The sequence below is a fragment of the Arenibacter sp. F26102 genome, assembly GCF_023015865.1.
GTDB lineage: Bacteria > Bacteroidota > Bacteroidia > Flavobacteriales > Flavobacteriaceae > Arenibacter.
Map to the genome: position 1 here is coordinate 1 of NZ_JALKBC010000015.1, position 181871 is coordinate 181871.

Annotated in this window: 148 protein-coding genes and 1 pseudogene; 74 read left to right on the top strand and 75 right to left on the bottom strand. The window is 39.0% G+C overall.

The window, feature by feature from the left end; translation table 11 throughout:
- Positions 1 to 69: 69 nt before the first annotated feature.
- From MWU78_RS17815 to MWU78_RS17825, 3 genes are all read right to left on the bottom strand, one after another.
- On the bottom strand, positions 70 to 408 hold the full coding sequence (locus MWU78_RS17815; RefSeq protein WP_247000257.1) for a GIY-YIG nuclease family protein: 339 nt from the start codon (positions 406 to 408) through the stop codon (positions 70 to 72).
- 21 nt (positions 409 to 429) lie between these two features.
- On the bottom strand, positions 430 to 768 hold the full coding sequence (locus MWU78_RS17820; RefSeq protein ID WP_247000259.1) for a GIY-YIG nuclease family protein: 339 nt from the start codon (positions 766 to 768) through the stop codon (positions 430 to 432).
- 289 nt (positions 769 to 1057) lie between these two features.
- Positions 1058 to 9721 carry a T9SS type B sorting domain-containing protein gene (locus MWU78_RS17825; RefSeq protein ID WP_247000260.1) on the bottom strand — a complete coding sequence of 2888 codons (8664 nt, stop codon included), beginning with the start codon at positions 9719 to 9721 and terminating at the stop codon, positions 1058 to 1060.
- A gap of 135 nt (positions 9722 to 9856) precedes the next feature.
- Here MWU78_RS17825 and MWU78_RS17830 point away from each other — a divergent pair, with 135 nt between their 5' ends.
- Together MWU78_RS17830 and MWU78_RS17835 are read left to right on the top strand one after the other, a co-directional pair.
- Positions 9857 to 10978, top strand: coding sequence for a PQQ-dependent sugar dehydrogenase (locus tag MWU78_RS17830; RefSeq protein ID WP_247000262.1), 1122 nt, complete (start codon positions 9857 to 9859; stop codon positions 10976 to 10978).
- Positions 10979 to 11020: 42 nt separating this feature from the next.
- Positions 11021 to 11425, top strand: coding sequence for a cytochrome c (locus tag MWU78_RS17835; RefSeq protein ID WP_247000264.1), 405 nt, complete (start codon positions 11021 to 11023; stop codon positions 11423 to 11425).
- Between the two features lie 2 nt (positions 11426 to 11427).
- Here the strand turns inward: MWU78_RS17835 and MWU78_RS17840 are convergent, their stop codons facing one another.
- Both MWU78_RS17840 and MWU78_RS17845 read right to left on the bottom strand, forming a co-directional pair.
- Positions 11428 to 12243 (bottom strand): N-acetylmuramic acid 6-phosphate etherase, encoded by an 816-nt coding sequence (locus MWU78_RS17840; RefSeq protein WP_247000265.1) that lies wholly within the window; start codon positions 12241 to 12243, stop codon positions 11428 to 11430.
- 284 nt (positions 12244 to 12527) lie between these two features.
- Positions 12528 to 13277, bottom strand: coding sequence for a DeoR/GlpR family DNA-binding transcription regulator (locus MWU78_RS17845; RefSeq protein ID WP_247000267.1), 750 nt, complete (start codon positions 13275 to 13277; stop codon positions 12528 to 12530).
- Positions 13278 to 13466: 189 nt separating this feature from the next.
- On the opposite strand from MWU78_RS17845, the gene MWU78_RS17850 reads away from it, so the two are divergent.
- The 10 genes from MWU78_RS17850 (at position 13467) to acs (ending at position 28335) form a co-directional block, all read left to right on the top strand.
- Complete coding sequence (locus MWU78_RS17850; RefSeq protein WP_247000269.1) at positions 13467 to 16442, top strand: SusC/RagA family TonB-linked outer membrane protein; 2976 nt, start codon at positions 13467 to 13469, stop codon at positions 16440 to 16442.
- Between the two features lie 16 nt (positions 16443 to 16458).
- Entirely contained in the window at positions 16459 to 17802 is a 1344-nt protein-coding gene (locus MWU78_RS17855; protein ID WP_247000270.1) for a RagB/SusD family nutrient uptake outer membrane protein, read from the top strand.
- Positions 17803 to 17881: 79 nt separating this feature from the next.
- The gene (locus tag MWU78_RS17860) at positions 17882 to 19393 is read left to right on the top strand and encodes a family 10 glycosylhydrolase (RefSeq protein ID WP_247000271.1); all 1512 of its coding nucleotides are present in this window, start codon (positions 17882 to 17884) and stop codon (positions 19391 to 19393) included.
- A gap of 73 nt (positions 19394 to 19466) precedes the next feature.
- On the top strand, positions 19467 to 20741 hold the full coding sequence (locus MWU78_RS17865) for an MFS transporter (protein ID WP_247000272.1): 1275 nt from the start codon (positions 19467 to 19469) through the stop codon (positions 20739 to 20741).
- Complete coding sequence (locus MWU78_RS17870) at positions 20731 to 22296, top strand: glycoside hydrolase family 3 protein (protein ID WP_247000273.1); 1566 nt, start codon at positions 20731 to 20733, stop codon at positions 22294 to 22296. Before MWU78_RS17865 ends, MWU78_RS17870 begins: the two co-directional genes overlap by 11 nt.
- A 5-nt stretch (positions 22297 to 22301) precedes the next feature.
- Positions 22302 to 22964: a class I SAM-dependent methyltransferase gene (locus tag MWU78_RS17875; RefSeq protein WP_247000274.1), complete on the top strand. Its 663-nt coding sequence runs from the start codon at positions 22302 to 22304 to the stop codon at positions 22962 to 22964.
- Positions 22965 to 23006: 42 nt separating this feature from the next.
- Positions 23007 to 24083: an anhydro-N-acetylmuramic acid kinase gene (locus MWU78_RS17880; protein WP_247000275.1), complete on the top strand. Its 1077-nt coding sequence runs from the start codon at positions 23007 to 23009 to the stop codon at positions 24081 to 24083.
- Positions 24084 to 24164: 81 nt separating this feature from the next.
- Complete coding sequence (locus MWU78_RS17885) at positions 24165 to 24425, top strand: DUF4212 domain-containing protein (protein WP_187585355.1); 261 nt, start codon at positions 24165 to 24167, stop codon at positions 24423 to 24425.
- Between the two features lie 106 nt (positions 24426 to 24531).
- Positions 24532 to 26229 carry a sodium:solute symporter family protein gene (locus tag MWU78_RS17890; RefSeq protein WP_247000276.1) on the top strand — a complete coding sequence of 566 codons (1698 nt, stop codon included), beginning with the start codon at positions 24532 to 24534 and terminating at the stop codon, positions 26227 to 26229.
- A gap of 198 nt (positions 26230 to 26427) precedes the next feature.
- On the top strand, positions 26428 to 28335 hold the full coding sequence (gene acs, locus MWU78_RS17895; RefSeq protein WP_247000277.1) for an acetate--CoA ligase: 1908 nt from the start codon (positions 26428 to 26430) through the stop codon (positions 28333 to 28335).
- A 411-nt stretch (positions 28336 to 28746) separates the two neighbouring features.
- On the opposite strand, the gene MWU78_RS17900 is transcribed toward acs, so the two are convergent.
- Complete coding sequence (locus tag MWU78_RS17900) at positions 28747 to 29163, bottom strand: response regulator (protein WP_281503868.1); 417 nt, start codon at positions 29161 to 29163, stop codon at positions 28747 to 28749.
- A 7-nt stretch (positions 29164 to 29170) separates the two neighbouring features.
- Positions 29171 to 31813 carry a PAS domain S-box protein gene (locus MWU78_RS17905; protein ID WP_247000278.1) on the bottom strand — a complete coding sequence of 881 codons (2643 nt, stop codon included), beginning with the start codon at positions 31811 to 31813 and terminating at the stop codon, positions 29171 to 29173.
- Positions 31814 to 32292: 479 nt separating this feature from the next.
- On the opposite strand from MWU78_RS17905, the pseudogene MWU78_RS17910 reads away from it, so the two are divergent.
- Positions 32293 to 33594 (top strand): annotated as a pseudogene (locus MWU78_RS17910) (APC family permease).
- 58 nt (positions 33595 to 33652) lie between these two features.
- Here the strand turns inward: MWU78_RS17910 and MWU78_RS17915 are convergent.
- Positions 33653 to 33889: a hypothetical protein gene (locus tag MWU78_RS17915; protein WP_247000279.1), complete on the bottom strand. Its 237-nt coding sequence runs from the start codon at positions 33887 to 33889 to the stop codon at positions 33653 to 33655.
- A gap of 561 nt (positions 33890 to 34450) precedes the next feature.
- Positions 34451 to 34687 (bottom strand): hypothetical protein, encoded by a 237-nt coding sequence (locus MWU78_RS17920; RefSeq protein ID WP_247000280.1) that lies wholly within the window; start codon positions 34685 to 34687, stop codon positions 34451 to 34453.
- 724 nt (positions 34688 to 35411) lie between these two features.
- Here MWU78_RS17920 and msrA point away from each other — a divergent pair.
- From msrA to MWU78_RS17935, 3 genes are all read left to right on the top strand, one after another.
- Positions 35412 to 36077 (top strand): peptide-methionine (S)-S-oxide reductase MsrA, encoded by a 666-nt coding sequence (gene msrA / locus MWU78_RS17925; RefSeq protein ID WP_247000281.1) that lies wholly within the window; start codon positions 35412 to 35414, stop codon positions 36075 to 36077.
- Positions 36078 to 36317: 240 nt separating this feature from the next.
- The gene (locus MWU78_RS17930) at positions 36318 to 37709 is read left to right on the top strand and encodes a DUF1080 domain-containing protein (RefSeq protein ID WP_247000282.1); all 1392 of its coding nucleotides are present in this window, start codon (positions 36318 to 36320) and stop codon (positions 37707 to 37709) included.
- Positions 37710 to 39038: a Gfo/Idh/MocA family oxidoreductase gene (locus MWU78_RS17935; RefSeq protein WP_247000283.1), complete on the top strand. Its 1329-nt coding sequence runs from the start codon at positions 37710 to 37712 to the stop codon at positions 39036 to 39038. It begins immediately after the preceding gene.
- Positions 39039 to 39116: 78 nt separating this feature from the next.
- Here MWU78_RS17935 and MWU78_RS17940 read toward each other — a convergent pair whose 3' ends face one another.
- The 3 genes from MWU78_RS17940 to MWU78_RS17950 are packed head-to-tail and all read right to left on the bottom strand — an operon-like array spanning position 39117 to position 41796.
- A complete protein-coding gene (locus MWU78_RS17940; protein ID WP_247000285.1) occupies positions 39117 to 40631 on the bottom strand; it encodes a hypothetical protein in 1515 nt (504 codons plus the stop codon).
- A gap of 42 nt (positions 40632 to 40673) precedes the next feature.
- On the bottom strand, positions 40674 to 41270 hold the full coding sequence (locus tag MWU78_RS17945) for a hypothetical protein (protein ID WP_247000287.1): 597 nt from the start codon (positions 41268 to 41270) through the stop codon (positions 40674 to 40676).
- The gene (locus MWU78_RS17950; RefSeq protein ID WP_247000289.1) at positions 41254 to 41796 is read right to left on the bottom strand and encodes an RNA polymerase sigma factor; all 543 of its coding nucleotides are present in this window, start codon (positions 41794 to 41796) and stop codon (positions 41254 to 41256) included. The genes MWU78_RS17945 and MWU78_RS17950 overlap by 17 nt, the downstream gene beginning before the upstream one ends.
- 143 nt (positions 41797 to 41939) lie before the next feature.
- On the opposite strand from MWU78_RS17950, the gene MWU78_RS17955 reads away from it, so the two are divergent.
- From MWU78_RS17955 to MWU78_RS17985, 7 genes are all read left to right on the top strand, one after another.
- Positions 41940 to 42848, top strand: coding sequence for an aldose epimerase family protein (locus MWU78_RS17955; protein ID WP_247000292.1), 909 nt, complete (start codon positions 41940 to 41942; stop codon positions 42846 to 42848).
- Positions 42849 to 42877: 29 nt separating this feature from the next.
- Positions 42878 to 43438 carry a DUF2911 domain-containing protein gene (locus MWU78_RS17960; protein ID WP_247000293.1) on the top strand — a complete coding sequence of 187 codons (561 nt, stop codon included), beginning with the start codon at positions 42878 to 42880 and terminating at the stop codon, positions 43436 to 43438.
- A gap of 62 nt (positions 43439 to 43500) precedes the next feature.
- Positions 43501 to 44481, top strand: a complete 981-nt coding sequence (gene meaB / locus MWU78_RS17965; RefSeq protein WP_247000566.1) for a methylmalonyl Co-A mutase-associated GTPase MeaB — start codon at positions 43501 to 43503, stop codon at positions 44479 to 44481.
- Positions 44482 to 44676: 195 nt separating this feature from the next.
- Positions 44677 to 45390, top strand: coding sequence for a glycosyltransferase family 2 protein (locus MWU78_RS17970; protein ID WP_247000295.1), 714 nt, complete (start codon positions 44677 to 44679; stop codon positions 45388 to 45390).
- On the top strand, positions 45391 to 46029 hold the full coding sequence (locus MWU78_RS17975; protein ID WP_247000297.1) for a lipid-A-disaccharide synthase N-terminal domain-containing protein: 639 nt from the start codon (positions 45391 to 45393) through the stop codon (positions 46027 to 46029).
- Positions 46010 to 47653 carry a glycosyltransferase family 39 protein gene (locus tag MWU78_RS17980; RefSeq protein ID WP_247000307.1) on the top strand — a complete coding sequence of 548 codons (1644 nt, stop codon included), beginning with the start codon at positions 46010 to 46012 and terminating at the stop codon, positions 47651 to 47653. The genes MWU78_RS17975 and MWU78_RS17980 overlap by 20 nt, the downstream gene beginning before the upstream one ends.
- Positions 47650 to 48330: a hypothetical protein gene (locus MWU78_RS17985; RefSeq protein ID WP_247000309.1), complete on the top strand. Its 681-nt coding sequence runs from the start codon at positions 47650 to 47652 to the stop codon at positions 48328 to 48330. Before MWU78_RS17980 ends, MWU78_RS17985 begins: the two co-directional genes overlap by 4 nt.
- A gap of 62 nt (positions 48331 to 48392) precedes the next feature.
- On the opposite strand, the gene MWU78_RS17990 is transcribed toward MWU78_RS17985, so the two are convergent.
- The 3 genes from MWU78_RS17990 to MWU78_RS18000 all read right to left on the bottom strand — a co-directional run bounded on the left by MWU78_RS17990 (position 48393) and on the right by MWU78_RS18000 (position 50655).
- Positions 48393 to 48962: a phosphatase PAP2 family protein gene (locus MWU78_RS17990; protein ID WP_247000317.1), complete on the bottom strand. Its 570-nt coding sequence runs from the start codon at positions 48960 to 48962 to the stop codon at positions 48393 to 48395.
- A 3-nt stretch (positions 48963 to 48965) separates the two neighbouring features.
- On the bottom strand, positions 48966 to 49193 hold the full coding sequence (locus tag MWU78_RS17995) for a hypothetical protein (protein WP_247000319.1): 228 nt from the start codon (positions 49191 to 49193) through the stop codon (positions 48966 to 48968).
- Positions 49194 to 49290: 97 nt separating this feature from the next.
- On the bottom strand, positions 49291 to 50655 hold the full coding sequence (locus tag MWU78_RS18000) for an MATE family efflux transporter (RefSeq protein ID WP_247000321.1): 1365 nt from the start codon (positions 50653 to 50655) through the stop codon (positions 49291 to 49293).
- A 395-nt stretch (positions 50656 to 51050) separates the two neighbouring features.
- Here MWU78_RS18000 and MWU78_RS18005 point away from each other — a divergent pair, with 395 nt between their 5' ends.
- Entirely contained in the window at positions 51051 to 53657 is a 2607-nt protein-coding gene (locus MWU78_RS18005) for a PAS domain S-box protein (RefSeq protein WP_247000322.1), read from the top strand.
- A 91-nt stretch (positions 53658 to 53748) separates the two neighbouring features.
- Here MWU78_RS18005 and mazG read toward each other — a convergent pair whose 3' ends face one another.
- Entirely contained in the window at positions 53749 to 54522 is a 774-nt protein-coding gene (gene mazG, locus MWU78_RS18010) for a nucleoside triphosphate pyrophosphohydrolase (protein WP_247000325.1), read from the bottom strand.
- Between the two features lie 104 nt (positions 54523 to 54626).
- Here mazG and MWU78_RS18015 point away from each other — a divergent pair, with 104 nt between their 5' ends.
- The 6 genes from MWU78_RS18015 (at position 54627) to MWU78_RS18040 (ending at position 62366) form a co-directional block, all read left to right on the top strand.
- Positions 54627 to 56117: a hypothetical protein gene (locus tag MWU78_RS18015; protein ID WP_247000328.1), complete on the top strand. Its 1491-nt coding sequence runs from the start codon at positions 54627 to 54629 to the stop codon at positions 56115 to 56117.
- A gap of 42 nt (positions 56118 to 56159) precedes the next feature.
- A complete protein-coding gene (locus MWU78_RS18020) occupies positions 56160 to 57200 on the top strand; it encodes a DUF3500 domain-containing protein (RefSeq protein ID WP_247000330.1) in 1041 nt (346 codons plus the stop codon).
- A 45-nt stretch (positions 57201 to 57245) separates the two neighbouring features.
- Complete coding sequence (locus MWU78_RS18025) at positions 57246 to 58142, top strand: SMP-30/gluconolactonase/LRE family protein (protein ID WP_247000332.1); 897 nt, start codon at positions 57246 to 57248, stop codon at positions 58140 to 58142.
- A gap of 290 nt (positions 58143 to 58432) precedes the next feature.
- Positions 58433 to 59083, top strand: a complete 651-nt coding sequence (locus tag MWU78_RS18030; RefSeq protein ID WP_247000334.1) for a GDSL-type esterase/lipase family protein — start codon at positions 58433 to 58435, stop codon at positions 59081 to 59083.
- Between the two features lie 46 nt (positions 59084 to 59129).
- Positions 59130 to 60749, top strand: coding sequence for a family 20 glycosylhydrolase (locus MWU78_RS18035; protein ID WP_247000336.1), 1620 nt, complete (start codon positions 59130 to 59132; stop codon positions 60747 to 60749).
- A gap of 111 nt (positions 60750 to 60860) precedes the next feature.
- Positions 60861 to 62366: a carboxypeptidase gene (locus MWU78_RS18040; RefSeq protein ID WP_247000338.1), complete on the top strand. Its 1506-nt coding sequence runs from the start codon at positions 60861 to 60863 to the stop codon at positions 62364 to 62366.
- 119 nt (positions 62367 to 62485) lie between these two features.
- Here MWU78_RS18040 and MWU78_RS18045 read toward each other — a convergent pair whose 3' ends face one another.
- The 5 genes from MWU78_RS18045 to ruvX all read right to left on the bottom strand — a co-directional run bounded on the left by MWU78_RS18045 (position 62486) and on the right by ruvX (position 65106).
- Positions 62486 to 62734 (bottom strand): hypothetical protein, encoded by a 249-nt coding sequence (locus MWU78_RS18045; RefSeq protein ID WP_247000340.1) that lies wholly within the window; start codon positions 62732 to 62734, stop codon positions 62486 to 62488.
- 191 nt (positions 62735 to 62925) lie between these two features.
- Positions 62926 to 63354 (bottom strand): DUF5606 domain-containing protein, encoded by a 429-nt coding sequence (locus MWU78_RS18050; RefSeq protein ID WP_247000342.1) that lies wholly within the window; start codon positions 63352 to 63354, stop codon positions 62926 to 62928.
- A gap of 57 nt (positions 63355 to 63411) precedes the next feature.
- The gene (gene def, locus MWU78_RS18055) at positions 63412 to 64002 is read right to left on the bottom strand and encodes a peptide deformylase (protein WP_247000344.1); all 591 of its coding nucleotides are present in this window, start codon (positions 64000 to 64002) and stop codon (positions 63412 to 63414) included.
- 5 nt (positions 64003 to 64007) lie between these two features.
- Positions 64008 to 64634 carry a DUF1919 domain-containing protein gene (locus tag MWU78_RS18060; protein WP_247000568.1) on the bottom strand — a complete coding sequence of 209 codons (627 nt, stop codon included), beginning with the start codon at positions 64632 to 64634 and terminating at the stop codon, positions 64008 to 64010.
- A 55-nt stretch (positions 64635 to 64689) separates the two neighbouring features.
- Entirely contained in the window at positions 64690 to 65106 is a 417-nt protein-coding gene (gene ruvX, locus MWU78_RS18065; RefSeq protein ID WP_247000346.1) for a Holliday junction resolvase RuvX, read from the bottom strand.
- Between the two features lie 102 nt (positions 65107 to 65208).
- Here ruvX and MWU78_RS18070 point away from each other — a divergent pair, with 102 nt between their 5' ends.
- Genes MWU78_RS18070 through MWU78_RS18080 form a run of 3 tightly spaced genes read left to right on the top strand, consistent with a single transcriptional unit; the run spans position 65209 to position 67007 of the window.
- Positions 65209 to 66024: a 2,3,4,5-tetrahydropyridine-2,6-dicarboxylate N-succinyltransferase gene (locus MWU78_RS18070; protein ID WP_247000348.1), complete on the top strand. Its 816-nt coding sequence runs from the start codon at positions 65209 to 65211 to the stop codon at positions 66022 to 66024.
- Positions 66025 to 66034: 10 nt separating this feature from the next.
- Complete coding sequence (locus MWU78_RS18075; RefSeq protein ID WP_247000350.1) at positions 66035 to 66415, top strand: hypothetical protein; 381 nt, start codon at positions 66035 to 66037, stop codon at positions 66413 to 66415.
- Between the two features lie 7 nt (positions 66416 to 66422).
- Entirely contained in the window at positions 66423 to 67007 is a 585-nt protein-coding gene (locus MWU78_RS18080) for a LicD family protein (protein WP_247000352.1), read from the top strand.
- On the opposite strand, the gene MWU78_RS18085 is transcribed toward MWU78_RS18080, so the two are convergent.
- The gene (locus tag MWU78_RS18085; protein ID WP_247000354.1) at positions 67004 to 67642 is read right to left on the bottom strand and encodes an adenylyltransferase/cytidyltransferase family protein; all 639 of its coding nucleotides are present in this window, start codon (positions 67640 to 67642) and stop codon (positions 67004 to 67006) included. The genes MWU78_RS18080 and MWU78_RS18085 overlap by 4 nt on opposite strands.
- A gap of 393 nt (positions 67643 to 68035) precedes the next feature.
- Between MWU78_RS18085 and MWU78_RS18090 the strand changes: the two genes are divergently transcribed.
- From MWU78_RS18090 to MWU78_RS18130, 8 genes are all read left to right on the top strand, one after another.
- The gene (locus tag MWU78_RS18090) at positions 68036 to 68830 is read left to right on the top strand and encodes a glycosyltransferase family 2 protein (RefSeq protein WP_247000356.1); all 795 of its coding nucleotides are present in this window, start codon (positions 68036 to 68038) and stop codon (positions 68828 to 68830) included.
- A gap of 322 nt (positions 68831 to 69152) precedes the next feature.
- Entirely contained in the window at positions 69153 to 69839 is a 687-nt protein-coding gene (locus tag MWU78_RS18095; protein WP_247000365.1) for a phosphocholine cytidylyltransferase family protein, read from the top strand.
- Entirely contained in the window at positions 69836 to 71656 is a 1821-nt protein-coding gene (locus MWU78_RS22595) for a CDP-glycerol glycerophosphotransferase family protein (RefSeq protein ID WP_348647106.1), read from the top strand. The genes MWU78_RS18095 and MWU78_RS22595 overlap by 4 nt, the downstream gene beginning before the upstream one ends.
- A 9-nt stretch (positions 71657 to 71665) precedes the next feature.
- The gene (locus tag MWU78_RS18110) at positions 71666 to 72235 is read left to right on the top strand and encodes an L-threonylcarbamoyladenylate synthase (protein WP_247000368.1); all 570 of its coding nucleotides are present in this window, start codon (positions 71666 to 71668) and stop codon (positions 72233 to 72235) included.
- Positions 72236 to 72237: 2 nt separating this feature from the next.
- Positions 72238 to 73662: an HD domain-containing protein gene (locus tag MWU78_RS18115; RefSeq protein ID WP_247000370.1), complete on the top strand. Its 1425-nt coding sequence runs from the start codon at positions 72238 to 72240 to the stop codon at positions 73660 to 73662.
- Between the two features lie 120 nt (positions 73663 to 73782).
- A complete protein-coding gene (locus MWU78_RS18120) occupies positions 73783 to 74817 on the top strand; it encodes a COX15/CtaA family protein (protein ID WP_247000372.1) in 1035 nt (344 codons plus the stop codon).
- Between the two features lie 26 nt (positions 74818 to 74843).
- Entirely contained in the window at positions 74844 to 75341 is a 498-nt protein-coding gene (locus tag MWU78_RS18125; RefSeq protein WP_247000373.1) for a plasmid pRiA4b ORF-3 family protein, read from the top strand.
- Between the two features lie 139 nt (positions 75342 to 75480).
- Complete coding sequence (locus MWU78_RS18130) at positions 75481 to 76539, top strand: nucleoid-associated protein (RefSeq protein ID WP_247000375.1); 1059 nt, start codon at positions 75481 to 75483, stop codon at positions 76537 to 76539.
- Between the two features lie 195 nt (positions 76540 to 76734).
- On the opposite strand, the gene MWU78_RS18135 is transcribed toward MWU78_RS18130, so the two are convergent.
- The gene (locus MWU78_RS18135) at positions 76735 to 77814 is read right to left on the bottom strand and encodes a hypothetical protein (RefSeq protein WP_247000376.1); all 1080 of its coding nucleotides are present in this window, start codon (positions 77812 to 77814) and stop codon (positions 76735 to 76737) included.
- A 76-nt stretch (positions 77815 to 77890) separates the two neighbouring features.
- Between MWU78_RS18135 and MWU78_RS18140 the strand changes: the two genes are divergently transcribed.
- The 3 genes from MWU78_RS18140 (at position 77891) to uvrB (ending at position 81896) form a co-directional block, all read left to right on the top strand.
- On the top strand, positions 77891 to 78790 hold the full coding sequence (locus tag MWU78_RS18140; RefSeq protein ID WP_247000378.1) for an ABC transporter ATP-binding protein: 900 nt from the start codon (positions 77891 to 77893) through the stop codon (positions 78788 to 78790).
- A gap of 28 nt (positions 78791 to 78818) precedes the next feature.
- Positions 78819 to 79652, top strand: coding sequence for an ABC transporter permease subunit (locus tag MWU78_RS18145; protein WP_247000380.1), 834 nt, complete (start codon positions 78819 to 78821; stop codon positions 79650 to 79652).
- A gap of 255 nt (positions 79653 to 79907) precedes the next feature.
- Entirely contained in the window at positions 79908 to 81896 is a 1989-nt protein-coding gene (gene uvrB / locus MWU78_RS18150) for an excinuclease ABC subunit UvrB (RefSeq protein WP_247000382.1), read from the top strand.
- A gap of 132 nt (positions 81897 to 82028) precedes the next feature.
- Here the strand turns inward: uvrB and MWU78_RS18155 are convergent, their stop codons facing one another.
- Complete coding sequence (locus MWU78_RS18155) at positions 82029 to 82454, bottom strand: Hsp20/alpha crystallin family protein (protein WP_247000384.1); 426 nt, start codon at positions 82452 to 82454, stop codon at positions 82029 to 82031.
- Positions 82455 to 82581: 127 nt separating this feature from the next.
- Positions 82582 to 82983, bottom strand: coding sequence for a TerB family tellurite resistance protein (locus MWU78_RS18160; RefSeq protein WP_247000385.1), 402 nt, complete (start codon positions 82981 to 82983; stop codon positions 82582 to 82584).
- 124 nt (positions 82984 to 83107) lie between these two features.
- On the opposite strand from MWU78_RS18160, the gene MWU78_RS18165 reads away from it, so the two are divergent.
- Positions 83108 to 83476: a DUF1456 family protein gene (locus MWU78_RS18165; protein ID WP_247000387.1), complete on the top strand. Its 369-nt coding sequence runs from the start codon at positions 83108 to 83110 to the stop codon at positions 83474 to 83476.
- 207 nt (positions 83477 to 83683) lie between these two features.
- Here MWU78_RS18165 and sucC read toward each other — a convergent pair whose 3' ends face one another.
- Together sucC and MWU78_RS18175 are read right to left on the bottom strand one after the other, a co-directional pair.
- Positions 83684 to 84877, bottom strand: a complete 1194-nt coding sequence (gene sucC / locus MWU78_RS18170) for an ADP-forming succinate--CoA ligase subunit beta (protein ID WP_247000389.1) — start codon at positions 84875 to 84877, stop codon at positions 83684 to 83686.
- Between the two features lie 271 nt (positions 84878 to 85148).
- On the bottom strand, positions 85149 to 85787 hold the full coding sequence (locus tag MWU78_RS18175) for an LON peptidase substrate-binding domain-containing protein (RefSeq protein ID WP_247000391.1): 639 nt from the start codon (positions 85785 to 85787) through the stop codon (positions 85149 to 85151).
- A gap of 157 nt (positions 85788 to 85944) precedes the next feature.
- Between MWU78_RS18175 and lysA the strand changes: the two genes are divergently transcribed.
- Positions 85945 to 87186, top strand: a complete 1242-nt coding sequence (lysA, locus tag MWU78_RS18180; protein ID WP_247000400.1) for a diaminopimelate decarboxylase — start codon at positions 85945 to 85947, stop codon at positions 87184 to 87186.
- Between the two features lie 61 nt (positions 87187 to 87247).
- Positions 87248 to 87781, top strand: coding sequence for a DUF255 domain-containing protein (locus MWU78_RS18185; RefSeq protein ID WP_247000402.1), 534 nt, complete (start codon positions 87248 to 87250; stop codon positions 87779 to 87781).
- Positions 87782 to 87899: 118 nt separating this feature from the next.
- Here the strand turns inward: MWU78_RS18185 and guaB are convergent, their stop codons facing one another.
- The 7 genes from guaB to MWU78_RS18220 all read right to left on the bottom strand — a co-directional run bounded on the left by guaB (position 87900) and on the right by MWU78_RS18220 (position 93909).
- A complete protein-coding gene (gene guaB / locus MWU78_RS18190; protein WP_247000405.1) occupies positions 87900 to 89372 on the bottom strand; it encodes an IMP dehydrogenase in 1473 nt (490 codons plus the stop codon).
- Between the two features lie 65 nt (positions 89373 to 89437).
- Positions 89438 to 89938, bottom strand: a complete 501-nt coding sequence (locus MWU78_RS18195) for a hypothetical protein (RefSeq protein WP_247000407.1) — start codon at positions 89936 to 89938, stop codon at positions 89438 to 89440.
- Positions 89938 to 90474 carry an FMN-binding protein gene (locus tag MWU78_RS18200; protein WP_247000409.1) on the bottom strand — a complete coding sequence of 179 codons (537 nt, stop codon included), beginning with the start codon at positions 90472 to 90474 and terminating at the stop codon, positions 89938 to 89940. The genes MWU78_RS18195 and MWU78_RS18200 overlap by 1 nt, the downstream gene beginning before the upstream one ends.
- Positions 90475 to 90690: 216 nt before the next feature.
- A complete protein-coding gene (locus MWU78_RS18205; RefSeq protein WP_247000411.1) occupies positions 90691 to 91869 on the bottom strand; it encodes a hypothetical protein in 1179 nt (392 codons plus the stop codon).
- Positions 91870 to 92093: 224 nt separating this feature from the next.
- Positions 92094 to 92345: a hypothetical protein gene (locus MWU78_RS18210; protein WP_247000413.1), complete on the bottom strand. Its 252-nt coding sequence runs from the start codon at positions 92343 to 92345 to the stop codon at positions 92094 to 92096.
- Between the two features lie 43 nt (positions 92346 to 92388).
- Positions 92389 to 93252: a hydroxymethylglutaryl-CoA lyase gene (locus tag MWU78_RS18215; protein WP_247000416.1), complete on the bottom strand. Its 864-nt coding sequence runs from the start codon at positions 93250 to 93252 to the stop codon at positions 92389 to 92391.
- 30 nt (positions 93253 to 93282) lie between these two features.
- On the bottom strand, positions 93283 to 93909 hold the full coding sequence (locus MWU78_RS18220; protein ID WP_247000418.1) for a LysE family translocator: 627 nt from the start codon (positions 93907 to 93909) through the stop codon (positions 93283 to 93285).
- A 141-nt stretch (positions 93910 to 94050) separates the two neighbouring features.
- Between MWU78_RS18220 and MWU78_RS18225 the strand changes: the two genes are divergently transcribed.
- The gene (locus tag MWU78_RS18225) at positions 94051 to 94476 is read left to right on the top strand and encodes a Dabb family protein (protein WP_247000419.1); all 426 of its coding nucleotides are present in this window, start codon (positions 94051 to 94053) and stop codon (positions 94474 to 94476) included.
- 122 nt (positions 94477 to 94598) lie between these two features.
- On the opposite strand, the gene MWU78_RS18230 is transcribed toward MWU78_RS18225, so the two are convergent.
- Entirely contained in the window at positions 94599 to 95651 is a 1053-nt protein-coding gene (locus MWU78_RS18230) for a quinone-dependent dihydroorotate dehydrogenase (protein ID WP_247000421.1), read from the bottom strand.
- Positions 95652 to 95733: 82 nt separating this feature from the next.
- Positions 95734 to 96150, bottom strand: a complete 417-nt coding sequence (locus MWU78_RS18235; protein WP_247000423.1) for a hypothetical protein — start codon at positions 96148 to 96150, stop codon at positions 95734 to 95736.
- A gap of 211 nt (positions 96151 to 96361) precedes the next feature.
- On the opposite strand from MWU78_RS18235, the gene pepT reads away from it, so the two are divergent.
- Positions 96362 to 97585 (top strand): peptidase T, encoded by a 1224-nt coding sequence (gene pepT, locus MWU78_RS18240; RefSeq protein ID WP_247000425.1) that lies wholly within the window; start codon positions 96362 to 96364, stop codon positions 97583 to 97585.
- 58 nt (positions 97586 to 97643) lie between these two features.
- Entirely contained in the window at positions 97644 to 98240 is a 597-nt protein-coding gene (locus tag MWU78_RS18245; protein ID WP_247000428.1) for a DUF1801 domain-containing protein, read from the top strand.
- 110 nt (positions 98241 to 98350) lie between these two features.
- Here the strand turns inward: MWU78_RS18245 and MWU78_RS18250 are convergent, their stop codons facing one another.
- Both MWU78_RS18250 and MWU78_RS18255 read right to left on the bottom strand, forming a co-directional pair.
- Positions 98351 to 99928: a VCBS repeat-containing protein gene (locus MWU78_RS18250; protein ID WP_247000430.1), complete on the bottom strand. Its 1578-nt coding sequence runs from the start codon at positions 99926 to 99928 to the stop codon at positions 98351 to 98353.
- A 172-nt stretch (positions 99929 to 100100) separates the two neighbouring features.
- A complete protein-coding gene (locus MWU78_RS18255; protein ID WP_247000432.1) occupies positions 100101 to 101918 on the bottom strand; it encodes an SLC13 family permease in 1818 nt (605 codons plus the stop codon).
- Positions 101919 to 102846: 928 nt separating this feature from the next.
- Here MWU78_RS18255 and MWU78_RS18260 point away from each other — a divergent pair.
- Positions 102847 to 104769: a DUF294 nucleotidyltransferase-like domain-containing protein gene (locus tag MWU78_RS18260; RefSeq protein ID WP_247000434.1), complete on the top strand. Its 1923-nt coding sequence runs from the start codon at positions 102847 to 102849 to the stop codon at positions 104767 to 104769.
- Complete coding sequence (locus MWU78_RS18265) at positions 104766 to 105431, top strand: 3'-5' exonuclease (protein WP_247000436.1); 666 nt, start codon at positions 104766 to 104768, stop codon at positions 105429 to 105431. Before MWU78_RS18260 ends, MWU78_RS18265 begins: the two co-directional genes overlap by 4 nt.
- On the opposite strand, the gene MWU78_RS18270 is transcribed toward MWU78_RS18265, so the two are convergent.
- Positions 105432 to 106388, bottom strand: coding sequence for a phosphoribosylaminoimidazolesuccinocarboxamide synthase (locus tag MWU78_RS18270; RefSeq protein ID WP_247000438.1), 957 nt, complete (start codon positions 106386 to 106388; stop codon positions 105432 to 105434).
- Between the two features lie 10 nt (positions 106389 to 106398).
- Positions 106399 to 107352 (bottom strand): PhoH family protein, encoded by a 954-nt coding sequence (locus MWU78_RS18275; protein WP_247000440.1) that lies wholly within the window; start codon positions 107350 to 107352, stop codon positions 106399 to 106401.
- Between the two features lie 129 nt (positions 107353 to 107481).
- Here MWU78_RS18275 and MWU78_RS18280 point away from each other — a divergent pair, with 129 nt between their 5' ends.
- The 5 genes from MWU78_RS18280 (at position 107482) to dnaN (ending at position 112289) form a co-directional block, all read left to right on the top strand.
- Positions 107482 to 108312, top strand: coding sequence for an SAM-dependent chlorinase/fluorinase (locus MWU78_RS18280; RefSeq protein ID WP_247000441.1), 831 nt, complete (start codon positions 107482 to 107484; stop codon positions 108310 to 108312).
- 14 nt (positions 108313 to 108326) lie between these two features.
- Positions 108327 to 108623, top strand: a complete 297-nt coding sequence (locus tag MWU78_RS18285; RefSeq protein WP_247000443.1) for an antibiotic biosynthesis monooxygenase family protein — start codon at positions 108327 to 108329, stop codon at positions 108621 to 108623.
- 5 nt (positions 108624 to 108628) lie between these two features.
- Complete coding sequence (gene gldF / locus MWU78_RS18290) at positions 108629 to 109360, top strand: gliding motility-associated ABC transporter permease subunit GldF (protein WP_247000445.1); 732 nt, start codon at positions 108629 to 108631, stop codon at positions 109358 to 109360.
- The gene (gene gldG / locus MWU78_RS18295) at positions 109360 to 111024 is read left to right on the top strand and encodes a gliding motility-associated ABC transporter substrate-binding protein GldG (RefSeq protein WP_247000447.1); all 1665 of its coding nucleotides are present in this window, start codon (positions 109360 to 109362) and stop codon (positions 111022 to 111024) included. Before gldF ends, gldG begins: the two co-directional genes overlap by 1 nt.
- A 146-nt stretch (positions 111025 to 111170) precedes the next feature.
- Positions 111171 to 112289 (top strand): DNA polymerase III subunit beta, encoded by a 1119-nt coding sequence (gene dnaN / locus MWU78_RS18300; RefSeq protein ID WP_247000449.1) that lies wholly within the window; start codon positions 111171 to 111173, stop codon positions 112287 to 112289.
- A gap of 123 nt (positions 112290 to 112412) precedes the next feature.
- Here dnaN and MWU78_RS18305 read toward each other — a convergent pair whose 3' ends face one another.
- On the bottom strand, positions 112413 to 112751 hold the full coding sequence (locus tag MWU78_RS18305; protein WP_247000451.1) for a DUF4870 domain-containing protein: 339 nt from the start codon (positions 112749 to 112751) through the stop codon (positions 112413 to 112415).
- A 151-nt stretch (positions 112752 to 112902) separates the two neighbouring features.
- Positions 112903 to 113388, bottom strand: a complete 486-nt coding sequence (locus MWU78_RS18310; protein ID WP_247000453.1) for a hypothetical protein — start codon at positions 113386 to 113388, stop codon at positions 112903 to 112905.
- Between the two features lie 318 nt (positions 113389 to 113706).
- Between MWU78_RS18310 and mnmE the strand changes: the two genes are divergently transcribed.
- The 9 genes from mnmE to MWU78_RS18355 all read left to right on the top strand — a co-directional run bounded on the left by mnmE (position 113707) and on the right by MWU78_RS18355 (position 123825).
- Complete coding sequence (mnmE, locus tag MWU78_RS18315; protein ID WP_247000455.1) at positions 113707 to 115104, top strand: tRNA uridine-5-carboxymethylaminomethyl(34) synthesis GTPase MnmE; 1398 nt, start codon at positions 113707 to 113709, stop codon at positions 115102 to 115104.
- Between the two features lie 170 nt (positions 115105 to 115274).
- A complete protein-coding gene (locus MWU78_RS18320; RefSeq protein WP_247000457.1) occupies positions 115275 to 116429 on the top strand; it encodes a site-specific integrase in 1155 nt (384 codons plus the stop codon).
- Positions 116430 to 116695: 266 nt separating this feature from the next.
- Complete coding sequence (locus MWU78_RS18325; protein WP_247000459.1) at positions 116696 to 119218, top strand: TonB-dependent receptor plug domain-containing protein; 2523 nt, start codon at positions 116696 to 116698, stop codon at positions 119216 to 119218.
- Between the two features lie 580 nt (positions 119219 to 119798).
- Positions 119799 to 120083 (top strand): helix-turn-helix domain-containing protein, encoded by a 285-nt coding sequence (locus MWU78_RS18330; RefSeq protein ID WP_247000460.1) that lies wholly within the window; start codon positions 119799 to 119801, stop codon positions 120081 to 120083.
- On the top strand, positions 120080 to 121291 hold the full coding sequence (locus tag MWU78_RS18335; RefSeq protein WP_247000462.1) for a virulence-associated E family protein: 1212 nt from the start codon (positions 120080 to 120082) through the stop codon (positions 121289 to 121291). The genes MWU78_RS18330 and MWU78_RS18335 overlap by 4 nt, the downstream gene beginning before the upstream one ends.
- A 210-nt stretch (positions 121292 to 121501) precedes the next feature.
- Positions 121502 to 122365, top strand: a complete 864-nt coding sequence (locus MWU78_RS18340) for a toprim domain-containing protein (protein WP_247000464.1) — start codon at positions 121502 to 121504, stop codon at positions 122363 to 122365.
- A 245-nt stretch (positions 122366 to 122610) separates the two neighbouring features.
- Positions 122611 to 122946: a BfmA/BtgA family mobilization protein gene (locus tag MWU78_RS18345; RefSeq protein ID WP_247000466.1), complete on the top strand. Its 336-nt coding sequence runs from the start codon at positions 122611 to 122613 to the stop codon at positions 122944 to 122946.
- Positions 122947 to 123161: 215 nt separating this feature from the next.
- Positions 123162 to 123458, top strand: a complete 297-nt coding sequence (locus MWU78_RS18350; RefSeq protein ID WP_246901833.1) for a type II toxin-antitoxin system HigB family toxin — start codon at positions 123162 to 123164, stop codon at positions 123456 to 123458.
- A gap of 4 nt (positions 123459 to 123462) precedes the next feature.
- A complete protein-coding gene (locus MWU78_RS18355; RefSeq protein WP_246901834.1) occupies positions 123463 to 123825 on the top strand; it encodes a helix-turn-helix domain-containing protein in 363 nt (120 codons plus the stop codon).
- Positions 123826 to 124285: 460 nt separating this feature from the next.
- Here MWU78_RS18355 and MWU78_RS18360 read toward each other — a convergent pair whose 3' ends face one another.
- Complete coding sequence (locus MWU78_RS18360; RefSeq protein ID WP_247000468.1) at positions 124286 to 124867, bottom strand: tRNA-(ms[2]io[6]A)-hydroxylase; 582 nt, start codon at positions 124865 to 124867, stop codon at positions 124286 to 124288.
- A gap of 789 nt (positions 124868 to 125656) precedes the next feature.
- On the opposite strand from MWU78_RS18360, the gene MWU78_RS18365 reads away from it, so the two are divergent.
- From MWU78_RS18365 to MWU78_RS18375, 3 genes are all read left to right on the top strand, one after another.
- Positions 125657 to 126004 (top strand): hypothetical protein, encoded by a 348-nt coding sequence (locus tag MWU78_RS18365; RefSeq protein WP_247000470.1) that lies wholly within the window; start codon positions 125657 to 125659, stop codon positions 126002 to 126004.
- A 15-nt stretch (positions 126005 to 126019) separates the two neighbouring features.
- On the top strand, positions 126020 to 127033 hold the full coding sequence (locus MWU78_RS22600; RefSeq protein WP_247000472.1) for a vanadium-dependent haloperoxidase: 1014 nt from the start codon (positions 126020 to 126022) through the stop codon (positions 127031 to 127033).
- A 482-nt stretch (positions 127034 to 127515) separates the two neighbouring features.
- Entirely contained in the window at positions 127516 to 129972 is a 2457-nt protein-coding gene (locus MWU78_RS18375; protein ID WP_247000474.1) for a carboxypeptidase-like regulatory domain-containing protein, read from the top strand.
- A gap of 1 nt (position 129973) precedes the next feature.
- Here the strand turns inward: MWU78_RS18375 and MWU78_RS18380 are convergent, their stop codons facing one another.
- Positions 129974 to 130693, bottom strand: coding sequence for a LytTR family DNA-binding domain-containing protein (locus tag MWU78_RS18380; protein ID WP_247000476.1), 720 nt, complete (start codon positions 130691 to 130693; stop codon positions 129974 to 129976).
- Between the two features lie 118 nt (positions 130694 to 130811).
- Complete coding sequence (locus tag MWU78_RS18385) at positions 130812 to 131888, bottom strand: histidine kinase (protein WP_247000478.1); 1077 nt, start codon at positions 131886 to 131888, stop codon at positions 130812 to 130814.
- Between the two features lie 257 nt (positions 131889 to 132145).
- Between MWU78_RS18385 and MWU78_RS18390 the strand changes: the two genes are divergently transcribed.
- Positions 132146 to 133312, top strand: coding sequence for a hypothetical protein (locus MWU78_RS18390; protein ID WP_247000480.1), 1167 nt, complete (start codon positions 132146 to 132148; stop codon positions 133310 to 133312).
- Positions 133313 to 133514: 202 nt separating this feature from the next.
- Here the strand turns inward: MWU78_RS18390 and MWU78_RS18395 are convergent, their stop codons facing one another.
- The 8 genes from MWU78_RS18395 to MWU78_RS18430 form a co-directional block, all read right to left on the bottom strand.
- Complete coding sequence (locus tag MWU78_RS18395; RefSeq protein WP_247000481.1) at positions 133515 to 133868, bottom strand: hypothetical protein; 354 nt, start codon at positions 133866 to 133868, stop codon at positions 133515 to 133517.
- Positions 133869 to 133994: 126 nt separating this feature from the next.
- Complete coding sequence (locus tag MWU78_RS18400; RefSeq protein WP_247000483.1) at positions 133995 to 134705, bottom strand: hypothetical protein; 711 nt, start codon at positions 134703 to 134705, stop codon at positions 133995 to 133997.
- A gap of 117 nt (positions 134706 to 134822) precedes the next feature.
- A complete protein-coding gene (locus MWU78_RS18405; protein ID WP_247000485.1) occupies positions 134823 to 135833 on the bottom strand; it encodes a DUF4468 domain-containing protein in 1011 nt (336 codons plus the stop codon).
- 154 nt (positions 135834 to 135987) lie between these two features.
- The gene (locus tag MWU78_RS18410; RefSeq protein ID WP_247000487.1) at positions 135988 to 137139 is read right to left on the bottom strand and encodes a tetratricopeptide repeat protein; all 1152 of its coding nucleotides are present in this window, start codon (positions 137137 to 137139) and stop codon (positions 135988 to 135990) included.
- A gap of 4 nt (positions 137140 to 137143) precedes the next feature.
- The gene (locus MWU78_RS18415; RefSeq protein WP_247000489.1) at positions 137144 to 137560 is read right to left on the bottom strand and encodes a hypothetical protein; all 417 of its coding nucleotides are present in this window, start codon (positions 137558 to 137560) and stop codon (positions 137144 to 137146) included.
- 59 nt (positions 137561 to 137619) lie between these two features.
- Positions 137620 to 139140 carry a WG repeat-containing protein gene (locus MWU78_RS18420; RefSeq protein WP_247000499.1) on the bottom strand — a complete coding sequence of 507 codons (1521 nt, stop codon included), beginning with the start codon at positions 139138 to 139140 and terminating at the stop codon, positions 137620 to 137622.
- Positions 139141 to 139155: 15 nt separating this feature from the next.
- On the bottom strand, positions 139156 to 139449 hold the full coding sequence (locus tag MWU78_RS18425) for a hypothetical protein (RefSeq protein ID WP_247000501.1): 294 nt from the start codon (positions 139447 to 139449) through the stop codon (positions 139156 to 139158).
- 34 nt (positions 139450 to 139483) lie between these two features.
- Complete coding sequence (locus MWU78_RS18430; RefSeq protein WP_247000502.1) at positions 139484 to 139774, bottom strand: hypothetical protein; 291 nt, start codon at positions 139772 to 139774, stop codon at positions 139484 to 139486.
- Between the two features lie 179 nt (positions 139775 to 139953).
- Between MWU78_RS18430 and MWU78_RS18435 the strand changes: the two genes are divergently transcribed.
- Positions 139954 to 142050 (top strand): tetratricopeptide repeat protein, encoded by a 2097-nt coding sequence (locus MWU78_RS18435; RefSeq protein ID WP_247000512.1) that lies wholly within the window; start codon positions 139954 to 139956, stop codon positions 142048 to 142050.
- 2 nt (positions 142051 to 142052) lie between these two features.
- A complete protein-coding gene (locus tag MWU78_RS18440) occupies positions 142053 to 142793 on the top strand; it encodes a LytTR family DNA-binding domain-containing protein (protein WP_247000517.1) in 741 nt (246 codons plus the stop codon).
- A 191-nt stretch (positions 142794 to 142984) separates the two neighbouring features.
- Here MWU78_RS18440 and MWU78_RS18445 read toward each other — a convergent pair whose 3' ends face one another.
- The 21 genes from MWU78_RS18445 to MWU78_RS18545 form a co-directional block, all read right to left on the bottom strand.
- Positions 142985 to 144433, bottom strand: a complete 1449-nt coding sequence (locus MWU78_RS18445; RefSeq protein WP_247000519.1) for a carbon starvation CstA family protein — start codon at positions 144431 to 144433, stop codon at positions 142985 to 142987.
- A 199-nt stretch (positions 144434 to 144632) separates the two neighbouring features.
- On the bottom strand, positions 144633 to 146180 hold the full coding sequence (locus tag MWU78_RS18450) for an arylsulfatase (RefSeq protein ID WP_247000520.1): 1548 nt from the start codon (positions 146178 to 146180) through the stop codon (positions 144633 to 144635).
- 26 nt (positions 146181 to 146206) lie between these two features.
- Positions 146207 to 147892, bottom strand: a complete 1686-nt coding sequence (locus tag MWU78_RS18455; protein WP_247000523.1) for an FAD-dependent oxidoreductase — start codon at positions 147890 to 147892, stop codon at positions 146207 to 146209.
- A gap of 205 nt (positions 147893 to 148097) precedes the next feature.
- Positions 148098 to 149288: a FecR family protein gene (locus MWU78_RS18460; protein ID WP_247000524.1), complete on the bottom strand. Its 1191-nt coding sequence runs from the start codon at positions 149286 to 149288 to the stop codon at positions 148098 to 148100.
- A gap of 147 nt (positions 149289 to 149435) precedes the next feature.
- Positions 149436 to 150617, bottom strand: a complete 1182-nt coding sequence (locus tag MWU78_RS18465; RefSeq protein WP_247000526.1) for a glycoside hydrolase family 5 protein — start codon at positions 150615 to 150617, stop codon at positions 149436 to 149438.
- 151 nt (positions 150618 to 150768) lie between these two features.
- Positions 150769 to 152367, bottom strand: a complete 1599-nt coding sequence (locus MWU78_RS18470) for a carbohydrate binding domain-containing protein (protein ID WP_247000528.1) — start codon at positions 152365 to 152367, stop codon at positions 150769 to 150771.
- 3 nt (positions 152368 to 152370) lie between these two features.
- Entirely contained in the window at positions 152371 to 153399 is a 1029-nt protein-coding gene (locus MWU78_RS18475; RefSeq protein WP_247000530.1) for a DUF5627 domain-containing protein, read from the bottom strand.
- 96 nt (positions 153400 to 153495) lie between these two features.
- Positions 153496 to 155223, bottom strand: a complete 1728-nt coding sequence (locus MWU78_RS18480; RefSeq protein ID WP_247000532.1) for a RagB/SusD family nutrient uptake outer membrane protein — start codon at positions 155221 to 155223, stop codon at positions 153496 to 153498.
- A 20-nt stretch (positions 155224 to 155243) separates the two neighbouring features.
- Positions 155244 to 158090: a SusC/RagA family TonB-linked outer membrane protein gene (locus tag MWU78_RS18485; protein ID WP_247000534.1), complete on the bottom strand. Its 2847-nt coding sequence runs from the start codon at positions 158088 to 158090 to the stop codon at positions 155244 to 155246.
- A gap of 38 nt (positions 158091 to 158128) precedes the next feature.
- A complete protein-coding gene (locus tag MWU78_RS18490; RefSeq protein WP_247000536.1) occupies positions 158129 to 159931 on the bottom strand; it encodes a RagB/SusD family nutrient uptake outer membrane protein in 1803 nt (600 codons plus the stop codon).
- An 11-nt stretch (positions 159932 to 159942) separates the two neighbouring features.
- Entirely contained in the window at positions 159943 to 163317 is a 3375-nt protein-coding gene (locus MWU78_RS18495) for a TonB-dependent receptor (protein WP_247000538.1), read from the bottom strand.
- Between the two features lie 558 nt (positions 163318 to 163875).
- On the bottom strand, positions 163876 to 164469 hold the full coding sequence (locus tag MWU78_RS18500; RefSeq protein WP_247000540.1) for an RNA polymerase sigma-70 factor: 594 nt from the start codon (positions 164467 to 164469) through the stop codon (positions 163876 to 163878).
- Between the two features lie 130 nt (positions 164470 to 164599).
- Positions 164600 to 164767: a GatB/YqeY domain-containing protein gene (locus MWU78_RS18505; RefSeq protein ID WP_247000541.1), complete on the bottom strand. Its 168-nt coding sequence runs from the start codon at positions 164765 to 164767 to the stop codon at positions 164600 to 164602.
- Positions 164768 to 164888: 121 nt separating this feature from the next.
- The gene (locus MWU78_RS18510) at positions 164889 to 166019 is read right to left on the bottom strand and encodes a bile acid:sodium symporter family protein (RefSeq protein ID WP_247000543.1); all 1131 of its coding nucleotides are present in this window, start codon (positions 166017 to 166019) and stop codon (positions 164889 to 164891) included.
- Between the two features lie 27 nt (positions 166020 to 166046).
- Complete coding sequence (locus MWU78_RS18515) at positions 166047 to 166589, bottom strand: nuclear transport factor 2 family protein (RefSeq protein ID WP_247000545.1); 543 nt, start codon at positions 166587 to 166589, stop codon at positions 166047 to 166049.
- Positions 166589 to 167521 carry an RraA family protein gene (locus MWU78_RS18520; protein ID WP_247000548.1) on the bottom strand — a complete coding sequence of 311 codons (933 nt, stop codon included), beginning with the start codon at positions 167519 to 167521 and terminating at the stop codon, positions 166589 to 166591. The genes MWU78_RS18515 and MWU78_RS18520 overlap by 1 nt, the downstream gene beginning before the upstream one ends.
- A gap of 60 nt (positions 167522 to 167581) precedes the next feature.
- The gene (locus MWU78_RS18525; protein WP_247000550.1) at positions 167582 to 168517 is read right to left on the bottom strand and encodes an RraA family protein; all 936 of its coding nucleotides are present in this window, start codon (positions 168515 to 168517) and stop codon (positions 167582 to 167584) included.
- A gap of 274 nt (positions 168518 to 168791) precedes the next feature.
- Positions 168792 to 170291, bottom strand: a complete 1500-nt coding sequence (locus MWU78_RS18530; protein WP_247000551.1) for a mandelate racemase/muconate lactonizing enzyme family protein — start codon at positions 170289 to 170291, stop codon at positions 168792 to 168794.
- Positions 170292 to 170406: 115 nt separating this feature from the next.
- Positions 170407 to 171936: a SusD/RagB family nutrient-binding outer membrane lipoprotein gene (locus tag MWU78_RS18535; protein ID WP_247000553.1), complete on the bottom strand. Its 1530-nt coding sequence runs from the start codon at positions 171934 to 171936 to the stop codon at positions 170407 to 170409.
- A 12-nt stretch (positions 171937 to 171948) separates the two neighbouring features.
- Positions 171949 to 175461, bottom strand: a complete 3513-nt coding sequence (locus MWU78_RS18540) for a SusC/RagA family TonB-linked outer membrane protein (RefSeq protein WP_247000555.1) — start codon at positions 175459 to 175461, stop codon at positions 171949 to 171951.
- A 172-nt stretch (positions 175462 to 175633) separates the two neighbouring features.
- Positions 175634 to 176794 carry a FecR family protein gene (locus MWU78_RS18545; protein ID WP_247000557.1) on the bottom strand — a complete coding sequence of 387 codons (1161 nt, stop codon included), beginning with the start codon at positions 176792 to 176794 and terminating at the stop codon, positions 175634 to 175636.
- 118 nt (positions 176795 to 176912) lie between these two features.
- Between MWU78_RS18545 and MWU78_RS18550 the strand changes: the two genes are divergently transcribed.
- Both MWU78_RS18550 and MWU78_RS18555 read left to right on the top strand, forming a co-directional pair.
- Positions 176913 to 177503 carry an RNA polymerase sigma-70 factor gene (locus MWU78_RS18550; RefSeq protein WP_247000558.1) on the top strand — a complete coding sequence of 197 codons (591 nt, stop codon included), beginning with the start codon at positions 176913 to 176915 and terminating at the stop codon, positions 177501 to 177503.
- An 817-nt stretch (positions 177504 to 178320) separates the two neighbouring features.
- Entirely contained in the window at positions 178321 to 179121 is an 801-nt protein-coding gene (locus tag MWU78_RS18555) for a LuxR C-terminal-related transcriptional regulator (RefSeq protein ID WP_247000560.1), read from the top strand.
- 357 nt (positions 179122 to 179478) lie between these two features.
- Here MWU78_RS18555 and MWU78_RS18560 read toward each other — a convergent pair.
- On the bottom strand, positions 179479 to 181871 hold a 2393-nt coding region (locus tag MWU78_RS18560), incomplete at its 5' end, for an HYR domain-containing protein (protein WP_247000562.1).

A 181871-nucleotide genomic window follows, 5' to 3' on the forward strand; every position in this document is an offset into this window, starting at 1 on the left:
TACGTAATACCGTGAACGTTTCTCGCTATATAAAATATAAACGAACATATTCTATCTTTCTTGGGGTGGTCACGCCCAAAGCGTGACGACCTCCGCGTCCCAAACGCGGCGCGATAACAATACCATTGGCTTTGCAAGCCGGGCTAGACCTGCCACGCCGTCAGCGTGGTACACCCCGAAATGGTCATCTATAAAACGTTTTGCTCCTCTTTTCTTTATTCGCCGCTCCAAAATTAAGGCTTCCGAGCGGGACAATACTTCCAGTTGCAAAACTAATTTCCAAGGGGCTCCACTCTTGGTAGAAGGAACAATCCCGAGGTTATGTCTTTTCAATCTTTTTATTGTATCCGTAGTCTGACCTACGTAATACCGTGAACGTTTCTCGCTATATAAAATATAAACGAACATATTCTATCTTTCTTGGGGTGGTCACGCCCAAAACGTGACGACCTCCGCGTCCCAAACGCGGCGCGATAACAATACCATTGGCTTTGCAAGCCGGGCTAGACCTGCCACGCCGTCAGCGTGGTACACCCCGAAATGGTCATCTATAAAACGTTTCGCTCCCCTTTTCTTTATTCGCCGCTCCAAAATTAAGGCTTCCGAGCGGGACAATACTTCCAGTTGCAAAACTAATTTCCAAGGGGCTCCACTCTTGGTAGAAGGAACAATCCCGAGGTTATGTCTTTTCAATCTTTTTATTGTATCCGTAGTCTGACCTACGTAATACCGTGAACGTTTCTCGCTATATAAAATATAAACGAACATATTCTATCTTTCTTGGGGTGGTCACGCCCAAAGCGTGACGACCTCCGCGTCCCAAACGCGGCGCGATAACAATACCATTGGCTTTGCAAGCCAGGCTAGACCTGCCACGCCGTCAGCGTGGTACACCCCGAATTTTGATAGAACTGAATATTTTAATTGGAAAATTCAATCCTATTTTTTCGGACTGCAAATATAGCATAATCCTTCTAAATACAAAGTTATAAGGCATAAAAAAGGGCGCTAAAAATTTTAGTGCCCTTTTCATGGAAAAATACAGGTAATATCTGTTCTATCTATAGAGGGTAAAATGTCCGAAAAATTGCTGTTTATCTTCATCGTTCGCATTCACTTCATACCAATAGTCTCCAGAAGGCACTGCCTTGCCCTCATAATTACCATCCCATCCGGATACCTGGTTCAAAATGGCCACTACCCTTCCATAACGATCATATATCTTGACTTCAATATTTGGAAAATAATCCCTATTTCCTGGATACCATTCATCATTCATATTATCCCCGTTGGGTGTAAAGAAATTGGGAACCTCCAACATACCAGTGAACTTAAAGGGTATGGTTATGGTTGCCTCACACCCCATTAGATCTACCACTCTTACATTAACATTGGCATCTTGATTGGATAAAAACACATTTACTGCGCCATAGGAATCCCCTTGGAAAAAATACTCATAACCTCCATAGCCCCCTGTGGCCGTAGCCGTTACCTCATTAGGACCAGTTTTTATTGCCGTCAAGGTCAGGGGCTCATAGGCCTCCACACTAAAGTCAATAGATGTTGCACATCCATTTTCATGGTAGATATAAACAGTATGGTCACCTGCGCTCAAATCACCAAAAACTGTTTGTGTATTGGCCATGGTCATATCGTCAACATCCAATGAAAATAACAATCTTGGCATTAAACTAGCATCCGTCATACGAATGGTGACCGTACTATTGGGGAATATCCCTTCACAACCGTATTCCACAATCGGCTCAGAACTTAGGTCTACACCGATCATGATCGGAACCACTACGTTTGACTCACAACCCATGGCATCCTGAACAAACACCACATATGTTTCTCCTCCCATAAGGTTATCGAAAAACAAAGTATCGTTTCTAACAAAAACTTCATCCCCAACAGAGTTTGGACCAATCATCTTCGTCTCGTAATATTCTACCCCGCTCAAGGCATCCACAAAAGGCGTTCCTCCCACTATAGTCAGCTGTGCGGAACCGTCCGAAGCATTAATACAGGTTTCCGGTGTAGTTTCCACATTGGCCACTAACAATTCTTCCGGTTCCGTTAGGATCAACGTACTTTTCTCACTACAACCTTTTTCATCTTGAATTAATATTTCATAGGTCCCTGGAGCAAGGTCGGTAAACATAAATTCATTAGGGTTCAAGGGGTCGCTGAAAAATTCGTTAAAGTCTGGCGAAATAGCAAACTGAATCAACCCCTCCCCTCCTGATGTCACTTCTATACCAATGGAACCATCCATCAAACCATTGCAAGTAATCGGGTTGGACACTATGCTAAACTCAATTGGAGCTGGCCGGACAATTTCTAATGGACCTTTTATATCACCGCAAATTAGTCCACTTGTAACACCAATATAATAATCTGTTCCCTCAGGCAAGCCTTCAAAAGTACCATCATCCTGCGCAGGTCTAAAAATACTGGAAGATGCATTTGGAGAAAATGGATTTCCAGGATCTCCCAAGTATAGGGTATACTGATAGTTCCCTACACCACCGGCTGCGAACGATTCAATCCTACCATCCAATTCAGAGGCACAGGAAATGTCATCTGGTAAATTAGGAACTAACTCAACTTGTTCCGCATCTACAAGACTTATCCCTTGAGACCGAACATTATTACAAACATTAAGGCCCAAAATATCCTTCTTACGAATATCATATTGATAAAATCCAGGTCCAACATCAATCAATGCAAAACTACCGATCATGTCCATATATGGATCAGCGGGTGCCGAATCATAAGCCCTATATTCATATGCAAAACCCACTTCCGGGTTCTCCACACTAAGTCTTATTTGCCCATGTCCACCACAGCCTGGGGCCTGAACCTGTACTAATCTAGGTTGAATAGGTGGTGGCGGATTAACATAATATGGTTGCGTAATACCAATACAACCATAACTTGATGAAACTTCTATAGCATACCAGCCTGCACTTATAAATCCTCCAGTTGTACTTTCAAATGTTGGCGCATCTTGCAGTCCACTTCTGGACAACTCGTCAATTATATCGTTGCTGCCCAAATAGATCAACTGGTATTTATAGCCTGCTCCCAAAACACCGCCCGAAGCTCCTGCCGTTGCGGTTAAAGCGTCTCCCGTTGTGGGGTCAAATGCCTCCAGGACCGCGTTGTTACCTCCAGGACACACCAAGCTTTGCGGTTCCCTTATACCCGCAATGATGGGGTCAATAGAACTTAACAAAACATCAAAAGTAGCCTCGCACCCCTCTACATCCCTAATTGAAATCCTATAATTACCACTAGCAAGATTATCAAACTCATTGTTGGTGCCAAAAACAATAGTTTCAACAAAGTTATTGCTCCCCAATGGGGTTTCTATAGAAAGGGAATACTCATAGGGCACAATATCCCATCCTCCTAAACCTGTAGCCTCTATCTTGCCCGTATTGTCGTTACAACTAACGTTGCCTATTTCCAAAGCGCTTATGGTTAAAGGTCCGTTTGGCGTTCTTATGGTTGCAACATTGCTGATTCCAGAACACTTTGGATTTCCTTGCTCCTTAACAACTACTCTAAAACTACCTCCAGGAAGATCTGTTATTACTGCTGGGTTTCCTGAAACTGACATATCAATAATTCCATTCCCATTGGTAACCGGAGTGGATCCTGAAAAATCACCTCCATTGGTAAAGCCAATATCATTAGGACGATATATCCAATATTCATAAATCCCACTATACGGTTGTAATTCAATATTTAATGCGCCATCATCCGCTCCAAAACAACTAACAGGCTTGGCTTCGGCTATGGTTACAGTAGGTACAATGGGTGCATCAACAAAATGCGGTTCTATTGGGTAGTCACACCCTCCTGCATCAGAGATGAGTAGGCGATATTCCCCTGCCTGCATTGGAAGATCAAAAGTCACAGAAGACCCACTAGGTTGATTCACATCGGAAACAAAAACAATCGAAGATCCTTGATCTCTAATTGTGAAATTTAAAGTTCCAGTTACGGTTACTGTAATATTTTCAGGGTCTTCACAATTCATAGGCGTATTCCTAGTAATTACCGCAGTTACATTACTTGGTGGATCTAACACAATCGGAGCCGGAATCACAAATTCACAACCATTATTATCCACAGCATATACATCAAAGGTCTGTTGTGACCCTGTGTCTATAATTTCAAAATCAAATGTATTCCCTCCCGTCTGATAACTATCTGTCGCATTCAGCTTATATCCATAAGGTCCACCATTTCCGAAATCAGTTACAGTTGCTGTGATTGTAGTTGTACTAAAACGGTTTGCACCAGTTTCGCATAGGAACGGCGGTGCACTGGCAACTATAGCAAATATCGGAGGCTCTATAATTACAACCTGCTGCTGATCAATACAACCTCTATCAGTAACAACTTCAACTACATAGGTATTGGGCCCTAATCCGGAAAACGAACCGGATACATTGGTTGCAACAGGGGTAGCGGCCCCGGACAATGGCAAGCTGCCTACATACAAATTGAACTCTTGGATACCATCAGTATCCGTATTAGGTACCAATGAAACATTTATGCTACCATCACTTAGACCATTACAACTCACATTACTTTCTCCCGTGCTAAATATCGATGGTTGCACAGGAGCCAAACTAATAATGTCTTCTACCAGATAAGAACACGCTACAGCTGGAATACCTCCTGTTACCTCCCTATCAGTAACCAGAACCTCATATGTTCCTGGCAATAAATTACTAAATACACCATTATTGGTTTGAGTGTAGGAAACAGGATTTCCTAAATAATCTGTTCCCGTTAACAGATATTCAAAATCACCACTACCACCATCTGCCGTGACTGTTATCTCTCCATCATTATCCTCACAAGTAGGAGGTTGCGTAAATTCCCCAAAGGCTGATAGGACTTGGTATACCTCAGCAACGTCGTTTACAAAGCATCCATTTGCATCGATTATATGCACTGGAAAGCTTCCTATTCCAAACACTGTAAATGTAGCCTGTGTTGGAGATCCTGGAACATAAATTGGTGTTTGACTTACTCCATTTAAGGTAAACGTAGGTGTGTCGATATTACCAGGCATTTCAACTATTATGGTAAATCCACCTGCGGGTGTTGTAACGTCACACTGGTTATCTACCGTAATATCAGGTGCTGGCAATGGTGGATCCATTTGAATAACTGCCGCGGACGTGCGGTACTCACAATTACGCGAATCCCGCACCCATATATCATAATTTGTTCCTGGCGCCAATGAACCTGCCAATGCTACTGTAGAAATATTGCTAAAATCATCCGAAAGGTCCCCTGGAGTAAGTGTACCATCCCTGTCGACAGCTGCTCCGGAAGGAACAAAAGCATATTCATAGGGGCCACCAGCTCCTCCGCTACCTCTAACTGTAAGTTGCCCAAGCGCATTACAATTAGCATTTTGATTGCTAATCACGTCTACTCTAGGTGAATTGGTAAATATTGTAATGGTATCACCATCAGCGCATCCGTCGGTATCTACCACTACAATTCCGTAATTACCTGGCTCATATCCTATAAACGATCCTGTCGTAATAGCGGTTGTCCTTGTGTCCACTACCTCACCCGTATCTAAATTTGTCAGCTCAATTTCCAAGCTTCCTACCGCACCTGTAACTGTATAATCTAAATCATATTTTATTTGACCGGTCGGGTCACAAGCACCATCTACAGAAGTTAATGCCACCTCTAAAGATGAGGCTCTTTCAGGGGATTCTATAATTTGCTCATAGTAACACCCTGTTCCCTGATCGAACACTTCTACCGTAAAAGACTCACCTGCCTGTATATTTGGGAAACAATGATTTCGAACTATAGGAGCTCCCCCCAAAGGAATCCACGAATTGGCTGGTATTTCAACCCTACGAATATTAAAAGGCCCCGTACCGCCCGCAATGTCCACACAATGTGTAAAACCAGCTGCATTACAAGTGGTCGGGATAGTTGGATCCGGAATAATAATGACTTCGTTGGAGCCTATTGTTAAAGAATCTTCATCCACACATCCCCTAGAATCGATAGTAATTACACGATAATTACCTTGTACCAAAGCGGAATCTTCAATCGTTAAAGGAATATCTGCTGCAGTAATATTATGCTGAATATATAATTGATTCCCAAAAACATTTTCAACTATAATCGTAAAGTCTGGTACTCCATCCGCGATATTGTCAATTATCACCCCTCCTGACGCAATGGTTGTTGCTGAACATGTTGCATCAATAGGTGTGATGGATGTGTTTGGTGGATCAATTCCATCGTCTGCAATGGTGACCGAGGCAATTGTAGTAATACAGCTATTGGCATCCTTTACCAAATATTCATAAGTACCTGCAGATAAACTGGAATATACAGTTTGACTACTAAAATTATAAGTATTTGTAGGGTCGGGATTGTTAGGATCTTCCACCAAGACCCCCACCGGCGCCAAAACCACCTGAAAAGGTGGTAATCCGGAAGATACGGTTGGAATTACCTCTATAAAACCACTGTTCGGGTCTGAACAACTAGGTCCAACTGCGCGATGTGTAGCAGCTATTGGTGCAGGTTGTGCAAAAGTAATTGGACTAGAAATATTGGTACAACCGTTATTATCGGTTATCTCTACGGTATAATCACCACTACCAGCAAAAGGCACGGTATAATTGAACGGATTCGAAGGTATGGCACCGCCATCAACGGGATTACCATCCAATAAAATGATATAGGAAGTTGCACTTAAATCAGCGATATTCCCACCATTTACCCGAATTTCCAATTCGCCATTGCCACCACAAGGAATTTCGGTAGCTACATCTAAGTTTATTTGTACTTGAGGCGGAATTCGTACTGTAATGGCATCAGAACAATTATTACCATCCACTACTTCTATAGTGTAATTTCCCGGTACCAAATTATTAAAAGTAAAAGTACCAGCTGTTCCTGGAGTCTGTAATGCTCCGCCATTTATTCTATACTGGTGAGTTCCTAAACTAGCGGAACCGATTGCGGAAGTTACGGTTACCGAGGCCCCATTTATCGCGGAATAACAAAAATCGGTTACACCTTGGGAAATAGTAGGTGCCGAAACCGCTGTTAGGGAAAAAGTATCAGTCTCAATACATCCTTCAGAATCTATTACGGTCAACGTATAATTACCTTCCAAAACTAAATTCCCAAAAGTCCTATTAGTTCTCGGTCCCTGGGTTACAAAACCTGTAGGACCGTCTAACTGATACTTATATCCGCCAAAGCCATTACTTGCTACACCTTGAACCCTACCTACATTATTATTTTGACAGCTCATTGCAGTTACATTAGTTGAAACAGCAAGAGGCAGTGATGGTTCCTCAATAATAAGATCAGCTGTACTTGTACAATTGGTTGTGTTATCCGTAACACTAATAGTATACGTCCCTGCCCCAAGATTTGTTGCAGGCACTTCCAAATTGCTGGTACTTCCACTCAAACCTGTACCAGAAATTGTATAAGTATACCCTCCAACAGGATCAAAACCATCAACAAGAAATGCTCCATAACCATCTGTTTCAGTAGGACAAACTTTTCTGTCGCCACCAGATTTAACTCTGGCCCGTATTGTACTAACCCCTCCCGTTGTAAAACTAGCAGAATAAACACATCCATTATCATCTGTTATTTCAAATTGATAGGAAGTATCCAATATCAAGCTATTAAAAACATTACCCACTTGTGTCCGCGAAATAGGAGACACAATTTCATATTGAGAAATACCTACTCCACTTGTTACATTAACTGTAACACTACTAGTACTAGAAGCACAATTAATATTATCTTGATAAAAATCAATAGCCGAAGGTTGTTCAGCTTCATTTACAACAATGGGCGTTAAAGTTTGATAACAACCTGCATCATCCTTAATATATGGAATATAGGTACCAGGTGCTAAACCAATAAAACTAGTTCCTCCCTGAAAATTAACATTGTCCAAACTATATTCATAACCTGTTCCAGACCCCCCACTTGCAGGGCCAAAATCAATAATTCCACCTCCATTTGCGCAGGTATAATCTTGACTTAAGTTTGCTGAACTTGTTATACCACCAACACTGCTAACCGTAACGGGGGGCAATACCATTGTACAACTAAATCCACCTTGTTGATAACGCACTTCTATATTGTTATAAGTACCATCGGCAACAGGTAACTGTGGAGTTGTTACCCAAGGATCTGTACCTATACTGCGATAAGACAAATTATACCCCTTTGCATCTACTACATTAAAATTTAATTTGGCGCCCCCATTGGTACAGGTACCATCTATTCCACTAACGGTGATGTTAGGTGGAGTTAATTCCTCCACACTCGCAGATGCCGTAATGGTACATCCATTACTATCGGTAATTAAAAAGTCGTAGGAACCTGGACTTGTTACGGTATAGACCGTATTATCGGAATATGTACTACTGCTAGGTCCCGTACCGTTTACTATAAATGTATATGGCGCAGTTCCGCCCGAAGTTCTAACGGTTATGCCCACACTGGCAACACTACAACCAAAACTATTATTGACCTCGGTAGAGGCATCCAATGCTACAATCCCATCTCCTATAACTATAGGGTTTCCATTTACATCCAGATTTTGGGATGGAGGAGAAATCCCTAAGGAAGGGTCTCCTTTACATTGCTGTGTTTCTACCCTTACACTATAGGTGCCAAAACCCACTGCACTAAAAACATAATTGTCAGCGGCAATAAAAGAGGTAAATTCTTGGGGTGCACCAAATTCGTCCAATAGTGTATACTTATAGGGACCAGGGACATTATTGACTTCAACCGAGACGCTTCCGGTATCCCCGCTACACTGCGCATCCACAAATGTTAAATCAATTGCTATATCCCTTTGCTCAATGACAATAGGATCATACAGGTATTCACATGTATTCTGTGTATTTTGCAACCTTGCTTTAACCACATAGGTCCCGGGCGTCAAATTATCAAAAATAGCTCCTTGCCATGGCCCAAATCCACTCCCATTATCAATACTATACTCATAGGCACTGGAAAGATTGGTGATTTGAATTCTTCCCGGAGCACCACAAATAAAATTTCTTTTTACAAATGTTTGGGTTACGGTGCTTTTCTTAACATTAAAATAATAATACGAACCAGTGCCATTTACCCTAACCCTATAGCCTGCACCTGTTGAAGAATTGATGGCGCTCGCATCTATATTAAATGTATTACTAGGGCTTATAGTGGTCCAACAACTAAGGTTGGTATTGGCACATTTATCATCTACATTAAAAACACATCCACCAGTTGGAATAAATTGTTGCCATTCATAACTACTATAGACCCCCTGCAACACCACAAGCCTATCATCAAAGTCACCACAAAGGGAATAACTTGCCATAGAACTGCCGTCATTGCTACAATTTTCGTAAGCATCCGCATTGGTAATGATCGTTGGTAACATCATTGGACTCGAAATGGCATCATCTATAACCTCTTCTAAAATATTAGTGGGAGCGTTATACAGCAGGTTACTTTTTTGGAGCTGAAGATCAGGCAATTCGGTCGAATTTATATTTTCAACCGCAGAACTAACGTCAGCCATAAGCTCGTAAACTATAGAGTTTGCCTTCGATACACTAAACACAATGCTTAGGGCTATCAAAAGTAGGGCATAATATAAATGCCTTGTTTTTTTTGGGAGCATAGGTTAAGTAGGTTTTACAAAATATATTTGGACTTGGGGAAATCAAAGTATATTTTTAGTGTAATAGTTTAAACTTATATTTTATATTTATCTTTAACGTTCTTAGCTACATTATTAATTATTTAACGTTGAATTATGAAAAATAGTATCCCTATTATATTCGTCGCCTTATTGTCGCTAAATTTTTCCTGCGCACAACAAACTGAAAATGAGGTAAATACATCTGATAATCCACCTTTTACGGCTGAACTAATAATCGATGAACTGCAAATTCCATGGGGTTTTACCTTCCTTCCGGATGGCAGTATGCTCATCACCGAAAAGGCGGGCCAATTAATCCATTTCAAGGATGGTAAAAAAAATATGGTGAATAATGTCCCTGCAGTATACAATAGAGGTCAGGGTGGACTTCTGGATGTTGTTTTGCATCCGGATTACGCCAACAATGGATGGATCTATATATCCTTTGCTTCTGAGGATGGTGATGATAAGGGCGGTAATACAGCCATTATCAGAGCAAAACTAAACAACAACAGCCTTACAGATACCCAATTGCTATACAAAGCAACACCAAATACTACAAAAGGACAACACTTTGGATCTAGATTTGCATTTGATGATAGTGGTTATTTATTCTTTTCCATTGGAGATCGTGGAGACCGTGACGTTAATCCTCAGGATATTACCAGGGATGGTGGAAAAATATATCGTTTAAACGCGGATGGGAGTATCCCCTCAGACAATCCTTTTGTAAACACTGAAGGAGCAAAAACAGCTATATTCAGCTATGGCCATAGAAATCCCCAAGGCTTGGTAAAAAACCCTATGACTGGGGAAATCTGGGATAACGAACACGGTCCACAAGGTGGCGACGAAATCAATATTGTTGAAAAGGGCAAGAATTATGGATGGCCGGTAATAACCTATGGTATCAACTATAGCGGCACCCCCATTACGGACAAAACCGAAATGGAAGGCATGGAACAACCAATACACTACTGGGTACCATCCATTGCACCCAGTGGAATGGCTTTTGTAACTTCCGACAAATACCCGGATTGGAAAGGCAATTTATTGATCGGTTCTTTAAAATTTCAATATTTGGAGCGACTAGAGCTTAATGGCCACAAAGTTGTTTACAGGGAAAAACTCATGCCCGACATAGGGCGCGTTCGCGATGTGAGACAAGCACCGGACGGATTCATTTATGTGGCGGTTGAAGGTAAAGGAATATATAAATTGATACCTAAAAAATAATTATCCAGTTACCTTGCCCAACAATATCCAGAAAAGTAAATTATGAAGCTCCTACTATTAACTTATATTTCATCCATTCTCTTATTGTCTATTTTTCTATTCCAAGACAAGGAACTTGAAGAAAGTATAAATAGAGGTGAGGAAATTTATTCCGACTTCTGTATAAACTGTCATATGGCCAACGGGGAGGGAGTTGAAAAAACCTTCCCTCCTTTGGCTAAATCCGATTTTTTGCTCAACAAGAGAGAGGAAAGTATTAGGGGTGTAAAATATGGCCAACAGGGATATATATTGGTTAATGGCGTAGCTTATAACAATGTAATGCCTCCAATGGGATTGGAAGATGAGGAAATTGCAGATGTAATGAACTACATCCTCAATTCATGGGGCAATAAGAGCGACAATATGGTTACTACGGAAGAGGTTTCTATGAACGTCAATAAATAGATTTATCTCTTACTGGCGTCTATCGCATTTTTAACCGAACCGTATTTCTTCAATAATTTTTCTGCCTCGTCGTAATCAATTTTCAGTTCTTCTACCAAATATCGGGTTCCACGATCCACCAATTTTTCATTGGTAAGCTGCATGTTCACCATTTTATTGCCTTTTACCCTGCCAATCCTAATCATTAGGGCAGTGGATATCATATTAAGGACCAATTTTTGTGAAGTTCCGCTTTTCATCCTCGTGCTTCCCGTAAGAAATTCCGGGCCTACATTTACGGCAATAGGAATCTCCACTGCCTGCGTCAAGGGAGAACCAGGATTATTGGTAATACATGCTGTTAACAATCCATGTGCGGCAGCTTCCTTTACCCCCCCAATTACATAGGGCGTCGTCCCGGATGCAGCTATACCCACTACGGTATCGTTCTTTGTAATATCAAAAGCTTCCAGATCTTTCCATGCCTGTAACCCATCATCTTCTGCATTTTCAACGGCCTTTCTTATGGCGATATCCCCGCCAGCAATCAACCCAATAACCCTATCATGTGACAAGCCAAAGGTTGGTGGTATTTCTGAAGCATCCAATATACCCAATCGACCACTGGTTCCGGCACCAATATAAAACAACCTACCTCCTTTATCGAACCTTTCTTTTAATCCATCTACCAATTTGGTTACCTGCGGGATGACCAGAGCCACGGCATCGGCAACTAATTTATCCTCCTTATTCATATTAGTGAGGATGGTATTGGTATCCATCAATTCCAAGTCTGTATAATTTGATGGCAATTCGGTAATCTTTTTATAATCTTGCATATTTTATGGACGGTATTTGGTCTTTAAAAGGTTATTAACGGGCCTTAGATTAAAATTGGATTAGTCAATTCAGCGTATTCAGTTCTCAATTCCATTTCAGTTTTAATCTTCTGTAAATATTTTTTATATCTCACTAAATTCTGTTTCACAAAACAAAGAATACTTTTTAGAATAATGGCAAACTTAGGAAATTTTAATTTTTAACATTACTTCGGCCGTGGTAGTCCATTTAAGGAAAACGGACAATTTAATCATGGCTGCAGCCTTTTAATATAAAAGAGGGTTTAAAGCAATTTTAAATTGACTTCCCTAAAGGCCTTTAATTTATCATCCTCTGGTTCCAGTTCTGTTATTAAGACATCTATTTTGTCCAGGTCACATATTTTGAAGCGCTGCGTGGAATTTAACTTTTCAGAAATTGAAGGGGCTACTATTTTTTTGGAGGCATTAATCATTGCCTTTTTAATTTGTACAATATCCCAATCAAAGTCAGTTACACCATTTTTCACATCGATTGAGTTTATTCCTAAAAAACAGATATCAACCTTAATATCATTCAACATATTAATGGCGCAACCGCCAATAGCAATTTGTGAATCCTTGGACAATTTTCCCCCTACCAATATCACATCAACTTCTGATTTCGACATTAACTGAACTGCAACAGGCAAGCTGGGCGTAAAACAGGTGATTTTCAAATTGGGAGGAATCATCCTTGCAATTTCCATATTAGTGGTTCCTCCACTTATTAGTATAACCTGCCCACTCTTTATCAAAGTTATTGCCTTTCTGGCAATCCGTGACTTATTTTCGAGTGCATATATCTCTTGATTTTCAACTTGATAATTGTTAAACCCCAGTGAAATGGCACCTCCGTGCACCTTCTTTAATTTCTTGGCAACACTTAGCTCCGTAATATCCCGGCGTATGGTATCTACAGAAACACTTAAAAGATCGGCAATATCCGTAAACAAAACCCTGTTATGGATTCTTACCTCATTTAAGATTACCTGTTGTCTCTCGGCTTTCAACATAAAACTATCAATATAATAATTAAACACTATCAGCAAAATACTGCAAATACGCTGTATGCAGCTAATAATTATTTTTATTATCGCAATATATTGCAAAAAACAGCAACAATTGCAGTTTTTTGCATATTTTTGAAATTATCAATTATTCTATTTATAACTTAAATTACTAAAAATTAACTCCAAAAGTCGATGAAAAAATTTCAAACAATTAGGGGAAAATTACCAAGCCAATTATTTTTTTGGCTTTTGTTGGTAATGAGTACGACCGTATTTGGGCAGCAATCCCCAATTACAATTAGTGGAAACATTACAGAAACGGGATCTGGAATACCAATAGCTGGTGCTTCGGTATTTATTGAAAACACCTCATTCGGAGCGGTTTCAGATTTCGATGGCAATTACAGCTTTAAGGCGACTCTAGAAAACAAGGATTATGTTTTGATCGCCAGCTATCTTGGGTTTAGCACTCGAAAAACTACTATAAGCGGTTCAACTGGAGATATAAGGAAGGATATTCTTTTAGCGGAAGACCTTCTGAGCTTGGACGAAGTAGTAGTAACAGGTACAGGTTCCGGAGCGAATAAAAGGTCACTGGGAAATGCCATATCCTCTGTAAAATCGGAAGATTTGACAAATAACGGTGCTACGCAAGTGGACCAAGCCATTGCCGGTAAAGTTTCCGGTGCCTTGGTTCAACAGAATTCGGGGGATCCTGCAGGAGGTATCAGCATTAGACTTAGAGGGCCTAGTACCATTGCCGGTAGTTCTGACCCACTTTATATCGTGGACGGTATTATCATCAGCAACTCTAGTAATGAACTAATAGATTTAGGAGGAAATTCCCAGAATAGATTGGCCGATCTTAACCCTAATGATATTGAAAAAATAGAAATTATCAAGGGCGCAGCTGCAGCAGCAATATACGGGTCAAGAGCGAGTAACGGGGTCGTTCAAATTTTCACTAAAAAAGGAAAAAGCGGAGAACCCAAGTTTACTTTTATGACCAACATCAAGCTTAACGAACTTAGAAAAAAAATCGATTACAATACAGTTCCCTTAGCCTGGGAAGTTGCTACCGACAGAAACAATTTGGCTACGGTTGCCGTGGAGCGCTATGATTTACAAGATGTCATATTCGACTCCGGTTTTGGATTGGAGAATTACTTTTCTGTAAATGGAGGAACCGAAAAAACCTCATATTTTCTTTCGGCCTCACATTTGGACAATGAGGGAATTGTAAATAATACGGACTTTAAACGATACGGATTTAAAGCCAACATCACTCAAAAGGCATTTGATTGGTTGGATATCACTGGAGGATTCAACTATGTAAGAAGTATCAGCAACGATGTTCCCAATGGAGGAATCAATTCAGCTTATGGGGCAATTACAGGGTTTTTGTTCAGTGATAACTCTATAGACCCAACCCCTGATGCATCAGGAGTTTATCCTGTAACTTCGCCTTTGGTGGCTAGAACAAACCCGTTGGAAGCTGTAGACAGATTTGATTTTGGACAAAAGACAAATCGCTTCATCACTAGCATTGCCTTGGATGGTAAGTTTAACGAACACCTTTCCGCAAAATACACTTTAGGAATGGATTACTACAACCAATCTGCATTTGCATTTATCCCTATCAACAACACCTCAACGTTACCTGATGGATTTGCCAGAAGATCGGATTTAAACAGTTTTCAGTACAATAGCGACCTAAATGTAACTTACAGGACCGATATTTCGGAAAGCGTAAACTCCATTACAACTGCTGGTGGTTCGTGGCAATATGAAGAAAGGGACAGAGTTGGCATCAGCGCAACCGGACTTCCTCCCGTAGTACAGACTGCAACCGGAGGTAGTCTATTGGAACAAGGTGAATCAAGATCTCAAATTTCCTATTGGGGCGCCTTTCTTCAACAGTCTTTTTCCTTTATGGACAAAATTTATATAAACGGGGCTGTAAGAATGGACGGGGCATCAACCTTTGGTAAGGATGAACGCAATCAGCTTTATTTCAAGGCAAGTGCTTCCTACGTTTTGTCAGATGAGGAATTTTGGAAGGATACTTTTTCCGACTCCTTTAACTCCTTCAAGTTAAGGACCTCATGGGGACAGGCCGGAAACCTTACCGCATTGGGAGCATTTGATAGATTTTCGGTATACAACCCATCAGCTATAGGTGGCGCGGTAAGCCTTATACCTTCTACCGCTCAAGGAAACGAAAACTTGAAACCTGAAAGACAGGATGAAATTGAATTAGGTTTTGACGCCGGTTTTCTTAACAATAGATTGGGCTTGGAATTCTCCTATTACCATCAAAAAGTAACGGATCTTTTGCTGCCAAGGGTACTTGCACCATCAAGTGGATATAGCTCAAGATTTGAAAACGTTGGTAACCTTGAGAACAAAGGTGTTGAATTTCTACTAAGGGCCGCCCCAGTGAAAAACGAAAATTTTACATGGGACGTAACAGCTTCATTCTCTAAAAATAAAAATGAAGTTACCAATGTAGCCGGAGGTGGACGACTAACCCTAGATGGAAGTTTCTCGACCAATTATGTTATTGAAGGTGAGCCTTTAGGTGTTTTTTACAGACAATTTTATGCAAGAAACGAGGATGGCACTATTGCTTTGGATGCAGATGGATACCCGTTTAGAGGTACTACGGAAGATGGCGAATCTTCAAAAGTACTTGGAGACCCAAATCCAGATTGGTTTGGCTCCCTGATCAATGAAATCTCCTATAAGGATTTTTCTTTAAGAGTACAGTTTGATGCCGTACAAGGTTATGAAGTGTTCAACTGGAACCGTAGATTATTGGATAACGTATTATTTGGGGGTGGTTATAATGTAGGTCAAGAATTGTTGGGCAATCTCCCCAAAGGTTATGGTGGTGCACAAGCCAATATCTTTGAAGAATTTGTAGAAGACGGATCTTTCGTTAAGTTAAGGGAAGTAGGTCTTAGCTATAACCTGACCCCAAAATGGGATTTCATAGACAATATAGAATTGAGCTTGGTAGGTAGAAACCTAGCTTCATGGGACAATTACTCAGGATGGGATCCTGAAGTAAGTGCCGCCGGACAGAGCAACGGAGTTAGAGGATTTGATTTCGCCACAGTTCCTATCCCAAAAACTTATCAATTTGGAGTAAATGTTAGTTTCTAAACTTAAAAAAACAACGATGAAAAAATATATAAATTTTAAAATAAAGACTATTGCATTACTGATGACAGTGGTTGCAGTATCATCTTGCGAAACGGATTTTGATAACCCTAACGCCGCAACGGACGATCAGGTTTTTTCTTCTAGGGAAGGTATTCTGGCAGCTACCATAGGAATGCAACAATTGTATTCAACAACAGGTTTAAGGTGGATCGTGGAAACACCCGCGGTCACCACAAGGGAGGCAGGTATAACTACTACCTTTCAGAATATGATCGACCTTGAAGATGGTGGGGACATTCCAAATTCTACCTCCAATATAGTTGGGCTTTGGTCTACCATGCTTCGAGTTATGTCAATATCCGAAGATATCGCCAAAAACGCACCTAATTTGAATATAGACGAAGGCACCAAAAGTGGCTTGGTAGCTTACGCCAATTTGTTCAAGGCAATGGCGATAGGTAGCATGGCTCAAAATTACGAGCAAGCTATTGTTGACATTAGTCAAGATGGGAATGCATCATTCGTATCCAGGACAGAGGCCTTCAATACCGCAGTTACCCTAATCAATGAAGCTCAGAACTTAATTTCGTCCAACCCAATATCCGATGAGTTTAGTTCGGAGATATTGAGAGGAAATATAGATTTGGAAAATACCCTTCAAGCAATGTCTGCAAGGTATAATCTATTTGCAGGGAATTATGATGCCGCAATAACGGCTGCCACTTCAGTAGATCTATCTGCTACATCGGTCTTTACATATGATTCCCAAAATCTAAATCCAGTATGGAGCAGAGTTTTTCAAAACGGTGTTCCCAATTTTAAACCAAGGGATAATTTTGGACTGCCCAATTCCTTTACAATTGACCCTGCCGACGGGCGAGTAGATTTCTATTTGGTTCCCTTGGATGAACTGAACATAAATCAGTTGCCTATTGAAGACCTGGCTGGATTCTTTGACGAAGAAAGTGGTACAGAATCCATCCCAGTGTACCTTACAGACGAGATGAACCTGATTATTGCAGAGGCCAATCTTAGAAAAAATTCGGCTGATATTTCTGCAGCCGTAACAGCCATAAATAATGTTAGAACAGACAATGATGATGTCTTTGGCGTAAATGCCAATATTTCTGCGTATGCTGGTGATTTGTCTGTTGATGCCCTATTGGACGAGGTATACCTTAACCGCAGGTTAGAGTTGTTCTTAACTGGAACTAGCCTGGAGGACAGCAGAAGGTTTGGACGTCCCGAACCCAGCACAAGTGCCAAGGTCTTTACTGATGAAAGGAATAGGAACTTCTATCCTTACCCCAACACGGAAAGGGACAACAACAGCAATACCCCTGCCGACCCATCAATTTAGAGGAAATATTGTTATAGTTTACAAAAGGCCTACATTTATCATTAAATGCTAGGCCTTTTGTTTAAATACTCGATTGAATATGCTTAAAAGAATTGCCTTTTTACTCATTTTAACACTTACCTCATGTTCCGTGTTCAAATCGTCCACACCAACACCTAAACATGAATTTAGAGGGGTTTGGATAGCTACCGTGGTCAATATAGACTGGCCAAAAAATAGTCTTGACAGCATTGAAAAACAAAAACAGGACTATCTAAGAATTTTGGATTTTTACAGTAATTTAAATTTTAACGCTGTAATTGTTCAGATCAGAGCTGCAGGGGATGCCTTTTATCCTTCGCAATATGCGCCATGGTCGCGTTTCCTTACAGGCAACGAGGGTGTAGCCCCCAAACCTTATTACGACCCTTTACAATGGATGATAGAGCAAGCCCATTCCAGAGGAATGGAATTCCACGCATGGCTTAATCCCTACAGAGCCACTTTTGACCAAAATTTGGAAATTTTAAGTAAAGACCATGACTATAACTTACATCCCGACTGGATGTTGAAATACGGAAAAAAATATTACTACAACCCTGGCTTGCCAGAAGTGCAAAAGCATTTGACCAATATCATAGGGGAAGTCGTCGCCAACTACGATGTAGACGCCATTCATTTTGACGATTATTTTTACCCTTATAAGATTGCCAACGAAGTTTTTGAAGATTCCATCTCCTATGCTAAACATTCCCTACCTCAACAATCATTAGAGGACTGGCGCAGGAGCAATATAGACAGTCTCGTAAAGAATGTACATGAAACCATTAAAAGCAAAAAGGCTTGGGTACAACTAGGTATTAGTCCCTTTGGAGTGTGGAAAAACAGCTCAACGGACCCACGTGGATCGGACACCAAAGCGGGCCAGACTACTTATGAAGATCTATATGCCGACCCATTGTTATGGATGGAAAAAGGTTGGATCGATTATTTGGTTCCCCAAGTTTATTGGAGCATGGATCTGCCGGTGGCATCCCATCGGAAGATAGTGGACTGGTGGTCCAAAAATAGCGAGAATACCAACCTATATATTGGCAATGGACCGTACAAAATAAGAAATAATAGTGACAAAGCTTGGGACAATAAAAAGGAACTTCCAGAACAATTAAAATTCGCAAGGGAAGATAAAATTGTGATGGGCAATGTATTTTTTAGTGCCAAATCCCTGATGTCCGACAAGGAGGATGTATTAAAAATATTAAGAAAAAAATACTACCATAAATTGGCCCTACCCCCTATTTCGCCTCTCCATAAAAACACCTTTGGCAACCTAAAAATACCTACCCAGTTCGAAAAAAAAAATGGGACTATAAAATTTAAAATCATACTAGATCAAGAAATAAATTTAAGATACGCTTTGGTGTATGTTGCCAAAAAAGAATCCAAATTGAATCTGGATAACACCGATCAATTGGTGGCAAAAATACCACTAACTGACACGGAAAATTTTGATTTCAACACCTCGCTACTACAAGGAAAAAAACATATAGCTTTAACATTTATAAATAATTTTGGGCAGGAAAGTAAACCTGAAATTATCAGAATAAATTAGTGGATAAAGACATTTTTCTTTCTCCATTTTTAAGAAAACAACGATCAATATTTAAACAACAAAATTGAATAAAATGATTCAAAAAGATAAGGGGGCATGGGCATGGGTTCCTGTTTTATACTTTACACAAGGCATTCCTTACGTACTTGTAGTAACTGTTTCGGTGATAATGTATAAAAAACTGGGTATCAGTAATTCAGATATAGGTTTATACACAAGCTGGTTATACCTTCCATGGGTTCTAAAACCCTTATGGAGTCCGTTTGTGGATTTAAACGGCACCAAAAGAAATTGGTTTTTATACATGCAATTAATTATTTCGTTGGCCATTTTAGGTGTGGGTCTAACCTTGCCCACCACCGTTTTTTTCACAACAACTTTGGCGTGTTTTTGGATGGCGGCATTTGCTTCCGCAACCAACGATATTGCCTCTGACGGATATTATATGTTGGGACTTACCGAGAAAAAACAAGCCTTCTTCGTAGGTATGCGAAGTACCTTCTATCGCCTGGCCATGATCACAGGTCAGGGACTCATTGTTATCCTGGCCGGATTCTTGGAAAACTATTACGGGGACAACACCAAGGCTTGGTCCGTTACCATGATAGCCGCCGCAATTTTAATGTTGACATTGACCATATCGAACTTTTTTGTTACACCAAAATATGAAACTTCCGAAGCCATTGTTCAAGAAAAACCAGAGGGATTTTTGGAGGTCTTTATTTCATTTTTTAAGAAACCCAATATTGGAATCGCTCTGGCATTTATTTTGAGTTACCGCTTAGGAGAATCCCAGTTGGTGAAAATGGCAGCTCCCTTTTTGTTGGACAAAACCTCAGCCGGCGGATTGGAATATTCCACCGAGGCAGTTGGGACCATTTATGGAACGGTCGGAGTTATTATGTTGTCCTTGGGAGGTATCCTCGGAGGGATCTTGATTTCCAAAGATGGTCTAAAAAAATGGATGCTGCCCATGGTCCTTTCATTAAATGTGCCCAATGCCATGTACGCAATTCTTGCACTGACCAAAACTACAAGTATCGTAGCCGTGGTTGCGACAGTAGTACTGGAACAGTTTGGCTATGGCTTTGGATTTGCTGCCTTTTTAATCTTCCTTATCTATATTGCAGAGGGAATATCAAAAACCTCGCATTACGCTATTGCAACAGGTTTTATGGCCTTGGGTATGATGCTGCCCGGAATGATCAGTGGCTATATTCAGGAATGGCTTGGATATGGAGGTTTTTTTGTTTGGGTGGTTATCGCTGCCTTACCGGCCCTTTTCCTTTTAAGATTTATTAAATACCCAGCCGATTACGGCAAAAAAACGAATACCGATGTCATTTAATATAAATTCATACAACACGGCCACAAAAAATTTATCTCTCAAGGAAAAGCTTGGCCAATTATTTATGCCTGCTGCCTTCATCAATGATAGTGAAGAAGAGATACGGGAATTGGAAAACCTCATTGCCAAACAACATGTGGGCGGACTCTGTTTTTTTCATAGCAGAGCCAGTGCTGCCACCAATTTTGAGGGCAAAAAGCAAATTGTATATAACGAGCAAAGCCTTTCCACCCTCAAAACCCTTATACAACGCTATCAAAAGGCAGCAAAATATCCATTGCTAATCAGTATAGATGCCGAATGGGGCTTGGCCATGCGCATAGAAAATACACCCCAATATCCCTATGCTTTAACGCTAGGGGCCATTCAAGATAATGAGGACTTAATTTTTCAGGTGGGTCAACAAATTGCCCGTGACTGCAGGCAAGCCGGTATACATTGGAATTTGGCGCCCGTGGTAGACATCAACAACAATCCCAAAAATCCTGTAATTGGATACCGATCCTTTGGAGATGACAAATTAAACGTTACCAAAAAAGCAATTGCCTTTATCAAGGGTACGGAAAGTGAAGGAATTTTAAGTTGTATCAAGCATTTTCCAGGGCATGGGGATACCGCAACTGATTCCCACCTTGGCTTGCCGGTAATTGAAAAGTCCAAGGAGGTCCTAATGGAAAACGAACTATATACATTTAGAGAAATCATAAAACAAGGAGTGGACAGTATAATGGTAGGACATTTGTCTATTCCCGCTTTGGATAACGGAGAGGGCGTTCCAGCCACCATTTCCAAAAAGATAATTAAAGGACTACTGCGCCAGGAGCTAGATTTTAATGGTGTGGTTATCTCAGATGCTTTAAACATGCATAGCGTTAGTAAAATGTTTCCCACAAAAGGGGAACTCGAATGGCGGGCTTTTGATGCCGGCAACGATATACTTTGTTTTGCAGAACACACCGCAGAAGGCATAGAAGCAATCTTGAGCAATGCAGATCCTCTTGACATCGAAGAACGATTTAAACGGATATGGAAATTAAAGGAACAAGCCTTTGCCTACCTTTCCCTACCAAGCACAAACCATGAGAAAACCTCCATATTAAACAAACATTTGGCCAAGGAAAGCCTTACTTTATTTACGGGCAGCAGAAACATCATTAAAGAATTTAGGCAAGAGGGCTTCACTTGTATTTCACTAGGGGAGTCGCCCAATATAAACTTTATGACAGCCGCCTCAAAAATTGCAAATGAAAGAACGCAAAACAAGGATAATGTATTAATTGCGCTATATCCCCCAAAAGTAAAACCTCAAAATAATTTTGATCTAAAAATCGAGGAACTGGAACAGTTGGAAGCCTTACTAAATACCAAGAAGGTTATTCTATACGTTTTTGGAAATCCTTATGTGCTCAATCTCATAAATCACAAAGCAGCCAAAGCTGTAGTATTGGGATATCAAAATTTTTCGGAATTTCAGAATATTGCCTTTGCGCATTTCATGGGGAAGCAAAAAGCCAAGGGGTGCTTAGCTGTTTCCATCAACCTTAAGAAGAAGTAATGGATATGGAAAAAAACATAATCGATTCCTGGAATAAAAATGCCAATGAGTGGATAAGGGTAATTGACAATGCCGATATCGAGTCTAGAAAATTTACAGATAAGGCCATATTGAATGTTATAGGAAATTCTCCTGCAATCAAAATTTTGGATGTGGGCTGTGGTGAAGGTTGGCTCACTAGAAGCCTGATTGGGATGGGGAAATACGTAGTAGGATTGGATGCCATTCCCCAATTACTGGACAACGCAAAAAATAAGGGGGCCGGCACTTTTTATCAAATGTCTTACAAGGATATTGAATTAGGAAATCCCGTTCCGGATGCTCCTTATGATGCAGTTGTTTTTAACTTTTGCATATATCAAAGAGAAGGATTAAGCCAGCTGTTAAAGCAGATAAAAAATGTGCTCTCGGAAAATGGATATATCGCCATACAGACCCTTCATCCTTTTTTCTTGACCCAAAATAACTTGGATTACAAAAGCCAATGGATCAACGATTCCTGGAACGGACTTCCCGGCAATTTCACGGACGGCCATCCCTGGTACGCGCGTACCTTTGAATCATGGATGTCCGTATTTAAAAAAGCTGGACTTCAATTGCATCATTTCCAAGAAGTCACCAATGATTACAAAAAACCCGTTTCGGCAATTTTTATACTCTCGGAATAAAAATGCCACAGCCATGAACTGTAACAATATTATAAGAAAAAGATGAAAATATATAAAGTCATAGGATTAATGTCCGGAACCTCCTTGGACGGATTGGACCTGGCTTATTGCCATATATGGGAGACCTCCAAAGCTTGGGATTTTGAAATTAAACAGACACATAGTATTTCGTATGACCAGGAGATGCAAGAAAAGCTCAAAAAATCAATTTTCTTGCCTGCAGACGAACTATTACAATTCCATAATTCCTATGGCACTTGGCTGGGCACACAAACCAAAGATTTTATTAAAACCCACCACTTGGTAGTCGATTTTATTGCCAGCCATGGTCATACCACCCACCACCAGCCACAAAAAGGACTTACCTTTCAAATAGGTTCTGGTCAACACCTGGCAAACGAAAGTGCCACGAAGGTTATCTGCGACTTCCGTACCAACGATGTTGCCTTGGGAGGACAAGGAGCACCTTTGGTGCCCATTGGCGATCAACTCTTTTTTGGGCAGTACGACTTTTGTCTCAATCTTGGCGGAATAAGCAATATATCTTTTGAGAAAAATGGAAATAGACTAGCTTACGACATAGGACTGGCCAATATGATTCTCAACCATATCACTCAAAAGATAAAACTCAATTATGACAAGGGAGGTTCCCTGGCACGAACGGGAAAAATAAATCAATTAATGCTGGACCGACTAAACGACTTGGAATTCTATAAATTGCCATTTCCAAAATCTATAGGTTTTGAATGGTTTGTGGAGGAAGTTGCACCTATTGTTGAGACCACTTCAGATACTATTGAGAATTTACTACACACGGCCATTCATCATATTTGCGATCAGATAACCCTACAAGTAAAAACTCAGAAGAATAAAACAAATGGAAGCATATTTGTTACCGGCGGAGGTGCTTTAAACACTTTCCTTATGGACTGCCTGCAAGAAAAACTCGGTACGGAAACAAAAGTTGTCTCACCTTCCAAAACCTTGATCGAGTTTAAGGAAGCTCTCGTATTTGCCCTAATGGGCGTATTGCGGGAGGAACAAAAAAACAATTGCCTAAGTTCTGTAACTGGAGCAAAACGGGATTCTTATGGCGGCGTGGTTTATTTACCAAGTTAAAAACATATCGTTTGGTATATTAATTCAAATACTTATCTTGGTTGCCTAATCGATCTACCAACGCTAAACAAAAGGGTGAAAATGAGTGAAAAACAAAAAAAGGCCACTGCCTATTGGAAGGAAAATGTACGCTATTTATTTATTCTTTTATTCATTTGGTTTGCCGTTTCCTTTGGAGCTGGCATTCTCTTTAAAGACGCTTTGAATACCATTAAAATTGGTGGTTTCAAACTGGGATTTTGGTTTGCCCAACAAGGCTCCATATATGTTTTCGTAGTCTTAATTTTTGTTTACGTTCGTCTTATGAACAAGTTGGACAAAAAGTATGGTTACAACGAATAACTTCATTGATCGCTCCAAAACTTCTATTAAATACAGAAAGGAATTTGGGTCTACCACCAAATTACCTAATAATACAATCCGCAATATCAACCAAATACCTTAAAATATGAGTGTTCAAGTCTGGACGTACCTTCTTGTAGGAATTACCTTTACCCTTTATATCGGAATTGCAATCTGGTCCAGAGCCGGATCAACAAAAGAATTTTATGTTGCCGGCGGAGGCGTGTCGCCCTTGGCCAACGGAATGGCAACGGCAGCCGATTGGATGTCCGCTGCCAGCTTTATTTCCATGGCCGGGATTATTGCCTTTGCAGGTTATGACGGATCTGTTTATCTAATGGGCTGGACCGGAGGATACGTGCTGTTGGCATTGCTCCTTGCCCCCTATTTGCGAAAATTTGGTAAGTTTACCGTACCCGATTTTATTGGCGACCGCTATTATTCAAATACCGCTCGTATCGTGGCAGTTTTTTGTGCTTTAATCGTTTCTTTTACTTATGTCGCCGGACAAATGCGAGGTGTGGGGGTCGTCTTCTCCAGGTTTTTACAGGTTGATATCAACACCGGGGTAATCATAGGAATGGTCATAGTGCTTTTTTATGCCGTTTTAGGTGGTATGAAAGGAATTACCTATACCCAAGTAGCACAATACTGTGTACTTATATTTGCCTTTATGGTCCCGGCCATTTTTATATCCTTTCAAATGACAGGAAACCCCATACCCCAACTGGGAATGGGATCTACCCTAAACGATGGTTCCGGAACCTTTTTAATGGACCGATTGAACGGATTGTCCACTGAGTTGGGTTTTGCCGAATATACCGATGGCACTAAATCGGTCATCGATGTCTTCGCCATTACCTTGGCCCTAATGGTTGGAACAGCAGGATTGCCCCATGTTATTGTTCGGTTCTTTACCGTTAAAAGAGTTAAGGATGCTCGTAAATCTGCAGGACTGGCATTGTTGCTCATTGCAATCTTATACACTACCGCCCCTGCCGTTTCCGTTTTTGCCAAAATTAATTTAATAAATACGGTGAGCAATAAGGAATACAGCCTTATGCCCGTTTGGTTTAAAAACTGGGAGGAAACTGGTTTACTACAATTTGATGACAAAAACAATGATGGCATCATTCAATTTGTAGCCGATAAGGACAAAAACGAATTAATGGTTGATAACGATATTGTGGTCATAGCCAATCCAGAGATTGCCAACCTTCCGGCCTGGGTAATTGCCTTGGTCGCTGCAGGGGCCTTGGCCGCGGCATTGAGTACCGCTGCAGGACTATTATTGGTAATTTCCGCTTCAGTCTCCCATGATCTGATCAAGAAGGTGTTTAAACCCAGTATCTCGGAAAAAGGTGAGCTTTGGGCAGCAAGGGGCGCAGCCACTGTGGCTGTAGTTATTGCTGGATATTTTGGAATTCACCCCCCTGGATTTGTCGCTGCTGTAGTTGCCCTCGCTTTTGGACTTGCTGCAGCATCATTCTTCCCAGCAATTGTGCTTGGAATTTTTTACAAAAAAATGAACAAGGAAGGTGCCATCGGCGGTATGATAGTCGGAATTAGTCTAATGTTATTCTACATGGCCAAATTTAAATTGGGCTGGCTAGGAGAAATTCCCGACAAGTCCGAATGGTGGTTCGGAATATCACCCGAGGGCTTTGGGACCGTTGCCATGATTGTAAACTTTGCAGTTGCCCTGGTCATCAATAGATTTACACCTGAACCTCCTGAGGAAGTACAGGAAATAGTGGAGAACATAAGGATTCCCAGTGGTGCAGGAGAGGCTGTAGACCACTAATCCAATAGTTTATCCTTAAGGTTGGCGGTTTAAGAAAAGTGATTGGTCACTTAGTGCATGTAAAGGAACAAACCGCCTACCTTCTTGCTAAGGTTTTAACACATTCTCATAAAATTGGCATTTCGATATTAAATTCATATTAGGAAACCTTCCTTTTATGGATGATTTATATAAATTTATAGAAATTTTAAAAACACGATGAGCAATTATCACATTAAGCATTTAGAAGAGTACTATCAGGTTTATCGAAAATCTGTTCGCGAACCAGAAAATTTCTGGGGAGAAGTAGCTGAAGAACATTTTTTATGGAGAAAAAAATGGGACAACGTTCTAAGTTGGGATTTCGAAAAACCTGAAATAAAATGGTTCGAAGGGGCACAATTAAATATTACCGAAAACTGTATAGATAGGCACCTACTTGCCAGGGGAGAAAAAACGGCCATTATTTTTGAGCCCAATAATCCAGAGGAGGAAGCCCAGCATATTACGTATCGTCAGCTACACGAGCGAGTATGTCAACTAGCCAATGTTTTAAAGGATCAAGGTGTTAAAAAGGGGGATCGGGTTTGCATCTACCTTCCCATGATCCCGGAATTGTCCATTGCCCTCTTGGCCTGTGCCAGGATAGGGGCGATACATTCCGTGGTGTTCGCAGGATTTTCATCAACTGCCCTGGCTACCCGTATCAATGACAGTGATTGTAAATTGCTAATAACCTCCGATGGGTCCTATAGGGGTTCCAAATCCATTGACCTGAAAGGAATTGTAGACGAAAGTTTGGAAGATTGCCCAGGAGTTAAAACAGTGTTGGTCGTAAAACGTACCAACGCAAAAATAAATATGAAGGAAGGGCGTGACCAATGGCTACAGCCCTTACTGGAAAATGCCTATTTGGATTGTGTCCCGGAAATTATGAACGCGGAGGATCCTTTGTTCATTTTGTATACCTCCGGCTCTACTGGTAAGCCCAAGGGAATGGTACATACCACCGCCGGCTATTTGGTGTACACCGCCTATACCTTTAAAAATGTCTTTCAATATACAGAAAACGATGTCTATTGGTGTACCGCGGATATAGGCTGGGTAACCGGCCACAGTTATATTGTTTACGGGCCCTTGGCCAATGGCGCAACGACCCTAATGTTCGAAGGGGTACCCAGCTATCCTGATTTCGGAAGGTTTTGGGAAATCGTGGAAAAACACAAAGTAAATCAGTTTTATACCGCTCCTACCGCTATTCGTGCCCTTGCAAAGCAGAATATTGCATTTGCCGAAAACCACGACCTGTCCTCATTAAAAGTATTGGGCTCCGTAGGGGAACCTATTAACGAAGAGGCTTGGCATTGGTACAATGATGTTATTGGAAAAAAGAATAGTCCTATTGTGGATACGTGGTGGCAAACAGAAACAGGAGGCATTATGATAACGCCCATTCCTTATGTAACGCCCACCAAACCCACCTATGCCACCCTACCCTTTATAGGAGTACAACCGGCATTGATGGACGAACAGGGCAAGGAACTAAAGGGCAACCAAGTAGAAGGTAGACTATGTATTAAGTTCCCTTGGCCAGGAATGGCAAGGACCATTTGGGGCGATCATGCTAGGTATAAGGACACCTATTTCTCGGCCTTTCCCAACAAATACTTTTCCGGGGACGGTGCCCTAAGGGACGAAGTAGGTTACTATAGAATTACCGGTCGTGTAGATGACGTAATCATCGTGTCTGGCCACAACTTGGGTACGGCCCCAATAGAGGATGCCATAAACGAACACCCAGCAGTAGCGGAATCGGCCATTGTAGGCTTCCCACACGATATTAAGGGCAATGCACTTTACGGCTATGTAATACTCAAGGAGACCGGGGAATCGCGTAACCACGATAATTTAAGGAACGAAATTAACCAGATCATCACAGAGCACATTGGCCCAATAGCCAAACTGGATAAGATTCAGTTTACCTCTGGCCTTCCAAAGACACGTTCCGGCAAGATCATGAGGCGTATCCTGCGCAAAATTGCCAGCAGGGACATGAACAATTTAGGAGATACCAGTACACTACTAAACCCTGAGGTAGTAGAAGAAATTAAGGACAACGTACTTTAATTTATTTTGTGGGGCATTGCCACTTTATGGAAAAATATAAAGTGGCCGTGCTTTCCGCTATATCTTTTTTATGCCCAAAAATTTATAACTGTTTTTTAATACTTTCCCATCGGCCTAAAAAAGGATGCCGCTGCAATCACTAATGCGGGTTGTTCCAATAGACCCCTATCCCCTATTTAGATCGTCCTATTGTATATTCTTATTCGAAAATGGCTCTTCAAGAAAATGTAAAAAGTCCATGTGCTATTACCTAGTGGGAATAAAGTGCACCGATTAATAAATTCCATTAATATCGGAATCGGCAAGCGCTTAATTTCTAGGGATTAACAACCTTATAATTTCCAGAGGAAGATCAAATTACTTCCCTTAAAAATATTATGGGTACTCAAAAAACGAAATAGTTTAATCGTACTATAAACTGCCGTTACTGTCCAATTCCTGAATAATAGTCGTTAACTGATCGTGGGTAATTGGCTTCACAATATAATCGGTGATTTCGCTTATTTTCTTTGCCCTATCAATATCCACAGGGTCTACAGATGAGGAGACCATATATATCGTTATTTTCTTTCCCAGCTTTGGCTTTATCTTTACATATTCCTCCATAAATTGAAATCCGTCCATAATAGGCATATCTATGTCCAAAAAAATCACATCTGGAAGTTCCTTATCATTGTGTAGATTATCCAACATAAAATCCAATGCCTCTTCACCATCCGAAAAGACCATGATCTTATCGGTCAAATTAAGTAATTTCATGGTCTTGACCATTGTAAATTGATATATATCGTCATCATCAACAATACAAACATTTAAAGAACTTCGCATTTACTATCTAATTAAAATTAATATTAAATGTGGTGCCCACATTTACTTCACTTTCAGCCGAAATAGACCCGCCATACGCTTCTACTTGGGTTTTGGTCAGGAACAAACCTATTCCCCTGGCATCGGGATGCCTGTGAAAGACCTTGTTCAAACCAAATAATTTATGGCCATGCCTTTTTAAATTTATTCCCTGCCCATTATCAGTAACCTTCAAGAATTTTTTACCATTTTCAATTCCAGATGAAACATATATTTCAGGTACTCTATCCGCACTCCTGTATTTTAGGGCATTTCCAACCAAGTTAAGAAAAATACTTTCTAAATAAATTTTATTGTAATCAATATCCGGTAATTTTGAAAAATCGCTTTTAATTACGGCTCCAGTACTCATAATTTCACCAGAAAGTATTTCCTGTGTTTTAACCATCACCAAATTAAATTCAATTTTATCTAGATTATCCCCATTATTCTCTTTCCTTATGCTTAAAGCCTCTACCAAGGTACTTAGCGTTAACGTAAGATGATTGACAACTCTTTCCAATTTTTGGAACAGATCAGCGCGCTCCTCCTCACTTTGGGCAAGTTTATAAAACCCCAAAAGTGAATTCAGGTTGCTCACCGGAGCTCTTAAATTGTGCGAGGTTATCTGGGTAAAATCTGCCAGCTTGGTGTTCTGGGCCACTAATTTATTTGCAAAGACCTCTAACTCTTCCTTGGCCTTCAGTATTTTTCCCTCTGCTATTTTTTGGGAAGTAATATCCCTTATAGCCGCAGAGACCAATACACCTTCTTCAGTTTTAAGGGGACTTAGACTTATTTGTATAGGGATTAATTTACCTTTTTTATTAATGGCGAATAATTCTCTTCCCTCCCCCATATGCCGTGTTTTGGGGTTGGCAAAGAAACCTGACCTATGGCCGGGATGTTTGGCACTATAAGCTTCAGGAATAAGAATTTCTACGGATTTACCTTTCAGTTCCTTGGCACTGTATCCGAACAATTTTTCCGCCTGTTTGTTAATCATATTAATTTTTCCAGCTTCATTGACTATCACCATGGCATCTGGAGCCGATTCCAACAGTCCTCGAAATTTTATTTCCTCCAGCCGCTGTTCCGTTACATCCTGACATGTGCCCACCAACTCAATTACCTCTCCTGCGTCATTGGTCATAATTTCTGCCAATAGCTGAATATTCTTTACCGTTCCATCCCTTAACTTGATTCGATGCAATAAATCCGGGAATTTTTTTTCCTCCAAAGAAATTTGCACATGATTTGTCACCATTTCCTTGTCCTCCGGATGCACAAATGAAAAATAGGTATCATAAGTCAAACGAGTCTCTTCATCAACATTAAAAATCTTATATAAATTGGAAGACCATGTCACCTCATTCGTAATCGTATTCCATTGCCAGTTCCCGATCATGGACAGACGCTCGGCAAAATTAAGGACTTGATTTTTTCGCAATAGCTCGATCTCCGCATTTTTAATGGCAGTAATATCAGAGGCTACAGTTAAAGATCCGACTATCTCCCCTTCAGCATTTATAATGGCCGATATAGTAACCTGCACCGTGATTTTAGTACCATCTTTCTTTATATAGGTCCATTCCCTAACATCAAATTCGTTATTTTCCGCCAACCCCTTTAAGGGATCCTTTCCATATTTTTGGGACAAATCCCTCCTAAACCTTTCCACCCCCTCCATTGTCGCAAATACACTAGGTATTTGTGTACCAATAATTTCAGAAGCCGAATAACCCAATAAATACTCAGCTCCATGGTTGAAATGATTTATAATCCCTTTATCGTCCGTCGTGATTATGGCAACTGATTTGGAATTGAATATTGCCCTTAATTCGGCATTGGCCTTGTTGAGTGCCATTTCAGAACGTTTTCTCTCATTTATATCCTGAAATATACCATAAAGCCTAACGCATTTTCCGTCCTCAAATTCGCCATTGCCAACAGACCTCACCCAAATGGAGTTTCCTTTGGCGGTCACAAGTTCTACTTCTACATCGTAGGGATCTCCACACGAAATTACCTTTTCTACCGACTTCCGCATTAAATCCCGACTTTCGCCTTCCATATAAAAGTTTATGGCAGTGTCCAAACTTGGTTGAAAACTCTCCGCCACCTCATGTATTTCACATACCGCCGGACTCCAATAAATCCCATTTCTTTTCAAGTCTACCTCCCATATACCTAAACGCGCTACCTCGCTGGTTTTATCCAATATCTCCAACATTCGGTTCCTCTCCTTTTCCCTTTCCTTCTGAGGCGTTATATCTCCGGTATGCATTAGCAAACCTCCTATCTTTCCTTCCGAAACATACCAGGGACGAACATCCCAATAGATCCATTGTATTGTTCCATCTGCACGCTTAAATGGTGCCTCCTCACAAATATCAACGGCGCCGTTAAGACATTTTTGATGATTGGCTTTCCAATCTTCACCTATTTCAGGGAATAGATCATAATGCGACTCGCCAATTATTTCCTTGCCTTCCATTTTATAATCCGTAATCCAACGTTGGGATACTGCTATATATCGCATGTCCTTGTCCAACATTGCAATGGCAGTGGGTGCTTGCTCAATAAAGATTTTATTATACTGTTCACGTAGTTCAGAATCCTTTGTAGACATATTCAACTCCCTAAGATTTACGGAAAATTCCTAATATTAATATTTTATGGTCCTAGTATATAAACTTCACCGGTACCAACGATTACATTCCCTAACAATTAAAGGCCCAAATAGTGGTGTATGACCATAAATTTCACGCACTTGATTCAAAAATTCAGGTGCATGTGTTAAATTTAGTATATTTTTCCTACATAAGACCAAGACAGCCAACCTTAACCAGCATTACGATTTTTAGGAGATTATCTAAAAAGCGAAAGGATTCCTAAGTCCATTTCCGTAAATAGGATAAAATTAAAAGGTAATCACCAGCAAAAGGGAGCAATCAATCAATTCCATAATTGATGGTATACCAAGAATAAATCAATATTTTGGGACACTCAATTAACCCTAGAATTTATTAAAATCGAAATCATTATATTAGCTCTTCCCCCCTTATTTTTTAAAGCTTTAAACATACCTCCAATAAAACCGATCCACCAATGCAAGAAACCAATGAACATTTAAAAAGGGAGGTCGGTGTTTGGGGTTTAAGTGCCAACTTGGTCAATATTATGATCGGCGCCGGCATCTTTGCCTTACCTGCCATTGTTGCTGCCGGACTGGGTACATCCAGTATTTATGCCTATTTATTCTGTGGCCTGTTAATTACTTTGGTAATGCTCTGTTTTGCTGAAATAGGCAGTAAAGTAACTACTTCAGGTGGAGCCTACACCTATATTGAATCTTCTTTTGGACCCTATTTTGGTTTTCTTACGGTAATTCTTTTTGTTCTTTCTGCCTTATCTGCAGACGGGGCTGTTGCCAATGCATTGGTAGATGTATTGGGTTCTATTTTTCCTTTTTTTAAATCTGATTATGCTAGGACATCCGTTTTCGTTATCCTATTCGCCGGACTGGGATATATTAACGTTAGAGGAATTAAGGAGGGAATGGTTTTAGTAAAAACAATTACCCTCACCAAACTTATTCCCCTTCTATTGCTGGTGTTTTTTTCTTGGGGACATGTTTCATTTGACAACCTTATAATCAATTCTACCCCAACAATTTCAGAAGTTGGTGCTATTTCCCTTATTCTGTTTTTTGCATTTCAGGGTGCCTAGACCGGATTATCTATAAGTGGCGAGGTTAAAAGACCCAATAGAACAATTCCAAGAGCAATATTTATAAGTATCATTGGAGTTTTAATCCTTTATATTCTTATTCAAACAGTATCACAGGGTGTACTAGGGGCTTCCCTCTCCACCTATACTGAAAATCCCTTAAGCATGGTAGCCCAACAGGTCTTTGGCCCCATTGGTTTTACCATAATCACGATCGGTGCAGCCATTTCTATGCTAGGAAATTTAAGCAGCGAAATATTGAGTGTGCCACGTGTACTTTTTAGGGCCTCAAAAGACAATGTACTTCCCCTTAGACCACTCTCAAAAATCCATGATGCATTCTCCACTCCCTATATTGCTATAATTACATATGCCACAATAGGATTTTTATTGGCTACCCTAGGAGGATTTGAACAATTGGCCGTTATTTCAAGTGCTTCAATATTACTGGTCTACCTAGGGGTATCCCTATCGGTAATAAGTTCAAGAAGAAAATTGGGCAAAACTACCCAACACGAATTTAGGATACCTGGAGGTTACCTGGTGCCCATACTGTCCGTAATTATTATTGTTTGGCTACTATCCAACCTTGAACGCAAAGAGGTTATTGGATTTGGGGTTTATATTGCTATACTGACTTTGATATATTTCCTTAAGAACAAATTTTTAAAAAGAAAGTAGGGGTGTCTATATACCTAAAAGTTAATAATAGAAATTTTAAATTTAATGGCCGATGTGATTAAGCCAATTTAGCTTTGTTCAATTTAGTAGCGAAAGACAATTCTTTTTTAACCCTAGAATTTTTGAACATGTACAAACGAGCTACTTTGTTTTCGTTTTTTACAGAAACTTCATTTTGGGTAGAGGTAACAATACTCATGGTAACAGTTTCAACTTTTACTTCTTGCTCAACATTGTTGGCCTGTGCAGCTACTCCGATAAAAAGAACAAAAATTAAAGTTAAAAGCGTTTTCATGTTGCGTTGTTTTGTTATGTAAATTTAACGCCACATGCACCTTGGCATAGGTCACAAATCGTTTAAACCCCCTTATTTTTCGGTATCTGACAAATCTCTCGTTAAAGTGCAGAAAATGCTCGGTGAATGAAAAGTGGGTCATGAATCGCTAATCGATGATATCGGTATTTAATCGGTAATTCTTACAGGATTACAGGTCGAAAAACCAATAACCCATCAAATTTTGTAGTAAAAAACTTATCAATAGTAGTTGCTTTGAGGTATGTTCTTCCCTTATTCCACATACTCATCATTCCTAGGACTCCCCTCTTCAATATCCAATACAACTATTAGGTCTAAATGAGTTGCGGAATTAAATATCCCAACTACCAAAGTATTTGTAAATCCATAGCAGAATAGGAAGGAACCTCATTTGGCAAATGAAGCAATTCAAATCATACTAAGATTTCCATTCTGTGGACACGAAAGGTTTTCACCAAACTATGTACTTCCAAAATGTAAATACATATAACACCAGAACTAATTGAAGAAAAAATAGTTCCTAAAAAGAAAACGATTTAATTAAGCCAATTTAGCTTTGTTCAATTTAGTAGAGAAAGACAATTCTTTTTTAACCCTAGAATTTTTGAACATGTACAAACGAGCTACTTTGTTTTCGTTTTTTACAGAAACTTCATTTTGGGTAGAAGTAACAATACTCATGGTAACAGTTTCAACTTTTACTTCTTGCTCAACATTGTTTGCCTGTGCAGCTACTCCGATAAAAAGAACAAAAATTAAAGTTAAAAGCGTTTTCATGTTGTGTTGTTTTCTTATGTAAATTTAACGCCACATGCACCTTGGCATAGGTCACAAATCGTTTAAACCCCCTTATTTTTCGGTATCTGACAAATCTCTCGTTAAAGTGCAGAAAATGCTCGGTGAATGAAATGTGGGTCCTGAATCGCTAATCGATGATATAGGTATTTAATCGGTAATTCTTACAGGTTTACAGGTCTAAAAACCTTTAACCAATCAAACTTTGTAGTAAAAACCCTATAAATAATAATTGCTTAGAGATATGTTCCCCGTTAATTTACATGGTCATCCGTGCCAAGACTCCCCACTTTAATAAAAAAGGGAATTAATTATGCCCAATTCAATGGGTTAATGTCTTTCAAAACATAATAAATGTTGCTAAATCTCAGGGTAAGCCTAGACCCTTTAAGGTACATTCCAAGTGTAAGTGGCAAATAAACCTGAAACCCAGCCAAAAAGGAGTAGTTCGTTCAACTATCACATTTCAACGAGTCTGAGGCTTTTGAAATTTGTATCCCTTGAATAAAAATGATATTCTAAAACTTTTAAAGAAGAATTCCGTAAGTATTCTTGAATTACAAACACTAAAGGTTAAAACAAAGAGCAAATATTGGAAAGCCTCAAATTTAATTCACAAAAAAAGGCAAGATTTTTGCAGCTTTATATTAATTGAAGAGAGGAGCATTAAGAAAATAGAACATTATAACAATAAGCAATTAACACCATGAGACTATTACAGATCATACTAGTGGGGGTTTTAGGATTAACCACGATTAGTTGTCAATCCAAAACCAAATCCCAACAAAAGAATGAAATCATAGCCAAGCTAACACCGAGTGAACTTCAACAGTATGAAACCGCCTATTTTGCCAGTGGCTGTTTTTGGTGTGTGGAAGCTGTTTTCGAAAGTGTAAAGGGTGTAAAGGAAGTTGTCTCCGGATATTCGGGTGGCAAGGAAAAAAATCCCACCTATGAGCAGGTTGGTTATGGCCGTACCACCCATGCCGAAGCGGTAGAGGTCTATTACGATCCCAAAGTAATTTCTTTTGAAACCCTGGTGAAAGTATTTTTTGGATCCCATGACCCCACTACATTAAATAGGCAGGGACCTGACAAAGGTGCCCAATACAGATCCATCGCCTTCTATAAAAACGACTCCGAAAAGAAGATCATAAACGACTATATTTCCATATTGGAGAAAGAAAAGGTTTATTCGGATCCCATAACTACTGAAGTAAAACCCTTTACGATCTTTTATAAAGCGGAGGACTATCACCAAGATTATGAAAAAAACAATCCCAATAATTCCTATATCCGAAACGTATCGGTACCAAGATTAAAACGATTTCAGGCAAAATTCCCGGACTTATTAAAGGATAAGTCGCATTGATTTCGATCAAAAATTAATCCCTTGTGCACATTGAAAGATCTATTTTAATCAACATCCTGGGAGAATCCAAAATACCCCATTAAGAAAGTCCATCAATAAAATAGGCCGCCAGCTGCAAGTTTGGCGGTCTTTTTTTGTTGTTTTCAACTTAACATTAAATGTCTTTTTTGATGTTAAGGTCTATAATTAATCACTTTTTTATACCTTTCAAGCATACACACTAAAAATATTATATCAAAAATGAAATTAAGATCAAAAATCCAATCCATCTTATTCGTCTCCATACTATTGGCTTCCCTATTAATAGGTTGTGCAGAGACAGAAAAAGACAACACTCCATGGATAAATTTATTCGACGGTGAAACCTTGAACGGCTGGAATCAAAAAGGGGGAAATGCAAAATATAAAGTGGTGGATGGTACTATTGTAGGAACTACTGTACACAACACTCCCAATTCCTTTATGACCACCGACAAAATGTACGGGGATTTTATCCTGGAATTGGAATATAAGGTAGATCCCTCCATGAATTCCGGCATCCAGATTAGAAGCAATAGCCTTCCTTCCTATAGGGACGGTCGGGTCCATGGATATCAAATTGAAATAGATCCTTCTGAAAGAGCTTGGAGTGCCGGTATTTATGATGAGGCCCGAAGGGGGTGGTTAAATCCGTTGGGAGATAATCCGCAGGCACAAAAGGCTTTTAAACAAAATGAATGGAACCATTACAGAATTGAAGCTATAGGGGATACCATAAAGACGTGGATCAACGACGTACCTGCCTCCTATTTAATCGATGATAAAACAGCAAGTGGCTTTATTGCGCTTCAGGTACATGGTATTGGCAAAGACAAAACAGAAGGAACCGAAATTGTTTGGAAGAATGTTAAAATACTTACGGACAACTTGGAAACCTATTCCAGGAAATCGCCCTTGACCCCTATTACCACTAAGAACAAGCTTACAGTGGGTGAAGAAAAAGACAATTGGAAATTGTTATGGGACGGGGAAACTACCAATGGATGGAGAGGAGCCCGTTTGGACGGTTTTCCAGAATCGGGATGGGAAATAAGGGAAGGTCTGCTTACCGTATTGCCTTCTGGTGGTGAAGAAGCCGCAGCTGGAGGAGATATTGTAACCACGGAACTTTATGGTGATTTTGAACTAAAGGTCGATTTTAAGCTAACGGAAGGTGCCAACAGCGGTATAAAATATTATGTCAACACCGACCTTAACAAGGGACCTGGGTCTTCCATTGGTCTGGAATATCAAATTCTGGACGATGCCCGCCACCCAGATGCCAAGTTGGGTAGTCATGATGGTAGTAGAACAGTAGCCTCTCTTTACGACCTTATACAAGCAGACACAAACAAACCTATTAATCCTATTGGGGAATGGAATACGGCCCATATAATATCCATCAACAACCATGTTGAGCATTGGTTAAATGGAACCAAAGTTTTGGAATATGAAAGAAAAAGCGATGACTATCGTAAATTGGTATCCGAGAGTAAATACGTAAAATGGCCCAATTTTGGAGAAGGAGACGAAGGACACATCCTTCTTCAAGATCACGGAGATCTGGTATCGTTCAAAAACATCAAAATTAAAAGTATAAACAAAAGCGAATAAATGAAAACTAGAAGAGATTTTATTAAAAAAACGGCAGCGGGTAGTGCTGCCCTTAGCTTGGGAGGATTGGTAATGCCAAGTATGGGCTACAGTAATATTTTAGGAGCCAACGACAAAATTAATGTGGCGGTAATTGGGGTGAGAAGCAGGGCCAAGGCCCACTTCGTTGCCATTAATCAAGATCCCAATGCCAAAATACTTTATAGTTGCGATGTGGACGACAAAATTCTGGAGGAACACAATGTATGGTGCAAAAAGAATATTGGTTATATCCCAAAAGTAGAAAAAGACTTTAGGAAAGTTTTGGAGGATAAGAATGTGGATGCCGTTTTCATTGCTACACCAGAACATTGGCATGCCCCAATGGCCATCATGGCCTTACAAGCAGGGAAACATGTTTATGTGGAAAAACCATGTAGCCACAATCCGCACGAGAACGAGCTCTTGGTTGCGGCACAAAAGAAATATGGCAAAAAGGTGCAAATGGGAAACCAACAGCGTTCCGCTCAAAGTTCCGCATTGGCCGTTAAAGAAATACGTGAAGGAATTATTGGAGAAGTATATAAAGGCGAAGCCTATTATTCCAGCAATAGGGGTTCTATAGGAATAGGCAATAAAATTGAGGTTCCAAACACATTGGATTGGGATTTATGGCAAGGACCGGCTCCTAGGGAATCCTATAGGGACAATGTACATCCATACAACTGGCATTGGTTCCGTACTTGGGGTACAGGAGAAATTCACAACAATGGTACCCATGAAATTGATATTTGCCGTTGGGCCTTAGGTGTAGACCTTCCCACAAGTGTAACCTCTTTTGGTGGTAAGTACACCTTTAAGGATGATTGGGAGTTTGTGGACAACCAACAGGTAACTTACAAATACGATGGTGATAAATTTATTACCTGGACAGGTCATAGTAGAGGCTTGATCAAACCAGAGCAGCCGGGAAGGGGAGCAACCATTTACGGAAGCAAAGGTACAATTACACTGAGTAGAAATGAATACAACCTTTATAATCTGGATGGCAGTTTGATAAAGAAAGTTGAAGAAGGGGTTGAAAGTGCCACCACCAATACCATGGGAATGGGCGGACTGGATGTAAATCACGTTCATAATTTCTTCAGTGCCATTCGTAAGGACACCTCGCTGAATTCAGATATCAATGACGCCAGTATTTCCACTATGCTCTGTCATTTAGGGAATATTGCCCAAGATGTTGGAAGAACCATACATATCAACCCAACCACAGGTAGGGTTAAAAATGATGATGAGGCCATGTCCCATTGGAAAAGGGAATACCAAAATGGATGGGAACCCAAATTATAATATGTAGATTTCAACTATATAAAACGGGGGATTTTCAATAGAAAATCCCCCGTTTATTTTATATATTAATGCTTCATATCACTTCAAAACAACTTCCGTAAATTTGGAATTAATAATAATGGATTTACCACTACTCTTGTTTATATGATACCCCTTACTTAAGGTATTATAACCATTTTTTGTTTTAACCATCTGCAGTTCCTTAGGGTAAACCAATTCCGAATTGCTACCGTTTACTGCTATATTAAATGCACTCTTAGGCAATACACAGCGCAATTCTGCATTATGCAAATCGATATCCAAATCGGTAAAATCCTTGGAAATAGAATTAATGGACAAAGGCCCGAAATTATTTTTAATAAAGGCTTTATTCAATAGGTTATCAATATTTACATCCGAAAAAGTGGCGCTAAGGGTCAGGTTTTCAACTTCTTTAATATTTACTTTATCAGAATAATCGGCCTTAAGTTGACCATAGTTCCATTTTTGGACACTTACAGGTGAATAAGAAACATCTATATTGGTTTTATCGCCATCAATGGTTGACGCCAATAAGGTGGAATAGGATAAAATGGCACTTAGGTTCTTTGTGCTTTCGGCCAAAATAACTTCACCATGTCTTACGTTCATCTTTATTTTGGTAGATTTTGGCAATTTGATATTAATGGTTTTCTTGACCTTAAAATTTTTATCCCCACCCTTTTTTATTGAATAAAAAACATTGGGTGCCGTAGGATGACTTTCATCCAAAAAGATAAATTCTCTTTTCATCCCGTCTACCGTATCGATCTCTATAGTAATGGTCTTGTTATCATTTCCTGATTCCCGTGCGTGTTGTCTCAACTCCATGGCGTTCTCCCTATGTTCTAGATTTTTTTCCTGTATTTCCACTCTTTGTTTTTGCAGGTATTTCAATTTCTCCAATCGCTCTTGTTGGGCATGTTCCCTATTCTTCTCCATTTCACTTCTTCTTTTATCAATCTCCGCCCGCTTTAATTCCATACGCCTGCCCCATTCTTCCATTTTTTCCTGATAATCCTTATTAAAACCCTTATCGAATTCCTTTTTCCACTTTTTCAAATAAGCTTCCCCATCCTTTTTATAAGCTTCATAATCAAAAGGTTGCATATTCATTGGAGGAAGTGGTGGCATGTCCAGCATTTCCGGTAGTTCTGGTAATTCTACCAAAGGTGAAATAGTATGTGCCCCTCCTACCCCATTCAATTGATCAAGAAAATCGATATCAAAATCTTCCGTACTATAAGTGATAAATTCTTGGCGCCCCAATGCTGTACTGATACTTATACTCTTGCTATTTCCAATAATTTTAATGGGTTCATTTTTGAAGTATTTCTCGGCCTCTTCCTCTGATACATCTTCCAATTCCACTACTGCAACAACATCTACCTGATTCTTGTTCCAAGTCTCAAATTCTATATCCGCATAACTGGTGTTGATTTCCAAAACCACATCATTGTTCACATTAAAGTTCTCATGAAACGTTTTGGATTTTTTTTGTGCATAAACACCACTCGTGCCAGCCATTAAAACTATGGTAGCAACCATTCCTATTTTCTTGAATATATTTTTCATCTGTACTTTTTTATTATCCTTATTTTAATCTTTACCTTTTTTTTAAACACTGGTAATAAGGTCATTTTCACCTTCCTCTTTACTTATCTTTTTTAGTTCTTGCAACTTGTCCCTTAGTTTGTGCAGTAACTGTAATCTCAATTGTAAATTTTTGATCAAAGCAGTTATTGTTTGGTCATTGGGACCAATTTCATTTAATTCGTTATTCAACTTTTTATACTCAACATTTAGTTCCTCCAACCGCTCCATAAAACTATCGATCAAGGCTTTGTTACGATCGGATATTTTTAATTGGGAGAGTTCTAAGTTTATATTGACCATATAATAATTCTCTACCTTTTTTAAATCGGGAGAAAGGTCACCGAGGGAAATGCCCTTTTCTTCAGGTATTGCGGTTCCCTTTTCAACTACCGTTGCATCCATAGGTCCGGGAACACTTAATTTTAAAAAAAACAGAGCCCCCAAACCAAAGAGAATTATTAGTGCAGCGGCAATTTTATATATTGGGAACGCCGCCCTTTTGGCCATAGGAAGTTCCTTTTCCATTCTTTTCAAAAAACGCCCTTCATGACCCTCCTTCATAGATTCCTTTGAAACCGAATCTATTCGCTTGAACATTTCTCTAAGATCCTGTGACATACTTATTTGTTTTTAATAATTCCTTTAACTGCCCTTTTCCTCTTAATAATCTTGTTCTGCAAGTGGAATAACTTATATCCAAGATTTCCGATATTTCACTGTGATCATACCCCTCCACCAAAAATAATTGCACCACATACCTATATTTCTCCGGTAATGCCATTATAGCATCCATCACCACTTTTAAGGTAACCGTATCATCTATAGACCAATCTTCATCCTCTACGGCCTTCATATACCCTTCATTTAATGCTACGGTCTTAAGCTGCTTCGATTTTAAAAAATCAATACTCTTATTTACTACGATCTTCTTTAACCAGGCTCCGAAGGTTACTTCACCCTTGTATTGATTTATTTTTTGAAAGGCCCTAATAAAAGACTCCTGCACAATATCTTCGGCATCATCCGGATTTTTCAAAAAACGCATGGCAACATAAAACATGCCCTGACAATACTGATTGTACAGTGATAACTGTGCTTTGCGATCGTTGCGTTTACATTGTTCTACTATATCAATCTGAAACATTTTGGCCAGTTTCTTTATTTTATTGAAGGGGGTTTAATTACTAATAATTTGCTCACTGTCATTCCTTATTACCTAAAGGACGAAGGAATATTTGTAATGTTGCAAAAAAGAGTATTTTTAACTTAAATATTAAAAGAAATACATTGAATCAAGTTACAATAAAAAACAATTTCATCACGCTGACCGTACTGGACTATGGAGCTATTATCCAAAAGTTGATATTAAAAAATAAAGATGGCGTGGATACCAATGTAGTGGTTGGTTTTGAGGAACCTGAAAAATATTTAGCCGATAACAAATCACTGGGTGCGTGTATTGGCAGATATGCCGGTAGAATTTCGAACAGCGGTTTTCAAATCAACAATACCAACTATCCGATCTTCTCTAAGGATGGCGTGCATTTACACGGAGGTAAGCAGGGATTTGGGAAAAGGTATTGGACCATAGACCAAGTACACGATGGGGAAAATCCATTTGTAAAGCTTAGCTATCTAAGCAAGGATATGGAAGAAGGCTATCCAGGAAACTTAAAAACCACTGTGACCTATAAGTTGGTAGATTCCTCACTATTTATTATCCATGAAGCTACCACAGACAAAGCAACCCCTGTAAACTTAACCAACCATTCCTACTTTAATTTGGATGGTGAGGACACAATAGACCATTACCACTTAAGACTGTCTTGTCCGGAATATCTGGAAACGGATGCCAAGCTTCTTCCCACGGGAAATATAGTTTCGGTTAAAAATTCCAAATATGATTTTTTGAGCATGAAAAGGATAGGAGAAGTTCGTTTGGACACGCCATTTGTTTTGGACTCCAGTTTAAAGGATGGAACGGTACTGGCTTCGGATATATCGGGTTTATCCATGGAAGTTATCACCAATCAACCTGGAGTGGTCGTTTATACTCCGGCGGCCTTTGCTGCAATATGTTTTGAAACACAAAATTTTCCTGATGCACCCAACCAACCGAACTTTCCAAATAGTCTTTTAAAACCGGGAGAAACCTATCATAATGAAACCGAGTTCAGATTTAGTTTCGTACTTTAGGTGTATAGATAACTACAAAATCCACAAATATGAAATTTCTTAAATGGCTAGTAATAGTTGTAGTAGTATTGGTTTTGGCATTTTTTTTATTTGGAAAATCCTATTTAAGGGAACAGACCAAAAAGAACAGTCCTGAGAAGACCGCTACTTACACTGAAAATGGATTGGACCTTGCCGTAAAATATAGTAGTCCATTCAAAAAAGACCGTGTTATTTTTGGCGAATTGGTGCCCTATGATGTAGTCTGGAGAACAGGGGCCAATGAACCTACCACTTTTACAACGGCTACCAATATTAGTGTTGGTGGCAAAAGCTTGCCCTCTGGAAGTTATTCCTTGTGGACCATACCCGGCAAAGAGACCTGGAAATTTATATTCAATAGTGAAATTCCAGAATGGGGCGTTACCATTTTAAGTGGCGGGAAAGAAACCACTAGAAACCCCGAAACGGATGTGGTAGAAATAAGCGTCCCTGTGCAGGAATTGTCACAAACAATAGAAAGTCTTTCCATAGATTTCGATGAAGCGCAACAGCTTTACCTAAGTCTCGCATGGGATAAAACAAAAGTTAGCGTTCCCATTAAAAAATAAGTTTGGCCAACAAGAAAAATACTGAGGGGAAAAGCATTTCTATAGTTAAAGCATTGAGAAAAATGAGTCCGTCCGTAGCTGAATTGACCCAAGGTATTTTAAAAGGGGATATAGCTGCTTTGGCCAGGGCCATTACATTGGTGGAAAGCACCAACAGTTCACATTTTCAAAAATCAAACACAATCATAGACCTGTGTCTTCCTCATAGCGGTAATAGCATACGCATTGGAATTACTGGAGTTCCCGGAGTAGGAAAAAGTACATTCATAGAGACCTTTGGAACCTACCTTACCGGAATGGGGAAAAAAGTTGCGGTACTGGCAGTAGATCCTTCCAGCTCCATAAGCAAAGGCAGTATTTTGGGAGATAAGACCCGAATGCAAGAATTGGTCAAGGACAAAAATGCTTTTATTCGTCCCTCCCCTACCGGTCATTCCTTGGGAGGTGTTGCCCGAAAAACCAGGGAAACCATAATTCTCTGTGAGGCAGCAGGATTCGATACCATTTTAGTGGAAACTGTCGGGGTAGGCCAAAGTGAAACGGCTGTACATGGAATGGTGGATTTCTTTTTACTTTTGAAATTGGCCGGGGCGGGAGATGAACTTCAAGGTATTAAAAGAGGCATCATGGAAATGGCAGATGCCATTGTTATCAATAAAGCCGATGGCAGCAACATTGAACAGGCCAATCTGGCCAAAGCTGAATTTACGAAGGCATTACATCTATATCCTCCCAAAGAAAACGGATGGACCACAGAAGTGCTTAGTTGTTCTGCCATACAAAAAACAGGAATATCAGAAATATGGAACCTAATCCAGACCTATATTGATTCTACCAACGCTAAGGACCATATAACCATAAAAAGAAGGTCTCAAAATAAATACTGGTTACTACAGACCATTGAGGACCAGCTAAAACAACAGTTTTACGGCAATAAAAATATAAAACTCCATTTGGATATTATGGTCAAGAAAGTAATTGATGGAGAAATATCACCTTTCACGGCGGCCCAGGAATTGTTGAACCTGGCCAAAGAACCCTAAAGACCTCCTTTTATATTAGAGGTTGAACAATATTTCAACAATAGGATAAGGTTATACTGGCGCATAAATAATACTGAACCTTCTTCTATTATTTCTTAATAATAAGATGAACATTCCAATGAGGCATAGGTTAACAAAGTTGATTATCTTTGGACCTTTAAATTTTAGATCTAAAAGTACTTATCCTTTTACAAAATGAGTTACGAATTCACCATAATTATTCCTGTCTATAATGAAGAAGATAATTTGGAACGTGTTGAAAAGGAGCTAAAGGAGTACTTGGCAATATGCACCAAAAAGGCCAAAGTGTTATTTGTAAACGATGGTTCCAAGGATAAAAGTCAACAGTTAATTGAGACTATTTGCCAAAGAAACGAAGCTTTTGGTTTTGTGAAATTTGCCAAAAACAAAGGATTGAGTGCCGCTATTAAAGCAGGTTTTGACCACGTAGACACACCCTTATTAGGATACATAGACTCCGATCTACAAACCTCACCCGAAGATTTCAACCTACTCTTGGAACATATTGATCAATACGATCTTGTAACCGGGGTAAGGGCAGATAGAAAGGATTCCTTTGTTAAGAATGCCTCATCTGCAGTTGCCAATAGTATACGAAGAGCATTTACAAATGACGGAATGGACGATACAGGATGTCCCTTAAAGGTCATAAAAACAGATTTTGCCAAAAGAATCCCAATGTTTAAAGGTTTACATCGATTTTTGCCCGCCATGATTTTATTGCAAAACGGTACCATTGTTCAAATTCCTATTCGCCACTTTCCACGTATGGCCGGAACGGCAAAGTTCGGTCTATGGAATAGGCTGCTGGGTCCGCTAATGGATTGCTTTGCCTACTTATGGATGAAGAAAAAATATATTAACTACGAGGTAGAGAAAATAGGATAAATGGCAAATTGGATGGTTTATGCTATAGGCTTTATTGCCCAAATACTATTTTCCAGTAGAATGGTGGTGCAATGGGTTATTTCGGAAAAAAACAAAAAAGTACTCACTCCAAGGCTTTTTTGGCAACTCAGCTTATTGGCATCGTTTCTATTGTTCGTATACGGATGGCTCCGTGATGATTTTGCCATAATGTTGGGGCAGGCCATTACCTATTTTATTTATATCCGCAACATTCAACTGCAGGGTGAATGGAAGAAATTACCCAAAGCTTTTAGGGTATTCCTTTGGATTTTCCCGATAATGATTATTGTATATGGATATAATAACAACTCCTACGACCTGAGGAATTTCTTCCAAAACGAAAATATTCCAACTTGGTTGCTATTGTTGGGAAGTATAGCACAGGTAATTTTTACCTTTCGGTTTGTATATCAATGGATATATTCCGAGAAAAAGAAAACCTCTAGTCTTCCTTTCGGTTTTTGGTTCCTTAGTCTGGTTGGGGCATCCTTAATTCTTACGTATGCCATTTTCAGGAAGGATCCTGTCCTATTTGCAGGCCATACTTTAGGAATGATCGTTTATTTAAGAAATTTATTTATCCTTAAAAATGAAGTTCATGATGTGGTTGAAAAATAATCCTATCGCTGTAATCTTCATAGCGGGTATCTCAATTTTCCTATTTCAACTTAATGTGATTCCCGTCACGATCATGGAGGCCAGGAATTTCATTACCGCAAGGGAAATGATTACCGAAGGCAATTGGTTATTAACAACCATGAACGAACTGCCGAGATATGAGAAACCTCCGCTACCTAGTTGGATCACCGCCATTTTTGGATGGATATTTGGTTTTGAAAACATTGCCGGACTAAGGCTACCGACCATGTTGATGGCTATATTTTTGGGATATATAGGGTATATATTTTCATTACAATTACTGAACAATAAAGGACATGCACTCATAAATGCACTTATTCTATTAAGTTCTTTCTATATAATCGTCATTACCATTGAGGCACCTTGGGATATTTACACGCATGGATTTATGCTGACAGGTATCTATTTTTTATATCATTTTTTTAAACTGCCCGAGAACAAATGGAAGAACAGCCTTCTTGCCGCAATTTTCATAGGTCTATCCTTCATGAGTAAAGGACCTGTTTCCCTTTACGGTCTCCTGCTGCCCTTCTTATTGGCCTATGGGTTTGTATTTAAATATAAGGGCTTTCGTGTTAACAAGAAATTTTTTCCCTTGGTTGCCATGTTAGTTCTGGCCGGTATTATTGGCCTATGGTGGTTTTTGTACGTTCGTCTCGCAGATCCCAATGCCTTCTTGGCCATAACAAAAAAAGAAACTGCCAATTGGTCCAGTTATAATGTTCGACCCTTTTACTATTATTGGAGCTTTTTTATACAGAGTGGCATTTGGACCATACCGGCCTTGATCAGTCTTATATACCCTTATCTTAAGGATAGGGTAAGCGACAAAAAATCATACCTGTTCACCTTTTTATGGACTATTTTTTCGGTAATTCTACTTTCAATCATCCCAGAAAAAAAGGCTAGATACCTTGTTCCTGTATTAATCCCCCTAGCCCTAAATACAGGGTTTTATATGGAATATGTCATCAGCAATTTTAAAAGCTCCTTTGTTCGGAAAGAAAAGATTCCCGTGTATTTCCATTTTGGTTTAATAGGACTAATAGATATTGCTTTTCCCTTTGTGGCCTACTTTATCCTAAAGGATGGTTTAGGTGATTTTTGGGGCTATTATACTTTATCCTCCGTGGTTCTTTTTACCATAGGAATTTTACTTTTTCTCCAATTGAGAAAAAAGCAACTTTTTACTTGCTTTATGTTGACAATTGCCTTGGTGGCCACCATAAAAACCCTGGCATTGCCATTGTCCGGAGCCATGGAAAAAAATTCTCATTACAACAGTATATCCCAATTAAATTCAAATATGCTGCAAGAGGGTGTTCCCACCTTTTGTTTTGGTGAAATTGCACCAGAAATGATTTGGGACTACGGTACAGCAATCCCCGTACTTAAAGGAGAAGAGGAAATTATAATTCCCGCCGGTAAAAAGTTTGGCGTTCTTGTAATCCCAGTCGAAGAAAATGAATTTAAACGTATCTTTGACCCCGAATATAGGCTTACGCTAAAGACCGTGTACGACCTAAATTACAATGCCGACCCAGGTACAAAAGGGCATAAAAACCGTTTGATAAGTAATTTATATATAGTTGAAAAACGATGATGGACATCTTTACAAAATTTGAAAAAATAGGATACAGTATTTTAGCCGTTATAATCCTGATAGGTTTGTATTTAGGACTTAATGACGACATTTATTTTGATGTTAAATACGCTCAGGAGGATGGACCGGTTGAATGGGGCACCGCCATAATGCTTTTTGGCATATTTATACTTTCACTATACCATTTGATAAGCTTGTGGACCGCTAAAAAAATATTATGGAAACTGGGGACATTCCTTTTTGTGGTTTTATTCCTATTTGCTGCAGGTGAGGAAATATCATGGGGACAACGAATATTCGGAGTGGAATCCAGCGAGTTTTTTATAGAAAATAATGCCCAAGGCGAAACCAACCTGCACAACCTTGTTGTAGGTGAAAAGAAAATAAACAAAATTATCTTCAGCCAATTACTATTTCTGGTAATGTTTCTTTACCTCATAATAACCCCTATACTCTTCAGAAAATTTAATTGGTTCAAGGATTTGGCCAATACATTTGCAGTGCCTATTGTAAAGTGGCACCACACCATAGCCTTTTTAGTGACAACCATTTTTATTGCCCTTAATCCGGCCAGTCGAAAATGGGAAGTGTATGAACTGGCCTTTGGCGCTATCTTTTTCTTGATTTTTCTTGGACCCTTGAACAAAGAAATCTTTGAAAGGGAACAGCCGGAATAAAATAAGGTCATGGACTTAATCCGCAAACAGGGGCCGAATTAACCCAAAACGAAAATTTTGAATCAATGATCGTATTTGGCCGTGAACTTTAATAATAGCTGCAGAAACAATCCCCCTAAGAACGATCCAATAATTATTCCTGTTAGGACATCCAACGGAAAATGCACCCCTATATAAATACGGCTATAGGCCACAACAAGGGCCCAAACAACTAGGAATATTCCAATATATTTATATTTGGGACGTAATAGGGAAGTAAAGAAAACAGCAACCGCAAAAGAATTGGCGGCATGGGCAGAGAAATATCCGAATTTTCCCCCACAGGAACTTTTTACCAACCGCATCAGCCCATTTAATGAGGGATCATGACAAGGTCTTAAACGCTGTACCCCATACTTGAAAAAATTAGCCAATTGATCCGTTACCAAAATGAGTAATGCAATGGCAACAACGGTCATAATAAGACGCTTTAGCCCATAGGCTCTATAGGTGAAAAATGCCAGTAATCCATAAAGGGGAATGGAACTGAATTTATTGGTCATAAAAAGCCAAAAACTGTCCCACTGGGAAGTGCCCAAGTTATTGAGGAACAGAAACAACTCCTTGTCGTAGTGCACCAATTGGTCTATCATAGCTTACTCTTGATATCTAGATATTTCCCTGTCATAGAAGGCCGTCGCTTGTTCAATTAAATTTTCGGCCTCCTCTTCCAATTCCTTTTCATCGTCTTGGGTAAAATCTTCCAACCATTCTACCTCGTCATTTTCCAGATTTATGATGAATCTCGGGTACTCCGTGTGAACCACAAAGATAGCAGTTGGATAATCTGTATTATCTCCTAATAAAAATTTTGGGAATTCCATAGTATAACTCTTTTTCTAAATATCGCTATTGCAAAAATTTTGCTTTATTGGCAGATACCAATCTTTTAACTTTACTAATTAATTCTTAATCACATAGTTAACCAATCATTTTCTTGGTCAAATAATTAAATCGAATATACAACATAATGGCCGATGCCGTAAGTCCGGCCAATAAGCCTATCCAAATCCCCGTACTCTCCAATGGAGTATATAATCCAAGATAAAAACTAATGGGAAAACCGATCATCCAATAGGCCACAAAGGTAATCATGGTAGGTATCCTCACATCTTGCATACCCCTAAGGGCACCCAGCACCACCACTTGCAAACCATCGGAAATCTGAAATACCGCGGCTACTAAAATTAATTGCGCCGCAATAAGTACTACTTCGGTATTATCTGCCATATTGCTGGCATCTCCAAGATCCAAATATATGGTGGGCAACCAGTCCTTCAATATCACAAAGGCAATGGCAAATATTATTTCCAATATTAGGGTAAGCAGAAAAATAGACTGTGCAATGCGCCTTAAGTCTTTAAAACTCCCCAATCCCTTTTGATTTCCTACACGTATCATGGCAGCGACACCTAGACCCATCCCCACCATAAATGTCATACTACTTAGGTTTAATGCAATTTGGTTGGCCGCCTGTGAATTCTTGCCCAAAACACCACTTAGCCAAATAGCCGCAGTAAATATGGCCACTTCAAAGAACATCTGTAAGGCCGAGGGAAACCCCAGGTCTATAATTTTCTTCATGACCTTTTTCTCTATAGCTCTAAAATTAAAACCGGTAACGTATGCTTGGAATTTCTTCTTGTTTTTCAGTAACACCCAAAGAAAAATGACCATAATGATACGGGAAATCAAAGTGCCCCAAGCAGCGCCTACAATACCCATTTTAGGGAATCCCAAAGAACCAAAAATCAGTAGGTAATTCAAAATAATATTTACAAAGTTGGCAATTACAGTAGCGTACATGGGGTACTTGGTCTGTGACAATCCCTCAGAGAATTGTTTAAAGGCTTGGAATATAATTAGGGGAACCAAAGAAAACGCCACTAAATCCAAATAGGGCATAGCCAATTCCACCACTTCTGTAGGTTGCTTCATGAGAAACATCACCGGCTTGGCCAAAAGTATAATGCCAAAAAGTGAAAACCCCAATAGAGTACATAACAACAATCCGTGTTTTAGCGCACTCTTTCCATCGGCCACATTGCCCGCCCCATCAGCCTCTGCTACCAAAGGTGTAATGGCCGTAGAAAACCCTATGCCCAAGGACATGGCTATGAACACAAAACTGTTTCCCAAGGAAACCGCTGCCAATTCCGCTGTTCCCAATTGCCCTACCATAATATTATCGGCAAATTGTACAAACGAATGCCCCAACATCCCCAGAATAACTGGAAATGAAAGGGATAAATTATAACGAAACTCCTTTGTATATTTCTGCAACAAGACGCTTTAATTTGAAGGGGCAAATATAAGGGTTAGCTTTGGTTTTAGAACAATGGATTTTTCCATTTAAAACCATTAATTATATAACGAACCCTATTCGTTTTCTGCGAAATTAATTACCTAACCAAAAATAAAATAATTCTAAATGACCAATGTCACCAAACTTCCTGTTTTATATTTTTAAATTTCTTCCCTTAGATTTCACTACAGTTCCAAAGTGCAAGAAAAGTATGTTAGAATGCAAAAAAAATACCCTATATTGAAAAAATAACAAACAATATGGGGGCTAGATGGCAAGTTGTTAGGTTATTAATACGAGGTTTGAAAGAGAAATACTACCCTACCTGTAGACTTAGCATATCCGCATATATACAAGTAAAAAATATTCCCCCAAAATGAATAAACTTGAAAAATCTACCAAAAAGAGGTATCTCTTTTTTATTACCACCATTGTTCTAAGCATAATTTTAGCGGTATTATTTTTCCAAAATCGGATTGATATTCTAATGTCGGATGTAGGTCTAATTAACATCGCGGGAAGACAGCCCATGCTTAGTCAGCGTATCTCGAAACACGTGTTTGCTTTAAACATGGACAAAGGCGTTATAGCCAATAAAGTTTATCTAGATAGTCTAAAGGCTTTAACCACGGAATGGCAAAATAATGAGAATTACCTTATTGCGGCCAACGAAGGCCTACCAAATTCTGAGAAAATTGACGCTTTATTCGCTGCCTCGCAGCCCGGTACCACCAAACTTTTGGATGCTGCCCTTAAAATTCTCGATCATCCCAACAGTCCTGATGTCCTGGGTTCCAGTATAAACGCCATAAGACAAGAGGAATCAACGGTGCTGACAAGTATGAACAATATTGTGTTGGAATATCAAAACACAATAGAGAAGAATCTTACTGATCTATACAAAATCACTTATCTTATTGCTCTTATCATTGCAATGATAATCATTGGTCAATTTATCCTTGTCTTTTTACCGCTGATAAAAAAGCTTAATAAAAAGTCCAAATCTATTCAACTCGCCAATACAGCCCTGGAAGCTTCCAATAAGGAAATACAAGAAAAAATGGATCAGGTTTTTGACCTTCAGGCAGATCTGCAGGTAAGGGAGGAATACAACAAGATTTTTATTGACCAAGCACCCAACGCCATGGCCATGTTTGACAATGATATGAAGTTCCTTGCGGCATCAGATCGTTGGAGGAGCGACTATAATATAACCGATAAAGAAATTACAGGTAAGTCCCTTTACCAGATTTTTCCGGAAATCGAAGAAGAATGGAGAAAAATTCACCAGGATTGTCTTGCGGGGGCTATACATCACGAGGATGAAACCACCTTTAAATGGCCAGATGGTAGGGTACAGTGGCTTTCTTGGGACATAAGACCATGGTTTGTTTCCGCCGATAATATTGGGGGATTGTTAATCTATACTTTGGACATTACCACTATTAAGGAAAGGGAAAAGGAAAAACTCCGTATTGAGGATATCCTACACAAAACCAACGAAGTGGCAAGAATTGGTACTTGGGAAGTGGATATCATAAGTGGCAAAATTCATTGGAGTACAGTAACCTGTGAAATACATGATGTGCCGCATGATTATGTACCAAAACTTGATACGGCCATTAACTTTTTCAAAGAAGGTGAAAGTAGGGAGAAGATTCAACAAGTTGTGGAAAATGCTATTGAAAAAGGTATCCCATATGATGTGGAAGTGGAATTAATAACCGCCAAAGGCAAAAGCCGTTGGGCACGTGCCATAGGTCAGCCTGAAATGGTAAATGACCAATGTGTAAGGTTATATGGGGTGTTCCATAACATCAATGATATTAAAGTTGCAGAAAATGCTCTAAACAGGGCCAACGGGGAACTTACAGCTATTTTTAACGTAAGCCCTATTTCCATTATTGGAACCGATCTTAATGGATTAATTACCCACTTTAACAAAGGCGCCGAGAACTTATTGCAATATTCAGCCTCCGAAATGATCGGGAAAAAGACCCCAGAAATCATACATTTGCGCGAAGAGGTGGAAAAACATGGCAAGGAGTTATCAGATATATTTGGCAAAACTATTAGTGGCTTCGATGTTTTTGTTGAACATGCACGGCGCGACAGTTTTGAATCCATGGAATGGACCTATGTGCGTAAAGATGGTACACATTTTCCGGTACAATTAATTACAACTGCTATTAAAGGTCCGAAAGGAGATATAAACGGATTTCTTGGGGTCGCCACAGACATTTCTGAAACGGTAAATAACCGTAAAAAGTTAATTGAAGCGAAAGAAAACCTTGAAGTGCTCACTAAAAAACTTACGAACCAAAACCGCCAATTGGCAGATTTCGCACATATAACCTCGCATAATTTACGGTCACCTGTAGCCAACTTGCAAACACTATCCAGTTTCTATAAAGAATCAGAAAGTGAGGAAGTGCGAAGCGAATTATTTGAGAAATTCGAAATTGTAATCGGTCATCTTTCCTCTACATTAAATACCTTGGTCGATGTTATCCAGACCACAGACCAAAGCTCTAGGGTAACTCAAAAATTATCTTTTGAAAAAATATTGACTAAAACCCAAGAAATAATATCGAGTCAGATAACACAATCGGGAGCAATAATAAAAAGTGATTTCTCAAAAGCACCAACGGTTGTTTACAACGACATATATCTTGATAGCATTTTTCTAAATTTGATTTCCAATGCCATTAAATACAAATCCAAAGATCGAACCCCGGAAATTATGGTCGAAACCAAGATTGAAGGAGGTTCAACCATACTAATGGTGACCGATAACGGTCTAGGTATAAATATGGAAAAACACGGCCATAAACTATTTGGTTTGAACAAAGTCTTTCACAGCCATCCTGAAGCTAAGGGGGTTGGACTTTATATGACCAAAATACAGGTTGAAGCTATGGGAGGTTCCCTTTCAGCAACCAGTAAAGTGGGAGAAGGATCTACCTTTACCGTAATGTTTTAATTTATTGGAGCCCCTAGGTACAAATTCAATTAAAAATAGTATTGGAAGGTATGTTGATCTTATTCGGTAGTATACAGAATCTGCATAAACATTAAATGGTCTTGGCTTCCTCCCAAAAAACATCCATTTCCCCAAGGGTCATGTCTTTTAAGGCCTTGCCATTTTCCTTGGCTTTGTTTTCCAAATATTGGAATCTTTTTATAAATTTCTTATTGGTCCGTTCCAGTGCATTTTCAGGGTTAATATTCAAAAATCGGGCATAATTTACCATAGAAAACAGCACATCCCCAAACTCTGCCTCCATGGCATCCAAATTTCCATCCTTAACCTCTTCTTGGAATTCCTCCAGTTCTTCCTGTACTTTTTCCCATACCTGTTCCGGTTTTTCCCAATCAAATCCAACTCCGGCTACCTTATCCTGAATCCGATTGGCCTTGACAAGAGCGGGAAGCCCCTTGGGAACTCCTTCCAAAACACTTTTTTTGCCTTCTTTAAGTTTAATTCTTTCCCAATTCTGCTTAACTTCTTCTTCATCTTTCACCACAACATTTCCATAAATATGTGGATGTCTATTGATCAGTTTGTCACAGATATCATTGGCAACATCGGCCATATCAAAGTGATTGGTTTCACTTCCAATTTTAGCGTAAAACACAATGTGCAATAGAACATCGCCCAATTCCTTTTTTATTTCCTCCAAATCATTGTCCAAAATAGCATCGCCCAATTCATAGGTTTCTTCGATGGTTAAATGACGTAAGGTCTGCATTGTTTGCTTTTTGTCCCACGGACATTGAGCTCGCAATTCATCCATAATTGTGAGTAGACGATCAAAGGCTTGTAATTGGGATTCCCGAGAATTCATAAGGTTGACTTTTGAACAAAAATACAAAGTCTGTATGGTTCCAACACTGGTATGTTCCGAGTTTTTTAGCTAACTTTAATTCCTTACTTTCGGACCAAACCAATATGACCCATAAAAAAATAATTTTATCACTAGCCATTATTGGCTCCATACTTATATCATGGACATTTCAGTTGGATATGGGCATATTCCAAGGCCATGGGGATATTGGTGAAGTAAAACATAAGGGGTCACTGGAATTCAATCATAACGATAGTACTTATACCATTTCAGCTAGTGGGACCAATATGTGGTTCAATAACGATCAGTTACATTATGTTTGGAAAAAAATGTCAGGGGATGTTGCCATGACTGCCGATATTGAGTTGTTGGGCAAAGGTGTTGATCCACATAGAAAAGCTTGTTTAATAATCCGCCAAAACTTGGAACCGGGCTCGGCCTATGCCGATGTGGCCGTTCATGGAGATGGCATGACCGCAATCCAATATAGGGAAGTGGATGGAGATATCACCCGAGAACTTCAGTCCAACATCAAATCTCCTAAACGGGTCAGAATTGAAAAGGTGGGCGACTATGTCTATATGTCCCTCGGCAAAGCGGATGGAGAATTAAAATCATCGGGTAGCGCCATAAAAGTCCAGTTTAAAGCGCCTTTCTATATAGGACTTGGTGTTTGTTCCCATAACAACGATGTAGTGGAAACTGCCAAATTCTCCAAAGTGGTGTTGGAAAAATTGCAAGCAAAGCCAGACTCATTTAAAAAATTGGAAAGCACCCTGGAAATTATTCCGATAGCCACTTGGGACAGAAAAGTCGTTCTCCAATCCGAAAAACGTTTGGATGCACCAAATTGGACACCGGATGGAAAGGATTTGATATATAACAGTATGGGACTACTATACCAGATTCCTACTGAAGGGGGTGATCCCAAATTAATCCCCACAGATTTTGCACAAAAAATCAATAATGACCACGGCGTTTCACAAGACGGTAAGATGTTGGTAATAAGTGATCAGACAGAAACGGGAAAATCATTGATCTATACACTGCCTATTGAAGGTGGTGTACCTAAAAGAATAACTCCCAACGGTCCTTCATATTGGCATGGATGGTCTCCAGATGGCCAAACATTAGCCTATTGCGCAGCGCGAAATGGCAATTATGACATTTATACCATTCCCGTTACTGGAGGTGAGGAAACCAGATTGACCACCGCTGAAGGACTTGATGACGGTCCGGATTACTCTCCCGATGGAAAATACATCTACTTTAATTCTGCCAGAAGCGGAACTATGCAAATATGGCGTATGAAGCCTAACGGAAGTGAACAGGAACAACTTACCACGGATGAGTACCATGATTGGTTCGCACATCCATCCCCGGATGGAAAATGGTTGGTCTATATTTCCTTTGAGCCAGATATTCCAGCAAATTTGCATCCCCAAAACAAAGATGTAATGCTTCGATTAATGGACCTTGAGACCAGGGAAATTAAAACTATCGCCAAATTGTTCGGTGGACAAGGCTCCATAAATGTACCCTCTTGGTCACCTGACAGTAGCCGCTTGGCTTTCGTCAGTTATCGATTAAAATAAAATTTAATTAAACCATAGATAATAATAAACCAATTTAGACAAATGAAACCTAAAATGACCCTAAAAAAAATAATAACCACTTCATTGATTCTATTCCTTTTTGGAATGCTACCCGCTCAGAACGTGCTACAAAAGGCCAATACTTTTATTAACAGTTTATCTGAGGAGATAAAATCCAAAACCCTATTCGACTTGGAGGATTCCGAACGTTTTAATATGAATTATGTCCCCATTCCCAGGGCCGGGGCAACCTTCCATGATTTTAATGAGACTCAAAAAAAAGCGGCACTGGACTTACTAAGGGCCTCCTTGAGCGAAGAGGGTTTTCGCAAGTCCCAAGAAATTATGGAACTGGAAAAAGTATTGAGAATTATTGAAAATGACGATGACGATAAAATGCCTGACGGAAGGCCTAGGCGCGACCCTTTAAATTATCACTTTTGTATTTTTGGCAATCCATCCAAGGACCAACCTTGGGGATGGAGATTTGAAGGACACCATCTCTCCTTAAATTTCACTTCCACCGATGGGATTATAAGCTCCTCCACCCCCACTTTCTTTGGGACCAACCCAGGCATTGTACGTAGTACGGAATACAAGGGCAAAGAAGTACTGAAAAAAGAAGCGGAATTGGGTTTTTCCCTTCTTCACTCCATGACCCCAGAACAATTAAAAACCGTCGTATTTACAGAAGTTGCCCCACACGATATCATTACCACAACCAAAAGAAAGGTAGAGCAACTGGAGTCCTTAGGAATCGCATATCGGGACCTAACCAATAACCAAAAGAAAACTTTCATGGAACTTCTAAACCTGTATATGAATAATTACGAACTTGAATTTGCTAACGGATTTAGGGACAAAATAAACAAATCGGGAATAGATAATTTGACATTTGCCTGGGCAGGAAGCCTTGAGCCCGGTAAGGGACATTACTTCCGAATTCACGGTCCTACCCTACTTATCGAATACGATAACACACAGAACAACGCAAACCATGTACACACTGTAGTAAGAGATCTAACCAATGATTATGGGGAAGATGTATTAAAGGCCCATTATGAAAAAGAGCACCAACATTGATTTCTAAAAAATTAGACCTTGAGTTTTACGCCTTAAAATAAGTAGATGAAAAAAGTTATAAAATTATTTTTAGTACTACCTATTCTGTTTTCCGTATCCTGCAAATCGTTACAAACATCCTTAATTGCCAAGGATGCCAAAGTACAATTGGTAGCTACCGATTATACATTTACCGAAGGGCCGGCCGTTGCTCCCAACGGAGATGTGTTTTTTACGGACCAGCCCAATGACCGGATACTTAAGTGGTCTGCAAAGGATAAAGCCGTATCTGTATATATGGAACCATCAGGTAGATCAAACGGACTCTATTTTGACCACCAAGGCAATCTATTGGCCTGTGCAGATGATAAAAATCAACTTTGGAGAATAGATTCCCAAAAAAATATCACGGTCTTAATTGAGGATTTTGAAGGTAGCAAATTGAACGGTCCCAATGATTTATGGGTAGACCCCAAGGGAGGAATTTATTTTACTGACCCTTTTTATAAACGTCCCTATTGGACTCGCTCTGGCAAAGAGATAGAGAAAGAAAGGGTTTACTACCTTACTCCCGATCAAAAGGATATTCTTATTGTGGCCGAGGATTACATACGGCCTAATGGCATAATAGGCAGTAAAGATGGCTCCCTTTTATATATTGCCGATATAGGTGATAAAAAGACCTATTCCTATACCATAAATCCCGATGCCAGCCTAGGCAATAAAACCCTATTTGCCAATATGGGTTCGGACGGAATGACCATGGACAACCAAGGTAATGTTTACCTTACAGGGGATGGGGTTACCGTCTTTGATCCAAAAGGGAAACAAATATTACATATTCCCGTAGATCAAAAGTGGACGGCCAATGTAACCTTTGGAGGAAAAAACCAAAAAACCTTATTTATAACAGCCATGACCTCATTGTATACTTTGGAAATGAATGTAAAAGGAATTAGATAAAATCTTCCTTTTGTTTCAGTGTTTCCTTTAAGTGTAATTTGTTAAATTGGAAATGGTGCTGATTTAAAATAAATTAGCTCCAAAATCCATAATAACATTAGCCACTGATTATAGAGAAACGCTCTTATAGAAAAGGTAAGATGCGCAAAAACTTTAGTTCCAGGAAAGCACTCCTGACATAATCTCAACTAAAGCTCAATTTTACGATTAGCGAACAACCAAAATCCCCTATCAAAAATTATTTGACGGAAGTGATAAATATTATAACTTAACCACGAAATTAAATGAAAATGAAATTGAAAAAACTTATAATTTTAATCTTATTATTTACGGCCTTTACTTACGGTCAGAAGGCCCCGGCCTTTCAAAATGAGGTGGTGGCCTTGCAGCAAAAGTATGACACCCTTTGGGATTCTTCAAAACAAACCATTGTGTTCGCGGGAAGTTCTACTATTCGGATGTGGAAAAATTTGGAATCTATGTTCCCGGAACATCAAATCGTCAACTCCGGCTTTGGCGGCTCACAGTCGTCCGATTTATTTCATTATTACAATGAGCTTATTTTGAGATACAACCCTAGAAAGGTTTTTATCTACGAGGGCGATAATGATATTGCCTCCAAAAAAAAGACAAGGGAAATTATCGACAACACCCGTAAAATTATTGATAAAGTAAGGGAAAGGGATAGCATGACCCAAATAGTCATTATTGCGGCCAAACCCAGTATTTCCCGTTGGCATTTAAAAAGAAAATATATAAAATTGAACAGGCACTTTAAAAAACTATGTGAAAAAGAAAGTACCCTGGAATATGCCAATGTATGGGATGTGATGATGGACGATAAGAAAGTAAAACAGGATATTTTTCTCGGTGATGGACTTCATATGAACAGTAAAGGGTATGATTTGTGGTTTTCCGTCATCCAACCCTTTATGAATTAACGTTAATCAACCGTAAGCCCATATAATAATAACACATTCAACTTCAATGAAAAAATCCATTCTTATCAAATCATTAGTTGTACTTGCTGTATTTTCTGCTTTTGTTGCTTGTCAACAGGAAAAAAAGAAAGTAATAGATTTCCCTTCGACAGATTTGTCCTCGGAAAATTTAATTCCCAAACCCCTAAAGATAGTTGCCACCAATAGCGCCTTTGGGCTTGATAGGAATACCATCATCTATACCTCTCAAAATTCCAATGGTTTCCCAGAGGTTGGTGAGTTCTTGTCTGAAAAGATAAAATGGCAGACCGATCTGGATTTACCCGTAAACTCAACAACTAACCTATCTACAGAGCGTATAATCTTTATCAATCAGTCAGACAGTACCACTATTTCTTCAAAGGAGGGTTACGATTTATATATAACCCAAGATTCCATTATTCTTAACGCCAAGACAGCAGAGGGAGCTTTTAGGGGTGTCCAGACCTTAAGGCAAATTATTCCGGAAACCAGTAATGATACCCTTTCCGAAAATAAAATGTGGTTGATTCCAACGGGTAAAATTACCGACAATCCTAATTTTGAATATAGGGGATCTATGTTGGATGTGGCAAGACACTTTTTTAGTGTAGAAGATGTGAAAAAGTATATCGATATATTGGCCTATTACAAAATTAATACGCTGCATTTGCATCTTACAGATGACCAGGGCTGGCGTATAGAAATTAAATCTTGGCCAAAACTTACAGAGATTGGAGGCAGTACTGAAGTAGGTGGTGGCCCTGGGGGATTTTACACTCAGGAAGACTACAAGGATATTGTGGCCTATGCAGCCAAACATTTTATAACCATTGTCCCCGAGGTAGATATGCCGGGACACACCAACGCAGCATCAGTGGCCTATCCCAACTTAAATGGAAATGGAAAAACACCCAAACTTTATACAGGAACCCAAGTCGGTTTCAGCACCTTTGACACCAATAAAGACACCGTTTATGCCTTTATTGATGACGTAGTGAGGGAGATATCGGCGATTACCCCTGGTCCCTATTTTCATGCAGGTGGCGATGAAAGTCACGTTACCAAAAAAAGAGATTTTATTCATTTTGTATCCAAAGTGGACAAAATTGTAAAGAAATACGGTAAAAGAATGATAGGCTGGGACGAAATTGTGCATGCTGATATAGATACCACTGCCATTGCACAATTTTGGGCCAACGAAGAAAATGCCAAATTAGCCGTTGAAAAAGGCTTAAAAGTTATCTTGTCCCCAGGAAAAAAAGCCTATTTGGATATGCAATATGATACCCTTTCAAAGTATGGACTTCATTGGGCAGGTTATATCCCTGTGGATACAGGGTATGTATGGACCCCTGAAAGATATGTGAAAGGCATTAATAAAGAAAACATCTTGGGGGTAGAAGCGCCTTTATGGTCGGAGACAGTAAGCAATATGGATGAAGTGGAGTATTTGGCTTTTCCCAGGATGATCGGTTATTCGGAACTTAGTTGGAGTACTGAAGAAAACAGAAATTGGGAAAATTATAAGGTAAGGTTGGGCAATCAGGCTCCGTATTTGGATAAAATGAATGTGAAATACTATCCATCCGAACTAATAGAGTGGAAAAAAAGCAAGTATACCTACAAAACCATTGACAAAGACTAATATTCATTTAACATTATTATAGCCTAAAAGCCTAATATTTAATATATTGTAATCCCCTAATTATCAGATTTTACCTGTTTAGCTATTTAACCAAATTTAAATACTAAACAAATGAAAGCTCTTATTCTAGTTCTAATCCTATTATTGGGGCAATTATGCTATCCCAATAATGAAAATGATTCTATACCCAAAGCTGAAGTAGCCACTACCATGCAAAGTGTTACCCTAAATGGAAACACCATCTATTTAACGGCAAAGGCTGGAACTTTTGAGGTTAAGGACGAAACCAACAAACCCATTGCATTAGTGGGCTTTACCTATTACACCAGGGATTCCAAAAGAGGATTGGCCACACAAAGACGGCCAATAGTTTTTGCATTTAACGGTGGCCCCGGATCATCTTCTTTTTGGCTTCACATGGGCATTTTAGGACCAAAGAGAATTGTTGTGGACGACCCAAAATCAACACCAGCTGCTCCTTATAAAATAGTCAACAACAACTACTCCATCCTTGATGTTGCCGATCTTGTGATGGTAGATCCCGTAGGTACAGGTCTAAGTATTCCTATTGGAAAAGCCAAGTTTAAGGACTTTTGGGGGGTAGACCAGGATATCAGAAGCCTGTCCTTATTCATAACACAATTTCTGATACACAATGACCGCATGAACAGTCCTAAATTCCTTTTGGGAGAAAGCTACGGGACCTTTAGGAACGCGGGCTTAATGAATACCCTGCTGAACCAAGGCGTGGCCATGAATGGAGTTATAATGGTATCTGCGGTATTTGACCTTCGGACCCTTATGTTTCCGCCAAATGACGACTTACCATATATAGTTCATTTACCGACCTATGCCGCTACGGCATGGTACCATGATAAAATAGCCGACAAACCGGAAAATGTATTTGAGTTTCTTACATCCGTCAGAACTTTTACCGAAAATGAGTACACCCCTGCCCTATTCAAAGGTGATCAAATTTCCGAAAATGAAAAAGCCAACATTGCCTCGAAACTAGCTTACTACACCGGCACAGATACCAATTACTGGCTAAAAGCTGATCTAAAGGTAACTGCAGCTGAGTTTTTTGCAGAATTTTTAAGGGACAAAGGTGAAATAGTAGGAAGATTGGATTCCCGATTTACGGGAATCAATGAAGATCTATTATCGCAAGAAGGAAGCCATGACCCTCAAAGTTTGGCCATCTCACCAGCATACATCAGTGGGTTTTTAGATTATTTTTATGGCGACTTAAAAGTGAATAAAAATTTATTGTACTCCATCACGGCAGGCAGAAGGGATGGATTTAAATGGGATTGGACCCATAAAGGAAATAAGAGATGGGGCACCACGGCGGCTATAAATACCGGCATTGACATGGCCACAGCCCTCTCCAGAGACCCAAACATGAAGGTTCTCGTGCTAAACGGTATATATGACCTAGCTACGGTTTTCTACGGAGTGGAACATAGCATTAATCATTTAGGCCTTAAAAAAGAAATCAAGGATAATATTACAATGGAATATTATGAAGCGGGACATATGATGTATACCCACAAACCTTCCATGGAAAAATTCAAAAAAGACGTCTCCAAATTTATTATAAACGCTTCTAAATAAAAGGCAAAAGGTCGTCCAAATAATAAGTATCTTAAATTTTAAATTGGCTGTGGCTTTATTTCACTCCATTTTAATTCCCGTCCCATATAGTCAATATCACAATCTTCACCAATTGATACTTACTTGGATGGATTCATTAGGAATTGGTCAAATACCGGGTCTACAGGAAATGTTGACGACTCAAAACTTAAACTCGGAATGGTCAAGGCCAGTGCTTTATTAATCACCTTTTCTTCATGAATATCCCCAACCTTTTCCTTGCCAAAATATTCAACAATATTCCCAGTACGTTGTTGACCAATAAGGCAAAAAGGGATTACAAGTAGCATCAATAAAACTAAAGCGCCATTCTTAGATAAATTCATCATGAAAAAATTGATTAAGGTATTAAAATATTAATTTCCCCTAACATAAGAATTCGGACCAACAACAAGCTACCGATGCTAAATGAAGAAATATTTTAACATACACGCGACCCGATTCTTGAGCCTTGAACCTAAAATACAAGGCAAAAAAAAACCTTCGTAAACGAAGGTCCATTATTTTGGATATATAAAATCTATTCCTTTTCCTTAGGAGCTTCTTCTGTTTCTTCCACATCGGCATACTCTGTAATACCGTGCTCATGTAACAAATTGTACCACTGAACAATCTTTTTTATATCACTGGCATATACCCTATCCTCATCATAGTTGGGAAGTACTTCGAACAAATATTCTTCAAGTTTTATTTTATCATCCTTATGACTAACCGCGGTTTTTCCACCATCTTCCTTTTCCTTGATCTTTTCGAATACGTCTTTCAAAGGCACTTCCTCTTCCAAAGTATAAATGGCAATCTCAGATAAGACACTTACATTGTTCTTAAAACTAACGGTAACTTTCTTACCATCCAACAATGATTCGGCCACAAAACCTGAACGTGTCTGAGTTAACAATTTAAAAAGACCTGGTTTTCCTGCAATTGATAATATTTTATTTAAACTCATCTGTTATTTTAATTTCAGCGGCAAATATGCTACTTTTTGTTTATAATAGAAATAGTTTTAACGTGCTTTTTTAATGTTTGGAAAGCGCATTCTATATTCCACCTTAATCTTTCCCTTGGAAATATTGGCCAACCTACCTTTTAAAAGTCTCTTTTTTAAGGAGGATAATTTATCGATAAACAAAATACCCTCTATATGGTCATATTCATGTTGGATTACCCTGGCCAAAAGACCATCATAAGTTTCCTTAAAAGCTTTAAAATTCTCGTCCATATAGGAAATGGTAATGGTATCCTTTCTGGAAACGTCTTCCCTTACATCAGGAATGCTAAGACATCCTTCATTAAAGGCCCATTCCGTACCTGTTTCTTCCTCTATGTGGGCGTTAATAAAAACTTTCCTGAACCCTTTAAGTGCGTTTTGTTCTTCCTCAGTAAGGTCTTCGTCATCCGCAAATGGAGTGGTATCCACTAGGAACAGCCTAATGGGCAGCCCAATTTGGGGTGCGGCCAAACCTACACCATTGGAATTATACATAGTGTCCCACATATTGGCCACCAATTCTTCCAATTTTGGATAATCCTTATCTATATTATCCCCTACTTTCCTAAGTACCGGGTCTCCATAAGCAACTATAGGTAATATCATGTATTTTAAGCTTTAAATCTAGTTCTTTTAAGTCGACGGTAGTCTAACCAATGAATTACATCCATAAACATAAATGTAATTTGAAATAGTTTTCTACCATGTGGAACATTGTCCTGTTTACTTCTATCCCTATGAGGTACTTTTATATGTTGATGATTATCAAGACCATCAACGGCGTCAAGACCAAAGGATACTTTATTTTTAAATGGCAATTGATGAAATTCCTTAATTATTTCATCATCGACCCTTTCTCTATCGCAAATCATAAAAAACCAATTTTGATGATCATTTTTTAAAAGTCTTTCCTTTCTTCTGTTCCATTTTCGCAACGCTTCCTCCTTTGAGTCATAATGCGTAAAATGTACCTCAATATCATCCAAAAAAGCCATAGGGTAACCTATTTCGCGATCTTTATATTTGGAAACTGTTTTAAAATCAAGCTCTTGCCTCAAATAATAATCAAATCTATTCAATAATTTAATATAACAAGGGCCATATAAAAAAAGTCCCACAAAAGGCGAGTTGTATGGCAATCCCAACCATTGATACATACATCCTCCCCAGCAATTATTAGAAATAATCCCAAAGTCATTATTTTTTAACCTGCACCTGTCCCTGAAGGCGAAATACACTCTAAAACAATACCTTGTTTTCCTTCTAATAAAAAACTCTAAATCCCTGAACAAATTAAGTACCGTTTTTATTTAAATAAGACTGCAATATAATAGTGGCACTAATTTCATCAACTAAAGCCTTATCCCTTCTTTGTTTTTTATTAAGGCCACTATCTATCATGGTCTGAAACGCCATTTTAGAGGTAAATCTCTCGTCCTGTCGCTCTACCGGTATCTTCGGAAAAACACCTTGTAATGTTCTCAAAAAGGGCTTAATTATTTCCTCGGATTCGGATGGAAGATTATTCATTTGCTTTGGCTCCCCAATCACGAATCTTTCAACGTTCTCCTCCTCAACATACTTTCTAAGGAAATTCAAAAGTTGCTTTGTCTCAACTGTGGTAAGGCCAGAGGCTATTAATTGCAACTCGTCTGTTACAGCTATACCTGTTCTCACCTTCCCATAATCCAATGCTACAATCCTTCCCACATAAATTTTTTGCAAAAATAAGAGATAAATAGTTATATGTGCAAAAACAAAAGGTTAATTACCTACTAGCACTTATATTTGCTAAAATTTGAATTATTAAAGATGAAAGAACTAAGAAAAACAATAGAAACCGCTTGGGAAAATCGTGAACTACTAAAAGAAATCCCAACCCAAAATGCAATTCGTGAAGTCATAGATCTTTTGGATAATGGAAAATTGCGCTGTGCAGAACCTACCACTGACGGTTGGCAGATAAATGAATGGGTAAAAAAGGCGGTAGTACTATATTTTCCAATTCAAAAAATGGAAACCTTGGAAGCGGGGATCTTTGAATACCACGATAAAATGCCCTTAAAGAGAGGTTATGCTGAAAAAGGCATTCGTGTTGTTCCCAATGCAGTTGCAAGACATGGATCATATATTTCAGCAGGCACTATCCTAATGCCAAGTTATGTAAACATTGGTGCCTATGTAGACGAAGGGACAATGGTGGATACTTGGGCTACCGTTGGTAGTTGCGCCCAAATTGGAAAAAATGTTCATCTTAGTGGTGGTGTTGGAATAGGTGGAGTATTGGAACCTTTACAAGCAGCACCGGTAATAATAGAGGACAATGCCTTTATTGGTTCCAGATGTATTGTTGTTGAAGGCGTACGTGTAGAAAAAGAGGCCGTTTTGGGAGCCAATGTGGTACTTACGGCCTCAACAAAAATTATAGATGTTACAGGCGATAAACCAGTAGAAAGAAAAGGTTTGGTACCTGCCAGATCGGTTGTTATTCCAGGTAGTTATACCAAAAAGTTTCCTGCTGGGGAATATCAGGTACCCTGCGCATTGATTATTGGCACCAGAAAAGAGAGCACCAATAAAAAAACTTCCCTAAATGATGCACTAAGGGAATATGATGTTGCCGTTTAATTTTTAAAAAATGAAATCGATTCTTGTAGACGCTTGGAACACATTTGTTACGGAAAATGGAATGGACCGGGATTTGAAAAAAATATTGGACTCCTTTCCAAATCCAAAAATCATTCTAACCAATGCCGATCAACAAGAACGCAATACCTATGGAATTGTAAATATGCCTTATGAGGTTTTTAGTTTGGAACATAACCCCAACAAAACCGATAAGGCATATTACATTAAGATGTTGGAGTTTTATAATCTGGAGCCAAGTGATGTTGTGTATTTTGAGCATAACGTTGAAGCCGTAAATTCTGCTTTATCCGCTGGCATAAATACGCATCACTACAAAAAAGAGGACGATTTAGGGGAACTGCATTCATTCCTGAAAAATAATTTAGTATAACACCATCATGGCATATAACATTACACTTGAAGGAAAAAACAAAGTTATAGCCGAAAGAATGCTACAAAGTGTAGCCATCATTTTCAACAATTGTAATATTGATTATTGGATTGAAGGAGGTACGTTACTGGGTATAAGAAGAGAAAACCGACTTCTGCCTTGGGATAATGACATTGATGTTTCTATAAATCATGATCAGATAGAAAAGCTGGGCGATTTTTATTCCGGATTGAAGAAAGCGGGGTATAGAGTAAGAACGAGACACTTTGATAGCAACAATGAGTTTTTCGCGAAGGATGCTATTAGAATGATAAAAATAAGGGAAAAACGATTTTTTGGTCTATTGAAAGGCGCTGTTTGTTTGGATGTTTTTATAAAGTATCCGAAAAACGGGAATAGCTACTGGCAAATTGACAATAAAACTAAATTTGTACCTAGTAAGTTCTACCAAACATTTGGAGATATAGAATTTAAAGGTTTTGTTTACAAAATTCCCGCGCTAACTGATGAGTATCTTACCTATAGGTATGGAGATTGGCAAACACCGGTTAAAGATTGGGATACCTCCAAAGACGATAATGCCATTGCCTAAGACTCTACAGCCTTCAATTGCAATGTTTCCTTTAAAATAGTACTGCTGACATTGGCTGTATAGGTTACATATTCTACAGGGCAAGTAGTTTTTGGAAATCTGCCTTTCCAATCATCACCAACAGAAATGGCATCTATATTATATTCATCCACTATACGTTGCTTATTTTTATCTACCTGTGGAATAACCTCGTCAACGTAACTTATGGCCTTGACCAATTTTATTCTTTCTTCGAATGGAATTACAGGCAACCTGCCTTTTTCCTTTAATATAAGTTCATCTGTAGAAACACCCACAATTAAGTGATCGCACATGCCTTTAGACTTTTTTAGAATGTTGAGATGCCCATAATGAAATATATCAAAACAACCCGAAGTATATATTTTTTTATACTTTTTGGCACTTTTACTACGCTTCACTTTAATACCTAGAGTATTTCCTTTTTTTAGTTTAATGACATGATCTTTATTGTCAAAAAAAACACTGATGTTTTTAAGGATCTCCAACATCTCCATAAAAGCACCCTCAAATTCTGACTTACAGCTTATGGATAATTTTACGCTATCATCGGGAAAGCTGTTAAAATTCCAATTTGGATATTTTGAGGATAAAATATATAGATATGACTCAGTCATTTATTTATAAACCAATTGATTAGTACAAAAAGGGTCAAAGGTAGTGAACGTTTATAGTTAAAATTTATTATCCCCATATTTTTATTCGTTGCCCAAATCAAGACCACTATTTATGCCGTTATGATAATAGATGGTCTAATTAATTATGAACATAACCAGGGTTACAGACTCAAAATTTTGAATTCATTTCTCAAAAAAACCAAATCCTTCTATAATTCCTGAGGTAGCTTTAATACTGTAGGTGAACAACTTTAGGACTATTGTTAATATTTTTGATATACTATTCTCGGTTTTTAAATGTTATATAATAGGTAATCTCCTTATAGATTTTTGCGATTTCAACGCAACTATTTCTTATAATACTATCTATTAAGTGGTAAAAATATCAACTACATGCTAGATCAAAGTGAAAAAATATCAGCCCTAATAATCACTTATAACGAAATGGGTTATATTGAAAAATGTTTAGACTCCATTGAATTTGCAGATGAAATTATAGTTGTAGACTCGTATAGCACGGACGGCACATACCAATATCTAAACAATCACCCCAAGGTTAAGGTTATACAACATGGATTTGAAAATTATACTGCACAAAAATCCTATGCGTTAAAACAAGCTACACATGATTGGGTACTTTTCTTGGATGCCGATGAAGTAGTTACGGACGAATTAAGGAAAGAAATTAAGTGCAAGGCGAAGAAAGAGTCTGAACATTGTGCTTACTGGTTTTACAGAAAATTCATGTTCCAAAATAGGCCTCTACGATTTAGTGGATGGCAAACCGACAAAAACTATCGGCTTTTCAGAAAGAGTAAGGCACAATTTGCTAAGGAGAAAATAGTTCATGAAACCCTTATTGTCAATGGCACCTCCGGGATACTACAGCAAAAATTAGTGCACTTTTGCTACAAGAACTATGAAGATTATAAGTATAAAATGCTAAAATATGGGCGTTTAAAGGCCAAGCAAGCCCATAAAAAAGAAAAAAAATTCAATTATCTTCTTCTAGTTTTTAAACCTTTTTGGAAGTTTTTCAATCATTATATTATTAGATTGGGAATACTTGATGGAAAAAAGGGAATTACCATATGCTACTTGAATGCCTTGGGCGATTTTGAACGGTACAAGGAATTACAGCGTTTGGGCAAAAAAGAAAAAATGGCATATTTTTTGGTCAAATCATGATGGTATTTTATTTATCTCAGGATAATCTTTCCCTAGGCCCAAATTAACATTCCTCATGATTATATATCCCTCCTTAAGGTATTGGTTCCCAATTGAAATTTTTGGATTTTCTAAACACTGTTAGTACCTAAATCTACCATTCTTCGAAAGAATGTGTACTAACTATTAAGGCCATTAAAGACTTCCTGCTCTTTACACTAAAAAATTATAAACCATTATTTACATATCTTTGCCCCCTCCCTTAACTTTGCATTAGGTTAAGGTTAAAATAACATAGGACCTGTCTAGTTCTGGACTAGTCATTAAATAAATTATTAAACTCATGAAAATTGTCATTTTAGCAGCGGGTATTGGATCAAGACTTGGAAACCCATTTCCTAAACCTCTAACACCTTTAAAAAATGGAAAATGTATTATGGAGATGCAGGTAAACAACCTGGATGAAACCTTTAATATTCATGATATAAATGTTGTGGTTGGTTTTAAAAAGGATTTGATAATGGAACGCTTTCCGGAACTCACCTATATTTATAACCCATTTTTTGATCAGACCAACACTTCTAAAAGTCTTTTAAAGGCCCTTAAAAAAAATAGGGATAAATCTGTGCTTTGGCTAAATGGCGATGTTGTTTTTGACGTAAGATTACTATCTGTTTTAAAGCCATATATAGATAAAAATCAATCTTTTGTTGCCGTAAACACAAGCAAAGTGGCAGATGAAGAAGTAAAGTACACCTTAAATGACAACTATATAGACAAATTATCCAAGACCGTTAAAAATGGGCTTGGAGAGGCCGTGGGCATTAATTTCATTGCTGCCAAGGATATAAATAGTTTTATAGATAGGTTGGAGGAATGTGATGACAATGATTATTTTGAAAGAGGTTTGGAAATATCAATAGAAAAAGACGGCTTAAAAATTAGTGCGGTCGACATTTCCGCATTCGATTGTATGGAAGTGGACTTTAAGGAGGATTTGGAAAATGCCAATACCTTATTCCAAAAATGAAGATAATTTTATTTTGCCAAAATGCATATGCCTTTGGTATCCTTGCCCCTATTCGGGATGTGCTCTTGGAACAGGAACATGACTTCCTATGGTATATCTCCGAGAAACTTTTGGATAATTTCCCTTATAAAAATGAGGATTACACGGTAAGCACTTTAGATTTACAGCGCTATAAGAGCGATGCCATCTTTGTTCCGGGAAATGAAGTACCTTACTATATCCGTGGACTCAAAGTTCAGGTCTTTCACGGACTGGCCGGAGAAAAGAAAGGACATTTCAGGATACGGCATTACTTTGATCTTTATCTCACCCAAGGACCGTATTTCACGGACAAGTTCAATGAACTAAAAAAAATACACAAAAATTTTGATGTCATAGAAACCGGCTGGCCAAAATTGGATGTGTACAGCTCAGAAAAAAACAGGTACGATTTTGAAAAGAAGGCCATTTTACAGCAATACAATACGGACAAGATCGTCCTCTACGCCCCTACCTTCTCCCCTAGCCTTACTTCGGCTCCTTTTTTATTAAAGGAAATCAAAGATCTTGCTGAGCAAAATGGCTACGTAATCTTTATTAAGTTCCATGATCTTATGGATCATAAGTGGATCAGGGCATACAGAACACTGGCCAATGAAATCCCGAACGTGCTTTTCAAGGATGATAAAAACATTATTAAATCGCTCTTACAGGCAGATATTTTGATCAGTGACACCTCATCCGTCATTTATGAATTCATTCTTTTGAACAAGCCTGTAATTTCTTTTAAGAATATAGCCGAAAAGGTACTGTGGGACAACTCAAAAGTCTACACAGGACTTACCGAGAAAGTTTTGAATAATTTTCAGCTAGATCCCCATGCCGCTGATAGAGCCTATATTAACATGCAATTTCACCCCTACCAGGATGGAAAGTCGGCCCTACGTATGGTTAATGCTGTAAAAAACCACATTGAAACTAATGGGGTACCCGAAAAAAGAGAACTATCCCTGGCTCGAAGGTTCAAGATAAATTCCATGTTCGGGAAGCCTACATTGAATCCCTTTAATGGTGAAAAAATTAATAAGATTTCGGCAATACTTATTACCTACAATGAAGATATTCATATTAATGCAGTTTTGGAAAATGTGAAGTTCGCAGATGAGATTATCGTTGTCGATTCCTTTAGCACGGATGGCACCATCGAAAAAATTAAAGAACGTCCAAATGTAAAATTGATCCAGCGCCCCTTTGTTAATTATACGGATCAAAAATCATATGCCCTGGAACAGGCCACCAATGATTGGGTACTTTTTTTGGATGCAGACGAGCGTATCCCGGATCGCTTAAGAAATGAAATCTTGGAAACCGTGAATTCCAAAGAGCCAACAGCGGACGCCTACTATTGTTATAGGATTTTCATGTTTAAAAATAAAGTCCTACGCTTTAGCGGATGGCAAAGGGATAAAAATTATAGGCTCTTTAAAAAGAGTAAAGTTCATTTTACCCAGGATAGAATAGTGCACGAAACCTTGGTCGTAAACGGACAGTCAGGTGTACTCAAAAACAAATTGATTCATTACTCTTATAAAAATTACGAAGATTATAAGGGTAAGATGATAAAATATGGGCAAATGAAGGCTGTTGAGGAATTAAAAAAGGATTATTCCCCAAATTTGTACCACTTTATATTTAGACCATTTTACAAATTCTTTAATCATTATATCTTGCGGTTTGGCGTGCTTGATGGCAAAAAAGGTCTGATCATATGCTATCTAAATGCATTGGGAGTATTTTCCCGATATAAGGAATTAAAACGATTGCGAAATTTAAGGTAAAAGACAATTATGAAAGATATTCTTTCCGAGGTTAACAAATGTTATGATATTCTTACTGAAGGAGGCCTTATTTTATACCCCACGGATACTGTTTGGGGTATTGGTTGTGATGCTACAAATGAAGAGGCCGTGGAAAAAATTTACGCCCTAAAAAAAAGATCCAATACTAAAACTATGATCTGTTTGGTAGCAAACGATTTTATGCTGGAGCAACATGTTAACAAGGTACCGGAACTGGCCTATGACATTATCGACCTTTCCACCAAACCAACCACTATTGTCTATGAATCCCCAAAGGGAATTGCCAAAAATTTAATTGCACAGGACAATACCTTGGCCATTAGGGTGGCAACGGATCAATTCTGCCAATATCTTATAAAGAAATTCAAGAAACCTATCGTATCCACTTCCGCCAATATAGCAGGGCAACCAACTCCCAATAGTTTCAAAGAAATACACGACGAGATTTTAAAAGGTGTGGACTATATAGTAAATTTGGACCGCGATAAAATTAAAAGTACCCCATCCTCCATTATTATGCTCGGTAATGATGGTACTGTAAAAGTGATCCGAGAATAAGAATGACGAAAAGAACCCACGAAGAAGTCTTAAAGAACCCCGTATTTTCTACCATTTCGGATGCAGCTAAGGAACTTTCATTAGACTCCTATGTAATCGGAGGCTTTGTACGTGACTACCTGTTACAAAGGGGAACCCCAAAAGATATCGATATAGTTGCCATAGGTAGTGGTATAGAATTGGCCAAATTGGTTGCCAAAAAATTACCTGGAAGCTCGGAGGTGAGCGTCTTTAAGAATTTTGGAACGGCAATGATCAAATTTCAGGACATTGAAATTGAGTTTGTTGGGGCTAGAAAGGAAAGTTACCACCGTGACAGTAGAAAACCTGTTGTTGAGAATGGTAGCTTGGAAGACGATCAAAAGCGCAGGGATTTCACTATTAACGCCCTGGCCATTTCACTCAATTCAAAAGACTACGGACAGCTCCTAGATCCTTTCGACGGAATTGGGGATTTAAAAAGACAGCTGATCAGAACTCCATTGGACCCTGATATTACTTATTCGGACGACCCTTTGAGAATGATGCGTGCCATAAGGTTCGCCACTCAATTAAACTTTATAATACATCCTGAATCTTTACAAGCTATTGCGGACAATAAGGAGAGAATTAAAATTATTTCCAATGAACGCATCGTGGACGAATTACATAAAATTTTGGCCAGTGCCAAACCGTCCCTCGGGTTTTCCCTGCTTCACGATACAGGTCTTTTGCCCTTTATAATGCCCGAATTGGTGGCCTTGGAAGGTATTGAGGAAATTGAAGGACAAAGGCACAAGGATAATTTTTGGCACACTTTGGAGGTCGTGGATAATATTTCCCAAAACACAGACAATGTTTGGTTGCGTTGGGCTGCCCTTTTACATGATATTGGCAAGGCACCTACCAAGAAATTCGACAATAAAATAGGTTGGACTTTCCATGGCCATGAATTTATTGGGTCTAAAATGGTCTACAAACTTTTTAAGCGCCTTAGGTTGCCCCTGAACGAAAAAATGAAATTCGTTCAAAAAATGGTGTTAATGAGTTCCAGGCCTATAGTCCTCTCCGAGGATTTTGTAACCGACTCTGCAGTAAGAAGACTTATTTTTGACGCTGGAGAGCATGTAGAAGACCTAATGACCCTCTGTGAAGCGGATATTACTACCAAGAATCCAAAAAAGCAAAAGAGATATCGGAATAATTTCAAAATAGTCCGTCAAAAAATCGAAGAGGTAGAGGAACGGGACCATATAAGAAATTTTCAGCCCCCTATTAGTGGAGAAGAAATCATGAAAACTTTCAACCTTAAACCTTCCAAGGAAATAGGTATGATAAAGGAAGCAATAAAAGAAGCCATTTTGGAAGGGGAAATCCCCAATGAGTACAATGCGGCATACACCTTAATGCTGCGAAAAGGAAAAGAAATGGGACTTGGGGGGAATTAAATTTAACTGGGTTATGGCAGTTTTAAAAGTATCAATATTTATCCCTTAAATTTAGACTTATCCAGACCATCTTTTTGATAAAAGAGTGGTAATATTGCACTGTTCTTTTCAAATATCCAAATGCAAAATAAATTTACAAAAATCGCCAAAATCACTTTGGTTTTGGTCTATATGGTAATTGTGGCCGGAGCTGTGGTAAGAATGACTGGCAGCGGTATGGGATGCCCGGATTGGCCCAAATGTTTCGGATACTATATCCCCCCTACTGATATTTCAGAATTGCAATGGCAGCCCGAAAAAAAATTCAAAAAAGGTCAGGTAATTATTGCTGACGAATCCTTATGGGTAGCCAGGGAAGACTTTAGCACAACTACAAAATATAATGCCAATAATTGGGTGCCATATACGAAGCACGACTACGCTATTTTTAATCCTTTCCACACCTGGACCGAATTCATCAATAGGTTATTTGGAGCAATTGCAGGGCTGGGAACCTTAATAATGGCCATTGCCTCATTTACCTATTGGAAAAAACGAAGAACCATCACTATACTTTCATGGCTGGTTGTTTTTGCAATGGGCTTCCAAGCATGGCTTGGGGCCACAGTAGTATATTCAGTTTTGGCACCGGCCAAAATAACCATCCATATGGTAATGGCTTTGATTATAGTTGCAATGATTTTGTACTTAATACACGCTACCAGCAATAAGATCAAGTCATTAAAACCTGATAAAACTACAAGGAACTTTATGATACTGGTTCTCTCAGCCACCTTGGTTCAAATAGTTTTAGGAACTCAAGTAAGACAATTTGTAGATATGCAAACCGACCTGTATGGGGAAAATGCACCCAGCCTATGGTTAAATAATGCAACGCTATCCTTTTACTTGCATCGTTCATTTTCCATAATCGTGGTCCTATTAAACTTATTTCTTGCAATAAGGATCTATAAATTAAACCTTGGTTATTCTAAAATAAATTGGGTTTTGACACTCTTACTTTTTGAAATTATTTCTGGAATGGCCATGTATTATCTAGATTTCCCTTTCTCTACCCAACCCTTACATCTTGTCTTGGCATCTGTTTTATTCGGTTTTCAGTTCTATTTGGTTTTGGAAGCTTTAAATGCTTTTAAAACCATCAAAACTTTGTAACTTTGCCACCACAAAAAAAGGACCCAATGATATACAAAATAAGGATCATTCTAGATGCAGAAGAAGATATTTTTAGGGATATAGAAATAGAGGAAAGCAATTCCATGGAAGACCTTCACAATGCAATTACCCAGGCTTTTGGCTTTTTAGGAAATGAAATGGCTTCTTTCTATACCTGTGATGAAGAATGGAAACAGGACGAGGAAATTGCTTTGTTCGACATGAGTGAAAGTGGCTCTGATGTCCGATTAATGAACGAGATCCTATTGCAGGAGATTGTCACCGAACATTCGCCCAAGCTCATTTATGTTTATGACTTTTTAAGCATGTGGACCTTCTTTGTGGAATTGGCCGATATTGTTGAAAAAGAAGACGGCAAGTCCTATCCCAATACACTTTTCAGTTTTGGTGAAGTCCCTGATTCCCCGCCAGAAAAAAAGTTTGAAGCAGATGAAAATGAATTCGATTTTGACAACACTTTGGACAATTACGAAGATTTGGATTTTGATGAAAACTGGAACTAATAGTTCGAGTTACTTGGGTTGGAAATGGTAAAATAATATTGATAGCCCCTTTACCCTGTCTATTGAGAAAAAACAATTAACTTGAACCTTAAATCGAGGTTTAAGTACAAAATAACCTTTAAAATTACTTCCTAAATCTATGATCAATTTATATCCTACCCAAATTGAAACCATATCCATACATCGTGTGGGCAACAAAAATAAGAGCGAAGGTATTTTTCTCTCTGAGGAACCATTTTCCCTGAACGACGAAACTACTGGGCTTTTAAAAGAGTATTTTTTTAAACCATTTAGGGAGAAGGAAGAAAATTACTATTACTTCTCAAATGAGGCAGATGTTGAATTTAATGAAGTATTCAAAATTGTCAGCGATATTTTTGAGGAGCCCGGTAGTCTTCATGCCAATTCTAAAAAAATAGCGACCCAATTATTCGACCAATCCAATCACCCACATATTAAAAGCGGGGAAGTTTACGTTGCCTATCTTACAGATTTAATGTTGGACAACGTAAAGGTGAATGCCGTGGGCATATTTAAAAGTGAGCTTAAGCACGATTTCCTTCAATTTCAGGAAAAGGGAAACAGCTTGGATATATTGGTTCAACAAGGTATCAATATAAATAAATTGGATAAGGGTTGTTTAATTTTCAACACCAATAAGGAAGAAGGCTATAAGGTACTTTCAGTAGATAGCAATCGTTATGACACCAAATACTGGCTGGAAAATTTCCTAGGAGTAGAAGCCCTGTCGGATGATAATTTTAAAACCAAAAATTATTTAAAATTCTGTCAGAACTTTGCCAAGGATGTGGTTTTGCCGGCCGAGGACAAACAACAGGAAGTTTTGTTTATGAACAGGGCGGTAAATCATTTTGCGAAAAATGATGCCTTTGAAGAAACCAATTTCTTGAACGAGGTCATGGAGAATCCAGAACTTATACCAGAATTTAAGCACTATAAAGTTGAAAAAGGCCCCAAATACAGTATAGAGGACGTTTCGACGTTTGACATTGCCAACAAAGCCGTTTCAGACGCCAGAAAAAAGATTAAGAACGTTATTAATTTGGATACCAATATTCAGATCAAACTCGACTTTATCAACCCGGAATCTGCCCAAAAATTTGTAGAGAAAGGTTGGGACGAAGAACGCCAAATGTACTACTACCTGGTCTATTTTAACAAGGAACAGAAAAGTTAGACATTACAATTGACCACTCTTAACTAGGAGATTTAACCGGACTTTAGTCCTAAATAACTTAATAAGGCCTTGGATTATTATTGATCTAAGGCCTTATTTGGTTTTAATATACAAGGAATATCGCGGTCGATATTTAAGAACGGGTCAGTAATGATCGGGGAATAAAAATTCACCTGAAGATAAACATACCGGATATCAAATATTTATCCTATTCTCAATGATCTGTTTCATGCTAACATCCTGATAATTTCTTTTCACAAAATCCAAGGCCAGGGCCAATACTTCTCCCATGGTCTTACAGGTTTTAAAGTCGATATCTCCTGTTAGGTCCTGAATATGTATGGCCAAGGCGGCTATATTCTCCTCATTGGATATTTTATCCATCTTTACAATAGAAATCAATCGCTTGATACGATTCCCGGAACTCAAAATTCTTTTGGCGACTATGGAACGTTCTTCAATCTTGTATTGATCCACAGAGTTACGCTGCAACTTTTCCTTTACCAACATGACCATATCATAATTTTCTTTAAAAAATTGAGGCCTGTACACCTTCAATTTTCCCTCATAACACTGTTGGTCAAAATCTATAGCCCTTATTTTGTATACTACATGGTCAAAATCATGGGTAGGAACAATAACGTAGTTATAGGATCGCATATCGCCCAAAAGTCGGATCATACAGCGTTCATTAAACTTGACAAATTCCTTTGCCAACTGCGATTTTTCAGATTCGTTACATTTTGGCAAAAAATCCTTGATGAATACATCCCCGGGAATACCCGCAATGTGTTCCTCTATCAAAGTATCGCCATACACCAAGAAGTTAAGGTTGTATGGGGATAACATATGTTCCAGTTCCAAACCGTAAATCCTGGAGGCATCTGTCCTTTTTACATAAAAATAGGTGAAATTGTCATTTAGTATATTCCTTACCTTGATTCGAAATGGTTTGGAATTCCCAAAGGTACAGTAATCGACGGCATCAACATTTAAAAATGGGAATATGCTATCACTTCCATCGGAATGAAGAATGGAGTATACTTTTTTAAGACTGATATCTATCTCTGTCCTATCGAATTCACTATAATAAACACGCACCCAAAGTGTATCCTCATCATTGGAATCGTATACTACTATAGAGCCGGAAAAACGCAAAAGATCTTCATAGAAAATTGGGATTTCAATTTTTCTGCTGTAGTGTTCTAAATAGGCATCCAATTTTTTGTTAACTGGAAATGCAGGTTTTTTCTGGGACATTAATCTTTCGGACATATAAAAACTTTAATTTGTAACAAAATAACGATTTCTTCGTCAACTAAGTACAAACAATCAAAAAAACTATCCTATTTTGGAAACTATACTTACCGTAAACCACCTCACCAAAAAGTTTGGATATCTAACTGCAGTAAAGGATCTTTCCTTTAATATTGAAAAAGGCAATGTTTATGGCATTTTAGGACCTAATGGCAGCGGAAAATCGACCACCTTGGGCATAGTGTTGAATGTGGTTAACAAGACCGCAGGTGATTTTTCTTGGTTTGGAGGAACCATTTCCACTCATGCGGCCTTAAAAAAAGTAGGTGCCATTATTGAACGCCCCAACTTCTACCCCTATATGACGGCGATTCAAAATCTTAAATTGGTCTGCAAGATCAAGGAAGTACCAGAGGATAAAATTGAGGAAAAATTGGAAATGGTAGGTCTTCTGGAACGCAAAAACAGTAAATTCCGCACCTATTCCCTTGGAATGAAACAGAGATTGGCCATAGCCTCGGCACTTCTCAATGATCCTGAAATATTGATCCTGGACGAACCTACCAATGGTTTAGATCCCCAAGGAATACATCAGATAAGGGAAATCATAAAAAAAATTGCAGCACAGGGCACTACTATTCTTTTAGCCTCGCACTTGCTGGACGAGGTTGAAAAGGTCTGCAGTCATGTAGTCATCCTACGAAAAGGTGAAAAACTCTATTCCGGCCCCGTAGATGAAATGTTGACTAGCTATGGCTTCTTTGAATTAAGGGCAACAGATGAACCTGCATTGATGACCTTTCTTGGCAATCATGCCAGTTTTGGCTCCATAAAGCAAGAAAATGGGGTGATTACAGCAATTTTGAAGGAAGAAATGGACGCTGGCAGTTTAAATAGGGATCTATTTAAAAACGGCATAGTGCTCTCACATTTGGTAAAACGCAAAGCGAGCCTAGAGGAACAATTCCTAAGTTTGACAAAGCATAACAAATAACTATCAATGCCTTTAACCAAATAAAACTATGTTACGTTTATTACAGATAGAATTTATAAAATTATGGAACAATAACGCGAGTAGGGTGCTGATCATTTCCTACTTCGTCCTTATCCTTTGCATGGCATTAATTGCCGCCATTAAGTTTGATATAGGGCCCATTCAATTCAATGTAGCCGAACAAGGCATTTTCAATTTTCCATACATCTGGCATTTGAACACATGGATAGCAAGTGGATTAAAACTATTTTTTGCAATCATAATTGTCTCCATGATGGCCAACGAATACAGTAACAAGACCTTAAAACAAAATTTAATAGATGGCCTTAGCAAAAAGGAATTTATTGCATCTAAATTTCTTACCGTTTTTGCCTTTTCCCTTATTTCCACCATTTTTGTTTTTCTTGTTTCCCTAGTTTTAGGCCTCTTCTATTCTGATTTCACTGAGCTATCGATAATATTTTCGGAATTAGGGTACTTATTGGCCTATTTTATTAAGTTGGTAGGTTTCTTTGCCTTCTGCCTATTCCTAGGAATATTGGTTAAACGGTCTGCCTTTGCCTTAGGTTTTTTAATTATATGGTTTGCCATTGAAAATTTAGGAATTCGATTTTTGGTTTGGTGGTTGGCCGGTAAGGAAGCCTCTGTAACCGTTATGAAATACTTGCCCCTGGAATCCATGGGCAACTTGATCAAAGAACCCATCTCCAGATTTAAGGCGGTACAAAGTATGGTTGAACAAGTAGGGGAAGAATTCAATAAAGATTATGCCGTCCATTTTTCCGAGATATTAATAGTAGGTTGCTGGACCGCAATTTTCATTTATCTTTCCTATGCCCTTCTCAAAAAACGCGATTTATAGGCCTCATTACTAAAAAGTACTATATCCTTACCAGCACCTCTTGCCGATATCCCTCAAAGTAGAACTGTAAGGGTCATAAATAGTTCCCAAAGAACCATAGTATTAATCTCTGATTTATTAATTTTAGGTCTTGAAGCGAATATGTATCCATTTGACCATGAATTCGCCTTACAGGAATGATCGTAATAGACCTCTGTGAGTTCCTTAATGCAATACAAGTTTATTGTAGCATTTATCACAAGAAATTTTCTATAGATGAAATTTAAAGTTGTTTCCGAATTTAAGCCTACAGGTGATCAGCCCCAAGCCATAAAACAATTGAAAGAGGGCCTTGAAGCCGATGAGCGTTACCAAACACTTTTAGGGGTAACCGGGTCTGGAAAAACATTTACCGTTGCCAATGTCATTGAAGAAGTTCAACGGCCTACCTTGGTATTGGCGCACAATAAAACCTTAGCAGCACAATTATACTCTGAATTTAAACAGTTTTTTCCCGAGAATGCGGTTGAATATTTTGTTTCCTACTATGATTACTATCAACCTGAAGCCTATATACCTTCGAGCGGGACTTATATTGAAAAAGATCTATCCATAAATGAGGATATTGAAAAACTGCGCTTGAGTGCTACTTCATCCCTTTTGTCAGGTAGGAGGGATATTTTAGTGGTGGCATCGGTATCCTGTTTATACGGTATTGGAAATCCAGTTGAATTCCAAAAAAATGTTATTGGAATTCAAAAAGACCAAGTGATATCTAGGACCAAATTTTTACATCAATTGGTACAAAGCCTATATTCAAGGACCACTGCCGATTTTAGAAATGGTAATTTTAGGGTAAAAGGAGATGTAGTGGATGTTTTTCCAAGCTATGCCGACCATGCCTTTAGAATTCATTTTTTCGGGGACGAAATCGAGGAAATAGAGGCCTTTGATCCCTATAAGAACAAAATACTTGAAAAGTATCAACAGCTTAATATTTACCCGGCCAATATGTTTGTCACTTCCCCCGATGTGCTCCAAAATGCCATTCACCTTATACAGGAGGATATGGTGCATCAGGTGGCGTATTTTAAGGATATAGGAAAACATCTGGAAGCTAAGCGTTTGGAGGAACGAACGAACTTTGATCTGGAAATGATCCGTGAATTGGGATATTGTTCTGGCATTGAAAACTATTCAAGGTATTTGGATGGTCGTGAACCGGGAACCCGTCCGTTTTGCCTGTTGGATTATTTCCCAAATGACTATTTAATGGTGGTCGATGAAAGTCACGTTACCATTCCGCAGGTACACGCCATGTATGGCGGTGACCGTTCCAGAAAGGAGAATTTAGTGGAGTACGGATTTAGATTACCTGCGGCCATGGATAACCGGCCTTTAAAATTTGAGGAATTTGAAGCCCTCCAAAATCAAGTAATATATGTAAGTGCAACCCCTGCGGATTATGAACTACAGTTGAGCCAAGGAGTTTATGTAGAGCAAGTGATCAGGCCTACCGGGCTATTGGATCCGATTATTGAGGTACGGCCCAGCCTTAACCAAATAGATGACCTTATCGAGGAAATTCATTTAAGGGTGGAAAAAGATGAAAGAACCTTGGTAACGACATTGACCAAACGAATGGCAGAAGAATTGGCCAAATATCTGACCAGAATAAATGTGCGTTGCCGATATATACATAGTGATGTGGATACCTTGGAGCGCGTGGAAATAATGCAAGATCTGCGCAAAGGTGTTTTTGATGTACTCATAGGGGTAAACTTGCTAAGGGAAGGTCTGGATTTACCTGAGGTCTCCTTAGTGGCAATATTGGATGCCGACAAGGAAGGCTTTCTTAGAAGTGCCAGATCCTTGACCCAAACCGTGGGTCGTGCAGCCAGAAATCTGAATGGCAAAGCCATAATGTATGCGGATAAAATTACCAACAGCATGCAGAAAACTATAGACGAAACGAACTATAGACGTGAAAAACAAACCACCTATAATCTTGAAAATAATATTACTCCAACCGCACTGAATAAGAGTTTGGACAGTGTTTTGGCCAAAAATTCCGTTTCTACCTATCATTTCGAAAAAGAAGAAATGAAAGCCGCAGAACCGGATTTAATGTACCTGACCATTGAACAAAAAGATAAAATGATACGGGATAAAAGAAAAGCAATGGAAAAGGCGGCCAAAGACCTGGATTTTATGCAGGCAGCGAAATTAAGGGATGAAATTAAATCATTACAAGAACAGGAATAATATATTTTAAGGCCATTAGGCATTGTTTAAAATTTAGTTGGAAAAGAAAAAGCGCTTCGATCTCTCGAAGCGCTTTCTCAACCAACTAACCAAACCATCATGAATCACTACGGATTCACAACTACTTTAAACTTATGCTATTTTAATCAATCTTTTAGGCTTTGGCAATGCCTCCTCTTTTTTAGGCATAACAAACTTTAGGATTCCATCTTCATAGGACGCGATAATTTTATCCAACGAAATTGTTTCAGGTAGACTAAAAACTCTTTTGAAGGATGAAAAAGCAAATTCCCTTCTGGTATATCCCTCATCTTGCTTATTTTCTTCACTTTTAACTTCAGAAGAAATGGTTAGGATGTCGTTGTCGATTTCAACATTAAAATCTTCCTTTTTTCTACCCGGTATCGCCAATTCCAATACAAATTCACTTTCAGTTTCCTTGACATTGGCGGCTGGTACGTTTTGTTTGAAGTTATCTACTCCACCAAACCAATCTGGTCTTAAAAATTCGTTCATTAATGCAGGAAACAGTACATCATTTCTTTTTACTATACTCATGACTTTTATGTTTTAAGTTAAACTTTAATTTCTCATGAGCTAAAAGGCAAATCTTATACCGAGGCTGTTTTAATGCCAATATGTCGCCTCTCGCAACTAAATGCACGACATTTTGGCGCTTATTAGCCTAATTATAGTAGGCTTTAAAAATATTGATCAAGACTGCAGGTGGAACCACCTTGTCCGGGTAATGATGCATTACGGTTAGAACTTGTTCAATAGCAGCCTGTGGAAGTCCAAATTTAAGACCAATATTATGCAGCTGTTCAATTTCCACCAATCGTTGCTCGTGATCCACATTCATTAGGAGCACCAACCTATGAAACTGAAGAATTCTCTCCGCTTCGGACTTGAGCACAACCTTTTCTACCTTCTTATCAAAAAGGGAATCAAATGTTTCCTTGTCCACCTCCAGTTGTTTTGCGACCCCCAGCAAAAAATCATACTCTGAATCCTTGATTTCCTTATCTACTTTTGCAAAAGAAATCATTTGGGAAAGAATGCCCAACTTCTCCAAATATGTACTCATAAATTTCAGTTTAACACTAAGTTACGTTAATTAGCTTTGATTTATTATCTTACATCCATGGAAAGTATTCCTAAACTAGTATCACATCCTATTTTTTGTAATATCTTGCCAAAAAATTTATCCTATGACCAATAATGATGTTCTAAAAAAATTGAGGGTTGCCTTAAAATTACGTGATGATGAAATTGTAGAAATTTTAAAACTGGTCGATTTTAAGATTACTAAAAGTGAATTGGGGGCGTTTTTTAGAAAGGAAGACCATCCTAATTATGTGGAATGCGGAGATCAAATACTGCGAAATTTTTTAAACGGATTGGTAATCCACTACCGAGGAACCAGGGATAATCCTAAAGACCCCAAAATATCTTTGCCGAAGCCAAAAAAAGAATCCATTTCCAAAACACATCAAAAACCTAGATTTAAGGATCAACAAAAGAAGAATATTGATCACGACATTAGTCCTGTGAAATACAAAAACAAAAAAAGATCCTGATCTTTTTAAGAAAATAGCCTATAACACATTAAATCTAACGCCTACTGCCAAGAAATCATATTCTTCAGCATTGGCCAGAATGTATTCCTGGCTTCTCTTTTAAGTAGACCAACGCCTTTTTGATTACAATCCCGAATATAATTTGAGTAAAACAAAAAAGGCAGCACTGTAACAGTACTGCCTTTTAAAAGTTTATAATGTATTTGGTTATGCCAAGACTTCCTTTACCTTATCTGCAGCTTCTTGAAACTGAACTGCGGAATGTACCGCCAAACCAGAATTATCAATAATCTCTTTGGCCAATTCAGCATTGGTTCCCTGTAATCTTACAATAATAGGCACCTTTATAGAATCTCCCATATTCTTATAGGCATCCACAACTCCTTGCGCTACACGATCGCAACGAACTATCCCACCAAAAATATTTATGAGGATACATTTAACAGCAGGGTCTTTCAATATGATCCTAAAGGCTTCTTCCACCCTTTTGGCATCTGCAGTACCTCCAACATCCAGGAAGTTAGCAGGTTCCCCACCGGCCATTTTAATAAGATCCATAGTAGCCATCGCCAAACCGGCACCATTTACCATACATCCAACGTTTCCGTCCAAATCTACATAATTAAGTCCTACGGCCCTTGCCTCTACCTCAATTGGATTCTCCTCCAGCAAATCGCGCATTTCAGCATATTGCTTTCTTCTATAAAGAGCATTATCATCAATTGAAACTTTGGCATCAACAGCCATAATCTTATCATCGGAAGTCTTAAGAACTGGGTTTATCTCGAATAAACTTGCATCGCTCTCCACATAAGCCTTGTACAAATTTGTAACAAATTTGGTCATTTCCTTAAAAGCCATCCCAGATAAGCCTAAGTTAAAGGCTATTTTTCTTGCTTGAAAAGGCAATAAACCAGTTGAAGGATTTATTTCTTCCGTAAAAATAAGGTGTGGTGTTTTCTCAGCCACTTCCTCTATATCCATTCCACCTTCGGTAGAATACATGATCATATTTCTTCCAGCTGCCCTATTTAATAAAACAGACATATAAAATTCACTGGTTTCACTATCCCCTGGGTAATAAACATCCTCTGCAACCAAAACTTTATGGACTTTTTTTCCTTCCGCCGAGGTTTGCGGAGTAACTAAATTCATACCAATGATAGATCCTGCAATTTCTTCTACTTCACGCAAGTTCTTGGCCAATTTAACTCCTCCTCCTTTTCCTCGTCCACCTGCGTGAACCTGGGCCTTTATAACATGCCATCCTGTTCCGGTTTCCTGAGTCAATTGTTTGGCAGCATCTACTGCTTCCTTGGCATTATATGCCACTAAACCGCGTTGAATGCGTACTCCAAAGCTCGCTAAAATCTCTTTTCCCTGATATTCGTGAAGGTTCATAAATTGAAGGTTCTATATGTTGAGTTGCAAAAATAGGAAACGCAGCGGATTTACCCTAATTAAATAAAACAGAAAAATTCAGAGGACCGACAATAAGGAAAAGAGGGTATAACAAATTGAATTAATAATTTTAAAACCAATTATTAAAGGTGAAATTATTTCATTTTTCGGTGATACTATCGGCATGCAACATCAGCAGGGTTTTATAACCCGAAATTCACATGGAACAAATCCTTTCCTAAATGTGGGAATTTGCCTAACGGCAAATCGGTCAAAGTTTAAAATCCTTAAAGTCTATGGGATCAAAATTCTTGAAATGCCCGTTCATCCCAATCATCTCCTTTGATTGATTAACTTGCTTTAGAACTTGAATGGTATTGGTTAAATGTGCTTTTAAATACAACAATCGCTCACTTTCGTAGGTCATTCTTAAGAGCTTGTACTCTTGCGCAAGTGAAAGTCCTATTTTATGTATCAATTGATAAATATCAAAATTTCCTGCCGTAATAGCGAAAAAGGATACATCCATAAGGGCATAAAGCTCAATGATGAGACTTAGTACATTGCCTCTCAAAGACGCCACACTGTCATCAAAATATGGCAAAAACTCAACCTCCCCAGCAGGGTACAATTTTCCATCCATCACCTGTTGAAATGTAATTACCTTAAAGGAGCGAAGACCAACGCATATTATATCCATCTCCCCCGTATCATAGGTTTTTATTATCTCCATTAACTGCATCTCGGTTCCATACGCAATCTCCCCACCGATATAGACCGGCACGCCGAAGTTTATGGGCACATCCCTAACTTCTCCGATCAATTGTTTGTAGCGCTCCTCAAAAACATGAAGGGCAACCATCTCACCTGGAAAAAAAACGGATGGCAAAGGAAACATAGGCAACAACATAAGTTTTTGTTTAAAGTTACGACGGTCTTACCAAAAAACAAATTAGATAAAAAAGGTATTTGTTATAAAAATAACAATATGTTACATTATTCAACTATTGCTATATATTTTTGCTCAAAATCAATAAGTAGTCTAGATTTGCATAAAATTTTATATAATGCAAAACTCTGATTTATTAAATATAGCGAAAACTTATGGTGACCCTGTCTATGTATACGATTCTGAAAAAATAATTTCCCAGTTTCGTAGATTGACCAATGCATTTAAAGATGTAAAGAAATTACAGTTAAATTACGCCACGAAGGCACTTTCCAATATTACCATTTTAAGATTAATGAACAGTTTGGGAAGCGGCTTGGATACGGTTTCCATTCAAGAAGTACAATTGGGACTAATGGCAGGTTTTGAGCCTAGTTCCATTATATTCACCCCAAATGGCGTTTCCTTGGAGGAAATTGAAGAAGCAGCTAAACTGGGAGTTCGAATCAATATAGACAACTTATCCATCTTGGAGCAATTTGGCAGCAAGCATCCGGATATTCCTGTTTGTATTAGAATTAATCCACATGTAATGGCTGGTGGAAATTCTAAGATATCTGTAGGACATATAGATTCCAAGTTTGGAATCAGTATCCATCAAATACCTCATTTATTGCGTATTGTAAACCTTACGAATATGAACGTAAATGGGATCCATATGCACACCGGAAGTGACATTTTGGATATTGATGTATTCCTTTATGCCTCAGAAATTCTTTTTGAAACAGCCAAGAATTTTCCGGACCTAGAGTTTATCGACTTCGGAAGTGGATTTAAAGTTCCTTATAAAGAAGGGGATATTGAAACCAATATTGAAGAATTGGGCAAAAAACTAAGTAAGCGTTTCAATACTTTTTGTAAAGAATACGGCAGGGAGTTGACCTTGGCTTTTGAACCAGGCAAATTTCTGGTTAGTGAAGCCGGTTTCTTCTTGGCAAAAGTTAATGTGGTAAAACAAACCACTTCAACAGTCTTTGCAAGTATCGACTCTGGATTCAATCATCTAATTCGCCCAATGTTTTATGGCGCCATCCACAGCATTGAAAATATTTCCAATCCTGAGGGACGTGAACGCTATTACTCCGTTGTGGGCTATATATGCGAAACTGATACTTTTGCCAGTAACAAACGTATCAATGAAATAACCGAAGGCGACATATTATGTTTTAAAAATGCAGGTGCCTACTGCTTTACCATGGCCAGCAATTACAACTCAAGATTTAGGCCGCCGGAAGTTTTATGGCATAATGGAAAAGCAATATTGATCAGAGAAAGGGAAACTTTTGACGATCTAATCAAAAACCAAATTGATACCAAAGATTTATTTGCTCCTGTTAAAGAAAATGCAATAGCAAAATAAAATTTACGGAATTTCGTTAGCTTTGTTAGAATTACTTGACTAAGTCATAAAAACGTAAAGCATGAAATTAGCTGCCAAATCATTTTCTAAATTAGCTATTCTTTTTGGATTGGCCATTCTTCCCTTAGGGAGTATGGCGCAGGAAGTAAAATGGCTGAGTTGGAGTGAAGCGGCAATACTGGCGGAAACAGAGAAAAATCCAAAGAAAATTTTTATAGATGTATACACCGATTGGTGTGGATGGTGTAAAAAAATGGACAAGGATACCTTTCAGAATCCAGAAGTAGCAGAATACATGGCCAAAAACTATTATATGGTTAAGCTGGACGGGGAAGGCAAGGATCCTATTGAGTTTAGAGGTAAGACCTTTAAATTTGTTCCCTCTGGCAGAAATGGTTACCACGAATTTGCTGCAGCTTTGATGCAAGGCAAAATGAGTTATCCTACCACCATATTTTTGGACGAGAAAATGAATATGCTTTCTCCCGTACCAGGTTATCAAAAGCCAATACCTTTCCTAAAAATAGCGAAATATTTTGGTGAAGACATCCACAAAGAGAAAGACTGGAATACGTATGACAGCGAAAGTAAGTAGGAACAGTTGACATAACTTAATGTACATAAAATAAAAAAAGACGGCTAGCCGTCTTTTTTTATTTATCTAGATCCTATTAAACTTCAGACCCCAATATCAATAAACCATAATTTTTTAATTATCTGCTATAGTTCGGAGATTCCTTGGTGATGGTTACATCATGGGGATGACTCTCATTAATTCCGCTTGCCGTAATCTTAACAAATCTACCTGTTTCCTTTAAGGTTTCAATGTCCTTTGCCCCGCAATACCCCATTCCTGCACGTAAACCACCGATAAACTGATGGATACTCTCATAAAGATCACCTTTATAGGGAACACGTCCTACAATTCCTTCTGGTACCAATTTTTTAATATCGTCCTCCACATCTTGGAAATATCGGTCCTTACTACCTTGTTTCATAGCCTCTACGGAACCCATTCCCCGATAGGATTTGAACTTACGTCCCTCATATATGATAGTCTCTCCAGGAGATTCCATTGTACCTGCCAACAAGGAACCCAACATTACCGTATCGGCTCCTGCAGCGATTGCCTTGGGTATATCTCCCGTATACCTAATTCCACCATCAGCTATAACTGGCACTCCACTTCCCTTAATGGCCGCAGCAACCTCCAATACAGCCGAAAATTGAGGAAAACCAACCCCTGCGACTACCCTAGTAGTACAAATTGAACCTGGACCTATTCCTACTTTTACAGCATCGGCTCCAGCCTCCACCAAATACTTGGCAGCTTCCGCAGTAGCAATATTACCTACAATAACTTCCAATTCAGGAAATCTCTTTTTTACTTCCTTTAAAACAGAGACAACACCTTTGGTATGACCATGTGCTGTATCTATTACAACAGCATCCACCCCAGCATTCACCAAAGCTTCAGCCCTATCAACAGCATCTCCCGTAACCCCTAAGGCAGCAGCAACGCGCAATCTGCCATATTGATCCTTATTTGCCATCGGCTTCTGGGTAAGTTTTGTAATATCCCTAAAGGTAATTAAGCCTACAAGCTTATAATCCTTGTCAACTACCGGTAATTTTTCAATTTTATTATCCTGTAATATGTCCTCAGCTTGTTCCAAGGAAGTCCCCTCGGATACAGTAACAAGGTTTTTGTAGGTCATTACTTCGGAAATGGGACGGTCATTATTTTTTTCGAACCGAAGATCTCTATTGGTTACTATTCCAATAAGCTTACCCTTGTCATCCACAATAGGTATCCCGCCAATACTGAATTCCTTCATATTTGCCTTGGCATCCCTTACCTTGGAATTTAAGGGTAAAGTAACCGGATCAATGATCATACCACTTTCCGCACGTTTTACCTTACGTACCTTCAGCGCCTGCTGTTCTATGGTCATGTTCTTATGCAACACACCTATACCACCTTCCTGTGCAATGGCAATGGCCATTCTGGATTCAGTTACGGTATCCATGGCCGCCGAAACAATGGGAACATTGATAGTAATGTTTCTAGTAAATTTTGTTTGAATATTGACTTCCCTAGGAAGTACTTCTGAAAAAGCTGGAACCAAAAGTACGTCATCGTACGTAAGACCTTCTCCAACAATTTTGTTTAGGTGAGCTTGCATAGCAATTAAAGATTAATTGCGTGCAAATATACTACATTTAAAGGAATTGGGTAATACTTATTTTGTTAATTGACTCTGACCGATTTTTGGCACAATTGATAAACCACCAATAGTGCCGCTATACTGAATGTAAGCGTCATTAAAAATCCTGAAAAAATAACCACATATTTCATCCACAGAATCCCGGACCACATTAAATAAATGCCTCCAAAAGTAAAAACAACGGAAAGAAAAGGCTCAATAGTTAGAAACATTTTTATTTTTTGCGGTAGTTTGGTAAGCCATACCAACCCCCCTAAAAGAAAAAATATAAGCGACATGGAAAGTATGTGGGTATGGATAATGGTAAGCATTTCCCGCTCTCCCTTTTTAAACTTCATGACCTCAGCATCTTCATCCTCCTCATTTCCCAAGTAATTTTCCTCAATACCCATTGGGGAGGAGGTGCTGGTTTCAGAAACAAACAAAAGACCGGTATAAAAGCCTATACTCAGCACTAGGACAAAAGTTGCTACAAACCATTTTACACCCTTGGGCAACTCCATTAAAAGACCATCATAACCCATTAAAGCAACTTTTTATCTTGAAGAATTCCTACGGTTTGCAATAGGTTATCCATTGAGGTGGTCATAGATCTTACCGAAATGGTTGCTCCCGAAATACCATCAATATTAGTTTCATGGTCTACCCTATCCTTACCGGTTTTTCCCGTAAACTGCTGCAACCATCTTTTGCTACCAATTTCTCCGCCATACTCTTCACGGTAAATTAAAATTTTGGAATGTATAACACTTAGGTTAGCATCGAATACTACCAAATAATCAAATTTAGCAGTTTTACTAGGGGCGTTATCTACGAAGATATAACCAGTTACCTCGGAGTCCTTTGTTAATTTAAAGAAATTATGTGCTGTTATCTTGGCCGGTAATTGGGCATTTAAGGATGCAGGAACATTTATTGGTTTCAAAGTAAAATCATTGGCCCCAAAAACCTTCTCTATTTCCTTGTCTACCTTCTTTTGTAACTTTTCAGGTATCCCAAAGCCCAATAACATTACAGCCAAAACAAGCACAAAACCCGTAATTTTCTTTCCTTGCATCATTGGACAAAAGTACTAATTTAGAATCATTTTTAATAATAATTTAAACTTGGAAGCAATAATTTCTCAGCAAAGTAGCATAAACAGCTTAAAGGCAACAACCAATTAGATCAGATAAAACGGAAAAACTCCAATAACAAACCTAAAACAGGTCCTTACTGGAGTTTATTTCCTATGGTACTTCTAATATTTTGGGACTTCTTTCAAATGGAAACGGTATTAGAACCAAACACCAATTCCAAAATTTAATCTGTCCTGAACTCCATCACCCTGCAATGCATTGTCCCTAAATTGGTAATCACCTTTTAAAACCACTCCAGGTGCTATATGATAACTTAAACCTGTAGTAACATCAGTTCTATCATAGGCTTCATTCTGTAATAAACTACCGGCCGTATCTGCGTGGGTGTTATAATTTTCATAACGTACAAAGGCAAACAATTTTTGCTCATTTCTACTGGGCAATAGGTTGTAAGCACCCTCAACATAATAACCTTGCATGGCACTTCCCAAATCCTTATTGGCCAGAGCATTATACTTATCCGTATCGGAAAGGGATGCATAAATAAACTGACCACGTGCCGTAAAACGCTGATAGGCATAACGTGCATCCAAACCTAACATGGAAATACCTATGTTGGCGCCATCCAAATTTTCAATATCGTCTGCAGCTTGGGTTTTACCAAAATAAGTTGAAAACCCTAGTCGCAATCCCGGGATTCCATAATAATCCAGTTTGGTAGCAAGGTTAGGACTATCCACGGTAGACTTAATTCCTTTTTGTCTTCCTCCGCGTAGTCCGTTTGATCCCTGCAAAAATCCAGAAATCCCTCCTTCACCGTCGGATTGGGTCGATTTAAAACCATTGAAAATATAGGCTTGGTAACCCAAAGAAAGGTTATTGAACCTTCCACTGACCCCAACACCCAATTCTCTCCAAGTGGTAGGTACAATTACATTGTCCATTTCGGGCCTCTCCGTACCATTAAAGGTAGTAGGCTCATGAAATTCATTGACAATACCCATGGGCACCAACATTAATCCACCTCTAAGGTTTACGTTGTTGGCAACATTGTAGTTAACAAAGGCCTGCTCAACATATATTTCCTCTACGTGCTCGACCTCCAATTCTGTAATAAATTGGGCCTTATCATTAAAACGATACCCAAGCAACAACACCAAACGTTGCACATCTAATTCCCCATTGTCACCCTCTGGCTGGTTGTACAGCATTTCGCCATATGCTCCAATGGTCACTGCCGAACCGTAATTCCCCGACAATAGTCTCTGGGCCGCATTCAGTTGCTTTTGTGGATCAAGAGTAATACTATCAGTGGCTGTCTGTGCCACTAAAAAAGTAGAAAAAAGGAATGTAAATAAGTAAAAATAATGTTTCATTGGTATGGTATTTTTATTTAGACTGATTGTAAATAATTAAAAATCGAGTGCAAATATAATAGCCCAAACCAAACTGACAAACTTTATTTAAACTAAATCTAAATAAATGTTAAATTTTAACATTATGTGGAACTAACAAATTGAAAAGGTCATGCCTTAAAACCATTAAACGTCCCTAATTCCATTGGAATACAAAGTATTTGCATTGCTCGGAACCATATCTCTTATGGCATGCGGAACATACGCTGGCAAGAAGTATAAGTCCCCTTCTTGTGTCCTAATAACCTGATTAACATCTCCATTTCGGTTTGCCCATTGAATACCAGAACGATTTCTGTAGCGTAATGGGTATGTGGTTCGTGGCTTTTGATGTCCGGATTTAAGGTGGTTACATGCATTTCATAATATGCGCACATGGCCGTAGGTCGGTGAAAGTAATTCCGAACACCTCCCTTATCGTGTTCAAAAAGATTCAAATTCCTAAAGTCAATTACCAAATTACCTCATAAGTCCGATGTATCAATACTTGCTAAACAGGTCCGTTGCTTTGTTAAATGCAGCTTCAAAAGCCATCCAATTAACATTGGTTTCCGCTTTGGCTGCTGTAAAATAGGACAGCATTTTTTCCGTTGGCATATTTCCGGTAAGTTCATCCTTTGCCATAGGACACCCACCAAAACCCTGTACCGCACCATCAAATCTGCGACACCCAGCTTTATAAGCGGCGTCTACCTTTTCATGCCATTTGGACGGAGTGGTATGTAAATGGGCACCGAATTCTATTTCCGGAAATTTAGGAATCAGATTAGAAAACAAATAGTTTATGACATCAGGGGTTGAAGAACCTACTGTATCCGAAAGCGACAATATTTTCACTCCCATTCCTGCCAATTTTGTTGTCCATTCCCCTACTACCTCAACACTCCATGGATCTCCATAAGGGTTACCAAACCCCATGGATATATAGGTAACCACTTCCTTGCCCGAGTCACCGGCAATACTCAAAATTTCTTCCAAGGTATCTACGGATTGGGCTATAGTCTTATGGGTATTCCGCATTTGAAAGTTTTCAGATATGGAGAAAGGATAACCCAAATAATCAATGGATTTATATTCGGAGGCATCCATTGCCCCCCTTACATTGGCTACGATAGCCAGTAGTTTACTTGAGGTCTTGGTCAGGTCCAATTGAGAAAGAACCTCGGCAGTATCCACCATTTGTGGAATGGCTCGAGGCGAAACAAAACTCCCAAAGTCTATGGTGTCGAACCCGCAATTCAGTAAGGATTGAATATATCTTACTTTTTTTTCAGTAGGAATAAAAGTCTTTATGCCTTGCATGGCATCTCTAGGACATTCGATTATTTTAATGGTATTGGACATTGCCTGGCTAAAACTTTTTCAAAATTACCATTATTTATCAGATAATAACAGATAAACACCAATACCCACAAAAACAATAATCTGAAGCCATTTTAGAATTTTACCCAATTGTTTATTTTCCCTGATATAATTGGAAATGGCACCTGAAAGAATGGCAATGGCACTAAAAATTGTAAATGAGACCACTATAAATATGCCTGCCAGGACATAGAATTGAACAACAATATTTATAGCATCACTAAATAAAAACCCTGGAAAGAAAGCCAAGAAAAAAATGGTGACCTTAGGGTTGAGTACATTCATTATAAAACCCTGTTTATAAAGAGCGCCCAATGATTTTTTAGCTACAGTTCCATTGGATATTTCCAGGTCGTCACTACTATTAAAAACTTTGAAAGCCAAATAAAACAGATAGATTGCGCCGAATAATTTTATTACAAAAAACAAATTCGGGTTTTGTCTTATTATGGCCGAAACACCAAATGCCAGTAAAGTTGCATGTACCAAACAGCCTGTCATTAGTCCCGCCACTGTGGCAACGCCATATTTTTTGCCATTGGTCATACTCTGTATCAAGACAAAAATATTATCCGGACCCGGAGATATAGCCAGAGCGGCTGTGGCCAATACAAATGTCAATAATACGTCGTAATCCAAATCTAGGTATTTTATATTTTATCAACAAAGGTTGGAAAATACCAATAATTTATCATCTTTTGACTAAATATAATGGGATAAATATGTTCCCAATAAATTATCGTTATCATACTTTTTTATATCTTCCACAAAAAATAATATATGAGACCAGTTTTTTACACCATCAGTCTATTGGCTGCAATATTACTAATGAGCTCGAACATTCCTAACACCAATAATTTTAAAGAGGATTCAAGTATGAACGATTCAAAAAAACAGGACAGCGTATTGCGCCATGTCGTGCTATTTAAATTTAAGGCAAACACTTCTAAAGCGGATATTGCAAAAGTAGAGGCCGCTTTTAGCGCCTTACCTTCCAAAATACCTCAAATAGTTGGTTATGAATGGGGAATTAACAATAGCCCAGAAGGATTGAACAAAGGACTTACGCATTGTTTTTTCCTGACCTTCCATAGTGAAGAAGATCGCGCCATATACCTTCCTCATCCAGACCACAAGGCCTTTGGTGCCGTACTTACCCCTCATTTGGAAGATGTTACGGTAGTAGATTATTGGACCAAACAATAAAAGTCTCAAAGGGTTAAAAAATAATAATCCTGCCAATGAGAGATAAAAAAAACAGGCTTATCCAAATACTGGATAAGCCTGTTTTTTTAGTGGCCATTCCGTACACTGATCCTTAATACAGCCTATCTTTTTCCACTATTCGCCTTTTTAATGATGGCTTTGTTGATTTTTTTGATTAGTGCAGGGCCTTCATAAATAAAACCTGTCCATAACTGGATCAGATCGGCCCCAGCATCCAATTTTTCAAGCGCATCCTCCGCGGAATGAATTCCTCCTACACCAATAATTGGAAACGCCATATTACTTTTTTGGGATAAAAACCGGATTACTTCCGTACTTCTTTTAGTAAGCGGTCTACCACTTAAGCCACCAGCTTCTTCCCTTAAAACTACACTGGATTTCAAATTGTCGCGGGCAATAGTTGTATTTGTGGCAATAACCCCGTCTATTGACGTATCCTTAACAATACCAATAATATCCATTAACTGATCATCCGTTAAATCGGGGGCAATTTTTAATAATATAGGCTTTTCCTTATTTTTTTTGGCATAGGCCAATTTGGTATTTTCCTTTTTCAACTCCTTTAATAAGGCCGTCAAAGGTTTCCTATCCTGAAGTTCCCTTAATCCTGGGGTGTTTGGTGAGCTTACATTCACCACAAAATAATCCACATGGTCAAAAAGGGCTTCAAAACAGATTAAATAATCATTTGCTGCCATGTCGTTAGGGGTTACTTTGTTCTTCCCTATATTACCCCCTATCAACACTCTATGGGTTTTTTTTAGATTTTCAACCGCATCCAAAACCCCCTTATTATTAAATCCCATTCTGTTAATAATGGCCTGATCTTCCTTAAGGCGAAACAAGCGTTTTTTAGGATTTCCATCTTGAGGTTTGGGCGTCAATGTTCCAATTTCAATAAATCCAAATCCAAAATCGGATAGTTCATTATACAGCTTGGCATCCTTATCGAAACCTGCTGCCAAACCGACAGGATTTTTAAATCTCAATCCAAATAATTCACGTTCCAAACGAGGGTCGTTGACCGAATATATGGACCTAAATATTCCAGAGAAGCCTATTCTGGAAAAAAAACGAAGGGCATTAAAAATTAAATGATGGACCTTTTCGGGATCTAATTGAAAAAGTATCGGGCGGACAATCAGCTTGTACATGAAAATTATTTTCCACAAAAATACAAACTACCTCCGCTAAACTATCCAATAAACCCGCTTTTTATTAAAATTTAAAATGGACTTATTCGGGTATAATCTCCAAAGGTCGTCTGGAAACTTCCTGGCAAAGTGAAACATACCTTTGGTACTGCTTTTCATTAAAGATCGCCAAAAGTTTATAGTCGTATTTTCCAAAAACTTGTTTCATTTTTTCCTCAATAACCTTGTACATGGCGCCCAATGCCGTTAAATCTTCAGGAGTACTTTGAGGGTGATTTTCAAAAAGATTTTTTCGCTCTTCATCCAATAATCCGGTTTCAATTTCCAGAGCGGCCTTAAACTCTTCCAATTTTGTTATTTGCTCCTCTTTAAGCTGAAAAATTTGAATGATCGTATCTGAATCAGTAGCTCCAATTCCCAAACTGCAATCTTTTTGGGCATGACCGGAAATCCAAAATCCGACTGAGAGTAATATTGATAAAAAAACCTTTATGTGCATAAGTCTTAATGCCTAATTAGAATACAAATATAAGTTAATAATCTAACCACCGGCGCTGCCCTTAAAAGGCAACATTGTTTTGGCAAAAACCAGCGGAAATCTAATTTTTTATACCTTCATAATTTAGGATGACCCCAGTAATGTGAGACTGTTGCCCTAGGAGTGCATAATAAAAAATAATAAACTGTACTTTTGATTAAAATTTTGTTTTATGCAGCATATTATAGACCGATTTATAAGTTACATTACCATAGACACCCAAAGCGACCCCAACTCCTCCACTACACCCAGTACGAAAAAACAATGGACGCTTGCCCGTAAATTAGTTGAAGAACTAAAACAAATAGGCATGCAAGACGTAGTCATTGATGACAAGGCCTACATTATGGCAACTTTGCCGAGTAATATAGAAAAAGAAGTGCCTACTATTGGGTTTATATCCCATTTTGATACTTCCCCTGATTTTACAGCTACCAACGTAAAACCACAAATAATCAAAAATTATGATGGTGGGGATATTGTTCTAAATAAAGCGGAAAATATAATACTCTCACCCAGTTATTTTGATGACCTATTGCAATACAAGGGCCATACCCTTATAACCACAGATGGCAAAACTTTGCTGGGTGCAGATGATAAAGCGGGAATCACAGAAATAGTTACGGCCATGGAACATTTAATAAATCATCCGGAAATTAAACATGGTAAGATTAGAGTGGGTTTTACGCCTGATGAAGAAATTGGTCGTGGGGCACACCATTTTGATGTTGCAGCATTTGGTGCGGATTGGGCCTACACCATGGACGGAAGCCAAATTGGAGAATTGGAATTTGAAAATTTCAATGCCGCTGGCGCCAAGGTAACCATTACTGGAAAAAGTGTGCATCCCGGCTATGCCAAAGGAAAAATGGTTAATGCCGTACTGATCGCGAACGATTTTATTTCTCAACTACCCGGACATGAAGTCCCGCAAAAAACTATTGGAAGGGAAGGCTTTTTTCATGTCCACCATATAAAAGGGGAAATTGAGCTAGCCGAAATTGAACTTATTATTCGTGACCACGACCTAAAAAAATTCCAACAACGCAAGGAGTTATTACAACACATTACAGAGAAATTAAATGCGGAATACGGGGATTTCGTTAAGATTGATATCAAAGACCAATATTTTAATATGCGTGAAAAAATTGAACCTGTAATGCATATTGTTGATATCGCCAAAGAGGCCATGGAAAGCTTAAATATTAAACCCATAATTAAACCCATACGTGGTGGCACCGACGGTTCACAATTGAGTTATATGGGCCTACCATGTCCCAACATTTTTGCAGGTGGACATAATTTTCATGGCAAATATGAGTATGTTCCCGTAGAAAGCATGCAGAAAGCTGTTGATGTTATCGTAAAAATTTGCGAACTTACAGCTGAAAGATAGCAACCTACATGTGCGCCGCTCCGATACAAATGTTTTAACTATCTACTGACACAAAAACATGAAAAATCAGGAAAAGATAGAAGCCTATTATTCAAAAGAACAGCCCTTCAAAGAAGGCATAGGACTTTTACGTGAATTGGCGCTTAAAACCGAACTTAATGAAACTTACAAATGGGGCATACCCGTTTATACTATAGATAATAAGAATGCACTGGGCATTCTGGCCTTTAAAAATCACTTCGGAATATGGTTCTATAATGGCGTCTTTTTAAAGGACCCAAAAGAAGTACTTGAAAATGCTCAAGAGGGTAAAACCAAAGCCATGAGACATTGGAAATTCACCTCAATATCGGACATAGACAAAGCGACCGTTTTGGCCTATTTTCAAGAGGCTATTGACAATCAAAAAAAGGGATTGGTGTTGGTTCCCGATAAGAACAAGCCGATTATAATACCGCCCTTGTTTAAAAAAGCTATGGACAGCAACAAAGCCATAAAAACGAATTTTGAAAGCTTAACGCCTTATAAACAAAGGGAATATTGTGAATATATTTCCGAAGCCAAACAAGAAAAAACAAAACTGTCCCGCTTGGATAAAAGTGTCGCGCTGCTACTCCAAGGCCTTGGGCTTCACGATAAATACAGGAAAGGGTAGACCGTTAACGGTAGTCAGTAGTCAGTAGTCAGTAGTCAGTAGTCAGTAGTCAGTAGTCAAAAAAATTAATTAGAATTAAATATTCCAATTATACCCTAATGAATAACGATTTATTTGGTGGTATTTTCCAGCACTATAATGGATGGTCCATTGGATAACCACTTTTGGCCCAAACCTGTTTTATCCCCCATAGGAAGAAAATAAACAAAAGACCCCAAGGCCAGATCAATATCCCCATCCCCATCCATGTCCTCTGCATCCATTACTATCCATCGTCCTCTGGTCGATTCTGGAAATGAGTAGTCCTCAAATTTCAAATCACCTTTATTTTCTAGATACACAAAACTCTCCTCAGGATAACTGGCATAGTCAGGGAAAAAAGATATTGCTGCAATATCCATATCCCCGTCCAAATCGTAATCACGAGGCATAGCTTTATAGGCCCCGTTTAATTGATAAAAATATGATTGTTTAAAATTTAAATTCCCATCATTCAAAAATATGTAAACACCGTGATAATCCTTTAATATGGGAGTTTTGTCGGCGTTATCCCCACATACATAAAGGATATCATCAAAACCATCATTATTAAAATCTACCAACTCCATATACTGGGAACCATTGAGGGGTAAAAAAGAAAGAAGTCTTCTAGTTGAAAACGACCCATCACCTTGATTTTGATAATAGAAAATACCTTCATCGCCCTGGGCCATTAACACAAAGATATCTGGAAATCCGTCTCCATTGATATCTTTTATTACTGCCTTGATGGCACCCGATCTGTTGTCCAATGGCCTCATAGTATATTTATCCCCCCCGAGGTTCTGGTACCAAACCAATTTTCCAGTCTCATTACCGTACTCACAGGCAACAATGTCCTCGCGCCCGTCGTTATTTAAATCCCCGAAGGCCATATTCACCGGTCTTTGCAAGTCTGGAATGACTTCCTTGGAAGTGTATGATTCCCCATTTCCCTTGGTAAATATTTTTAACAAAGATCCATCCGATACATCGTTGGGAAAAATATTTTTCCCTGCAGTTGTTAAATAAATGGTATCCGACTTTTGATAATAGTGGATGGGAGCCGTCTTAAGACCTAGAACAAAATCCTTTTCAAGATTTGGAGTCAGAAACGTAAGACTATTTATATTTCGTTTACTATCAGCAAATACCACTCCCCTATTTTCCGGAAGGATTTTAACCATGAAAGTAAGGGCTGGAATATGGGAATAGGCGGACTCCCTATATGTAAAATGCTTTAGGCCCATTTTAATTTTGTTGGCCCGTATTGGAGGCAAAATGGTATCCGGTGAGTTGCTTAGGTAATAATCTACTATTTTATCCCAATCTTCTTTTGCCAAAAGTGGTCTTTCAGGAAATATATTTGCTTGTTTTACCACTTCCCCACTTCTACCGGTATCAAACAGACTATCAGGTCGTACATTTTCCTTATAAATCCCCAATCGATGCCCCATGGCGGGGAGCACATCGTTTTTCCAACTCGACTTTGGCAACAATTCCGGATTCACAAAAAGATGGCAACTGGAGCAATGAATTTCGGCCAAACGGCTCCCCTTAAAGTTGGTGGCCTGAATTTCCTTGTATTCATCGGATTGCGAATCCTTCTTTTTTCCGGCACAGGAAAGTACTAGGCCAACAACTAGACACAAGGCAATAAATTGTTTCATATAATTTTCAATTATTAGGCATATCACGAAATATCACCATGAAGGAGACCTAATTCACGAAGATACTACAGTATCCTGAAGTTTAAGAAAAACTTCATTCACGCCATTAAAATATGAAAACTTAGCGGTTCCAACCTTATTGCATTTAATTCTTTAATACACCTAATAACTTCTATATCATTTTAGCCAAAAGTAATGTTGCCAAAATCCATAAAATAAGACTCAAAACACCTCCTATCAGCAAGAAATGTTTGAATTTATAATTCCCTATACCGTATATCAGGGTATTGGTCTGATAACCAACAGGTGTGAAAAAACTAAAATTCGCAGCGAACATGACTGCCAAAATAAAAGGTTTAAAATCCAGATTCAGACCATTGGCAACCGCAATAGCAATTGGGGTCATAATAATGGCCGTAGCATTATTGCTAACTACACCGCTCATTATCATGGTCACCAGAAATAAGGTCCCGATAATTATTATTTCAGATTGCCCAACCAAATAATCCAATAAATGTTCGGAAATCCAACTATCGGCTCCACTGTTATGCATTGCTATGCCCAAGGGAAGCATACCTGCCAGTAAAAAGAAAATTTGCCAATTTACCTTTTTGTAAACACTATCCAAATTTAAATTGTTGGTAAGTAACAGCAAACAAACACCTGTGAGCGCACTTACCATAATGGACAAAACTCCCGTGGCCGCTAAAATAACCACCAAAAAAAGAACTGCCAAGGAAAAATATTTTCCAAAAGGGGAATGGACTTTTGTAGAACCAAATTCCTGTAAAAGCACAACATTTTCCATCTGTTCCAAAGATTTTAAGTTTTCCTTACCCACGTCCACCAACAACCTATCTCCAGCCCTAAGGGCCAATTTCTCGGCACTGCTCCTCACTAAGCGTTCTCGCATGTTGGTCAGTTTCTTGCGTTTCTTAATGGCAATTGGCAATATATCCTGCTGCATATACCCCCTTAGGTTACCTAAGGTTTTGCCTAAAAGAGCTGCACCCTGTAGCATTAACAGTTCAACAAATACCCTTTCCTCCAACTTCGAGACCTTCTCATCTTGTTCCTCATTATGTGCAATATTCACCCAATAATTTTGTTCGTTGATTCCCAAGTTTTGGGATTCCTTTAGTTTGGACAAATTCTCTATATCGCACATTAACAGCAACTCATCATTTTCTTTGAGGGTAACATATTTTCCAGGTGAATTGTGTATCCTGTTGCCCCTTGTTAGTTTCAAAATGGAAATCTCAGGATTATTGAATAAAAAAGTATCCTCTATTTTTTTATTCACCAATCGTGATTCTCCTTTAATACGGATGCTGGTTATGTAATTGCCAACACTATAATCGTCCCCCAAATCCCGATTTTTACTCCATGGCAACCACCTAAGTGCTAAGGTGAGATATACAATTGCAACAGCTAAAAAAATGATGCCAATACCACTGAACTCAAAAAACCCAAGAGCCGGTGCCCCTAAATTCTTGGCAACGGAATTTACGATCAGGTTCGTTGACGTTCCCATTAAGGTACAGGACCCTCCCAGAATTCCTGCAAAGGAAATGGGCAATAATAATTTGGATTTTGAGATATTAAATCGCTCGGAAAGTTGATTTACTATTTTTATAAAAACAATGACCACGGCCGTAGTACTGATAAAAGCAGAAATACTTGCAGTAACGATCATAAAAATAGGGGCCATAAAAAACATGGGGAGCGATTTAAGTTTACCCAATCCTGAAGTGATCCATACAATAACCCCATTCTCCTCCATGGCAACGGCCAAAATCATTAATGCCAGAACTGCAATGGTAGCGCTATTGGAAAATCCACTTATGGCTTCTTCCGGGGTCACCAACCCCAATAATGTTAAAGAAACAATTATAAAAAAGGCAATCTTATCTACCGGAAAAATTTCCAGAGCAAATAATATTATGGTTATGAACAAAACCAAAAATACGAGACCCATATCCAGTGTCATCCCAGGGCAGTTAAGTTATTAATCGGCAATAAAAAACCTAGGTAACGTTGGCTTCCAACCATTAAAAACCCATGTTAAAAAGGCCGCTACTATAAAAATAAGGAGTTAAAAAAAAGTCTGCTATTCTATGCAAGAATTTCTACTATTTTCCGGCATTCTTCCATACATTTCACGCAGGAATTTGCGCAATCCTCACAATGCTTATGGTCGTACTGTCCACATTGTTCAGCACACCACTGGCATACATCAGCACACAGAGCACAATAATCTTTGGAAAAGTTACTCTCTGCCATTAAAAATTTTAGGGTGGCAGAACAAGACTCAATACATAATATACAACACAATGGACAGTCATTTTTACTCTCCATCCCAGCCATTTGTATAAGGCAATATTCACAATCCTGAATACATTTCCGACAGGCTTCAATTCCTTCCAAATAAACAGATTCCATAGTAGAACATTTATAATATTAATTAAAATTAGTCTTTTGGCACTTCAGAAGATTGCTTGAATAGACAATTGATGAACTCAAATGAATACGACAAATACCTCCCATAAAAAATAACCTAATTCGAATAATTGTAGTTGCTGATACAGGATTGGATAGGTATTTGCTTTAGGCCTATGATGATGTAGATGGTTAGGGCTTTCACTATTCCGTTTCAATCCGGCTCCGAACCTATTGGGCAATTCTATAATAACCTTCCCTTTTCCGATGTCTTATTAAAGAATATGTTATTCCCAATTTCCTATTGTATTCAGAATAGGCCAATAATTTCCATTTCTATTATATCTTTGTCCTGTACCCCGAACACAAAGGGTTGTTATAAGGTTTTTATTATTTAAAAATTCGAATATCCACACCCCTTTCTTTTGATGTAAAAAGTTTAAATTACCCCATAAAGGAATTTTAGTCCCTAAAGAATAATGAAGAATACCATTTCGCATAGAGTTGCCGATTTTCTAAAAAATTTCCCTCCGTTCAATGTCTTGGATCAAAAGGATCTTGAAACCCTTTCAGAAGAAATTACCATTATCTATAAGGAGAAGGATAATATTATATTTGCTGAGAACGACGAACCCCATCCATATTTCTATGTGGTAAACAAGGGGGCTGTTGCCCTAAAAAAAGGAACTGACAAGAGCATCATGGATATGTGTGATGAAGGGGATATTTTTGGTCTTAGACCTTTAATGGCCCAGGAGAATTACAAAATGACCGCAAAAGCTCATGAAGAGAGTATCTTATATGCCATTCCAATCAACATATTTAAACCATACGCCCAAAAAAATACGGCAGTGGGAAATTTTCTAATCGAAAGTTTTGCCTCCAACACAAGAAATCCATATTCAAAAAGTCATCGAGGGAAGTTGTATGATGAAGTACTGGACATAAATCCTGTTGGACCCAATTCCCAGATATTGGATTTACAGTCTGTACAGTATTCCAGAAAATTGGTAACCTGTACCGCAAATACTTCTGTAAAAACGATAGCGCGTAAAATGACCGAAAAAAATGTAGGCGCTATGTTGGTGGTAAAAGATAAGCTACCGATCGGCATCATAACGGACAAAGACCTGCGAAACAATATTGTAACCGGTAAATATCCCATAACCACTAAAGCTTCTGCTATTATGGTTTCGCCGGTAATCACTTATCACAAAAACTTGACCATAACCCAGGCACAGATGGCAATGATGAAAAGTAACATCAGTCATTTATGCATCACCAAAGATGGCACCCCCAACTCGAAGGCTATTGGAATATTATCCAAGCATGACGTTATGGTGGCCTTAGGTAACAATCCGGCCGTATTGATCAAAGCCATTAAAAGGTGCAAGAAAATAAAATCCATAAAACAGATTCGTAAAAGTATTACCCATCTCCTGCAGGACTATTTAGATCAAAATATTCCTATTAAATTGACAACTAAAATAATTTCGGAACTGAATGATGCCTGTGTTAAACAAATAATTAAAATTTCTTTGGAAGAAATGCCGTCAAAACCGCCGGTTAATTTTGCATGGCTTGCGCTTGGTAGCCAAGGACGGAGCGAGCAACTCTTACAAACCGATCAGGACAATGCCCTGGTCTTTGAAAATGTTCCGGAAGAAAAACTTATAAAAACAACGGCGTATTTTTTAGAATTGTCGAAACTCATAAATAAAGGTCTGTTTGATATAGGCTACGAATATTGTCCTGCTGAAATGATGGCCTCCAACCCAAATTGGTGCCTAAGCTTGGATGAATGGAAAAAAACCATTTCCCAATGGATAATTAATCCCGGGACGGATGAGGTGTTGTTGTCCTCTATATTTTTTGACTACAACATTACCTATGGCGATGTAAATTTAGTAAACGAATTATCCGAGCACATTTTTGAAGCCACCAAAAAATATCCCATTTTCTATTTGCATCTGGCAAGTGGTGCCTTGCAAAATCCTTCTCCCACAGGTTTCTTCAGACAACTACTGGTAGAGGAAGACGGGGAGCACAAAGATTCTTTCGATGTAAAAAGAAGAGCCCTAATGCCTTTGACCGATGCGGCAAGAGTATTGATTTTGTCCCATTCTGTAAAATCCATTAATAGTACCGCGGAGCGATTTGAAAAATTGGCGGAATTGGAACCCAACAACGAGGAAATCTTTATGGCCTGCTCCTACGCTACAAGAGCCCTGTTAAAGTTTAGGACCAAACAAGGACTGCTCCATAATGATTCAGGAAGATATATTGCCATTGATAAATTAACCAAGGAAGAAAAAATTAAACTAAAAAGAACTTTTAAAACTATTAAGGAAATACAAGAATTGGTAAGTATTAGATTTAAAGTTTCAAACCTATTGCGATGATAGATTTTTTCAAAAGAAAAGTACCCGACTATCCTGACTTTTGGTGGGAATATGAGAATAGTTTTAATGAAAAGCTATCAGATGACCTTAGCGTGGTAAGATTCGTGGTCCTGGATACAGAAACAACGGGTTTCGATTATTTAAACGATAGAATACTTTGTATTGGCGCGCTTAGTTTGGTAGATAAGAACATCGCATTGAACCAAAGTCTGGAACTGTTTTTAAAACAGGAACACTACAATGCCGAAACTGCTAAAATCCATGGAATCCTTAAAAATGGTGGCGCTTCCTGTATCAGCGAAATTGAGGCCTTGGAAAAACTTTTGAGGTACTTAAAAAATGCCGTAATCGTTGCCCACCACGCCATTTTTGATATTACTATGATCAACAGGGCTTTGGAAAGAAATGGCCTGCCCAAATTAAGGAACAAAGTACTTGACACTTCCAATCTTTATAAAAAAACCCTCCTCACCTCCAATGTGTTTAAAAAGAAAGAACACTATTCCCTGGATGAACTGGCCGAAAAGTTTGATATTTCCAAAAAAGATCGACACACAGCAATAGGCGATGCATACATCACCGCCATAGCCTTTTTAAAAATAAAAAGTCGATTAAAAGGTAAAGGTCAATTACGATTAAAAGACGTCTTGAAAATGGGATAATTATTTTAAGGACGATAGGTATCCCAAAACATTTTTCTCAATTCTTGACTGTATATCCGAAATGTCTGCCTTAATAAATTTTTCCCCTGTTATATTTTCATAGAGCTCAATATACCGTTCAGAGACAGTTTGAATATAGTCATCCGTCATTTCAGGAACGACCTGTCCTTCTAAACCTTGAAAATTATTACTTATCAGCCATTGGCGAACAAATTCCTTGGACAATTGCTTTTGGGTCTCTCCCCTATTCTGGCGATCCCCATAGCCTTCGGCATAGAAATAACGCGAAGAATCAGGAGTATGAATTTCATCAATTAGCACGATCTTCCCGTCCTTGGTCTTCCCAAATTCGTATTTAGTATCCACTAAGATCAGCCCCCTTTTAGCAGCTATTTCTGTTCCCCTTTGGAAGAGTGCTTTTGTATAGGCTTCAAGGATTAGGTAATCTTCCTCACTAACAATCCCTCTTTCTAAAATAGCTTCCCTAGAAATATCCTCATCATGGTCTCCCATTTCGGCCTTGGTAGCAGGGGTAATGATTGGGGAAGGAAACTTGTCATTTTCCTTCATTCCATTAGGCATGGCAACTCCACACAGCATTCTTTTCCCAAGCTTGTATTCCCTTGCGGCGTGTCCTGATAAGTAACCTCTAATTACCATTTCCACCTTGAAGGGCTCACATGCAAAACCAACTGCAACATTGGGATCAGGGGTGGCCATTAACCAGTTGGGGACTATATCGGCAGTATCCGCCATCATCTTGGTGGCAATTTGGTTAAGAATTTGCCCTTTGTAGGGAATCCCTTTTGGCATTACCACATCAAAGGCAGATAACCTATCTGTAGCCACCATTACCAAAATATCATTTTCAAGATGATATACTTCCCTAACCTTTCCTTTGTAAAGGCTCTTTTGTCCTGGAAAATGAAAATTTGTATCAATTATCGTATTACTCATTCTGCAACTATCAATTATTATGCTCAATTCCTTTATAGGCCTCTATAACCTTTTTAACCAGTTTATGTCTAATTACATCCTTATCGTCCAAATAAATAATCTCTATACCTTCAACGTTTTGCAGTACCAAAAGGGCTTCTTTCAATCCAGATATCAAACGTCTGGGCAAATCAATTTGTCCTGGATCCCCGTTGATTAAAAATTTTGCATTTTTTCCCATTCTCGTCAGAAACATCTTCATCTGGGCATGGGTAGTGTTCTGGGCTTCATCCAAAATTACAAATGCATTGTCCAAAGTTCTTCCTCTCATAAAGGCCATAGGAGCAATCTGTATGGTGCCATTTTCCAAATAATGGACCAACTTCTCTGGCGCGATCATATCCCTTAAGGCATCGTATAAAGGTTGCATATAGGGGTCGAGCTTTTCCTTAAGATCGCCAGGTAGAAAACCTAAATTTTCACCTGCCTCAACGGCCGGTCTTGTCAAAATAATGCGTTTTACCTGCTTTTCCTTCAAAGCCTTTACGGCCAATGCCACCCCCGTATATGTTTTACCGGTACCTGCAGGTCCAACGGCAAAAACCATATCACTATTCCTGGCTGCATCTACAAGTCTTCGCTGGTTTACTGTTTGGGCCCTTATTAATCTTCCACTTACACCATGGACCAAAACTTCCCCGCTAATTTCGGAGGATTGAATCTCTTCTTGACCATTGCTGGCCAAAAGTCGCTCAATACTATTTTCATCCAATTTATTATACTTGGCGTAGTGGGAGGTTAGAAGATCGAACCTTCGGTCGAATTCGTCCAATAGATCCTCATCCCCATAAACCTTTATTTTGTTACCCCGGGCAACAATTTTAAGCTTGGGAAAGTGTTTTTTTAATAAATCTATATTCTCATTATTCTGTCCAAAAAATTCCCTTGGGCTAATGTCTGTAAGTTCTATTATAAGTTCGTTCAAAGAAGAGAGGTGTTATTAGGTTTAGATATGAAATATATATTTTGCTTCGCTAATTTTTTGTGTAATTTTGTTTAACAAACTTAAGTAAAAAAACAACTTACCAACTCAAAAACATATCAACAGTCCTCTATGGCTATAATTACATTAACTACTGATTTTGGATATAAAGATCATTTTGTAGGCGCCATAAAAGGTACAATTTACAAAGAATTGTCGGACGCAAAAATTGTTGATATTTCACATTCCATTGCGCCTTTCAACATTCAGGAATGCGCATATATATTAAAAAACTCCTATAAAAATTTCCCAGATGGCAGCATTCATATTGTTGGAGTAGATTCTGAATTGTCCCCAGAAAACCAACATATAGCAGTTTTGGTGGACAACCACTATTTTATAATGGCCAACAACGGGGTAATAGGGCTCATAATTTCTGAAATAGTACCAGAAAAAGTGGTGGAAATTCAATTGCCGAATAGTATAGATAGTTCCTTTCCCGAAATGGATGTTTTTGTTAAGGCGGCAAGCCATATAGCACGCGGGGGGAAACTTGAAGTAATAGGAAGGCCTTTTAAGGATCTAAAAGACCTAAGGGAATTCAATCCTAGAATTTCCGATAACAAAACGACCATTTCGGGCAGTGTAATATATATTGACAACTATGGCAATGTGGTTACCAACATTCAACAGAGCATTTTCAAGGCTGTTGGCAAGGGTAGAACCTTTGAACTGCAGGCCCGAAACAAGAAAATACGGGAAATCCATAATAAATACGGGGACATCATAAATTACAATCTGGATAAGAGTCAACGTAAATCTCCTGGAGAGTTGCTGGCACTTTTTAACTCATCCGGGTATTTGGAAATTGCTATCTACAAAAGTGACCTTAATACCGTTGGAGGCGCCTCTACCTTATTAGGTCTGGATTATCGGGATACGGTAATGATTAATTTTGCCTAAAAGAGAATTAACAAATGTTGGTAAGAATTGTAAAATTAACTTTCAAAAAGGAAAATATTGCTAGTTTTGAAGCCATCTTTGAAAAAAACAAAAGGAAAATCAGACAGGTAGAAGGTTGTACTTTCCTGGAATTGTTACAGAGCAAGGAAGAGGATAATATATATTTCACTTATAGTTATTGGAACAGCACTGCCGATCTGGAAAACTATAGAAATTCGGAATTTTTCAAGTCCGTCTGGAAAAAGACAAAACTATTATTTGAGGAAAAACCAGAAGCCTGGAGCCTTATAAAGAAGGAAACCGTTAATTAATTTGTATGCTTGCCATATTTAAAAGAGAAATTCAATCATTCTTTACCTCGCCCATTGGTTATCTGGTTATTGGATTATTTTTAGTGCTTAGTGGATTGTTCCTATGGGTCTTTAAAGGACCTTTCAATGTATTTGAATACGGCTTTGCGGATCTAAGCAATTTCTTTCTACTTGCCCCATGGGTATTTCTTTTCTTGATTCCTGCCATAACCATGAAAAGTTTTTCCGAAGAAAAGAAACTAGGTACTTTGGAGCTCCTTTTTATTAAGCCTATTTCTCTCTGGGAAACAGTATTGGGAAAATTTTTAGGTACATTCTGTCTGGCTTTAATAGCCATATTGCCCACACTTCTTTATGTGTATACCATTTCCCAATTAGGTGTTACCATAGGTAATTTGGATATGGGAATGGTCATAGGATCTTATTTTGGCCTGTTGTTCTTGGTTGCCAGTTACACGGCAATTGGGCTATTTGCCTCTACCCTTTCCGAAAACCAAATTGTAGCCTTTATTATTGGTATGGCACTGTGTTTTCTTATGTTTTATGGTTTTGAAAGTTTGGCCACGGTATTGCCTACTAGTCCTGTAATAATTTTTGTTAAAAACCTTGGAATGAAGGCTCATTTTGAAAGTATCGCCAGAGGAGTATTGGATACAAGGGACGCTATATATTTTATAAGTCTCACCTTATTTTTTCTTTATCTGACCATTATTCAACTTAAAAATCAAAATAGATAATGAAAAAGACTTTGTTATCTATCATTAAGGCTGTTTCCCTATTGTTGATCATAAATATTGTGGGTAGTTATTTCTACACTAGGATAGATTTGACCGAGGACAACAGGTATACCCTATCCAAATCGGCTCTTAAGGCTGTAGGTGAATTTGACGCCCCCGTTATAATCGATATTTTACTGGATGGAAATCTTCCTCCTGAATTTATTAAATTGAAGGTGGAGACCCGTCAACTTTTGGAGGAGTTTGCTGCTGAAAACAAGAATATAAAGTTCAATTTTGTTAATCCACTTGAAGGCAATTCACAAATTGATGCCGTTATAACAGATTTGCAAGGGTTGGGACTTACCCCTACCAATGTGACCGTTGAACAGAATGGAAAAGTTTCCCAGGAAATTATTTTTCCTTGGGCCATGGTCAATTACAATAATAGTACGGTAAAGGTTCCCTTGCTAAAAAACAAACTTGGTGCAACCACGGAAGAACGGGTAAACAATTCTGTACAACATTTGGAATATGCCTTTGCCGACGCTTTTGCCAGATTGGACATCAAGGAGAAGAAAAAAATTGCCATCATTAAGGGCAATGGTGAGATGGAGGATATTTTAATGGCCGATTATTTAACCACTATAAAGGATTATTACAATATTGGTGCCATTACCTTAGACTCGGTTGCAACAAATCCTGAAAAGGTTTTGCAACATTTAAAAGGGTTTGATCTGGCCATAATAGCAAAACCTACTGAGGCCTTTACCGATAAGGAGAAATACATAATGGATCAATTTATTACCGGAGGAGGCAAATCTTTATGGCTCATTGATCAAGTCGCTATGGAACTGGACAGTCTCTTCAATGAAAATGGTACCGCCTTGGCTTTGCCACGCAACCTTAACCTTAACGACTTTTTCTTTAAATATGGCGTTAGATTAAATACGGATTTGGTAAACGATCTCTATTTCACTCAAATAGTACTGGCTAGCGGAGAAGGGAACAGTTCCCAATACAACCCCGTCCCATGGTACTACAACCCAATGGTCTTCTCCAAAAACGATCATCCAATAAATAATAACTTGGAAGCGGTAAGGTTCCAATTTACCAGTAGCATGGACACCTTGAACAATGATTATAAGAAACATATATTGTTGACAAGCTCTCCCTTATCCAAAACCGAAGGAGTGCCTAAACCAATTCATCTTGACATCATAAATACCCCGCCGGACAAGAATATATATAATGATGGCAATAAGATATTGGGCGTTTTGATAGAGGGCACCTTTAAATCTACCTTCCTCAATCGTATAAAACCCATAAAGCTAGATAAACCAATAGATCAAGGCCCTGAAAACAAAATGATCATACTTTCTGACGGCGATCTAATTAGAAACCAGATCCGAAATGGTAGACCCTTGGAATTGGGTTACGATAAATGGACGAATAACTTTTTTGGCAACAAGGAATTTCTGATAAATTGCCTTAATTACCTTTTGGACGATTCCGGACTTATAAACATTCGGAATAAGAAAGTTGGCATTCCATTCTTGGATGAGGAAAAAATTAATGACCAAAAAACCAAATGGCAGTTGATTAATATTGGCCTGCCCCTATGTTTGACCTTTATTTTTGGTTTCCTAATACACACCATAAGAAAGAAAAAATATGGGGCATAAGTGTTGATAAGTTTGTTTCCTTAAAAAGGACAATTAAAATATCTTTGTTTTGACTGTGATTCAAGGAATATTGCGGATTCAAACAGATATTTAAGCACTGTTTTAGGTTGTACAATAATGTAGATTCCTTAAAAAAAAATAAACCAATGAAATTTATAGTATCTAGCACTTATTTACTAAAACAACTCCAAGTACTAGGTGGGGTAATTAATAATAGCAACACCTTGCCAATTCTTGACAATTTTCTCTTTGATTTAAATCAGAAGGAGCTTACCGTATCGGCCTCCGATTTGGAAACCACCATGAGTTCTGTATTAGAGGTGGATTCTGACAATGAGGGAACCATTGCTGTACCGGCAAAATTGTTATTGGAAATTTTAAAAACCTTTCCAGAACAGCCCCTTACATTCGTGGTAGAGGATAACAATACGGTAGAGATCAGTTCCAATCATGGTAAATACGCCTTGGCCTATGCAGATGGAGCGGAGTTTCCGAAATCGGTAGAATTGTCCAGTCCGTCCTCCACTACTATAGTTGGTGATATATTGGCTACTGCTATCAACAAGACTATTTTTGCTGCTGGCAACGATGACCTTAGACCTGTAATGAGCGGTGTCTTTTTTCAATTCTCTCCTGAAAGTTTAACCTTCGTTGCAACCGATGCCCATAAATTGGTGAAATACCAACGAAACGATGTAACGGCCTCCAAAGTGGCCGAGTTTATAATGCCCAAAAAACCTTTGAATTTATTAAAAGGAATTTTAGCGGGCAGCGAAACAGAAGTGCTTATTGAATACAACGAAAGCAACGCCAAATTCAGTTTTGAAAATACAATATTGATCTGTAGGTTGATCGACGGTAAATATCCAAATTATGAAGCGGTAATCCCAAAGGAGAATCCTAATAAATTGTCCATTGCCCGCACCCAACTTTTAAGTTCGGTGAGGAGGGTCTCTATATTCTCCAATAAGACCACCCACCAAATACGATTAAAAATTGCTGGGGCCGAATTAAATATTTCCGCAGAGGATATAGATTACAGCAATAAGGCAGAAGAACGTTTAACCTGTTCTTACCAGGGAGACGACATGCAAATAGGTTTTAATTCCAGATTCTTGGTAGAAATGCTGAACAATCTAACCTCGGATGACGTACAATTGGAAATGAGTCTTCCCAACAGGGCCGGCATCCTTACCCCTATTGATGGTTTGGATGAAGGTGAAAATGTTACCATGTTGGTTATGCCTGTAATGCTTAACAGTTAGATAATAAGATTCAATTTTATCATTTAAAGTTGAATTCATAATACACCCCACGCTTTCACTATAAAAAAAGCCGTATTTCAAATGAAATACGGCTTTTTTTGTTTTGATCTATTTCTATTCTCCTTAAACAAACTTTATACTCAGGGGATAATGCGGCCTTTCCCCATTGGATACCTTAATGGCATTAACAATAGGAAATACAAAGCAAAGAATGGCCACTCCAATAATCCCCAAAATTCCTAAACCAAAAAGTAAAATCAAAGGAATACAAATTATGATATATAAAAACATGCTTAATTGAAAATTGATGATCGACTTCCCATTTTCATCCATATTCATAATCGTATCCCTCTGTGTTAACCACAAAATCAAGGGAACGATAAATCCCCCAAATCCTGTTACTATATCCAGCAATTGACTCAAATGGGTCAATACCAATAGTTGTCTGTTTTCTGCCTTCATCGATTACTATTATTAGGTCTAAATGGGTAAAAAAGGTTAAGTATCCTACTTTTCCTTGCTCCCATAATTGGTTGTTGTAATTATAAGACGTATAATTTCAACTTTTGTTACACCAACAGGTTTATCCGGTTTTCAAAGTTTAGTGCATCCACTATTGTTTACGCTCTAATTTTTCCAATTTCTCCCTATCATTCTCAATCCCTTTTTCCAGTTTGTCTATTTTCTTATTTAACTTCTCTATAGCCAAAGGTGACAATTTCCCCTTTTTCTCGTCCTTGATCATTTTCTTCTGAAGCTTTTCAATTTTCCTTTGATCTTTGGCAATAGACCTTCTCTTGGAATCTATGTCCGAAGAAAGTTTTTCCCTCTTTTTTAACTCGTTTTCTGCATTCTTTTGTGCTTTTTCTGCTCTTTTTTGTGCTTTTTCTAACTTCTTGGCTTCCCTTTCTGCCTTTTCTATCGCCTTTTCTACCTTTTTCTGTGCCTCCTGGGCTTCTTTCGCCTCGCGCAAAATTCTTTGCTGCTCCATTTGTGCACTATTTTCAGTTGGAGTTACCGGAACTTCTGTTTCTTGTGCCAAGGAGATTTGGCAGAATAAAGCTACTGCCAATAATGTAATAATTCTGATTGATTTCATATAATCATTTTTAGTTGAATGGCCCTATACAATAGCCTTCAAAGGGATATTTCACCCCCTCTGATATGACATTTAGGTCACCACCAAAATTAGGTCATTTATTCGGGATTAATTATGATTAAAATCATTGTGTTAAATTTTACTCTACCAAAAATAGAAGTTCTAAACCCTTGTTGTATTTGTTGTTTTCAATCATTTTACAAAGTGTTCATGCCTATCTTTCCCGTCTTCCCAAAAAGTAAACCATAGCTGCCAACAATTGGAAATCGGGACAGGATTAAAAATTATAAATCGTATTTTTACCACCAATTTAAATCTATGATTACCAACGACAACATCATTGCTTTGGCCACTCCTTCAGGGGCAGGTGCCATAGCCGTTATCCGAATTTCCGGGAAGGATGCCATTGCCTTGGCCAATTCTTTTTTCAAATCGATTCGAGGAAAAGATTTAAAAAAACAGAAGAGCCATACCATTCATTTGGGACATATTACGGAGAACGATAAGGTGTTGGATGAAGTACTATTATCTCTATTTAAAGGTCCACATTCCTATACCGGTGAAGATGTTGTGGAAATATCCTGTCATGGTTCTCCCTATATTCAACAGCAAATTATTCAACTATTCCTACGAAACGGCTGTCGAATGGCGACTGCAGGGGAATTTACACTACGCGCTTTTTTAAACGGTAAAATGGACCTGAGTCAGGCCGAAGCTGTGGCCGACCTTATTGCCTCGGATAACGAGGCCAGCCACCAGATAGCCATACAGCAGATGCGGGGTGGATTTAGCAATGAAATAAAAAAATTGAGGGACCAGCTTCTGAACTTCGCTTCCCTAATGGAATTGGAACTCGACTTTGCAGAGGAGGATGTAGAATTTGCGGACCGAACCCAGTTTAAAATACTACTGACCAAGATACAAAGAATCTTAAAACGCTTGATAGATTCATTTGCCGTTGGTAATGTCATCAAGAATGGGATTCCCATTGCCATTGTTGGGGAACCCAATGTGGGAAAATCTACCTTGCTCAATTCCCTTTTAAATGAGGAACGGGCTATAGTAAGCGAAATTGCAGGAACTACCAGGGATACTATTGAGGACGAGATTGTAATAGGAGGCATAGGATTTCGGTTTATTGATACCGCAGGTATCCGGGATACCAAAGACGTGGTGGAAAGCATAGGGATAAAAAAGACGTTTGAGAAAATAGAACAAGCCCAGGTTGTGGTGCTATTGGTAGATGGTTGGCAGATGGCAACCGACGCAGCCAAGCTAAAGTCGAGCATAAGGGAATTGGAAAAAATTAAAAACAAATATCCTCACAAACCCTTGGTCGTAATTGCCAATAAGGTGGATATGTTGAATGAGGAACAAATAATAAATCTGCAAGCCCAAATTTCAGAACTGCACCTATTATCCGCGAAAACTGGAAAAGGCGTCGAAGCCCTAAAATCACGTTTGTTGGATTTTGTAAATACGGGAGCCTTGCGCAATAGTGAAACCATAGTAACCAACACAAGGCATTACAGCTCCCTTATAAAGGCTCTGGAAGAGATAGAGAAGGTACAATTTGGAATGGATGAGGATACGCCTAGCGATCTTCTGGCCATAGATGTCCGCGAAGCACTCTACCATTTAGGGGAAATTACAGGACAAGTGACCAATGACGAACTTTTGGGAAATATTTTTGCTAATTTCTGTATCGGAAAATAGACAAGGGTTTTATTTAATATCATTTGATTGCAAATGGCTGTAAATCAATTACTTGTTGATAACTTTTAGATTTTTGATTTCCCATATTCGTCTTATTTTCGTACTTTTTTGTATCCCATCTGTACCTCGAAATAAGTTTTTGAGGTCGAGATACAAAATTTGCACCTCATATGAAAATCCATCTCAGAAAGAAAAAATTGAAAAGTGGAATGACCAGCCTTTATATAGAGTATTATAAAGGCCATACCACCACACCTGAAGGAAAAAGCAAAATTCTCCGAGATTTTGAATACTTAGAGCTCTACTTGACCACTGACCCTAAGACCGCTGCTGAAAGGAAAAAGAATCAAGAACAACTTGAATTAGCCGAACAAATCTTGGCCATTAGAAAAGCCGAAGTGTATCAAGGCAGATACAACATACAGAACGACAATAAGGGTAGACTAAGCTTTATGGATTTTTATGAACAAAAGAAAGAGGAACGCTACCAGACCAAAGGCAATTATGACAACTGGGATGCCGCCCAAAAGCACATAGAGGCCTATTGTCCGGTCCAGATCACCTTAAATGATGTTGATGTGGATTTCATCAAAGGATTTAAAAAATATCTGGATACAGTAGCCGTGACCAAAAGCGAAAAGAAGCTTTCACAAAATACCAAGCACACCTATTTTAATAAATTCAAGGCCTGTCTTAATGCAGCTTTCGATGAAGGCTACCTAAAGGAAAACTACATAAAAAAGGTCAAAGGCTTTACCATGGGAGAATCTACTAGGGAATACCTCACATCGGAAGAGCTCCAAAAATTGGCGGATACCCCATGCAAACTCCCAATCTTAAAACGCGCTTTTCTCTTCTCAGCGCTAACTGGCATACGATGGTCAGACGTCAATAAATTAAAATGGTCCGAGGTTCGTGATGAAGGTATTGACAATTCTGGAATTCCCGTTTTCCGAATTGTGTTTCAGCAAAAGAAAACAGACGGAGTGGAATATCTATATATTTCCCAACAGGCCAGGGAGCTTCTTGGTGAACGGAAAGACCACAAGGAAAGAGTCTTCAAAGGGCTACGTTATAGTGCACATATGAACATGCAATTGCTCAGGTGGTGTATGTTTGCTGGGATAAACAAGCATATCACCTTTCATTCAGCCCGGCACACCAATGCCGTTTTACTTTTGGAAAATGGCGCGGATATTTATACCGTTTCCAAACGTCTCGGACATCGTGAAATTAGAACTACTGAGATCTATGCCAAAATCATCGACAAAAAAATGAAGGAAGCAGCATATTTAATTCCTAAATTATATATGGATTTTCAATAAACACGTTTCATTTATCTTTCGAAGAATCAAGTGTAATTTAAATTAACTCTTGTAATACTTTAAAAGTTTCTCGATATAAAATTTTTGAAATATTATTTTTTACTTTTAAACAGCTAGGTTTTAAACAATTTACCATTCGAATTATAGCTCAATTATCTAATCGGCTATTAACGTATTATCTAGATTGTAATGAAAGATAATCAAAATTAGGGCAGATAGTTGTAGACATATAATTCATCAGATATTCCTTGTTAAACTGACACTATATGGATGAAAGAATAAAAATATTTTTGCTGACAGTATTACCTTTATTTTTTTTGTCAACTCAAATCCTTGCTCAAAAAAATACACAAATTAATATTTTAACGCAGAAACTAGACGTTTACGTAAATAATTTAGCGCCCGAAAAAGTATATATACAAACTGATAAAGATTTCTATATCGTTGGTGATACAATCTGGTTTAAGTCTTATTTGCTGAATGGCGTGACTCATTATGCAAGTGACAAAAGCAACATTGTCTATGTTGAGTTATTAGACGCAAATGGCGGAACACTGGTAAAAAGAAAACTTTATACTGACCATGGAAGTGCATTTGGTGACATACAAATTGACGATTCCATCACGGAGGGGGACTATCGCATACGTGCATACACCAGGTACATGCTGAACGATGAGGACCTAGTTATATTTGAGAAAAAAATTTCAATTTTGACGCGGCCCATGTCAATCAATGGCAAATATAATAGTGTAGAATTAGTTAATTCAGAAAAGGAGAAAAGGCAAGAAAGGAATGTTATGAATTCTAAGATGTCAAAGCCGAACGTTCAATTTTTTCCAGAAGGCGGCAATCTAGTAATAGGCCTCCAAAGCGAGTTGGGCCTAAAAATAACCGACGAATTTGGGAACGGATTAGCCATGAAGGGCCACATTTTTGATCAAAAAGGATATATGATCAAATCCTTTCAAACCTATAATTCCGGTTTAGGAGTCTTTCCTATTACACCTAAATCCGGTACTAATTATTATGCTGAACTTAATATTGACGGTATTTTGCACAGATACTCCTTACCTATAGCATTAGATAAAGGATATGTAATACAACTTAAGAACCAGGGCTCCCAAATAATAATCAAAGTTTCTTCCAATATTGACCAAGGACTCACAGGAACGGTGATATTGGGTCATCTCCGAGGAGAAATCTTCCTTAAACATTCAAAAAAAGATAGCAGTAAATCATCATATTTAATTAAGTTTCCTACTTCTGAATTATCCGAAGGAATTGCTCATTTCACCTTGTTCAATCAGCAGGGAGAGCCAATTTGCGAACGCCTGACCTTTATCAACAATCCAGAAAACGAGATAGATATTACTTTAACAACAGATAAGTCGGATTATAAGTTTCGTGAAAAGGTCGACCTCAAAATGTTTATTGCTGACACCCAAGGAAAACCTTTAAAGGGTGATTTTTCCATAAGTGTCGCCCTCGATAAAAGCTTTGATAAAAACGATTCCAATATTAAAGATTGGTTTTTGTTAAATTCCGATTTGGGTAATACAGGAGAAAACCCAAATTTCTTTTTTAGTGAGGATTCCGATTTCCGGAAAAAATTATTGGATATTTTAATGCTAACTCATGAATGGAAAAGATTCGCTTGGAAATCTTTTCCATTAAACGAATCTAGTAGAGCGCTAGAATTTCTACCAGAGAAAGGGATTATGATCAATGGAGTAACAAGGGCGTTCGATAATCGTAATCAGCCAATAAAAGCCCTTACGACATTGAGTGTTTTGGGACAAGATATATATCAAGAAAAAAGGCTGACTGATGCACAAGGGAGATTTAGCTTCGGACCATTGGTCTTTTTAGATAGTGTTGAGGCCATTATAAATGCATCCTCTTTTATCCATGGTAAAAACAAAAATGAAAAAATCTCAATTTATTTAGATACCGTAATAGCAAAAGTCAATATTGATAATCTGACAGCCAAAGAATCATATAAAAAGACTGTTTCTATTCAAGAGGAACTCATTAAAGATTATAGAGATAAAGTAAGTGGTTTAGAATATTCTCCTAGGGTTACAGCATTATCGGAAGTTGTAGTAAAAGCAAAGAAAAAAACCAGAAAGGAACGTATTGATGAAGAATTAAATAAAATGACAGTTTATGGCACAGCCCAAAATAGATTATTTCCAGATTCGATATCAAGAAGTACATTGCGCAGTGTTTTCGACATTCTAACCCAAGTTCCGGGAGTACAGGTTTTGGGCACTTTCCCGAACCAAAGTGTTCGAATTAGAGGAATGAATAGTTTTAGCTCCTCTGGAGACCCACTTTTCTTAAAAGATGGGGTTCCTGTATCCGCCAATTTCGTACAAAGCACGACATTGAACGATGTGCTGTTTGTGGATATCCTCAAGGGAGGAGAAGCTGCTTTTTATGGGTCTCGTGGTACGAATGGAGTGGTTGCTATATACACAGATAGTGGTCAAAGCTTTGAATCTGGGCTAAAAGAGCAGCCTGATGTTGTCAATTTAGTTATTCCTGGATTCTACAATCCAAGAGAATTTTATCACCCAAATTATGGAGTCAAAAAACCAAACCATAAAATATCGGATTATCGCACTACATTATATTGGAATCCTGAGGTGATAATTACCGAGGAGACAACAACCAAATTAAATTTCTATACTGGTGATGTGCCAGGAAAATTCACCCTTAGACTGGAAGGGGTCACCACTGATGGAAAACTTGTTAGTAAGAATTGTAGCTTTATTATTCTTAACTAGGCTTTGTACTCCTAGAGCGGCCACAAGTTAACTTCTTAAATCTTTCGATCATCCTGCTCTAAAGCTTTATCAACTAGATTTTAGGAAAGTTTTAAAACTAACGCTTTTTGGGCCATTTTATAATAGTATGTCGATTCTTAAAATTCTACATTTATAACAAAATCTGTTGAATCTTATGTTTACATAAGTAATTGTTCACCTGATATTATAAATATAGAGCCTTGGCAAAAGTGAATTTAGCAGGGTCAAAAAACTTAAATCCCCCTTTTTGAGATTAAAAATGTCTTGATTCCTTCATTTTCATTGTTAATAACTACGAAAATTCAAAGAAATAGTCTTTTGTACAGTGACTTGGATTGACATCATTTGATATCATATGACATCAAATAAAATTATAGCGTATTGTCTGCAAAATTAGTTGATGCAATTTGTCGTAATTTACTGTATTACAATTAGTTGTGAATAACTATTATTATTTTTCCTTTTCTTCGCTTGCCTATTTTTATACATTTATACCCACTGCATAGCTGCAGGAAAACAAAAGCGCTTTTGTTCATTTTCAATCTTAAAATCAAAAAAAATGGACAAAATTAAATTAGAAGAAAAACTCGATAGAATTGAAAGTCTCTTATTGGGTTCCAAAAAAGTACTAACCATGGAAGAAGCCTGTGACTACACCGGTATTTCCAGAAGTTATCTCTATAAATTGACCTCTAGAGGAGAAATTCCCTATAGCAAGCCAAATGGTAAAATGATCTTCTTCGACATTGATAAGCTTAACGAGTGGCTTCTACAAAACAGTAGAAAGTCACATGATGAAATTGCTAGTGCGGCACTACAATACACATTCAAAAATAGAAGATGATGGTTTCAGAATATCGAAGCGATTCGCTTTACCACGTCAAGGACCCTCAAAAAAAGACAGTATACGACTACACTATGGAATATCTTGAGGCAAAGTACGACATCACGTACAACGAGATATCGCACGACTTCCAGATAAGCTTTAATGGTTCCAAAGAATGGCAGTACCTGAATCTTAACTCATTGATCATCGAACTGGCCAAAGCGGGCATAGATATTCCGAATGGAAAACTGGAAACCCTCATTCGTTCGGAATGGATTCCCAATTGTAATCCCATTAAGGAATATTTTGAAAATCTTCCGAAATGGGATGGGGAAGACCATATTCTAAAATTGGCCTCCTATGTGCCGACCTATGAAAATGAGGCTTTTAATTATCATTTCAAGAAATGGCTGGTGCGTACCATAAAGTGCGCTTTGGAAAAAAATTACTTCAACAAACAGGCCTTTGTTTTATCCCATAAGGGACAGAACTCCGGTAAGTCCACTTGGTGCCGGTTTATCTGTCCGCCAGAACTGGAAGAGTATATGGCCGAGGATATAAGCAACGACAAGGATGCCAGGATCCAATTATGCCGGAACTTCCTTTACAACCTAGACGAATTGGCCGTTCTTTCCAAAAAGGATGTCAATGCCCTAAAATCATTTTTCTCAAAGACCTTTATCAATGAGCGTTTGCCTTATGACCGAAAGAATACTACCCTACCTCGTATATGCTCTTTTATAGGTTCCACCAATATGCCCTCCTTTCTAAATGATGAAACGGGTTCTGTCCGATGGCTGTGCTTTGAGCTCAAGGACAGGATAGATTTTCGGTACTCTAAAGAAGTGGATATAAGTAAGGTATGGGCACAAGCCTATCACCTGGCCTACTCAGACACCGATTTCAATCCTGAACTGTCCATCACCGATATCCAAGAAAACGAGGAACGAAACAAAAAATATACCAAGTTGACCACAGAGGAGGAGCTGGTGTCCAAATACTTTGAAAAGTCCAACGACCTGGACGATTTTGTCACTGCATCCGACGTACTGGTCAAGCTGAGCTGCCTTAATCTTCGCCTGAACCAGATTAATTTGGGCAGGGCGCTATCCGGATTCAATTTTCAAAGAATAAAACATCCCAAACGGCAGGTTTACGGATATTTGGCCAAACCACTCTTCGTGGGCACCCCTTGGGAAGTGGAACTATCAAAAAACAATGAATAGCTTCTACCTACTTACCTAAAGAACTTTTAGCTCCCAAATGCGGGTGTTTCCTTAAGGTAGGATATATATATACCCTTAATTACCTAGGTATTACCAAACCTACCCAAAGTGGTAAGATGGGTAAGCTCAAAATAATACCCACCTAAGCCATGAACACCAATAAATAAGGATTTAGGTAAGAAGGTAAGGGTAATTTAAAGAAAAGAGCTGATGAAGGAAAAAAGAACCAATAGACTTTCGTGTGAAAGAGCCCGAACTTATCCCATCGAAAAAGCGCTGGCAAAACTCGGGCACTTTCCAACAAAGGAATCTAATAAAGAAGCTTGGTTCCTGAGTCCGTTCCGCTCAGAAACCCAAGCCTCTTTCAAAGTATCCAAGAAACTGAACCGTTGGTACGACCACGGTATTGGGAAAGGGGGAAATGTAATCGATCTGATTTGTCTAATCAACAACTCATCGGTAAAGGAAACCTTGGATTGGCTACAAAACGTTAAGATTTCTTTTTCTTTTCAGCTGCCACTTTTTAAAGAGGACAATCAAGATAAAATCGAGATAAAGTATTTCAAGGAACTGGCCCATTTTGCGCTAAGGGAATATGTAATGAAAAGAGGGATTTCCATATTGACTGCCAGAAAACTGTGCAAGGAAGTCCACTATAAATTTCAGGACAAGATGTATTTCGCCCTAGGACTAGCCAACACCTCCGGAGGTTGGGAATTGCGGAACAAATATTATAAGAATTCCAGCTCCCCAAAAGACGTCACTCACCGCCAGAACGGAAACAGTAGGCTGATCGTTACCGAGGGAATGTTCGATATGTTGAGCCTGATGGAACGGGACAAACATCTAATGGAAGTATATGATCTTTTGATATTGAACTCCCTAGGCTTTATAGAAAAAACGTTTAAGAGGTTTGACGTCTATGAATCGATTATGCTTTATTTGGACAATGACCATGCAGGAAGAAATGCCGTTAAAGTAATGATGCAACAACAGTCAAAATGCATAGATAGATCCAGCTTATACGAGAATTTTAAAGATGTGAATGCATGGTGGATTGCTCAAAACCAATGAACCGAATTGGTAGTTATTCATGATGAGTCTTAGTTGACACAAAGCTAATTCGAACACCAAAGTGTGAGAAATTAGGAATAGCAAGAGGGTAACGGGCAAAGCCACGTTACGTATTTATTTTGGCACTCAAAACAATGATTATCAGTCATTTATAAATATATCAATTTTTCGGATTTTACCAATTTGCGTCAAATGCCCTGTAAACCCCCATGTTTAGGGAATAATTTGCGTCAAAACATAAAATTATGGACTCTTTTAAATGCATTCGTTTTAAGAGGGCAACCGTCAAACGTTTCCAGAAATTCTCATCCACCCATTTTAAATCCCATACGGAAGCCATGGCTACTATGCTCGACTTTTTTTACAATAACGAAATCTCCCCTAAAGAAATATATGGCCCCACCGGAAGAACCATTGAACAAACATTAACAAAACGGATTAATGCTTTTATCGCCATCCTGAGGAATATTGAAAAGACACAAACTAAGCCCACCGTGGAGATGTTAACTTCCTTATTCGAAATGGAAGAGCCCAAAAAGAAGCGATTAATCCTGGAGAAGAAAAGGTTTAAGGAGAGCTAATCAAACTTTCATGAGCGCAAATAAAAAGGTGCGCCCTATCCGATTTTTGCTATACGCTTATCTGCCCGAATACTACAAAAATCGGACAGGAACCATGCGCAAAGTTCTTGGGTAAGATTTGGGGGGTTAAGATAGGTAATAACATTTATTGGAAATAAATATCCATAAATGTAATTTATATAGTATCTTTACGTTTAAATTGAAAATTATATCAAGTGCATGTTATTTCATTTAAAAAACTAAGAGAGTATTTTTCAAAAGAAACTAATGCTAAAGTAGCACTGCAAGATTGGTATAAAAAGACAAACAAGGCTGAATGGGATAGTTTTGCCGATTTAAAGAACACGTTCAATTCAGCTGATAGCGTGGGAAACGGGAGGTTCGTTTTTAACGTCAAGGGAAACCATTACCGAGTTGTTGCCATCGTACGATTTAAGTTCAAGATGGTATTGATACGGTGGGTTGGCAATCACCGGGATTACGACAAAATAAAGAATATAGATAAGCTATAAAGAAATGGGAAAATTAATTGCACACGAAGCATATGTAAAAGCAAATCTTCGCTTAGAAGAGTTGATAGACGTTGTGGATGATACTATGTCAGCTGATAACCCTTTGGCAAAAGAGTTTTTGGAGATTACTGATATTATCGAACAATACGAAGAAATCCATTTCCCCATCGGCTTGCCTACCTTACAGGAAATGATCGAACTACGTATGTTTGAAATGGGACTTAAAAGAAAGGATTTAGCAACTCTCTTAGATACAAGCGCCTCCAGAATAAGTGACTACTTAAACGGGAAAAGAGAGATTACTTTGAACGTTGCAAAAGCCTTACATCAAAAATTAAATATTGATAGTGATATAATACTTCAATAGTTGCCAATTGTATTGCATGAGCCGATTACGACATTTAATCGGCTCATATGGCATTATTCTATATATTTATTACTTAATCTTCTGATTTCCATAAGACCTTAAAAATAAGGCGAGTATGACTTTTAGTTGATATCGAAAAATGTAGTTTTGTACCTCATGTGTACCTCGAAGCTTGGGAACCCCTGTAAAATATGGGTTCGTTACTTTCTGTATCGGGAAATAGATAAACCATCTCCTATTTCTGCTAAGTATTACTGGAGGAACCGAATAAATGCCCTAATATTTGAGTTGCCATAAGGATTATCAGGTGTTCCTAGGTTTGATTCCAAGCTACAAAAAGTAATTTTCTTATTTTGAATAAGTCTTGAGAATTCCTCCGCTGGCGATTACCTGTGACTAATGCCCCACAATAGTAGGCCAAAGGCTTTGAAGTTTACAACTTTAAAGCCCAACATATTTTTTATCCGTGTATTGTTTCTTCTTTTCCGTAGTTTTTTATCACTTCAGCTTCAAATTCAACAAGCTCTTGCCAGCGTTTGTCTACATCTATATTTTGGCCGTATTTGCGAGCAAAGCCAATAAAAGTGGTATAATGGCCTGCTTCACTAATCATTAGATCGTGGTAGAATTTAGAAAGTTCCGGGTCCTTTATTTCTTTTGAAAGTAGTTTAAAACGTTCACAACTTCTCGCTTCGATCATAGCGGAAAACAAGAGTCTATCCACCATCGAATTAAGTCTACTGCCACCTTTGTTCATAAACTTATAAAGCTCGTTTACATAGCTGTCTTTGCGCTCTCTGCCCAAGGTGTAACCGCGCTTTTTAATGATATCATGTACCATTTGAAAATGTTCTAATTCTTCTTGGGCCAAAAGGAGTAAATCGGTTACTAAATCGGGGTATTCAGAATTAAGTGTAATAATAGTAATCGCATTGGTAGCGGCCTTTTGTTCACACCATGCATGGTCTGTTAGTATCTCTTCTATGTTTTTTTCAACAATATTCACCCAACGTGGGTCTGTTGCAAGTTTTAAATGGAGCATGGGCTAATATTTTTGTAAAAATAGGAATTAGCTGTAAAAGAATTCATTATTCCGTAACTCTTTACAAAGTGTACTTTTTTGTCCGGAGTTATTTGTGCTACGCAATTTTTATTATCCTCTTTGAAAGTTTAAATAAAGAATATTATAAGTAATAAATACTGTTGGATTAATTTTTGATTTTATAGGAGTCATTATGCTTCTTTAATTCGGATTGCCTGCCGATGTCGAAAAAGACGGTGCTATCCAAATGGCATTCCAAGGTGAAGATAAAACTGAGAAGAAAAAATATAAGAAATATGAAATTGGGGCCGGAATTAGACTCTTACTTTTGATTATTGGATTTGCGATACAACTAATATCAAACTATATCAAATAAAGGATGATGAAACTTGAAAGCTTGTTTAATGAGTTTGCTAAAACAAATAGTTTATCCACACTAGAGGGTCTAAAATCAAAAATTGATAAAGAACTATCAAAGCTGTCCAAATTCGATGATAAAAGAAAAAAACTTTGGGAAACAGGCGTGTGATTTTCATTAGATCAATCTGTCTTACATCACTGCACAGAACATTTAAGAAAGAATAGAGGGGTTATTCTAGGGGATAATTAATTTTCGTGAAATTCTAGGTCAACTTTCTTAAAATCGGTTTGGTTTGAGATGGAATTATCAATTCCGTTTGTCGATCAAAATGCTTCCTTCTTACCTCAAAAACGGTTATACATCATCGCTATAATTTACGGATAAGGGAATGATTTATTTTTATTATGAAATCCTAAAAATTTACTGTCATGAAAAGAAATGTAAAGCTTTTTGGTCGCACTGTAATTATGTTACTCGCAATCAGTGCTTGCGAAACAGACAATTTAGATGAGGATCCGATCCCTGTACCAGATTCGAAATTACTGTATAATGAAATGATAAGATCATATAACAATGAAATGGTTTTAAAGTGGGACAATGCCATTAGTTTGGCCATTGATAATTTGGTTCCGCCTCCCCCGGAATCTAGGGCATATGCCATTGTAACCTTGGCAATGCATGACGCATTGAATAATGTTATTCCAAAGTATGAAACATACGCCCTGGATAATAGTGCGGTAGACCTAGAGGGCGTTTCAAAGGAGGTAGTATCATAAATTGCAGATGCAGCGGTGTCACAGGCTGCACATGATGTACTTGTCATTGTGGCTCCAGATAAGAAGACCGATGCCGACAGTCTTTTGGTGGAATGCCTCTCAAAAGTCGAGAATTCAAGTTTTAAAGAGGAAGGAATAAGAATAGGTATAGAGGCAGCGGCCGCTATTTTGGAAAAAAGGCTAAACGATTTAAAGCCTAAATTTTCCACTTCGGATCAAGGAACACTGCCAGGTGAATATAGGTCCTATATGCCATGGGCTATAGCCAATTTTCCAATTTGGCCAGAAAATGCCGTATATGCTCCGGCTTGGGGAACAGTCGAAACCTTTGGCACTAATACAGGAAAACAGTTTAGACCTGGTCCACCATATCCGATGAATTCTCCCATATACGCTTCTGATTATGATGAAGTTAAGTCTTTGGGATGCAACGAATGCCCTAATCGAACACAAGAGCAATTAGACATGGGAGCATTTTTTATTGAGAATTCCCCAAGTGCCATGAATCGTATTGCCAGAACTTTTGCAGTTAATGAAAAGCTTAACGGGTTTGAGACCGCTAGGCTTCTTGCCCTAACCCATATGGTTCAAGCAGATATGCACATAAGTATTTTTGATGCCAAATATTTCTATAACAGCTGGAGACCCATTACTGCGATAAGGGATGGAGAGAACGATGGAAACGATAATACACCTGGAGATCCCAACTGGATTATACCTCAACGTCCGGAAGTAAGACCAACGCCACCAACACCTGCTTACCCATCCTCGCACGCCGCGAATGGTGGAGCTGCGGCAGAATTGTTCAAATTGTACTTTGGTAATGACAGAAAATCCTTTACCATTGAAAGTATTAGTCTTCCAGGGACAAAAAGAAGCTATGAAAGTTTCTCCCAACTTGCGGATGAAATTTCACTTTCCAGAATATATATAGGTTATCATTTTCGGCAAGATATAATCGAAGGTGAAAAAATGGGGAGACAATTGGCTGAATTTGTTTATCATAATAATCTTATGGAATTAAAATAAAGTCCATTCCCAAATAGGGTTCATTAAGCTCTGGTTTTGATATAAGACCGGAGCTTTTATCTTTACATGGCCTTTATTTACTGAGGCCTTCCTATCATAGTTATTAGTGGATAACTATATATTATATAATAACTAAAATCGTCTTTCATATTCGATATGAACAGCAAGTAATCCAATGATTTATTTTTTTATTCACTGTCAAACACACCTCTTTATTCATTTCGTTTTCAATCCGATACGTTAGAAAAACTTGGCCAAGGAAGAGTTAATAAATTGATTTACCGAAATGATAATTATAGAATAAATTTCACTAATTTTATTAATCATCATATTTGTTGATAGACCTAGGACTTTAAACAATTAAAGTTTCCGTATTTCAGGCTAATACTAACTTGATAACAGCTCAAAATTCCCTCCTTTGTTTGTGGATACGTTTCAAAACTATAGAGTTTTGATAATTTCATCATATAATCCAATCAGGGATGAAACTTTTCACTCTTGTTTTTGTGCTTATAGCTTCTACTTACATCATTTATGGCCAAACTGGACTTAAAGGACGGATTGTCGATGAAAATGGAAATGGATTACCGGATGTAAATATCTATTTACAAATTTTAAACACGGGCACAATCAGCAATCCTGAAGGTTATTTTGAACTTGAATTTGAAAATGGAGATTATGCAGTCATATTTTCTTCTATTGGCTATGCCAAAAAGACACTGAATGTTTCTATTAATAGTGAATTGAAGGATTTAGGTGAGATAACATTAATTTCTTCATATGAGGTTATGGATGAAGCCGTCGTTTCTGGCTCAAGGAGGCTTGAAAAAATTACCCAGGCCCCTGCTGCAATAAATTTGATCAATGCGACACAATTAGAGAATATTGTTGGCAGTCCAGAGGAATTATTCGCCCTACAAAAAGGTGTTGATTTTACCAGAATGGGTAATTTTTGGGGTGCTATAAGCATACGGGGCTTTAACAGCGATTTTAACCAAAAGATGTTAATTTTGGATGATAATAGAATTGCACATACCCGTATTCGAACCCCAGTGGGTCCAATGAGTGCCTTTGTAAAGGAAGATATAGAACGAGTAGAAATTGTGTTGGGGCCTTCCTCTGCCCTCTATGGACCCAACTGTTTAAATGGCTTGTTCAATACCATTTCCAAATCCCCCTTTAAATATCCAGGAACAGACGTTGTTATAGGTACAGGCTCCAATTCGTTGTTTACAACACGTTTGCGTCATGCCAGAGTTATAAACGACAAATGGGCCTATAAAATTACCTCGGAATATATCTCAGGAAGAGAAGAAATGTTTACCGACTCTGTTTATGTTTCAACTTCCACACCAGGAGAATTTGAAGGAAAAGCAGAGATTGGAGTAGATCGGAACATTTCTTTCGTAAAAGGATTGGCTTCCACAATTTATAAACCAACTGATGATAGTGAAATCGGATTGACTTATGCCATTAACCTCAACAACAGTAATGGTGGCGCCGGTAGGAATAATTTAAAAAATTGGAATAATTCAAGTCTACAGGCAACATATAAATCAACCCATTGGTTTGGACAATTTTATAAAACATGGATAATCCTGGAAAAATCCACAAGTGTTATAAGTAGAACTACAAATTTTTATACGCTATTAAACCAAGGGCAATCGGAGAGCGAAGCCCTTGAGAATTCATTGAAAGGTCCCCAACCAACCAGTATAGAGGAAGATTCTTATCGGCATAATGGTGAGGTTCAATACAAAAATATGTGGAGAGGTTTTGATTTAGTTACTGGTGCCCAATATCAAAAAGAACATGCATTCACCAACCACACTTATTTGCTGGATGAGGATGGCCCTATAGAATTATACCAATATGGTGTTTATGGCCAAATAATGTACGACCTTAATGCCACAGGAATAAAATTTATTTTTGCCGCCAGAGGCGACCAGAACAGTTTATTCGGTTTTAACTTTTTACCAAAAGCAGGTATTACCTACACAAAAAATGAGGGAACATGGCGTTTAACCTTTGGCGAAGGGTATACCGCCCCTACCCTGATCAATACCCATTTAAACTTAGCTGGTGGTATGGTTTTAGGAAATGGTGAGGGCTTTACTTTATCTGACGGATCGAAAATAGATCCCCTTCGTCCTGAAACCATTCAAACCTTAGAGCTTGGTTATAAGTCTATTTTTTTGGACCGAAAATTATTTGTGGATTTGGACGTCTATCACAACTGGTCCAAGGATCTTATTGGCCCAATCTTTAATATTGTCCCACAAGGCACTTCAGGTGGACCTGTGGTCACCCATAGAGGAAACAGGCCGATAAGCGACTTCACCCAAGGCGCTTCTCCAGGAATGCTTGATCCTGGAGCTGTTATCTATAGCAACATAAATTTTGGAGAGGTACGGACTTATGGTTTTGACATCGGTCTTAATTATTATTTCTCCGATAATTATAAACTTTCCCTTAACTATTCATTCTTCGATTATTCATTGAACAAGGAGGATTTAAAAAATGATGGAAATTTTGACGGCAAGGTTACGGATAACGATCTTTCTATTAATACCCCTAAGAATAAGATAAGCGCTGCATTGAACGCTCGCTTTAACAAATTTTCCGGCACCCTTTTTACCCGCTGGGTCCAAAAGTATGATTTCTTTTCAGGTAGGAATGTGGCGGCCAAAACCAATGTAAATAACATTTACAACAGATCCCCGGTTATTGAAGGACAGCGCGTGGGCGAACAATGGAATTATGGACCTTTAGGTGGATTTTACCTTAGCATCAATGGTAATTACCAACTATGGAAAACGATAAATTTAGGGGCATATGTCAATAATATTATCGGGCAGGGTAACTTTGAATTTGTGGCCACGGCACCTACCGAAACTACTTTTGGCCTGGAGGTGAAATTATCGCTTTTAAATAAATAGATCAATCCTCAAGGCCTGAAATGATTGATGTGTTGTCCGTTAACCTTTTAATTACCGTGGAATAGTTTCTGCCAATGGGCAGTTCAATTTTTCCAATTTCAACATCATTCTTAGTATAGGCTGTTACACTGTTGGTCGATACAATAAAGGAGCGATGAATCCTTAAAAATAAATTTTTGGGCAGCATTTTTTCGACGGCACTGATGGTAAGTTTCACCTTGACCACATCAGTTTTTTTATGGATCACTATATAATCCTTATAACTTTCAATGTAAAGAATATCTTCTAAAAATACTTTTACCATCTTCCGATCTGCCCTAAAATATAAAAACCCTGAGGCATGATCAGCGGTGGCCACATCAACAGTGGTAGTGTGGCAAAACTTGTTAACCGCCTTTAAGAACCGTTCGAAGGAAATAGGTTTCAGCAGATAATCAATAGCATCAAGTTCAAAGGCCTCTATGGCGTAATCCTTGTGAGCCGTGGTAAAAATAACTTTAGGGGGGTATTGAAGTGTCTTTAATAGCTGCGTGCCCAACAATTTTGGCATATTGATATCAAGAAATATAAGATCTATCTTTTCGTTGTTCAAAATATTGATTGCTCTAAATCCGTTACTACACGTTCCAACTATATTTAGCTGATCTAAGGACCTAATGTAACTTTCAAGGATCTTGATCGCATGGGGCTCATCATCTACAATAATACAATTATATTTCATCCGTCAATTCTTATTAGTTTTTTATGACATCAGGTATTCCAAAAGTTTAGGTGCGCTAGAACTTTAAATTCTAGTTGGGTTACTATATATAATTGTTTAGTACATTTTAAAATCTTATTTAATTTGATAAGGTTAAAACCAATTCGTCCTCATATTTTTTCTCCAATTCTTCCAAATTGATTTCAAGGCTTACCACAAAAACTTCCTCCAACATCACAGTTTCCAACGTATGATTATGTTTATATAATAGCTCCAGTCTTTGCCTTACATTTTGAAGGCCCAATCCTCCTATTCTGGTTTTTGCCTCTCCGGGATCTATACTGTTCACCAATTTAAAGCTCATTGTTGAACCGTCCATGGAAAGGTGAAAGCTTATCCAGCAGGTTTCTATCTGCCTACTGGTTCCGTGCTTAAATGCGTTTTCCAAAAAAGGAAGTAATAGCAACGGAGCTATCTGATATTTCCCAATGTCGCCGTTAATAGTTAAGGACAAATCCAATCTTTCACCATAGCGCAATTCCTCCAGCGATATATAGTTTTGCAATAATTCGATCTCCTTCAGCAGGGAGATTTTTGGAACGTTGCTCTCATAGATCATAAACCGCAAGAGTCCGGAAAGTTTCATCACAATCTCCGGAGATCTGGGAGAAGATTCCAAGGTATGAGAATACAGATTGTTAAGTGTATTGAATAAAAAATGGGGATGCAACTGCGCCTTCAACAGTTTTAATTCAGCTACCGTTTTCTGTTGTTCGGCCTCAATGGTACGCTTCCTTTGCAAATACCAATATTTTAACAACTTAATAGATAAAGCGATCCCTGCAACATGTAGAAAAGGCAATACGTTCCTGCCCACAGTTAAGGTCATTCCCTTAAAACTGTCTATGTCGGAACTCAATTGTAACTGGGCCAAAATAGTATAAAGAATACAGAACAACAAAACAACTAACAGCCCGACAAAAAAATGCAAAAATTTGTTTTTAAGGAGGAATTTTGGCACCAAAAAGTAGAGTAAGGAATACACCATAATAATATGTCCTGGCAAAAAATAAAGGGAGTTGATAAAAGACATTTTTGGATTTTCATTGAAGCCGAAGCCCCAGGCGAAATAGGTGACGATCAAGGCCCAAAAAACTAGGTGTAGCCCAACTATTCTCAGAGGGATGGAATCTTGGAATCGACGCAAGGTAGCCATAAGTTCCGTTTACAAAAAGTCTCTATTAAAGTTAAGAAATATACTCCACAACAAAAAATTTGATGACGAACAATCAGTTTTCGTAGATGGAAGTCCAAAATTGAGGCGTCTATTCATACGTCAATCGAAACTGGCCATATGTCCACCAAATTTAGCCTTCTACCCCACAATCAAAATTGGCCTTAACCTTTGAATTATTTTTAGGTATTTCAAGAAATTTCGAAAACTGATGAATTGGTACTTAAAACATTTGCATCATGAAAACAAAGTCCTTTTTAACAATTGTAGTCCTTGGCATTATGGCCTTGGGCATTGTTTCGTGCTCCAATGAGGATACAGGGGATTCTCAAAACCTACCCGTTTCGGCACCTATCTTTTACCATGTCGTTGATACCGTGTATACACCATTTTTCACTGCAGGTAGTTTTAGTTTCAACAATTTTTTATTTTGGGGGAATAACAAGGGAAACCTTTCCATTTCCGCACCAGATGGTGTCCAAATGAAAAATCAAGCTCCTTATGTGTTGTCTTGGGATAAAAATTTGGGTTTGGGAATTTATCCAGTCAACATAACAGCGAAAAACTCCGAGGGTTTCGCTGAGGATAATATTGTATTGGTTTCAGAGCTTGGCGGCGATTTTGTAATGACCTACAACCACAATTCTGAGTCGACCATACACGGAATGAGTATTCGGAAGCCGGTACATTTTAATGAAAAGGGTGAGTTATGGTATAACGATCCATGGGATTCAGGGAATTCCATTTCTGGTAGCTGGTCCTGTATCTCAAAAAATGAGATTGAAGGTTCATATTCAAAAAGTGGTCAAATTGATCAATATTTTCTCAAAGTCACTTTGAATTATGACAATTTAACTGGCTTACCCAAACTGAACGGTTATTGGTATGAAACGGAACCGGCGATGGGACAAGAAAAAGGGGTTATCTCGTTCAATTTTGATAGGGATTCCGAATTTGCAACTACCTACTACAGTCAGAATAAGCAATGGGACCCAAATTTTGCCTCGGAAGATTTCCCCCAAATATATCACCCTTTCGATTCCATAAAACAAAGCGATTTTGGTGGCTGGTTTACGGCCTATTGTGATGCCATCCCCAACGAAAAAGGTTACAGGCTATATCTAGGGGTTGATAAAAAAATATTTCGGGGTGTAGAAAATAGCAAGGAAACCTGGTCTTGGGTTTCTGATAACGAAATCCAGGGAACCTTTATGGAACATTCGGATTTTGTGGAATCTGAGGATAAGTTCATTACTTTTAAAGGTAGTGTGGCAATGGACCATCGTGGATTGCCTGTCATTTCAGGATATTGGTATACAGGCAAGGAGGCGGCTGAAGGACTGGAAGCAGGCAAAATTAAATTGTACTATGAAAATTGGGACGATTGGTGGGGAGAGGGTTGGTAAGGGTGTTTTATTGGAAAATAGACCCACCGCCTTACATAAACCATATGGTGATATAATATTCACCTCTTATCATGAATAAACATCCACTTATATTAAGAGGGTTGTATTGTGGTGGTGCTGGGGTGAATTTCACTGAACAGACTTTGGTTAAGTTAGTATCCTAAAACAATAAAAGTTTCGTAATACACTTATTTACAAGTAGTTATTTATTTGTAAGATTATTGCGGTAGATGGTGAGGCAATAGAGAATCATGCTAGGGCTTGTCATAATCTGCATAAGCCTGTATTTGACGCGGTGTTCTCGAGTAGTATGATTATAAAGACCTATAAATGGGCCTTGTTTGTTATTATCGATTAATAATTTTACAATGGTTATTTCATGCCCTTCACGACATGAAAAATTAAAATCTTCCAATTTAAAGGCATGTTCGCTGCCGTATGCATCTTCTAAAAAAACATTAATTTGCTCTACACTATTAATTTCGATGTTAGAGGAATAAGCATATCTATCGGAGTAAATGGTACCACCTCCAACGGTTTTGGCCAATGTTTTCACATCCAACACCTATCCTTTAAGCCATTGAAATTTAAAGTTTTTGTTGCTTATTTCAATTCGCTTTTCTCCAATCATTCTTTATTTTTTATTTTTCATAAACCAATTGGTCATAAAAAGACCAAATTCTCAATCTTTAACCTCCGTGAATTTCCCTTCCTCATAGATAAAGATAACTTCATCGCCTAATTTAGTATCGGGGTCTCCCCATGTGGTATCCCATAGACCTTCAATTTTAAAGACGAACTGATTATTGTAAAGTAACTTCTGAAAACTAAGGTATCTTACATATTTACTCCCTACATTGGCATCTATGATTGGTATATAATCTTTATTTTCTACCTTAAATACCAAAAAACTAAATCCCGCCCAATTTGCTCCAGAGTCGGAACTCATTACAGTATATTCCATTAAAACTTCATCAGTAAAATCCCCATCTATGTCCTGAAATTGGAATTTGCTCAAATAGGACCTCGTTTCTGGATTCGAAGTATGGATTTGAAAGGCCATAATAGCATCCACATCATTTTGGGTTTTAATTGGCAGATGCCTGTAATCCCAAGGGTCAATTTCCTCAATACCTTTCAATATCTCATTATCATACACCTTTTCCCCATCATCCAATTCTTCCGAGACTTCTTCGATTTCCTCCTTTTCTATTTTTTCTGTGCGCTCTACCGCCTCGATTTCTTCATTAATTTTGGCATTATCCTTTTCTTTTTCGAAATTCGAATTTTGGTCCGTTCGTAAATGTTCTGGTACTTCCTCTACGGTTTCCGGTTTTTGCTTGCAGTTCAAAAGAGCAAGTAGCATTATAAAATAAAAAATATATATTTTCATTTTTTTAGGATTATTGTCTATTTTTCAATTCCTGAAACCCCATTATCCATTGCTGATTCGAGCGGAACGCATTCAAGAACCACAGGAAAGGTAATTTTGGAGGTGACCGAGTATTTGTCACCAATCATCTTTTATTTTATTTTTTCCTGTCAATTCACGATTGATAGACTTGAAAATTGAATCAAGAAACGCGAAACCCTTTTCGTTATAAGCAGCTTGCTCATTTCTAGTCTGACTTCTTAATTGTTCCGTAAACATCTTGTCATTCAATAATGTTTGTGGATCTTTAAGTGTTAAATTCGAATAGGTTAGTTTGTAACGACCTTCCTTAAATTCTAACTGAATAGTATAAGGAAGGACTGAAGTCCCCCATTTGTTTAATGGTTCAACACCATAAATTTTGATGAACTCGCCCTTAACATTTGAGATGATTGCCTCTTCTGGGTTTATAAAGGTCTTGTTAATCCATATTAATGCACGATTATAGAGATTTTCTTTACTTACACCTGGAGCTTGGTAAATAATGGGGTTGGGAATCAATTGGTAATTCTCATCAAAGCCAAATTTTATAGTTGTTTTTGATGTTAATCCTGATTCTTCTTTTGAAGCTTGCGGAACTGTCGTTTTTACTATTTTTTCCGAGGTGGTCACGGTTTTGTTGTTGACGGTATTGGGTATTCCATTTATTTCATAATACCGATTTTTGGCTCGCTCGTTAAAAAGAGTCTCTATGATTTCTTCCTTCAAGTCTGGGGTTTTGTGGTGATATTCTTCCCAAAGTGCATCCCACTTCGCAGAGCCGCCTTCTTCGTTATGTGAAAAGTTTGACTCTTTAAGAAACTTTAGATAGATTGTACGCTGGTATTCACTGTACTCTTTCCGTAGCAATACAATAGCTGAAATCTGTTTCTTATCACAAGGCTCTTTACACATCGCCGTTTGAGCAACGTCCATAAGAACATCTAACGCGGCCACTTGTTTGACATAGGTATCAATATTGTCAGTTCCTTTAATGTTCAAAAGAACGTTGTCGGAGGTCGGCATATCGTAGAGATCCGGATTAACTTGCGCAGGTGCAGCTACACCTAAAAAAAGTAGTAATAGCCATAAAATTCTTTGTTTTATCATAACATTATTTCTAAAGTTTATGTTTTTCTCCAAGGTATAATGCGCTCCAAAACCCAAATTGCCTCTAAACCTACCTCATTACAAAAATCTAGAGGTATTTCTGCATGCAAGTGATTATGCGCATTTCATCCGATCAAGTGTTATGTTATTATCATTATTTCAACAACCCTCTTATTCGGTCCCGGTTAAAAGTATCACCTAATGATTCATAAATATTCATCAATGTTTGGGCAGATTGCATTGCATTTTTATCGATCTTAAAAGCAGCTTCCAGATAGGGAATGGCTTCTTTAAAAACTTGTTTTCGAAGTTCTTTCAATTGATCATACCGCTTATTGTCTATATCGGAACTCCCTAGACCGTTCATTTCATCAATAAGAACGCCTTCTTTCTCAAGTATCAACGCCGCCATATTCGTCAGGGCATTAACATAAGTTGGGTCCAATGCTATGGCTCTATTATAAAATGCTTTGGCACCTTCCAAATCACCAGAATCTGCCGTCACAACACCTAAATTATAGTAATGATTAGGGTTGTTGGGCTCTAAGCGGGTAAGGTCGTTTAGGAGTTTGACAAACATGTCTATGTCCTTAAAATGCAAATACAGACTGGCCTCATTTTTGATGAAATCGGCATTGATATCTTTAGGATGGTCACGCCTTACTGTTTTCATGAAATCCAAAGCCGTTCCCTTTTTATTTTGAGCAATATATACCTCGGCAATATTATTGTAAATGGATGTCCTGGTTTCTTGGTCCAATGAACTAATTCCATTGCCTAGTAGAAGCAAATAGTTATTGAGGGCTTTCTCATAATCTTCAAAATAGTGATAGATCTGGGCAATATGATTTAGAATCACAGGTTTTTTGGATTCAGATTTTTGAGTGAGCGGATCCCTGTAAAGACCGATTTTTAGCACGGAGTCCCTCATTTTTTCCGGCATCATCTCCATTTCCCCCGTTTTCTTGTTGACAGCCATATAATCTATAATAACACCATTGAACCCCATATTTATTAATTGTGTATAATAGGTAAGAGCACGTTTATAGTCTTTCCCTTTTACTGCACTCTGGGCAGCATGAAATAGCCAAAGTGTATCTTTTGGAACTAACCGGTAGGCGGCTTCCAATTTTTCACTGGCAGCCAAATAGTTACCGTTACTATTGTCTTGTTGCGCCTGTTCTACCAGTTCCAGAGCCTTTTTGGAAGCATCCACTACTTTTGGATTTTTAGAATCTTGTGCTACGATAGCTGTGGAAACCGCCAACAGGGATGTAACTGCCAGAAATATAATTATTGTTTTCACGATATTATTTTTTCGAGATAATCTTCAAATACAACAAGCCTTTTAGTGAAATCTGGAAAAGTTCACGAATAAGACCATAAATTAAGGGAGCAAAATAAGTAATGACCAGTACGCTCAGAAAACTCCCAAAACCGCCGGTAAAGGAATTGGTCCCAGCAATGATTGCGATAATTAAACCCACAGGGTATATGATGACAATTATGGCGTCAAAAATGCTAATGAACCATGTGTACAACGGGAAATCCGATGACAAAACACTTTCCTCAGAATCGTCTGCATCCGCATTGGATAAATGGGCCAGCGCATTTTTGTAAATTTTTAATGGCAGGGTAAATGGTTTGACAATGATGAGCTCCAATACTTTTATCAGCACTTTTCCGAAATCGATTTCTTGTGATTGAAGAAGTTGTTTTGTTTCCATGATTTGATTGTTTAAGTTGATTTTTATTATATAATAAATATTAAGGCTCGATTACAATCTTACCATTTGGACACCTCTCCTTTTACAATCATAAAAATACCTTCCTCGTTGATGTAGCCTTGCGTTTTATCCGATGAATTTTTGGATTTATCAAAAATTGCAAATGCGAGTTTCGATACGGGGTCAAAATTGAAATGATTGCCCGGTGAGAATTTACCATAGATCGCACGACCATTATCTACATCGATAAATCCATAGTTTCGGACATCATGAATCGAGTCAAAATAGAATTTTATTTTATTTGGACTTCCTGAACTAAGATATACGCTTATTAGTGTAGTAGGTAGTTCAACATCAACAGAACCTTGTCGCACATCTGTTATACCAAATAGTTTTAAAAATTCTTCTTTGGAATAAGTCTTTCCTTCCTTATCTCTTATTTTTTCATTTTGGCGTCCAGTAATTGCTATGGTATAACCATTATAATACGGACCATAGTAACTGCTATTAGTCTCTGTGAAAACAATTTCCCCTTTTTTGTCAATAAATGAATATTTATGCAACACGTCATGGTAATAAACCTTTGCTAGACCATTGCTAAACCGTTCAGGCCGCCTACTGAATTGTAGGGGTGTTAATGGTTTCCCGTTGGTATCGATATAACCGTATTTCATTTCCCCGAACTCATTTTTCGCTCCTACAACTGCAATGCCCTCCGAAAAAGGCATTGCAAAATCAAAAATGGCATTAACTACAATCTTATTTTCAATGTTTTTATAACCGTATTTATAATTATTGGCAAATAAAACCCGCCCATTATATAAAATGGCATCTTCGGAGGAGGAAATTGGACCTAATTCAGTCAATGTATACTTATTTCCCTCCTTGTCCACAAAAACATAAGTGTAACTATTGGATTTTATGGTTTTTAACCTCAAATAGTCGCCAATCACACGGCCGCCGTCTGTAACACCATAAAACTCTTGGAGATCTATGTATTTCCCTTTTGAATTTACAAACCCTGTCCCTTCTTTGCTAGAAAAGGCCTTATTTAGCAAAAAGAACCCATTCATTGATTTGTTTTGATAGTAATTAAATTGAAATTTATTAAAAGGAACTATAAACTCCCCTTTGGAGTTGATCAATGCCGTAGAAGTTCCTTTCCTGACAATAGCTGCTCCATCGTAAAACGGAAATAATTCATCCACATCCAAGACTACGGCATCGGGATGTACATCGCCAGGCTTTAATGAGTTAGGATTGCTAAGAGCAAGATTGGAAGTTTTTTTGTTAACACTATCCGTTCCAGTATTTTTTGTGTCTTTCGCAGTTTCAGTCTTCTCCGAATTGGAGTCCTCCGAATTGCCCTGAGTGTTTCCTCCTTGATTTTCTGTTTTGTCCTTATCTTTCTTTTGAAAGATTTTTTTGAAGAGTTCCGCCCCTTTTTCAACGCTCTCGCCAGTCTTTTCCACATCTTTTCCGACACGTTCAATTTTTCGTCCCGTAGTGCTTTGGGCAATAGGTGTGTTTGCCGTTAAAGAAAGCGATGTTATAGCGATCATTAAAATTTTTGATTTCATAATCCACCTTATAACTTATTCAATACAATATTTACCCATAAAGCCTCCGCCATCCAGACAACCATCTTTTGTAATGATTAGTAGTTGTGTTTGACCTGCAGTGGTCAACTTTACCTTTCCGTCCTCAACCGTGTATTCCACTTCAGCAGGACTCCCCATAAAAACCATTTCGGCCTTTCCACCGGATTTTATGGTAATCGATTCAAAATGTGCTTGACCTACTGATTTATATAAGCCTTTTTTAACGTCCTCACATGCGCATAATACAAGTGCACCAAGAGCAAGTATTATCATCGTTTTTGATTTCATGTTGTTTGTTTTTATACAGTTAATTAGTTTTTGATTATTCCTTACAATATTTACCCATGATAAAACCACCGTCCAGACAACCCTCGGTATCAATATTTAGTACTTGTGTACCCATGGCAGTGTTTATCTTTACTTCGCCTCCCACTTTTTCATATTCCGCCTCTACGACGGATCCCAAAAAAATTAGTTCTACAGTGTGTTTTGAGGTAAAAACAATTTTGTCGAAATGAGATTGGTCAGCACCCACATAAGTACCTTTCATTCGATTGCAACTGCCCAAAAACAAAACCCCCAGCAAAAAAAACATCAACATAATAGGTTTCATCGTGTATTGTTTATGATGTATAAATCTAGGTTCTAAAAAAGGAAATGACAATGACCGATTATTATATGCGCCGTTCCATTTATTTTTTGCGAAGATTGGAGCAATAACTGTGAAAATTTTATTAACTTTCACAGTACCAGACTAATCTACTATTGACTTCCTCCATAATAAAGAACAATATGAGGAAATTCACTTGTACCTTTTTGTTGGGTTTTCTGGCCGCAATTTGTTTTTCGCAACAAAAACAAATTGATTCCCTTGAACAGTTGTTGTTGAAAAATCCGCAACAAGATACCGTTCGCTTAAACTTACTTATCAACCTCTCTTATGACTATTATGCATTTAACCCGGATAAAGGCCTTGAGCGGGCCAACGAGGCCATAGAACTGGCATTGCGCTTGCAGCAAACGAAAAAGTTGGCCTCGGCTTATCAGCACAAAGGGCATAACTATTCCTCTAAGGGACAGGATACCATGGCCTTGGAAATGTACGATAAGGCTATAGATGTTCATAAGAAGATCGATAACCACACTGGGGTTGCCCGTACCACTTTTAATAAAGGTCTTATTTATTTTGGATGGTCCGATTATAAGCGATCGACTGATGCCTATCTCAAGGCCTACAGTGTTTTTGAGCAGGAAAAAGACAGTTTTTTGATGGCAAAAATGTTAAACTCCATTGGCATCAACTATATGTATGTATCAGATTATCCAAAAGCCATTGCACGATTTTTATCAGCTACAAGAATCTATGATAAAATAGGTACTACAAATGGAATTGAATATGCCAATATTCAAAACAATATTGGCCTGGTATATAAGCGATTGCAGAAATTTGACAAGGCACTCGCATACTTTGAAAAAGCGTTAGATCTTTATCAAAAAATTGACAATAAACACCAAACGGCGCAGGCATTGGGCAACATAGGCAATGTTTACGATAATTTGGGAAAATCGGAAAAAGCAATCAATTTACAACAGCAGGCTTATAAAATCAATAAGAGCATAAGCAATAAAAGAGGTACGGCCAGCAATTTAATCAATATGGGTATTGCCTACACCTCATTATCACAATACAACAAGGCACTGGAGTATCTTAACCAAACAAAAATTATATATGAAGAATTGGGCGACCTCGTAAATCTTGGAATAGTTCATTCCTATTTAGGGGAAAGCTATTTGAATTTGGTTGATGATCGTTTGCCGATAGGCGACCGATATGAAAAGGCCATCACTCACTTTAAAAAAGCATTGCAATTGGCAGTACAAACTGGATCGAAGGAAGATCAAAATGTGGCTTGGGAAAATTTGGCCAAAACTTATTTTCAAATGGGAAGATATAAAGACGCCTTTGATGCAAAGTATAGGGCCAACGATTTACAGGATAGTATTCGTTCATCGGAAAAAAGGGAGGAAATAGCCCTTTTGGAAATGCAATATGAATTTGACAAAAAAGAAGCCTTATCCCAAGCTGAACATGAAAAGGAGCAGGTATTGGCACAAACCCAAATAGAACGGCAAAAATTTATTAAAAAGAGCACTATTTTGGGGGGAAGCACTCTGATGCTGGCTACTATAGCTGGTTTAATCCTTTATAAGCGAAGACGGGATATCTTAACTGAAAAACAAAAAGCGGAGTTTGATACAGTGGTAGCCGAGACCCAGTTAAAAGCACTAAGGGCACAAATGAATCCACATTTTATTTTCAATTCTCTCAATTCCATCGGCGATTATTATTCTAGAAATGACAAAGATTCGGCCAACAACTATTTGTCACAGTTTGCCAAATTAATTAGGCTGACATTGGAGAATTCTGAAAAAAAGGAAATTCCACTTAGCGAAGATCTTCAATTATTGGAGCTATATCTGGAGGTAGAATCAAAGCGAATGGTAAATAAATTTACATTTGAGATTAAAATAGACCCCGCCTTAGATCCTGATAATGTTTTAGTTCCTCCCCTAATCCTTCAACCCTTTATAGAAAATAGCATTTGGCACGGAATTTCAAAAAAACAAGGGAAAGGACATATATTGATCCAGATAAAAAAAGAGGACCAATCTATTATATGCAGCGTGGATGATGATGGGGTTGGACGAAAAGCTTCCGTTGCCATAAATGAAAAAGAAGGGAAATCCATGGGCATGAAAATCACCAAAAGCAGAATTAATATTATAAACAAGCAAAAAAACTCCAATGCAGATATAGTGCTTATTGACAAGGCCGATAATATGGGACTTCGCGTCGAAGTAAAACTTCCACTGGAAAAACTTTTTTAATAATGATCAGGGCTATAATTATAGATGACGAACTCCATTGTATAAATAGGCTAACCGAGCTTGTGAAACCGTTGGAAAATGTAACGTTAGTAGGCGCCTATACTTCAGTGGAGGAGGGCTCACATGCCATACTAGCTCTCGCTCCTGATCTAATTTTTTTAGACGTCCAAATCAATGATAAAACCGGTTTTGATCTTTTAGAAAAGGTTGGAAAAAAGGATTTCGAAGTAATTTTCACAACGGCCTTTGATACGTACGCCGTTCTGGCTTTTAAATTCAGTGCTGTGGATTACCTTTTAAAGCCAATAGACGCTGATGATTTGATACAAGCTCTGGAAAAAGTAAATGAAAAATTGGACAAGAAAGATTTTGAAAAGAAGGTAGAGACATTACTGAGTAATTTAAATAAAAAGGACATACACAAAAGAATAAGTATCCCAACCTCCGAGGGACTCATTTTCATAGAAGTTTCGGAAATTGTTCGATGCCAATCGGACGTTAACTATACCAACATTTTTTTGAACGGAAACAAAAAAATTACGGTATCCAAAACCCTAAAATCTTTTGAAGCCTTGCTTTCCAATTGTAATTTTTTTAGAATCCATAATTCCCACTTAATCAACCTTGAATGCATTAGCAAATACACTAAGGGCAAAGGAGGCTATGTCACTTTGGTTGATGGTACATATTTAGAAGTTTCCACTAGGCGTAAGGAGGAATTTTTAAAACGATTGGCTCATTGACATTCTACCGCAATTTTGGTCTTTTGGTCTAATGTTAATTATAGTAGACCCTCAGTACCCAACTGTGACTCAATTGTAATTTAATCCTATAAACCAGTGGGTTTTGTATTTCTGTTTCCGCAATTAGTAAAACAAAAAAAAGGAACAACAGTTTCCCATTGTTCCTTTTGCAACTAAACTAACTCAAATTTTTATATGTTGGGCAAAGCCCTAAAATATCTTTGTCTTTTAGCGGTATACATCCAAAATATAATCGTCACACAAAGTGTTATGGAGGCCCCACCTATATATGCCAAATTATTGGCCAATTTAAACCCTTCAGGAGCAATTAAAATGTAGGTACTACAGACCATGGTCATAAAAATCGCTGGTAAAAAAGTTACCCAATAGGCTTTATTATTATACATAAGATAGGCCGTAATGGTCCAAAGCACCACAGTGGCCAAGGTCTGGTTGCTCCAGGCGAAATAGCGCCATATTATACCAAAATCTATCTGGGTAAGCGCGAAGGCGATCACAAACAATGGTAAGCTCAAGTAAAGCCTATTTTTTATCTTCTTTTGATATGTTTTAAACACGTCCGCGAGAATCAACCTAGCGGACCTAAAAGCAGTATCTCCAGAAGTAATAGGTGCCGCTACTATACCCAACAAGGCCAAGACCCCTCCTACACTGCCCAACATGTTTAGCGTTATCTCATTGGCGGCCCAAGCTGCATTATTGTTATTGGCCAACATTGCACCGTTGAGGGATTCCACGTTACCAAAAAATGTCATTGCCGCTGCGGCCCAGATCAGGGCCACAATACCTTCGGTTATCATGGTACCATAAAAAATCTTTCTCCCTAAGGTCTCATTCTTCATACAACGTGCCATCAAGGGGGATTGTGTGGCATGGAACCCTGATATGGCACCACAGGCAATGGTCACGAACAGTATGGGGAATAATGGTGTTTCAGATGGACTGATGGTCATATTGCTCAAATTGGCCGGCACAATTTCCGGGATGTGGTAGTCCCCATATAAAAGTGCAAACAGCAGCCCAATGGCCATCAAAAGCATGGCCATACCAAAAATGGGATAGAGCTTGCTTATCATTTTATCTATGGGCAAAAGTGTGGAGAGAATATAATAGACCAAAATAATGCCCACCCAAACCCATAGGTTCCACATATTCCCGGTCATGCCATCAATGATCTTGGCCGGTCCCATTAAGAATACCGTGCCGACAAAAATCAAAAGTATTATGGTGAAGTAGCGCATAAAATGCTTCATCCTTGGACCTAGGTATATACCCACTACCTCACTAATACTAAGTCCGTCGTGGCGCACAGAAAGCATGCCTGAAAAATAGTCGTGGACAGCTCCTGCAAATATACTTCCCAGCACGATCCATAGAAAAGCGGCAGGTCCGAACATGGCACCGGCTATTGCTCCGAATATAGGGCCAAGCCCAGCAATGTTCAGAAATTGAATAAGAAAAATTCGCCATGTAGGCAAGGGCATAAAATCCACATCATCCTGTAATCTTATGGCCGGAGTGGGACGATCTTTCTCCACTCCAAATATTTTCTCAACGAATTTTCCGTAAGTGAAATAGCCTAGGATTAAAACCGCTATGGAAACTATAAATGAAATCATGTACGATTTTTTTTTTACTCTACTATCTGACCTTTAGCAACCAGAACTCCTTTTAATTTATTATAATCCACATCTTGAACCATTGTATTTTCATCGATTGGTTTTTCTTTGCAGGAAAATATGAAAGATATCAATATCAACAGCACCGTTAAAAACAGTATGATTTGCCCATTATTTTTCATTAGTTTTCATTAGTTTTCTATTTTTCTGAGACTGTTTCAGTAATAATATCACGTAATTCTTTACGTAATTCCTCTGCCAAGTCACTATTCTCGTTGATTAAGTTTTGCGATTCTGATTCATCCTCCACCAGGTTGTATAATTGTCCTTCTAACTCATTATTATCTGGCTCGATGTATTTCCAATTTCCCTTTCGAAAACCCATACGATTATTTGAAGATTGAACCACCACCGATTCTCTAATATTTTTTTCTTCTCCCATAAGATTCATAGATTGGTCATAACTATCTACTGCAGCAGTACTGGGTAGTTCATACCCTATAATCGAACTAAGGGTTGCAACAACATCATTTAAGGCAAAAATCTTATCTGATTTGATACCTGCTGGAATCTTATCGGGCCATTTTGCAATAAAAGGCGTTCGAACCCCACCTTCCCAAATTGTCCATTTGGAACCTCTTAGATTACCGTTAGGGTGATGTTCATTTTTATCAAGGCTTTTTCCTTTGACATCTGATAAATTGTTACTTGGGTTTGCATTGTCAATGTGAATTCCTGTTCTCTCAAATTGAGACCCGTTATCACTAGCAAAAAAGATTAAAGTGTTTTCTGCTTGCCCTAAACTATCAAGTGTGCTTAATATCTCTCCAATATAGCTATCTAACTCAGACACATAATCACCATATAGACCCGCTTCTGTGGTACCTATAAATTCGTCACTAACCGATAATGGCACATGAGGAACATACGGAGCATAATATAAAAAAAACGGATTTTCATTACCTGCTTTAGATCGCTCATTTAAAAAACCAATACTTTTTTTAGTGATACGTTTAAGGTATTCATTGGCTGGTATAATTTCGATATGATCTTTATTTTCAGCCGAATCTATATTATAAAATTCATGTTGTAAAGCAGCAACTATATTATTTCCCTCCATAACCCAACATTCACTTGCGCAACTAAATCCGTACCAGTTTTCAAAACCATTATCAACAGGACCATCGCTTATTGGTTGTTGTAGATCAATGTTCTTACCATTATTCTCCGCCTTAAATTTACCGAAGCCAGCAGGTTTAAGACCATCTAAAGTAGGAAATCCAGCCCCTAAATGCCATTTGCCAAACCCAGCAGTAGTATACCCTACCTCCTGTAACATCTTTGGGAGTGTTAATTGACCCTCATCTATCATAGAGGGTTCATAATTTGATAAAACACCAGATTTTTTCCAACTTCTAAATGGGTATGTTCCTGTCATCAATGCATATCTAGACGGCGAACAAACTGAAACAGGGCAATACGCATTGGTAAAACTGATACCTTCAGAAGCCAATTTATCCAAATTGGGAGTAGGAATAAGAGATTTATCATTATATGACCCTAAATCTCCATACCCAAGATCATCTGCCAGTATTAAAATAATATTAGGTAAGGCTTTTGGCTCCTCTTTCAGGTTTGCACAGGAAACAAATAACAACGTACCTAGTATTACAATAGGATTTATTAAATAGCTACTACGGTTTAAATATTTGATTTTTTTAATATTATCTAATGATGGTAAATTCATGGAACAGTTATTTAGAAATTCTTGATTTATTCAAGACGTTGGCCATTTTTCAATAAGATGGATTTTAAACTCTCATAGGAAACATCTTGAACTGAAATTCCGGAATCGATTGCTAAGGAGGCTGCGGTTGCAGCAGACTCTCCTAAAACCATAAATACAGGTTCCATTCGTATAGATCCAAATGCAATATGAGTAGAGCTAAGACAAACTGGAACAATTAAATTTTCACATTCTTCTTTTTTAGGCACCAACGATTTATAACTAATAGGGAATGGATCAAACCCATGTGCTTCAACATTGCCTTCATTTTGGACATAACCGTTAGCATCTACGTAACGTTGTACGTTGTGCGAATCCATTGTGTATGCAGCCATCCCAATGACATCCTCTGCCTCTACCAGACCCTCACAATTACGCTGTGTCATAACATAATCGCTAATCATTCGTCTAGCCTCACGAATATATAATTGTTGTTGCCAACCATCTTCTCTTTCAAATTCATCCTTTGTAGTGCCCCATCTAGAGGCCTCATCACGCACTTCCTTCGGAATCCTCGGGTGATTGGCCAATGTCCACATTAAGCCCATCTGGTAGTTTCGATGGTCTTCGATGATTTTTTCCCTCTCAGCATATGAAGCTTCTGGATAGTTATAATTTTTTCCTATATAATCAGTTGAGAAACCAAATCTATTATTAGAATCGGTCTTGCGATTTGGCATACTGGAATTTATTAATGGTAATAAAGGACCATCTTTATAGTACATGTCACGTACCGCCCCCTTGCGAGCTTCATAATTTCTAAAAAGAAGCTCATAATCCAGTTCTTTATAATTCGTAGGTTTCAAAAACGGAATACGATTATCTGGATGGTCAGTTAAACACATTCTAAAACAATAAGCCTGAATCTTATTGTCCCCATCTCCTTCAACACCAGGTTTTTCATTTACATTGGGTAAAAGTCCGCTCTCTGGATTTCCTTTAACTATGTAGGGATCTACTCTTGGTATAAAATTGTGGTTAGCAGCATTTTTAGAAATCAAATGGGTCAAAGATATGTTATAATTGTTCGGTTGAACTCCATTTAGAGTTTCTCCGTATTCCTCGTTGCCCTCACGACCTATGGCATAACTAACTCCAGCTGTGGCTAAGAGATCACCTTCATAAGTTGCATCAAGGAATACTTTGCCTACAAATTTCTTCCCACTTTCCATTGTAATCGATACTATCTTCCCATCAACCTTTTTTACACCCGAATCCCTATTCAACCTCTCGTTATATATAACCTTAACCTTCTCTTGAGTCATCATATCATGATAAACAGACAATGCTGCTGAGGGCTCAAAAGTCCACATGGTAGGTTCCCCCTTTTCCGTCCGTGTTTGACCACCATCTTTGTATTCAGACTGCTGTTGCCATTTCCAATTTGTTGGGTCATCATAATATTTTTTGATGTTCTCATAAAACTCCCTAGAGATACCTCCAATTGCTTGCTTATTACCTATATCTGTTTGTCCCAATCCACCAGTGGTTAGCCCCCCGATCCGATGGGTAGGTTCTATTAGAACAACAGATTTGCCCATCCTACTACTTTGAATAGCAGCTGCTATCCCGGCAGAAGTGCCTCCATAAATAACGATATCGTATTTTTTTGTTTGACCGTTTGATAATTGAACGGTCATGAATAACAAAAGTAAGCCTAGTATTTTTTTCATCTTTCTCTTAATTGTTTATATTATTGATACCCCATAAAGGATATTACAGGCTCGTAATAAAACGGTAATAATTCCTTTTAAATTGGGGGTAATTAGTATTAGGAATATATTTTACATGATTATTTACCTTAAACGTTAAATCCTAGTGCCAAACGTTCATTTGACGGGTGAACTTTCACTATCAGGGAAATCTAAATTAAACGGGCTATTCCTCTTCTTTGTATCCGATTACGACCGTATTCTTATTCTGGAAGACAAAATTAAGTCCATACGTTTCCTTAAAATATTCCAAAATATTCACCAAGGGTTCGCTACCAAAGCTGGCGTTAAAGATTTCCTTGGCAAGCTCCGCATCATTATTAATAATCTTAACGTCATAATGTCGCTCCATTTTTTTGAGGATATTTTCAAAGCTCATATTCCTGAACACCAGATCACCCTGCAACCATGCAATATAGGGGGCCACATCTACATCCTGCACTTCAATGTTGGAGTCTCGCTGCCAGAGACTTGCTAACTGACCGGGCTGCATAATAATGTTTTCCTGTGTGTTATCTTGGATCGCCAGTTGTACAGACCCTTCTACCAATACCACACTGGTCTTCAAGTCTTCCGGATAGGCCGAAACATTAAATTCGGTTCCCAGAACATCGATTTCGAGATTCTCAGCCGCCACTTGAAAAGGACGACTATTGTCCTTAGAGACCTTAAAAAAAGCTTCTCCCGTCAAAAAAACCTGGCGATTGCCCGTTTTCGAAAAATTAACTGGATATTTTAAAGAGGAACCAGCGTTCATAAAAACCCTACTTCCGTCGGACAAGTTGAGCTCAAACCGTTTTCCATAGGGAACACGCAAGGTATTATACACAAGTTCCTTAACAACTTTATCCTTCTTCTGATAGGTAAGTTTCCTACCTGTTTGTCCGCCGATCACTTCCCCTTCCTTATCTGTAAGTCGTATTTGGCCATCCTCTGAAAGCACTTCTACCTTCCCATCTTCCCGTTCCAAAATAATGGAATTTTGGGTGGCGATGGGAGTCTGTACTTGCTCAATTGCCTCTGGAGTCTTGTAGAGATAAAGCGAGACACCGAGCAGGCCAACAAAGATAGCCGCTGCAGCCCACCAAAGGTTGGGTTTAGGTGGTCTTGGAGGAAGCTCACGTACCTGAGCCTTCCCTATCTTCGCACTTATCTTTGCAAAAAGGGCTTCCGCCTCATCTGCATTCGTAGTAAAGTCACCTGAACCGCTCATATTTAATACTTCCTGAACTTCGGGAAGCACTCCTTGATCCGGATTATCTTCGAAGTATTGCCGTAATATCTCAGTTTCCCTTGGGCTACATTGATTATTGGCGAACTTCAACAACAATTGTCTTATTTGGTGATCTTGTTCCATAACCTAAAGGTTTTTATACAATACAACGAAACCGCTATCGACTACTATTCCCACTGTTCTAATTTAATATGATTTTAACAAATTTAAGACTTCTTCCCTATATCCTGAAACTATTACGATAAGACCCCAATACTCTATGGAAGGAATTTATCTAAGAGAATTAGACCCGGTCACTTCCTCTAATATTGCTTCTGCCACCTCGGGAAATAACCAGAACGTGTTTTCTCGATCGAACAGGGCAAATTCATTCTTGTTCCCGTTATCCCACCAAACGGGACAGATTCCCCTAGTGGCACACCCAGTGGCATAGAAACTTGAATGGGTCAATCGCCCATCTGGATTCTGATGATCGGTTGCCCCCCATTCTCCCATCACCACGGCCTGCCCCTTGACGATAAAATGATCGTAGATCTTATTAAATTCAAGATCTAGCGCCTTTTTTTCGTCCTCTGTTCCCCAAGTGGTATCCTCACCCGAAAGGCAAAAGGTATAGGGAAAATAACTGTGAAGGGAAACCAATACATTCTTGTCGTTGTTGGGAATACGGAAATCGTTCAAGGCTTCAGGCCGGGTAGAAGCGGCATAAGTGGACACCATAAGTTTCCTGGTTGCATTGTTGCCCCCTGTAGCCCTAATAGCATCTACACTCACCTTATGGTACTGGTTCACCACTTCGCGCCCTTCGGCCGTACCCCCTTTCCATTCTTCGGGCGACCCCTCGTGACGGGGTTCATTAAGCGTTTCAAAAATAAGATAGTCTCCATACTCCTTGAAATGCTCGGCAATTTGCGTCCACACCTCTGCCAGTTTCATCTTAACATCTTCGGCCTTGTCATAGGTGGGAATTATCCAAGGGTCATCGTGGTGAATATTGATGATCACGTACATCCTATTGGCAAAAGCGTAATTAGCCACTTCCTCTACCCGATCAAGCCATTCGGCCTCGATTAAATAACCTGGGGCCTCCCCCAGGTGAAACCGCCAGGTGACGGGCAACCGTAGGGTCTTAAATCCAATTCTTGCGATTTCATCGATCATCTTTTGGGTCGTCCTTGGATTGCCCCATGCCGTTTCATCTATATCTTCGGTATCCAGGGCATTTCCGAGATTCCACCCAGCACCCATATCGGCTACAAACTCCATTGATGGCAAATTACGCATCCCCGTATGGGCCGTCCCAGAATTGCCCGATTCTGTTTTATGTGCGCTACAGCCCACCATCAGCAAAATTGCCAGCAGAAATACCGGTCCTCCTAAAAAATATAATAACGTTCTATAGGGGGCATCCCCTGTATTCCTATTATTTTGTGTGTAAATCAGATTTTTCATGTATGTTTTATCCATTTTAATTAACAAACAGTTCTCATATACCCAAACCCTATCTACCCGGAAATAACTGGGGTAGGTAGCCTTTCTAGGGTACAGTGTCCAAAGTATGCTAATCGCCCAATCCTAAGTACTTCTTTCCCATGAAATACACTTACAACTTTTCCAATTTCACGTATTGTATGACTATTCCGTTCGTTTGTTTACCGACATCGAGCAATATACGGGCGCCTGTAGTAGATGCTTTGCCCATTACAAACTCTTTCTCCTCGGTTACGTATTGGTCGTTATTGGAAAGCCATGCCCCATTTCCACCGCCGTCATAGGCCTGGTAGCTATCTCTACCGGTACCGTCTCCGACCGAAAAACTAAGCCAAAAATCGCCTTGTCCGACCATAGCCTTCATAGTTATGGTCATTTTGTATTTGGCCCCTTCCTCCAAAGGTAAAGAAGACCTCATAATCTGAACATCCCAAGATTTGGCTCCCAAAACAATATCCCTGGCCACCAAGACTCCATCTTCAGATTCCATCGAAAGCGACCCTCCCCCATTCTGGTTGGCTTTCCATCCATCAATTCCAGAGGAAAAATCAGATTCATAAATAATCTCCGATCCCAAGGGTATTGCTGCCGCCCCTGAATATCCGGGATAGGAAATAAGTATCTCCGTGGTACCGTCAACAAACGCCTCTCCATCAGCAGGGGTAGCCAAAATACCATAGGTGTCGAAATCAGCGGATGAGACCACTACATCCTCTCCCCCGTTAATCTCCAATTTTATGGAAAGCCCATTTAATTCAATTATCTCCCCATCCCTATATAGTGTTTTTTCAGGCTTGATTGCAACGGACATCCCGGTCACATCCAAAGGATTCACTGTAATGGGCAACATGGCCACTACCCCGGTAGCTTCGTGACGAATTTCAACAGCGGTATCCGACGCTTTTAGTTTATCCTCATTGGCGGGCATCGCCACAATCCCAAAGGCCTCGAATTCTATGTAAGGGATTTTCAATTCGGTTCCACTTACCAACGAATACTTAATAACGGCACCTTCCAATTTTAAACGATCACCTATTTCATAGTTAACCAAATTGGGTGGGGTAGCAATAGTGGCACTTGAGGGAGTGAACGCCTCCACTTGAACGGACTGCGTTGCGGACGCATTTGTGGAGACATAGGTGATTACCACTTCGGAATCCACTTCGGACAGCACCGTCCCGTTGGCCGGGGTTGTTTGGATTGTATTCCCAAAATCGGCAAAGGCCTTATCTTCCAATGACCCATCCTCATAAGCCAAGGACACGACCAGGTCGCCCAGATCAAGCTTTTCCCCGTTTACATAGGATTCCCGCGGTTTATTTTTTACCGCTACGCTCACCACGTTATTAGTCACGATAATAGACTGAATAAGCCCCTTTCCCGAACCCTTATGATTGATACTCAAGGATTGATTTGAAAAATCGAGCTCTGTTCCATTCGCGGGGTCTACAGTAATATTCTCCAAGCCAAAGGATGTAAAAGGAACTTGTACCTCACTGTCTCCCTTCTCAAGGGTGATGACCAAAGTGGTCAGGTCCAATTCTTCTCCAATTACATAGGCCACCTTAGGTAATGTTTTCATTGAGACCCCGGTAACGCCGCCCGCCATATCCTCCTTGTCCTCGCTACAAGAGACGAAGACCGATAGGAGGACTGCCACCAATCCAAATACCCATAAATGAACCTCCCGAAATATACATGTCTTTTTCATTTTCTAATCTTCCTTTAATTTAACTTCAAACTCCTCAAATATAGCCGTACGGTCACGGATGACCAATGTGTCCTTCACCGCATGGGTCTCGGCATTATCGGCATCAGTAAAGGTGTATTCAAGGTAAATGACATCCTTGGGTTTTCCTCCCCAGCTGTCCCCGTCCTCTACATACTTACCCGAACCGGTAATGGCATAGGGGTCCTCTTTAAAACTCGCTATGGAGCAGCTATTGTCCTCACTAAAGGTAAGCTCCATAACCACATTCCCGGGACTTGAATTATCGCCACGCCCAATTACATTTTGCAATGTGACCTTGTTACTACCCGACGTTTCCACCAAAATCACTTCATCATCTACGGTATATTGCTCATTATATTCCCTACCAATAATTGGCGTGCCATTGGTAATCATATCCAGTCCCCTTCTTAAATAATTACCATGAAACTTGTTCATAAACTTGATACCGAACAAAGTGTAATTTTTGGGTTCCACATCCCAATGAGCCGGATTTACCGGATCCGGACTGGAAATGCCCTCATAACTGAGCCCCGTATATAGACTGTCTATATTTTCTGCTTGGGTCATTCGCAGCGGAATCACATAATTGGTAGTATTCACCTTCCCAAAAGAAAGTGTATCACCAAAAAAAGCATCATGCAACTGTACCATTATAGGAGCTTTGGTGCCACCGATGGGTATTACCACAGGACTGGGTGTTTCAAAGGTGTAATAATTAGGTGGCAAGGCCTTTATGTTCTCCACATTGTCCAGCAGCCTATTATCTACTTCAAAGTGAATGCGCCGCTCTTCCTCGTTGCTATACACACCGGTCATAAGGGCCGTTATTGCAAAGCGATGCTTGTTGTCGTTCTCATTAATTCCTAAGTCGTACTTTCCCAGAATAAGGGTACGTGCCGGAAATTGATAGGGAAAATAACTACCTTGAATGTCGTAGTCGGGAAATTCCCAATCCGAATTACTACAGGATACTAGCACCGTGGCTATTAGAAATAAAACCCAATTTCTCATATACATACTAAGAAAATTTATAATTAAACATTTTTTTGATCGACCATAGTCTAGAGACATTCTTGGTCATTATAATTTATTTTAGGTTACCGGCATTTACCATCCCGCGTTTTGCTCCAAGGCATTAAACTTCACTATTTCAGCTTGGGGGATGGGCGCATAATTGGCATTGTCGGGATACACTCTAGGCTCTACCAAAAATTGATTGTAATTGGTCCCATCGAATCTAGAACCATTGACATCGTCAATATTATCAAGCATATTCCATCTTCGAAGGTCATAGAATCGGTGTCCTTCAAAGCAGAGCTCTAGCCTTCGCTCATTGCGGATCATATTGCGCATTTGATCTTTTGAACCAATGCTGGCCAAATAGGTGTCTCCAAGGTCCAATGCAAGGCCGGCCCGTTCCCTGATTGCAGCGATTATGCTGCGGGGCGACAAACCTCCAATGAAATAATCGGGGCCTCCGATTTCATTGGCAGCTTCGGCGAGCATAAGATACAGATCGGTATACCTTAGATAGACACTAAGCTTTTCGGAGGCCGAGATGCTCCCATCGGCACTAATGGTCACCTTTTGGTCCAACAACTTTTTCAGGTAGTATCCAGAACGGGTAGAACGGGATTGCACCTTATCTATCTCATCATTGCCGCCGCCTGTGCCGGTCCTAATCACCCTTCCGTTCAAATCGTTTCCATTGTACAGGATGTACCGTGCCAAGCGAGGATCTCTGTTTTCGAAGGGATTGGCAGGATTATAACTTGGATGGGAGGTTGAGAAAGGAGTACCATCCAACATGGGAAATGCGTCTACCAAATTTTGTGAAGGGTTCACCTGCCCGTTTCCGTTTAGTGAAGGAGGAAACTGGGCACGTTCTATCCATGTTTGCCAAAGCGAAACATTGTTTCTCCACAATACTTCAGGAAAGTTTCTCTGGCCAATAGGAAACTCGTAAAAATCATAATGGCCGTTGGGATCCATACCGGCTATACCGCCTATATCATTTAAAATCTCCGCAATGATATTTGCCGCATCCTGGTAATAATTACCCTTTCCGTCCAAAAACGCTGGACTCGCAGCCATAAGGGCCAACTTTGCCTGAAACGCCCGTATCACTCTCCCACTAATGCGCAGGTCTTGATCCGGTCCGAACACAAACTGGTATTTTTCACCATCAAAGGAATTATATTTTGCCGGGCGTTTAGCCAAGTCGCCGTCATAATCCATGGGCAAATACTCCAAGGCTTCATCAAAATCGGCATTAATTCTGGCCACGGTCTCCTCGAAACCCAATCTTGGAAGGTTAAAATCTGCATCATATTCCAAAAACTCGGAAATATAGGGTACGCCCAACAACTGGCCCGAAGCATCCCTCCCTCCGTGTTCCTGTAATATCCAGAAATGCCACAGTGCTCTCATGGCTATAGCCTCCCCGTACAGGCGTTGTTTAAATAATTCGTTGGTTTCCTCATCACGTTTCCAAACTACCTGATCTACGACTTCAACGAACTTATTGGCATAGAGTACTTTTTCATATTGGTTCCATCTGCTCGTAAAGGTATTTTGCGCATTCCATTCCCCTAAAGCCATACGACGGAAGCCGCTCAAATAATTATGCACCGCATCATCGGTAGCAACATCATTAAACGACAATTGGTAGATCAATCCTTCATAGGCATTGAGCAACACCCCTTCGGCAAAGGCCGGGTCGTAATTCAATCGTTCTTCACCCAACAAATTCTCATCTACAGGCTCTAGTAACGAACAGGCGGCAAAAGACAATGTCAAGCAGAAGGCCCAAGTATATTTGAATAATTTTTTCATGTCTAATCTAAATTATTTAGTTAAAACTTCATTCTAAGTCCCATCGAATAATAGCGATACAAAGGTCCGTTTCCCAATTGCAGCTCTCGGATCTTTTTGTTCTTGGAGAATTCTGCCAAGTTAGACCCCGCCACAAATAGGCTAACATCCTTCAACTTGCATTTCTCGACCATCCTTTTTGGCAAGTCATAGGTAAGTTGCATTCGCTGTACTTTAAAGTTGCTGTTGTCATACATCCAAAAGGTAGAGGTCTTCCCAAAGTTATTGGTATTGCCATTGGCAGAAAGCCTAGGAAAGGTAGCCGTATCGGCCGTGGCCTCTGTCCATCGTCCCAATGCCACTTCAGAATACATATTATCGCCCTGGGGCCGGTAATAACTACCGGACAGAATGGCTTCCGCCCCTAATTCGGCCGTCAAAAGGGCAAAGAGGGTAAACGACTTGTATTTTATACGGATGTCGGACCCAAAACTCCAAGAAGGGGTCCAATTACCGATCTCTACCATGTCCTGATCATTGACCACTCCATCGTTATTCATATCGGCATACTTAAGGTCCCCGGGATTCACATTGCCGTATTGGGTTGGAATGCCCGCCATAAGGGAACCGTCGGCATTAAAATCGTCTACCCCAAAGAAACCTAGGGACTCTAATCCCAAAATAGCATCGGTAGGGGTACCTATTCTGTATTGATATTCATCTTCGTATACTTCGTCAACCTTGGTCCTTTCCGAAGCGGTATAAAGTGCCCTAATCCCAAGATCCAGGTTTAGCTCCCCCACTTGACTGGAATAATTTAGGCCGACTTCAAATCCAGAATATTTATCCTTGTTAAAATTGGTATAGGGTCTAAACGAATTGTAATACCCAGGATATGGTGTAGCGGCCCTGATTACGCGGTCACTGATGATTGAGCGAAAAACATTGGTTTCCACCCATAGTTTTTTCAAGAAAAGCGCCTCAAATCCAAGGTTGTAGTCCGTACGCTTTTCATGGCCCAGGTTGTAGTTTTGGCCCAACTGAATTTTAGTGGACCCATTGCTAAAACTACCTCCATTAGTATCTCCCCATGAATACCCGCCCCCATTTTGATCATATATGGCATCGTATAAAAAGTAGCCAGGGATACCCAAGTCAGAAAAATTGACACCCATGGAAGACCTCAGTTTAAAATAATCTACCCAGGAAGACTCTTTGATAGACTGTTCTTCACTCAGCACATAGGCCATCCCCAGGGTTGGTGCAAATTTGCCTCTGTGACCTTTTGCCAACTTCACCGCATTTACATACGACGAACTCAAGTCTACCAGTAGTCTGTTCTTATAGCTATAATTGAGACCCAGGGCCACGTGACTATTTTTAGAGGACTGTTTTTCCGATTTTTGGTAAGTATTGTTAGCAAACCCTAACAAGGTTCCATCAAAATGATGGTTCTCCCCAAGTTGTTTCTTATAATTTAACAGGCCATAGAAACCGTATCTAATGGTAAAAAGATCGGTGCGCACACTCTCTACCTGATCCTTAAGGTCGTTATCCTTTACGTTTACAAGGTCAATGATTTTGTTCTCTTCGTTCCAAGTAGGCTCATACACGGCGTATTTGTTCCGAATGCTGAGATTGTACAAATTGTAAAAATCAAAACTGACAAAACTCTTGGCCGATAAGCCTTCTGTAATTGCGCTCAGGTCAAAATCAATAGTATTGTTCACCTGGCTCACCCGGGCCATATTGGTTTGGTAACCTCCCGCCACAATATCCGCCAGGGGTACATTGTCGTCATAGGCCTGGCTACCACCCAAAATATACCCGTTAAATTGGTTGGCCGCATCTACTATACCCGCTAGTTGTGTATTCCCTGTGGTATCTATGGCGCTCAACGGAAGTAAGGGCGAATACAAATTAGGCCTGAAGGAACCGCCCGCATTATACATATTGGTCAAAGTACTTCTAGATTGGTCAATAATTGACACTACATCAATACTACTTCTAATCCAATCATTTACCCTAAAATCAATGTTTCCCCGGACGTTGAACCTATTGTCGCCTTTATCATTCTCGTCACTTATGTCCTGTAAGCTGCGGTCCGATTTAAACCCTAGGTTGATATAATATCGAGTATCATTGCTCCCCCCTGAAAAATCGGCGTTCACGTTGGTAAAGGAGGCAAATGGCTTGAAATACTCGCCGCTATAAAAATCCACATCCGGGTATCTGTAAGGGTTACTCCCTGCCCGATAGTTTTGAATATCCTCATCGGCATACAACGCAGGCATTCCATCATTGGCACGTGCCTCATTGTACAGGTCCATGTAGTCGGCAGCATTGAGATACTTAGGCATACGAGAAGGTAATTTGATTCCCGAGCTGGCGTTAATATTGAATTGTTTAGTATTGCCTCCCCTTTTGGTGGTCACGACTATTACCCCATTGAACGCCATAGATCCATAAAGGGCCGTAGCGTTGAGATCCTTAAGCACGGTTATTTCCTCTATCTCCTCCATATTCAATAGATCGATATTTCGTCCGGGAATACCATCTACAACGATCAAAGCCGAACCCAGCCCACGAATATTATCACTCAACTTTAACCCGGTCAGCCGTCCGTTCAGAGCATCTCTGACCCATTGGGTGTTATCATATTTCAAGAAGTCCTGAGGTTTCACCGAAGAGAAAGACCCAACTATCTCCTTCTTTTTCTGGGTTTTGAACCCCATATTTACCTCTTCATCGTATGGCGACAAGATGGAGTCATAATTCGACAATTGAACGTAGGTGGAATCAATTTGCTGAGCAGTCAATGAAGCGGAAAACAACATGTAGAAGCATCCAAACAGGAAAGTTTTTGCATATATATTATAGTGCATCATATAGTTTTTTATTATCAAATAGTGAAATATAACAGTTGTTACCATCCTGGATTTTGAGGGAATCCTTCGTACAGTTCAGTATCGTTCTGAGGAAGCGGTAACCAGTAGTGTTTTTCATCAAAAACTTTGGTTCTCAAAACCCTTTCTACCAAATTAATAGGTTTTCCATCCGCATTGCGGTCAAACAAAATTTCTGTCTTCAACTTGTATTTCATGTCAGTGCCAAGTTTCCACCGTCTCACGTCCATCCATCGGTGGGCTTCCCATGCCATTTCCACGGCACGCTCCCTTCGAACTTCATCCATAAATTTTTCAACATTGGTAAGGTATTCGGGTGCCACGTTCAAACTGCCGTCGGGCACCGCCCTTTCCCTTATTTTGTTGATCGCATCAAGGGCCGACATGCTAAATCCGGACGGAGCACCATTGATTCCATACGCCATTAGGGCCGATTCTGCATACATCAAATACACATCGGTAAGACGCACATGGGACCTCCATGCAAATCCATATTGATTGTCGAATTTATTATGTGTCAAGGGAAACCATTTTTTGGCGACATACCCTGTACGAGTGCCATTTTCAATTGCTGGATACCGGTGAACCCCTCCATTGTTGAATTGGGCAAACCTGTTTTTCTCATTATTACCGGTTGCGGCCCCTAGATTTTTGACCATTTGATCGCCATCCACCACTACCCACTTGTAAAAACGGGGATCTCTATTGGCCCAAGGGTCGCCAGCATCGTAATTGGGGCTGTCCTCACATGCTAAGCCATCGTTCATTCCAAAATAGTTATATATGTAGTTATGGGTCGGATAGGATGTTTTATTATCAACCCCCATGGACCCTATCTGCCAGTTGCCAGGTAAATACCCCCCAAACCATCCAACATTGCCAGCTTGGCTGAAGATAAACTCGGTAGAATAAGGATAACGATTTTGATTGGAGTAGAACACAGAACCATAATCTTCCCAGCTGATCAATTGATACCGGGATATTTGTAATACTTGTGCAAATGCCTCCGCCGCCCTTTGGCAGAGCTCCTTGTTATAGGCGTAGGTATTGTCATTGCCTTGCATCAAGGGACTGGCGGCATACAGCAGGTTCTTGCCCTTTAGGGCCAAAGCGGCTCCTTTAGTGATCCTGAACATATTTTGACCATTGGTCTTTACTCCGGGCGCAAAATTGGGGTCGTCCCAATCTACGGGCAATAGGTCCGCTGCCCTTTGAAAATCCTCATCAATTTTCAATGCGGTCTCGGCCCATTCTGTGGGTCTTTCAATTTTCCAATCATCGGCGAGTACACGGTCTATGTATGGCATACTTCCCCAAAATTTCATAAGCTCATGATGAAAAAAGGCCCGGAAAAAGTAAGCTTGGCCCATTATGGCATCCACTTCCTGTGGGGTCGCATCCTTTAAAAGTTCGGGCGCACTCCCGATTACAATATTCGCTTTTCTTATACCCGCCCAGCTACTAGGCCATATAGCATGCCTGCTAAACGGCAGGTCGGACGAAGTATTCCCCCCCCCGGTAAACATACTTCCGGCCCCTTGCCAGTTCCAATAATTTCCTTCATCTATAGCATAATCAAAAAGCCAAGTATCAACGCCAATGGCATCCTCGCCATAGCACATGTAGTGCTGCCAATGGGCAGCCGTAGAATAATCTACGATCATGGCGTACATTTCCTCTACGAAACCTTGGGCATTGTTAAAGTTCTTGAAAACCTCATCGACGGTGAGATCGGTCTCTAGGGTTTTATCCAAATAGTCCTCACAAGAAAAAAACACTCCTATTAGGCACGTCGTATATATTAGTTTGAATACTTTATTCATTGTTTTCTTCCTTAAAAGTTAATATTAAGCCCCAAATTGAATCTTTTGAAGGTAGGGTAGTTGCCACGGAATTGATCTTGATTGCCGGTATTATTCTGCCGGTCATCTGGAAGATCGGACCAGAACGCCAAATTATTACCGCTCACATACAACTTGTATTGACTTCCCTGTTCCGTTTTAAAGGTGTATCCCAACTCGAGGTTGTTTAACCTTACAAAGGAAGAATCGTACCAATTTCGATAGGAATCGGTTCCTCCGGCGGCACTGGCCCACGAGGGAAGCACCTCGGTACCCCTGGGATTGTCTACGCTCCAATAATCAGATTTAAATTCGAAGAACAAGGGCTTCTCCCCTACAAAGGTGCGATCTTCATAGAGTTTGTTCACATTGTTCACCCCGTAAAACTGCACCATAAATGACCAATTTTTATACCCGGTCCCGAGACCAAGGCTGTAGGAATTTTGGGGCCGAACAGTATATCCGTAGGGAGCATTGTCATCTCCGTTTACGAGTCCGTCCGAATTAAAATCTATCTCATCGTAAAAACCGGGTCGACGGGACGCTTGGTTGTTATTCATTGGCGTAGACCCGTACACCTCGTCCCAAGAGGTCATCAATTCGCCCCTGATCACTTCCCGTGGCTGGCCAATGGCAAAGCCCTGACTTTTTTGATAGGCTTCCTTTAATTCGGGATCTTCCTTATAAATAATTTCATCCTTGGCCTTGGTAAAGGTAAACTCAGACCATACGTTCCAATTAACGGTTAATTGATGTTTTAGGTTAAGGGTCAATTCGACCCCCTCTACCGTAGTTTCCCCAATATTTACATCAGCCGGATCAAAGCCTATAAAACTGGGTACGCTTCGATTGTTCGCAGGTACAATGATGTCGTGTCGATCTTCCTTAAAAAGGTCCAGTTCCAAACTGATCGCATTTTTAAGCATGCTAAATTCAAACCCTACGTTGGCCTTTTCCGAAGTTTCCCATTGCAGAAATTGGTTTCCGATTACACTCTCCTTATAGAAAGTATAGGGCGATTTAGCCCCCCACAGGTTTGAATTGTTCATAAAGGCCTTTCCTCCGCTGGCCCATTGCGAAATATAAGCCCATCTATTGCCTGAACTATCATCTCCAACAATTCCGTAAGAGCCCCTGATTTTAAATTTGTCCAACCAAGTGGAATTTTCCAAAAAAGGCTCGTTGCTAACCATCCAACCCAAGGCTACAGAGGGGAATAATTCAAACTTATAACCCGGACCATATTTCTCCGATCCGTTATAGGCCCCATTCACATCAATAAAGTACCGGTTATCGTAATTATAGGTGACACGTCCTACCCAATCTTCGCGATATCGGGGAAACATGCTACCAATGGCGTATTCCTCCCTGTTCATCAGCATCAACGCCGTAGTATTGTGCTTTTCGGCAAAAGTTTTATCGTAATTAAGAGATAGCTGGTAGAACAAACGCCTGCTGGTGCCCGAGTCATCAATGGTCAAGGGATCCAGATACCATGGTTTGATTACAAAGTCAAATTGGTTAACCCCTATGGGCGAAAGCAATTGTTCCGTCCCGTCCGGATTATAAATTTTATAGATTACGTTTACGCTACCTCCGGGATTATCTTCCTTAACACCCCCAGAGCCACTAAAATTATTATCATAAGATAGGGAACCCCTAAAACTCAACCCTTTTAGGAGAAAGTCAAGCTTTTGAGTCAAGACAAAATCGCTGTTCACCTGTACCCTATGGCTTTGCGTAGAGCCTTTGGCCGACAACAGTTCGGCGGGATTGGCAAGCTCAAAGTCTGAGATCGCGGTCCGTCCATAGGTACCATCATCAAAAACTGGATAGAACAAATTAGGTGCCAGTGCATAGATACTGCTATATAGTAACAACCGGTTGGCCTCATTTCCTTGTTGAATGCCGTAATACCCCGATAGGTTCACCGAAAAACGTGTGGTGGGGGTAATATCAAAATCAATATTGCTCCTATAATTGAATCGGTCATAGTCAAAATTGGCTTCATATCCTCTGCCGTTATCATATTTGCCACCATCGAAGATATCCCCGACATGTTGATATGTAAGGGCACCAAAATACTTCACAAAATCAGTACCTCCACTAACCGATAGGTTAATCCTATGATCTAGGGCGTAATCCTTTTGAGTGGCGTCCACCCAATCCACGTTCGGGTACAAGGTGCGCTCCAAATCATTCGCAGGGTTACGGTATTTTTCGATTACATCCAACGGCGTATAATTCCTCCAGGCCTCTTCTTTCACGGGTACGGTTCTTTCAATAGACTCATTGGCCACCAAAAAGCTATCGTACGAATCATATTTTTCGGGTAATTTTGAAGGTATTTTTAGGGCCGTACTGGCAGAAAAGGAAAGTTGTGCTTTCCCCTTGGCCCCGCGTTTAGTCGTTATAAGGATAACCCCGTTCGCCCCCTTTACCCCAAAAACGGCGGTAGCAGAAGCATCCTTTAATACAGACAGACTCTCAATGTCGCCCGTGTCAATATCGTTCATACTACGTTCAATCCCATCTACCAAGATTAAAGGCTGGCCACCCCCGTTCCAAGTACTTTGACCCCGTATGTATATTTCGGGAGATTCATCCCCTGGTCGCCCAGTTGATGATATGGTCGTAACACCGGGCAATCGTCCAGTAAGAGCCTGCCCTACTGTGGACACTCCTCCCGATTGCATCAATTTTTCGCCGCTCACCTGAACTATGGATCCTACAACACTTTCTTTCTTTTGTGTACCATACCCCACGATGATAACCTCGTCAAGCACGGCAGCCTCACCAGTCAGCACTACATCAATGGTACTTCGGCCGTTCAACATAAAGGTCTGTGTCCCAAAACCAATGTAACTCACGATCAAGGTAGCATCTTCCGGCACCTTGATGACATAATTACCATCAAAATCCGTCATCACCCCATTAGTGGTTCCTTTTTCAATAATATTGGCCCCGACAACTGGTTTGCCCGTGTCGACATCGGTAATGGTACCGCTTACCGTTATGGTTTCCTGTTCAACCCCATGCAGGTTGGAAAGTTTGCCCGAAAGTTTATTTTTTCGGGATGTTAAAAATATCTGTTCATTAAAAACCTTGTAATCGGTCCGGGTCTCGCGGAAGACCTTATCCAAAACCAATTGAATTTCCTCATTTTCCACTTTAAGTTTTATTTTCCGATACAGGTCAACATCCTTAATCTTATAGACAAATCGAAAATCGGTCTGACTTTCGATGATTCTCAACAAATGTGAAACCTCTACACCATTGAGGTCAAGGGTCACCGTTTTCTGGGAATAAGAGTTGTTGGCCCGTAGGAGAAAAAGAGATGTAAAAATAAGCAGGAGTGAGAGCTTCATTTTTAGATCAAAATTTAATAAGAAAATAGGCACTGATATGCATTGTAATCGTTTTTTCATACCTTTGAAATCTCGAATTTTGGTTGATACTCGTTTTAATCGACCACACTAGTTAAGCGGGGAATGCAGCAACATTCCCCGCTTTTTTTTATGGTTAAATGTTCGTTGTTATTTCATCTTCTGATTTTTTTTCCATTATACATTCATTTAAGTTATTTCCTTTCTTCGCCTTAATCGGCATAATTAAAGAGTTCGTTTTGCGCAAGACGAGCCTTTTTCCTGAGGATTTGAAAGTTTCGCGAGAACTGACCATTCTGGTATATTCTCGAAATTACAGGCCACCCTAAACAATACCTGACTACCCTCGTCCTATCAGAACAAGGTTCCCTCCTATAATACAATCCAGAGCCGGCCGACTACTATGCAGTTTTAATAAATATTTACGTAAACATTAAGAAATAATCAGGAAAAATGCGGACATCCCAATAAGAACGGACTATCCCGAGAATTGTTAAATTTATAAATTGAAGTGCTTTTTTATGTTAATTAAGTAATGAATCAATTTATAATTAACAATATTGACAGCAAGAGAACAATATCACCATGCAGCATAAGGTAATCCCGGATAATCGACAGGGCCTTGCTCATCTGATTTTTTACGGTATTTGGGGAAATCCCAAGTTCAGACCCGATTTCCTCGTAGCTTTTCCCATGATTGCGCGACATCGTATAAATCTGTCTACAACGGGGCGGTAAGGCAGCGATAGCTCCATTTTGAAGCTTTTCCAAATCTGCCTCTGCCAGTCCATTATCAGAAGAAACGCTCGATAACTGGCTTTCATAAAAAACATTGTGCGCCAAAAACCTGTCCTGAGCGGCTTTCTTCAGAAAATTAAAACAAAAATTCTTGGTAATGGTAAAGAGGAAGGATTTAAAGGATAGGTTGGGATTGAGTTTCTCGCGATAGGACCAGACCTTGACAAAGACATCTTGGGTAATTTCCTCGGCCTGGACCCTTTGTTTGACAAGTTTGGTACTATATGCAAGAATATCATTGTGATAATGATCGAACAACCATCTAAATGCGGACTCATCTCCGGAACTTAATGCAGCTACTTTTTCGGCAGTTTTATCCCCGCTAGTTCTACTCACAGAGAAACCTCTTTATTGAATTCAAAAAAAACATGCCCTAAACTTACTAATAATTTATAATATTACAATTTATTTTTTTAAATCAAGACCAAAAATTATAATTGCATAATTAAATAAGTGGATGTTATGTTTAAAATAACAATTTAGGTCTTATTCCAAATAACTTTTGTCTGGACCGGTGGATTACCAGCAAGTTACTTACCACAATCTGAGCCAATTCAGGTTCTATCAAATCATCCAGGCATTGATCGGCGAAAATGGCGGCACTATCCTTTAGCTGCTTTACCAATCGCTGCACGATTTTTATCTCTTGTTCCGAAGAATGTCCGGCTCACCTACCTGTTTCGGTCTAGGACAGTAAAACAAAAAAAAGGAACAACAGTTTCCCATTGTTCCTTTATCAACTAAACTAACTCAACTCAAATTACTGTATTTTTTTCTTTGTAATGTCTCTCTCCATAGACTCTAGAAGGCTTAGTTTCTTTTTTGTGCCAATAGGTTGCCAGTATAGATCCCGTAATGTTCATCAATGGCCCAAATACCGCTGGGGCCAGTCCCATGGTCGCTATCTTGCCCAATGAATTGGCTATCCCTGAGGCAAGCCCTCCATTTTGCATTCCCACTTCCAAAGCAATCGTGCGTGCATCCTGTTCCTTCAATTTCAATAGGCGAGCGTACCAATACCCCAGCATATAGCCAAATAGGTTGTGTATAAGCACCAATAACATCAAGATTCCGCCGATATCCAAAAGGCTGTCCCTTCCCGCTGCCGTAATTACAATAATGATAAGTCCAATACCCAGCATGGAAATTACGGGTAGTGCCTTGTCCAACCATTTTGCCTTATCTCCCCGCAAACGGTTAAAGAAAAGTCCAACACCCAGGGGTAAAATAATCATCTTTACAATACTCCACATCATATCCAGCACATCTATTTCTATAAATTCCCCAGCCAAGAACTTCATAAGAAGCGGAGTTATAAAGGGTGCAAGAATGGTAGAGATGGAGGTAATAGTGATGGAAAGTGCCAAGTTGGCCTTGGCCAAATAGGCCATTACATTGGAGGCCACCCCACTAGGAGAACAACCGATCAGAACGATCCCTGCCGCGATCTCCGGTGGGAAATTGCTATATTTTGCCAGAGCAAAGCCCATTAGGGGCATAATTCCCAACTGGGCGGAGACTCCTACCAAGACCCCTTTGGGCGACTTAATAACTTCTGCAAAATCGCCCAGTTTCATGGAAGTCCCCATGCCGAACATAATTAGCTGGATCAAGGGTATGATCAGTCCCGTAAGTTTAAAATCCCCGATCTGCAAAAAATATTCGGGGTAATACAGCGCCAGTACCACTCCCGCAAATATAGAGGCGGTAAAAACATAACTGTTCAAGGATTTGTATCCACTGAAGCCAAGGGCCAAGAGTGCAAAAAACGCCATTATCAAAAGACCGGCATGTTCAATGTTACCCCTAAAGACCATCCCAAGTATGAACAGCAACAATAAGGAGGCCATGCCTAGGCTAATGGAATAAATATTCAATTTTTTCAAAATAGTTTGGTTTAGGTTATTATGGTCCTAGTTGGGCAATTTATAGGCCTGTCTGGCCAAAAGTCTGAGCTTGCTGTCCTTTCCTTTTTGGTATACCTGTACATTTCCGATACGGATATCTACAGGCTCCCCTTCATTGGTGGCCCTGGCCAAGAAAATGTGTCTGACAATGACCGTGTTCCCTGAAATATGGATAGTCTGATCAGGGGCCTCCACAGACAAAAAATTGAATGGGCCATTCACGATATCATCTATGAAAGCCGCCCTGTCCTGGATCAGTCCGCTCGAATGCCCATAGGTAAGTTCCTCTGCGCAAAGAGCTTCCATTAGTTCCACGGTCGGGTCTACCATGGCAATATTGAAAGCCATAACGGCATGTTGAACTTCATCGGTCGTAGCAGAATCTTGTCCCAGCTCCATAGTATCGGTAGAGGTTATGTCTTTTGCTTGCTTTTCATTTTGTTTGCACCCCATCAAAACAAACAGAGCGAACAATATAGTAATCCAAAAGCCTCTTATTTTTTCAATACCGTTCAAGTCTATCATTTTCATAAATTTACGTTGTCCCATTACCATGTCCTTTTGCTTAAAACCTTGTCCAGCGTCTCTTTGGACATTCTTGCCAATTCGGGGTGTTTGCCCAACCATACCAAGAATTCCTTTTTTAACTGTTCTGTCCATTGGCTGTCTATCTCGCCAGTGGAATATTTCTTGGTCCTTACCATCTCAAAGCCAAACTGGTCTTTAAGGGCCACAAACTCGGCAGTACCCACTACCTGTTCCGCCAAGTGAGCTGGAATAAAAAGTACACCCTCCCTTTTGGCAAGGACAAGATCACCGGGCAATACCATTACGTGGCCGATCCGTATGGGCGTGTTGAGCCCCATGAGCACTTCCTCCTCAAGAAAGGATGGGTGAAAATCGCGTACAAAGGCATTGAACCCTTCCATTTGGCTTATGCTCTCTAGGTCCCTTGCACTGCCATTAAAAACTACCCCGTTACCGGACTTGCTGTAAATGGAGGTTGCCAATGTAGCTCCCATAAGGGTACCCGCGTCGATCTTGCCAAAACTATCGGCCACATATACATCCCCCTTGGTAAGCACCTCTATAGGCCAGGAATTGGTGTTGCCCTTCCTACCTTGTGAACTTATTCCCCTTGCCTTGATGTTCTTCTCCACATCGGGGCGACTAGGCATGAACAATGCAGTAAGTGCCCTACCTACAATGGGAACATCGTTATGGACCATTTTCCAATTGCCCTCAAACTGGTTCTTGTATCCTTCATTTTCAAGGACCGTCCAGGCATCATCGATACCGATCTTTTTTGCTCGCTCCAAAAGGTCGTCCGAAATCTTGGGGCGGCCGTCATCGAAACGTGCCCCTTTCCATTCGGAGGTCAAAAAAATGAGCTCCTCCTTTGGAAGGGTCTGTGCTGATATCACATTGGTTTGTAAGAGAAAGAAAAAAACGATTATCAGTAGTTCTTGGTAACTTTTCATAGCTTAGATTAAAATTCCATTTTTAATTCATTTATCCCCCGATTTCCAGGGTTTTGGGTATTATTCCTTCCCCATACGAGACAAGTAGGCTTCAATATCTTGTTTAGTCACAGTAAGTTCTCCTGGATGTTTGGAAAACCAGGCCCTATATTCATTTTTTATCTTGTCCGACCAATCTCCATGAATTTCACCACTTGGATATTTCGCTTGCTGTAATAAAAACCTTTCGAATTCGTCTCTCAGCGAAGTAAGTTCTGAGGCTGAGACCAACGCTTGTACCATATGCGCAGGTATAAACGCTACGCCATACTCATTAGCAAAAACCACATCACCTGGAAAAACCGTCACTTCACCAATTCGGATGGGCATATTAATCGAAGTCGGGGTCATGTCCTTGATATAGGAGGGGTCATGCCCTTTGACCCATGCGTTAAAACCTTCGGTATCTTTCAATTCCTGCATGTCCCGAACAGAGCCATAAAAAATAACGCCCCTACCAGTCCTGCCATATATTGCGTTTCCAAGACTGGAGCCAATTAGTGTACCATCCTTGACTTTTCCGTAACCATCGGCTACATAAATATCTCCTTTTGTCAATATGTCTATAGGCCAAATATTTATGCCCCCTTGCTGGGAACGCCCCTCTAATTTACCCGCTGCCTTCACAATACTGTCTAAGTCTGGCCTAGTCGGCATGAACTGGGTGGTCACCACCCGCCCGGTCATGGTTTCTCCCGGTTTCAAGATAATCCAGTCCTTGGCAACTTGGTTACGATAACCCTTATGATACATGTATCCCCAAATCTGTTCCAAGGTGGCTTTTTTTAGTTGGTCTAGAACCAAATCCGAAACCTTAGGGCGGCCGTCCACTAGACGTTCACCTTCCCATTGGGAGGTTATAGCTTTTACATATTCTGGGGATGCCCCAACGCTTTGGGCTCCTGCATACCAAATACTTGCCACTAGTGCAAGGCATAAACTCATGTTCTGTCTCATAGTTAATTGTTGATGTTTCTTAAGAATACTTTAATATTAATACCAGAAAGTAAGTCCATAGCAAACTGCCACGCCCTGCAAAAAACATATACCTACCTTTCCTAACCCTAATGCGAATAAATATTCTTACTAGACTATTAAATGGTTATTGTCCTTTCTAACCAAAGGGCCCCGAGAGTTTTCTTCCCGAGGTCTCCTTGGATAAAACTAAATTATCATAAAAATATACTAATGGTAAGTGTTCATTTCCCACATAATCCTAAGTTCATAGAGATTAACTGTAGGTCCTGTCATGAGATCTTAATTCGTTCCACTCAGGCGTAGGCCTGAAGAAGCTCGTATCTCTTGGGTCAAGATGTTTCTTGATGACCTCCTCATTTAACTCTATACCTAGCCCGGGTGCTGTAAGCGATACCGGTGCAAAGCCTTTATCAATCATTTTTCCGCCATCCACCATGGTGACAAGGTCTTCCCACCAAGGCAAATCTACCGAATGGTGTTCAAGAGATAAGAAATTTTGAGTTGCTGCGGCGCAGTGTACATTAGCCATGAAGGATACCGGAGTACCGGCCTGATGCATCGCCATAGCTATCCCAAATTCTTCTGCATAATCTCCAATACGTTTAGTTTCAAGTAACCCTCCTGAAGATGCCAGGTCGGGATGCACAATATCCACTGACCGATTGTGGATCAGCGGTTTGAAATTCTCCAAGAAATGGATATCCTCCCCAGTAGTAGTTGGGGTTTCTATGGCATCTGAAATGGTTTTCCATTGCTCCGTATACTGCCAAGGAACCATGTCCTCAAACCAAGCCAATCGATATTTGTCAAGCGCCCGGGCGAGCCTAATTCCGTTATTCAAATCGAAATGCCCGTAGTGGTCGGTGGATATTGGAATCTCGTATCCCACCATATTCCTGACATCTTCAACGACCTTTTGGAGGTGCTCAAGGCCTTTCTCCGTAATCTGGATTTGGGTGAAGGGGTGCATTGTATTACCGTAGGACATATAATTTTTTCTGTCGCCCCACTGAGCCAGATTTTGTTGGGAATTCTCCCAAAACTTCCCGTTAACCACCGTACCTGGAATACCCTTTAATTCTCCAATTGACACATCCATTTTAAGCCAGGTATAGCCCTGTTCTTTTACTCTAAAATCGATAAGTTTTTGTTGTTCTTCTGGGGAGGATGCTTCAGGGGTGTCAGCATACAAACGTACTTTATCACGATACCTTCCTCCCAACAACTGCCAGGCAGGAACGTTATAAGCCTTTCCACACAAGTCCCAAAGTGCCATTTCAACTGCGCAGACCCCTCCAGCTTGCCGGGCTGGACCGCCAAATTGTTTAATACTCTTAAAAATCATTTCTACGTTACAGGGGTTTTGGCCAAGGATGCGGCTTTTGAGCATCAGAGCATAACGAACATCAGCGGCATCTCTTACTTCTCCAAGACCATAAATTCCCTGATTAGTATCAATGCGAATAATGGCCGTTCCTCCCATTACTTTGGTCAGCGCATAGCGCATGTCGGTTATCTTAAGGTCTGAGGGTGCTGAGGCCCTGGCCACCTTTGAAGTGGTAGCTGCTACAGTATCCTCGAATGAATAACCCATGAAACTGGATAAGCCAATCCCTCCCAAGGCCGTTTTCTTTAAGAAGTTACGCCGGGCATCCGCCGTCTTGGGGTTCATGATTTCCTTTTGAAGTGAATCCTTATAATCCGCTTCCTCCTTTTTGTTCTTGGAAATAATCTCTTTTAATACATTTTTCATAAAAGTGGTTTTAAAATAAAATTATGTTTTATACTTGTTTTTTTTATATTCACGACGCCATCGAACACACCGTTTGGCACATCCCCATCTTATTCATAATGTTCGGAGCAGTCTATTAATTATCCCACCAAACGCGGGTATCCAGTTTATCTGGTCCCATCCTGCCCACGGCCGCATCTAGATTGGCTTTGTTCACAGCAATCTCAGAGTCAGGATAGGTAAGTCTATGAATAAAGTCGCTGCTAATGTCCTGGCCAGGATATGGGTTGGGTGTCAATTCAGGAAAGCCTGACCGCCTAAAGTTGGCAAATGCCTCTGGACCATTCAAAAAGGAGGCCACCCAATACTGGTTATTAATCTGTTCGTAAGCATTTGCTCCATCGAATAGGTTGTTTGCAAGGTAGGCATCAATATCCGTGTTGGAAATGGTACTATTTTCTCCATAAGCTGCCAGTTGTTCCATATGAGCTCGCACGCCATTTTCATAAAAACTAGCTGGGTTTCCTGCGATCCAACCGCGAGTGGCCGCCTCGGCCAAAAGTAGTTGCGTCTGGCCGTAAGTGCATAAGAACATTGGGGCGCTGTTCGCTCCAATTGTAAACCGATCTACCTGAGAGAAGTCATAAAAACTAGCCAATCCTCTATCGGCCACTGCCTGCCCTATTGTACTGTTATCAAAACCCATCGGCATCCCCACCTGGTCTGCTGGGTCTTTAGATGCGATCTCGAGTGTTTGCCCGGGCCCAGAGGTTGCGCCGACATATCGAATCGCCAAGGCAGCAAGTCTTGGGTCATTGTTCGTTGACAAAAAATCAATGAAAGATTCCACCAAATAGAAATTATTTGCTTCGCCACCATTGAACACTCCACCATAGGGATTTGTAAAATTGTTATCGTGACGCACAACGAAATTGTCGTCATTGGATTCCATTACCCCTGAAGAAAATGCATTAGCTACCGTCTGCTGGGCAAGGCTAACATCAACCTTGGAAAGGCGCATCCCAATCCTTAATAAGAGGGAATTCCCCAATCTTCTCCACTGATCTAGATTGCCGCCATACATTATCTCCCCATCTATCTTATCAGCTCCATCACTCAAGGCGGCAATCGCCTCATTTAACTCTTTGATAAGGTCTAAATAGATAACCTGTTGCTGGTCATAGGCTGGCAATACGACCTGATCCGAAAAGCCCTTGCCCGCTTCAAAATAAGGAATATCCCCATATTCATCGGTCAGTACACTAAAGGCATAGGCTTCCACAATCCGAGTGATACTAAGGAGATTCACCCGATCTGAAGCTTCAGATATCTGATTAATAACATCACTGGTATGTTTGATTACGTTTTCATAGTAATCCTGCCACTGGTCATCAGACACATCCCTATTATCCTGATTAAAATTGGCTCCAGAAATAATTCCGGAGTTGGGAGTGACAATTTGCTGTACAACCCCTGCATCGTAATAAATATTGGTCCCACTTGGAAACGACAACCCAATTATCGCGTTATTGATTATATACACCGGGTCTACAACATCACTAGTCGGGTCAACAGTATTTGTATTGATTTCATCAAAATTGTTTTCACAGGATACTGTAAGGAAGACCAGTACGAAAACTAAAAAGCTATTGATTCTATTTTTCATAATATTATGTCTTTAAAATTTTAAATTGAGATTAAATCCTAGGCTACGGGTAGTTGGAACACCAGTGGACTCCAATCCTGATACGTTATCTGAACTATAACCAAAGGAGTCAGGGTCAATATTTGGGACCCATTTTTTTATTATGAACAGATTGTTCGCAAAAATACTTAGTGTGGCCCCTGTTATCGGAGATGCGTCTGGTAGAAATTTATGGAAATCATACCCAATGTTGAATTGTCTAAATTTCCAAAAACCACTATCATAAACGATAGGTTCTATTATTTGACTTGTTCTTACCACTTCCCAATAGCGTTGGGATTCGGTTGCTACTGTGTTGGGTTCCCCAGCCGAATTGACCCCGACTCCAATAACGCCGGTATCCCTTCCCGGAAGTGTCATTTTATGCAGCCCATGTCGTGTGGCGTTAAAATTCGTACCTGAAATCATTTTGCCTCCTAATTTGAAGTCGATCAGAAAGGAAGCAGTGAAATCTTTGTAACGAAAACTATTGGTGATACCCCCGAACCAGTTGGGTAAGGAACTACCAAAAAATACGATGTCATCTGAACGAAGTGGTCTCCCATCGTCTCCAAAAATCTGTCTACCTTGATCATCGAACTTATACCCAAAGCCTGCAAGTTGACCTATTTCCTCACCTACAACTTGGTAAAGAAATCCATTGAAAGTATGGTTACCAACTACAATGCTCTCGCCAGGCATGTCAGTTAGGAGACTCACTACCTTCGTTTTGTTGTAGGACGTATTTAATGTGAGTTCCCATTTAAAATCTGCATTCCTGATTGGTATCAACGTCAAAAGTGCCTCAACACCATCACTTTGGCTCTCACCACTGTTAATCAAGGTACTTACAAAACCAGAGGAATTCGATATTTGGGCAGGAATGATCTGATCGAAGGTAGTCTTACGGTATACGCTAAGATCCAAATTTACCCTCGATTCGAACATGCGAAGGTCCAGTCCGATCTCTGATTCCGTAACTCGCATGGGCTTTAAATTAGGATTGGGAAGGGTACTAGTATTGGCGCCTGCAACGGGCTGAGGTGTTCCGTCTGGACCTAGAAAGAAATTAGTATTGATATTATAGAACAACGCATCCGAATAGGGAGGAACATCCGTATCGCTGCCCACCTCTGCATAGGCCACTCTAAATTTTCCAAAAGAGAACCATTCGGGGAGCTCACCAAATGAATTCGAAAACACGTAACTTGCCGACAAGGAAGGATATAATATACTTCTGTTTTCAGGTGCCAAGGTGGAAAACCAATCGTTTCTAAGAGTAGCATTCAAATAAAAGGTCTCAAGATAGGAAACGTCCAAGGAACCATACAAAGAATTTACCGAACGCTCTTCCAAATGATAAATAGGATCCTTTACCCTACCATTTTGCACGGTATATAGGTCCCGAATAACAAAGTCCGTCACATTTACACGGTTTAAATCGGTTCGACGTTTCATTTTATTTCCACCAATAGTAAGACCAACACCAAAATCTTCGCCCAAATTTTTGTTGCCTGAAAGTAGAAAATCAACATTGGTTTCACGGAATCTTCGTACTTCCTGCGTATATGTTCCGTTGGCAAAACCTTCTGGAGCAGATGGCCTAGAGGCTTGTCCCGTTGGATAACCATTATAATCCTGGTCCCGTGACCAATAGTCCTGACCTACACGTAATTGGCCAAATAACCATGGACGCACGTTGTATTTTAGAGAAGCATTCCCAAAGATACGGTCACGAACGATATTGTTAAACTGCTCCGACAACGTAAAATAAGGATTCGTCCTGTTCCTAAAACGGGAATAGACAAACTCATCTCCGTCGGCATTGAACTTATTTGCATCTAAAACGTCCAAGGGCATGGAATTAGACAAATTGTAAAGGGCAACCGGAATAGTATTGTCCTGTTGACCTACGTTGGGAGGATTGGTGTTTTCCTCATTTGAATAACTGATATTTGTACTGAAACTTAGTTTGTCGGAAAGATCATAAGTGGCACCCAAACCAACATTTACACGTTCAAATTCATTATTTGGGGTAATTCCTTCACTTTTCAATCGGGATAGCGATAGATTAAACCCCCCTTTCTCCCCTCCTCCAGAGAGTGCAATCGAGTTGGTCACGTCCAAACCATCCCTATAAAATTTTCTCACCCTATCATACACTGGTTCATAAGGCACTTCTATACCATCGAACAATATATGGGTCATTCCAGTCTGAAATTTCTCGCCAAAGGACCATTGTCCTGAGGTGGGATTTGCCGTAGTAGGCCGTATCCCATTTTCCCCCTGTCCGTATTCATATTGATAGTCAGTATAATCCAAAGGGGTTTGGTTGGCAACACTTAAGTTATAAGTAACACCAATGCCTTTTCCTGAACGGCGCGTTTTTGTGGTAATCATGATAACTCCATCCTTCGCCCGTGAACCATAAAGTGCCGCCCCTGTGGCACCTTTCAATATGGTCATACTTTCAATGTCATCGGGATTGATACTGGAAAAGCCATCACCACCATCAGAGGTGACCCCGCCGGAACTGGTACCCACCTCACCACTACTGCCGCTACTGCCACTGTTAGTTCCAAAACTCGTATTATCAATGGGAACTCCGTTGACGACGATCAATGGATTGTTTGTTCCAGAAATAGATGATTGTCCACGAATCCTGATTTTAGATGATCCACCAGGCCCTGTTCCTAAAGCGGAAACATTAACACCTGCTACTTTTCCCTGCAAAGCATTCATAAAGTTGGAGGACCTGTTTATATTAAGTTCCTCAGCATCGACCTTGGAGACCGAATACCCTAGTTTTCTGGTTTCCTGTTTAATACCTAGGGCTGTAACTACAACTTCGTCCAACCCAGCTGCGCTTTCCACTAAAGCAACAACAACTTCCGATTGTCCATTAACCGACACCTCCTTTGATGCAAAACCAACATATGATATTACCAATATGGTATTGCCATTCGCCACTTCAATGGAGAATTTGCCATCAAAATCTGCGGTAACCCCGTTTGTTGTTCCTTTTTCCACTATGTTTGCTCCTGGTAGCGGAGTACCATCTTGGTCCGAAATTGTGCCTGATACCAGAATTTGAGGTAAGTCAAAAATCACTGCTCTGTCAACTTCCATCACCGATGCCTTAATTTTCACCCTAGTAAGTATTATTTTGCGATCATCTACCTCATAACCAATTCCTTCCCGGCCAAAAAGTAAATCCAAAACACGATTAATGGAAACCCTTCTTACATTAATAGACACCTTTTTCTTTAAATCTACTGTCTTAGTATTAAAAATAAACTTGAATTCGGTATTGGCCTCGATTTCATCAATGACCTCTTCCATTGAGGCATTCCCAAAATCCAAGGATATTTTGGTCTTCTGGGAATAGGACGAATTGGCCTGCATTACAAAAGAAACAGTTATTAAAAAAAGAAGTGACAACTTCATTTTTAAATCAAATTTTAAGCGCCATGGGATAATTACCCCAGACTTTGGTGGTTTTTTCATAATTTTGAATGTTTACTGGTGGTTATACTTTTTAAAGGTTGCGATCACTTTACAAAATCGGGAAATGTTACAGCATTTTCCGATTTTTTTTTGATAGTAAATGAAAATCAAAATATGTCAAGTGATTGAATTTACTTACTTGATTTAATCCATAGGCATATGCTGTTTTGGTTTAGTTGATTATGATTTTGTTCTCTATTATCTTATACTCAATTTGATACACTTTATTAAAATATTTAAATACTTGCTCTATAGTCTCATGTTCTGTTTCAATGGTTGCATTAAAAGTTTCGTGTGCCAAATTCTCATTGTTATTTATTATTACAACATTATAATGCCTCTGTAATTTTTCAATAATGTTCTCAAAGGAAATATTTCTAAAAACTAAATTTCCATTCATCCAAGAGGTGTAAATTGAGGTATTCACTTCCTCTTGGGAAATATTATAGTCCGACCTATTATAGATTCCCATATATCCTGGCTTAAGATAAACTTCTGCCCTATCGCCTATTACTGAATTGGATTCCCTAAGACCAACTAATCCCTCCACCAAAACTACTTGTGTATCCCGGTCTTCTGGGTAGTTGGAAACATTAAATTTTGTCCCATATACATGAATATTTAAGCCCCGAGCATTAACAATGAAAGCATGTTCTTGGTCATGTGCAACTTCAAAAAAAGCTTCACCAGTTAAAAATACTTGACGCCGTTGCCCTTTTATGAAACTAATTGGGTATTTAATTGAACTTCCTGAGTTTAAGTGCACATTACTACCATCTGAAAGGACAATATTAAATTGTTTGCCATTTGGAACGCTTAATGTGCTATAAATCAATTTCTGGTCTTTGCCCTCACCATAGACTAGTTTATTCCCATTACGTACACCAACTACATTTCCTTTTGAATCTAGGACTGGAGAAGTTCCATCTTCCGCAATGACTTTTACATCCCCATTTTCCAACTGAAGGGTAATAGCATCAGTTCTTGGAACAATTACCGTATTCTCGGTTTTATCAAAAACACCCTGCTGCCAGATGATTCCAACACCAATAAAAAAAATAGCAATAGCCGCATATTTCATTACAGATAGTAATCTTCGACTATAGAATCGCCTCTTTCCTTTCCTCATCTCCTTTCTAAGTTCTTCCTTAATTTTATTTATATCTGAATTATTCATTGCCAAAGTGATTGCAAAATGAGTTTTAATAAAGTCCTTATAGCTCTGTTGATTTTCATGATCTTCAATCCAATTATTAAGAACATCCAAATCCTCTGCGGTCGCAGCTTGGGATAAATATTTAACAATTAGATTTTCTATTTCTTTGGAAATCATTTTTAAACCATTCTTTAATATAATACAAGACAGAATTACTATACCCTAACTTTTTGATTGAATATTTTTTTATATTCACATTATAATTGGTAATATTTTGAGATTAAACCATCTTTTTATGAATTTTAACGATAATGATGCTCTGGTAGAAAACCTCATAATTGGGAATGAGAAAGCGTATATGTTTCTTTTGGACACCTATCATAGAAGATTAAATGCCTATGCTCTAACCTTAGTAAATGATCAGGCCCAAGCTCAGGATATAGTGCAAAATGTCTTCTTGAGAACCTGGAAATCACGAAAAAAACTAAAAAAACAATTTTCCATACAAAGCTTTCTATACAAGTCTGTTTACAATGAGTTTATAAACAATTATCAAAAAAATAAAGCGATGATGTTATTACAGCAAAAATATATAGAGTCGCTAGGTGAAGTCGCAGAAGAATCTGATGAGAACATTTTAGAACGATTGATTACCGTCGTGAACAGTGAAATTAAAAATCTACCCCCAAAATGCCAGAGAATATTTATCTTAAGTAAAAAGGAGGGCCTTACGAATATTGAAATATCAGAACACCTCAACGTCTCTATAAAAACAGTAGAGGCTCAAATCACCAAGGCCTTCGGAATTCTTAGAGAAAAACTAGGTAAGAAATATGAGGTGATAATGTTTCTTATCTTTAGTAGCGAAAGTGAAAAATTGGTTTAAGGAACTTCAACCACAAATATGAACTTTTTATATTAGTGCTAATTTAGTTGGACCTGTTGAAGCTAATGCTTTTCAATTTCTTATTTTAACAAATTATTGCTACTTCAGTTTTTTTTATAAACCGTTACACCCTGGAGGTTTTAACCATGGATAAATATTTTTGAGCCTTCACCCCTTACATCATCAAATTTTAGATAATTGTTAGCTCAATCAAAATATAAAAATGAGCCGATTAGATACTTTAATCGGCTCAAAGCAATATTTTCTATTGTTTTCAAAGTAAAGTTATATATTGTTGAGGAAATTAAAGGAGGGGTTTAAGTGGTCCCAGAGACAAATACACTGTTTTAACCCAATGCTAATTTCCGTGTACTTTCCGCGACTTTTCGTGCCTCAATTTATTCCTAAACCAAAAAATAAGGGAATCTAATATTCCTACCTGGTAAGCTTATTTAAAGAATTATTAACAAGGCCTTAACTTAATGTCGACTCGATAATTCAAAGGATCAAAATTGTTATCATTGTAATCAATAATGTGGATGATGTCTCTTCAAAAATCAAAACCGCTTAAAGGAATTTATTGCATGAGTAATGGTTTATTGCAGTTCAAGCAATTTAAGATACCATACTTGAGCGAGGTTAGTCTCTATGACTGCTAAGGAAACTTTCGAAATATTATCGCAAAAGTGAAATCCAAAAGCTTGAAAAGGTACTGTAAATAATTATGGAGCTACGGAGAATTATCTTCTTTCATATTGATAAATGTACTAATTTCATTTATAATTGGTTTTGTTTTAATCCCCCCTTAATTATAAATATGAATAAAGCTGATAGTCTCAAGGTTTTTAGTGTTTGGAGCGAAAGAAATTCAATTAATCAACCTAAAAAAAAAGAACTTCTTTTAGAAATAATAGATCAAATTGCTACCTTATTTGCTGTAGGGAGTTATTATTATTTCGTTGTAAATTTTGGGAATATTACAATGGACTTTGTTCACGAAGGCGTAAGAGGCCTATTAGGTATTGAACCAGAAGAGTTTTCTATGGAAAATTGCTTTGAAAGAATGCATCCTGAAGATCTTGCATCCATGAATGAAAAAGAAGTGCTTGTATTCGACTTTTTTTTTAACAAGATTCCAAAAGAAGATTTATTTTCATACAAAACGGTATATGTTATGCGGATGAAACATGCGGATGGAACTTATAAAACCTTTTTACATCAATCGTCTATTTTTAGTGTTTCTAACGAGGGTAAAATTGAACAATCATTATGCGTTCATACAGATATTACTCATTTAAATATTCCTATTAACCATAACGTTTCCTTTATAAGTTCAAAAAAACAATCCTACCATTACACTAAAATTTCAGGGGGTTATTCTATTATAGATAAAAATTCTGTTGATTTATTTAAAATTCGTTTTAAAGATATTTTTTCCAAACGAGAAAAAGAAATTATTGAAATATTAGCTCAAGGAAAGACATTTAATGAAATAGCAAAACAACTTTTTATATCTCCCCATACTATTAACACTCACAAAAAAAATATCTTAAGTAAGTCTGGATGTAAAAATACACCAGAGTTAATTGCAAAATATTATATAAATAGTATTCTTTAAAAACATTAGAATTTATTCTAAAATAAAAATTAAGGGAAATATACTAACGTGGCAATGACTTTGATTTAAAGGCCTTAATGCGTTTAAACTGGCTTATTGGACTTATAAGATCGTACACAATCGGACAAAAGTTCCTGGAACATCCAAGAACAAGTTTTTGGTAAGCCAAAGACCCACCTCAAAAGGAAGGTGGGTCTTAGAAATACAGGCGTGTAATCTGGGGTTACTACCATTAAGTGTATTATGAAACGATATCGCAAGAACCAAACGCTATTACTTTTATTAATACATCCACTAAAGCTCTCGCCCAAGATATCAGCTTTTTTTTTAATCCCGAGGCAGGCCTCGGTGTATTTACTAATAATCAATGGCCATTTGCTTTTGGTATTGATTGCCTTGATCATCTATTGTTTTTAAAATATAATTTCCAGGTTGTATAAAGTTCAGGTCCAAACCATACCCATCCCTATTTTTAACCTCCTCAGCTTTATAGGTGCGCACCAACCGACCTATCATATCAAATACCATAATGGTCTTTACATTTATCGGAAGGTTAAAACTTGCTGTAGCGGAATAACTTGCGGGGTTGGGAGCAATATTCATATTATTTACCTGTTTTGCTGTCAGTAATCCTGGAGCCGAGATCAATTCAAAATTAATGGTCAAAGGTGTTCCCAATGTACCACTGAGCCCAACAGCTGAATAAGGTGTTCCCGTTAAACTATAATTGCCAATTGGAAAGATACTACCGGCATAATCACCGTTACTGTCTCCATTTAGTGCATAGGGAGCAACGCTCTCTGTCCTACTGATTTTCAGCGTTCCGGAAAGTACCAGTCTTATACTCTGCACATCAGTCGTGGTATTTGCACGAATGTTCAAATTTGTTGCAGACAACCCGCCTAGGTCAATAGAGCTACCATTGGAAATCGTCATAATGTCCAAATCCGTATCAGCATTCACCAATACATAACTAGACACTGATAGCACATTGTTTGAGATTACTGTAATATTCTGTGAGGTACTCTTGCTACATCCCGCAGCATTGGTAATGGTATAGATAATGGAATAGTTTCCCGCTCCTACAGAAGGATCAAAATTGCCTCCACTTACCCCTATCCCGCTATAGGTACCCCCAGTAGGCAATCCTCCCGTCAGGGCAAAAGACTGGCTGGTGTCCTGGACATTAGCAAGGGGCGCCAAGCTTACCACGGTAGTAAAATCTGAACAGGATAAGTCATCCGATAAACTGAAACTAATCGATTTTAATAATCCTTTAGTTCCACTTAGACCCGTTGCTGAATAAGGTGTTCCTATTAGTCGGTAATTTCCTAATGGGAAGACCTGCCCAGCATAGTTCCCATTGCTATCTCCGTATAGGGCATAAGGTGCGGTACTCTCAGTTCTTCCGTTATTCAAAGTGCCGGAAAGAACCAAACGTATACTTCTTACATCAGAAGTCGTATTTGCCCTAATGTTTAGATTGGTGGTAGATAGGCTGGGCCTATATATGATTGCACCATCTGTGATTGTCATAATGTCCCGGTCCGTATCTGCATCAACCAATACATAACTAGCGACCGATAGCACGTCGTTAGAGATTACTGTAATATTTTGCGAGGTACTCTTGCTACATCCGGCTGCATTGGATATGGAATAGCTAATGGCGTAGGTTCCCGCTCCTACAGATGGACTAAAAAACCCTCCACTTACCCCAATCCCACTATAGGTGCCGCCTGCTGGCAGACCACCTGTTAGGGCGAAAGGCTGGCTTATATCCTGAACGTTCGTAAAGGGTGCCAAACTTACCTCAGCTGTAAAATCTGTACAAGCCGGATTATTGCTCAATTCAAAACTCACGTTCAAGGGCGTTCCCACAGTACCCCCAAGGGCTGCAGCTGAATAGGGCGTACCTGTTAGTCGGTAATTTCCAAGTGGAAATACCTGCCCGGCATAATTCCCCATGCTGTCACCATATAGCGCATAAGGGGCCGTACTCTCCGTACTGCCGTGTATCAAATTACCTGCAAGCACCAGCCTGACACTTCGAACATCGGAAGTGGTATTAGCCCGAACATTCAAGTTAGTGGTAGGCAAACTGGCCAAATGTATTATAGCTCCGTTTGTAATTGTCATGATGTCCAAGTCGGTATCAGCATCCACTAACACAAAAGATGTTACAGAAAGGATCTGAGGTTGTGCTAAGGAAACCATAACCTGCTGTAAACAATTTTGGGAGGTATTCCCAGCCCCATCCGTCGCTGTCCATTGAATATTTGTGCCTCCCAGCGGAAAGGGATCCGTTAACGGTAACCCATCACCGCGTATTCCTAAATAGGTAAATTCTGCGCTACAATTGTCCAATGCAATAGGATTTACAATTGGTATAATTTTATTGGTACCTTGGGTTATGGTCTCTGTTATATTCATGGGACAGGTGATAATAGGAAGTGTTTTGTCCTGAATAGTAACCAAGTGCTCACAGGGTTCCGATACATTGCCCGCCCCGTCCTTGGCGGTCCAGGTGATAGTAGTATTGCCTATGGGAAAGGGAGCGTCCAGTGCAGCGCCATCGCTGCGGACCCCTTCAAAAGTAAATACGGTGGAAATATTATCAGACGCAATTGGATCAGTAAGTGTTACCGAAATAAAACATTGGGGTCCTGCATCCTGAACAATATCTGTTGGGCAGGTAATGGTGGGAACCACCTGATCTGCCAGGGCCGCAGGGACAAATTTCTTTACAAAAG

Coding starts and splice junctions, on each gene's coding strand:
- MWU78_RS18035 (WP_247000336.1), top strand. CDS start 59,130: ATGAAAAAATCCATTCTTATCAAATCATTAGTTGTACTTGCTGTATTT.
- MWU78_RS18250 (WP_247000430.1), bottom strand. CDS start 99,928: ATGAAACAATTTATTGCCTTGTGTCTAGTTGTTGGCCTAGTACTTTCC.
- MWU78_RS17880 (WP_247000275.1), top strand. CDS start 23,007: ATGAAAATATATAAAGTCATAGGATTAATGTCCGGAACCTCCTTGGAC.
- MWU78_RS18495 (WP_247000538.1), bottom strand. CDS start 163,317: ATGAAGCTCTCACTCCTGCTTATTTTTACATCTCTTTTTCTCCTACGG.
- uvrB (WP_247000382.1), top strand. CDS start 79,908: ATGAAATTTAAAGTTGTTTCCGAATTTAAGCCTACAGGTGATCAGCCC.
- MWU78_RS18340 (WP_247000464.1), top strand. CDS start 121,502: ATGAAGGAAAAAAGAACCAATAGACTTTCGTGTGAAAGAGCCCGAACT.
- MWU78_RS18415 (WP_247000489.1), bottom strand. CDS start 137,560: ATGGAAACAAAACAACTTCTTCAATCACAAGAAATCGATTTCGGAAAA.
- MWU78_RS17940 (WP_247000285.1), bottom strand. CDS start 40,631: ATGAAAAATATATTCAAGAAAATAGGAATGGTTGCTACCATAGTTTTA.
- MWU78_RS17865 (WP_247000272.1), top strand. CDS start 19,467: ATGATTCAAAAAGATAAGGGGGCATGGGCATGGGTTCCTGTTTTATAC.
- MWU78_RS18435 (WP_247000512.1), top strand. CDS start 139,954: ATGAGGAAATTCACTTGTACCTTTTTGTTGGGTTTTCTGGCCGCAATT.
- MWU78_RS18555 (WP_247000560.1), top strand. CDS start 178,321: ATGAATAAAGCTGATAGTCTCAAGGTTTTTAGTGTTTGGAGCGAAAGA.
- MWU78_RS18475 (WP_247000530.1), bottom strand. CDS start 153,399: ATGAGAAATTGGGTTTTATTTCTAATAGCCACGGTGCTAGTATCCTGT.
- MWU78_RS18465 (WP_247000526.1), bottom strand. CDS start 150,617: ATGAAAAATCTGATTTACACACAAAATAATAGGAATACAGGGGATGCC.
- MWU78_RS17935 (WP_247000283.1), top strand. CDS start 37,710: ATGAAAACTAGAAGAGATTTTATTAAAAAAACGGCAGCGGGTAGTGCT.
- MWU78_RS18185 (WP_247000402.1), top strand. CDS start 87,248: ATGAAATTAGCTGCCAAATCATTTTCTAAATTAGCTATTCTTTTTGGA.
- MWU78_RS18200 (WP_247000409.1), bottom strand. CDS start 90,474: ATGATGCAAGGAAAGAAAATTACGGGTTTTGTGCTTGTTTTGGCTGTA.
- MWU78_RS18175 (WP_247000391.1), bottom strand. CDS start 85,787: ATGTTGTTGCCTATGTTTCCTTTGCCATCCGTTTTTTTTCCAGGTGAG.
- MWU78_RS18095 (WP_247000365.1), top strand. CDS start 69,153: ATGAAAATTGTCATTTTAGCAGCGGGTATTGGATCAAGACTTGGAAAC.
- meaB (WP_247000566.1), top strand. CDS start 43,501: ATGAGTCCGTCCGTAGCTGAATTGACCCAAGGTATTTTAAAAGGGGAT.
- MWU78_RS17820 (WP_247000259.1), bottom strand. CDS start 768: ATGTTCGTTTATATTTTATATAGCGAGAAACGTTCACGGTATTACGTA.
- MWU78_RS18525 (WP_247000550.1), bottom strand. CDS start 168,517: ATGAGACAGAACATGAGTTTATGCCTTGCACTAGTGGCAAGTATTTGG.
- MWU78_RS18390 (WP_247000480.1), top strand. CDS start 132,146: ATGAAAACAAAGTCCTTTTTAACAATTGTAGTCCTTGGCATTATGGCC.
- acs (WP_247000277.1), top strand. CDS start 26,428: ATGAGCAATTATCACATTAAGCATTTAGAAGAGTACTATCAGGTTTAT.
- MWU78_RS22595 (WP_348647106.1), top strand. CDS start 69,836: ATGAAGATAATTTTATTTTGCCAAAATGCATATGCCTTTGGTATCCTT.
- MWU78_RS18385 (WP_247000478.1), bottom strand. CDS start 131,888: ATGGCTACCTTGCGTCGATTCCAAGATTCCATCCCTCTGAGAATAGTT.
- MWU78_RS18270 (WP_247000438.1), bottom strand. CDS start 106,388: ATGAGTAATACGATAATTGATACAAATTTTCATTTTCCAGGACAAAAG.
- MWU78_RS17905 (WP_247000278.1), bottom strand. CDS start 31,813: ATGTCTACAAAGGATTCTGAACTACGTGAACAGTATAATAAAATCTTT.
- MWU78_RS17860 (WP_247000271.1), top strand. CDS start 17,882: ATGCTTAAAAGAATTGCCTTTTTACTCATTTTAACACTTACCTCATGT.
- MWU78_RS17840 (WP_247000265.1), bottom strand. CDS start 12,243: ATGCAAGATTATAAAAAGATTACCGAATTGCCATCAAATTATACAGAC.
- MWU78_RS18080 (WP_247000352.1), top strand. CDS start 66,423: ATGGCATATAACATTACACTTGAAGGAAAAAACAAAGTTATAGCCGAA.
- MWU78_RS18380 (WP_247000476.1), bottom strand. CDS start 130,693: ATGAAATATAATTGTATTATTGTAGATGATGAGCCCCATGCGATCAAG.
- MWU78_RS18145 (WP_247000380.1), top strand. CDS start 78,819: ATGTTACGTTTATTACAGATAGAATTTATAAAATTATGGAACAATAAC.
- gldF (WP_247000445.1), top strand. CDS start 108,629: ATGCTTGCCATATTTAAAAGAGAAATTCAATCATTCTTTACCTCGCCC.
- MWU78_RS17815 (WP_247000257.1), bottom strand. CDS start 408: ATGTTCGTTTATATTTTATATAGCGAGAAACGTTCACGGTATTACGTA.
- MWU78_RS18330 (WP_247000460.1), top strand. CDS start 119,799: ATGGACAAAATTAAATTAGAAGAAAAACTCGATAGAATTGAAAGTCTC.
- def (WP_247000344.1), bottom strand. CDS start 64,002: ATGATATTACCTATAGTTGCTTATGGAGACCCGGTACTTAGGAAAGTA.
- mazG (WP_247000325.1), bottom strand. CDS start 54,522: ATGAATTCTCGGGAATCCCAATTACAAGCCTTTGATCGTCTACTCACA.
- MWU78_RS18160 (WP_247000385.1), bottom strand. CDS start 82,983: ATGAGTACATATTTGGAGAAGTTGGGCATTCTTTCCCAAATGATTTCT.
- MWU78_RS18420 (WP_247000499.1), bottom strand. CDS start 139,140: ATGAAATCAAAAATTTTAATGATCGCTATAACATCGCTTTCTTTAACG.
- dnaN (WP_247000449.1), top strand. CDS start 111,171: ATGAAATTTATAGTATCTAGCACTTATTTACTAAAACAACTCCAAGTA.
- MWU78_RS18020 (WP_247000330.1), top strand. CDS start 56,160: ATGAAACCTAAAATGACCCTAAAAAAAATAATAACCACTTCATTGATT.
- MWU78_RS17980 (WP_247000307.1), top strand. CDS start 46,010: ATGATGTGGTTGAAAAATAATCCTATCGCTGTAATCTTCATAGCGGGT.
- MWU78_RS17845 (WP_247000267.1), bottom strand. CDS start 13,277: ATGTTGAAAGCCGAGAGACAACAGGTAATCTTAAATGAGGTAAGAATC.
- MWU78_RS18115 (WP_247000370.1), top strand. CDS start 72,238: ATGACGAAAAGAACCCACGAAGAAGTCTTAAAGAACCCCGTATTTTCT.
- MWU78_RS17870 (WP_247000273.1), top strand. CDS start 20,731: ATGTCATTTAATATAAATTCATACAACACGGCCACAAAAAATTTATCT.
- mnmE (WP_247000455.1), top strand. CDS start 113,707: ATGATTACCAACGACAACATCATTGCTTTGGCCACTCCTTCAGGGGCA.
- MWU78_RS18355 (WP_246901834.1), top strand. CDS start 123,463: ATGGGAAAATTAATTGCACACGAAGCATATGTAAAAGCAAATCTTCGC.
- MWU78_RS18225 (WP_247000419.1), top strand. CDS start 94,051: ATGAGACCAGTTTTTTACACCATCAGTCTATTGGCTGCAATATTACTA.
- gldG (WP_247000447.1), top strand. CDS start 109,360: ATGAAAAAGACTTTGTTATCTATCATTAAGGCTGTTTCCCTATTGTTG.
- MWU78_RS18345 (WP_247000466.1), top strand. CDS start 122,611: ATGGACTCTTTTAAATGCATTCGTTTTAAGAGGGCAACCGTCAAACGT.
- MWU78_RS17885 (WP_187585355.1), top strand. CDS start 24,165: ATGAGTGAAAAACAAAAAAAGGCCACTGCCTATTGGAAGGAAAATGTA.
- MWU78_RS17970 (WP_247000295.1), top strand. CDS start 44,677: ATGAGTTACGAATTCACCATAATTATTCCTGTCTATAATGAAGAAGAT.
- MWU78_RS18455 (WP_247000523.1), bottom strand. CDS start 147,892: ATGAAAAAAATACTAGGCTTACTTTTGTTATTCATGACCGTTCAATTA.
- MWU78_RS18265 (WP_247000436.1), top strand. CDS start 104,766: ATGATAGATTTTTTCAAAAGAAAAGTACCCGACTATCCTGACTTTTGG.
- MWU78_RS18470 (WP_247000528.1), bottom strand. CDS start 152,367: ATGAAAAAGACATGTATATTTCGGGAGGTTCATTTATGGGTATTTGGA.
- MWU78_RS18205 (WP_247000411.1), bottom strand. CDS start 91,869: ATGAAACATTATTTTTACTTATTTACATTCCTTTTTTCTACTTTTTTA.
- MWU78_RS18515 (WP_247000545.1), bottom strand. CDS start 166,589: ATGGGACAACGTAAATTTATGAAAATGATAGACTTGAACGGTATTGAA.
- MWU78_RS18360 (WP_247000468.1), bottom strand. CDS start 124,867: ATGCTCCATTTAAAACTTGCAACAGACCCACGTTGGGTGAATATTGTT.
- MWU78_RS18110 (WP_247000368.1), top strand. CDS start 71,666: ATGAAAGATATTCTTTCCGAGGTTAACAAATGTTATGATATTCTTACT.
- MWU78_RS17830 (WP_247000262.1), top strand. CDS start 9,857: ATGAAAAATAGTATCCCTATTATATTCGTCGCCTTATTGTCGCTAAAT.
- msrA (WP_247000281.1), top strand. CDS start 35,412: ATGAGACTATTACAGATCATACTAGTGGGGGTTTTAGGATTAACCACG.
- pepT (WP_247000425.1), top strand. CDS start 96,362: ATGCAGCATATTATAGACCGATTTATAAGTTACATTACCATAGACACC.
- MWU78_RS18120 (WP_247000372.1), top strand. CDS start 73,783: ATGCAAAATAAATTTACAAAAATCGCCAAAATCACTTTGGTTTTGGTC.
- MWU78_RS17990 (WP_247000317.1), bottom strand. CDS start 48,962: ATGATAGACCAATTGGTGCACTACGACAAGGAGTTGTTTCTGTTCCTC.
- MWU78_RS18230 (WP_247000421.1), bottom strand. CDS start 95,651: ATGTACAAGCTGATTGTCCGCCCGATACTTTTTCAATTAGATCCCGAA.
- lysA (WP_247000400.1), top strand. CDS start 85,945: ATGCAAAACTCTGATTTATTAAATATAGCGAAAACTTATGGTGACCCT.
- MWU78_RS18325 (WP_247000459.1), top strand. CDS start 116,696: ATGGATGAAAGAATAAAAATATTTTTGCTGACAGTATTACCTTTATTT.
- MWU78_RS18015 (WP_247000328.1), top strand. CDS start 54,627: ATGACCCATAAAAAAATAATTTTATCACTAGCCATTATTGGCTCCATA.
- MWU78_RS17920 (WP_247000280.1), bottom strand. CDS start 34,687: ATGAAAACGCTTTTAACTTTAATTTTTGTTCTTTTTATCGGAGTAGCT.
- MWU78_RS18540 (WP_247000555.1), bottom strand. CDS start 175,461: ATGAAAAAACCACCAAAGTCTGGGGTAATTATCCCATGGCGCTTAAAA.
- MWU78_RS18545 (WP_247000557.1), bottom strand. CDS start 176,794: ATGATTTCCAAAGAAATAGAAAATCTAATTGTTAAATATTTATCCCAA.
- MWU78_RS18400 (WP_247000483.1), bottom strand. CDS start 134,705: ATGAAAATATATATTTTTTATTTTATAATGCTACTTGCTCTTTTGAAC.
- MWU78_RS18490 (WP_247000536.1), bottom strand. CDS start 159,931: ATGAATAAAGTATTCAAACTAATATATACGACGTGCCTAATAGGAGTG.
- MWU78_RS18485 (WP_247000534.1), bottom strand. CDS start 158,090: ATGATGCACTATAATATATATGCAAAAACTTTCCTGTTTGGATGCTTC.
- MWU78_RS18310 (WP_247000453.1), bottom strand. CDS start 113,388: ATGAAATCAATCAGAATTATTACATTATTGGCAGTAGCTTTATTCTGC.
- MWU78_RS18460 (WP_247000524.1), bottom strand. CDS start 149,288: ATGGAACAAGATCACCAAATAAGACAATTGTTGTTGAAGTTCGCCAAT.
- MWU78_RS18130 (WP_247000375.1), top strand. CDS start 75,481: ATGATCAATTTATATCCTACCCAAATTGAAACCATATCCATACATCGT.
- MWU78_RS18375 (WP_247000474.1), top strand. CDS start 127,516: ATGAAACTTTTCACTCTTGTTTTTGTGCTTATAGCTTCTACTTACATC.
- MWU78_RS18030 (WP_247000334.1), top strand. CDS start 58,433: ATGAAATTGAAAAAACTTATAATTTTAATCTTATTATTTACGGCCTTT.
- MWU78_RS18445 (WP_247000519.1), bottom strand. CDS start 144,433: ATGATTTCATTTATAGTTTCCATAGCGGTTTTAATCCTAGGCTATTTC.
- MWU78_RS18405 (WP_247000485.1), bottom strand. CDS start 135,833: ATGATAAAACAAAGAATTTTATGGCTATTACTACTTTTTTTAGGTGTA.
- MWU78_RS17900 (WP_281503868.1), bottom strand. CDS start 29,163: ATGCGAAGTTCTTTAAATGTTTGTATTGTTGATGATGACGATATATAT.
- MWU78_RS18135 (WP_247000376.1), bottom strand. CDS start 77,814: ATGTCCGAAAGATTAATGTCCCAGAAAAAACCTGCATTTCCAGTTAAC.
- MWU78_RS18440 (WP_247000517.1), top strand. CDS start 142,053: ATGATCAGGGCTATAATTATAGATGACGAACTCCATTGTATAAATAGG.
- MWU78_RS18070 (WP_247000348.1), top strand. CDS start 65,209: ATGAAAGAACTAAGAAAAACAATAGAAACCGCTTGGGAAAATCGTGAA.
- MWU78_RS17930 (WP_247000282.1), top strand. CDS start 36,318: ATGAAATTAAGATCAAAAATCCAATCCATCTTATTCGTCTCCATACTA.
- MWU78_RS18450 (WP_247000520.1), bottom strand. CDS start 146,180: ATGAATTTACCATCATTAGATAATATTAAAAAAATCAAATATTTAAAC.
- MWU78_RS18085 (WP_247000354.1), bottom strand. CDS start 67,642: ATGACTGAGTCATATCTATATATTTTATCCTCAAAATATCCAAATTGG.
- MWU78_RS18090 (WP_247000356.1), top strand. CDS start 68,036: ATGCTAGATCAAAGTGAAAAAATATCAGCCCTAATAATCACTTATAAC.
- MWU78_RS18155 (WP_247000384.1), bottom strand. CDS start 82,454: ATGAGTATAGTAAAAAGAAATGATGTACTGTTTCCTGCATTAATGAAC.
- MWU78_RS18235 (WP_247000423.1), bottom strand. CDS start 96,150: ATGCACATAAAGGTTTTTTTATCAATATTACTCTCAGTCGGATTTTGG.
- MWU78_RS18195 (WP_247000407.1), bottom strand. CDS start 89,938: ATGGGTTATGATGGTCTTTTAATGGAGTTGCCCAAGGGTGTAAAATGG.
- MWU78_RS18075 (WP_247000350.1), top strand. CDS start 66,035: ATGAAATCGATTCTTGTAGACGCTTGGAACACATTTGTTACGGAAAAT.
- MWU78_RS18280 (WP_247000441.1), top strand. CDS start 107,482: ATGGCTATAATTACATTAACTACTGATTTTGGATATAAAGATCATTTT.
- MWU78_RS18520 (WP_247000548.1), bottom strand. CDS start 167,521: ATGAAAAGTTACCAAGAACTACTGATAATCGTTTTTTTCTTTCTCTTA.
- MWU78_RS17825 (WP_247000260.1), bottom strand. CDS start 9,721: ATGCTCCCAAAAAAAACAAGGCATTTATATTATGCCCTACTTTTGATA.
- MWU78_RS18305 (WP_247000451.1), bottom strand. CDS start 112,751: ATGAAGGCAGAAAACAGACAACTATTGGTATTGACCCATTTGAGTCAA.
- MWU78_RS18165 (WP_247000387.1), top strand. CDS start 83,108: ATGACCAATAATGATGTTCTAAAAAAATTGAGGGTTGCCTTAAAATTA.
- MWU78_RS18215 (WP_247000416.1), bottom strand. CDS start 93,252: ATGTCCAATACCATTAAAATAATCGAATGTCCTAGAGATGCCATGCAA.
- MWU78_RS18430 (WP_247000502.1), bottom strand. CDS start 139,774: ATGAAACCTATTATGTTGATGTTTTTTTTGCTGGGGGTTTTGTTTTTG.
- MWU78_RS18335 (WP_247000462.1), top strand. CDS start 120,080: ATGATGGTTTCAGAATATCGAAGCGATTCGCTTTACCACGTCAAGGAC.
- MWU78_RS18005 (WP_247000322.1), top strand. CDS start 51,051: ATGAATAAACTTGAAAAATCTACCAAAAAGAGGTATCTCTTTTTTATT.
- MWU78_RS18480 (WP_247000532.1), bottom strand. CDS start 155,223: ATGAAAAAATTATTCAAATATACTTGGGCCTTCTGCTTGACATTGTCT.
- MWU78_RS18040 (WP_247000338.1), top strand. CDS start 60,861: ATGAAAGCTCTTATTCTAGTTCTAATCCTATTATTGGGGCAATTATGC.
- MWU78_RS18245 (WP_247000428.1), top strand. CDS start 97,644: ATGAAAAATCAGGAAAAGATAGAAGCCTATTATTCAAAAGAACAGCCC.
- MWU78_RS17975 (WP_247000297.1), top strand. CDS start 45,391: ATGGCAAATTGGATGGTTTATGCTATAGGCTTTATTGCCCAAATACTA.
- MWU78_RS17945 (WP_247000287.1), bottom strand. CDS start 41,270: ATGTCACAGGATCTTAGAGAAATGTTCAAGCGAATAGATTCGGTTTCA.
- sucC (WP_247000389.1), bottom strand. CDS start 84,877: ATGAACCTTCACGAATATCAGGGAAAAGAGATTTTAGCGAGCTTTGGA.
- MWU78_RS17960 (WP_247000293.1), top strand. CDS start 42,878: ATGAAATTTCTTAAATGGCTAGTAATAGTTGTAGTAGTATTGGTTTTG.
- MWU78_RS18025 (WP_247000332.1), top strand. CDS start 57,246: ATGAAAAAAGTTATAAAATTATTTTTAGTACTACCTATTCTGTTTTCC.
- MWU78_RS18125 (WP_247000373.1), top strand. CDS start 74,844: ATGATATACAAAATAAGGATCATTCTAGATGCAGAAGAAGATATTTTT.
- MWU78_RS18550 (WP_247000558.1), top strand. CDS start 176,913: ATGAATTTTAACGATAATGATGCTCTGGTAGAAAACCTCATAATTGGG.
- MWU78_RS18535 (WP_247000553.1), bottom strand. CDS start 171,936: ATGAAAAATAGAATCAATAGCTTTTTAGTTTTCGTACTGGTCTTCCTT.
- MWU78_RS18050 (WP_247000342.1), bottom strand. CDS start 63,354: ATGAGTTTAAATAAAATATTATCAATTGCAGGAAAACCAGGTCTTTTT.
- MWU78_RS18365 (WP_247000470.1), top strand. CDS start 125,657: ATGAAAAGAAATGTAAAGCTTTTTGGTCGCACTGTAATTATGTTACTC.
- MWU78_RS17890 (WP_247000276.1), top strand. CDS start 24,532: ATGAGTGTTCAAGTCTGGACGTACCTTCTTGTAGGAATTACCTTTACC.
- MWU78_RS17850 (WP_247000269.1), top strand. CDS start 13,467: ATGAAAAAATTTCAAACAATTAGGGGAAAATTACCAAGCCAATTATTT.
- guaB (WP_247000405.1), bottom strand. CDS start 89,372: ATGCAAGCTCACCTAAACAAAATTGTTGGAGAAGGTCTTACGTACGAT.
- MWU78_RS17835 (WP_247000264.1), top strand. CDS start 11,021: ATGAAGCTCCTACTATTAACTTATATTTCATCCATTCTCTTATTGTCT.
- MWU78_RS18045 (WP_247000340.1), bottom strand. CDS start 62,734: ATGATGAATTTATCTAAGAATGGCGCTTTAGTTTTATTGATGCTACTT.
- MWU78_RS18320 (WP_247000457.1), top strand. CDS start 115,275: ATGAAAATCCATCTCAGAAAGAAAAAATTGAAAAGTGGAATGACCAGC.
- MWU78_RS18255 (WP_247000432.1), bottom strand. CDS start 101,918: ATGACACTGGATATGGGTCTCGTATTTTTGGTTTTGTTCATAACCATA.
- MWU78_RS17985 (WP_247000309.1), top strand. CDS start 47,650: ATGATGGACATCTTTACAAAATTTGAAAAAATAGGATACAGTATTTTA.
- MWU78_RS17855 (WP_247000270.1), top strand. CDS start 16,459: ATGAAAAAATATATAAATTTTAAAATAAAGACTATTGCATTACTGATG.
- MWU78_RS17875 (WP_247000274.1), top strand. CDS start 22,302: ATGGAAAAAAACATAATCGATTCCTGGAATAAAAATGCCAATGAGTGG.
- MWU78_RS17995 (WP_247000319.1), bottom strand. CDS start 49,193: ATGGAATTCCCAAAATTTTTATTAGGAGATAATACAGATTATCCAACT.
- MWU78_RS17915 (WP_247000279.1), bottom strand. CDS start 33,889: ATGAAAACGCTTTTAACTTTAATTTTTGTTCTTTTTATCGGAGTAGCT.
- MWU78_RS17950 (WP_247000289.1), bottom strand. CDS start 41,796: ATGTTTCAGATTGATATAGTAGAACAATGTAAACGCAACGATCGCAAA.
- MWU78_RS18285 (WP_247000443.1), top strand. CDS start 108,327: ATGTTGGTAAGAATTGTAAAATTAACTTTCAAAAAGGAAAATATTGCT.
- MWU78_RS18260 (WP_247000434.1), top strand. CDS start 102,847: ATGAAGAATACCATTTCGCATAGAGTTGCCGATTTTCTAAAAAATTTC.
- MWU78_RS18530 (WP_247000551.1), bottom strand. CDS start 170,291: ATGAAAAATGTATTAAAAGAGATTATTTCCAAGAACAAAAAGGAGGAA.
- MWU78_RS18425 (WP_247000501.1), bottom strand. CDS start 139,449: ATGAAATCAAAAACGATGATAATACTTGCTCTTGGTGCACTTGTATTA.